Origin of the sequence: Haematobacter massiliensis (assembly GCF_000740795.1) — a bacterium.
GTDB classification, from domain to species: Bacteria; Pseudomonadota; Alphaproteobacteria; order Rhodobacterales; family Rhodobacteraceae; genus Haematobacter; species Haematobacter massiliensis.
On the sequence record NZ_JGYG01000007.1, the window covers coordinates 56,241 to 283,653 of the forward strand.

Genomic DNA, 227,413 nt, shown 5'->3' on the forward strand with positions numbered 1-227,413 from the left:
TGGGTGCCCGTCATGTCGGAGGGCATAAGGTCGGGGGTGCACTGAATACGCGCAAAGCTGCCCGCCAGCCCTTCCGCCAACCGCTTAACCGCGCGCGTCTTCGCAAGCCCGGGCGGCCCTTCGATGAGCACGTGGCCGCCTGCCACCAGGGCGATCATCAACCGCTCGACCAGATGCTCGTGGCCGATCAGACCTTCGACCATTTCCTGGCCAAGTGAGGCCACCGGGGCAAACGCCGCGGTCAATCCAGTGTCCTGTATCGTCACGCCGCTCCTCCCCAAGATCGAACGTGTCGGGCCACAGTGACAGAGCGGACGCCCCGGCGCCACTCCTCATAGCTCCTACTTAAGAATGGTATAAGAACACGGAGGAGAGGCCGCAGGACGGATCACCACGCCCGTTTTGCAGTGGTGCGACGGCCTTGCTGCGGTGGTGGCCGTGATCGGTGCTGCGGTGGAGCCGCTCTAGTTCGCTCCCCCTCTCCTGCTCTCCGGATTCGCGCGACGGCGGCTGGTAAGCCTCGCCGTGGCGTCGTCGCAAGGTCGAATGCGCGGCCGGAACGGCTGGGTCAATCCGTCGCCTTTCCCGGTCGTGGACGTGGCGGAAGATATGACTGCCGCTCGCATACCAACGGCAGAAACCGGGCTTCCGGCGGATCGCATTCCTCGCGGGCCGGGCATGGTCCGTTGCGGGCGTGGATCAGAGATCCACGCTTTTGCGGTATGTGGATCAGAGATCGACAGGCCGGGGCAGGATCGGTGCACTGACATCTGCGGGGATCGGACTGGAGTAGGGCGCCTTGTCGATCCGGGCCTTGTGATCCGCCTGGGCGCGCGCGAGCTTGGTGGGGTCGGTAAGAAGGTCGACACCGGTCCCTGCCATGACCTTCGCCGCGTAGATAAGGCCCTTATGTGCCGCCCCCGCCTTGCCCTGCGCTGTGATCTGCCAGGAGTGGCCAGGTGATCCGATGGCATGGGTGGCCACGCGCGCCTGGACCGTCGGCACGACCCAAGAGACATCGCCCACGTCCGTGGAACCGATCATCGGCTCACCCACAGCCTCCAGCGGGACGATGAAATCGCAAAGCGGCGTGTCCTCCCGGAGCGGGACTCCGGCGCGGCGATAGTCTTTCTCTATCGCCGCGTCGCCCACCGTGGCCTGAATGCTGCGGGCATAGGCGCGGTCTGCCTCGTCGAAGGGCACGGGCCCGAGGCGCTGCATATTGGCGAACATGATTTCCTCCATCGGCGTATTGCCGAGAAGGTTGGATACAGCGGAAAGCACGCGGCTGGTGACACGCGTCTCCGTCATCAGCGCGGCTCCTTCGGCAACGTTCCGGACGCGTGGATTGAGGGCGGCCATCCCCTGAACATCACGGGACCGGATGGCATAACGCACGGTCGCCTTTGCCTGCACCACGTTGGGGGCGATCCCGCCTGCGTCGATGACGGCATAGTGGATGCGCGTGCCTTCGGGGACGTGTTCCCGCATGTAGTTGACGCCGACATTCATCAGCTCCACCGCATCGAGCGCAGATCGACCGAGGTCGGGAGCGGCAGCGGCATGGGAGGCGCGCCCATGAAAGGTGAAGTCGATGCGCGTATTGGCGAGGCTTTTCGCGTCGTCCACCCGCGTAATCGAGGCAGGATGCCAGGTGATCGCCGCATCCACATCTGCGAAAAGACCATCCCGCACCATGAAAGCCTTGGCGGCGCCGCCTTCCTCCGCGGGGCAGCCGTAGTAGCGCACACGTCCGGGCAGCCCGGTCTGCTCCAGATAGCTCTTCATCGCGGAAGCGGCCAGAAGCGCCGCCGATCCCAGCATGTTGTGCCCGCAGCCATGTCCATAGCCGGTGCCTGCGAGCGGTCGGTGCTCTGCGGCCCCCGCTTCCTGCGACAGGCCAGGGAGCGCGTCATACTCCCCCAGAAACGCGATGACCGGCCCGCCACTCCCCGCCTCGCCGATCAGGGCTGTGGGGATCCCGGCGGGGGCGTCGGTGATGCGGAAGCCCTCCGCCTCCAGCATGGAGCGATGCTCGGCGACGGAGCGGAATTCTCCATAGGCCAGTTCCGGCATCTCCCAGATGCGGTCGCTGAGCGCGGTGTAGTCCTCACGGCGCGCGTCGATCAGGTTCCAGATCAGGTCGGTGTTCTGCATGGCTTCTCTCTGTCGGTCTGTCGGTCTGTCGGTTTCGTCCAGCGTCAGTTCTGGTCGTTCAGATGGCAGGCGGAAAACCTGCCGGGCGCTACCGGCTTCAGGAGGGGTCGTTCCACCTTGCATCGCGCCATGGCATGCGGACAGCGGGGGTGGAAATGGCAGCCGGACGGCGGATTGAGCGGCGAGGGGATTTCCCCCTTGATCGTCGAATAGCTCCGTCGCTTTGCTTCGAATGTCGGAATTTCGGAAATAAGCGCCTGCGTATAGGGATGGTTCGGACGGGCAAACAGATCCTGCGCATCGCCGAGTTCGATCATCCGGCCAAGATACATCACGGCGATCCGGTCGGAGATATGTTCGACAACGCCAAGATCGTGGCTGATGAACATGTAGGTGAGGTCCAGCTCCTCCCGCAGCTTCATGAACAGATTGAGAATCTGCGCCTGAATGGACACGTCCAGCGCTGCAACGGACTCGTCACAGACGATGAAGTCCGGCTGCACGGCGAGTGCGCGGGCGATGCCGATCCGCGCCCGCTGCCCGCCAGAGAACTGATGCGGATAGCGCCGCTTGGTCGTCGGGTCGAGACCCACGCGCTCCAACATCGTGTCGACATAGTCCTCCGCCTCCGACCGCGAGACGAGGCCGTGGACGCGGGGGGCCTCGCCAACCAGATTTTCCACGCGAAGACGGGGATTCAGCGACGCCATGGGATCCTGAAAGACAAGCTGGATCTTCAGGGCTGCCTCCCGTGCCTCCTTGCCCTTCAGGCTGGCCACATCGCGGCCACGGAATCGGATCTCGCCTTCGCTTGGCGGCAGCAGCCCGGCCACCATTCTCCCCAAAGTGGATTTGCCGCAGCCAGACTCGCCGACCAATCCGAGAACCTCGCCGGGCTGCACGGCAAGATCCACGCCATCGACCGCGTGGACAGTGGGCGCATGGATGGGCGCCCCCAGCCGTTTCGCGGTGCGTTCGGCAAAATCGAGGTCGCGGGTGAAGCGCTTGGAGACGCTGGCAATTTCGAGAACGGGTGCGGATGTCACGGGATCAGCCCCTCCGATTGGAGATGGGGGTGGAAGCAGCGCACCTTGCGACCCGCGTCAACTTCGCGGAGCGAAGGTTCCGCAAGGCAAGCGGCATCGGCGCGTGGGCAGCGGGGGCGGAAACGGCAGCCTTCGGGCAGGTTCATGAGCGAGGGCGTCATCCCGCGGATCTGCCGCAGCTCAGAGCGGTGCGGCTTGCCATGCGGCACGGAGTCGATCAGTCCACGGGTGTAGGGATGAACCGGACAGGTGATGACATCCGAGGTCTCACCTTCCTCGACGATGCGCCCCGCATACATCACCACCAGCCGGTCGGCGAGACCGGAGACCACGGCCAGGTCATGGGTGATCCAGATGAGCGCCGTGCCCGTCTCCCGGCAGAGCTTCTGCACTTCGGCAAGGATCTGCGCCTGTATCGTGACATCGAGCGCGGTCGTCGGCTCGTCGGCGATGATGATGTCGGGCTTGTGCAGAAGGGCGATGGCGATGGCCACCCTCTGCCGCATCCCCCCGGAGAACTGGTGTGGATAGCTTTTCAGCCGCTCATCGGGCGCCGAGATCCCCACCTGTACCAAGGCCGCGCGCGCGCGTTCCAGCGCCTCCGCGCGAGAGACCTTGTCATGCGCAAGCACCGTCTCCACCATCTGCGTGTCGATCCGCAGAACCGGGTTCAGCGTCATCATCGGATCCTGAAAGATCATCGCGATGCGCTTGCCGCGAAGGCCTTGCAGGCGTTTTTCGTCCATCTGGGCAAGATCGTCGCCATTCAGCAGGACCTGTCCGCCGACGACCCGCCCCGGTGGATCGACAAGGCCAAGGAGGGAAAACCCGGTGACGGACTTGCCGGAGCCGGACTCGCCCACCAGCCCGAGTATCTCTCCTCGGTTCAAGGTGAAGCTGACCCCGTCCACCGCCTTGGCAACGCCGTCGCGTGTCATGAAGTGGGTCTTCAGGTCGCGAACATCGAGAAGTGCGGTCATTTCTGCAGCCTCGGGTTCAGCACGTCGCGGAGCCTGTCCCCGACGAGATTGATGGAGACGATGGTGATGAGCAGGGCGACCCCCGGAAACACGCTCACCCAGTAGCGGCCCGAAAGCAGGTAGTCGTAACCGTTGGAGATCAGCAGGCCGAGCGACGGCTCCGTGATCGGCACGCCGACACCCAGGAAGGAAAGCGTGGCCTCCAGTGCGATGGCCTGTGCGATCTGGACAGTCGCTACCACGATAAGCGGTGGCAGGCAGTTCGGCAGCAGGTGGCGGAACATGATCCTGCGGTGCGAGAGCGCAAGGCAACGTGCGGCGTCGATATAGTCCTTCCGCCGCTCCACGATGGCCGACGAACGGACCGTCCGGGCATAGTAGGCCCACTGCACGATGATCAGGGCGAGGATGACCTTGTCCACCCCCCGCCCGAACAGCGCGAGCAGTATCAGCGCCACAAGGATGGAGGGAAAGGAGAGCTGCAGATCGACGATGCGCATGATGAACGTGTCCACCCGCCCGCCGAAATAGGCCGCCGCCGTGCCTGCAATCACGCCGATCACGATGGCACAGCCGAGGGAAACCAGGGCGACGACCAGCGAAATCCGCAACCCATAAAGAATGGCGGAGAGCATGTCGCGCCCCTGCGGATCAGTGCCCAGCCAATAGGTCATGCCGGAGAAGCTGGTTTCGCCGGGTGCGAGGCCCCCGTCCATGATGTCAAGCTGCGCTAGATCATAGGGGTTCTGCGGGGCGATCCAGGGTGCGACAACGGCCAGCAGCACGACGACCGCGAAGACCAGAAACCCGATGAGCGCCAGCCGATCTTCCGCAAAACCCTTCAGGATACGCCACAGCGGGGACTGCATCCGCGGTTTGCTTGGTGCGGGGGCCGCGGTTTGAGCCGTGTCGGTCATGCCTTCACCTCCGACAGCCGGACGCGGGGATCGAGCACGGTATAGAGCACGTCCACCACGAGGTTGATGGTAACGATGATGACCACGGTCAGCATCAGATAGGCGACGATCACCGGACGATCGAGCAGGTTGATGGAGTCGATCAGCAGCTTGCCCATGCCCGGCCATGCGAACACGGTCTCGGTGACGATCGCGAATGCGACCATCGAGCCGAGTTCCAGCCCCAGCACGGTGACGAGCGGGATCATGATGTTCTTGAGAACATGCACCGTGACGATGCGGTTGCGCGACAGCCCCTTTGCGCGGGCGAACTTGATGTAGTCCTGCAGGCTGACCTCCCGGGTGTTGGCGCGGGCAAGGCGTATGACCAGCGCCATCTTGAACAGCGCAAGGTTCATCGCCGGGAGCAGCAGATAGAGCCAGCCCTGAGGCGTGAGGAAGCTCACCGGCACGCCCAGCACCGAAACGGTCGGCCCGCGGCCACCTGCGGGCAGCCAGCCGAGGTAAACCGCGAAGATGAGGATCAGGATCATCCCCTGCCAGAAATTGGGCAGCGAGAATCCAAGGATCGAACCGGCCATCACGGAGCGCCCCCCGATGCTCTCGGGCTTCAGCCCCGCATAGATGCCGAGCGGAATCCCAAGCAGGACAGAGATGAAGAGCGCCACAAAGGCCAGCTCGAACGTCGCCGGCATCCGCTCCAGAATGATCTGCAGTGCGGGACGGCCATAGACGAAGGAGGTACCCAGATCGCCCCTGAGCGCATTGCCCGCGAAGGTGAGGAACTGCTGCCAGAGCGGCTGGTCAAGGCCCAGACGCGCGATGGTGGCCTGGATCTCCGCCTGAGTGGCGTCCGGGCTGATGAGGATGTCGACGGGGTTGCCGATGGCATAGACGCCGAGAAAGACGAGGATGGCCATCACGACGACGGCGAGAATGCTCTGGCCGATGCGGCGCAGCAGATAGACGATCATGGGGGGAACTCTGGCGTTCGGGCAAGGCGTCGGGCCGGATTGGCCCGACGCGTCACGCGGTCGTCAGTCGGTGGCCTGCGTCACGGTGTGCGCAAGCGTGTACTGATCGACGCGCGGCTCATAGTTCACCTTGGGCGACATCGCCCAGGCCGAGCGCTCGTAGTGAAGCGGCAGAATGCCATGCTCGTTCAGAACGATGGTCTCTGCCTGCTGGAGCAGGTTGGAGCGTTCATCGTCGTCGATCGTGACCATCGCCTTTTCAAGCAGGGCATCCATCTCGGGGTTGGAGTAGCGCCCGGCGTTGGTCACGCCCAGTCCCGCATCGGGGTTGTATGTGGCGACCAGCGATTTCAGCGGAGAGGACATCTCGCCCGATGCCGCGCCCCATCCCGCCAGGAAGGCCGGATAGTCGAGTGCATTCCGGCGGGAGAAGAACTGGCTCGCCGTCGTTGCGTCAACCTTGGTGCGGATGCCGATCCGGGTCAGCATCTGCGCCACTGCCTGGGCGACCTGCTCGTCGTTGATATACCGGTCGTTCGGTGTCCCGAGCGTCAGTTCGAAGCCGTCAGGGTAGCCGGCCTCCGACATCAGCTGCTTGGCCTTCTCGGGGTCGTAACCATCGGCCGGACGACCGGAGGTGCCGAACATCGGGGGCGGCAGAAGCTCACCCGCGGGGGTGGCGTAGCCGCTCATGATCCGGTCGACGATTGCTTCGCGGTTGATGGCGAGGGACATAGCCTGCCGCACACGGGGGTCTTCCAGCGGGTTCTTGCCGTCGGTTCCCGCGATACCCTTGTGCGCACCATCCTGAAACAGCGCGATATAGATCACGCGGTTGGAAAGTGCATCGACCACGTTGAAACCCGCATTCTTTATGCGCGGCAGATCTTGCACCGGCGGGGCTTCGATCAGGTCGACGTCACCCGCCAGAAGAGCTGCGACGCGCGGCCCGGCGCTGCTGATCGGGCGGAGCGTGATCGTCTCCCATTCGGACTTGTCGCCCCAGTAATCCTCCGCCCGCGTCAGCACGATCTGCGACCCGCGCGTGAATTCCTTGAGCTTGTAGGGACCGGTGCCCACCACGAGCGCCGGGGAGTTGAAGGCTGCCTGCTGCGGCACCTCTCCCATTCCCTCACAACCGCCCTTCTTGAAGGCGAAATCGTCCGTGGCGCCGCTGGCGTCCGCCGACATGATCGCCCAGGTCGAGCTTTCCACGGGCAGGAGCGGGTTGGGGCCGTCCGTGCGGATGATGACGGTGTGATCATCCTCCGCCTCCATGCCCGCCACGGATTTCGTGTAGATGGAGAAGGAGGAGGGCGAGTTTTCCACCATCGGGATCCGGCAGACGCTGTAGATCACGTCACGCGCGGTAAAGGGGGTGCCGTTGTGGAAGGTGACATCGTCACGCAGACGGAACCGCCAGGTCGTCTCGTCCAGCGCCTCCCATTCGGTGGCGAGCTTGGGTTGCAGAGCCTGCAACGCATCCTGATCGATCAGCGATTCAAAGATGCTCAGCCGCACCTGCGTATTCGTGGCGAGGTTGTGGAACTGCGGATCCATCGATGTCGGCTCGGATGCGAGACCGATGCGAAGGTTCTGCGCCGAGACCGCCGAAACGAGCGCGGTGGACGAAAAGAGCGTGGCTAAGGCGAGGGTTCGCCAGGTCGCTTGCATGGTAATCACCCTGTTAGTGGTCGTTTTGTCTGTTTCTTGGTGAAGCAGCATTGCCCAGGCAAAAGCCGGACCATGCCCCTTGGCGTTCAGCCTAGTATGAGTTATGGAAATATCCAAGTCCATAAATCATGCAAAATGGTTATAGGTTAGCGGATGAGCGCGTCGGATGATGAACGTGGGGGGGAGCGCCGGTTCAACCTCACCCTTCGGGAACTGGAAGTGCTCCGCGCTCTGGTGGAGGCGGGGACCGCGACGACGGCTGCCCGCAGACTGGGCCTTACCCAACCCGCGATCAGCCGAGCTCTGGCCCAGCTCGAGGAGGCGTTGGGACGGACCCTCTTCGACCGGTCCGGGGGCAGGCTCGTGCCGACGACCGACTGTCTCATCATAAACGAGGAGCTGGGACCGATCTTTGCCGCATTGGAACGTATTTCCCGCCCGGAGGCGCCGCGGCAAAAGGGTCGCGGGCATGCGGGGCGGATGGTGGTTGCGGCTCCTCCGACCATCGCGCACCGCTTCCTGCCCTCCCGCGTTGCCCGTTTCATCAAGATGAACCCGGATCTGGAGGTGACGTTCGAGGTCGTCGCCTCTGACGCGCTCATCACCGGAGTGGCAGAGGGGCGCTATGAAGTCGCGCTTACGGATACGGTGCCGTCACACCCGGCTGTCCGAACAGAGGTCGTGTTGGCGAGCGAGGCGGTTTGTGCGCTGCCGTCCCGCCACCGGCTGGCGGCGAAGGACGTCATCGAACCGGCCGATCTGATAGGAGAGCCTTTCGTTGCGCTGACCCGCCGCCATTCGGGCCGCATCGCCATCGACAGGGTGCTGGAGCGGGCGGGCGTCACGCCCAGCATTGTCGTGGAGACCGCGACAGCCGTCTCTGCCGCCGAATTCGTCGCGGAGGGGCTGGGGATTGCGCTGCTGAACCCCTTTCCGATCGCCCACCGCCTCTCCCCTGGGGTGGTGATCCGGCCTTTCACACCCGCGGTGTCCTATCGCACCTCGTTTCTCACGCCAGCCAGTCAGCCGATCAGCCCTGCCGCCGCCGATTTCATTGAAATGGTGCATACCGAGCTCGTCGATCGCTTCAGCCCTGGCGCGCTCACCCAAAGGAGATGACCATGTCCACCCCGACCAGTGCGGAGGTTCTGTCCCGTCTTGTCGCCTTCGACACGACGAGCTGTAACTCGAACCTGCCGCTGATCGACTATGTCGCGGATTATCTTGCGGCGCTCGGCATCGAGAGCCACCGCATCTTCGACGCGACCGGCCAGAAAGCGAACCTCTGGGCGACGATCGGGCCCGCGGACGTGCCGGGAACGATCCTCTCCGGCCATACCGATACCGTGCCCGTCACGGGGCAGGAGTGGACAAGCGACCCCTTTACCCTCACGCCGCGCGGGGGGAACCTTTACGCGCGCGGCACCTGTGACATGAAGGGGTTTCTGGCTTGCGCGCTGGCGGCGGTACCCAAGATGCTTGCAGCCCCGCTCGCCCGGCCGATCCATCTTGCCTTTTCCTATGATGAGGAGGTGGGATGCATCGGTGTGATCGGGCTGATCGACTGGCTGTCAGTGCAGCGTGTGAAGCCCGATTTCTGCGTGGTGGGAGAGCCGACGATGATGTCGCTCGTGGTCGGCCATAAGGCAAAGCGTTCCATGCGGATCACCATCCGCGGCCGGTCCTGCCATTCATCGCTCGCCCCTGATGGGGTGAATGCGGTGGAATACGGCGCCCTGATCGTCGCGAAGATGAAGGAGATCGCCGGGCGGCTCGCCGCGTCCGGCAGGCAGGACCCGGCCTACGACGTGCCCCATTCCACCGCGCATGTCGGCATGTTCAATGGGGGAACGGCTCTGAATATCGTGCCGGATGAAGCCGTTATCCTCGGTGAATTCCGCGTGCTGCCGGGCGAAGACCCGGATGCGCTCGTCGCAGAGCTCAGTGATTATATCGGCGTACTGGATGCGGAGATGAAGGCCCTCGCGCCGGAGACAGGGATTGAGCTGGATGTCTATGCCGCCTTCCCGGGTCTTGCCACCCCGGCAGAGTCGGTGGCGACGGCGCGCGGTCTGTCGCTTGCCGCGGCCAATGGAACGTCCAGCGTCGCCTATGGCACGGAGGGCGGGCGCTTTTCCGAGACGCTGGGCGTGCCGACGATCATCTGCGGGCCGGGTTCCATCGGCGATGCACACAAGCCCGACGAATACATCAGTGAAGCGCAGCTTCAGCTTTGCGACCGGTTCATGGAGCGGCTGATCGACTGGAGCCGGGCGAAGCAGGCGGCCTGACCTAACATGCGGCAAGGATGCGGGCGAGAAGGTCGTGGAGATCGCTCCTGTGCCCGGTCCGTGCAGAAGGGGCGCTATCATCCGACGTCATCACGACGGTCATCTCCCGCTCCGGCACGACATAGACCATCTGGCCGCCATAGCCCCAGCCATAACGAACATCCTCCCCGCCAATGCGGCGGAGGAACCAGCCGTAGCCATAACCATCGCCGTTGAAGCGTGAGCGTGCGCGCGGCGTCCAGGATTCGGCGATCCAGCGGGCAGGGAGCAGGCGGTCGCCCGCCGCGGTCACACCATCCCGCCGATAGAGCTCGCCGAAGGACAGCAGCGAACGTGGTGTCATCGCCATCTGGTTGCCGCCGAGGTAGATGCCCTGCGGATCACGGTCCCAACCGGTAATGGCAAAGCCTTCGAGCGGCCCGAACCAGTCCCGCGCGAGGGACAGGCTCGACCGTCCGCCCGCCCGCGTGAGGATGGCGGACAGCAGATGGGTGGAGCCTGTGGAGTAGAGCATCCCTTCCCCCGGCCGCGCTTCGAACGGCATGGCGAGCGCCGAGCGGACCCAGTTGCTGCTGGACACCCAGCGACCATAGTTCGGCCCTGATGTCCGCCCCAACCCTGCCTGCATGGAAAGGAGATGCCCGATGGTGATCTCCTCCATCAGGGGATCAGGGTCGCGTGGAAGATCGGCGCGGAGAAGGGGCGCGACCCGCTGGTCAACGCCCTCCAGAAGCCCGCGCTCGATCGCCATCCCGACCATGGCGGAGATTACCGATTTTGATGCCGATTTGATATTCTTTGGCCGGTCGGGCGAATGGCCGCGATATCCCCGCGCTGCGATGACCGTCCCACCTCGTGCTACGAGCAGGGTTTCGAGCGGCTGAAGGTTCTCTGCCTCTTCCACCAATGGCTCAAGGGCGACGCAAGCCTGAGCTGCGAGGGGGAACAGGGGTGTCGCGGCGGCGAGACCAAGGAAAAGGCGGCGATCCATCCGCTCCCATTTAAACTGTTGCGGCGCCGCGTCCCGGACATTCACCCCGAAGTGATGCGTCAATCGCCGCCTGTGGGCACCGTGCGGGCGATGTCGCGAGCGATTTCCTCCAGCGTTTCCAGCCCCGGTGCGTCATGCGTCTGACGCCGCGTGGTGCCCACCGCTCCGGCAAGATAGCGTGCTCTCACAGGCAGCAGAACCATCTCTCTCCGGTCGAGTTCTTCCGCGATGACACCGCGGGAGATGAACCACAAGGCATCGGACCTCCGGCAAACGGCGCGCCCGATGGCGAGGGAGACGGTTTCCAATGCTGGCCGCAGATTGGGCAGCCCAAGCGACGCCAGATAATCGTCCACCGGTCGCCGGATGATCGCTGTGACGGGCGGCAGGATGAGCGGTGATCGCGCCAGTGCTTCGGCGGGCGGAAGGTGGAGCAGGGGATGATCGTGCCGTGCGGCCAGGACGATATCCTCTTCATACAGATGCTCGAAGCTCAGCCCGGCCATGTCACGCGCCTCCGGTAGCCGGCCGATCATCAGGTCGATACCGCCCTCCCGCAGCTGCCGCATCAGATGGAAATGCGGACCCGTCTCCACCGCCAACACCATCTCCGGTCGGATCTCGCGAAAGCGGAGCGCGACGCGGGGGAAGAACCAGCTTGCCACCGTCGGAAGAACTCCGACCCGCAACGTGCCCCCTGCGCGCGGCCGAAGAGCGGCAGCGCCCGCCTCCAGCGATTGGAGGGACGCCGTCGCATGCCGACGAAACAGGGCGCCCCCCTCCGTCAGCACGAGCCGCCGCCCCTGACGCAGAAACAGCGGCTGCCCAAGAAGCGTCTCCAGTTCGGCCAACGTCCGTGACAGAGCGGGTTGGGTGATGCCCTGCCGCCGCGCGACGGCCGAAAGGTTCCCCTCGCTCGCAATATCCAGGAAGGTCCGGATGTGTCGGAGCTTTACCGCCGGATGTATGCTCTCTGAGTTATCCATGCGCGCAGTTTTTGCATTATCCCTCGGTTTTCTATTGTGGCAGATTATGGGAATGTGGAGGAGATCATGCAAGTTCTGACGCGTCCCTTCGGGCGATGGGCTGCTGCGCGGACGGTGCGGCTTCCAGGCCGACTGTGGTTTCTGCCAATTCGCTTATCTGCAAGCCAAGGGCATCAGGGAAACAGCACGTCGGGCAGGGCTGCCCAAGTGTCGATATGCGCGGGAGAAGGACACGACATCTCCCGGTCTCCTCGCAGGCACTGGGGTGCCGGAGCACGGCCTCCCATGAAGGTCGCGAGAGAATATAATACGTAGCATATAGATGTGCTTACGAAGATGTATTGATGCTGTTTGCGAAAAGGACATGCCAGTGACGGATATTGTTGAGCAGGGGATGGCGACCCGCCGCCGCGTTCTTGGCGATGCGCATGTGGATCGGGCGGAGGCCGCCAAGAGCCCGCTGGATCAGCCGTTTCAGGAACTCATCACCGATGCCGCATGGGGCCGGGTCTGGTCGCGCGACACGATCTCGCTCCGCGAGCGGTCGATGCTGACGATCGCGCTCCTCGCCGGGCTGGGGAACGACCATGAGCTTGCCATGCATATCCGTGCCACCGCCAATACCGGCGCGAGCCGGGAGGACGTGATGGAGGCGCTTCTGCACGTGGCGATCTATGCCGGTGTGCCGCGCGCCAATCACGCCATCAAGATAGCCAAGGAGACATTCGCAGAGATGGAGGCAGCGCGATGACCCTCAGCAATACCATTGACCGCGGACCGCTTTATTTCCGGGATCGTGACTGGCATCCGCCAGCCTATACACCGGGCTACAAGACCTCGATGACCCGTGCGCCGTTCCGGCCCCTGGTCGCCCTGGGCTCCACCCTTTCGGAGGAGACGGGACCGGCGTTCGGGCAATCCATGCTGGGCGATCTGGACAACAACCTGATCCTCAACTTTACGGGCGATCCGGCGATCGGCGAGCGGATCATCGTCCACGGCAAGGTTATGGATGAGAACGGACGCGGTGTGCCGAGCGTTCTGGTGGAGATCTGGCAGGCCAACGCGGGCGGTCGCTACCGCCACAAGAAGGACAGCTACGCCGCGCCGCTCGACCCGAACTTCGGCGGGTGCGGGCGCACGATCACGCGTCCCGATGGCTCCTACGAATTCCTGACGGTGCGTCCGGGGGCCTATCCCTGGCCCAACCGGGTCAATGACTGGCGCCCCATGCATATCCACCTGTCGATCTTTGGGTCGGGCTTTGGCCAGCGGCTTATTACGCAGATGTATTTCGAGGGCGATCCGCTGATCCAGCGGTGTCCCATCGTGAAAACCATCGGCCAGCAGAAGGCAATCGACGTGCTGGTTGCGCCGCTTGACATGAACCGCGCGATCCCGATGGATTGCCTTGCCTACAAGTTCGATGTCGTGCTTCGCGGCCGCCGTCAGAGCTTCTTCGAAAACCGGAAGGAGGGCCTGTGATGCAGGAACTCGACTATCTGAAGGAAACGACCTCTCAGACCGCTGGGCCCTATGTTCATATCGGACTTACACCGAACAAACTCGGCATTCCCGGCATCTATCCGGTTGATCTCGGGGAAAGCCCGATCAGCGACGGCGCAAAGGGCGAACAGATCACCATCACCGGCACCGTGCGGGATGGGGCGGGGATGATCCTGCGCGATGCGCTCATCGAAAGCTGGCAGGCGGATGCCTCGGGTATCTACCCCGGCAATGATCCGCGTGGTGCTGCGGATCCCAATGTCTCCGGCTGGGCGCGGATCATCGCGGATTTCGACAGCGGTGAGTGGACGCTGAAGACCATCAAGCCGGGTCGCGTTCCCTTCCCGGATGGCCGGCTGATGGCACCGCACATCGCGCTCTGGGTGGTGGCGCGCGGGATCAACCTGGGCCTGCAGACCCGCATCTACTTTGAGGGAGAGGACAATGACTCCTGCCCGGTGCTCCAGCGGATCGAGTTCCGGGAGCGGGTGAACACCCTTATCGCCAGGAAGACCGGTGAGGGCGAGTACCGCTTCGACATCATCCTGCAAGGCGAGAACGAGACCGTCTTCTTCGACATGTGAGGTAAAATGGCCGGCCCCTGCATCATCTGCGTTGCCATCACCGGATCTCTGCCGACCAAGGCGAACAACCCGGCGGTCCCGATCTCGCTATCCGAGCAGATCGAATCGACCCAGCAAGCGTTCGAGGCGGGGGCCAGCATTGCCCATTGCCACGTGCGTGACGACGACGGGCTTCCGACCTCGGACCCGGAGCGGTTCGCGCGGTTGAAGGAGGGGCTAGAAACCCATTGCCCCGGCCTCATCATTCAGTTTTCAACGGGTGGAAGAAGCGGTGCGGGGCAGGCCCGCGGTGGAATGCTCCCACTGCGGCCAGACATGGCCTCTCTGTCCGTCGGCTCGAACAACTTTCCCACCCGGGTATATGAGAACCCGCCCGATCTAGTGGACTGGTTGGCGGGAGAGATGCTCATGTATGACATCAAGCCAGAGATAGAAGCTTTTGATCTGAGCCATATTATTCAGGCGACGCGCATGCAGGCAGACGCGCGTCTGAAAGGACCGCTCTATGTGCAGTTCGTCATGGGTGTGAAGAATGCGATGCCCGCCGATGAACGCATTCTCGACTTCTATATAGAGACGCTTCAGCGGCTTGCCCCTGATGCTTCCTGGTGCGCGGCCGGGATCGGCCCGCAGCAGATCGTCCTGAACGAATGGGCCATTCGCAAGGGAGGTCATACCCGAACCGGGATGGAGGATAATGTGCGGATCGACCGGGAAACGCTTGCGCCATCGAATGCGGCGCTGGTGCGGCGCGCGGTGGAACTCTGCGAGCGATATGAGCGTCCTGTCGCCACCTGGCAGCAGGCGCGCGAGATTCTTCGCCTGCCTATGCCCGGCTAAGGCTTGCGCGCGGCGCGACCATGCGCTTTCTCCCGCCCATGACCAGAAGAAAGAACGATCATGCCTGCCGCCCCTGCCGATAGCGCCCTCTACCGCGGGCTTTTCGGAGACGATGAAACCGCAGCCTTCTTCACCGACAGTGCCGAGATCCGTGCCATGTTGCTGGTGGAAGGGGCGCTTGCCCGTGTGCAGGGCGAGCTTGGGATCATCCCGGAAACCGCCGCTGCCTTCATCGACAGATCCAGCCGGGAAGTACTCATCGACCCGGCCGCGCTGGCGGCGGAGACGGCAGTCAACGCGGTGCCGGTCCCCGCTCTGGTCTCTGCGTTCCGCAAGGCGATGGCCGCGCCGGAGCATGCGCAATATCTTCACTGGGGCGCGACGAGCCAGGATATCATTGATACCGGCCTTGCACTGCGGCTCCGGCGTGTGGTGGAAATCTGGGATGCACGTCTTGGGTCGCTCCTGAAGGCACTGGGCGGCATGGCAAGCGAGTACGCGGATCTTCCCATGGCCGCCCGAACCTATGGCCAGGTTGCGACACCGACCAGCTTCGGCTCTGTCGTGGCAGGTTGGGGGCGGCCGATCCTGCGGCACCGGCATCGACTTCATGAAGTATCGGCAGGTCTCGCCACGGTTTCGCTAGGGGGTGCGGCGGGTACGTTGTCCGCCATGGGACCGGAGGGGCCGGAGGTCCGAGCCGGTTTGGCGACTGCCCTCGGTCTCAGTGATCCGGGGGCTTCCTGGCATTCGGAGCGTGATCGGATCGGCGCTTTCGCCGGTTGGATGGCGGGGCTTGCCGCCAGCCTCGGGAAGATGGGCGATGATCTCGTTCTGATGGCCCAATCTGGGATCGGTGAGATCCGTATCGCGGGCGCGGGGGGCTCCTCCACGATGCCGCAAAAGCAGAACCCCGTTGGCCCATCCGTGCTGGTTGCCCTGGCGCGGCAGATCGGTGCGCTCGCCGCAGCCTTGGAGGGGGCGGGTCTACATCGGCAACAGCGTGATGGCGCGGCCTGGTTCGTGGAATGGCTCACGCTGCCGCAGATTTGCGTTTCAACCGGTCGGGCGCTCGCACTGGCAGGAGACATCGCGGGGGCGATCAGTCCTGACCCCAAGTCCATGGCGCGTGGTGTGGATGACGGCACCGGTCTTATTCATGCCGAAGCCTATACCTTTGCCCTGGCTCGTCATATTCCGCGGCCAGACGCGCAGGCCAAGATCAAGGCGCTGTGCAAGGAGGCCCAGCAGACGCATGTCGCCCTGGGCCAGCTCGTCGCGCGAGATTTTCCAGATCTCGATCTCAGCGCGGCCGGTGGCCTTGGCACTGCTCCGGCAGAAGCAAGAGCCTTTGCTGAGCTCGTACGAAACTAACGGCGCACGGCAAAATACCGCTCTTCGGAAAGGCGCCAGTGTGAAGGCGTTCCGGGCAGGACCACCCGCCCGGAACGAGGCTCAATAGAATGCCGTCTCGCCTGCACCTTCGAAGATCGTGGTGCCTTTCTCGCCCTTGACTGCCTGTGGAATGTCGGCGAGCGAACAGATCACCGCCCGGTTGCCGGTGGCGCGGGCAAAGTCCTGCGCGGCCTTCACCTTTGGTCCCATGGAGCCAGCGGGGAAATCGTAGGCATCCATCCCGTCAGGCGTTGCGGAGCGGATCGCCTTCTGCTCCGGTTTGCCCCAGTCCAGATAGACAGCGTCTGCATCGGTGGCGACTACGAAGAAATCGGCCTTCAGATCCCGCGCCAGCAGGGAGGAGGCGTTGTCCTTGTCGATGACGCATTCCACCCCGATGAGCTGCCGTTCGCTATTGGGATCATATGCGGTGGGAATACCGCCGCCGCCCGCGGCCACCACGGTCGTGCCCTTTTCCAGCAGCCATTGGATGGGATGGAGCTGAAAGATGCGCTTCGGCTCCGGCGAAGCGACAACGCGGCGCCAGTATTTGCCGTCCTGCTTGACGACCCAGCCCTTAGCTGCCGCCTCCGCCTTGGCTTCCTCCTCCGAATAGACCTTGCCGATGAACTTGGTCGGGTTCTTGAATGCAGGGTCGGCAAGATCGACCTCGGTCATCGTCAGGATGGTTGCGATGGGCTGCTCGAAAGGCAGCACATTGCCCAGCTCCTGTTCGATCATGTAACCGATCGCGCCCTCAGTCTGCGCGCCCAGAACGTCCAGCGTTGCGGGCGTGTCGGACCCTTCCTGCTGCAGGGCGAGCAGCCCGACCTGCGGCCCGTTGCCATGGGTGACGACTGCATCGTGCTCAAGGCAGAGCGGGGCAAGAGCCTCGGCCGCCAGCCGTGCGTTCCGACGCTGGTTCTCCTCGGTCATCGGCTCGCCCCGCTTGAGCAGGGCGTTACCACCGAGGGCAATGACGACGGTTCCCATGGATCACCCCGCCAGCGTGGCGACCAGAATCGCCTTGATCGTGTGCATCCGGTTCTCGGCCTGCTCAAAGGCGATGTTCTGGTGGCTTTCGAACACCTCGTCTGTCACCTCCATTTCGGAGATACCGAACTGATCAAAGATCTGCTTGCCGACTTTTGTATCGGTGTTGTGAAAGGCGGGCAGGCAATGCATGAACTTGACGTTGGGGTTGCCGGTCTTGAGCAGCATCTCCTTGTTGACTTGATAGGGGCTCAGCAGCTTGATCCGCTCCCCCCAGACCTCCGCCGCTTCGCCCATCGACACCCATACATCCGTATGGACGAAGTCCACCCCCTTCACGCCTTCGTCGATATTGTCGGTGATCGTGATTCTGGCACCGGTTTCCTCGGCACGCTTCTTTGCCATCTCGACGACGTCGTCATGGTTCCAGAGACTCTTCGGCGCGATGATGCGCACGTCGCAACCCATGATGGCGCCCAGCATGAGAAGCGAATTGCCCATGTTGTTACGCGCGTCGCCGACGAACGCATACTTGATTTGTTGGCGTGGCTTGTCGGCGTATTCCGTCATGGTGAGGAAGTCGGCAAGCATCTGGGTCGGGTGCCAGTCGTCTGTCAGCCCGTTGTAAACCGGAACACCGGAGTATTCCGCCAGCTCTTCCACCATGCCCTGTCCGGAACCCCGGAATTCGATGGCATCGAACATCCGGCCAAGCACACGCGCAGTATCCTTCATGGATTCCTTGTGGCCGATCTGGCTGCCCGACGGATCGAGATAGGTGATATGCGCTCCCTGATCATGAGCCGCCACTTCAAAGGCACAACGTGTGCGGGTAGAGGTCTTTTCGAAGATCAGACAGATGTTCTTGCCCGACAGCGAAGGTTGTTCCGAATGGGAATATTTCGCCCGTTTCAGATCGCGCGCAAGGTCAAGCAGATAGAGCATTTCGCGCTGGGAAAAGTCGGCGATCTTCAGATAGCTGCGACCGCGAAGATTGAGACCCATGGTGGACTCCTTCGTGACTGGTCGAAATCGTCTGGGTAAGGGGGCACGTCCGCACCCCCTTGCGCTGTCGGCTCAATACGCGGGATCGCGCAGGATCGGGCAGGTCATGCAGTGACCGCCGCCGCGGCCCCGTCCAAGCTCGCTGCCGCTGATCGTGATGACCTCGATTCCGGCCTTGCGGAGAAGCGTGTTGGTATGCGTGTTGCGCTCGTAGCCGATGACAACACCCGGCTCCAGCGCGACGACGTTGTTTCCGTCGTCCCACTGCTCGCGCTCGGCCTGGAACTCGTTGCCGCCGGTATAGATCGTGTGCAGATCGTTCAGGCCCATAGCCTTCTTGTAGGTTTCAAGAAGGTCGGTCTTTTCTTCGATGATCTCAATTCCCCACTTGTCATGAGGAACGAGAGTGAAGGGCCGAATTTCCTCGATCACCTCGCCAAAGGCCGTAACCTTGTCATGGTCGACGCAAGTGAACACCGTGTCGAGGTGCATGGCCGATCGTGATTTCGGCATCGCGCAGGCGATGACCTTCTCTGCAGCTCCCTTGGCGAAAAGGGCACGTGCCAGTTTGTCGACGCCCTGGCGGCTGGTTCGTTCGCTCACTCCGCACAGGACGACGCCGTTACCCACGGCCATCACATCGCCGCCCTCGATGGAGGTATTGCCCCAATCCTCGTCGGAATCGCCGAGCCAAAACTCGAATTCGTTTTCCGAGAACATTGGATGGAACTTGTAAACGACACGCTGATAAAGCGTTTCCGGCTTCCGGGCCGGCCAGTACATCGGGTTCAGTGTCACGCCACCATAGACCCAGCAGGAAGGGTCACGCTGGAAAAGTGCGTTCGGGATCGGACGAATGAGGAACTCGCTGGAGGACAGGATATCGGTCATGAGCGGTGTGACCAGTTCCTTGGGCAGGTCATCACGGACAATGCCCCCCATCAGATGCCGCGCGAGGGCAGCAGGCGCCAGCGAGTCGAGCCATGGACGGAGGATAGGCACCAGCGTCGGGCCGACGTAGTTGTCGTTGATCCGCCGGTCGAGCACGAAGGCCCGCGACTCCGGTACCTTCTCGAAAGTCTCGGCTAGCAAGTCCTGCAGGTCATAGACCTCGATGCCGCGAGATTTCATCTTCAGGACGAAGTCGGCATGGTCGGCGCGCGCCTTCGACACCCAGATAACATCGTCGAACAGAAGGTCAGCGGCGTTTCCTGGGGTCAGCCGCTCGTGGGCGAGGGAGGGGCGGGAGACCAGCACCTTCCTCAATTTGCCGATTTCGGAATAGACACCGAGTTGCATGGATCAGACCTCCTTTTGGAATTGCGATCCGGTTGTGATTGCGGCGACCCGCGCATTGCGCCAGCGTATGGCGATATGAACAGGGATACCCGCAACCAGGAGAAGGAAACCCAGGAACACGGTCTGTGCTCCCGAGCCGTAGAGCGCCCACATCGAGTACAGGAACCCCAAACCTCCAAGAATTGTTGCACTCAACAATTTGCGCACCCGCAACTCACCCCGTGAGATGAGAATGGCGACCTCCGCGACCGAACAGACGCAGTAGGGCAGCAGGCTTGACATAACGGCGAGCAGAACGATCGTGTTGAAGGCGTCTACCAGTCCGTGCCCGAAGTTGATCGTGACCAGCACAGACGCAAGGAAATTGGAAAGTATCAGCGCGTTGGCAGGCGTGCCGAAGCGGGACAATTCCCCGAATACGGCGGGAAAAACCCTGTCTTGCGCGGCGCCGTAAGGCACCTGACCGGTGAGCAGGGTAAAGCCGTTCAATGTCCCGAAGGAGGAGATGACGGCTCCAATCGCAACAAGCAGGCCCCCCGTCACCCCCCACATCATATGGGCCACGTCGGCAAGGGGTGCTGACGATGCGGCGAGCTGGCTGGACGGGATAACGCCGATCGCGACAGTCGTGACCGAGATATAGACGATAGCCGCGATGAGCACGCCGGCGACAGTGGCCCGCGGTATCGTCTTCTCCGGATTACGGACATTTCCGGATGGAACTGTGGCGGATTCCAGCCCGAGATAGGCCCAAAGTGTCAAGGCAGCCGCCGATGATATCGCGGCGATGTTGGATTGGTTGCTGATGTTGACTGGTTCGAAATTGCGTCCGTCGATCCAGAGCAGCCCGACGACCCCGATAAGGACGAGCGGCACCAGCTTCAGCACCGTGGTGACGATCTGGACAAAGCCCGCCTCCTGCACGCCCCGGATGTTGATGAGCGTGAGCACCCAGATGCTGATCAGTGCGACGGCAAGGCTGTAGGTGGTGCTTTCCGCCACTGCCGGGAACAGAAAGCCCACATAGCCCGCCAACGCGACCGCAACACCGGCATTTCCGGTCCAGAGCGCGATCCAGTAGCCCCAGGCGATAAGAAACCCCATGAACTCGCCGAATGCTGTTTCCGCGTAAGCATAGGGCCCCCCCGTCTTGGTCACGAGCCGCGAGAGACGTCCGAAGATCAGAGCAAGGATAAGAGCTCCGAGCGATGTAAGCACCCAACCCACAAGGGAAATGGGGCCGATCCGCGCGAGGGATGCGGGAAGGAGGAAGATGCCCGACCCGATCATGTTGCCCACGACAAGCGCCGTGCAGGCAACAAGACCGAGACCCGGTTCCTGTCCTCCCGCCGTTCCGATGTGCGACGCACTGTTCGCCACGGATATTACACCCCGCCAAGCGCGCCGAAGCTGAGCACCGCCATGACGATGATGGCGATAATCACGAGCAGAGGCCAAACGAACTTCAGCCATCTGTCATAGGAGACCTGCCCGATTGCGAGACCGCCCATCACCACGGCGAAGGTCGGGTTGAAGAGGTTCACCCAGCCATTGGCGGATTGATAGGCCGTCACCACCAGGTCTCGTGTCACTCCGGCAAAGTCTGCCAACGGTGCAAGGATCGGCATGCTGAGCACTGCCAGACCGGAGGAGGACGGGACGAGGAAGGACAGGATCGTCTCCACCACCAGGATGGTGTTGATGAACATGACCTGGCCCAGACCGCTGAAGAGCCCTTCGAGAGAGTGAAGGATCGTATCGGTGATCTTGCCGGCGTCCATCACCACGACGATACCGCGCGCCACGCCGATGATGAGCGCCACGCCCAGCAGGTCGCGTGCCCCGTTCACGAAGGTTTCGACGAAGGTGCCCTCGTCGAAGCGTGTCTCCGGGGAGAACTTGCCGAGCAGCCAGGTCAGGATCGCCATGCCAAGGAACAGCGCGGACATTTCGGCCATCCACCAGCCTTGGCTGATGACACCCCACAGCATGATCACGAAGGTCAGCCCGAAGAGCGACAGCAGGATAGCGCGCATCGTCGTGAACTCGGGGAGCGCGGACGTCTTGCCATCTTCCGATTTCAGGAAGCGCTGGATGTTGTCCTCGCGCTGGTCGGCGACGATAGACTTGGAGGGATCGTTCTTTACCCGCTGAGCGTAGCGCATCACATAGAGGATCCCGGACAGCAGGCTGAGCACCAGTATCACCACGCGCAGGACGAGCCCGTCGGTAAAGGGCACACCGGCCGCATTCGAGGCGATGACAGTGGCAAAGGCGTTGAAGGTCGAACCCAGCGTACCGATGCCGCATCCCAGCAGGATCACCGCCACTCCGGTAAGTGTGTCGTATCCTGCGCGCAGCATCACTGGAATGACGATGGCGTAAAAGGCGAGGCTCTCCTCCGCCATCCCATAGCTCGTGCCGCCAAGGGCAAACGCGGTCATCAGGATGGGGATAAGCCAGACTTCCTTCCCCTTGAGGGCGTTCATCAGGCCGCCGATCCCGGCGTCGATGGCCCCTGTCCGCGTGATAACGGCAAGGAAGCCGCCGATGATGAGAACGAAAAGCGCCACATCAATGGCGCGTGCCATGCCCGTCTCCGGGTCATAGAACCCGGCTATGGGAGCGAGGAGCACATCCCACCACCCCTGAGGGTTCTGGGTCACGGAATGGTATGTGCCTGGAACCGGCACTTCCTGCCCCAGCGCTTCGCTCATCTGGCGAGTATATTCCCCTGCAGGGACAAACCACGTCAGGATCGCGACAACGACGATGAGGCAAAAGAGAATGGTGAAGGCGGTCGGAAACTTGAATTTCACACGAAAACTCCCTGCCCGTGGCATTGAGGAAACTTCCGGTCGCGCAAGGCCAGCGTGGCCTTGCAACGGTTACACGCGCTTGTATTGCGCTATTCCACGTGGGCCGCTTGCAGAGGTTTCAAGATTAAACTGCAAAACCTAGATGTATTTTATTGTTCCCCAGCGGTTGTAAAAAAGCTTGACTGTTACAGCCAAAGCAAAAACGCCCCTCGCAGAAAGCAGGGGCGTTTACCAGTTGTAGAACCGGGGTTGTCCGTCAGGCCGGGAGGAGCGTGGTGCCAACACGGGAGGCGAGCGGATCGGCTCCCGCAATCTTGCCGATAATCCGGCCTTCCCAGGCAAAGCGCTGTTCCAGCCGTGCGAAGAGCACACCGTTGGTCACAGCAAGCACCGGGGTGGTAGCGCCGAGCGGGTCCACGATCTCGGCCACGACCTGACCTTCACGTACCTGCTCCCCGAGCTTTACCCGGTAGAGGATCAGGCCCGCGACCGGAGCGGTGAGCTGCTGCATCCCGTCCAGCGGCGTGGCATCGCAGAGCAGCTCGGGCAGCGGCCCTGTCTCGCCCTGTACCACCCCGCGCCGGACGAGAAACGACAGAAGCGCCGCGGCATCCTTGCGGCCCAGCGTCTCGTCTACCTGATTATTGGAGCGCAGTTCAACCGTGGTGGAAAGGCACGCGGCGGGCACGGGATATGCCGGAAAGCGGCGGGCGAGCGACCACCACGGGCCGGAGCATGCCTCGTCGAACGGATTTCCGCCGGATACCTCCTCCAGCAGCACGGCCCGGGCACCGACCTCTCGGGCAAGATCCGCCGCATCCGGCCACAGTGGCGTCCCGATATAAAGATGCACTTCCGCCTCGCTGTCGGCATGGAGATCAAGCACGTAATCCGCATCATGCGCGAGGGTCATCAAGGCGTGGCGCAGCGCCGTGATCTCCGTCTCCCGCGGCATCGTGGACAGGAGGTCTCCCATCGCCTGCCGGATGATCGCGACATTGGCGTCGGCATCCTCACCCAGCCGGCCCGCCACGCGCTCCGCCACACCATCCGCCAGATCCGGCCAGCCGCGGTTGAAGTTCTCGCCTCCCGCCGTTTCGTAACGCCCGCGCAGGGCACCATGCACCTCCTGCGACAGCCCTACCGGATTGCAGATCGGTACCACGACGATCTCGCCGGCGATCCGTCCTTCGCTCTCAGCCTCCGCAAGCCGCGGGACGAGATCATGCAATGCCAGCATCCCCGGAAACTCATCCGCATGCAGCCCTGCCTGCAGGTAGGCCTTGGGGCGTGCTCCAGGCGTGCCGAAACGCAATACGATGATCTCCCGCGCGGGGCCGGACATGGGCGGGGGCAGCGTGATCGTCTCCCGACGCGGGTTTTGGGCTTGCATGGGATGCGTCATAGGTCTTTCTCCTCCTGGACGGTCGAGTTTCTGTGCACGGTCCGCCTCGCGCCGTCCAGCCCCGGAGGATTACGCTTCCATGACTTTCCGCCTCACCGCGCTGACCGATCTGGCGGAGATGGCCTTCGACACGATCATCGACGTACGTTCCCCTTCGGAATATGCCGAAGATCATCTGCCCGGCGCCATCAACCTGCCCGCCCTCAGCGACGCGGAACGCGCGCGTGTCGGCACCTTGTACAAGCAGGTTTCTCCCTTTACCGCGCGAAAGCTCGGCGCTGCGCTGGTGGCTCGCAATGCGGCCCATCACTTGGAGACAGCGCTCTTCGAGATGCCAGGCGGCTGGCGGCCGCTGATCTATTGCTGGCGGGGCGGGCAGCGGTCGGGTTCCATCTCCCTGATCCTTTCCGAAGTCGGCTGGCGCGTCGCACGGCTGGAGGGCGGCTACAAGGCGTGGCGCCGACATGTCATCACCTGCTTGCATGAGCGGGCCTTCCCTGCGCCGGTCATCCTGCTCGACGGCAATACAGGTTCGGCCAAGACAGAAGTGCTCGGCCTCCTGCGGCAACGCGGAGTGCAGGTGCTCGATCTGGAGGGGATGGCCAACCACCGTGGCTCGCTTTTCGGAGGGCATGGTCCGCAGCCATCGCAGCGCGCATTCGAGGGGCGGCTGGCCGTTGCCATCGCATCACTGGACCCTGCAAGGCCGGTTGTGGTGGAGGCTGAGAGTTCGCGTATCGGAAATTGCCTTCTGCCTCCAACCCTCTGGCGCGCGATGAAGGCTGCACCACGCATCGCCATCTCCGCCCCGCCGGCGGCGCGTGCTGACTATCTTATCCGCGCCTATGGGGACCTGGTGGCGGATCCGGGAAGGCTTGCCGCGATCGTTGAAAGCCTCCGGCCTTTTCACCCCGCAGCGCGGCTCGCAGACTGGCAGGCGCTTGTTTTACGGGGCGCATGGCGGGAGCTGGCGGCTGAACTGATGCTCCACCACTACGATCCGCGCTACAACCGTCACCGCGCCCGCATGGGTGAGGGTGTGACGGAAGTACGCGTTGAGGCCCTTGGACCTGAAGCGATTGTGTCCTTGGCAGACCGGATCGCCGCGCTCGCCGCTGCCACCCCAGAAGGCTCATGACGGTGCTGGCGCGGGCAATACCGGCGCCCTAGCGAAACTACCCGGATCTTGTCATCGTCATACTTAGGGAGGAGCTGGTGAAATGATATTCTTCTGGCTGCGGGGTAAGTTTTATAATAATTTCATAAGATGAAAGCCTGATCGGAGGATGCCCACCCGGGTAGAGCAGGCAGTCAGCGGAATCGCACTCAAGGGAGGAGGTCGCGATGACTATGAAACTGGCAGGGCTGGCTTTGTTGCTCGCATCCGCAGGGATGCCGGCGCTCGCTAACGATTCGCTCATGCAGATCACCAAGGATCCGAAACAGTGGGGAACGCAGCTCGGCAACTATGCCGGGATCCGGTATTCCGAACTGGATCAGATCAATGCTTCGAACGTCAAGGATTTGCGCGTCTCCTGGATGTTCTCCACGGGTGTGCTGCGGGGCCATGAAGGCTCCCCCCTCGTGATCGGCGATGTGATGTATGTGCATACGCCCTTCCCGAATATCGTCTATGCGCTCGATCTGAAGAATGAGGGCAAGATCCTCTGGCGCTACAGTCCCGAGCAGAACCCGGACGTGATCGGCGTGATGTGCTGTGATACGGTGTATCGCGGGCTGGCCTACGCAGATGGAATAATCTTCCTCAATCAGGCGGATACGACGCTCGTTGCCCTGGACGCCAAGACCGGACAGGTGAAGTGGAGCGTCAAGAACGGTGACCCCTCCAAGGGTGAGACTTCCACGGCGACGGTGCTCGTAGTCAAGGACAAGGTGCTGACCGGCATCTCGGGCGGCGAGTTTGGCGTACGCGGCTCCATGACCGCCTACAACATCAAGGACGGCTCGCTCGCCTGGCGGGCCTATTCGACCGGCCCGGATGCGGAAATGCTCGTGGACCCGGAAAAGACGATGGTGCTGGGCAAACCGATCGGCAAGGACAGTTCCCTTCAGTCGTGGGAGGGTGATCAGTGGAAGATCGGCGGCGGCACCACATGGGGCTGGACGACCTATGATCCCGAACTCGACCTGATCTACTACGGCACCGGCAACCCCTCCACCTGGAACCCCTCGCAGCGGCCCGGCGACAACAAATGGTCGATGACCATCATGGCGCGCGATCCCGACACGGGCATGGCGAAATGGTTCTACCAGAAGACCCCGCATGATGAATGGGACTATGACGGGGTGAACGAGAACCTGCTGGTCGACAAGGAGATTGACGGCCAGATGCGCAAGCTGCTGGTCACCTTTGACCGGAACGGGTTTGCCTATACGCTGGATCGGGCCAGCGGCGAATTGCTCGTGGCCGAGAAATACGATCCCGCGGTGAACTGGGCGACCAAGGTGGATATGGACAAGAATTCTGCGACTTACGGGCGCCCGCTCGTCGTTGCGGAATATTCCACCTCTCAGAATGGCGAGGATGTGAACACCACCGGCATCTGCCCCGCCGCGCTCGGAACCAAGGATCAGCAGCCTGCTGCCTATTCGCCCAAGACCGGCCTCTTCTATGTGCCGACCAACCACGTCTGCATGGACTATGAGCCCTTCCGGGTGAGCTATTCCGCGGGCCAGCCCTACGTCGGCGCAACGCTGTCGATGTATCCCGCGCCGAACAGCCATGGCGGCATGGGTAACTTCGTCGCCTGGGACGCGGTGAAGGGCAAGATCGTCTGGTCGCTGCCCGAGCAGTTCTCCGTCTGGTCCGGCGCGCTGGCGACAGCGGGCGATGTCGTGTTCTACGGCACGCTTGAGGGCTTCCTGAAGGCCGTGGACGCCAAGACGGGAGAGGAGCTTTACAAGTTCAAAACACCCTCCGGCATCATCGGCAACGTCTTCAGCTATGAAAGCGCGGGCAAACAGTATGTGGGCGTGCTTTCCGGGGTCGGGGGCTGGGCGGGCATCGGTCTTGCGGCCGGTCTGACCAATGCCAACGAAGGCCTGGGTGCGGTCGGTGGCTATGCTGCGCTGCACGACTACACCGTGCTTGGGGGTCAGCTGACCGTATTCGAAGTTCCGAACTAGGACGCTGACAATCGTCAGTCAACGCCGCCGATAGATTTCGGCGGCGTTTTCACGACCGTTTCGCGGCGAAACTTCATAGCGAAACTAAAGTCTGATTCCGATGGGGAAGGCACTGCGGTAGCCTCGACCCAGCTCTTTGGGAGGAGAGATCATGCTGTCAGCAATGCGCCCCCTCGCGCTCGCCACTACTCTTGTCGCGTCCGTCATCAGCCTGCCTCTTGTCGCCCAGGCTGCACCGGACACCGCCGTCGCAGAGTTTGACGGCACGCGCTATCGAAATGCTGAAGGTAACCCGACCTTCAAAGTGGAAAACGGGGTCGTCGATTGGCCAACCTTCTCGGGATATCGCCGGTACCATGCCGAATGCCACGTCTGCCACGGTCCGGATGGCGAGGGATCAACCTACGCGCCAGCGCTGAAGAACTCCGCAATCAAGATGGATTATTACGACTTCATCGGCGTCATAGCCAGCGGGCGGCAGAAGGTAGGTACGTCCGAAAACCAGGTGATGCCGGCCTTTGCCACCAATCCGAACGTCATGTGCTATGCCGACGACATCTACACATACCTGCTCGCGCGGGGTACCGAGGCGATCCCACGCGGCCGACCCGCCAAGCGTGAGGAGAAGAGCGAAGGTTATGCGGAGGCCGAAAAGGCCTGCATGGAACAGTAATGAGCCGCGCCATGATAGTCAGGCTGCTCTGCGCGGCGTTCTTCAGCGCGGGAGCGGCGAGCGCTCAGGTCGCTGATCTGGTGGACCGGGACAGCTTCCGGGTCTGTGCCGATCCGGCCAACAAGCCCCTCTCGGTGGAGGATGGTTCCGGCTTCGAGAACCGTATCGCGGTGCTGCTCGCAGAGCGGCTTGGTGTTCCCCTGCATTACACGTGGTTTCCACAGGTCACTGGATTCGTGCGCAACACACTCGGCGCTGGCAAGTGCGATGTGGTGATCGGCTTTGCGCAGGGCGATGACCTCGTGCTCAACACCAACCACTATTATACCTCCACCCATGTTCTCGTCACCCGGGCCGACAGCGATCTCGCCGCGATCGACAGCCTGTCCGACCCTCGTCTGAAAGGGCATCGGATTGGCGTGGTGGTGGGCGCCCCAGCCACCACCCATATCGCGCGTGCCGGGCTGATGAAGGATGCCGAACCCTACGCGCTCATGGTGGACCGGCGGGTCGAGAACCCTGCAGGCCAGATGCTTGAAGACGTCAGGAGTGGCAAGACAGATGCCGCCGTTCTCTGGGGGCCGATTGGAGGTCCGCTCGCGAAAGGTGATCCGACGCTCAAGGTTACGCCCCTTCTGAAAGATGAGGGGCCGCCGCGGCTGTTCTATCGGATCACCATGGGCGTTCGTGCCGGAGAGGATAACTGGAAGCGGGAACTCAACAGCCTCATTCGCCGTAATCAGTCCGATATCGACGCGATCCTCAGGGATGCGGGAGTGCCTATCCTGGACGATTACGGGAAGGCTCTGAAGCCGGCGGGCTGAGCGTGAGGTCATCATACAAAAGTATGGAAACCCCCGCTAAGGCATTCTTATAATTTACTTATCATGAAAAATCGCTTTGCCGATCCCGTACTTTGCTGTCCGATGACGTCGGGGAGGACTTGGGATGAAACCTGAGTGTTGGACAGATGCCGCGCCGCTTGCGCGCGGCCTGGCGGTATGCCTGGGCGTCAGCCTGCTGTGCGCGACATCGGCCGTAGCGCAGAGCGAATATCGCGCGGCGGTGCTCCGTGTCGATGCGCCAAAACCGCTGCCGATTTCACGCCTAGACCTGCCGCCGGCGGACCTGGGGCTGGCAGGGGCGGCGCTGGCCACCTCCGACAACATGACGACCGGCAGCTTCATGAAGCAGACCTATACGATGGAGGCTGTCGTTGCCACGCCGGAAACGGCGGAGGCGGAGATGAAACGGCTCGCCGCCGAGGGTATTCAGTTCATCGTCACCATAGCGGATGAGGACATGACCGTAAAACTGGCCGACGCGGCCGGGGAGGGTGTTCTTGTCATCAACGCCTCGGCTACGGGGGACAGGTTGCGCGGTGCGGATTGTCGCCCGAACCTGCTTCATACCGCGCCTTCGGATGCGATGCTGACGGACGCGCTGGCGCAGTTTCTTGCATGGAAACGCTGGACGCGCTGGTTTCTGATCGAAGGCAGCCACCCGGAGGACAAGGCGCTTGCCGAATCCTACAAGCGCGCGGCGAAGAAATTCGGCGCACGCATCGTGGAGGAGCGCGTCTATGAGGATCGCGGTAGCGCGCGCCGGACCGATTCCGGCCAGGTGCCCGGTCAGCAGGAGATGCCCGCCTTCACTCAGCGCGCCGCGGAGCATGACGTGGTCGTCGTCGCCGATCACAGCGGCTACTTCGCGGATTACCTGCCCTACCACACCTGGGAGCCGCGCCCGGTGACCGGGTCCGCCGGTCTTGAACCGGAAAGCTGGTCGCCCGCGCATGAGGCGTGGGCCGGGATGCAGTTCCAGAGCCGGTTCGAGAAAATCTCCAACCGTCCTGCGCGTCCGGAGGATTACCAGGTCTGGATGGCGCTGAGATCGCTCGGAGAAGCCGCGACCCGCACCAGGTCCGAGGATTTCACGACGCTGCGCGACTACATCGCCAGCGGCAAGATGGAGCTTGCGGCCTTCAAGGGCCAGAAGCTCACCTTCCGCGACTGGGACGGGCAGTTGCGCCAGCCCATCCTGCTGGTTGCGGGACCGGTCGTCGCCACAGTCTCGCCGCAGGCAGAGTTCCTGCATCAGGTCAGCCAGCTCGACACGCTGGGTATCGACCGGCCAGAGACGCAATGCAAACGCTGAGGGGGGAATGATGACAAGATTGGCCTTGATGCTCTGTACAGCCGCGCTCGCCGGAGGGCCGGCCTTCGCGGACAAGGTTTTCGTCTCCAACGAGAAAGGCAATTCGATTACCGTGCTCGACGCCGACAGCCTCGAGATCATCCATACGATCACCGGCATGCAGCGCCCTCGCGGCATCACCGCCAGTCCGGATGGCAAGGTGATCTATGTCTGTGCTTCCGACGACGATCTGGTGCGCGTCTATGATGCCACGACCTATGAGGAACTGCCCTCGTTGCCCTCCGGGCCGGACCCGGAGCTGTTCGTGCTGCACCCCTCCGGCAACCCGCTCTACATCGCGAACGAGGATGACAACATCGTCACCGTGGTGGATGTCCAGACACGGCAAGTGCTTGCCGAGGTTCCCGTCGGCGTGGAGCCGGAGGGAATGGGCGTATCGCCGGATGGCAAGACGGTGGTCAACACCTCTGAAACCACCAACATGGCGCATTTCATCAACACCGAGACATTCGAGATTTATGAGAACGTGCTGGTGGACAGTCGTCCGCGTTTCGCGCAATTCAATTCCGATGGCTCGACGCTCTATGTCACTGCGGAGATCGGCGGCACGGTGAGCGTCATTGATCCGGCGAAGTCGGAGGTTGTCCACACGATCACCTTCAACGTTCCGGGCGTGCTGCCGGAAGCCCTGCAACCCGTCGGTTTGCGCATCACGCCCGACGACAAGACCATCTTCGTCGCTCTGGGCCCCGCCAACCGTGTCGCTGTGGTGAATGGCGAGACCTGGGAGGTGGAGGACTATCTGCTGGTTGGTCAACGGGTCTGGCAACTCGGGTTCTCACCCGACCACAAATGGCTCTACAGCACGAACGGCAATTCCAACGACATCTCGGTCATAGATGTCGCCAACCGCAAGGTGGTGAAATCGGTGCAGGTGGGCGAGCAGCCCTGGGGCGTCGTGGCAGTAAAATCGGAATAGAGGGGGAGGATGCTATGAAACACTGGATCGCCGGTGCGGCGCTCATCGCCGTGGCATTGGGGGCGCCCGTCGCGGCGCAGCAGTTCGACTATGGTTTTGCCGGCCTGATGGGCAAGGCCAACCGGTCTCAGCTTCCCGACCTGACGCTGGCGGCAGGCAAGCCGGTGGCGGAGGGACCGATCGAACTGAAATCGGGTGGCTACTACAAGATGAACATCAAGGCCGACGGATCGCAGGAGCTGGCGCTGTCGGGCGGGGATTTCTTCCGTGCAGTCTGGATCAACGAGATCGTCATCAACGGCATCGAAATCCGACCGATGGGCGTTCATTCCATCGAGTTCGACAAGGCGGGCACCGCGGAGGTGTCCTTCATTGCGGTGCTTCCCGGCAAGTACGAACTCCATATACCGGGATCGACGGGAGAGTCGCAGAAGGCCGTATTTAGCATTCGCTGAGTTTTTGAGGGAGGAGTATGAAAATGAAACCTATTCTGATCGCAGCCGGCATCCTGATGATGGCGGGGCCTGCGCTTGCCGATGACAAGGCGACGCCGGAGCAGCTCACCCGCATCGACCAGGTGTTGGCCTCGATGAGCTGTGAGGTCGATCACGACAATGTCGAAGTGGAGAACGGGGTTTTCGATCTCGACGACGTCATGTGCGCGGATGGGCAGTATGACATCAAGCTCGACGCATCCTATAATGTGACAGACCGCCGGAAGGAGTAAGGCTGTGGGCGGCAGGGTGCAAAGTGTCGCGACCGGCCTGCCGCCCGCGCTTTCAATCCGGGGGGTAAGCCACCGCTTCGGCCGGGTGGTTGCGCTGGACGACATCAGTTTTACCGTGCCCCGTGGAAGTTTCACGGCGCTTCTGGGCGTGAACGGGGCAGGGAAGACAACACTTTTTTCCCTTATTACGCGGCTCTACGACTCGAGCTCCGGCGTGATCGAGGTGGCTGGCTATGATGCCCGCCGGGATGCGGGCGAGGCGCTGGCGCGACTGGGCGTGGTGTTTCAGAGCCGCGCACTCGACCTTGACCTGACGCTTCGGCAGAACCTCGTCTATCACGCTGCATTGCACGGTTTGGGCGGAAAGGCGGCCGCGGCGCGGATCGCCGATGTGCTGCGCCTTGTCGCCTTGCAGGACAGGGACGGGCAGCGTGCTGGGACACTTTCGGGCGGGCAGCAGCGACGGGCGGAAATTGCGCGCGCCCTGCTGCATGGGCCGGAGTTGCTGCTGCTGGATGAAGCGACGGCGGGATTGGATGTCCGCTCCCGCGCGGAGGTTCTCACGCTTGTGCGGCGGCTGATCCGTGAAGAGGGGGTTTCGACCCTCTGGGCCACCCACGTGTTCGAGGAGATCGCACCGGAGGATCACGTCGTCATTCTGCACAAGGGACGGGTGCTTGCCGACGGACTTGCGGAAAGCGTCGGCGAGGGCGGTCTGACACAGGCGTTCCTTGCCCTGACGGGAGAGGTCGCGTGAACGGCAACCCAAGCGACGCGGGTCAGCAATATGGCCATGGTTGAGCAACGCCACCCGCCTCTCCGGCGGATGCGCAAGTCGCGCCTTCTCCGACCAGGCGCTGGTATCGCGTTCCGCGGCATCGCACGGCGCGAGTTCCTGCGTTTCTTCCATCAGCGGGAACGGTTCTTTGCGGCGCTGGTGCGGCCGCTGGTCTGGCTGTTCATTTTTGCGGCAGGATTCCGGTCGGTACTCGGACTATCGATCACGCCGCCGTACCAGACCTATGTTCTTTATGAAGAATATGTCACGCCCGGTCTTTGCGGGATGATCCTGCTATTTGCGGGAATGCAGTCGTCGCTTTCGATGGTGTATGACCGGGAAACGGGGGCGATGCGGACGCTGCTGGTCAGCCCTTATCCGCGCTGGTTCCTGCTCGGATCAAAGCTCTTCGCTTCCGTTCTGGTGGCGACCCTTCAGGTCTATGCCTTTCTGCTCATCGCCTGGTTTTGGGGGATCGAGCCACCGCTCTGGGGGTATGTCGCGGTCTTTCCGGCGTTGGTCCTTGCTGGTCTGATGCTGGGATCACTGGGATTGTTTATCTCCTCAGCCATCCGTCAGCTTGAGAATTTCGCGGGTGTGATGAACTTCGTGATCTTTCCCATGTTCTTTGCCTCAACCGCGCTTTACCCGCTCTGGCGGATGCGGGATGCAAGTGTCCTGCTGCACGATATCTGCGCGCTGAACCCGTTCAGCCATGCCGTCGAACTGATCCGATTTGCACTTTACGGCCGGTTCGACCCCATGTCCTTCTGGGTGGTGCTGGGCTGTTTCGTGATCTTCTTCGGCGCGACTGTTTTCATGTATGATCCGGCCAAGGGCCTTTGGCGTGGCCGGGGAAAGGGGGGAGCATGATCCGCTGGATCGCCGCCGTCTTCTGTCTTGCGGGCACACCCGCGCTTGCCGCCGGGCCGGTGGACCCGGATTGGCCCTGCATTCAGCGCCGGGTGCCGCATTTGTCGCTTGGCCAGGTCTGGTCCGGGCCACTGCCGGACGCCGCAGCGATCGAGCGGTCCCAGAGCGCAGAGATCCGCGATCTGGCCCGTGTCATTTCGCTGCGCAGGACCGATCTGAAGGAGGCGGGGGAAGCGATCGAGAGCTTTGCTCCGGGCCGGTCGGTGACGGATCTGACGGCGCTCATGCTGGCCACGTTCCGAGATATTGATGCCACGCGCGACCGTGTGATGAGCGGTATTACGCGTTATGCCCACAAGCAGGAGGCGCTGGATCAAGAGATCAACGCATTGCGCCACGCCTTCGACACGGCAAATAGCACCGAGCCAAAGGATTTCGACCGCCTCGATGCGCTGGAGACGCAGATCGACTGGGCGACGCGGGTATTTCGCGATCGGCAGCAATCCCTGACCTATGTCTGCGAGACACCGGTCATCCTGGAGCAGCGGGCCTTTGCGCTCGGCCGCCTCATCGCAGCCCGTTTGGCGGAGTGACGCGCCTGCTACGACGTTGCCGGCTCAACCTGTCCTCAAGGCTGGCGCTTGCGGCCGCAACGCTCGCTCTGCTCACTGTCGCGGCGGCTGGGCTCGCGCTTTATGGTCTGGACCGGACGGCGCGGCTTGCGGCGGAGGCCATGGCGGCACAGCGGCGATTGGAGGCCTACGCGACCTATTCGGGTCGGGTGAACGAATGGACGCTCTCGTTGATGTCCGGTGCGCCGACCAGCGATGCGGGTGTCATCGCCGCGCTCGACACGCTTGACGCGCTGACGGAGGAGGATATCGCGGCGGCGCAATCGGAGGCGGAAGCCGCGGAGCGGACGCAAGGCCATGTGCCCGCCCGGCTCCGTGCGCAATTCGGGCAGTTGTCGCGGAGCATGACGCAATCCGCCCGCGGTGCGGCCAGCGTGACGGCGGCGCAGATTTATGCCGCTTCTGCCCCCGCGATCATCGGCCAGCAGATCGCGCGGGAGGTGGAGCGCCGCGATCAGGCGCTTTCCCAGATGGAGACCGCCCGGCGCGGGATGCGACGCGGCGCCATCGGGATCGGCATCGCGGCGCCGCTCGTGCTCGGAGTGCTCTATCTCGCCATCCTCCGCCCCCTGTTCAGCCGGCTCCGGCGCGCGAGCCGGGCAGCAGAGCGGCTGGTGGCGGGGGACGCAGCGGGGGAAGGCTACGGGCATGACGAGCTTGGCCTGCTGTTCGCGCGGCTTCGGCAGATGGCCGCCCGGCTTGACCGGCGGCGACTGGCGCTCCTGCGCGACCGCGAGCGGCTGGGCCAACTGGTGAAGGAGCGGACGGTCGAGCTTTCGCGTGCCAATGACCGGCTCGAGGCGGCCGACCGGCAGCGTCGGCGTTTTTTCACCGATGTGAGCCATGAGCTACGCACGCCGCTTACCGTGATTCTGGGGGAGGCGGAGCTCGGCGCGCAGCTGGGCGATCAAGAGTCACGCGCTGCCTTTGCCACGATAGAGGCGCGAGCCCTGCGGCTTTTCCGGCGGATCGAGGATCTTCTTCGGATCGCGCGTTCGGAGAGCGGGCAGCTCGAATTGCGGCAGGAGCAGGTAGACCTGTCCCGCGTGGTGGCCATGGCCATCGCCGATCTTCAGCCTCTTGCCCAGCGGGGAGGGCTGGCGATCGTCACCAATGTCCCGTCCCTTGCCGTTGCCGCCGACCCGGACTGGCTGCGGCAGGTCATCTCCGGCATCGTGGAGAACGCCGTCAAGTATGCCGGACGCGGAGCGACGCTCACGATCCGCGGGGCGGTGGCGGGGTCGATGGCGGCGCTCACCCTGTCCGACGACGGTCCCGGCATGCTACCGGAGTTGCGGGCACGCCTTTTTGACCGGTTCGTGCGGGGGGGCGAGGCGCCCGGCTTCGGTGTGGGGCTTGCACTTGCGGCCTGGGTGGCAGAGGCTCAGGGCGGCGGGCTGGACCTCCTGCCCGCGACGGAGCCTGGCATGGGTCTGCGCCTGACCCTGCCGCTCTGGAAGGAGGAGACATGACGCGCATCCTGATCGTGGAGGACGATGCCGACATCGCCTCCCTGCTGGCGCGCGGGTTGGGCGCCGCAGGGCATGCCACCGACTGGGCTGAGACGCCGGAGGCCGCAATGGACAGGCTCGGCGGGACGGATTACGACGCGGCGATCATCGACATGATGCTGGGCCATGAAAGTGGTGCGGCCCTGCTGAGCGACATACGCGCGCGCGGTCACCGGCTGCCAGCCATCATGCTCTCCGCGCTTTCGCGCGTGGAAGAGCGGGCGGAGGGTCTTTCGGCCGGTGCGCAGGATTATGTCGTCAAACCCTTCCAGATGAGCGAGCTGCTGGCGCGGCTGGAGGTGCAACTCGTCCGGGCCGCACCGCGGATGGAGCCAATGCGCCTCGCGGGGCTGTCCTATGATATCGCCGCTCGCACCGTCACTGGGGGTTCCCGTTCTGTCTTGCTGACCGAGCGGGAGGGTGAATTGCTGGCCTATCTGCTGACGCATCCGGGCGAGGTGTTGAAAAGGGCCGAGATTTTCGATGCGCTCTGGGCGCCGTTGGGCGGTTCGACAGAGAATGTCGTGGATGTCTATCTGGGCTATCTCAGAAGAAAGCTAGGTAATTTCGCCGAATATGGGCTTGCCCTTCGAACCATGCGGGGGCGGGGATTTGTGCTGACGTTGGAGGATGAATGAAGCTCTATCTCGCGCGAGCGATGACCCGTATGGTTGCCGGACTGGCCGCTGCAACCCTGCTGACGCTGACTGTGCAGGCTGGGGCCCTGTCGGATGCCGTGCTGGCACCCGGCGGCTTTGCCGGCGCAGAGAGTGGCGTTCTGCTGACCTACAGCCATACCCGCACTCTGCCCCCGAGCGCAGCCAGGAGCAACCTCGTCGACACGCGTGTCTGGCTGCAGTCCGATCCGGGTGAGCACGGGCCCGTCCTGTCACTCTTTCAGGAGAGTGATGGCAAGGCCCGCCCCATTGCGGCCTTTCCGGCGCAGGGCGCGAACCCGGTGCTGCTCTATTATCTGGAAGGCGTCGTGCATGCGATGGCGGAAGCGACGGGAGGCAGTCCCTTCTACATCCGCAACCGTATCAGGGACGCGCTCGTCATGGCTCCTGCGGGAGAGGTGACGGATGGCCGTGTCACCGCGGTCGTCACCCCTTTTGCGCGTGACCCCAACCGCGCCCATATGGGCAGCTTCGGGGATCTGACGCTGACCCTTACCTATCCGAGCGCTGCGCCGACCCGGCTTCTCAGCCTTTCGGCGGATACACCGGGCGGGGACACGGGCTATCATGACACGATGCATCTCATGGGGGAGTGACAGATGCGCCCGTCCTTTATTCTCGCGCCCCTCGCGCTGACGTTGACGGCCGGAGCGGCGCCAGTGCTGAACGATTATCCGACAAATGCCCGCGCGGAGTATGTCTTCGCCTGCATGGCGACGAACGGCCAGACGCAGGTTTCGCTCGAGAAATGCTCGTGCTCCATTGATGAGATCGCCCAGATCGTTCCCTATGATCGTTATGTGGAGGCGGAAACTGTGTTGCGCATGCGTCAGACCACGGGCGAGCGCGCCGCGCTGTTTCGCGGTAATGCACCCACGACGGCACTTGTGGCAGAGCTGAGGCGCGCGCAGGCCGAGGCAGAGATGACCTGCTTCAATTGACCGCGACGGAGCCTTGCACTCGCGCGCGTCTCCCTGAAAGGGGATGGGTTTCGTTGAGGAACCCCGCCCACATCGCGAGATTTTCGGCACGATATCGCCATGGAGTCGTCGGTCTTTCGCCGGATCAATTTTCGTGGGCGCCGCTCTGTCGGGGAACGCATGAGGCCCTTGCATCAGACACTCGACGGGTGATGTTCTTGTCGCTCAACTCAGGAATGCGCTCTCGTCATCTCCCTTGACCGTGGCTTGTCGGCGACCGTCTTTCTGGACGTCAGCTGTTTCCAAGTAGCGGCTTTTGCGTGCTGTCCATCGTGCCCGCGATGACAAGGCGGATCGGTCCGGTCTGCGAGCACATGTGTCTGTTTTCGGCACCTGTGCTTGGCATGTCTGCGGCGGCACGGCAGATGGGGCCTTATCTGTCCATGCCGGACGGGTGGCGTGCTTCCAGCAAGTCATGTTGTTCAGCCAGCCGCGTAGCGGAACTGCACCGATCGTTCGGGAGGCAATTGGAAGGGGCCATGCGAAGGTGCCGTGACGGGCGCCGGCTGAGGCCTGTTCGCCTGCCCGTTGAGCCTGATGGCGAGCGGCCAGAGGATACGCCGCAGCATCCAAGATGACGTCTTGCGCCTGCAAAGCAACCGAAAGTAAGCGGCGCGCGACAGGTATAGACGACGTCAGAGCCTCCTCGTGAACATGGACGGGAGGGGTGGAGGATAAGGGTAAGAACGGCGGCATCTCGGTTCGGCGCCTGACGTTTACGCCCGGTACGCCCGCGGAACGCCCTCGCCCCTCCGAATGTGCGGCTCATCGTCCGGCTTAGCAACGAAGGAGGCGCTGCGGCGCTCGCGGACCGACCCTCTCCCCTCTGATCAAGCGTCCTGCAACGGGTCAGAATCGGGAAATCCCGATACAAGACGATGCCGGGGTAACGGCCTATTTCTCTCCGGTTGCGATCTGCGTCGGGCGGGCGTTGCGGTCGAAGCGATAGAACAGGTTGGGTTCGGAGACGATGTAGATCTCTCCTTCCGGTCCCACGGCGACACCTTCCGCCTGCGGAATGGTTTCTGTGAGGCCGTGCCAACCCTGCCACAGCGGCATGACGGAGACCGGCGTTCCATCAGGCCGATATTCGGAGAGAGTGCCCGTCATCTCGCTGAGCAGCAGAAGGTTGCCGGTTTCCCGGTCCTGTGTGATCGACGAGAGATCGCCCACCGCATGGCCAAGGCTATGGCCAGGTTTCCATTCCCGGATATCGACGGCCAGCGGCTCGCCTGCTGCCGCGCGCTCAAGCCCGGTGATCTCCAGCACCCGGACGGGCAGCATCTCCTGTGTCACCAGCAGGCGCCGGTTCACCGCATCCCAATCGAGCCCTTCGATCCCCATGTTTCCGAAAAGACCAAGGTTGAGCACGGTACCTGCGGTGCCGGACAGGTCGAGTTCCGTGGCGCCGACGGGAAGGTCAAACAAGACGATCCGTTGCCGGCCCTCCTCCGCCAGCGCAAAGAGGGTGCCCTCGATATATGCGATGCCCTCCGGATCGGCGATCCCTTCCAGCGGTATGCGGCGCAAGAGTTCCCCTGTCAGCGACAATTCCACCAGCTCTGCCGGACGATTTATCACGCCGAAAAGCGTCATCGTCTCAGCGTTGAAGGTCAGCCCGGAGAGGTTGTCTCGAACGCCCGCAACAGGCGCTCCCTGAACTGCGGCTCTGTAGTCGGCAAGCCAGAGCGATGCCTCCGGCTCCTTCGTTCCCCGCTGATCGAGGAGCTGGAACGCTGCTCCGGCAAGCCCGCTCATCCAGAGCCAACCGCTCGCCCCGAGGAAAGCAAGAAGCGTAATGAAAGCGGCAGCGCGGATAGCTCGTTTCCCCGGCCATTGTAAGGAGGCGCGCGGATAGAGATACGAGTGGTCGGTCATGCTCTGTCCCAATGCGTCGGATATCTGTCCGATCTTCTGCCCGCGTCTCCTAACAGACGGGAACATCTCTGTCGCGGGCAATAGCCGTGCTTGCGCAGCATTCCCTCCGCAGACGTCCGGGAGATGTCGAGACGCGTACGGGATCATGACAAATGCGACTGGCCTTGCTGCGGGCGGAACAGCTAGGGTCGCCCAGGCTAAGGAACCGGGGGCGAAGATGGACATGATGGGACGGCTGGTCGCCGTAGTCGGCGGCGCAATGGTCTGGGCGCGGCGGCGCGATACGCCTGACACGCAGGCGACGGGTGCTGCCCCCCGGATCCCCGTCGCACGGAAACAGGGATTGATGACCCTGAAGATGCCCACCGCGAGGGGATGGGAACAAGGCAGGACCCCCACGCCCGCGGCAGGGCTGAAGGTCAACGCCTTTGCGACCGGACTTGCTCATCCGCGGTGGATCGAGGTGTTGCCCAATGGCGATGTGCTGGTGGCCGAGGCATTGCAGGAACCGCGCCCGCCGCATGGCTTCATGGACCGGGCAACGCAGGCGACGATGCGCCGTGCAGGCGCGGTGGGGAAAAGCGCGAACCGCATCAGTCTCTGGCGGGATGAGGACGGTGATGGCGTGGCGGAGGTGCGGGAGATATTTGTGGAAGGGCAGCGACAGCCTTTCGGCATGGCCGCGACGGAAGACACTTTCTATGTGGGGAATACCGACGGGATCGTCGCCTTTCCCTATCGGCAGGGTCAGCGGCGGTTAGAGGGCCCCGGGCGGCGCATCGTGGAATTCAAGCCGGGCGGCCACTGGACGCGGAGCCTCCTGCTCTCTGCAGATCGAAAGAGGCTGTATTGCGGCGTGGGCTCGCTCTCGAATATCGGTGATGAGGGAATGGCTGTAGAGAAGGGCCGTGCGGCGATATGGGAGGTTGACCTCGCCAGTGGCAACGCGCGGGTCTTTGCCTCCGGTCTCCGTAATCCTGTGGGGATGGCGTGGGAGCCGGAGACGGGTTCCCTCTGGACAGTGGTGAACGAACGGGACGGGCTGGGTGACGAAACACCGCCCGATTACCTCACTTCCGTTCGGGAGGGTGGCTTCTATGGCTGGCCCTACAGCTATTGGGGGCAGGTCGTGGATGATCGTGTGCCCCAGGATGCGGCTGCGGTTGCGAGTGCTGTACGGCCAGATTACGCGCTCGGTGGTCACACCGCCTCGCTCGGGCTGTGCTGGGTGCCGGAAGGGACGCTGCCGGGCTTGCCTTCCGGAATGGCCATCGGGCAGCACGGCTCTTGGAATAGAGCGAAATTAAGTGGTTACAGGCTTATCTTCGTGCCGTTTGAGAACGGAAAACCCAGCGGCGAACCGCGTGATCTGCTGACAGGGTTTCTGTCGGAAGACGAAAGGTTTTCCTTCGGCCGTCCCGTTGGCGTCGCCCTCGGACCGGATAGGAAGTCGCTTCTGCTGGCCGATGACGTCGGCAATGTCATCTGGCGCGTTTCCGGCGCCTGATAACCCCCGAACGAAAAAGGAGGGCCGGATGGCCCTCCCGTTCTCAGCCGTTCCGCTGCTTGCCCTTTGGCGCGCCGTAGCCGGGCTTCGCGCGTTTCGGGGTGTATTTCGCCTCACCCCGCGGGCGCTCACGATCACCGGGCGCGGTGCTGCGGGGCTTGCGCGTCTCACCATCACCGCCGGGCTTGTCAGTGTAGGACTGTCCGCCGAAGGACTTGCCGCCGTAGGGTTTCTCCGGGCGGTCCTTGTCGGCGAAGCGGGGCTTGGCGAAGCTGCGCGGTGCCCGATCGTCGCCGCCGGGTTTCCTGTTGAACTTGCGCTCGCCAGTGCCCTCATCACTTGAGTTGCGCTCCCGCGAATAGGGCTTCTTGCCATAGGGTTTGTCGCTCTCGCCCTGCGGTCGCTCGTCGTTATACGAGCGGTCCTTGGCAAAGGTGCGCTCCTTGGGCTTACCATAGGGTTTGTCGCTCGGGCGACCGGGTTTGCCTGCGAAAGTCCGCGGACGCGGCGCGGGCAGCTCCGGCACGCCATCCGTCGCTTCCAGAAGGATCTCCTCGGCAATCTCGCGATCGGGGCCGAGGGTGGCAAGGAAGTGGTCCACCGCCTCCAGAGCGATCTCCACGAAGGTTTCCTCGTCGCCGATGCGGATGGCGCCAATCTCCTTGCGGGTCACGCCGCCAGCATCGCAGATCTTCGGCATCAGCCACTTCGGATTGGCGTTGCGATCCCGTCCGATGGACAGGCGGAACCAGCGGCTCGGGCCGAAGCTCTGGGCTTGCCGTTCGCGCGGGGTCACGGAGAGCAGCTCTTCGGGGGCGGAGCGCTGGCCCTGCCACAGGCGGAGGACAGCCAGCGCCAGCGCTGCCGGTTCCCGCTCGGCAAGCAGTTGCTCGAGCGCGCGGGCCTCAGCCTCTGTCGCCTCCTCCGCCCAGACCGGGTCGGCAAGAAGCCGCGATTCATCACGCTCCCGCACGGCATCGGCAGAAGGCGCAGCTTCCCATTCGGCGCGAAGTTTCGCCGCCGCAAGCAGTCGCTCCGCCTTGCGGCGGGAACGCGGGGGTACGATCAGGGCAGAGAAACCCTTGCGCCCGGCGCGGCCGGTACGACCGGAACGGTGCAGAAGGGTTTCCTCGTTCATCGGGAGTTCCGCATGAATGACGAGGTCGAGGTTCGGAAGGTCGATCCCGCGCGCAGCCACATCCGTAGCCACGCAGACCCGTGCACGGCCGTCGCGCATCGCCTGCAGCGCATGGCTCCGCTCGCCCTGCGACAGCTCACCCGACAGAGCGACCACGGCGAACCCCCGGTTCGACAACCGCGTGACCAGCCGCGAGACGGCAGCACGGGTATTGGCGAAGATGATGGTGTTCGGCGCTTCGTGGAAACGAAGCAGGTTGGTGATCGCATTCTCCTCGTCATGCTCGGCCACGAGCACGGCGCGGTAGTCGATGTCGCTGTGCTGACCGCCGGTCGTCTGCACGGAGATCCGCTGCGCATCACGCTGATACTCGGAGGCGAGCGTCGCAATGGCACGAGGCACGGTGGCAGAGAAGAGCAGGGTCTGGCGGTCGGTGGGCGCCGCTTCGAGGATGGTTTCCAGATCCTCGCGGAAGCCCAGGTCGAGCATTTCGTCGGCCTCGTCCAGCACCACGGCCCGCACGGCAGAAAGATCGACCGATCCGCGACGCAGATGGTCGCAAAGGCGCCCCGGCGTGGCGACAAGGATATGCACGCCGCGTTCCAGGGCGCGACGTTCCCCGCGCATGTCCATCCCGCCCACGCAGGAGGCCAGCACGGCGCCTGCACCGGCGTAGAGCCATTCGAGTTCGCGCTTCACCTGCAGCGCAAGTTCCCGCGTCGGCGCAATGACGAGGGCCAGCGGCGCCTCCGCGATGCCGAAACGTTCATCCTCGCCCAGAACGGTCGGGGCGATGGCAAGGCCGAAGCCCACTGTTTTGCCCGAGCCGGTCTGCGCAGAGACAAGCAGGTCAAGCCCCCGGAGCGACGGCTCGGTGACGGCCTCCTGCACCGGAGTAAGTGTGGTGTATCCGCGCGCGTCGAGTGCGGCGAGAAGAGACTGTTTCACGCGAGAGTGTCCGAGTTCCAGAGAAGCGGAGGGGGCTCCGGCTGCAGGCCATCCCGGCCCGCCGCCTCCCGAGCCCCGGCAAAGCGAAGTTGGTTGCATACAGAATACGTAGTGAATGGTAAAGCAAAATCGTGCCTGCTGCGTCAAAACGCGCGACATCATCATCCACAGGTTGCGTATGGCCACCTCGTCGCGTGCTGACCAAGGAAGACTGGGCCTGCGGGCGCTTTCAACCAGCCAAAACGGGAGATCCCGCGATCGGAGCAGGCAGTCAAAAATCCGCAACGACTCAGGATACGCGCTGTTTCGCTGCGTCGCCTTAAGGTAATTTGTATCTTGGGGAAGAATACTGTCGCTTGACGGAGCAGGCTTCTCAGGACAGGAAACGCGTTCATGACGGTTTTCTGGAACCGATTTCCAAACAGGGAGAGAAACATGTCCACGCGTGATCTTCTGGTTGCTTCGGCACTCGCGCTGGTGATGGGAGCGGGGGCGGTCTCGGCGCAGATGGTGCTGAACCGCGGCAATGACACGGATCCATCCTCGCTCGACCCGCATCAGACCTCCACGGTTTCGGAAAGCAACGTGCTTATCGATTTGTTCGAGGGGCTGCTCGTTTTCAATGCGGCCGGCGAAGCGGTGCCGGGGATGGCGGAGCGCTGGGATATCTCTGACGACGGACTGACCTACACGTTCCATCTGCGCGACTCGAAATGGTCGAATGGCGATCCGGTTACGGCGGATGACTTCTCCTTTGCCTATCACCGCATCATGGATCCGCAAACGGCGGCGGGCTACGCCTCCATCCTGTTTTCGATCAAGAATGCCGAGCAGGTAGCTGGTGGGAAGATGCCGCTTGACCAACTTGGTGTGAAGGTCATCGACCCGAAGACGCTGGAGATCACGCTTGAGGCGCCGACGCCTTATTTCCTTGAGCTTCTCACCCATCAGACCGCCTTGCCACTGCACCGAAAATCGGTGGAGGCGCTCGGCAACCAGTTCACCCGCCCGGGCAATCTGGTAAGCAATGGCGCGTTCAGACTGGCTAGTTTTACTCCGAATGCGCAACTCGTGATGGAGAGAAATCCCGGCTATTACGATGCCGCGAATGTCAAGATTGATCGGATCAATTACATCCCGTTCGAAGACCGCTCCTCCTGCATCCGCCGCTTTGAGGCTGGGGAGGTGCATATCTGCTCCGATGTGCCTGCCGAACAGATGGATTATGTGCAGAAGAAGCTGACACAGGAGCTGCGCATCGCGCCCTATCTCGGGGTCTATTACCTGCCGGTCAAAGGTGCGCCGGACAGCCCGCTCAAGGATGCACGGGTGCGGAAGGCGATCTCTCTGGCGATTGACCGGGACTTCCTTGCCAATCAGGTCTGGGCCGGGACCATGTTGCCAAGCTACACTTTTGTTCCTCCGGGTATCGCCAACTATGTCGAAGGCGGCGTAACGGTTGATTATGCCACCGAAGACCTGTTCGACCGCGAGGATGAGGCGAAGGAGCTGCTCGAAGAGGCGGGTGTGGCTCCTGGCAGCCTGACGGTGGAACTGCGCTACAACACATCCGAGAACAACAAGAATACGATGGCGGCCATTGCCGACATGCTGAAGAACATTGATATCAACGCGCGGTTGAACGAGGTCGAGGGCACGACCTACTTCAACTACATGCGGGAGGATGGGCCTTTCGACATCTCGCGTGCGGGCTGGATCGGGGACTACAACGATCCGCAGACCTTCCTCATGATCAACATGGGCAACACGCCGTTCAACTATTCGCGCTGGAAAAGCCCGGAATATGACGCGCTGATGAACAAGGCGGCCGACACACTCGATCTTGGGGAGAGGGCCAAGGCTCTTGCCGAGGCAGAGACGCTTTTGCTGGATCAGCTTCCGGTCATCCCGATCCTCTCCTATTCCTCCCGGGCGCTGGTCTCGACCAAGATCGGCGGATATGAGGACAACCTGATGGACAAGCATCCGACGCGCTGGATGTCGGTCGACTGACCCGGAGGGGCGATTGCGCCCTTCGCCGTCGGTGGCCATGTGCGACACCGACGCGGATTGACGCTGCTTCCCGCATGTGACATCGGCAGCCTCCAGACAGGCTGCCGATTTCGGTCAGGCCCGGTCGTAGCGATTCTCTGGACGATACGCCGTCCTCTCTCCTTCGTGTCAGTGGTGGGCCGCAGCGGTTCGGGCTGGCTTTTGCATCAGGGCGGCCCCGACGGGCTGTCCCGCTCTCTCGGGAAACCAACCGATGCTCGGATATACCTTGCGCCGGGTCGTGAGTGCGGTGCCGACGATTTTCATCATCGTCACGCTCACCTTCTTCGCGATCCGCATCGCTCCGGGGGGACCGTTCGACCTGGAACGTCCGCTCGACCCACTGATCCTTGCAAACCTTCAGCGCGCCTATAATCTCGACGCGCCGCTCTGGCAGCAGTATCTGAACTATCTCGGTAACCTGTTACACGGTGACCTCGGGCCGAGCTTCACGCGCCGCGATTTCACGGTGAATGACCTGTTTGCGCAAGGGTTGCCCGTTTCCATTCTGCTGGGATCACTGGCGCTCACCATAGCGGCGGTGCTTGGAACGTTCCTCGGCGCGATTGCGGCCCTTCGTCAGAACTCGTGGATCGATAACGGCATCGTGGCGGTCGCGACGCTCGGGATCACCACGCCGACCTTTGTTGTTGCGCCGCTGCTCAGCCTGCTGTTCGGTGTGATCCTTGGTATCCTGCCCGCTGGCGGCTGGAGCGGCGCGAACCCGGCGTACTGGATCCTGCCGGTCGCGACGCTCGCCCTGCCGCAGGTGGCGGTGATTGCCCGACTCGTGCGCGGGGCGACGGTCGAGGCGCTTCGCGCAAACCATGTGCGGACCGCGCGCGCCTATGGCTTGCCTACGCGCGTGGTCGTCGGAGTCCACGCCCTGCGTGCCGCGATGCTACCCACGGTGAGCTACCTCGGCCCCGCAGCGGCAAGCCTGCTCACCGGATCGGTGGTGGTGGAGACGATCTTCGGCCTTCCCGGCATCGGGCGATACTTCGTTCAGGGCGCGCTTGGCCGTGACTACACGCTCGTCATGGGGACGGTGGTGGTGATCGCGGTCTTTGTCGTGATCTTCAACCTGCTTGTCGACCTCGCCTATGCTTGGCTCGACCCGAGGGTGCGCTATGACTGACACTGACATGAACACTGCACCCGTTACGACGAGCCGGTCGCTCTGGCAGGATGCATGGTTGCGGCTTCGCAAGAACCGCACGGCCGTAGCGAGCCTCTTCGTGCTGATCTTTCTGGCGCTAGCGGGGATTTTCGGTCCGATGCTGTCGCCACATTCCTATACGCAGATCTATCAGAATTACGTGCGCGTGCCGCCGAGCCTTGAGGCCTATCCCCGCGCGGATGCGATCCTGCCCGCCTTTGAAGGGCTGATGAGCCGCGCGCGGATCGAGGGCACACCGGAGCTTTCTGGCGACACCGTATCGGTGGAACTGACCGCGACCACGCCGATCGACGAGCGCGTGCTGCGCTATTTCCAGCGCTCGGACCTGTTCACCCAGCCTCAACTCACGCTGTCGGAAGACGGGTTGAGCGGCACTCTCTCCGCGCATGTCGAGCGGAGCTATTTCCTGCTGGGGACCGACAACCTCGGGCGCGACATGCTCTCCCGTATCCTCATCGGGGTCAGGATCTCGCTCGCCATCGGGCTGTTGGCTTCCGGCATGGCGCTGATCGTAGGCGTGACCTACGGGTCGATCTCCGGCTATCTGGGCGGGCGCGTGGACAACGTGATGATGCGGATCGTGGACATCCTCTATTCGCTGCCGTTCATCTTCTTCGTTATCCTTCTTCTCGTATTCTTCGGACGAAGCCTGTTCATCATCTTCGTCGCCATCGGGGCGACCGAATGGCTGGATATGGCGCGGATCGTGCGGGGTCAGACGCTGAGCCTCAAACGTCGGGAGTTCGTGCAGGCGGCGGAGGCGATGGGGGCCAGCAAGGCAGGGATTCTCAAACGGCATATCATTCCGAACGCGCTTGGGCCGGTCATCGTGTTTGTGACACTACTTGTTCCAAAGGCCATTCTGGCGGAGAGCCTGCTGTCCTTCCTCGGTCTCGGGGTGCAGGATCCGATGACCTCCCTCGGGCTGCTGATCTCCGAAGGCGCCGCCAACATGCGGGGTGCTCCGTGGCAGCTTTTCGGACCGGCCATTACCCTCACCGCCATACTGTTCGCGCTGAACTTCCTCGGCGACGGGCTGCGCGATAGCCTCGATCCAAAGGAGCGCTGACATGTCCGAAACCATCCTTTCGGTCCGTGATCTCCGCGTAACCTTCCAGACGAACGACGGCCCGGTTCAGGCGGTGAAGGGGGTGAACTTCGACCTGAAATCGGGCGAGACTCTGGCCATCGTGGGGGAGTCCGGCTCGGGCAAAAGTCAGACCACCATGGCCCTCATGGGGCTGCTGGCCGCGAACGGCACGGCCAGCGGCAGCGTCCGTTATCGCGGGCGAGAGATCCTGAATCTGCCGGACCGGGAGTTGAACCGGATTCGCGGCGCCAAGATTACCATGATCTTTCAGGAACCGATGACCTCGCTCGACCCGCTCTACAGGATCGGGGATCAACTTGCGGAGCCTTTGAAATACCACGGCGGCCTGTCTCGTCGTGCCTCGCGCCCGCGGATTCTGGAGTTGCTGCGGCTTGTCGGCATCCCGGAGCCGGAGCGGCGCATCGACAGCTATCCACATGAGCTTTCGGGCGGGCAGCGTCAGCGAGTGATGATCGCGATGGCGCTGGCCAATGATCCCGACATCCTCATTGCGGACGAACCCACCACCGCGCTCGACGTGACCATCCAGGCACAGATCCTGGAACTGCTGGCGGATTTGCAGCGACGGCTGGGCATGGCGATCATCTTCATTACCCACGATCTGGGCATCGTGCGCCGGTTTGCGGACCATGTGGCCGTGATGCGGCAGGGAGAGGTCGTGGAGGATGGGACTGCCGAGGCGGTTTTCACCGCCCCCCGCCATCCCTACACGCGGATGCTGCTGGATGCCGAACCCGACGTGCAGAAGCTGCCGCCCCCAGGCACGGCGCCGGTGCTGCTGAGCGGCGAGGATGTGTCGGTGACCTTTTCCGTTGGCGGCGGTCTGCTGGCGAAGCCGCATCTCGTGCGCGCGGTTCGGGGCATTTCCGTCGCTTTGCACGAGGGGCAGACCATCGGGGTCGTCGGCGAATCCGGTTCGGGCAAGTCCACGCTGGGGCGAGCACTTCTGCGGCTGGTGGAGAGCGAGGGGCGCGTTGCCTGGCTCGGGAAAGAACTTCCCCGCACGGTTGAGGAGATGCGGCCCTATCGTCGGGAACTGCAGCTGGTATTCCAGGATCCGTTCGGCTCCCTTTCCCCCCGCATGACGGTCGGTCAGATCGTCACGGAGGGCCTGCTGATCCATGAACCACAGCTCTCCGCCGCGGACCGCAGGCGTCGTGCGGGTGAGGCACTGGCGGAAGTCGGTCTCGATCCCGCCATGCGCAACCGCTATCCGCACGAATTCTCCGGGGGTCAACGGCAGCGGATTGCCATTGCACGAACCATGATCCTGCGTCCGCGTGTCATCGTCCTCGATGAGCCGACGAGCGCGCTGGACAGGTCCGTCCAGAAGCAGATTGTGACGCTGCTGCTTGATCTGCAGCAGAAGCATGATCTGTCCTACTTCTTCATCAGCCATGACCTCGCCGTCGTACGAGCGGTGGCGGATTACATCCTGGTCATGAAGGACGGCGAGGTTGTGGAGGAAGGTTCGACCGAGGCGGTTTTTGACGCGCCGCAACAGGAATACACGCGAAATCTGATGGAGGCCGCGCTTTCCACCAAGCGATTCCGGGAAGAAGCGGAAACCGCCTGAGCGAGGGTCAGCCGCAGCTGTCGCCTACCCAAAGGCGGAGCGGCGGGCCCGCCTGCCTGCCAAGTTCGTGGCACTCCTCCATTGTGCAGAACAGCCAGCCCCCCGGTGTCTCGCCGGAGGCGGCAAGCACGACCTCGCGTTGGGCGGGGATATGGGGGGTGTAGCGCCAGCCTTGCGTGGTTCGCAGGGCGTCGTCCGGGATTTCCATGCCTGCACCCGGCCCCTGCACCTCCGCCTCAATCAGGCGGAGGGCTGTTTCAGTCACTTCCCAGCGCTCGTTCCAGCGGGTGCGGGCAACGGAATGGGTCCAGCTCAGCGTGAAGTGGTCCGTGGCAAAGGCGAGCACCGCTCCCGCCACGGCAACGCAAAGCATCAGGCGACCGCCCCGTCACCCGACCGTGCAACGCGAAGACGCTGCACGATCACCACCAACGCGGCAATGGCGAGGCCCGCCACGTCCGTCTCCACCGTCGGCAGCACGAGCAGCACGCCGCCGAAGAAGGCGATCAGACGCTCCCACCACTGCGCCCGCATGAACAGGAAACCGACCACGGCGACACCCCAGAGTCCGACCGCCACAGCCGCCTTGAAGGTGACGAACATGACTTCCGCCCAATAGCCGAAGGTCTCCGCGAAGAAGGAACCGGGGTAGGGGTCCTGTAGCATGAGTGCGGGGGAATAGACGGCGATGAACGGCATGATGAAACCGGCGATGGCAAGTTTTGTGGCGTCGATGGAGATCTTCAGGCCCGAGGTTTTGGCCATCGGTGCCGCCGCAAAGCAGGCCAGCGCGACGGGAGGCGTCAGGTCGGCCATGATGCCGAAGTAGAACACGAACATGTGGCTGACGATCAATGGAACGCCGAGCTGTTCCAGGGCTGGGCCGGCAAGGGAGGAAGTTATGATGTAGTTCGGAATTGTCGGGATCCCCATGCCAAGGATCAGGCAGGTGATCATCACGAGCACGAGCGACAGGAACAGGTTGTGTTCCCCGATCTTCAGCACGGCGCCGATGAAGGTGGATGCGATGCCGGTCAGCGTCAGTGTGCCGATGACGATGCCCACGATCGCACAGGCTGCCGCCACGGGAAGCGCGTTCCTTGCGCCAAGAGCCAGTGAATCCCTGACGATGACGAGCGCTCCTCGCGCGCCTTTCAACACGAAGCAGCCGATGAGCAGCGCGCCGATCACCAGCAGCAGCAGGTTGACGCCATACTTCAGGAAGGCGGCGGAGGCGATGCCGACAGCGATCCAGAAGGCTACCCGGAAGGCGAACGGCCCGATGGTTGCCGCGATCGCGGTGCCAAGGATGAGAACGACGACCAGAGCCAATCCCATGGAGCCGGCGAAGATCGGCGTGTAATCCGCGAAGAGGAGATAGACGAGCGCGCCAAGGGGAATGAACAGGGCCCATTGCTTCTTCACCGCCTGCCAGGGGCTGGGAAGCTCACTCTTGGGAAGGCCCATCAGCTTGTGTTTGCCGGCTTCCAGATACACCGCCCAGAAGCAGGTGCCGAAATACATTGCCGCGGGGATTATCGCGGCGCGAACGATGTCGCCATAGGGAACATTCAGCGTCTCCGCCATGATGAATGCCACCGCGCCCATGATCGGCGGCATGATCTGACCGCCCATGGAGGAGGTCGCTTCCACCCCGCCCGCAAAAGAGGATCGAAAACCGAATTTCTTCATCAGCGGAATGGTGAACTGCCCCGATGCGACCACGTTGGCGACCCCGGAGCCTGATACGGTGCCCATCAGCGCGGAGGAGAGCGTGCACACTTGTGCTGCGCCCCCCCGCCAGTGGCCGACCAGACCAAGCGCCACGTCGTTGAACAGATCGAGCATGCCCGCGCGTTCGAGGAAGGCGGCGAAAACGACGAAGATGAAGATGTAGGCTGACGACACGTAGATGGGCGAGCCATAGATGCCTTCTGTGCCGAAGGCGAAGTGCTCGATCAGGATTTCCCAGTCATAACCCCGATGGCCGGCGGTGCCGGGTAGATACTGTCCGTAGGCGCAATAGCTCAGGAACACGCAGGCGATGATGAAAAGCGGCCAGCCCATCAGACGCCGCGCAAGCCAGAACACCAGCACGAGAAGGATCACCCCCATCGTCAGGTCCATCGGCGTAAGGAAGTTGGACCGCATGATGATGTCGCGGTAGAAGACCCAGTTATAGAGGCCGGTGCAAAAACCGACGGCGCCAAGCAACCAGTACGCGCGCCGCGCCATCGGCGTCTTTGTCAGCAGATTGCCGATCAGCACGAAGCCCAGCAACAGCAGAAAACCTACATGCATCGCCCGGACGATCTGGCTGGGAAGCGTGCCATACATCGCCACCCAGATCTGGAAGAGCGAGAATGCGAAGGCAATACCATAGGCGATCTTGCCGGGAATACCCTCGCCAAAACCGGCGGGAAGGCCCTCTATCTGTTCTTCTGCGGTGTGGGTGGGGGGCGGTGCGGCGGAAACATCGGTCACGGAGCGCTCCTTCAAATGCAATGGCAGAGGAGATGTCCCCATCCCCTCGCCAGATGGTCACGCGTTGGAGATCAGTTCAGAACGCCGATTTCACGGTAGTATTTTTCTGCACCCGGATGGAGCGGGATCGGCAGATCCTGGACCGCCTTCGCCGGGTCCAGGGCCGCGGCCGCGGAATGTGCGGCCTTCAACTTGTCGATGTTTTCAAACATCAGCTTGGTCATCGCATAGACAGTGTCGTCCGAAACCTTGTCGGAGGTGACGAGGATATTGGTAACCGCCGCTGTCGGTACATCCGCGTCCTGACCGTCATAGGTGCCTGCGGGGATGACGGTTGCAGTGTAGGGCGGGCCGATTTTCTCGACCACCGCTGCGGGGATGGCGACGATCGTGATGTCGTGGGTGGTGGCGAGATCCTTGATGAAGGCAGCCCCCAACCCTGCCGATTGGAGAGTGGACTGAAGCTGGCGGTTCTTGATGAGTTCCGCGGATTCGGAAAACGGCAGGAACTCCACCCGGCCCATATCGTCATAGGACATATCGGCAGCCTTGAAGATCTCTCGCGCATTGAGTTCCGTGCCCGAGGCGGGGGCGCCGACCGAAATGGTCTTGCCCTTCAGGTCTTCGAGCGAGGAAATCCCGGCCGATTTTTCGGCAACAATCTGAATATAGTTGTCATAGATACCGCCGATCGCGCGCAGGTTCTTCAATTCCGCCTTGAAGCCCGCATCCTTATCTCCCTTCCACCCGGCCACCACGGAATCCCCGAGCGCAAAAGCCACTTCCCCCCGGCCCGCGGAGAGAAGGTTGAGGTTTTCAACCGAAGCCTTTGTGGCCTGGACCTGCGTCCGAGCGCCGTCGATGCCGCCGGCATACAGCTCTGACAGAGCGACGCCGAGCGGGTAATAGACGCCCGAAGTCCCCCCGGTGAGCACGTTGATGAACTCAGCCTTGGCAACCGGCGCGGTCATACCAAGGCCGACGACGCCGAAAGCGGCGCCCGCGATAAGACGGGACATCATGGACATTTGGTTCCTCCCCCAAAAGTGATCTTCGGAGAGTGGAAGGGAATGGCTCATGGGAGAAATGTTTTCTGTAGGATAAAGTATAGCATCAGATATACTGATTATGATATTGAAAAATAATAATATTACTCATGATGGCTTCTGCTGGGATGTCATGAAGAGCTGGCGGATTATTGCCAGATGAACTGTGTCGGGCAAAGAACCGCTCGCCTTACCGCTCCCGCAGGCCATAGCGCGCAATCTTTTCGTTGAGCGTGCGGCGGGGCAAACCCAGCCGTTCCGCGGCGCCAGCGGATGATCCGCCGGACTGGGCGAGGGCCTCCATGATGAGAGAGGCTTCAAATTCCGCGACTTTCTGCGCAAGCGGCAGCCCAGCCTCGATATCGCGTTCCGGCCCGGGCGCATTTCCGGCGCGGAAGCCTAGCACCTGCCGTTCCGCGGCGGTTTGAAGCTGCGTCAGATTGCCGGGCCAGCGCCGCACCGTCAGCATTTCGAGATCCCCCGCGCCGGGCGTCGGCTCCGGTCTGCGGAAACGGCGGGCGGCCTCCATCAGGTAATGCGCGTAGAGAAGCGGAATGTCTTCGGGTCGCTCCGACAGAGACGGGAGGAGAACCTCAGCCGTGGTGAGGCGGAAATAGAGATCCCGGCGGAACCGCCCCTGTTCCAACAGGACGGACAGATCCGCGGAGGTCGCGGCGACGAGGCGCACATCCACGGGCCGCGAAACGTTGTCGCCGACACGGGTGAAGGTTCTATCCTGAAGAAATCGTGCGAGCCGAGCCTGCAATGCAGGCGAGAGAGCCTCCACTTCGCTCAGGAAGATCGTGCCGCCGTTGGCGAATTCAAACCTCCCCTGTCGTGCAGTGGGAGGATTGCCGCCGCGCTCCTGTCCGAACAGTTCGGCTTCCAGAGCGGCTTCCGGAATGGCTGCGCAATCCAAAGCGACAAAGGGACGTCGCGCGCGCGCCGACAGATCATGGACAAGCCGAGCAAAATCCTCTCGCCCGGTGCCCGGCTCCCCCTTCAGGAGCATATCCACAGGCACATCGGCGAGGCGCAGGGCCATATCACGCAGATGCGCAACCTGTGGCGAGCGACCGATCAGCCTCTGTTCAACGACCCGTCGCTGGCTCTGCGGTGCGCGGAGTTGAACGAGTTCCCGCCGAAGAAGGCGCCACTCCACCGCGCGTTGGGTCACCGCGGCGAGATATTCGGCGGCACATGGCTTCTCTATGAAGTCGTGCGCCCCATCCCGCATGGCCGCTACTGCCACGGGGATGTCGGCGTGGGCGGACATCAACACGACGGGCAGATCGGGTTCCCGCGCGCGAAAAGCGGCCATCAGCGCGTCGCCCGTCAGGCCGGGCATTCGGAGGTCTGTGATCACAGCATCGGTGCGGGCGAGGTCGATCTCCTCCAGCGCGCGGAGCGGGTCTGTCCATGTTTCGACGGTGAAACCCGATGTTTCGAGCCAGTCGGCCACGGCGGCGCACAACTCCGCCTCATCGTCCACGAAGGCCACGTGCCCGCGCGTCATCCCCGGTCTCCTTCGTCGAGCCCTTCGGCATCGGCGGCTGGCAGGTGAATGGTCACCAGCGCTCCCGTTCCTGCCGGGTGGTTGGCAAGGGAAAGTTCGCCCTGCATCTGCTCCAGCAGGGATTGCACGATCGACAGGCCGAGGCCAAGACCCTGTCCGCCGATCTGCCCTGGATCGCCGGTGACGAACGGCTCAATCAGCCCCTCCGCTCCGGGCGGCAGACCGGGGCCGGTATCGGTGATCTCGATACGCACGCCCTTGCGATCAGGGATGGCTGAGAGGCAGACGCGCCGCGGCTCGGGGCTGCGGCCTGTGGCGTCTATCGCGTTCAACAGCAGGTTGGTCAGTACCTGTTCCAGTCGCGGACCATCCCCCCGCACTGACGGCATGGGGGTATCGGGCAGCACGAGTTGGACACTCAGCTCTCGCGCGCGGGGTGTCACGATCTCAACAGCGGTCGCCAATACGGGCGCCAGCGGCACAGTTTCGGGCGGAACGGAAACCTGCCGCCGCCCGAAGCTCCGCAGGCGGGAGGCGACGCCCTGTAGCCGCCCGACCATTCCCCGCGATCGTGCCAAAGCGCTCGCAAGCCGTTCACGCCGCCCGGCATCCCCATGGGCCTCGGCGGCCGCGAGGTTGTTGTCTAGCGCAGAAAGGGACTGCCCGATCTCATGCACGATGGCTGTCGACATTCGCCCGAGTACCGCAAGCTTGGCGGCGTGGACCAGACGCTCATGGGTTTGCAGCAGCTCCTCCTCCGCCCTGCGGCGTTCCTCGACCTCGGCGGCAAGTTCGCGTGTTCGTGCCTGAACACGTGCCTCAAGGTCTGCTGCCTGCCGGAGCCGGATGCGTATGAGCTGTCTCCGCTGCCTCAGTACCACCGCTCCAGCCGAGACGAGCGCGCCAAGGCTTCCCGTGATCAGCGCCGCCAGCAAGGCGCTGCGCCATGCCTCCTCCGTTGGCAGCGCGACGAGAAGCGTCCAGTCCGTGCCCTGCACGGGGCCTGTGTGAATGCGCAGCTCCCCCGCTTCGGGATGAGTGAGCGTAAGGCCGGAAATTGGCAGCGGTTCTGCCCTTGAGAGGAGCGTGGAGGGATAGCGCCGCTCTGCCTCGATCCGCGAGATGTTCTCACTCCCCAGCGGCGAGAGCGGGCGAAACCGCCAGGCGGGTTGCGATGCAAGAAAAACCATGCCGTCTGGGTCTGCCACGGCTGTCATCTCTCCCGCCCGCGCCCAGGCGATCTCGAGCGCGCCGAGTTCCATCTTGGCGACCGCGACGCCGTTCGTCGCCGCGTCGAGCCGGGCAGACAGGAAGGCACCCGGCCGCCCGGTGGTAACACCCACGGCATAGTACTGTGCCATTCCGGCCACCAGGGCATCCCGGAAATACGGTCGAAAACTGTAATCCATCCCCAGAAAGCTGCCCGGCTCGTTCCAGTTGGAAGCTGCAAGGGTAATTCCGTCTGACCCGATGAGGTATAGTTCGTCGGCCCCCGTTACCCCCCGCGCCGCCTTAAGATAGGAGTTGGCGGCAGCGACGGCCTGAGCGTCCTCCGGCGCAGCCAGAACCGCGCGAAGGCGGGGGTCTTCCCCCAGAATACGGGGCAGGTAGCGGAGCCGCTCGATCTCCGCTGTCAGCCCGTCTGCGGTGATGGAGTGCCGATCCGCGAGCGATCTGTCCAGCGCCGCGATACCCCGCCGGTAGCTTTCCCTTCCCGCAAGGGCCGTGGCCGCCAGAGTGGCAACAACCGCCAGAAAAAGTCCGGGGGACATTGCCGCACGTGGAATCGGCAGGGCAAAGGGTGGGGCAGGGATGATGCTCATCGGACCACTTTAGCGACGCCGCGGCATCACGTCATGCGGGCATCGGGGTGAAAGCGGGGGCCCGCGTCACTATCTGTGAGCCGACACAAGGAAGACCATCATGAAAAGCATCGGATTTCTGTCTTTCGGCCACTGGTCCCCCGCCAAAGGATCGGGGACGCGCTCCGCGGGCGACGCGCTCCTCCAGTCCATCGACCTCGCCGTGGCGGCGGAGGAGTTAGGCGCGGACGGGGCGTATTTTCGCGTCCACCACTTCGCGCGGCAACTTGCCTCTCCCTTCCCGCTGCTAGCCGCCGTGGGCGCACGGACAAGCCGGATCGACATTGGTACCGCAGTGATCGACATGCGTTATGAAAATCCGCTCTATATGGCGGAGGACGCGGGGGCCGCCGATCTCATTGCGAAAGGGCGGTTGCAGCTCGGGATCAGCCGTGGCTCGCCGGAGCAGGTGATCGACGGGTGGCGCTACTTCGGCTACGAGCCGGCTGAGGGAGAGAGCGACGCCGACATGGCACGCCGCCACACGGAAGTGCTGCTGGAAGTGCTCAAGGGAAACGGCTTCGCCAAGCCGAACCCCCGTCCCATGTTCCCCAATCCGCCGGGCCTGTTGCGGCTGGAGCCGCATTCGGAGGGTCTGCGTGACCGCATCTGGTGGGGCGCGAGCTCTAACGCTACGGCCATCTGGGCGGCAAAACTGGGGATGAACCTCCAAAGTTCGACCTTGAAGGACGATGAGACCGGCGAACCTTTCCACGTGCAGCAGGCCGCGCAGATCCGCGCGTTCCGCGAAGCCTGGAAGGAGGCCGGTCACAGCCGAACGCCGCGTGTCTCTGTCAGCCGGAGCATCTTCGCGCTGACGGATGATCGTGACCGCGCCTATTTCGGCCATGGTGACCAGTCGGAGGATCAGGTGGGTTTCATCGATGAGCAGACCCGCGCGATCTTTGGTCGAAGCTATGCGGCGGAGCCCCTGAAGCTGGCAAAGCAGCTTGCGGAGGATGAGGCGATACATGAGGCCGATACGCTGCTGCTTACCGTGCCAAACCAGCTTGGCGTAGACTACAACGTCCACGTGATCGAAGCGATCTTGAAGTACGTGGCACCCGAACTCGGCTGGCGGTGAGGGTTTGCGGCGCGCCGGGGGTTGCTCCCGGCGCGCGCGCGTCGCAAGATCCGGTCAACAGAGGAGACACCAGATCATGCGTTCCATAACCCCCGCAATTGCCGCCGCCTTGACCTTTGCGGCTGCATTTCCCGCGCAGGCCGCAGATCCGGCAGCTTGCCAGACTGTTCGGCTTTCCGATCCGGGCTGGACCGACATCACGTCCACCAACGCCGTGGCCAGTGTGCTGCTGGAAGGGCTGGGATATCAGCCGCGCATCTCCACCCTCTCTGTTCCCGTCGGGTATCAGGCGATGAAAAGCGGGGACCTCGACGCGTTCCTTGGGAACTGGATGCCCGCCCAGCAGCATTTTCGCGACGATCTTGAGCAAGCCGGGGCGGTCGATGTTCTCACCCGCAATCTTGAAGGCGCCAAGTTCACGCTTGCCGTGACCAAAACCGCCGCCGATGCGGGGGTGAAAGACTTCGCCGATCTCGCAGCGCATGCACGGGAGTTCGGCAGCACGATCTACGGAATTGAACCCGGCGCGCCGGCAAACCAGAATATCCAGAAGATGGTGGATGCTGATGATTTCGGATTGGGTAGCTGGCGGCTTATCGAATCCGGAGAGCAGGCAATGCTGAGCCAGGTCACCCGGAATGATGCTCAAGGGAAGTTCAGCGTCTTTCTCGCCTGGGCGCCGCACCCGATGAACGAGGCGCTCGATATCACCTATCTCTCTGGCGGGGATGAGTATTTCGGGCCGAATTATGGCGGAGCGGAGGTGTTTACGCTCGCCCGGAAGGCCTGGGTGGCGGAATGCCCGAATGCGGCGCGGTTGCTGACCAATCTCGTGTTCAACGTCAGCATGGAGAACCAGATCATGGGCAGCATCCTCAACGACAATGCCGAACCGAAGGTTGCCGCGACCGAATGGATCAAGACGAACCCGGAGGTGCTCGGACCGTGGCTGGACGGGGTGACGACACAGTCGGGTGAGCCGGGGCTCGACGCTGTACGCAAGGCTCTGGCTCTCTGATCCTCACAGATGCAGCCCAATATCCTGATCGTCATGGCGGACCAGTTCGCAGGGACGTTGTTCCCCGATGGCCCGGCCGCGTTCCTTCATGCCCCACATCTCCGCGCGCTGGCAGCACGGTCCGTCCGTTTCGTCAATACATACACCGCCAGCCCGCTCTGTGCGCCCGCCCGGGCCTCCTTCATGTCCGGGCAACTTCCCCGGCGAACGCGGGTATATGACAACGCGGCAGAGTTCGCCTCGGATATCCCCACTTTCGCCCATCACCTGCGGCGCGCGGGTTATCATACGTGCCTCTCGGGCAAGATGCATTTCGTCGGTCCAGACCAGATGCACGGGTTCGAGGAGCGGCTGACAACCGATATCTATCCTGCCGATTTCGGCTGGACGCCGGATTACACCCGGCCGACCGAACGCATCGACTGGTGGTATCACAACCTTGGGTCGGTGACTGGGGCAGGGGTGGCCGAGATCACCAACCAGATGGAATACGATGACGAGGTGGCGTTCCTGGCAGGGCAGAAGCTCTATGACCTCGCCCGTGGCCACGACGCCAGACCCTGGTGCCTCACCGTGAGCTTTACGCATCCTCACGATCCCTATGTGGCGCGGAGGAAGTTCTGGGATCTCTATGAGGAAAGTCCCGCGCTGAAACCTCTGGTTCCCGCAATCCCCTATGCCGATCAGGATCCCCACTCTCAGCGCCTGATGAACGCTTGCGACTACGAGCGGTTCGATATCACATCGGAGGACATCGCCCGCGCCCGGCAGGGGTATTTTGCCAACATCTCCTATGTCGATGAAAAGGTGGGGGAACTGCTGGACATTCTTGATCGGACCCGAATTACGGAGGAGACGGTCATCCTCTTCCTCTCTGACCATGGCGACATGTTGGGGGAGCGGGGAATGTGGTTCAAGATGAGCTTCTTCGACGGGTCCGCGCGCGTGCCGCTCATGGTATCTGCTCCTGGATGGGTTCCCGGGCGTGTGGAAACGCCGGTCTCTACGCTTGACGTGCTGCCGACGCTGGCCGGGCTGGCGGGGATCGACCTCGGCAGCATCGCGCCCTGGACGGATGGTGTGACTCTCGAGACGGCAGCGCGAGGCGGTATACGGGGGCCGGTGCCGATGGAGTATACGGCCGAAGGTTCAGTCGCGCCGATGGTCGCCCTCCGGGATGAGCGGTGGAAGATCGTGCTCTGTGATGCAGATCCGCCCCAGCTCTTTGACATGCAGAACGATCCGTGGGAGCTGAAAGACCTTGCGTCGGATCCGGCCCATGCAGAGACGCTGCAGCGGTTGACCGCGCTGGCGCAGAGCCGCTGGAACCTTGCCGCATATGACGCCGAGGTGCGCGAAAGCCAGGCCCGTCGCATGATCGTTTATGAGGCTCTGAGAAACGGCGCCTACTTCCCGTGGGATTTTCAGCCGTTGCAACGCGCCTCCGAGCGTTACATGCGCAATCACATGGACCTCAACGTTCTGGAGGAGGCACAGCGTTTTCCAAGGGGAGAGTAACGATCAGCGGGGCAGGCCGATCCGGTCGGCCAAGTCCTCGACGCTCTCCGCCACCACATCCCAATCGGCGCTTGGCGCGAGATCAGTTTCTTGCCCTGGGCCGTATTCGAGCGGGCGGGGTATGAACGCGGTGCGAAGGCCGCAGGCCCGCGCGGCGGCAAGATCGTCGTTATGTGCGGCCACGAGGCAGACCTGCTCCGGCGGCAGCATCAGGATCTCCGCGGTGCGGAGGTAGGCTTCCGGGCGCGGCTTGTAGGCCTGCGCCGCTTCCGCCCCCAGAATGGCATCCCACGGAAGGCCGGCCCGCTTGGCTATATCGATCATGAGACGGATATTGCCGTTGGAAAGCGGCGCGATGATTGCAGCCCTGCGCAGCCGGATCAGACCCGGGACCACGTCCGGCCACGGATCCAGTCGATGCCAGGCCAAGGTCAGTGCATCCAACTCCTCCGTGCTCACGTCGGCAGGGTTCAGCCCGAACTCCGGCAGGATCGCGACGAGGTTTTCACGGTGCAGCACGTCAAGCCGGGTGAAAGGACGACGCCCCTGCCGAACCTCCGTCATGGCAGGCTGATAGCGGTCGCGCCATGCATCTGCGAAGGCCCGTGCCTGCGATGGATCCCCGCCATGCCGGGTAAGAAACGGCTCCGCATCCCGAGCGACCCCGCCCCGCCAGTCAACCAGCGTGCCAAATACGTCGAAAACGAAGCTCTTTACGTTCTGCATTCGATTTTTCCCCCTGTTGCGCCGGTTGACACAGATCGATCAACAGGCGCTTCATCCGGCATGATCCGCATCACAACGCGTCTCCGCCATGAACTCAAGCATTGATATGACGCCCCTCAGGCCGGTTCCGGCTGTCCTGTCCGTCGTGTTTCGGGAGGGACAGGTATTGCTCGTACGGCGGGCCAACCCCCCGGATCGGGGATTTTGGGGCTTTCCGGGCGGCAGGCTCGAGGCGGGTGAGACGCTCTTCGCAGCGGCGGAGCGTGAATTGACGGAGGAGACAGGTGTCACGGGGGTTGCCACCGCCATTCTCACCGTGCTGGACGCGCTGGACCGCCGAAAGGACGGGACGCTCCGCTTTCACTATGTCTTGGTGGCCGTGGCCTGTTGCTGGCTTGCGGGCGCGCCTGTCCCGGATGATGATGCGCTGGAGGCCCGCTGGATCGCGCTCGAAGACATCCCGGGATTGGACAATGTGAGCCGGGATGTGGAGCGGGTAGCCCGACAGGCGGCGCGAGGCGCTTGCCAACCGCTGTGACTGCGGCATGATCCAGAAAGCGCTACCGCAGATGGATATCATGACCCTTCCCCGTCATCCGAGGTTCATCGCTTTCTTCGCTACGCTCGCTTTCGCCTGCGGGGGGCTTGGCTTGCTGATCGACCGGTCAGAGGCCCTTATTCTTGGTTTCGATCTCGCGGCAGCGGTATTCATCGCGAGTTGCGTCCCTCTGTGGCTGGAGGAGGATGAACAGACCTTCCGCGCCCGCAAAACCCGTGACGATGGCGGCCGGCTGTTTCTCGCCCTGACCGTGACGGTGGTTCTGCTGATGGTGCTGGTTACCCTTGCGGTGCTGGTGGGCGGGAAGGAGGACATGACGGCGGCGGATCTTGTGCTCGTCACGGCAACGCTGGCGATAAGCTGGCTGTTCGGGAACCTCGTTTACGCATTTCATTATGCGCATGTGTACTATGATGAGGAAAGTCACCCTGCGCTTGATTTTCCTGGTGAGGAAGCGCCGCTCTTCGCCGATTTCTGTTACTTTTCGCTTGTCATAGGCATGACGTTTCAGGTGTCGGACGTCGAGATCACCACGCGCCGCTTCCGTCGTATCGCGACGCTGCATGCAATGGTGGCATTCTTCTTCAACCTCGGTGTCGTCGCATTGACGATCAACGTCGTGGCGGGCGTGCTCTAGATCATGTCCGGGTAAAGGACACGCAATTCGTCCAGCAGTTCTACGAAGCGGCGCTCGGGCGGGGTGAACGGAGTGAGGGGATTGCTGACGAGAAACACGTCGGCGCCCAACGGCTGATCGGTGATGCGGAGCGGCCAGAGGCGCCCCTTCTCTACCTCCTCCGCCACGCTCATCAACGGCAGAAGCCCGATGCCGAGGCCGAGCGAGATCATCCTGCGCACCTCCTCCAGACTGCGGCTCGATCCGCTGATGCGGTTGCCGAGGCCAAGACCCTCCCGCAGCATGATCATCGGCTCCAGCCCGAACCCTTCCGTCGCGCATTCAAAGGCGATGAAGGGTTCGCGCGCCAGATCGCGCACCGTCACCTCCGCTTGCCCGTAGAGCGGATGTTCGGCGCCGCAGAAAACCACAAATTCTTCCCGGAACAGCAGTTTGCAATCCAGCGTGATGATGGGTTTTGTCAGGAGACAGATGCCCAGACCCGCTTTCTCCTGAGTGATGCGGCGAACAGTATCCTGGCTGTTCTGAACATCCACCAACCAGGTGATCGAGGGATAGCGCTGGTGGTAGAGCCGGATCGTCTCGTCGATCAGGGTGGAGTTGAGGGTGCTGAGCGTCTGAAGACGGAGTTCACCGAATTCCTCAGCGTTACGGTCTTCCGTCAGGTCGGAAATCCGATCGACACAACGGAAGATTTCGGCGCATTCCTGATAGACCTTCTCTCCCCTAAGGGTCAGACCGAAGCGCCGACTGTCGCGGAATACGAGCTGGCACCCCAGTTGCTCCTCCAGCCGCTGGAGGGCAACGGTCACGCTCGGCTGGCTGAGTGACAGCCGTTTCGCGGCGCGGGTGATGCTTTTCTCCTCCGCGATAGCGCAGAAGGTGCGAAGCAGGTTCAGATTCATATCGCCGAGCGGGGTGCGGGCGGGCATGGCGGCTCTGCTTGGGACGGGAGCCTCTGCTCTAACGCGAACGCTGTCAGAGGTCCACCATCTCCAGGCCGGCAAATGGCCGGGACGCCGCGCCCTTACGCCGACCGCAGCCCTTTCAGGAAGCTTGCCAGATTATCGCCAAGGCTCGGTTGCATGTAACCGCCTTCCTGGACCGCCAGCGTCGGCAGGCCCAGAGTATCGAAGCGCTGCCCGATCTCGGCAAAGCCCGGGGTGGTCACGGCAAGCCCGCGGAAGGGATCGTTCTCATGGGCGTCGAGACCAAGCGCGATAACGAGCGCCGTCGCCCCATAGGCCCTTACCTGGCCGAGCGCGACGTCCAGCGCTTCGAGATAACCCTCCATTCCCGTCCCGCGTGGCAGCGGCAGGTTGACGTTGTAGCCCAACCCACGACCGGCGCCGGTCTCCTGCTTGCCGCCGGCGTAGTAGGGGTAGAATTGCGCGGGATCGACATGGAGAGAGATGGTCAGAACATCGTCACGGTCATAGAAGATGCCCTGCGTGCCGTTACCATGGTGGACATCGACATCGACGATGGCGACGCGATGCCCCCCGCCCGCAGACGCTCTGCCGCGATCGCAGAGTTGTTGAGGAAGCAGAACCCGCCCGCCAGTTCCCGGTAGGCATGATGGCCGGAGGGACGGCAGAGCGCATAGGCCTTCGCCTCGCCCGACAGGACCAACTCTGCGCCGGTGACTGCGGTCTGTGCGGAGCGGTAGACTGCCTCCCATGAGCTGGCAGAAATGGGGCAGGACGTATCCGCATTGAAGAAGCCGATCTGGGCTTCTGACTCCTCGGAGTAGAACATCGTCCGATCGGGGCAAAAGCGGCCAGGAACCACTTCCTCGAGATCCGGGACCAAAGCGACGCGACGATCCCAGATGGTGCGGAGGTAGTCGAGATAACGCGGCGTATGGATCGCGGCCAGCGGCGCCATGCCGTGATCCTCGCTGGCGACAAGCTCCAGACCGGCTACCGTCACGCCGCGGAGAAGTTCCGCCACCCGGTCGGGCCGGTCGGGATTGAGCACGACACGCCCGTTCTCAAGTCGGAAGCGAGGGTCATGGGCACGCTGGCGTTCGTCGAAGATGGCCTTCATCATATCCTCACGGTCTTTTGGAAGGGGTGGTCAATCTGCCGCCTGCCCGGAAAGCTCAAGCCCCGGCGCGGCGGCCAGCAGGCTCTGGGTGTAATGTTCGCGCGGGTTTCGGAACACCTGCTCCACCGGCCCAAGCTCGACGATCCGGCCCTTCTGCATGACGGCAACCCGGTCGCAAATCTTGCCAGCCACCCGCAGGTCATGGGTGATGAAGATGAGCGTCAGACCGAGCCGGGCCTTCAGGTCCTCGAGCAAGTCCAGAACCTGCGCCTGCACAGAGACGTCGAGCGCCGACACCGCTTCATCGGCGACCACGATTTCGGGATCGAGAGCGAGGGCGCGCGCAATGCCGATGCGCTGCCGCTGACCGCCCGAGAATTCGTGTGGATAGCGCTCTATCGCGCTTTCCTTCAACCCCACCAGCGTCAGGAGTTCGCGTGCCCGGGCCAGTGCGGCGACGCGGCTCTTGCCATGCGCCATCGGCCCTTCTGTAAGGATGCGTCCAATGCGGGAGCGCGGGTTGAGGGAAGCATAAGGATCCTGAAAGATCATCTGGATCCGCCCGCGGTGGCGTTTCAAGGTGGCACCGCGGAGGCTGGATATGTCCGTCCCCTCCATGGTGATCGACCCGGAATCAGGTCGGGCGAGTTGCACGATCATCCGGCCCAGCGTCGATTTCCCGGAGCCGCTTTCCCCCACGATCCCGAGCGTTTCGCCCTTCAGAAGATCGAAGGAGACATCATCGCTTGCTTTCACGATCCGGTCGCCGCTGGTGAATTGCTTCACGAGATTGCGGACCTGAAGGAGCGCTGCCGCTTCCGGCGCAGGGTTCGCGGCGAGATCGACTTTCGGGATCGCGTCAATCAGACGACGGGTATAGGGGTGGGACGGATGTTTCAGCACCTGCTCCGCGGTCCCGCTCTCCACCAGCTTCCCAAGCTCCATGACAGCGACGTCATCGGCAATCTCGGCCACGACGCCGAAATCGTGGGTGACAAACATCACTGCCATGCCGTGTCGCTGCTGCAACTCCCGGATCAGCGTCAGGATCTGCGCCTGGGTCGTCACGTCCAGCGCCGTCGTTGGTTCATCGGCGATCAGCACGCTCGGCTCCAGCGCGAGGGCCATGGCAATCATCACCCGTTGCCGCTGACCGCCCGAGAGCTGAAACGGATAGGCGAATTGCGCCCGCTCCGCGTCGGGGATGCCGACTTCTTTCAGAAGCTCCAGCGCCCGGGACGCGCGTTCGCCGGGGGCGAGCCTTCCATGGGCCTCGAAGACCTCTGCGATCTGTGCCCCGATCCGCATGAGCGGATTGAGCGCGGTCATCGGCTCCTGAAAGATCATCGCGATCTTTGCACCGCGAAGCGAAGCACGGGCCGCTTCGTCCAGGTGAGTGATATCCTCCCCGGCCAGCAGAATGCGCCCGCCGGTGATTTGCACACCCTGTGGCAGTAGTCCCATCACGGCATTGGCGGACATGGATTTGCCCGAGCCGGATTCACCCACTACGCAGAGCGTCCGCCCGCTGTGAAGCGTGAGTGTCACATCCTCAATCGCGTGAGGCCGGTCGGCCCCCTTCGGCAGCGCTATGGTGAGGTTCTCGATACGGAGTGCGTCCTGCATGTCGAGCCTCACGATTTTCGCCGCGCGAGGCGGGGATTCAAAGCGTCGTTCAGGCTTTCACCGATCAGGTTGAGCGCGAGCACGGTGATGACGATGGCGGCGCCGGGCAGGAAGGACAGCCACCATGCCTGCCGGATCACCGTCCGGGCCGCACCGATCATATAGCCCCAGGACAAGAGGTTCGGATCCCCCAGCCCCAGGAAGGACAGGGATGATTCCAAAAGGATGGCGCTGGCCACCATCAGCGACGCCATGACGATGATGGGGGAAACGGCGTTCGGGAGTACCTGTCCCAGAATGATCGACCGGTTGGAGAGGCCCTGAAGGATCGCTGCTTCGATATACTCGCGCTTGCGCAGCGACAGAACCTCACCCCGCACCAGCCGCGCGACAGGCGGCCAGGAGACGATGGCAATGGCGAGTGTGATGGAAACGACGGATGGCTCGAAGATCGCCACCAGCACAATGGCCAGCGCGAAGCTCGGCACCGTCTGGAAGAACTCGGTCACCCGCATCAGGACATCATCCACCCAGCCACCGAAGTAGCCCGCCAGCGCCCCTATCGGTATGCCGATCAGCAGTGCTGCGAGGGTGGAGACCAGACCGACCAGCAGCGATATGCGCGCGCCGTGAGCAAGCCCCGCTGCCACATCGCGGCCCAGCGTATCTGTGCCCAGAGGATAGGCCATGTTTTCCAACGGCGGCAGGAACGGCCGCTGCACCATCCGCCAGGGATTTCCCGGGAAGAGCAAGGGAGCGGTCACCGCAATGACGACGACCAGCAGCAGAAGCACCAGCCCGATTACGCCGCCCTTGTTGGTCGCGAAACGTTTGAGGAAATCTTTCATCGGCGTCTCCTAGCGCTCGAGCCGGATGCGGGGATCGACGATCCCGTAGATGACATCGGTGATGAGATTGAACACGATCACCATCGCGGCGGAGACGAAGAAGACGCCGAGCAGCACGTTGTAGTCCCGCTGGGTCAGCGCTTCGAACATGAGCCGTCCGATGCCCGGCCATGCAAAGACCGTCTCGGTAAGGACCGCGCCGCCCACGAGCTGACCCGCCTGCAGGCCCGCCAGTGTCACGATGGGGAGAAGCGCGTTTCGCAGGATGTGCCGACGCTCGATCACGCCGGGGGCAAGGCCCTTGGCCCGCGCCGTCTTTACGAAATCCATCTGGGCAACCTCCAGCATGGAGGCGCGCGTCATCCGCGAATAGACGGCCATGAAAAACAGGCCGAGCGACAGCGCCGGAAGCACCAGATGCGCCGCGATATCGCCCATCCGGGCAAAGCCGGTCAGGTTGGAGCCGACGGTTTCATAGCCGAAGGGCGGTAGCCAGCCCAGCGTCACGGAGAAGAGCAGCACGCCCATCAGGGCCGCCCAGAACAGCGGGGTCGCATAGAACAGAAGCGCGATCGACGAGATCAACGTATCGGACCAGCGTCCCACACGGCTTGCTGCCAGTACACCGGCAAGTACGCCCAGCACCAGCGAGACGATGAAGGCCGTCCCAGTCAGCAGCAGCGTCGCGGGCAGGCGATCCAGGATGAGGTCGATCACCGGCATCTGCTGACGGTAGGAATAGCCCAGATCGAACTGCATCACGCCGCTGATGTAACGCCACAGCTGAATGTAGAACGGCTGATCCAGACCGAATTTCTCCCGCAGTTGCTGCAGGAAGAGTTCGTCCGTTGCACCGGCCTCGCCGGCCATGACCTTCGCGGGATCACCCGGCGCCATATGGATCAGGATGAAGTTGAGCACCAGGATGGCCAAGAGCACCAGACATGCCTTGACCAGCCGCGACAGAATGCGGGTGAGGAGTTTCATCGGCCTGCCCTGAAAGGAAGTCCCACAAGGGGGAGGGGGCACCCGCCTTTATGAAAGAGCGGGTGCGGGGCGATCAGTTTTCGATATACGCGTTCTTGAACCCGTCGTTGAGACCGATGCCGGTCGTGACGAGATCCTTGATGTTGCAGCGCGTGATCGTCGGGAAGCCGAGATCCAGGAGCCACGCCACCGGCACGTCCTCGGAGAGCTTGGCCTGAACTTCCTTGTAGAGCGCGGCGCGCTCTTCGGGATTGATTGTGGCGGCGCCTTTCTCGAACAGAGCGTCTACTTCAGGGTTCGAATAACCCTCGACGTTGTTCCAGGGCGAACCCTTGGCGATATTCGTCGACACATAGTTCCGGGCCACGCCGAGCGCGGGATCACCATACTGATACAGGAACGTCGTGGACAGGTCGAAGTCCCAGTCCCCCAGCCGCTGGTTCCAGCCCGCGACATCGGTTGCCACAATATCGACGTTCACGCCCACATCCGCCAGGTTCTGCTTGATGACTTCCGCCAGACGCATCCACGTCTCGCCATAGGGCATGGGGACGAGGCGCAGTGTTTCGCCGTTATAACCCGACGCTTCCACCAGCTCTTTTGCTTTGTCAGGATCAAAGGGATAGGGCGCCAGATCGGTATCGTTGAACTTCGTGGTTGCGGCAAAGGGCCCGTTAGAGACGTTACCCAGCCCGTTCCAGAGGACATCCTTGATGAATTCTCGGTCCAGCGCATAGAGGATCGCCTGCCGGAACTCCTTGTTGGCGGTTGGCCCCTGACGGTTGTTGATCCACACCCACGATTGCGGCGAGAAGAATTCCCAGCCTTTCTGCGTGACGCAGGTGTTGTCGAGTGCGGTGAGCCGCGGAACATCGAAGTTTTCCACCGCCCCACCGGGCAGGATGTCCACTGTTCCGGTTTCATAGGCCACTGCACGTGCAGCGGCATCCGGGATCACATGCCAGTAGATTTCATCCAGATAGGGTTTGCCCTCATCCCAGTAGTCGGGGTTCTTTTCCAGCAGGATATAAGACCCCTTGACCCATTCCGCGAATTTGAACGGCCCGGTGCCGATGGGCTTGTTGTTCGCCGGGTTGGTCGCGAAATCCGTGCCCTCGTAGATGTGCTTGGGAACGATCGGCATGGAGCCGACTTCGAAGGAGTTGAGGAACGGGCCGAACGGCGCTTTCAACTGGAAGACCACCGTATGGTCATCGGGGGCAGTGATCGACTCGACATGGGTCAGCACGGCGCGGAAGCGGGGATGCGACTGGCGCAGGAAGACATCGGCGGAGAATACCACATCGGCGGCGCTGAACGGCGCTCCGTCGTGCCATTTCACCCCGTCCTCCAGATTGAACGTATAGGTCCGCCCGTCCTCCGAAACTGTCCAGGATTTCGCCAGGGACGGCATCGGGTTGAGATCGTTGTCGTAGCGCAGCAGCCCCTCGTAGATGTTGCCGGCAACCATCTGGGTCGGAGCGTTCTGGAACAGGCCCATCATCAGGCTCGGCGGCTCGGGCTGAACGACGACATTCGCGCGTCCTCCCGCAACCGGATCGGCGGAGGCTGTGCCTATGGCAAGGAAACCCGCTAGCGCGGCGGCGAGAAAACGATTCATGGCAGATCCCTGTATTGTCTTTGTCTTGGCCCGTCAGGGGCGCTCTTATGGCGTAGCCCCATTCTCCGCAACTGGCGGGAGGAGACAAATAGACTAGTATTATGAAAACCATAGTTCATGGCTATGACGTGGGTGAGGTGATGGAAGCCCAAAAATTTATTCATTTTTCAGCGCAAGTTAGGCAGCTTTGTTATACCGAACAGACGTAATGGCTGATATTACATATGCCTATTTGCGATAGGCGGCCCTGTCTGCTTTTCTTGATCAGACATGAAAAGGGATGGCCCGATGACATTCACCGCTGACAGCCGCATGAACCTTGACCGGTTCTGGGACACGATCGAACAGTCGGGCGAAATTGGCGTCAGAAGGCCCGGTGGGCTCTCGCGCCTTACGCTGAGCGATGCCGATCGGGAGATGCGGAACCTCTTCGTAAGCTGGTGTGAGGAGGCGCGCCTGACTGTGGAAGTCGATGAACTCGGTTCGATCTTCGCGCGCCGGGAAGGACAGCGCGACGATCTCCCTCCGGTGATGATCGGCAGCCATCTCGACACGCAGGTGAACGGGGGCCGCTTTGACGGCATTGCGGGCGTCCTCGCCGGTCTGGAGGTCGTCCGAACACTGAACGACCTCGGACATGTCACGCAGCGCCCGCTGGTTCTCGTCAACTGGACCAATGAGGAAGGCGCCCGTTTCTCACCTCCGATGGTGGCGTCGGGGGCGTTTGTAGGCAAATATGAACCCGATTGGGTGCGTAATCTTGTTGATGACGAGGGCATTCGTTTCGGGGATGAACTGGAGCGTATCGGTTATCGAGGAACCCGTGCAGCACGCGGTGGCCAGGTCGACGCCTATTTTGAACTTCACATTGAGCAGGGCCCGATCCTTGATGCGGAAAGGCGCGCGGTGGGAATTGTTACGGGCGGATATCCCAGCCACGGCATGCGCATTCGTTTCGAAGGCGAAACCGCCCATACAGGGCCTACGCCTATGAACCTTCGTCATAACGCCTTGATAGCGGGTGCACGCTGGCTCACAGCGGTGGATGATATCGGCTGGGATTTTGCGGTTCACGACGGCAAGGCCACCGGATCACGCCTGACGGCATGGCCCAACAAGCCAGGCATTCTGTCAGAGACAGCCGAGTGCGTGGCCGATGTTCGTCATCCTGATCCCGTGACCGCTGGCGTGATGGCAGAAAGGATGCGTCGGGCAGCATTCGCCGCCGCGGCGATAGCGGGGTGTACGGCAGTCGTGGAAGATGAATGGACTTGGGGCGGAGCGATCTTTGACCAAAGCCTCATCAATCTCATTCGATCCGAAGCAATACGCCAAAATTATAACTGGCGCGATATCCAGTCTCAGGCGGGCCACGATGCGTATCATATGGCCATGCATTGCCCGACAGCCATGATATTTACCCCATGCCGTGGCGGAATTACCCACAACAATGAAGAGTACTGCTCGTTGGAAGATTTGGAGGCGGGTCTGAATATTCTTTTACATTGCGCCGTCAGCCGATTGGATCGTCCATATATTACATAACATGGATTACTGTGCGAACAAGCGTAGGGCGAAAATCGCGCTATCGAACAACTGAAATAATGGCCATTCGGGTCTCTTTTTGACCATTCTACAACCAATTATTGACCGTTACCGCAGTCGGAAAGAAATCATCTGATATCAATATATTGACGGAATCCTTTCGGGTGGCGTCAGAGGCAGCGCTCCGTCTTCAGGCCTTGAACCCGGCCCGTTGACTGTCGGCCCGCGGCCCCGCATGGTTGCCGCCGTCCCTTCCGGAGCGATGGAACGGTCCAAGGGTCGACTGATCTCCGGATTCATTCCTCAAGTATAATCAATATTTTACGATTGTATGGTGAGCGTGAGTTGGTCATTATTTCAGTTGTTTGACACGCGTCGGTTTGATTTTCAGTGTCTCCGTGGAACGGTCAATCTTACCACGGAGAGCATCCATTGGCGACGCCCGAAATTGGCTCCATGCGGATGTCGAGACCAAAGACAGGGATGTCCTGAACCATATCCAAGCTGGGAAGGCGCAGAGAGCGCGTATGTCGAGCGTTAAAAAAAAGGCTGTCAGCATTAATGGCTGGACATCGCTAGAACTTTGAAGCCATCGAAAAGACTGAGCAGATCAAAACTCGTTGACTACAGGCTTACATCGACGAGCTCTCCAACACGAGTATTGGTTGCGTCGCGCCCGTCTAGAAACTCATGATGGTCGCCTAAAGTCTAATTCTCTGCCCCATCGAAATAGGGAATATTACAGAAACCGCCGGAACTTTCGCGTCGAGGATTTTAGCGTGAAAGTCATCAGTATGATCATCGAATAGAACTGTGATGCCATCCGCGGAAAGAGGTGGTCAGGTTTCTGACCGCCAGAACCGGTCCGCTTCCAGCTTCCCCCATATCAAAGGTAAATTGGGTCTCACCAGAATCTTAAACGAGCCTTTCGCTTGAGAATGATGAGCATAGATCACTCGATGGGAGCGTCAGGCACTCCCTGAGGCATTAAAAATCCCAGTCGTCATCCTCGGTAGCAACCGCCCGACCAATAACATAGCTTGACCCGGAACCAGAGAAAAAGTCGTGATTTTCGTCCGCGTTGGGAGACAGAGCAGATAGGATGGCAGGATTCACGTCGGTGACCGACGTCGGAAAAAGGGACTCGTATCCCAGATTCATCAGTGCCTTATTCGCATTGTAGTGCAGGAATTTCTTCACGTCTTCCGTGAGACCCACCCCATCATAAAGCTCAGCGGTATAGCGGGATTCGACCTCATAGAGATCGAACATCAACGCAAAGGCAAAATCCTTGGCTTCCGCTCGTTTCGCTTCTGGAAGCCGTTCAAGCGCGCGCTGGAATTTGTAACCTATATAATAGCCGTGCACCGCCTCGTCGCGAATAATGAGACGGATAAGATCGGCGGTGTTGGTCAACTTTGCGCGGGATGACCACCACATTGGCAGGTAGAAACCGGAGTAGAAGAGGAAACTTTCGAGGAATACGCTCGCGATCTTCTTGCGCAGTGGATCAGACCCTGCCGCATATTCGTCCAGGATCAGTCGCGCCTTTTTCTGAAGGTGTTCGTTCTCTTCGGACCAGCGGAACGCCTCGTCGACCTCGGTGGTCATGCACAGGGTCGAGAAGATCGAGGAATACGACCGCGCATGCACGGCTTCCATGAAGGCGATGTTGGAGAGCACGGCCTCCTCATGCGGGGTTGCCGCATCCGCCATCAGCGCCGGGGCGCCGAGCGTGTTCTGCACGGTATCCAGCAGCGTGAGTCCGGTGAAGACCCGGATCGTCAGCCGCCGCTCCTCCGCCGTCAGGGTTGACCAGGACGGGATGTCGTTCGACAGCGGCACCTTCTCCGGCAGCCAGAAGTTGCCCGTCAAACGGTTCCAGACTTCAAGATCCTTGTCGTCCTGCAGACGGTTCCAGTTGACCGCGCGCGCAACGACGCGCGATTGCACGTGATCTTTCATGACTTGCCCCCGGCTAACAGAATTCCGCTTCGCGCGGACTGGCTGCCCGCTGCCTAGATTCGGCACCATACTACCGGAGGGGCATCCCTAAGGCGAGAGGGGATAGCCCAATAGGTTGTGGATAAAATACCTCAGCATACCAGATAAGGAGAAGGCCGCCCAAGGGCGGCCTTCAATCCGGACTTCAAACAACTCAGAGCGTGCAGGACACGCAGCCCTGCACTTCCGTTCCTTCCAGCGCCATCTGTCGCAGGCGAATATAGTAGATCGTCTTGATACCCTTCTTCCAAGCGTAGATCTGCGCCCGGTTGATGTCTCGCGTCGTCGCCGTATCGCGGAAGAACAATGTCAGCGACAGCCCCTGATCGACATGCTCGGTCGCCGCGGCATAGGTGTCGATGATCGCCTCCGGCCCGATCTCATAGGCGTCGCGGTAGTACTCGAGGTTCTCGTTGGACATGAAGGGCGCGGGATAATAGACCCGGCCGATCTTGCCTTCCTTGCGGATCTCGATCTTGGACACGATCGGGTGGATCGAGGAGGTCGAGTTGTTGATGTAGCTGATCGAGCCGGTCGGGGGCACCGCCTGCAGGTTACGGTTATACAGCCCGTCCCGCATGACCGCCGCCCGCAGCGCCGCCCAGTCTTCACGTGTGGGAAGCGGGAGTCCGGCGAAAATCTCCGTCACCCTATCGGTCTTGGGCAGCCAGTCCTTGGTCGTGTATTTGTCGAAGAACGATCCGTCGGCGTATTTCGAATTCTCAAAACCCTTGAACGACTGTCCGCGCTCCCGCGCCAATGCATTGGAAGCGCGGACGGCGTGATAAAGGATCGTGGCGAAATAAACGGAGGTGAAGTCGATACCTTCCTCCGATCCATAGTGAATTCGTTCCCGCGCCAGATAGCCGTGCAGGTTCATCTGGCCAAGGCCGATAGCATGACTCTCGTCGTTGCCCCGACGGATAGACGGCACGCTGTCGATCGACGACATATCCGAGACGGCCGTCAGCGCACGGATCGCAGTCTCCACCGTCGCGCCGAAATCCGGGCCATCCATCGTCGCCGCGATGTTCAGCGATCCGAGGTTGCAGGAGATATCCGTCCCCATGTGATCGTAGGAGAGATCGTCATGATAGGTGGAGGCTTCGTTGACCTGCAGGATCTCCGAGCACAGGTTGGACATCGTGATCCGCCCCGCAACCGGGTTCGCGCGGTTCACCGTGTCCTCGAACATGATGTAGGGATAGCCGGATTCAAACTGAATCTCTGCGATGATCTGGAAGAATTCGCGCGCCTTGATCTTCTTCTTGTGGATCCGGGGGTCGTCCACCATCTCCCGATACTTCTCAGTCACCGAAATCTCGGAGAACGGACGGCCATAGACCTTCTGGATATCGTGCGGAGAGAACAGATACATGTCCTCATCCCGCTTCGCGAGTTCGAAGGTGATGTCGGGGATCACCACGCCGAGCGAGAGCGTCTTGATACGGACCTTCTCATCCGCATTCTCCCGCTTGGTATCGAGGAAGCGCAGAATGTCAGGGTGGTGCGCATTCAGGTAGACGGCGCCGGCTCCCTGCCGCGCGCCGAGCTGGTTGGCATAGGAGAAGCTGTCTTCCAGCAGTTTCATAACCGGAATCACGCCCGAGGACTGGTTTTCGATGCCCTTGATCGGCGCACCCGACTCGCGCAGGTTGGTCAGCATCAGTGCGACCCCGCCCCCGCGTTTCGACAGTTGCAAAGCCGAGTTGATGGAGCGCCCGATGGACTCCATGTTGTCCTCGATCCGCAGCAGGAAGCAGGAGATCAACTCCCCGCGCTGCTTCTTGCCGGCGTTGAGGAAGGTGGGCGTGGCGGGCTGGAAGCGGCCGGAGATGACCTCTTCCATCAAGCGCATGGCAAGGTCTTCATCGCCCTGCGCAAGCGCCAGAGCAACCATCACCACCCGGTCCTCATAGCGCTCGAGATAGCGTTTGCCGTCCCAAGTCTTGAGAGTGTAGCTCGTGTAATACTTGAAAGCGCCGAGGAAGGTCGGGAAACGGAATTTCCGGGCAAAGGCCGCGTCCCAGATCCGGCGCAGGAAGGCGGGCGGGTACTGGTTCAGAACCTCCGCCTCATAGTACCCTTCCTCCACGAGATAATCGAGCTTCTCCTCCAGCGAATGGAAGAAGACCGTGTTCTGGTTCACGTGGTCGAGGAAATACTTGTGCGCCGCATAACGGTCTGCGTCAAAACGGATGCGGCCCTCATTGTCATAGAGGTTCAGCATCGCGTTCAGCGCGTGATGATCGAGTCCGCGGAATTCCTCCGGGATCGACTTTTCTTTCCTCACTGGGCCGGAGAGAGCTGCCGTGTCCAAAACCGTTCCAATCCTGATCTGACGCGCGCCACATCCTCATCCGTTCCCGAAAGCTCGAACCGGTAGAGGAGCGGAACTCCGCATTTCATTGCGATGACATCGCCCGCGCGGGCGAAGAATTCCCCGAAATTTCTGTTGCCCCCGGCGATCACACCCCGGATCAGCGTCCGGTTGGCGGGATCGTTGAGGAAGCGGATGACCGGCTTCGGAACTGCGCCCCGCCCCTCGCCATCCGCATAAGTAGGCGTGACAAGCACGAAGGGCCGGACTGGCGGTTCCGCCAACCGCACCGCGGGTACACCGAGCCGCGCGATGAAGCGTGCGGTGTTCCCCGAAGCGGTGGAATAGAAGGCGATCACCGCGCTGTTGCCTCAGGCCAGAGTGGCGATGCGGTCCGGGCGAAATCCGGCCCAGTGTTCGCTGCCCGCCACGACGACCGGCGCCTGACGATATCCCATGGCCTGCACGCGCTCCATCGCCTCGGCATCTTCCGTCAGGTCGATGACGGTGTAGCCAATACCGCGGCTGTCAAGCGCGCGCGTGGTGGCGGTGCACTGCACGCAGGCGGGCTTGGAATAGACGGTGACGCTCATCGCAGTTTCCTCAGGACTTGATGGCGGGCATGACGACCCGACCGGTGCCGAGGCAACGTTCGTTCCGTCAGGCAGTCCGCCCGTTGATCATAGCGCCCAGGCTCGATATTTGCCCCGACCAGCGAAGACCGGAACTTCCGGCGGCGCCAATCCCAGCGAACAGGGTTTACCCTCCTCACCTGCCGTATCCCTAGGGGGGGACGGGCTTCCTGAACGCTACATATGGTAGCTGGTTTCGCGCTGCTGTCTACAGGAACTTTCACGGAACTCAAGGGGCCGCGGACCACTCTCCTTCATTTTGCAATTTTCGTCCAGCAACACGATTGGCCGCGCAGCAATCGCCCTGCCAGCGGCAGCAGAGAGCATAAATGACGAAAGAGGAGGCCTTTGTCGGCCCCCTCTTCCATCCCAAGGAACGGATTGTTGCCGTCAGGCGGCCATTACGAGATGACCTGCCCCCAGATCCTCCCACCGACGCTGCGGCGGTTCGAATCCCCGCGGGCGGACGGGGCTCTTCAGCTCCTCGGTCATCAGGCCCCGGCGCAGGCTCCGACGAGCCGGATCGGGCACGGGCACGGCAGAGATGAGTCGCTTGGTATAGGGGTGCTGAGGATTGCCGAAGATTGCGTCCCGCGGGCCGATCTCCACAATCTCTCCCAGATACATGACGGCGACCCGGTGGCTTACACGCTCCACCACCGCCATGTCGTGGCTGATGAACAGGTAGGCGATTCCGAATTCCTGCTGCAGGTCCATCAACAGGTTGCAGACCTGAGCCTTGATCGACACATCGAGGGCGGAGACGCTCTCATCCGCGACGATGACCTTGGGATTGAGGCCAAGAACGCGCGCAATTGCGACGCGCTGCCGCTGCCCTCCCGAGAATTCATGCGGATAGCGGTCCATCATGGTACTGGAGAGGCCCACCTGCTCCAGCAGCGAGGCTGCTTTCTGCCGCGCGGCCTGACCGCTGGCAATACCGTGCTTGACGATGGGCTCCGTCACCGCCTGCCCCACCGTCATACGCGGGTTCAGGCTCGAGAACGGATCCTGAAAGATCATCTGCACGGAGCGGCGCAGGTCGCGCAATCCTGCGGAGCCAAGGCTCAGCACATCACGACCGTCGAGGGTAACCGCGCCGGACGTCGGCTCCACCAGCCGCGCGACGGAACGGCCGGTGGTCGATTTGCCACAGCCCGATTCGCCCACCAGCGCCAGCGTTTCCCCCGGAAAGAGGTCGAATGACACATCCTGTACCGCGTGAACCTCTCCCGTGGGGCGGCCCAGCAGATCGGACCCCACCTTGAAGCGGGTAACGAGGTTGCGGACCGACAGCACAGGTGCCGAGCCGTTCACCGTATCGGCCACTGGCGGTTCAGCGGTGATCGCGCCTGTTGCCATATCGACCTTGGGGAAGCGGAGCGGCCACTTCTGCCCCTCCATCGAACCGAGGGTGGGCACAGCCGCCAACAGCGCGCGGGTATAGGGATGCTGCCCATCGTGGAAGATCTGTGCCGTATCGCCGGTTTCCACCACGTCACCGCGAAACATGACCACCGTGCGATCTGCAATCTCGGCCACGACACCCATGTCATGCGTGATGAACAGGACGGCCATCCCCTCCTCCGCCTGCAGCTCCTTGATGAGGTCGAGGATCTGTCCCTGGATGGTGACATCCAGCGCGGTGGTTGGCTCGTCCGCGATGAGCAGCTTCGGCCGCGAGGCAAGAGCCATGGCGATCATCACCCGTTGCCGCATGCCGCCGGAGAACTGATGGGGATACTCGTCAAAGCGTGCGGCAGCGTTGGGAATGCGCACCTTCTCCATCAGCCGCACCGTTTCCGCCCGCGCCGCCCGGCGGTCGAGCCCGCGGTGACGGATCAACACCTCGGAGATCTGTCGGCCCACGGTATAGACGGGGTTCAACGAGGTCATCGGCTCCTGAAAGATCATCGCGATGTCGTTGCCGCGTATCTCCCGCATCTCGCCTTCCGAAAGGGCAGTGAGACTGCGCCCGTTCAGCAGGACCTCCCCCTCGATGCGGGATTGCGCGGGGTCGAGCAGGCGCATGACGGAGAGTGACGTCACACTCTTGCCCGACCCCGACTCCCCCACGATGGCGAGCGTCTCGCCAGCGTGGATCTCGAAGGAGACGTTGCGCACCACCGGTTTCCACCCCTCGTCGGAGCGGAAGGAGGTGGTGAGATTTCTGACCGCCAGAACCGGTCCGCTTTCAGCTTCCCCCATATCAGCGGCCCACCGCATAGGCCTGCATGAGCCGGGGCGTTGCCGCGGCCCGGATCAGCCCGTCCCTTTCGCGACGCGCCGCCGTCAGCCGCCCGATCGACCAGCCGTCCGCGACCGTGAGCTTGTGGCCGCGCCTGCGCAGCTCGGCGATGGTCGCGTCACCCATCCGGTCCTCGATCATGACGCCGCCGGGTTCGGAGGTCCGGGGGTAGAAGGAGGCCGGGAAATGGGTGGAGTGGAACAGGGGCTGATCTATCGCTGCCTGAAGATTGCCCTCATGATGCACGTAGCGCAGGAAGAAGGCGAGCTGCCACTGATCCTGCTGATCGCCGCCCGGCGTGCCGAAGGCAAGCGTCGGCCGCCCATCCTTGAGCGCGAGCGAGGGCGTCAGCGTGGTCCGCGGCCGCTTGCCGGGCGCGAGCGAGGTCGGCAATCCCGGTTGCAGCCAGAACATCTGCGCGCGGCTGTTGAGACAGAACCCCAGCCCCGGAATGATCGGCGAGGACTGCAGCCAGCCGCCCGACGGTGTGGTCGACACCATGTTGCCCCAACGGTCCACCACGTCGATATGAACAGTGTCGCCGCGTTTCTCCGTCAGGTGCGACATGGTAGGTTCGTAGACGGCCCCTTTCTCCAGCCCGCCGACGACGGAAAGCGCCAGCTTCCGCTGCGCCTCAAAACCGGGAACGACACCGGGGCGCAGTTCCATCGACGCTTCCGTCCCGATCAGTTGCCGCCGCCCGTCGTTGTAGACATCCGACAGCAGCGCGCCGAGCGGCACATCCGCGAAGTCCGGATCACCGTAGTAGACCTCGCGATCCGCATAGGCGAGCTTCATTGCTTCCACGACGGTATGCACAAAATCGGGGCCGAGTGGGTCCATCGCCGCAAGGTCATACCCTTTGAGCAGCGCCAGAGATTGCAGCATGACAGGCCCCTGCCCCCACGGCCCGGTCTTGGCGATCTGCCAACCGTGGTAATCATAGGTCAGCGGTTCCTCCACCGTCGCCTGCCAACCGGCCATATCCTCCGCCGAAAGCACGCCCTTGTGGCGCGTGCCGGTGGCATCCATTACTTCGGCCGTGTCGAGGTAGCTCTGGATCGCCTCCGCCACGAAGCCGCGATAGAAAGCGTTGCGTGCCGCTTCGATGCCCCGCTCCCGCGAGCCGGCTGCCTCCGCTTCGGCAATGATGCGCTTCCAGGTCTCGGCCAGTACCGGATTGCGGAAGTTCGATTCCGGCGCGGGCGCACTCCCCCCCGGCAGCCATGTTTCATGCGAGGTCGGCCATTCCTTCTCGAAGAAGTCGCCCAGCCCCGCGATCGTGGCGGAGACGCGGGCCAAGACGGGATGGCCTTCTTCGGCATAATGGATCGCGGGTTCCAGCACCTCGCGCACCGTCATGGTCCCGTAGTCCCGGAGCATCAGCATCCAGCCGTCGAACGCACCCGGAATCACAGTGGAAAGAAGCCCGTCACCGGGGATCAGGTCGATGCCCTCGGAACGGTAGTGTTCGATGGTCGCTTTCGCGGGGGCCGGTCCCTGAGCGCAGATCACGTCCACCCGGTCGTTGGCCGCGGAATAGACGATGGCGGGCATGTCGCCGCCCGGCCCGTTCAGATGCGGTTCCACGATCTGCAGTACGAAGCCTGTGGCGACAGCGGCGTCGAAGGCGTTCCCGCCCTTCTCCAGTATGCTCATCCCCACCGCGGTGGCGATCCAGTGGGTGGAGGTGACCGCGCCGAAGCGGCCGAGGATTTCGGGGCGGGTGGTGAACATGGTCATCTTTATCTCTCAGTTCTCGCGCGGGTCGAGCGCGTCGCGCAGCCCGTCGCCGAGCATGTTGAAGCCGATCACGACAAGGAAGATCGCGGCACCCGGCCAGAGCGCCAGCCAGGGTGCCTGGCTGAGGAAGTTCTTGGCGGTGTTGAGCATGGAACCCCAGCTCGGCGCAGGCGCCTGCTGGCCAAGACCAAGAAAGGAAAGCGACGCCTCTGCAATGATCGCCGTCGCCACGGTCAGCGTCGCCTGCACGATGATCGGCGGGATGATGTTCGGCAGAACGTAACGGCCCATGATCTCCGTATGCGACAGGCCGATGGAGCGCGCGCCTTCTACATAGTCCTCGGTCTTGACCGCCATCGCCTGACCGCGGGTCAGCCGTATGAAGATCGGCATGGCGGAAAGCCCGATGGCGATCATCGCATTGGTGAGGCTCGGCCCGAGGAAGGCGGCAAGCGCGATCGCCATGATGAGAAACGGCATGGCCAGCAACGCCTCTGTCACCCGGCTGATGACCAGATCGACCCAGCCGCCGAAATACCCCGCCAGCAGACCCAGCGGCACGCCGGTCAAGACCGCAATGGCAACCGATATGATCCCCGCCATCAGCGACGCCTGTGCCCCCCAGACCATGCGGGAGAATACGTCGCGGCCGATCTCATCCGTTCCCATCCAGTGCTCGGCGGAGGGCGGCAGACGAATGGCCGTCCAGCTCGTGGCGAGCGGATCGGCGATAGGCAGCAGGGGTGCCAGCAGTGCGAGGGCAGCAAAAAAGGCGATTATGATGAACCCCGCCAGGGCTGCCCGGTTGCGCTTGAACTTCCGCCATGCCCGGCTCGGGGTCCGGGTGGCGACGGGGGTTATCGTGGTGTCGGCGGCGCTCACAGCGTTGACCTCATACGCGGGTTCAGCACGACGTAGAGCACGTCGGCAATCAGGTTCATCAGGATGAAGGCGACGGCGGTGCAGAGCACCACGCCCTGCACGACGGCATAATCCCGGTTGAAAACAGCATCCACGATCAGCTTGCCGAAACCCGGGATGGTGAAGATCTGCTCGGTGAGCACTGCCCCCGCCAGCAGCTCTCCGAACAGCAGGGCGGAAAGCGTGATGATCGGCAGCAGGGCATTGCGGAAAGCGTGACCCATGACGATCTCCCGCCGGGTCAAGCCTTTCGCCTTGGCGGTGCGGATATAGTCACTCCGGAGTACACCCAGCATGGCGGAGCGCGTATGCCGCATCAGCGCAGCCGCGAGCCCCGTGCCCAGCACGAAGGCAGGCATCACCATGGTCTGCAATGAGCGCACCGGATCAACGAAGGGCGACTCGTAGCCGGAGGCGGGCAGCCAGCCAAGATTTACCGACACCAGCAGGATCAGCAGGATTCCGAGCCAGAAGTTGGGAATGGAAAGGCCGCTCAACGCCACGAAATTGGCCGCATAGTCGATGATCGTGTTCTTCCGCGTGGCGGCAAGGATCCCGAATGGCACGCCGATCAGCAATGCGAAGGCCATTGCCATCACCGCAAGCTGCAAGGTGACGGGAAGTTTTTCGAGTATCAACTCCAGCACAGGCTGACCCGTGCGAAGCGATGTGCCGAAATCACCGGTGAGCACCCCACCCAACCAGCGGAAATACTGCGTGATGAGCGGATCATTCAGATGATATTGCTCCCGCAGGAATTCGAGCGTCGCCGCATCACGCTCCTCCCCCGCAAGTGCGAGGACCGGGTCGCCGGGCAGCAGCTTCTGCAGCAGAAAGACGAAGATCGACACCAGAAGCAGCGTCGGCAGCGCCACGAGAAGGCGGCGGGCGATGTAGCGGAGCATGTCGCTCTCCCTTGCGTGAGGCATCGCGCGACCGGGCCGCGCGATGCCGATGTGCTTACTCGACGTTGACGCCGGTGAGGCGAAGCATTCCATCCGGATAGGCGGTGAAGCCGGTCACGGATTTCTTGAAGCCGAACACATAGGACTGGTGGCCGAGATAGATGATGGGCAGATCACGATCGAGGATCGCAGTGGCGGCGGCGTATTTCTCCTTGCGAGCGGCGGTATCCGTCGCGGCGCGGGCTTCGTTCAGAAGCTGGTCCACCTCCGGGTTGCAATACTTCGTGTCATTGATCCCGCCTTTGCAGGTCACGAACTGATGGATATTGCCATCCGGGTCCGGCCGCCCGGACCAGTCGGAACGGCTGAGCTGGTAGTTGCCCGATGTCTGCTCGTTCAGCAGCGTCGCGAACTCCGTCGCGCGGAGCGTGACGTCAAAGCCCGCCTCCGCCACCATCGCCTGGATCATCTGCATGACCTGCGAGACGACGGGATTGTTGGCGTGCTGAATCTCCACCGGCACGCGATCAACTCCCGCTTCCTTCAGGAGCGCCTGCGATGCGGCGACATCGCGCGTGGGAACCGGGATATCCTTGTCGTACCACGGGCTGGTGGGCGGCCAGGGCTGGTTGCCCGCCCGTCCAATGCCGGCAAACACGACCTGGATCAGCGCCTCGCGATCAATGGCGAGCGAGAAGGCCTTGCGGACGCGCGCGTCCTGCCCGATGGGATTCTCCGCCCGCGGCCCGTTCGCGACATTGGCATAGATCGCCATGTAGCCAAGCCCCACGGATTCGGCGGTCTGGAGGCCGGCATCGCCCTGCACCGTGGCCACATCCGTCGCCGCGACGCGCTCCACTATGTCAAGGTCGCCCGACCGCAGGTTAGCCACACGCACCGAGGTGTCGGGGATCGGCAGATAGGTCACCTTGTCCAGATGGATGTTGTCGGCATTCCAGTAGTCCGCGAACTTTTCCAGTACGATCCGGTCCTGCTGAACACGCTGAACGAATTTGAATGGCCCGGAACAAACGGGGTTGGAGCCGAAATTCGCACCCAGCTCCTGCGCGGCTTTCGGCGACAGCATCATGCCCGCCCGATCCGAAAGCTGCGCGAGAAGGGAGGCATCCTGGGCCTTCAGGGTGAAGGTCACTTCAAGCGGGCCGGTTGCCTCCACCTTTTCGACCGAGGCAAGCTCGCTCTTGCGGCGGGATTCCGGCATGGTCATCGCGCGTTCGATGTTGAACACCACCGCTGCCGCGTCGAAAGCGGTGCCGTCATGGAACTTCACGCCTTCGCGAAGCTGCATGACCAGCACCTTGCCGTCCTCGCGATATTCCCATGAGGTTGCGAGCTGGGGCACGATCTCCACGTCTTGCGACACGTCCACCAGCTTGTCACACAAGCCCGTATAGACGATGCGTGCGACGAAGGCGCGGGACTGATGCGGATCCAGCGTGTCGGGATCGTCCTGAAGCCCGATGCGGATATCCGCGGCGCTGGCAGGCATCGCGGCCATCAGCATAACGAGCGCGGCGGTGGACAGGAGAGAGGTCTTCATGGCGTCGGGTCTCCGTCTGGCAGGGACTGTGAAAGATTGGATGCGGTGCTGTGCTGCGTCTCTGGAAAGAGGGCAGCGTCGTAGAAAGTCTGACCGATCAGCTTGTTCTGGAGGAACATAAGGTGGTCACGCATGGCCTCCCCCGCAGCGACAGGATCGCGATCGGCTATGGCCTTCACCACGGCGCTGTGCTGGTCGAAGATCGGGGCGCGGGATGTCTCGCTGCGCATCTGGTCGCGCGTCCGCTGCCAGGCATCATCTTGACGGATGCGGTTCACGATGTCGAACAGCGATAGAAAGAGCGTGTTGCCCGCCGCCTGCGCAATGAGCCGGTGGAGCGCGCCATCCCAGAGTTCGCCCTCGTCGGGATCCTGATAGTCTCGGATCCGCTCCACGATGACCCGCATCCGCGAGACCTGCTCGGGACGCGCACGTAGGGCGGCAAGCTGGGCAAGCTGCGGCTCCAACCGCAAGCGGACTTCCATGATCTCCAGAAGATCGGTCATCGTCACCAGATCGCGGGCAGCCTCTGGAAGAGGGTCAAAGCCGCCTACGAAGGTTCCTGCTCCTTGCTTGCGGCGAATGAGCCCTTCGGCCTCCAGCACTTCCAGCGCTCGCCGAACCGCGCGGCGGCCGATACCCAGCTCCACGACCAGTTGACGCTCGGTTGGCAGGCGCGCGCCCGGCTGATGCATGAGATCGTCGATATAACGGCGCAGCCGCTCCAAGGCGTAAGTGGAGCTTCCACTCGCCTTCTCAGCTGGCACGGGCTTCATGTGAACCAATCTCGTCATTTGGTTCTGTGTGAACCATTATCCGGATTGGTTACAACTGGTTCGTTTACTTATGCGTTACATTCCTCCCGTTCTCTCAAAAATGACTAATTATTGTGCATATATTTGCGTATCCTTTGGTCATTCTAATCATAATATCCCTATAACAGCTGCAAGAGACAGAATCGGACCTTTACACCTGTACGAAACGAAACCCTGCACCGCGGAGTTCAGCGAACCATTAAGTGTCAGGCGCGCGTCGCGCTTTTCACTCCCCTGGACCTCAAGTATTGAGGGCAAAGCGGGGTGCATGCCCAGTTTCACCCCGTCTCTCCGGCGCCATGTTAGGGGGCACGATGCGCGTTATCTCGATCCAGAGCCAGGTCGTGCACGGCCATGTCGGCAACAGCGCCGCATTGTATCCGATGTTGGCTGCTGGCGTGAGCGTAGCGCCGGTGCCGACCACTCTACTCTCCAACCATCCGCGCTACCCCACCACCCGCGGCCGAGTGCTGGACGCCGATCTGGTGGCTGATCTTCTGCGTGGGGTCGAGGAACGCGGGTTGGTTGATTCATCGTCCGTCGTGTTGTCCGGCTATCTGGGATCCGCCGCAAATGCCGAGGTGGTAGCGGATTTCATAGAGCGTGCCCGATCCGGTAATCCGGCGCTGCGCTATATCTGCGACCCAGTGCTCGGCGATGACGGCAAGGTTTTCGTCGCATCGGGTATCGAAGAGACCGTGGCCACGCGCCTGCTGGCCAGTGCGCATGTCATCACGCCGAACCAGTTCGAACTCCAACGTCTCTCGGGCCGCGCCACCGCCACCGAGGACGATATCCGCACCGCCTGCGCCACGCTAGCCGAGCGGGGGCCGCAGGTCATCGTGGCGACCGGATGCACGCTTTCCGAAACGGGTGAAAACGAGCTTGAGACCGTTCTTTGGCAGGCCGGAAATCTCACCCGGATAGCGACTCCGCGCCTGCCCATCCGGCCCTGCGGAACGGGAGATCTTCTGGCCGGGCTTCTTGCAGCCCATCTGGCGCTTGGGAAACCGGTCGAAGACGCGCTTCGCGTGGCAGTGGCGGCAACGCTGGAGGCCATAGAACTCACCTGGCGCTCGGGCGAGGCGGAACTGCGCCTTACTCCCTCGGAAGGTGGGCCGTCTTTCGCCCCCTAAACCGCTCCTGCAGCGAAGGCGGCCGGAAACGAAGCGGCAAAGGTCGCGCCATGTCCCAGCCCCTCCAGAACAGTGACCTGAACAGCGAGATCCGGTCGTTCGCGCAACCGCTCGACGAGGCTCATGGTCTGCGGGGACGGGACGGGCATGGAAGCGGCGGGAGAATCGCGCCGGCGCTCCCGGTCTCCCAACAGGATATGAACCGGCGCGATACGTCCGGGCACACGACGCGCGGTCCGCTCCGCCACGAAAAGCGCCCCCTCACCAAACCCGGTCGAAGGGCTGGCCGGCACCCAGCAGCGGAAGCTCTCCGGTGCGGCGAACAGGGTCGAGATCGTGAAGAGCCCTCCGTAGGAATGCCCCCAGAGCGTACGGCGCGAAGGGTCGAGGGCAATCCGGTCTTCCACTGCCTGTCGAAGCGGCCCTGTCAGCGCCGCGCGGAAGACCGCATCCCCGCCGGTCTGCCTGTCGGGGTGACGGGGGTCGACATTGGAGCCGGCGGTCGCAGGCGTATAATCAATACTTCTGCGCTCTCTATCGAAAAGCTCCACGCCGGGATAGCCCACGGCGATGACTGCCACATCGGGATGGGCAGCGAGCAACTCCGCCGGAAGACGGTCGAAGACCGAATTACCATCCAGCATCCAGAGGGAGCGCCATCCCTTTTGCGGCGCCTCTCCCCGAGGCGCGAACAGAAAGAGCCAGTAGGCACCCGCTTCTGTCGAAATCTCCAACCGGGAAACGCTGTGACTGGCGGAGCGCGCGTCGGCCAATGGCTCTGACCACCGGACTGGATCAGCGAGGGCCGGATAGCCCACGGCGCCAAGACCAAAAGCGAGGGGCGTGATCATCAACTGTCGCCTGGTCAGGGTCATCGCGGCTCCACAAAAGCAGAACATTGGCTGGCGACGGCTGGCTTCGGATCGTCTAGACCGGAACGGCGAACCATTGCAAGTCATTGGAGCGCCTTTCCCGCCGCTTGCACATGGACGGGGCCGCAGCTACCGTCCGGCGGCTGACAACTGCCAGCCGCGTGACGGAGATGCATGATGACCCAGACCCCCGAGCCTGCGCCAGAGGATTTTCAGCTGCTCAGCCGCGACAAGCTGCGCTATGGCGACACCGACAGGCAGGGCCATGTCAACAACGCGGTGTTCGCGACCCTTCTGGAGACGGGGCGCGTGGAATTGCTGTTCAATCCCGCCTCTCCCCTGCGCGAAGACGGCGCCTCCTATGTGATCGCTCGGTTGGAGCTGGACTTCCGGGCGGAGTTGCGCTGGCCCGGCGAAGTACAGATCGGCACATCCGTCGCACGTGTTGGACGAAGTTCGCTTACGCTCCGGCAGGCGATCTTTGACAATGGGCGCTGCGTGGCGACTGGGACTTCCGTTCTGGTGTTGATGGATGACGAAACGCGCCGCTCCCGCCCGATCTCGGAAGCGGCACTTGCCTATCTGCACTCCATCATCGCCTGACTGGGGGAGCCTGCGACACTTTGTCAGAACTGAGGAGGGAAGGTTTCGCCGCGTGACTCCGTATATGGAGCACGATGAGCCGCAAGACCGACCCGATCCTTGACGACCTGCCCGCGCTCCGGCGCTATGCCCTGACCCTTTCGCGCGACGAGGGGGAGGCCGAAGACCTCGTGCAGGAGACGCTGCTCCGCGGGCATCAGGCTCGCGGCACGCTTCGGGCAGGCGGGAATATCCGCCGCTGGCTGTTCGGCATCCTGCACAACGTCTTCGTTGATCGCTACCGTAGTCGAACGTCGGAGGAGCGGCGGATCGTGGCGACCGGTCTTACCGCGCCACAAAGCGCAGAAGCCCCGCAGGAAGCCGTCGTGCGCCTGTCGCAGATACGAACGGCCTTTCTCGATCTTCCGCAGGACCAACGCGAAGCATTGCATCTCGTGGCGATCGAGGGGCTCTCCTATGCGGAGGCCGCAGATATTGCAGGGGTTCCGATCGGCACCATCATGTCGCGCATCTCCCGTGCCCGCGCTCGCCTCCGGGAGTTCGAGGACGGTCCCCAGCGGCCCGCCCTCCAGATCGTCGGAGGACGCAATGGCCGCGGTTGATGATGTCACGGAGGTCGATCTCGACGCTTATGTGGATGACCAGCTCGACCTGTGGCAGCGGGCGCGGGTGGAGCAGTGGCTCTCGGCGCGCCCGGATGCCGCGGCGCGCGTGATGGCTGATTTGCGCATCTGCGACGAACTCCGCCTGGCAACCGCGGTGACACCGGTCGGAAATCACCGAACGGGGCGGGTCGCAGGCAGGCTCGCTCGGGGTATCACGCGTGACCGGCGTCTTCGCCGGGCGCTGCGCCTCCTGCCTGTCTGCGCGCTGATGGCTGCGGGATGGGTGGCCCATACGGGGATCCGTCCTCTGTCCGCCTCCGTTCCGCCGCCGGCCGTAGTGGAAGCTGCGCTCGCCGCGCGCGACGCCGGCAACCTGCGCCTTTCCATGCCGTCGCAACCCGCATCCCGGGAGATGGATCGGGTGGAAATCCGCGCCGCCACCGGGATCACTCTACCATATTACGACAGCGGCTGGACGCTCAGGGACGCGCAGATCTTTCCCTCCCCACAGGGACCGGGGGTGGAGATCACCTTCGACACCGAAGACATGGGGCGCCTCCATGCCTTCGCCGCGCGCCCTGGTGACTTTGCCGTCACGCTGCCGGCGTCCGAACAGCGGGGCCGCATTGCCATCGTCTGGTTCCAGATCGGTGAGACGGCGCATGTCCTGCTCGCCGAAACGGATACCGAGCGGTTGCGCGTCGCGGCAGAGCGGCTGTCCAGAACCCTCTATTGACCAACAGGAGTATCCCATGAACGACAGTTATCGCCAGCGGAGCGCCGGATTCGCGCCCGCTGCGGCAAACACTGCTGCCTTCGATGCGGGCCTGCGCGCGCATATGCTGCGCGTCTACAACTATATGGGAATCGGGCTGGTTCTCACGGCGGTTGTGGCAATGCTCGTGGCCTCTGTCCCGGCGCTCTATGTTCCCATCTTTTCCACCCCGCTGAAATGGATTGTGATGTTCGCGCCACTGGCGTTCATCCTGTTCTTCTCCTTCCGGATCGAGGCCATCAGCGCAGGCACGGCGCAGATGCTGTTCTGGGCCTTCTGTGCGGTGATGGGGCTGTCGCTCGCCTCCGTGTTCCTCGTATTCACCGGGGTATCTATCGGGCGCGCATTCTTTGGTGCGGCTGCGATGTTCGGGGCGATGAGCCTGTACGGCTACACGACCCAGCGCGATCTTACCAAGATGGGCAGTTTCCTGTTCATGGGCCTGATCGGGGTGGTTCTCGCCAGTGTCATCAACATCTTCCTTGGCTCCTCCGCACTGCAGTTCGCGGTTTCCGTCATTGGTATCATCGTGTTTGTCGGCCTGACGGCCTGGGACACGCAAAACATCAAGCTGCAATACTCCGAGCATCATGACAGCGAAACGCACGGCAAACTCGCCGTAATGGGTGCGCTGTCGCTCTATCTGAACTTCGTCAACATCTTCCAGCTCCTGCTGAGCCTTACCGGCGAGCGGGAGGAGTAACAGAAAGGATACCGGACCCCATGGACCACAACGACAAGCAGGCCATCGAGGGCCTCTTCGGAAAACTCGCGACGATCGAGCGCCAATCTCAACCACGTGACGCAGAGGCTGAAGCGTTCATCGCACAGCAGGTCGCACGACAGCCTGGTGCGCCCTATTATCTGGCCCAGACTGTTGTCGTGCAGGAGCAGGCCCTGAACGCCGCAGAGGCGCGGATCGCCGATCTGGAAGCACAGGTCCATGCCGCACGCCAGGGCGGCCAGGGCGGTTTCCTCTCTCGTCTACTCGGTGGCGGCAGCCCTGCGCCCCGGCCCCGTCAACCGATGGGCCAGCCGGTACCTGGCATGGCGCCGCAACCCGGTCGGGGTGGGAGCTTCCTGGGCGGCGCTGCGCAGACTGCAATGGGCGTCGCGGGCGGCATGATGCTCGCCAACGCCATCGGCGGCATGTTTGCAGGCCCCGCAGAAGCTGGTGAAATCCCCGACGAGCCTACGGACACGGGATTCGAAGACAGCGGCGACTGGGAAGAATTCTGATCTCTCCCGCGGGGTGGACCATCCACCCCGCACCGTCAGACTGTTGCGTTGGCTTTCGCCGCCGTGCCGCTCATGATCCCGGCCACCGTGAAGCCGCCATCGACGGCGAGCGTTTGCCCGGTGACATAGCCCGAACGCGCGACATCCAGAAGAAACAGTGCAGCCTGAGCGATGTCCACCGGTGCGCCGTATCTCCGCATGGGCACGGTGGACATCCATGTCTCCCGCACCTCTTGCGTATGCACCTCCCGGACCATGGGCGTTTCGATGGGGCCCGGGGCGATCACGTTCACCCGGATACCGAGCGGGGCAAGTTCGACCGCCATCACCCTGCTCATGGTGATGACCGCACCCTTGGACGCGCCATAGGCTACCCGCCCTTCATTCCCCTTGATGCCAGAGACGGATGCCACATTCACAATGGCGCCACCCCGCCCCCGCATGACCCGCGCGGCCTCCCGCGCCATCAAGAAGGAACCGACCACGTTCACGTCCAGTATGCGGCGAAACAGTCCCGGATCGGTCTGCATGACCGCCACATCGCGGGCGATGCCTGCCGAATTGACCAGTCCGGTGATAGGACCAAACTCCTTCTCCAGCTGCGCAACGGTCTCCACGACGCGGGTCTCCTCCGAGACGTCGAGCGCGACTGCACGGGCCTGTGCGTTGTCAAGCCTGGCGGCGAGCTGGTCGAGTGGATCACCGGGAAGGTCGATCGCCACGACACGCCAACCTTCCTCCAGAGCCGCATCAACGACCGCTAGACCGATACCGGATGCCCCGCCCGTGACCAGAACCGTGCCTCTTTTCGAGATTGCCCCCTTCATTGACCCTCCAGATTTTCTATAATTATTTCAAAGGTTACTCCAACGAAATTCTCACCTTTGGTGAGCATGCCGGAATGGACGCGGCCCTCTACATCGACAAGGGACGCAGTAATCCTGCATGTGCCGTCTGCGATTTCACCCGCGTCGATGCGGACTTCGGTTGCAACACATTGCACCTGCTTGCCATTCGTGAAGACTGGATCGCAGATAGAACCAATGCCGTGGACCCTGCCGTGTTTCAGCTCATGCCTCGCGGCAACCTGTTCGATGGCTGTCACCACGTCTTCGCCGGGCCGAAGACGGAGCAGGAGCGAACGTCCGTTACCACCCCCAGCAACCGAAAAGAGCGTGAAATTGGTCTCCTCATCCGGCAGCGCCTCGAACCAGGCTTCGGAGGCTCCCAGACCGCGAACGGTCGCCAGCTTGGCAACCCGGCTTTCAAGCGGGAGGAGATGTCCCATCGCGGTCGTGCCATCCTCCATCCGCCATTCACCGTGGCAGTGGAGAAACCGGACGCCATCCCGCCAGCCAACGATGGCCACCGCGGAACCAAGCGTGACGAGACCGGAAGGTGCATGGGTCTCGCTGTAATAGGCCGCATGAACGCCATCTGTGGAAAGCGCCGGAAGGACGTAGCGGAAAGGATCGGCCGTCATGCCGTCAAACCATAACAATCCGCCCTTGCAGCCTGCCTCGTCAAAGAGGCGCGTCACTTCCTCCATCAGAACCCCGCCTGCCGCCAGATTGCCCTCCAGCGGTTGAAGCCGGGTCGCCGCGACCTCCCGTCGCTCATACGCGGGGGGGCCGGGATGTCGTAGCCCCCGGTGCAGCGCCGTCATGCAAGAAACCCTTCCAGCTCCGGCATGCCTCGGCGGTCGATCTCTTCGCGAACCAGCTTCTTGGTGATCTTGCCATAGGCGGATTTCGGTAGCTCCTCCCAGAACAGGAAGCGCTTGGGCATCTTGTAGCGCGCGATACGCCCGTCGAGATGGGCGGACAGCTCGGCCTCCGTTACCTTCGCGTTAACCACGCATACTGCAACTCCAACCTCACCCCAGAGCGGATCCGGCAGACCCAGAACAGCCACTTCCCGGACAGCCGGATGAGTGAGAAGCTTCTCCTCAATCTCCCGCGGATAAACATTGGACCCGCCGGAAATATACATGTCGGAAGCGCGCCCGGTGATATAGAGGAAGCCCTGCTCATCCACATGACCAAGGTCGCCGGTCCTGAACCATCCGTCACGAAATGACTTGGCATTCGCCTCCGGGTTCTCCCAATAGCCTGCGAACACGGCCGGTCCGATAACGCAGATCTCTCCCGTCTCGAAGGGTTGAAGCGGCTGACCATCCTCACCCTGTATCTGCAATTCGATCCCGGTCCGTTCGAACCCGCAGGTGGCGAGCCGGACATCCGGGCCATCCTCCGCCGCATGCAGCCGGTTGGGTAGCACGGTGATCGCTCCGGTCACTTCCCCAAGCCCGAAGTACTGCACCAGCACAGGGCCGAGCGCAGTCAGGGCACGCTTCTGATCCTCGCGATACATGGGCGCGCCCGCGTAAATGACGTAGCGGAGCGATCGGTGGTCAAAACGCCCGACGCTCTCATGCTCCACCATGAGCTTCAGGATAGTGGGAACAGTAAAGATCGTGGACACATGCCAGCGTTCGACCAACTCCCACGCGGCTGCCACATCGAAGCGCTCGGAAGGCATGAGCACCGTCTTGACCCCCCGCGCCACTTGGGTGAGTTGATGCACCCCCGCGCCATGGCTCAGGGGCGCCACCACCAGCGAAGCATCCTCCGGCGTCAACCCTGGCATCAGGTCGGCGAGATGATTTGTCACCACGAAAGCCATCTGCCCATGGGTCAGCACGGATGCCTTGGGCTTGCCGGTCGTTCCCGATGTGAAGAAAAACCAGCAAGGATCATCGCGATCCACGGGGACCGGTTCCGGCTTTTTCCCTAGAAATTCAGCAACGAGCGCGTCGTAGGAAGGGCCGAAAGTCGTCTCCCCAATCGCGATCGTCACGGCCATATTCGTGCAGGCAGCAGCATGTTCTGGGAATGTGGCGTTGCATATCAACACTTTGGCCCCGGAATCCTCGGCCAGTAACGCAACCTCGGCCGGAGTCTGGCGGAAGTTCGTCGGAACATAGATCGCCCCGATGCGGAAGCAGGCGAACATTGTCTCGAACATCTGGTTGCAGTTCTGCGACTGGACGAGAACACGGTCACCCTTGGCGATGCCATGGCTCTGCAATGCAGCTGCCATGGCATCTATACGGGCCTCGAACTCTGCCCAGGTCCATACGCTTTCACGCCAGACGATGGCGATATCTCCCGGAGCACGGCGGGCGTTCTGGCTGACAAAGGTGGCGAGGTTCATCACCCGCGTCGAACAGGGCTTCATTTTACGCGCTCCAGAATGGAGACATAGTTGGCCACCGCAGCGCCGCCCATGTTGAACACGCCGGCCAATTCTGCCCCCGGCACCTGCATCTCGCCCGCCTCGCCCATAAGCTGCATGGCGGCCATTACATGTTGCGAAACGCCGGTCGCGCCGATCGGATGCCCGCGGGACTTCAGCCCACCGGAAGGGTTCACAGGCAGGTCGCCGCCCATGCGTGTGCGGCCCTCGCGGATGACCTTCCAGCCTTCACCCGGCGCGGCAAGGCCCATGATCTCATATTCGATCATCTCGGCCATAGTGAAACAATCATGGGTTTCCACGAGGTCGAGGTCGCTTATGCTCAGGCCCGCATTTGCGAGAGCCCCCTTCCAGGCGCGACGCCCGCCTTCGAAGGCGGTCGGGTCACGACGAGAAAGCGCGAGGATATCGTTCGCCTGAACACGGGCCCGGAAGCCGATGGCACGTTGCAGAGACGCCGCGGTCTCGGCATCCGCCAGCACCAGCGCCGCCGCTCCGTCGGACACGAGCGAACAATCCGTCCGTCGCAGCGGCCCCGCTACATAGGGGTTCTTCTCAGAAACGGTATTACAAAAGGCGAAACCGAAGTCCTTCTGCATATGAGCATAAGGATTGTTCATGCCATTCGCATGGTTCTTTGCCGCAATCATCGCCAGCTCTTCTGAGCGGTCGCCATTCTGCTGGAAATAGTGATTGGCGATCTGCCCGAAGATCCCGGCGAAGCCGCCGTCGACGCCGCCTTCCTCTTCCCGATAACAGGCGGTCAGAAGAACGTCGCCGACATCCGCTGTCGGTATGGCGGTCATCTTTTCCGCCCCGACGACCAAAGCCACGCGCCCTCTGCCTGCAGCGATGAAATCCATGGCTGCATGCAGGGCCGCGGAACCCGTGGCACAGGCATTCTCACATCTCACTGCCGGGACATGCGCAAGCGCAGGCAAACCCATCGCGACAAGAGAACCTTGAAAATCCTGTGGTTGAAAGCCGTTATTGAAGCTTCCGACGAAGATGCCATCCACGCTGCCGGCAGGAATTCCCGCGTGGTCGAGCGCCGGAGCTGTCACCTCCGCCATCAGCGCCATCGTATCCTTTGCCCCGGACTTGCCAAACTTGGTATGCGCCCAGCCGACGATCATGGGATCTGCTATCACTTCCTGCCCTCCTCAGTGCCCCCTGGTGGAGCAAAAACCCTTTGCAATCGCGCTTCTATCGCCGCTCCTTCGCGTGCCAGCAGAGCCGCAAGCTCACCCTGACGCTGCGGCCCGAGCCTGCTATCCACTGCCGCTATGGAAATTGCGCCCGCGACCTCACCATCAGGCAGGCGGATCGCGCGACCGATGCCCCATGACGAGCTGACGAAAAGACCCGGGTTGAGCGCGTGCCCGGCCTCGATAGTAGCTTCCACATCGCGATAAACCTGATCGGCGGAATAGCTGCCGATAAGGGCGTATTCCTGCGCCATCTGTGTGATGATCGCGTTCCGTTCCTGTTCGGGCAGCGCCGCGAGGATTGCCATCGCTCCGGCACCCACCCCGAGCGGATGTTGATCTCCGACCTGCAATGCATGTGTACGAACCGGATGAGAGCCTTCCTGACGGTGCAGGCAAAGTGCGTAGCTGCCTTGCCGAACGGTCAGGAAACTGGTGTCTCCCGTCTCCTCTGAGAGGCGCCGTAGCGCATCCACGGAGTGGGCGAGCAGCCCATGCCGTCGTCCCGCCAGAACCCCCAGCACATAGAGCTCCGGTCCCAAGGTGTACTTTCGGCTCACCGGATCCTGATCCACCAAGCGGGCACGTATGAGTGCCATCAACAGGCGTCGGGCCGTTGGCTTGTTGAGGCCGCTTGCCCCGACGATCTGTGACAGGCTCGCACCGCTGTCGCCGTTACGACCGACGAGCGACAGCAGCGCAAGTGCCCGTTCCACCGATTGGGCGCCGGTGACCTGACTTTCGGCAAAGGGACCGGGCTGGTTCATGATCAGCCGAGCGTCAGCCCTGTCGCTCTTTCGAGAATCGACCAGGCTTCGTCCCCGAACTTGCCGTGCCATTCCTTGTAGAAGCCCGCCTCCACAAGCTTCTGCTGGAACGCCACCGGATCCACATTGTTGAACACCATGCCATGCCCTTCAAGTTCTCCCTGAAGTGAGGCATTCAAGGTCATGATATCGTTACGTTGATCCAGAGCCGATGCATTGAAGTTCTTCGCGACGATCTCCTTCAGGTCATCCGGCAGGGCACCCCAGGCCCGCCGCCCCGACAACATCCAGAACCCGTCCCACATGTGGTTCGTCATCGAGACGTACTTCTGCACCTCAAACAGTTTGAAGTTGGACAGGATCGCTAGCGGATTTTCCTGCCCGTCCACAATTCCGGTCTGAAGCGCCGTATACACCTCCGCAAAATTGATGGAGGCGGGAGCGGAACCGAAGGACGAGAACATGGACGTCCAGAGCGGGCTGACCGGCACTCGGATCTTGAATCCTTCGAGATCCGCCGGCGCTGCGATTGGCTTTGTCGAACTCGAAATCTGCCGGAAGCCATTGTCATATATCCGGTCAAAGGCGTAGAGGCCCTTCGCCTCGATCTCCTTGCGGACATAAGCCCCCAGGTCGCCGTCCATTGCCGCCCAGACCGCGTCATAATCCTTGAAAGCGAAACCGATGCCGTTCAACGAGGCATTCGGCACAAAGGTTGAGAGGATCAGCGGCGACAACATGAAGAACTCAACGCCGCCGGACCGGAGTTGGCCCAATACCTCGGTATCACCGCCAAGCTGGCTCTGCGGAAACACGTTGATTTCCATCCGACCACCGGATTCCTCACGGATCTTCGCGATCGCCTCGGCCACGCGAACGTTGGACGGGTGCGACAGCGGCTGATTGTTCGCGAGCTTGTAGGTATATTCTGCGGCCATTGCGGGGCGTACCCGAATGAAAGGCGCGGCCAGTGCGCCTGCGGATGCGCCGATAATCAGCGAACGACGGCTGAGGGTCATGGGTCTCCTCCCTGAGACATGACGAGTGATGTGCCTTCAGAGGAAGGCGAGCGAAAACCACGGTACGGCGGCAATAATGATCAGGCCGATGAACAGCGCCCCCAGATAAGGCCAGATCGCGCCCATCGCCGCATCGGGTGGCACGTTGCCGATCTTGCAGGCGAGGTAGAAGCCGATGCCGATGGGGGGTGCCATCAGGCCAAGGTTCATGGCGACAACGACGACCATCGAATAGTGAATGTCGTTGATGCCAAGAGCACGTGCCATCGGGAACATGATGGGCGCCATGAGCACGATGGCCGGAATTCCCTCAAGAAAACAGCCGAGGACAAGGAAGATCACGATCGTGACGGCCATGAAGGTGAAGGTTCCCCCCGGCAGGTCGGACACCGCGCGCAACAATTGCCCCGCGAACCCCGACTGGGTCAGTGCCCAGGCCATGGCTGAGGCGGTGCCCAGAATGAGCAGGATCGCCCCGGACAGTGCCGCTGTCTCCACCAGCATCGTGCCCATCCGGCGAAGCGGGATGCCGCCATAGAGGACCATGCCGATGAAAGCCGCGTAAACGACCGCGACGGTGGACACCTCCGTCGCTGTGGCGATCCCGCCGCCCACGAACCAACGGATCAGGAAGGGCAGCGTCAAGGCCGGTGCGGCAATGAGCAGCGTATTCCACATCATGCGAAGCGGCGCGCGGCGTGCATGGGTCATGTCCTCGCCCCGCGCCTGCCAGCGGGCAAGGAGAGCCAGCACCACGAGCAGCACCATCGCGATGGCGAAACCGGAAGTAAACAGACCGGCGATGGACACGCCCGCTGCAGAGCCGAGAACGATGAGCACGATGGACGGAGGGACGGTATCCGCCATGGCGGCTCCGGTCGCGAGCAAAGCAATCATGTTGGAAGGCTTGTGACCCCGCCGCTTCATCTCCGGGAAGAGGGCAGGCGCAACAGTTGCCATATCTGACACCTTGGAGCCTGAAATTCCCGAAACCAGAAAAAGCGATCCCAGCAGGACATAGGACATCCCCGCCTTCACATGGCCGAGCAGGGAGGCGAGGAACTCCACGATTGCTTTCCCCATCCCTGTCGCATCCAGAATACAACCGAGCAGCACGAACACCGGGACAGAAAGCAGGATGAGCGCCGACATCCCTTCGTCGATACGCCCGATCATGACGAAAACCGGCACATTCGTCGCGAAGGTCAGATAGGCGAGTGTGCCCAGCCCGAAGCAGAATGCGATGGGGACGCCCAAGATCAGCAGCGTTCCCACACCGAGCGCAAGGAACAGCGGAAGGTTCCAGTTGCCGAAGCTCAGCAAAACGGGCCGGGCGAGCCATAGCACTGCCACCAGTACGGCAATCGCCGCCGCTGCCATGAGGAGCGGCTGCAACCGCGTTTCCCGCACCGCTTGCACAAGAGCGAGAAGGGCCATGAGCACCATCCCCGCTGGCAGCGCCGCGGCACGGTAGGTCATCGGCAGTTCCAGCGCGGGCGAAGTGATGTAGCTTTCCTCATAGGCATATTCAAAGGCAGTGGGCAGCAGCGCCACGAGAAACGTCACCACCAAGAGGAGCGCGAGGCCGTTCACGAACTCCTGCACCCGCGTGGGAAAGAGTGCTACGAACACCCCAAGCCGCATATGCTCATGACGATCAATCGCCAGAGCCGCGCCCAGCATCGCGAGCCACAGAAAGCTCATGGAGGCGATTTCGTCTGCCCAGATGATCGGCCGCGCGAAAACGTAGCGCGAAGCGACGTTGGTAAGGATCATCGCGATCATCGCAACCAGCAGCGCAGCGGCGATCACTTCCACCGGTCGCATCCAGCGCGAGCCAGGACGCGATGTCTCCAGCTGAGCGAGATCCTCTGCGGGAATCGCTTCATAGGCCATTGTCATGGCTCCCCTCCCCCAATGGCGGCTCCTCTCCGCCAGATGGCGCGGCCTTCAACCGCTAAGCCGGACGCGACCCTCCCAGATACGCATCCAACATCCATATGGTGGACCGTTTTATGGCCCTCACCGCGCCACTTTGTAGTGAGTCGGAGATGGATGCAATGGATCCATGTAAATTTCGCTGATTTTCTTTCGTATATGATCCATATTATGGAATAAATATCAAATAGAGCCACCGACTGTGCAGGACTGACCGCCATCCACCGGAAGCTCAACTCCCGTGATGAACTTGGCCTGATCGGAGGCGAGAAATACCGATGCCCATGCGATGTCCCAGCCGTCTCCCTGATGCTTCATTGGAACCATAGCTGCCCGTTTGCGCCGCATGTCCTCAGCATCGCTGTGATACCCGCCGATCTGCTTGGCCACATGCGGTGTGTCGATCAATCCGGGAAGGATGACGTTCGCGCGGATACCCCGGGCGGCGTATTCAATGGCAATGCTCCGCGTCAACTGGTTCAGTCCGGCCTTGGAGGCGCAGTAGGACACGTAGGGATAGCCCGTCCACCTGATCGAAGCGAGCGATGAGACATTGACGATGGCCCCGGTGCCCTGTCGAACCATCTGGGGAAGGACCGCCTTGCAGGTGAGAAATACGGACGTGAGGTTGACGTCGAATACCCGCTTCCAGCCCTCCTCCGTCGCTTCCGCTACGCCTCCGGGAAGGTTCATGCCGACATTGTTATGAAGAACGTCGATGCGCCCCCAGTGATCCATCACCCGTCGCACGACGGTCGCAATCTGTGCGGCGCAGGTCACATCCGCTGAGAGGGCGAGCGCCTCGCCACCCTCCGACCGGATTATGGCGACAGTTGCCTCTGCGGCCGCTACATCAATATCGACGCAGGCGACCCTCCCTCCCTCACGTGAATAGGCGACTGCAGCGGCCTTGCCATTTCCCCAGCCGTCCCCGACAGACCCCGCACCGAATACCAGCACGGTCTTTGCTTGTAGTCTTCCCAATTTTCCTCCTCGGGACGCTGAACTTGTCCCGCCCGCTCCCCAGCGTCGGGCGAGAGTGGCGCTCCGTTGCGAAACTGTCAAACGAGCGTGACCTGGATGACGGGCCAAATCCCGTCTTCCGCTGAAAAAATTTCCCGCATTTGCCTGACGGGCATTCGCCGGTCGACGAGCGCGCACATGGGTTGCAACGCCCGTCAATCACGCCCGCGCTCACGTTCCATCACAAAGCATGGAACCAAAATCTGGGGCTTTGGTTGCCAAATTGAGGGTTCCGCGCTAAATGTAGGGACATCTGACATATCGGTGATCATTCGCACATGGGGCATGGCGGCCTTCCCGCTCTGTCACAGAAGGCATTTTCATGCCGCCCTGTGAGCGAGAAAACGGCAAGGAGAGGCATGCAAGCCAAACTGAGTGTAAAGAACGTCAGCAAGATTTTTGGCGACAAACCGGAGGAAGCTCGCGCGCTTCTCCAGAAAGGCGCCACCAAGCAGGATATCCTTGAGGCAACCGGCGCCACTGTCGGCGTGAGGGACGCGACATTTGACGTGTCCGAGGGTGAGATCTTCGTCATTATGGGTCTCTCCGGTTCTGGGAAGTCTACGCTGGTGCGGATGCTGAATGGGCTGATCCCGGCCACGACAGGCAGCATCTTGATCGACGGAGACGATATCGCATCAGCCTCCGCCCCTCATCTGCGCCGCATCCGTCGCGAGAAGATCGCAATGGTGTTTCAGCATTTCAGCCTGTTTCCGCATTGGACAGTCGCAGAAAATGTCGCCTACGGGCTGAAGGTGAAGGGGGTCGATGCCGCGACGCGTGATCGGGAAGCGCGCGAAGTGCTCGACCGCGTTGGCCTCGCAGCCTGGGCGGATGCGCTCCCCTCCGATCTGTCGGGCGGCATGCAGCAACGCGTGGGGATTGCGCGCGGGCTGGCGTCGGGACCGGAGATCCTGTTGATGGACGAGCCGTTCGGTGCGCTCGACCCGCTTATCCGCCGCGAGATGCAGGAAGAGTTGATCCAGTTGCAGCGCAAGATGCGCAAGACCATCGTCTTCATCACCCACGATCTGAACGAAGCGATGATGCTTGGTGACCGCATAGCCATCATGAAAGATGGTGCCATCGTGCAGATCGGTACGGCGCAGGAAATCGTGACTTCTCCAGCCGACGACTACGTCGCAGCCTTTGTGGCGGATATCGACCGTGGCCGCGTCTTTACGGTGGAAGACATCTCCCTCCGTCCCGCAGCGATCCAGCTCGGCCGTCATACGGCTACTGCGGCGCTCAAGAAGATGGAAGAGAGCGAGGCCGGCGCGCTTCATGTGCTGGACGGCGACCGTATTGTCGGCATCGTCACCTATCGCGATCTTGCCGCCATCGTTGCGCGCAAGGGCGAAAACGCGGGGACGGTGCTTGAGGCGATGCGGGAAGATTTCCCGTCCGTGGATACAAAGTCACCGCTTGCTGATGTGTACGAGGCCGCCGGCATTGGCCTTCCGGTCGCGGTGACCGACCGCCATGACCGCCTTGTCGGTGTGGTCGAACCCAAGGATGTACTCGCCCAGCTTGCCACTTCCAGAACAGAAACGAACGGGGAGGCTGCCAATGAGCCCCGCTGATATCGCAACACTACCTTTCGACGAGTGGGTGAACGGCTTTGTCCGCGGCTGGCTTGTCCCCAATTTCCGCACCTTCTTTCGGGCGGCCCAGACCCCGATCACGAGCGTTCTGAACGGTTTGAACGGCTTCCTTCTGGCGGTTCCCATGCTGGTGATGATGCTGGGCTTTGCCGCCGCGGCGTGGCGTTATGCTGGTAAGGGCATGGCGATCTTCGTGATCGTCGGGTTTTCCTTCATCGATATGATCGGCCTCTGGCCGCAGACGATGACGACGCTCGCCATGATCCTGACCTCGGTCTTCTTCTGCGCGATCATCGGCGTCCCGGCAGGTATCCTTGCGGCGCGCTCCGACATCGTGTGGAAGATCATGCGCCCCGTCCTGGACGTGATGCAGACGATCCCGTCCTTTGTCTATCTGGTGCCGATCGTTATGCTTTTCGGTGTCGGCATGACGCCCGGCATCATCGCCACGATCATCTTCGCCTTGCCGCCTATCGTGCGGCTGACCAATCTCGGCATCCGGAACGTCCGCGGTGACCTGATCGAGGCCGCGCAGGCCTTCGGCTCGACAAGCTGGCAGATGCTATGGGATCTCCAGCTTCCCATGGCGATGCGGACGATCATGGCAGGCTTGAACCAGACGCTGATGATGGCGCTGTCCATGGTGGTCATTGCGGCGCTGATCGGAGGTGGCGGTCTTGGGCTGGTCGTGAACACGGGCCTTGGTCGGCTGGATGTCGGCTCTGCCACCGCGGGTGGTGCGGCCATCGTGATCCTGGCCATCACGCTCGACCGTATTACGCAAGGCCTGGCGGATGAGAGCGGGGCGCGTCGCGTTTCCCTGTTTCAGACGCTGAAAGGCTTCTTTGGCGCGGGTTCCGGCGCATCGGTGGCTGAGCCTGCCCGTGAACCCAAAATCGGCTGATCGATATGGCGGTCCCTTCGGGATCGCCTCCCCCTCTCATAGAACAGAAAGGAGACGACCTATGCTCCGTCTCAAATCCTCTCTTGCCACTACGCTTTCCGTTGCTGCTCTGACGATCGGCGCTCCCGCCGCAATGGCGCAGGACCGGCCCGGCGAAGGCGTTTCCTACATCATGGCACAGCCGAGCTGGGATACCGGCTGGTTTCATACCGAGATCGTAAAGCAGCTCATGGCCGAACTCGGGTTCAGCGCGGGTGCGACGATGACGCTCGACAACCCTGCCTTCTACCAATCTGTCGCCTACGGTGACGTGACCATGTGGGTCGATGGCTGGTTCCCGGGCCACGATATCTACCGTCCTGTGTTCGAGGGTCAGGCCGAAACAATTGGTGCTGTTGCCAAGGGCGGCGCGCTGGAAGGCTATCTCGTAGACAAAGCTTCGGCCGATAAGTTCGACATCAAGACACTGGACGATTTCAAGCGGCCGGAAGTCCAGGAAGCCTTTGACCGGAACGGCGATGGCAAGGCCGACATGGTCGCCTGCCCGCCCGGCTGGGCCTGCGAAACGAATATTGAGCACCATATGACGGCTTATGGGCTGCTCGACCACGTCAACCCGATCAAGGCGGGCTATGCGGCAGCGATGGCCGATGCGATCGCCTCCTATCAAGCCGGCGAGCCGATCTTCTTCTACACCTGGACGCCGAACTGGACCATTGACGAGCTCAAGCCCGGCGAAGACGTGGTCTGGATAGAAGTGCCCCGCATCGACCTGCCGGAAAACCTCATGCCGCTGGCAGACAATGCAACCCAGCCGGATATTGAGGGCTGCGTGGCCAACCCGTGCATGTTGGGCTTCCCTGCCAATGACATCGTCTCGGTTGCAAATACGGAGTTCCTCGATGCCAACCCATCGGCGCGCGCGCTTCTGGAGACAGTGGAGATCCCCCTTGCCGACATGTCGTCTCAGAACGCCAAGATGAATGCCGGTGACCGCAACATCGAAGAACATGCGGCGGCTTGGATCGAGGCAAACCGCGACCTGGTGGATGGCTGGATGGAGCAGGCGCGCGCCGCCACCACGCAGTAATCATTGCAGAAAGAAGAGCGCCGCCCAAGGGCGGCGTTCTGGTCTCAAGCAGAGGCGACCTTCTGCGGTGTCTCAGGTTGCACGCTCGCGGTGAGGCCCGCCAGATGTCGCCCGGTTATATAGCCAAACGTCATCGCCGGACCCAGCGTGATGCCCGCTCCCGGATAATTGCCTCCCATGACCGAAGCCCGATCGTTGCCGACCGCGAACAGGCCCGGAATAATTTGCCCCTGCCGGTTCAAGACTTCTCCGGCCACCGTGGTTTCCAGCCCGTCGAATGTGCCCAGGTCACCCATCTCCAGCTTCACCGCGTAATACGGCCCCTCGCCCACCGGCGCTACCGCCGGGTTCGGCTTGTTGTCCGGGTCAGCAAGATAGCGGTTGAAGGCCGTGCTGCCGCGCCCGAACTGACGATCCTCGCCCAAGCGCGCGCCGGTGTTGTAATCCGCCACGGTCTGCTCCAACCCTGCCGGGTCGATTCCACAAGCCCGGGCCAGATCGGCGAGCGTCTTTCCCTTCTTGAGATATCCGCTGCGGAGCCAGGAACCTAGCGGCATCGGCGCTGGCTTCGCGTGACCAAGGCCGTATTTACGTATCGCCCTGTGATCGCAAATGAGCCACGCTGCACCTTCGCCGGACGCACTCATGGCCGCACCGACATCATGATAGCTGTTCGACTCGTTGGTGAAGCGCTTTCCCGTCGACAGGACCGCGATCATTCCGGGTTTGTAACGGTCGAGCAGGTGCGGGAAAATACCCTCCCTGCCACCCCGTCCCGGAACACGTGATACCGGCATCCATGCGGCGGGTTCAGGATAACGCGTATCAAACGCGCCGCCAACCTCTTCGCCGAGGCGAATGCCATCGCCGGTATTATCTACTGGAACGGGAGAATGATGCGTCTTGCCGCCGCGAAGATGGGCATAGGAATGCGTCCGGCGCGCGAGGTCGTGGGCATAGCCACCGCAGGCCAGAACCACGCCCTTCCGCGCCGTGATCCGTGCCTTGACCTCGCCGCCCACTTTGGCACCAACGACGCGGTCTCCGTCGCGGACGAGTGACAACGCGGGGGCGTCTGTCAGGATCGGGATGCCGAGAGACAGGGCGGATTTGGCCAGCCGCGCGGCAAGAGCATTGCCGCTCGTCACCTGCACTCCCCGCCCATGGCGCACGACCTCGGCACCGTGGGCGGCAAGCCGCCTCGCAACATAGGCAAACGACTTCAATGACTTGGTTGCATTGAAGAAATGCTTGATGTCCGCGTTGGAGGAGTTGAACATCATCCCCATGAACGTAATGGTGGACAGAGGCGGACGCAGGCGCTTCAGATCGTCGCCCAGCACGCTCGCATCATAAGGCGCTGCGAGCACGGAACGCCCTACGTTCACGCCGCCTTCCACATCCGGATGATAGTCGGGATAAAGCGTGGGAACGAACTTCACATCGGTCTCTCGCTCGAACCAGTCCACCATTTCGGGGCCGGTCTGCAGAAAGGCCTCCACCGCTTCAGGTTGATACCAATTACCGGTTTCGGCCCGCATGTAACGGCGCGCGGCGTCTATGGTATCGGATGGATTCTGCGCCTTGCCGTAGTGACTGCCGGGAATCCACAGGACGCCCCCCGAGAAGGCCGTCGTGCCGCCAAAGACCGGGGCCTTTTCGATCACAACCACCTCAAGCCCGAGCTTCCGCGCGACGATGGCTGTTGCAAGGCCGCCGGCACCAGAACCGATAACCAGCACGTCGCAGTTTCTGTCTGTCGTGGAGACTGTCGCCATGGCTCCCCTCCATGAATTACATGTTGCGTTCGCAACACTGAATAGCCTAGCACTGACGGGCGATCAATGGACCTTTCGCAATCCCTATGGCACAATTCCGAAACGGAACGCATGACGGGCGATACAGACCAATGATGGAACGCCCGCCGGCTATCCCTCGCTATTACCTTTATGGCGACCCGGCTCGCGACGTGGAGCTGGATTTTCTGCACGTGGAACCGATCCTGGACCGGTCAGGCCCAAACGACTGGACCATTCGCCCGCATTTCCACCCCGATCATTCTCAGGTGATGTTCGTGGCACAGGGCGGCGGTGAGGTGCGGCTGGAGGAGAGCGTATATGAACTCTTCGCCCCGACCTTCATCGTCATTCCGGCAGGCGTCGTGCATGAGATCCGCTTTGAGGAGAACACCGAGGGTTACGTCCTGACGGCGGCACTTGCCGGGCTCCGCGCGGCAGCTCGGGAGGATGCAGCCCTGATCCAGGCGGCCACAACGGCGGGCGTGCTGCCGCTCCGGCATAGCGGCCTGGACCCGGCTGGCGTCGCCATGGTGCTCAAAGACATGATGCAGGAATTCGTCTGGCAGGCGCCGGGGCGCCGGGCTGCGCTGCTTGCGCAATGCACGCGGCTTCTGGTGTTCGTCCTGCGCGCGGGCGATGCGGCAGAGGCCCCGCCTCCAGACCGTGATCTGGATCTGTTGAACCGATATCGGGGTCTGATCGAGAGCCATTTTCGGCACGAGCGGGCACCCTCCTTCTACGCACAGGCACTGGCCGTTACGCCGGCGCGGTTGAATGCCGCCTGTCGGGCGCGGGGAGAAACCACCGCATCGGAACTGCTCTACCAGCGTATCCTCATCGAAGCGAAGCGCCACCTCGCCTATACCGATCATACGGTGAGCGAGGTCGCACACATCGCCGGTTTCGACGATCCCGCCTACTTCAGCCGGTTCTTTTCCCGCCACCTGGGACTTTCGCCTGCGGCGTATCGACAATCGGTTCGCACGGTCGCGGACTGACGTCCAAGATTTTCATCCGATCGTCCATTTTCCTTTTTCGCCGCTCCTGACAGGGTTCGCGACGGAGGACTTCCATGCTTTACGAACTTCGCACCTATCGGCTTCGGCCGGGCACGGCACCACGCTATCTAGACCTTCTCCGGCGCGAGGGGTTGCCGCTCGTCACCCGTCATCTGCCGTTGCTTGGCTACTGGATGACAGAGACGGGACGGCTCAATGTCATCCACCATCTTTGGGGCTACGAGAGCTGGAATGACAGGGCCGCCTGCCGCGCCCGCCTCGGGACGGAGAAGGCCTGGGGTGAGGACTTCATACCGCGTGCCTTTGCGGATGTGATCGCGCAGGAGAACCTGTTTCTCACCACGGAACGCACGGCGCCTGCCTTTGATGCCGCGGTTGCCAACCGCCGCAGGGAACATCCTGCCGAAACCCCCGATATGCCGCTCTTCTCGGAAGATTGCGGAGCGCTGGCATTCTCGGATGCGCCGCTGGCCGATGACGCCGACGCCAATGCCGTGTTCCGCGTACAATCGGGAGACCGTCCGGGGAGCGTGATCACACTCTGGCCAGCGCAGGCGGGCCTTCATACTGCTCGGGGCATGACCGCCCGGCACGAAATTATCCGGCCGCTCGGCTTTTCGCCGCTCTGATGGCCAAGGGAGGACAAATGAAAACTCAGGTCTGCATTATCGGCGGCGGTCCCTCCGGCCTGCTGCTGTCGCAAATCCTGCATCGCGCGGGCATTGATACCGTTGTGCTTGAGCGCAAGAGCCGCGATTACGTGCTTTCCCGCATCCGCGCCGGCGTTCTTGAGCAAGGCACTTGTGAGATGTTGCGCGAAGCCGGTGTCGGCACCCGCATGGATGCCGAAGGCTATGTGCACGATGGCACGATCTTTGCCGCGGGTGGGCGCCAAATCCACATCGACTTCAAGAAGTTGGTGGGCAAGAGCGTCATGATATACGGTCAGACGGAAGTGACCCGCGATCTGTATGAGGCACGAGACGCGATGGACGGCGTGGTCGTGCATGACGCGGACGGCGTGACGATCCAGGATGCTGACAGCAACGCCCCCTATGTCACCTATGTCAAGGACGGCACGGAACACCGTGTGGACTGCGATTACGTCTGCGCCTGCGACGGCTTCCACGGCGTGGGCCGAAAGACGATCCCGGATGCTATCCGCAAGGAATATGAGCACGTCTATCCCTTCGGTTGGTTGGGTATTCTCTCCGAAACGCCGCCGTTGCTGGATGAGCTGGTCTATGCGCGCCATGAGCGCGGATTTGCCCTCTGCTCCATGCGGAATGCCCATCTGAGCCGCTATTACCTGCAGGTGCCGCTGACCGACCCGATCGAGAGCTGGACCGATGAGCGGTTCTGGGGTGAGCTGAAGCGACGCCTTCCTGAAGAGCTGGCAGACAAGCTGATCACCGGCCCCTCCATCGAGAAATCCGTGGCCCCTCTCCGCAGCTTCATCAGTGAGCCGATGCGCTGGGGCAGGTTGTTCTTGGCGGGCGACGCAGGTCATATCGTGCCGCCCACGGGCGCAAAGGGTCTGAACCTGGCGGCCTCCGATGTCTACTATCTGTCGCGCGCTCTCAAATCCCGCTACGCTGGCGAGGGAGAGGCCCTGCTTGACAGCTATTCCGAGACGGCGCTGGCGCGGGTATGGAAGGCTTCCCGCTTCTCCTGGAGCATGACGCGGATGCTCCATAGCTTCCCGGAGGAGGGCGAGTTCCTCAAACGGATGCAGGAGACCGAGCTGGATTACCTTGCGGGTTCGCGCGCATTGCAGACCTCCATCGCCGAGAATTACGTGGGGCTTCCCTTCTGAGAGCTCGAGCGGGGGGATCATTGCGCCCCGGCCCATGCTGGACAGAGAAGCGTTCTGGGACTATCACGGCGGAAACCAAAGGTTTCATGCCGTGGATCAGATTTCTCACAAGCATATGCCGGACGCGCCGGATCAGGGGGAGCCGTTCGACCTCGCCCGCTGCATCGGTGCCATCACGACAAGCCTTTCCAACAAGCTGTCAAGTGGTGCGTCGCATGAGTACAGGCGACTGTTCGACTTCGGCGTCGTCGAATGGCGGGTGCTCTGTCAGCTGGCCGCCGAGCCATGGTCAATAGGCGCGCACCTTTCCAACAGCATCGGGCTGGACAAGGCCTCCATCAGCCGGAGCCTCAGCCTGCTGGCGGACCGCGGCCTGATCGAGATGCGGGAGGGCGACGGGCGACGGCGCGAGGCCGCTCTCACTCAGGCCGGTTGGGCCATGCACCGAGAGGTACTGACGGTCGCACGCGCACGGGAGGCCGCGCTGCTCACCGGATTTTCCGGCGAGGAAGTGAATACGCTTCTCAGTCTGCTGAACCGCCTGCTTTCCAACCTGCCCGAGGTAGAGGCGGATGGCGCGCGGCGGATGACGACGGAGAAATAGGGGGGCGGGCGCGCAGACCTGCCCCCCTCGCTCAGCGTGCCCGGATAAACCAGGCTGCGGCAGCGGCAATCAGCAGGGGCAAGGCAAAGATCGCCATCAGCGTCGAAAGCGTAACGCCCTGCCCGATGAGCCAGCCGCCGAGAAGCGGCCCGATGACCGCGCCGAAGCGCCCCACCCCCATCGCCCAGCCGATCCCTGTGCTCCGCACCGCCGCGGGATAAAGCTCCGCAGCAAGACCATAGAAGGCATTGAAGCCCCCATTGGTCGCCATTCCGGCGAGAAATGCCATCGCAAGCGTCAGCGCGAGCGGCATGGAGAGCGCGCCGAACAACGCGATCAGGCAGGCCGCGATTATCATGGTGATCGTTGTCACGCGCGGCAAGCCGTGCCGACTGCCAAGCCAGCCCACAACGAGTGTCCCGACAAAGCCCCCAAGATTGAACAGCGCGCCCGCATAGATAGCCCGGTCCAGCGGCAGCCCGGCACGAACGGAAAGCTGCGTGATCCAGGAGACCACGAAGTAGAAGGTCATGAAACCCATGAAGATACCGAGCCAGAGGCAGAGCGTCCCGATGGTACGACCGCCGCCGAACACTTCGCCCGCGTCATAGGTGCGTGTCGCAGCAGGTTTGGGAGGCAGGCGGTCCAGCACCCCTTCGCCCAGGCGGGAACGGAGCTTGTTCAGCCGTGCAAGCGCGTTGCGTGGCTGTTTGCGCAACAGATAATCTTGGGATTCCGGCAGGATCAGAAAGATCACCGGAATCACGACGAGGGAGATAATTCCCGCGCCCAAAAGCATGAATCGCCAGCCATGCACAGGCAGCAGATGCGCGCTGAGCAGGCCCGTCGTTACAGCACCCAGCGGATAACCCGCAATGGCCATACTGACCACCAGGCCACGACGGGCCGGCGGCGCGAAATCTGCGGCGATCGCGGTCACGCCTGCCAGAATGGCACCGATCCCGATACCGATGATGAACCGTGCCGCCACAAGCTCTGCCAAGGTCTGCGCAAAACTGCTGATGAGCATGCAAAAGGTTATGATGCTCAACATACCCAGGATCAGCGGTCGCCGTCCCCACTTGTCCGCCAGCGGCGCGACGAAGAGGCAGCCGACCGTCATACCTGCGAGGCTCGCGCTGAAGACCACTCCGAGGTTTTCGGGTGTCAGGCCCCAATCCGCCGCCAGCACGGGCGCGATATAGGACATGATGACGATGTCCATCCCGTCCAGCGCGTTCAGCAGAAAGCTCAATGCGACCACGGCGATGCGAACCGGCGTCCAGCCGATATCGGCAGCAGATGCATCGGAACGCGCGGCAGACGCCGAAAAATCAGCGCTGCTCATTCTTGATCTCATAAGATATCTCGCGGGCCGCAAGGCCTGCGTTGCAACTCCTCCACAACACGGATTTCCTCCCTCAAGGACCGCTATATATGTTGCGATCCCTACTCTATTAATGTTGCGAAAGCAACATTGAACTCCGTGTCAGTTCATCCGCCCGGTTTCCTGCAATCGGACATGCCAGGACAACGCTTCTTCCAGCACATGCGGGGTATGACCGCTTCTTGCGAGGGCGCGGTTATAATAGTCCTCGATCATCGGGCGCCACGCGGGATGAACGCAATTGGCGATGATGACGCGCGCACGTTCACGCGGCGCAAGTCCGCGCAGATCGGCGAGGCCCTGTTCAGTCACCAGAATGTCCACGTCGTGCTCGGTATGATCGACATGGCTCACCATGGGCACGACACAGGATATGCTGCCGCCCTTGGCGATGGACTTTGTTACGAAGATGGAAAGGTAGGCGTTCCGGGCGAAGTCCCCCGAGCCCCCTATCCCGTTCATCATCTGCGTTCCCCGCACATGGGTAGAGTTGACGTTTCCGTAGATGTCGAACTCCAGCGCCGTGTTGATGGCGATGATCCCCAGCCGCCGCACGACCTCAGGGTGGTTGGAGATTTCCTGCGGGCGAAGCAGAACCTTTGGTTTGAACTCAGCAAAGCGGGGGAGCATTTGCTCATATTTCCGCGCAGAGAGGGTCACCGAAGAGCCGGAAGCGAAGGTCATTTTCCCCGCATCCATCAGGTCGAAAGTCGAATCCTGCAGAACTTCGGAGTACATCTTCAGGCCATGAAAGGGCGTATCCAGAAATCCGTGCAGCACAGCATTCGCGATGGTACCTATCCCCGCCTGAAGCGGAGCGAGCCGCTCGTCGAGCCGCCCCTGCCGTACCTCATGCAGGAGAAAATCGGTGAGGTGCCCCGCAATGGCGCGCGTATCATCGTCAGGGTCGAGGATGGTAGATGAACTGTCCTGCTTCTCGGTGAGCACGATCGCAGCGATCTTTTCCGGCGGTATCGGAATGTATGGCAAGCCAACACGACTTTCGGGCGTGATGACCGGGATGGGCATGCGGTTGGGGCGATAGCTGGGGATATAGATGTCATGAAGACCCTCCAGCCCGACTGGTTGGCTGAGGTTGATCTCGACGATCACCTTCGGCGCGAGGATGGCGAAGGAGGCGGAGTTTCCAACCGATGTCGTGGGCACCACCCCACCATTCTCCGTGATGGCGACCGCCTCGATCACCGCTATGTCGACACCGGGGATCTGGCGATTTCGAAGCTGCTCGACGGTTTCGGAGAGATGCTGGTCTATGAACATCACCTCTCCGTCATTGATCTTTTTCCGCAGGAAGGGATCGGACTGAAAAGGTATGCGCCGGGAGATCGCATGAGCTTCTGCCAGGGTCTTGTCCAGATCGTTGCCGAGGCTGGCTCCCGTCATCAGCGTGACCTGCAAGGGCTCCTTGCGCGCGCGCTCCGCAAGGGCAAGCGGCACGGCCTTTGCCTCTCCCGCTCGGGTGAAACCCGACATGCCCAGAACCATGCCATCCTTGATGAGCCGCGCGGCCTCCTCTGCCGACATGATGCGATCACGAAGGCCGGGATGGCGAATCCGATCATCGAGGCTATGGGTCATGGGCTCCTCCTGACATGGCTCATTTTCAAGGTGCTAAATGTCATGCGCAAGAAACTCAATCTTGGGACAGCCATGCATTGCTCGCATGACTGCTCCGGACGAAAAACGGCCCCGGCGGTAAACCGGGGCCGAAGATTGAGCCATCTCGTCCTATGAGGCGTCAGCGATAGGCGCGGACAACGCTGAGCGAGAGAGCCAGCGCTCCAATAAGGCCGACCGCGGCGAAGATGAAAAATCCCCATGGATGGCCAAGCCCAAGGCCCACCAGCATTCCGCCCAGGAGCGGACCCATGATGGCACCGAGACGGCCAACACCTGCCGAGAGGCCGATTGCCGTCGCGCGCACTTCCGGAGGATGGTTCGCGGCGGTGAAGGCATACACCAACACCTGCGCGGAAAACACGAAGCAACCGGTGAGAAAAACGACCGAATAAAGAAGCGGAAGCGGCATACGGATCGCAAGCAGCGCGAGCAGAACAGCACCGGCAAAGAACCACAGACAGGCCGCACGCTTCAGTCCGATCGCATCACCCACACGTCCGGCGATGATCAGACCAACGATCGCACCGACATTCATCAGAAGCAGGAACCACAGTCCGCGTTGCAGCCCATAGTCAGCAGCGACCATCAAGGCGGGAAGCCATGTATTCAGACCATAGACCAACAGAAGGCCCATGAAGGACGTCACCCAGATCGCGAGGCTGTTGCGCAGAAAGCCGGGGCCGATCAGCTTGCCGGGGGAGACGCGCTCCGCTTTCGGCGGCGGCTCCGACAAGGTGAGGCCGTAGGTGCCAGCGATACGCTCAGCTTCTGCCCGGCGTCCCTGCGTCAGGAGGAAGGCCGGGGACTCCGGCAGCCATTTCATCATGAGCGGCACGAGAAGGAAGCCTGGAATGGCTCCTGCCAGGAACATCGCGCGCCAGCCGAAAGGCGCAAGCAGGACAAGGCCGAGGATTGCCGTCGCCACTGCACCCACGTGATATCCGGTCATCACCGTTGTGCTCGCCTTGCCTGCCTTCCCGCGGGAGAATTCCGTCACCAGCGCGATGGCCGTGGGCAGGCATCCGCCAAGACCAAAGCCCGCCAGGAAGCGGAATGCGCCGAGTTGGAACGGCGTCGCTGCGATAGCGCATCCGAGCGTCATCAGGGAGAAAAAGCCCACCGACCAGATCATCGCCTTGCGCCGGCCGATCCGGTCTGTCGCCCAACCGATGGAAAGCGCGCCCAACGTCATGCCGATCAGGCTGGTCGTCGAAATCGCGGTGGCTTGAGCCGTGCTCATCCAGGGTGCGGCGGGGTTTGTCATCGTCGGGATAAGCGCACCCAGAACGACCAGGTCAAATCCATCCAGAACGACCGCCGCCCAGCAGAGCAACGCCACCGGACCCAGACCGCGGGAAGCGGTCAAATCTGTCTTCATAGTCATGTCTCCCCACAATCCTCTTGCCGCGTCTCTCGGAAACGAACGGCAGCCGGACCTGCGCCAAAGTGCGGCATCAATCCGAAACTTGCAGGATCAGGTAATGGATAGGATGCTCCTGAGCAATTATCGAACCGCAATTACCGCCATTTCAGCCCGACAAAAGGAAACCTTTGACGGTTTTCATAACACTTTGGTAATAGCTAGCTGATGGCCAAATTATTGATATCGCAACATATGAAGATGCGGCAGGGAGAGTCCCAACGACAGCGAATCAACCATTGCCAAGAATTGCCACGACATATGACTGCGTTTCGCGATATGGTGGTACGCCGCCATGCTGCTCCACAGCGCCCGGGCCTGCATTGTACGCCGCGAGCGCCAGCCGCCAGTCCCCAAACCGCTCGAACATCCGGCGGAGATAACGGGCACCCCCTTCGAGGTTCTGATGCGGGTTGTTGACATCCACGCCCAGCAACACCGCGGTATCAGGCATAAGCTGCGCCAACCCCGTCGCCCCTTTGTGGGAAACCGCCTGCGGATTCCAACCGGATTCACGCTGAACGAGCCGTAAAAACAGCTCTTCCGGCACATTATGTTTGCGCGCTGCACCCCGGGCCACCGCGAGATACTGGCCTTTGTAGCTCCCCGCATATTTCGGAAGCGAGGGCGCCTTCCGGTCCACGGTCTTCGGCTGCAGCCGTGTGGAACTCTGATACTGATCGGAAAGGCGCGTATCCAGGAGCCGTGTCTGACTCTGGAAGAGCTGCATCCGGGACTTGGTTGACCGTGTCGCGGTCAGCCCTTCTGCTCCAACCGTACCTGCACTGCCGAGCATCACCGCAAAGGCGGTGAGCGTCATGACTGCGTGACGCATATTCAGATGTCCCCCACTCGGGTTCTTCTTATCGGCCGCAATCTTAGTAATAATCCGCGCCCTGACCAGCGGAAATCTGCGACACAGCAATAGTCGGTTGGCCTCTGCCCGTCCGCGCGGTTATGTGGGGCGAGCAAGGAATCGGAGGCGACATGGCGGGTTCGGTCAACAAGGTTATTCTGGTCGGCAATCTGGGCCGTGATCCGGAGGTCAGGAGCTTCCAGAACGGCGGCAAGGTCTGCAACCTGAGGATCGCCACCTCGGAGAACTGGCGCGACCGGCAATCGGGCGAGCGCAAGGAGCGGACGGAGTGGCATACCGTCGCAATCTTCTCCGAACCGCTGGTCAAAATTGCCGAGCAGTATCTGCGGAAAGGGTCGAAGGTCTATATCGAGGGCCAGCTTGAAACGCGGAAGTGGCAGGACCAGTCCGGTCAGGATCGCTACTCGACCGAAATCGTCCTGCGCCCGTTCCGGGGTGAGCTGACGCTTCTCGACGGACGCGGCGAAGGCGGGGGTGGCGGCGGAAGCCAGGGCGGCGGCTATGATGGCGGCTACGACGATGGGCCCTCCTATTCTGGTCAAGGTGGAAGCCAGAGCGGAGGGCGCTCGGGTGGCGGCTATGGCGGCGGAAGGTCGAACGATCTGGACGACGAAATTCCTTTCTGAACAGTGTCGTATTCCGATATATTGATGCGATACATGAGAATGGTTTAGGATTAGGGCGCGGGCCACGGGTTCGTTCTCATGTCTTCAAAGGCGGCGGTGTGTCCCGCCGCCTTCTTGCGTAGATGTCTTGCACCCCTCGCGGCAGAAGCCATCCTCGGATACTTCAACGAAAACCGTTCTTCCTTTGACGGCGCTCTTCAGATAGCACCCTCGCTGCGTGGTGATCTGGCTTGACTGGCCGACGTGGAGCCACGTTCAGCAAGCCGAAAATTGTCGGTCTGGACAGCGTTGGGAAGCTTCGAAATCACTCTTTTCCAGCTTGAGTGGCTGAGCCTTAAAGTTCGCAGTCGCCGTCAGGGTAGGAGTGATGGTCCAGCGAATATTGCAAACAGCAGGAGAAGGCCGAACTCCGTCGCACGGCAACCTCCCGGGCGCCCAGTCATTGCCTGTGCAGTCAAGCACACAGGGCGATACCTGAAGGCGCATCAGGCCGAGACGTCATCGAGCCGTGCAAGAGCGCTTCCGATCACGGTTGCAAGAAACGCCAAAGACAGCTTGTGTCCTTTACGGGAGGAAGCGCCATGATCGATAAGCTCGAGATGTTCATCGCGTTGGCCAACGAGCGGCACTTCGGCCGCGCCGCGGAGGCCGTGGGTGTAACGCAGCCGACGCTCTCCTCCGCCATTCGGCAGTTGGAGGATATCCTCGGCGTGCAACTGGTGCGCCGTGGCGCCCGCTTCGAAGCGCTGACGCCGGAAGGGGAGCGTGTCTATGAACGGGCGCTCGTCATCATCGGGGATGTGCGGGCCATGCGGGAGGAGATGCGGGCGGCCCGGATCGGCCTGTCGGGTGAGTTGCGGATCGGGGTCATTCCCACAGCGTTGCCCATGGTTCACCGGCTGACCGCGCCATATAGCGAGCGCCACCCGGAGGTGACGTTCCGCATTCTCTCCCGCGCGGCGTCCGAGATCATGGAGGAGATCGACCGGCTCGAACTGGATGCAGGCATCACCTATACCGGGGACAGCAAGCGTCACCTCGAAATCCCGCTTTATGAGGAGAACTACTGTCTCCTCGTGGCCGCCGATGCCGAAGAGGCGGGCCGGGACAGCATAAGCTGGGCGGAGGTGGGGCGCCTGCCTCTCTGCCTGCTGACCACCGACATGCAAAACCGCCGGATCATCGACCGTCTGCTGGACGCGGCAGGCACTCCGGCCCGCCCGATCGTCGAGTCGAATTCCACCATCGTTCTGGCGAGCCACGTCGCCACGGGTCGCTGGGCTTCGGTCATGCCGGTGCTGATCGCGGAGAGTCTTGGCCCCGGACGCGGGCTTGTCACCGTTCCCATCCGTCGCTCACGCGCGGGCAATCCTGGGCGCATGGTGGGCCTGATCGTGGCGCGACGGGATCCGCACAGCCCGACCGTCAACGCACTCCTTACGGAGGCGAGAGCTCTGGCTGATAGAGAACGTCTATAGCTCCACGGAAAGTCGGAATTGATCGGTCTGCCCTGAGGCCTAGAATGGCTCTTGAGGGGGAGACGATGCAAGCACTCAAGCCAGCAGAGCCCATAGCCGATCTGGAAGCCCAGATGGCTGCGATCATCGCAAATCATATCGGGCGGGAAGGACCGCTTCTACCGATCCTGCATGAGGTGCAGGAAAGCTTCGGGTTTGTTCCTGAGGGCGCCGTGCCGCTGATAGCTGCCGCCCTCAACCTGAGCCGTGCCGAAGTCCATGGGGTCGTCAGTTTCTATCACGATTTCCGCAAGGCTCCCGCCGGACGGCATGTCCTTCGACTGTGTCGTGCGGAAGCCTGTCAGGCAGTGGGTGCGGACGCCTTGGGCGATCATGTTCGCCGGACACTTGGCATCGACTGGCATGGCACGACACCGGACGGCGCAGTTACGCTGGAGCCTGTGTTCTGCCTTGGTCTCTGCGCCTGCGGTCCGTCAGCGCAAATCGACGGGCGGCTTGTCGGCCGGGCGGATGAGTCGCTGCTAGACACCATCGTCGCGGAGGCGCGGGCATGAGGATCTATGTCCCGAGAGATGCCGCCGCGAAGGCCCTTGGCGCTGACGCGGTCGCGGCCGCGGTAAGTGCGGAGGCGGCGCGGCGCGGGTTGCAGGTGGACCTGATCCGCAACGGATCCCGCGGCATGGTATGGCTCGAGCCGCTGGTTGAGGTTGTGACCGATCTTGGCCGCATAGCGTTCGGCCCCATGGAACCGGGCGATGTGGCTCGGCTGTTTGATGCGCCGGACAGCCACCCGAAGGCGCTTGGTCTGACGGAGGAACTGCCCTGGATGGTGCGGCAGACACGGCTGACATTCGCGCGTGTCGGCGTCATCGATCCGTTGTCTCTCAAGGAATATGAACTGCATCACGGGCTGAAAGGGTTGAAACGGGCTCTCTCCATGACCCCCGAAGACGTGGTGAAGGAAGTGACGGACTCCGGCCTGCGGGGCCGCGGCGGCGCAGGCTTTCCGACCGGCATCAAGTGGAAGACCGTTCATGACGCGCCCGGCCCCCAGAAATACATCGTCTGCAACGCCGATGAGGGCGATAGCGCCACCTTTGCAGACCGAATGCTCATGGAGGGCGACCCTTTCTGTCTGATCGAGGGAATGGCCATCGCCGGGATCGCCGTCGGTGCAACACGCGGGTATCTCTACACCCGCTCCGAATATCCCGACGCGATAGAGGTGATGGAGTCCGCCATTCAGGTGGCGCGGGCAGAAGGTCTTCTCGGGCAGAACGTGCTGGGTTCGGGCTACGCATTCGATATGGAAGTTCGCATGGGTGCGGGGGCCTATGTCTGTGGCGAGGAAACCTCCCTGCTCAACAGCCTTGAGGGGAAGCGCGGCACGGTTCGGGCGAAGCCCCCGCTCCCGGCACTACAAGGCTTCCTCGGCCGACCGACGGTGGTGAACAACGTCATCTCCCTTGCTTCCGTGCCGATCATCATGGACCGCGGCGCGGCGTTCTACCGCAACTTCGGCATCGGGCGCTCCCATGGCACCATGCCGCTTCAGATCGCCGGGAATGTACGGCATGGCGGGCTGTTCGAGACGGCCTTCGGCCTGACGCTGGGCGAGATCGTGGAGGATATCGGCGGAGGTACTCGCACGGGCAGGCCGGTCAAGGCGGTCCAGATCGGCGGGCCTCTCGGCGCCTATTTCCCCCGGGAGCTGTTCGATACGCCCTTCGGCTACGAGGAATTCACGGCGGCCGGCGGTCTTATCGGCCATGCGGGGCTGACTGTATTCGACGACAGCGCCGACATGCTGAAACTCGCCCGCTTCGCCATGGAGTTCTGCGCCATCGAGTCCTGCGGCAAATGTACGCCCTGCCGGATCGGAGCGGTGCGCGGCATGGAGACCCTGGACCGTATCGCGGCGGGCGATGCGGCGGCGATGCCGGTGCTTGCCTCACTCTGTGACACCATGAAGGCAGGCTCGCTCTGCGCCCTCGGGGGCTTCACGCCCTATCCGGTCATGTCTGCGGTCACCCATTTCCCCGATGACTTTGCACTTAAGAAGGAGGCTGCGGAATGATTGCCCTCATTGCGAACTGGCTCGGTCTCCTGACCCCTGCACCTGCGTGCATACCCTTTCGCAACCGCCGCATCGGAGGCAGATCATGAAGGATTTCATCATCCCCGATGACCGGGATTTCGGCACACCCCCCTCGAAGGCGAAGACGATGGTCACCCTGACGATCGACGGCTTCGACGTGACGGTGCCGGAAGGCACCTCGATCATGCGGGCGGCTGCTGAAATCGGTATTACCGTGCCCAAGCTCTGCGCGTCCGACAATCTGGAAGCCTTTGGCTCCTGCCGTCTCTGCCTGGTGGAGATCGAGGGGCGGAACGGCACACCCGCCTCCTGCACCACACCGGTCGCGCCGGGCATCAGGGTGAAGACACAGACGGGGCGGCTGAAGGACCTGCGGCGCGGCGTGATGGAGCTCTACATCTCCGACCATCCGCTGGACTGCCTGACCTGCGCCGCGAACGGAGATTGCGAGCTGCAGGACATGGCCGGCGCAGTCGGCCTGCGCGAGGTGCGCTACACCGCGCCGGCAGGCGGCATGGCCACGCATTTCGCCCGCAACACATCCGGTGAGGCCAATCCGAAATGGCTGCCAAAGGATGAATCGAACCCTTATTTCACCTATGATCCTGCGAAATGCATCGTCTGCAACCGCTGCGTCCGCGCCTGCGAGGAGGTGCAGGGTACCTTCGCCCTGACCATCACCGGACGCGGCTTTGACAGCCGGGTGGCGGCGGGTGCTGCGGGCGACAGTTTCCTGACCTCGGACTGTGTGTCCTGCGGCGCCTGTGTCCAGGCCTGCCCGACTGCGACACTTCAGGAAAAATCGGTGATCGAGATCGGTACGCCCGACCGCTCCATCGTGACCACCTGCGCCTATTGCGGGGTCGGATGCCAGTTCAAGGCGGAGATGCGGGGCGACGATCTGGTCCGTATGGTGCCGTGGAAGGAGGGCAAGGCGAACCACGGCCATTCCTGCGTGAAGGGCCGCTTCGCCTGGGGCTATGCCACGCACCCCGACCGTGTCCTGTCCCCGATGATACGTGACACGATCAGCGATCCGTGGCGCGAAGTATCCTGGGAGGAGGCGCTGACCTTCGCGGCCGGCCGGCTGAGGGGGATCCAGCAGCGCTACGGGCGGAACTCCATCGGGGTCATCACCTCATCCCGTTGCACGAACGAGGAAACGTATCTCGTCCAGAAGCTGACCCGCGCCGTCTTCCGCAACAACAACACCGACACCTGCGCCCGCGTGTGCCATTCACCCACCGGCTACGGGCTGGGCCAGACTTTCGGGACGTCGGCGGGCACCCAGGATTTCGACTCGGTAGAAGCCGCAGACGTCATCATGGTGATCGGTGCCAATCCGGTGTCCGGCCATCCCGTTTTCGCAAGCCGGATGCGGAAGCGGTTGCGGCAGGGGGCGAAGCTCATCGTGATCGATCCGCGCCGCACGGAAATGGTCGAGGGTCCGCACGTCAAGGCGGACCACCACCTACCCCTCAGACCCGGAACAAACGTGGCCGTCGTGACCGCGATGGCCCACGTGATCGTCACCGAAGGGCTGGTAAACGAAACCTTCGTGCGGGAACGGTGCGATTGGGACGAATACGAAGATTACGCCGATTTCGTCTCCGATCCACGTCACAGCCCGGAAGCCACCGAAGCGCTGACCGGCGTTCCGGGGGCAGAACTGCGCGCCGCGGCCCGGCTCTATGCCACGGGCGGGAACGCGGCGATCTACTACGGGCTTGGCGTGACCGAGCATAGCCAGGGCTCCACTACAGTCATTGGCATCGCCAACCTCGCCATGCTGACCGGCAACATCGGGCGTGACGGTGTGGGGGTGAACCCGCTTCGCGGCCAGAACAACGTTCAGGGCTCCTGCGACATGGGATCGTTCCCGCATGAGCTGCCGGGCTACCGGCATGTGAAGAACGCCGACGCCCGCGCCATCTATGAGGCGGAGTGGGGCGTAAGCATTGACGCGGAACCGGGCCTACGGATCCCCAACATGCTGGACGCGGCGGTTGAGGGTGGTTTCAAGGGACTTTACTGCCAGGGTGAGGACATCCTGCAATCGGACCCGGACACGAAACACGTCTCTGCCGGGCTGGCGGCAATGGAATGCGTCATCGTCCACGACCTGTTCCTGAACGAGACGGCGAACTATGCGCATGTCTTCCTGCCGGGATCGTCGTTCCTTGAGAAAGACGGCACCTTCACCAACGCCGAACGACGGATCAACCGTGTGCGCAAGGTGATGGCACCCAAGGCGACCTATGCGGATTGGGAAGTCACCCAGATGCTGGCCAATGCCATGGGGGCGGACTGGAACTACACCCACCCCTCCGAGATCATGGCAGAGATCGCCCGTACCACCCCCACCTTCACCGGTGTCAGCTACGACCGACTGGACTGGTTGGGATCTGTGCAGTGGCCTTGCAACGACGAGGCCCCGGAAGGCACGCCGATCATGCATGTCGATCATTTCGTGCGCGGCAAGGGCAAGCTGATCCGTACGGAATACGTGGCGACAGATGAACGTACCGGGCCGCGCTTTCCCCTGCTGCTGACGACGGGGCGGATCCTCAGCCAGTATAACGTTGGGGCGCAGACGCGGCGGACGGCGAACACCGTATGGCATACGGAGGATGTGCTGGAAATCCACCCGCATGACGCGGAGGTTCGTGGCATTCGGGAGGGAGACTGGGTCCGGCTTGCCTCCCGCGCGGGAGAGACGACCCTCCGGGCGGAACTGACCGATCGTGTAAGTCCCGGTGTGGTCTATACCACCTTCCACCACCCTGAGACTCAGGCTAACGTCATCACCACCGATTATTCCGACTGGGCCACCAACTGCCCGGAATATAAGGTGACGGCTGTGCAGGTGGCGCCCTCCAACGGTCCGAGCACCTGGCAGGAGGAATATGCCGCCATGGCAGAACGCTCACGCCGCGTTTTGCCAGCGGCGGAGTGAGGAAGGGGTCATGAGCAATACGGACGAACGGCTGGTCCGCATGGCCAACCAGATCGCGCTCTTCATGGAAACCAGGCCGCGGGAAGCTGCGGCCGCCGGAGTGGCCTCGCATATCAACGACTATTGGGAGCCGCGGATGCGATCGCGGCTTCTGGCTCTTGCTGCGGAACCTGAGGGCGATGCGCTCCGCCCGCTTGTCCGGGAAGCGCTGCCGACAATCCGCAAACCTGCCGCCGAGCGGGCCTGATGGTCAGCAGCCGGCCGCCCGCGGTCATCCTCGCCGGAGGCCTTTCTCGGAGGATGGGCGGTGGTGACAAGGCACTCAAGCCTCTGGGGAGCGGGACGCTTCTTTCGCACGTCATCGCGCGATTGGGCGCACAGGTGTCGTCCTTGGCGCTGAACATCAACGGAGACGCCAGGCGCTTTGATGTCAACCTGCCCGGTCTCGCCGACAGTATTCCCGATCATCCCGGGCCGCTTGCCGGCATACTGGCGGGTATGGAATGGGCGGCGGCGGCTCAGGCTGACTGGATCGTCACGGCGGCCTGTGACACGCCCTTCCTGCCCGCCGATCTGGTGGTGCGGCTCTGCGCGCGACAGGAGGAGACCGGTGCCCCGATCGTGCTGGCTGCCAGCGGGCCGGGCGGCAAACCCGTGATGCATCCCACCTTCGGCCTTTGGTCGACCGCGCTCGCCCCCGCCCTCCGCCGGGACATTACCGGCGGCTCCCGGCGTATTCGCGATTTCGCCGAGCGGGCGGGACTGGCGCTTGCCCCATTCGATGGCGATCCTTTCTTCAACGTCAACACGCCCGAGGATCTGGACGAGGCACGCCGACGGCTTGCGGAGTACACGTCGTGAGGGTGTTCGGCATCACCGGCTGGAAGAACAGCGGCAAGACCGGGCTGATGGAACGGCTTGTCACGGAATTCACCAACAGCGGCTACCGTGTCTCGACGCTGAAGCACGCCCATCATGACGCCGATGTCGATGAACCCGGCCGCGACAGTTATCGCCATCGAGCGGCGGGGGCGGAGGAGGTGTTGCTGTCCACCTCGCAACGCTGGGCGTTGATGCATGAGTTGCGCGGCGCGGCGGAGCCTTCTCTCGCAGATCACCTTGCCCGCCTTGCGCCTGTTGACATTGTGCTGGTGGAGGGGTGGAAGCGCGACGCGCATCCCAAGATCGAATGTCACCGGGCTGAGACGGGAAATCCTTTGATACAGCCCGGCGACCCAACGATCCGGGCCGTGGCGAGCGACAGCATTGCCCCCGGCAGCCTGACGGTTCCCGTGCTCGACCTCAATGACACAGCCGCTATTGCCGCTCTCATTCTCACCGAGACGGAACCGCAAGCGACGCGCGCCATACCCATGCCCTTCCCCAATCAGCGCAGCATTCGACGCCTGAGGTTCGCAAATGACGAGGTCACGGAGGGGGAGCGCGTTCTGCCCGCGGAGACGGCGGTCGCCCTTTCCTACAACGGGTCCACTCAAGCGGTCATGATGGCCACGCCAGAGAATCTGCACGACTTCGCTTTGGGCTATTCTCTGACAGAAGGGATTGCTCGTTCGACCGAAATCGAGCGGATCGAGGCTGTAGAGACTCCCCGCGGGATCGACCTGCAAATCTGGCTGGCCCACGGGGCAGAGGCTCGACAGGTTGCCCGACGGAGGCAGAGCTTTGGTCCCATGGGTTGCGGTCTTTGCGGGATCGAGAGTCTGGAGGAGGTCTTGCGGGACGTGCCGCGCGTTGCGAGTCCGCCGTGGACCGTTATGGCGAACGACATCGCCCCCGCCGTCGCAGGGATCGGCGCAAAGCAGCGGCTCCGCGCGCAGAGCGGCGCTCTCCATGCGGCAGCATTTTGGCAACCGGCGCGGGGGATCGTCATGCTGCGGGAGGACGTTGGGCGTCACAACGCGCTCGACAAACTCTGCGGTGCACTCACGACCGCCGATGTGAACCCCGCTTCTGGCGCTGTGGTGATGACAAGCCGCCTCTCCATCGACCTCGTGCAGAAATGCGCGATGCTGCGTGCGCCCATGCTCATTGCCGTCTCCGCCCCCACGGCAGAGGCAGTGGCTCTGGCAGAGCACTCCGGCATCACGCTCATCACTCTCGCAGGGGCGGCCGGGTGCGACGTCTGGAGCCATCCGGGGCGGGTGAGCCAACCTGCCCTGCCGGATCAGCCTCTATGACAATGCCCGCATGCATCGGGGCGGCTTCTCTTTCTGCGGCGGACGCGGTCGCACGCAGGCTGGCTCGACCGGTGACGGAAGTGGAACAGGTCCCGCTGAGCGCGGCCAAGGGTCGGGTCTTGGCGGAGGCGCTCCGCGCTCCGCTGGACCTGCCGCGTTTCAACCTTGCGGCGATGGATGGTTATGCGTTTGCCGGGGACGCGCCGGGCCGGGCCATTCTGGAGAATGCGATCCCCATCCGAACCGGCGCCCCACTCCCGCCCGGATTGGACCGGGTGGTTGTGCTCGAAGACGTCGAGCATCATGACCAGGGCATGAGCTGTCGCCGCTTCCCTGGCGAATGGGAAAATGTGCGCCGGACAGGCTCGGAGCTTCGACAAGGCGACACCGTGTTGAGCGCAGGAAGCCGCATCACTCCCGCCGCTGCCCTCGCGGCCGCCATGGTCGGCGCGGACAGGCTCCCTGTCTGGCGGCGGATACGGGTGGGGTTCTTCTGCACCGGAAACGAGATTGCGCCGCCTGGCAGCTCCCTTGCGCCGGGCCAGGTCTGGAACGCAAACCGCCCCTTTTTCGTGTCGACGCTCACCCGGCCAGAGGTCGCTCTTCAGGATGCCGGCGACCTCCCGGACGATCCGGAGGCGATCGCCGGTGCCCTCACTGATCTGAAGGGATGCGACCTCATCGTCACCACCGGCGGGTCTTCTGTCGGAGAAGCCGACTATATGGCGGAGGCATTCCTTCGGGCAGGTGGGCGATTTGCGGTGCGGGGGGTAGCACTGAAGCCCGGGAAGCCGGTCATGATGGGTCAGCTCGGCGCGGCTCTTTGGCTTGGCCTGCCGGGAACGCCGGTTGCTGCCTTCACCTGCTGGCATCTGTTCGGTGAACCTTTGGTTCGTACAGTGGCAAGATTGCCGCTGGTCGCCCATCGCACTGAAATCGCCGCTTTCTCCGCCGTTCCCCGCCCCGGTCGGTCAGAAATCGTGCTCGTGCGGCTGGTGAAGGGGGTGGCACAGGCTCTCCCGCTCCTGCCCACCTCCACCGCGATCGCAGACGGCCTCGCAATTCTGCCCGACACCGGTACGGCGTTGCATCCGGGCGATGCGGTCACCGTCTTGCCGGTCTAGACCACCCGCCGAGCCTTCAACTGTCGCGCGCCCTCCGTCTCAGAGTGCGGGGGAAGCTCGGCGATCAGCAAGGCCTCACCCGCCCCCGCAGAGGCTAGGATCGTCCCGTCAGGCGCCACGATCACCGAGCCGCCGCCATAGGTCAGCCCGGCCTCCGTGCCCGCATAATTGGCATAGGCAATTACTACGCCCGACTCCGCCGCCCGCGCACGCACAAGGATCTCCGGCACATGGGGGAAGCCTGCGGGATTGGCGGTGGGGACGAGCAACATCTCCACACCCGTCATCGCCAGGGCACGTGCATGTTCGGGAAACTCGATGTCATAGCAGATCAGGAGCCCGGCAGCTCGATCTTCCACCGAGAACGCCACGTATTCGTCGCCCGGAGCGAATGACCGCGCCTCATCAGGACCATAGGGCTGGATCTTGCGGTAATGCGCACGCTCTGTGCCATCGGCGTCAAAGAAGGTCGCAGCATTCCACAACCTGCCTTCCGCCCGCTCCGCCCAGCCAACCACCAACCCCGCGCCTGCCTCCTTGGTCAGCGCAGAGAGCCGCGCCCGCCAGCCAGCGCCATCCGCCTCGCTCACCTGCGAATGAAGATCGAAGCGGTTGTAGCCGGGCAGGTAAAGCTCCGGCGCGACCAGAACGTCCGCCCCCGCAAGCGCCGCAGCCCGAAGCTGGACCTCCAGACGGCGAAGGGCTGCGTCCACATCTCCATCGGTCGGCGGCGCCTGATAGACAGCGATCTTCATGGTCTTCCCTCCCGGGCGGAATTTTGAACATAGTTCTGCCACGAGACACGCACCCTTGCCAGCAGCCGCGCGCAGGACAGCAGAAGGCACGACCGATGACCCTCCTCGACACCGACAACATACCGGGCGTGAGCGCCTTCGGGCCGGACTTCCCCTTTGCTTACGACGACTGGCTGGATCATCCCGCCGGACTCGGGTCGATCCCGGAGGAGCGGTATGGAACGCGGGTCGCGGTGATCGGCGCCGGGGCTGCGGGAATCGTCGCAGCCTACGAGTTGATGAAGCTAGGGCTGCGGCCCATCGTCTACGAAGCCGCGCGCTTCGGGGGCCGGCTCCGGTCCGAGCCTTTCGAGGGTACGGATGGCATTGTCGCGGAACTGGGCGGAATGCGCTTCCCTGTCTCGTCCCGCGGTTTTTATCACTATATCGACCTGCTGGGGCTGGAAAGCCGCCCGTTTCCCAATCCCTTGACCCCGGCTGCGGGTTCTACGGTCATCGACCTGGAGGGGGAGACGCATTACGCAAGGACGCTCGCCGATCTGCCCCCGCTCTACCACCAGGTTGCCGCCGCCTATCGCGACGCATTGGAGGAGCATGTGCGCTTTTCCGACCTGCAGACCGCCATGCGCGACCGCGACGCGAGCCGGCTGAAGGAGCTGTGGGATCCGCTGGTGCGAGACTGGGACGAACGGACATTCTACGATTTCGTCGCGTCTTCCTCTGCGTTCTCCCGCCTCGGCTTTCGGCACCGGGAGGTTTTCGGACAGGTTGGCTTCGGCACGGGTGGCTGGGACAGCGATTTCCCCAATTCGATGCTCGAGATCCTCCGCGTCAATCTGGCGGAGCTGGATGACAACCAGCGCTTCATCGTCGGCGGGGTGGAGCAGATGCCCCAGCAACTTTGGCGTCACCCGCCGGAACGATTGGCACATTGGCCTCGGGGCACGACGCTTGCTTCGCTGAATGGCGGCGTGGCAAGGGGCCGGGTGGTGGCGATTTCTCGGGCGCCTGAGGGTGATCTTCGCCTCCGTGACCGCTGGGGACGGGAGGACGATTACCCCGCGGTGATCGTCACCTGCCAAAGCCACCTTCTCACCACTTCCATAAGCGTGGACGAGACGATCTTCGATCAGAAACTCTGGATGGCACTGGATCGGACGCGCTATATGCAGGCCGCCAAGACCTTCGTCATGGTGGATCGGCCGTTCTGGCGTGACATCGACCCCGACACGGGAAGAGAGCCGTTGTCGATGACGTTGACCGACCGCATCACGCGGGGCACCTATCTCTTCGACAACGGGCCGGATCAGCCGGCAGTGATCTGCCTCAGCTATTCATGGATGACGGACGCGTTGAAGGTTCTGCCCCTGTCCTGCGAGCGGCGGGTGGAACTTGCGCTTTCCGCCCTGAAACAAATCTATCCGAAGACCGATATCGCCAGCCATATCGTCAGCCAGCCGATCTGCGTAAGCTGGGAGGCGGATGAGAACTTCCTCGGCGCGTTCAAGGGAGCGCTTCCCGGCCACTATCGCTACAATCACCGCATGTACGGTCATTTCATGCAGGCCGGCCTGCCTCCCGCTCAACGCGGCATCTTTCTCGCGGGTGACGGGATAAGCTGGACACCTGCCTGGGTCGAAGGCGCGGTGCAGACCGCGCTGAATGCCGTCTGGGGGGTCATGACGCATCTCGGGGGGCAGTCCCCGGCGGACAATCCCGGCCCAGGGGATATGTATCCGCGTCTTGGCCCGCTCCGCCTCGACGACTGAGATAGAAACCCGTTCTGCTCTCCAGACGATTTACCCGCCGGACTGACACCCGCGGTTTGGCCGAAGGAGGCCCACAACAAGGCTGATCCTGCCGAGCCGCAGAGGCCCATCGACCTCATGCGGGCTTGGGGAGCAACCCCTGCTATCCCCGGTTTTCTTGGCCATTGCCCCCGCAATCGCCCCGAAATCGACCAATCGAGCCCGCGATCCCTAGAGCTTAAGGCATCCGGCAAGGGCGCCGCGCAGCGCTGAAGTCGAACCGCGCAGCGGCAGTGTCCCTTGCGATACCCCGTTCACAGACAGCCCAACCGTCCCATCGCGGCCGGACAATTGCCCCGCCAAGGCCCCTCCCGCAAGGCTGATGACATAAGCATCTGACGTTCCGCGCTGGCGGCTGGCCGGGCCGCCTAGCACGCCTTCCGCGAATGCGAAGTCGATCCTAACGGTGGTCTCCCGCGGGCGCTCCCTGAAGACCACAGCAAGCCAAGGCTGATCGCCGAGGCAGAAGGCGGAAATGGAGAAGATGTTTCCCGGCCCAGGCGATATGGCGACGGGCGGCAGACCCTGGGTTCGGCGCAACTGCCAGCTCTGGGACGCGACAGGGCTTGCCGGGGCGGGACGGTTGATCCCCGTAAATGACCTGCGGACCTCGCAGCTTCTACGCTGGGGAGGGCTGCAAAGCTGCCCGTTGATCCGACGAACGACGGTCGTCCCTTCCAGCCGCCAAGCTTCGGCATGGCCCGCATCAGCAGCAAAATATCCGCCAGGCCCAGACAGCCAGACCGTAACGGGACAGCCCGCGGTGCCGCAGAAAAAACCGGCAACTCCTTCACAGGACAGATGCGCAAGATCGGTGACGTAATCGGGACGCCCGTCCCCGTTCAGATCCGTCGCAACAAGATATCCCGCCTTGGGAACCGCACGTCCGCCTGCCCTCTGACAGGCAGCCATATCCTCTGCCTGCACGCGCGCCACTTCGCGGGGCACAGTGCTGGCCATAGCGGCAAGCGGCGCGAGCAGGAACACCAGAAAGAGGTGCAAAATCTTCATTTCATTGTCCCTCAGGTCTGGCGTGCGGGGAGGCGGCGGTCTCGTCGAGGAAACTAGCCGCCGCATCCCTATCGTCCAGCAAGGCGCCACCGAAACCCAGTAGTCGCGCGCCTGCAAGGCTGGCCACGGCAACCCGCGCGGCATCGGGGGGGAGACCCGCCAACTCCCCATAAAGCGCGACAAGCCGTAAAATGCCAGCCCGCCATTCAGTCGCGAGCAAGGTGTCGGGCGCGTTACGCACATCCGCCGCAAAGGACAGGATCGGGCAAGTCCGCTCCGCTGGCCGGGGGCGTAGATAGAAGGTGCGGAGCCTTTCCGCCGCTTCATCCTGCCCCTCAGTCACAACCGAGCGCCAGGCGTGCTCCGCCTCGGCAAAGGCTGCGGCACAGGCCGCTGCAGCCAGCGCGTCCTTGCTGACGAAATGTTTATAGAAACCTCCCTGCGTCATCCCGGCACGGTGCATGACCTCGGCGATACCGACCGCCGCGGCGCCGCGCGCACGAAACAGGTCCATCGCCGCAGCAAGGATCTTCTTCCGGTTCGCGGCCATCAGGCTCCGACTGGATCGGGTCACAGGCCGCCCTCCCGGTTGACAGCTCTGCAGGTTTGGAGTTCGGTTATACTCTAAATGGAGGAGGAACCCAATGGAAGCGCCGCTTTATCTGGAGGACATTACGCCGGGGTTGCGATTCCGCAGCGGAGATCATCGGATGGAGGCCGCCGATATCAAGCGGTTTGCCGCCGATTATGATCCGCAACCCTTCCATCTTGATGAAGAAGCGGGTCTTGCATCCTTTTTCGGCGGGCTGGCAGCGAGCGGATGGCATACTGCGGCTGTCACGATGCGCCTCCTCGTCGGTGGCGGCGCACCACTCGCCGGGGGAATCATCGGTGCTGGGGGTGAGATACGCTGGCCGCAGGCGACGCGTGCCGGCGACGTGCTGCATGTGGAATCCGAGGTGCTGGAGGTGACTCCCTCCCGGTCACGCGCTGATCGCGGAATGATTACGTTGAGAAGCCGAACGCTCAATCAGAAGGGCGAGGAGGTGCAAGTGCTTACCGCCAAGCTGGTCGTCTTCCGCAAGCCTGTCGACTAAGCGCGTTCAATCATGAAATCCGGCCCTGATCCGCCGGAGCATCAGGGCCACGCCCAGCATGATAACCGGCACAATTCCCGCCATCAGGAGAGATTTTGGCAGATGCCACATCTCCGCAAAGGGCAGCAACAGATAGGAAGAAAGGCTCACCGCATAGTAGCTGATGGCGGCGATGGACAGCCCCTCCACAGTGTGCTGCAGACGTAGCTGCTGATCCGAACGGCGATCCATGTTGACGAGCAGGGCCCGCGTCTGCGCGGAGCGGCCGACATCCACGCGCGTCCGCAACAGGTCTCCCGCCCGCTCGGCGCGATTGGCCATGGAGGTCAGCCGCCGCTCTGCCGACCGCGCCGTCCGCATGGCCGGATCGTAGCGACGCTGCATGAACTCCGCAAACGTCTGGTAGCCGGGTATCCGCTCCTCGCGGAGCGCAGCCACCCGATGATGAGCGATCGCTTCATAAGCACCTGTCGCGCCAAAGCGGAAGCTCTCGCCGGCAATCAGCCCTTCCAACTCGGACGAGACCGAGAGCAGCAACCCCAGTGATTCCTCCGCGCTTGCTCCGCCCGTGGCGAGGCCGGAAACGATGTCGGTCAGGCGCGCCTCGATCTCTGCCATGGGAGCGGCGATCCGCTGCGCCGCCGCAAAGCCCAGAAGAGAAAGTGTCGCGTAAAGTTCGATCTCGCACAGACGCTGCAGCAGCCGCCCGACACGACGCGCCCCGGTGCCATGCTCTACGAACAGCGCAAAGCGCGTGTGGCCTGACCCATCCATGCGAAAATCGCTGGCCGCCACGGCATGACCGTCGATCACCCGCGCTGCGGCAAGGCTCTCCGCGACAAACCAGTTCGAGAGTTTCTCGGCCAGCACTGTCTCCGCCTTCGGCATTTCCTCTACCCGGAAGCAGGCCGAGACGAGCCGTAGCCCGGGAGCCGATGCCAGCCACTCGGCCGATATCAACGCGTCGGGCGAGAAAGTCGCCTCGCCAAGCTGTGGGGTGATGACGGTGTAGCTGAATACCTCCGCATGGCTTTCCCATTTCAGTACCGCGTCACCGATCTGTCCGGTGAAGTGCGTCACGCCAGCCGCCGGGGCCGGGATGTCGTACCGGGCAAGCAGTTCTGCAAGATGCGCCCGTTCGGCTGTCCGATCCCGAGGGCCGCCCGCAGCTGGCATAAGCGCGATGTAGAATGCCTCAGCGGGCACAGGCACAGGCGGCGAAGGACGCGCGTGCAGCTCATCGCTTAAGGTGCGCCGAAGCGGATGGTCAGCCAGTTCCGGCATTGCCATGTCCCTCTATCCTTGCCCCGACACTGACGCAGCATTCGGAAGACGGCAATCCTCCTGTGGCCCGTTTCACGCCCCCGCGCGTACGGCGTCGATCAACAGCGTTACATGGCGCCGTCCCGCTTGCTCCGCGGCTTCGCCATTTCCCGAGAGCACGGCTTCACGTATCGCACGATAAGATGACACATGCGCCGCGCGAGGGATGGCCGTATAGGCGCGGATGAGATGAAGTTGCAGCTTCGGCAGACTACGGGCCAGTTCCACGCTGCCACCCGCCTGAAGCAATGCCCGGTGGAACCGTGTCCGGAGCCGCGCATAGTCCACCCCCTCGCTGTCGGGAGCAGCATCCAGCATTGCGGCCGTCTCCTCGGCAAAGGCGCGGCGGATGTCGGGGTCGGTCATGCGCTCGGCCGCAAGACGGGCATTCAGGCCGACGAGCGCCTCCGTGATGCGGAGAAGGTCGATCATCTCCTCCTGACCGGGCCGGCGGATGGTTGCGCCCTTGTGCAGCACTATGTCAACCACGCCTTCGGCGGCGAGCCGGCGAAACGCCTCCCGCACGGTCGACCGGCTGACACCGTGGCGCGCCATCACCTGCGCCTCCACCAACCGCTGTCCCATGACCAGGTCGCCATCATAGATCGCCCGGATGATGGCACGGACAAGCATGTCCGGCGCGCCCTTCGCTTCGTCGCTGCCCATGTTGTCCCCCAAAACCGCGCTTCTGGTCCTAACCGAGCGTGGGCCTGCTGAAAAGCTGTCAGTCGATGAGGGGAACCTGCGGGGCAGCATCGCGCGGCAGCAGGCCCGACAGACGCGGATCGTCAAGCACCTCCACCCGCATCTCAACAGGCCGGAACCCCATCCTCTGATAGAAGGCCAGCGCGGAGGGGTGGTCGAAATGGCAGGTATGTAACCAGACTTTGCTCACCGGGCGCGCCCAGGCGGCGGTCAGCGCCGCGTGCATCATGGGCTTGCCAAGCCCGCGGCCCGTCTCCCCCTCCGCCAGTCCGAAAAAGGCCAATTCGCAGACCTCAGCAGTGCGGAAGTCCAGCTCCACCAGCCCGATCGGCACGCCGTCACGGAGCAGATAGAACAGGTTTACCTCGGGGTGAGAAAGCGTAGCCGTCAGGATTTCGTCCGGCATCTTCAGCCGGGATACCCATAGCAGGTTCTGCCCGATGGCCCGGAACAGCTTGCGATATTCGGCGGGAGCAGGCGGGGCGACCCTCTCGAACGAGATGCCCCGCGGCCAATCCGGTGGCTCGACAGGCGGCGGGGATGTCATCTCCAACCAGGTCACGACCGTTGCCAGCTTGCCTTTCGGCACGGGCGTATAGCCATCCTCGAGTGTGCCCGTCATCACCTGCTCCGCTGTTCGATCATGCGGCCGGAGTGATCCGGGGCGCCAGAGTTGTCAAGCGCTGCTGCTGCATCTGCATTGCCTGCATGTCGCACCGGATCTAGGGTTGGCATGACGTAATGGAGGTCTAGATGCCCCTTCCCCCAGAGGCCGGCAGTCTTTTCACCCTGACCACCGGACCTGTCGCCTGCTACCCGGAGGTGCTTTCGGCGCTTGCGCAACCCGTTCTGTCCGACGCCGACCCAGCCTTTCGTGCCCTCTACTCCGCGACGCTGGAGAAGTTGCGGCGCGCGCTGCCTGCCCCCAAGGCCGTGATCCTGCAGGGCGAGCCAGTGCTTGGGCTGGAAGCGGCGGCGCTGTCGCTCGTCGCGCCCGGAGACGTGGTTCTGAACCTCGCATCGGGCGTTTACGGCGCGGGTTACAGCCAGTGGCTATCGCGCAATGCCAAGGTGGTGAACGAGGTCCGCACCGCTTTCGATGCCGTAATCGACCCGGAACACGTTCGGCAGGCTCTGCTCGAGCACCCCGAAACCGCTGTCGTCGCGGTCTGCCATCACGACACGCCCTCCGGGACGCTGAACCCGCTTGCAGAGATCGGCAGGGTCGTGCGGGAGCACGGCGCGCTGCTCGTGGTGGATGCGGTATCCTCCTGGGCCGGAATGGAAGTGGATATGGCGGGCTGGGGGATCGACCTGCTGGTGACCGGGCCGAACAAATGTCTCGGCTGCCCACCGGGACTGACCTTGCTCGGTATTTCCCGACGGGCATGGGAGAAAATGCGGACCAATCCGGTCAGCCCCCGCGGGTCATTTCTCTCGATCCTCGATTGGGAGGGAATGGAAGACCCGGGCCGCGCTTTCCCGTTTTCCCCTTCCGTAGCGGAGGTTCACGGGCTTGCAGCAGGGCTGGACCGATACCTTGCCGAAGGGCCGGAGGTGGTGTGGGCACGCCATGCGCTTACCGGCGCCGCCATGCGGGCCGGGGTGAAAGCCATGGGTCTCACTCTCTGGCCCGCGCGCGAGGAAACCGCTGCCGCGACCTGCACCGCCATCCGCCTGCCCGACGGGGTGGAGCAGACGGCGCTGCGGAACGCGATGCGGGAGAACTATGGCGTCGTCATCTCCGCGGGGCGGGCAGATACCCTGAACCGGCTGATCCGGGTGGGACATATGGGTCCGACGGCAGAACCGATCTACGTCCCCCTCGTCCTCACCGCGCTCGCCGGTGCGCTCGGCCGGGTCAGCGGACGGAAATGGGATCTGGGCAGCGCCGTAACCGCCGCGCTCGATGTCATGGAGAGCGGCACTTGACGCGGGGCCAAGGAGGGGTCACGCCCTCCCCGTGCTGACGCTGGACAACATCATCTCAGACCGCGGCTCCCGCTACGCCGTTTCCGGCGCGCCCTGCCCATCGGCAGCGGCGGCTCAGGAGCTGCTGAGAGAGCTGAAACGGAGCCGCAAATTCGCCAAGGCCACGCATAACACATGGGGGCTCCTCACGGCCGAGGGCCCGCTCAAAAACGATGACGGCGAAAGTGGCGCCGGCATGATCATCCTGCGAATGCTGGAGCGGGCGGACCTCCACGATCATCTGATCGTCGTGACGTGATGGTATGGAGGGAAGCACTTGGGCGGTGACCGGTTCCGGCACGTTCAGGAGGCGGTGAGGCTCTACCTCGCTGCCCTCTCCGGCTGAAACCCGCGCGATCAGCCCTCCCCCTTGACGGCAGTCACCAGCGCCTCGACGGTATAGGGCTTCGCGAGAACGCTTTCTGCCGCACCAGGGGCCACAGCCGCAGCATCTCCCGTCGCGAAAACCACCCTGATGGCCTTCTGAAGCTCCACCGCCTGCCGTGCCAGCGCCGCCCCCGACAGTCCGGGCAGATGATAGTCGCTCACCAGAACATCGAATGGCTGGGAGGAAAGCAGCCGAAGGGCCGCTTCCGCACTTCCCGCCTCTTCAACGGTCATACCCTCTTCCCGCAGGATTTCTGCCGTGTCCATGCGGATCAACGGATCGTCCTCCACAAGAAGCACCGTGAGGGAGGAGCGCGCGGCCGAATAACTCTCGGTCTTGCCGCTGCGCCCTGCCCCCGCCTGCTGTTCGCGGTTGGCAAGCACATGGCGCAGTTTCCGGGCCAGCGCCTCGCGGGTATAGGGCTTGGAGAGCAGCTCCACTCCCGCGTCGAGCCGCCCGCCATGCACGATGGAATTCTCCGTGTAGCCCGAGGTGAACAACACTGCGACGCCCGGTATGCGCTCCTTCGCCTTGCGGGCGAGATCCGGGCTCTTCAGCGGCCCGGGCATGACGACATCGGTGAAGATCAGGTCGATGGGCACACCACTTTCGACCACATTCAGCGCGGCCGAGGCGTCCGGTGACTTCAACACGCGATAGCCAAGGTCTTTCAGCATATCGACGACGATGGCACGCACCTCATCGTCATCCTCGACCACCAGCACCGTTTCATTGCCCCCGACGATCTGCCCCTCATCGCGCGGAACCGCGATGTCCTCCGCCTCCAGCGAGCGTGGCAGGTAGAGCTTGATCGTGGTACCGTGTTCCTGTTCGGAATAAAGTTTCACATGGCCGCCGGACTGCTTCACGAACCCATAGACCATTGAAAGCCCGAGGCCGGATCCCTTTCCTTCTCCCTTGGTCGTGAAGAATGGTTCGAACACTTTCTCCGCGATCTCGGGCGGGATACCACAGCCAGTGTCAGAAACCGCTATCATGACGTATTGACCCGGGGTCACCTCGTCATGCTGACGGGCATAATCGTCATCCAGATGCGCGTTGGCAACCTCGATCGTCAGCCGCCCGCTTCCCTCCATCGCGTCCCGCGCGTTGATGGCAAGGTTGAGCAGGGCATTCTCCACCTGCGCCTGATCTATGAACGTGTTCCACAGCCCGCCGCCGAGGATGGTCTCAACCTCCACCCCTTCACCAAGGGCACGGCGGAGCAGCTCGTCCATGCCACTGATGAACCTGCCGACATTGACCACCTTGGGCTCCAGCGCCTGCCTCCGCCCGAAAGCCAGAAGCTGGGCGGCAAGCTTTGCCCCCCGCTGCAACCCGGCCATGGCGCTTGCTACACGCGTTTCTGCCCGCGGAATTCCACCGACATCGCGGGCAAGCAACTGAAGGTTTCCGGAAACCACCTGCAGCAGGTTGTTGAAATCATGCGCGACCCCACCGGTAAGCTTGCCCAGCGACTCCATTTTCTGCGCATGGGCGAGTTTCTTTTCCGCATCGCGCCGCTCTGAAATCTCGCTGATGACACGCGCTTCCAGCGCCTCGTTCAGTGAACGGAGGTCCGCCTCGGCGCGCTCGCGCTGGCGGACCTCGGCGGCGAGCGTCTCGGCCTGATCGCGCAGCGCGGCTTCCGCAGCGCGTTGATGGGTGATGTCGGTATGCACCCCCACCCATTCACGGATTTGCCCATCAGAGCCAATGACCGGCACGGCCCGGACCGCGAAGGTCCGCCAGACATCGTCGTGACGGCGGACGCGGTGCTCGTATTCGAACACGCCCCGCGTCGCCACGGCACGCTGCCATGCCGCAATGCTCGGCTCGACATCGTCGGGATGCAGTGCGTTGGCCCAGCCGTAGCCCTGGTACTCGCCCTCGGACTGGCCGGTCAGGCTGGCCCAGCCGGGTTGCTCTCCAACCATTCTGCCGTCGGCGCTATTGGTCCAGAGCACGCCATGGACCGCATCGATGGCGCGCCGGAAGCGATGGTTGGAGTAGGTCAGGTCCTCCTGCCGGGCCACACGATCCGTTTCGTCAAAGGCGATAATCATGATGCCCGTGATCTGACCCGTCGTGGCGTCACGCTGGGGCAGATACCTCACGTCGAAGTAATGGAGGTTCCCGTCGATATCGCGCAGGTGGAAGTACTCCTGCACATCGTTGCCTTGAAGCGCTCGGCGCAGCCCCGCCTCCCGATCCCCCATCAGCGCGGGCCCGATCATTTCGCCAATCGTCCGGCCAATCATCTCGGCAGGATCATGGCCCAGAAGCTGACGGTAGTAGTCGTTGGCGAAGCGATAGGTCAGATCAGCGTCCACGAGCGCGACGAGCGCGGGCATGGCATTTGTCACCGAGGAAAGCTCAGCCTCGCGCCGCGCGAGCGCTGTTTCGGCCTTAATCCGGGCGGTGTTATCCATCACCTTGCACAATGCACCCCTGATCTCGCCGCTGAAATCCCGCACCGGTGCATAGAACAGATCGAACACATACTCCGTCTCGTGCTCACCATCGCGCAGGCGGAGACGCTGGTTCTGATAAGCGGGCGTCTCTCCCGCAAACACCCGACGCAGTATTTCGGCGTTCCAATCCGCAACTTCCGGCAACACCGAAAGAGCCGATCGCCCCATCGCCGCCGGATGCCGCGAGCCGAGCAGCGGCGCATAGCTGTTGTTGTAGAACAGGGCGCCCTTCTGGCCCCACATCAGCACAGTCGGTACCGGCGTCTCCAGGAGGTTTGCCACCGTCATACGCATCGCGGCGCCCCAATCCGACACAGGGCCCGCGAGTTCCGTAGAGAAAGCGCCGCGTCGCAGTATATCGCCGCAGGCGCCCCCGCCGAGCGGCCAGCCGGATTTCGCGTCCGCCTGCCGCATGGCTTCGTTGGCCGCCGATAATGTCGCACCGAGACGGGACTCGTCCTCTATCATCAGGAGATCCGAGAGAAATGACTCGATCTCACTACGGAGGTGCGGGTTCTGGGTCTTGGGTTCCTGCATGCCGAAAGAAGCTCCACGGAGGATCGCTGGCCGTGAGGGATATGGCATGGAGGGGGGATATGGCAATGCCGGCATTTCCACTCTCTCCTCTGCCGTTGCGGCGCGACCATTCCACCGCTAGCTTCCAATGCGCATGGAGCACCGGAGGGGGAATTATGTCGCTGTTAGATTTAGAGAATGTAAAGACCGTCGCGGTAATCGGGGGCGGCACGATCGGCGCGTCCTGGTCCGCTTGGTTTCTGGCACAGGGCTTCACCGTAAGGTGCAGTGATCCTTCTTCCGCCGCGCGGGATGCGGCGCCCGGACTGGTGGCCGCCTGTTGGCCGCAGCTTTCTGCACTTGGCGCGAGCGGCAGCGCGCAGGAGGCTCTGGCCCGCTTCTCCATCTGGGAGAGCCACCTTCAGGCCGTCGAGGGGGCTGACTACGTTCAGGAGAACGCCCCCGAGCGGTTGGAGCTGAAGCAGAGACTGCTCTCCGAGATCGACGCCGCCCTACCGGCCGATCGGGTCATCGGCTCCTCCACTTCGGGGCTGAAGGCGAGCGACATGCAGACCGGCATGACCCACCCCGAACGACTGGTCGTCGCACATCCGTTCAATCCTCCGCATCTCATTCCGCTGGTGGAGATCGTCGGAGGGAAACAGACCTCTGAAGAGGCGGCGGATTGGGCAGTCGCCTTCTTCAACGCCCACGGCAAGCGGGCGATCCAGGTACGCAGGGAGGTGCCGGGACATATCGCGAATCGCCTTCAAGCCGCACTCTGGAAAGAAGCCGCCTATCTCGTGCAATCGGGTGTCGCGAGCGTTGAAGATGTGGACCTCGCGATCAGCGAGGGGCCGGGCCTCCGGTGGGCGATCATGGGGCCGCACCTGACGTTTCACCTTGGCGGGGGCACGGGCGGCATGGCTCATTTCTACGACCATCTCGTGCCTGCGATGCAGACGTGGTGGGCCGATCTCGGCACGCCGACAATGGATGCCGCGCTCCGCGAGCAGCTGGTCGACGGCGTGACGCAGGAAGTGGGGGACCGCAGCATTGCAGATCTTGCGGCAGAGCGGGACCGGAAGCTCATCGACATCCTCAATGTGCTCTCCCCGGCGGCGAAGCGTTCATGACGCCCTTGAAGAGCTCGCCAAAGATCCATCTTCCCCGGGGCAAGGGAGGCAAAGAATGAGCGATTTCATTTTCGGGCGAGAAGACCGCGATGCCCGCCATGGGCGCTTCACCGCGAGGTTGGCGGACCATGACGGGGTGGCGGAGATTACCTATACCCGACGCGGCGAAGGGGTGATTTCGGCCGACCACACTGGTGCCCCCGACAGCCTCCGCGGTACCGGCGCGGCAGCGGCGCTCGTGGCGCACATGATCGCTGACGCGCGTGCAAGCGGCACCCGGATCATCCCGCTCTGCCCTTATGTTCGGGCGCAATATGAAAAACATCCCGACTGGTCCGATGTCATGTCTGTGGCACCGGGCGAAATTCCGAAAATCTGAGGTGTGGCCATGCCGAAGCTTGACCCCGAACCAATCCGCGATCCAGAGGCTGACAACCTTCTGACGCCGGAGAACTGTGTGCTCGTCATCATCGACTACCAGCCCGAGCAGGTGCGGACCGTGAAATCCGCCCCGCAAGAGCTGGTGATGATGAATGCTGTTGCCGCGGCGAAGCTGGCAAAGGCATTCGACGTTCCCGTCATCGTTTCGACCGTGGGCGTGGATATGGGCGTGAACACGGGGACAGCACAGGAAATCCTGGATGTCCTGCCTGGGGTGCCCGAGATCGATCGAACCGGCGTGAATGCGTGGGAGGACGCGGACTTCCGCGCCGCAGTGGAAGCGACGGGCCGAAGGAAGATCGTGATCGCGGCGCTCTGGACAGAGGTTTGCCTTGCCTTTCCGACGCTCGACATGCTCAGGGACGGATATGAGGTCTATCCGGTGGTCGATGCGGTAGGCGGGATTTCCCGGGTTTCGCATGAAAGTGCTCTCCGCCGGATCGAGGCCGCAGGCGCGCAGCCGACCACCGCCATCGCCTTCGGCTGTGAACTCATGCGGAACTGGGCGCGACCCAATTCGGATGAGCTGCGCAAGGTGATGCAGTGGTATTTTCCCAAGAAGCGGGAGTTCGACGCCGCACACTGACTTCGCCCCGCAAAGGTCACAACGGCCGCGTCTCCTTCACATAGACCTCGAAGAAATCGGAGAACGTTGCGACCCGCACCGGCAGCCGCTCATAGGGCGGATAATAGAGCGTGAGCCAGACCGGGGGCGGCTGCCAATCCGGCAGAACCGGTGCCAACCGACCCTCGGCCAGCGCCTGGGCCACGATGAAGCGGGGGAGGAGAGCGATCCCCTCTCCGCTCAGCGCCAGATCACTCAGAAGATCACCGTTATTGGCGCTGAATATGCCCTTCGCACGATGGCTTTTGCGGCGGGCGCCGGAGGACAAGTCCCAGATCGGCTCGCGCGCATCTTCGGCATATCCAAGGCAGTCATGCTCCGTTAAGTCCTCAGGTTCTTCGGGAATACCCCGCGCGGCGAGATAGCTGGGAGCAGCCACCAACAGCCGGGGGACATCGCAGAGCTTGCGCCAGACAGTCGATTTATCCACTGGCGGGCCCGAGATGCGGATGGCGAGATCGAAATCCTCGCCCACGATATCAATGAAACGATCCGACAGAACGACGGAGACATGGGTGCCGCCGTGACGGGCGGCAAACTGTGACAGCACGGCGGGCAAGACCCTCTGACCGAGCGACATCGGCGCGGCAATGCGCAGCGTTCCGGCCGTGATGCCATGCTGAGCACGCGCCTCCTCCGTCGCGAGTTCGAGCTGCCTGACGAGGGGCGCCACGCGCTTGAGATAGTCCGCTCCCGCCGATGTCAGCGACACCTGCCGGGTCGTTCTCAGCAAAAGCTGCACGCCCAACCGGTCCTCCAGCGCGGCAATCGTCCGGGTAACGGAGGCCGGTGTGGTGCCAAGCAGCCGGGCCGCTCCGCTAAAACTTCGCGCTTCGGCGACAGTCAGGAAGGTGCGGAGGGATTCGAGTTCGCCCATGCCCTCATTATTACGACAATCGCAATAATCAATGCAACATTATGAACGTTCTCTTTGGCAATGTTCCGCCCCATCTTCCCCTCAAGACATCGGGAGGCGCTGCATCAGCCCTCCGTTCTCGGAAAGGGATCAACCATGCTGAAACAGATCAAGGGCCTTCACCACGTCACCTCCATGGCCGCGGATGCCCAGCAGAACAACGACTTTTTCACCAAGATGCTGGGCCTGCGCCGGGTCAAGAAAACGGTGAACTTTGACGCGCCCGATGTCTATCACCTCTACTACGGTGATGAGGTGGGCACGCCCGGTTCGGTCATGACCTATTTTCCGTTCCCCCATATCGTGCGCGGTCGCCCCGGCGCGGGTGAAGTGGGGGAGACGGCGTTCTCCGTGCCCAAGGGGTCGCTGTCCTACTGGAAGAAGCGTCTGACGGGTTACAATGTCGACGGCGTGACGGAGGAGGAGGTCTTCGGTGAGAAGCGCCTGCGCTTTCAGGGCCCTGACGGCGACGGGTTCGTTCTGGTCGAGGTGGCGGACGACAGTCGCGCGCCATGGGCGGGCGGTCCGGTCGCAGCTGCTGAGGGCGTTCACGGCTTCCACAGCGTGTCCATGCGGCTCCGCGATGGTGGTGCGACGGGCGAGCTGCTGCGCTTCATGGGCTATGAGGAGATAGACCGGCAGGGCGACATCACCCGCTTTGGCGTGCAGAACGGCAACGGCGCCGATTTCATCGACCTCGAAGTGCTACCCGGCGCGCCGATAGCCCGTCAGGGGGCTGGTTCCGTGCACCACGTGGCCTTTGCCGTGCCGGACCGCGCCGCTCAGCTTGACGTGCGCAAGGCGCTGATGGACACGGGCTATAACGTGACGCCGGTGATCGACCGGGACTACTTCTGGGCGATCTATTTCCGCACGCCGGGCGGCGTTCTTTTCGAGGTCGCGACCAACGAGCCCGGCTTCGACCGTGACGAGGATACGGCACATCTCGGAGAAGCCCTGCAACTCCCGACGCAGCATGCCCATCTCCGCTCGCAGATCGAACGTCTCCTTACACCCATCACGGACTGATCAGTTCGCATCACGGCGCGCCGCGGGCCACAGGGCGGCGGCGCGCTTCCCCCGATAAGGAGCATCCCATGCCCCTCGACAGCTATCATCATATCTCCCGCGACCCCGCCCCCGGCCAGCCGCTGGTGATCGCCTTGCACGGCACCGGCGGGGACGAGCATCAGTTCGCCGGGCTGGTGGAGCAGATTCTGCCCGGTGCGGGCCTTGTCTCGCCGCGTGGCGACGTATCCGAACACGGTGCTGCGCGATTTTTCCGCCGCAGCGGAGAGGGCATCTATGACATGGCCGACCTGAGCCGGGCGACGGACAAGATGACAGCCTTTATCCGCGCCCATCGGGCCGCGCATCCGGGCGCGCCGCTCTATGCTCTGGGCTATTCCAACGGGGCCAACATCCTCGCCTCCGTATTGCTGCAGACCCCGGAACTGCTGGACCGCACCGTGTTCATGCATCCGCTGATCCCTTGGAAGCCGGAGCCCAACGCAGGGCTTGCCGGACGGGAGGTGCTGATTACTGCCGGCCGGCGCGATCCGATATGTCCCCTGCCGCTGACCGAAGAGCTGGCCAACTGGCTCAGGGCGCAGCGGGCAGACGTTGACCTCATGCTGCATGACGGTGGCCATGAGGTGCGGCAGGAAGAAATATCCCGGCTCGCCGCCTTCCTGCGCCGTTGAGCGGCGCAAGGAACCAATGGGTCCGCGACGGCGGGCCCTTTTTGCTATGGGAACGGCTTGCCTGACACGCGTAAAGCGCCTATCGCCCTCCAGAACAAAGTTGCGAGAGGGGGACACCTGATGAAAGCTATAGAACGTTTGTCCATGTTCGTGGGCAAGACATTCGCCCTTTGGGTGATCCTGTTTGCGGTGTTGGGCTTCCTGTTTCCCGATGTGTTCCGCCTTGTGACGCCATGGATCGTCACATTGCTCGCCATCATCATGTTCGGCATGGGGTTGACGATCTCAGCCGACGATTTCCGGGAAGTCGCCCGCCGCCCTTATGACGTGGGGGTTGGCGTCCTCGGTCAGTTCCTGATCATGCCGCTTCTTGCGGTGCTGCTTACCAAGATCATTCCGATGCCGCCGGAAGTCGCGGCGGGGGTCATTCTTGTCGGATGCTGCCCGGGCGGCACGTCCAGCAACGTGATGACCTATCTTGCCAAGGGGGACGTAGCGCTCTCCGTGGCCTGTACAAGCGTGACCACCCTGCTTGCGCCCGTCGTCACGCCTTTCCTTGTGTGGATGCTGGCAAGTGAGTTCCTGCCCGTGGACGGCTGGGCGATGTTCCTCTCGATCGTGAAGGTCGTGCTGATACCGCTCGCGCTCGGCTTCGCGGCCCAGAAGATCATGCCCGGGTTTGTACGCAAAGCCGTACCCGCCCTGCCGCTCGTAAGCGTGATAGGCATCGTGCTCATCGTGGCGGCGGTTGTGGCGGCCTCCCGCGCCTCCATCCTCCAATCTGGCCTGATGATCTTTGCGGTGGTGGTCCTGCACAACGGCCTCGGCTATCTCATCGGCTACTTTGCGGCGAAGGCCGCAGGCCTCTCACTGGCCAAGCGGAAGGCGATCGCGATTGAGGTCGGGATGCAGAACTCCGGTCTCGGGGCCGCTCTGGCGACCGCCTACTTCTCACCGCTCGCAGCGGTGCCGAGCGCGATCTTCAGCGTCTGGCACAACATTTCGGGCGCGCTGCTGGCTAATTATTTTTCCGGAAAGACGGAAGACGAAGCGCCCGCAAAAACCCAAGACGCCTGATCGGAACGCGGCGCCCCTCGCCCGGGGGGCGCCCCTTCTGCTATGGGTGCAGTGCCTATGCCAAACGATGACCCCCAACGACCCGCGACGCGCGGCCCGAGCCTTGCGAAGACGCAGCGGACACAGACCGCCATTCTTGACGCGGCCATGGCAGAGTTTCTGGAACATGGCGTCTCGGGCGCACGCATGGATCGGATCGCGCATCGCGCAGGAATGGCGAAGGGTACGCCCTATCGCTACTACCCCACGAAAGAGGCCCTGTTCGAAGGCGTGGTCGAGCGGGCGATGGACGAGCGCAATGCGCTTCGCGATACTCCGGTATTTCTGCCTGAAGAGACGCTGGGACAACACTTTCGCCGTGTGATGCTGCCGGTTGCGGAGCAACTCGAAGCGTCGGGCCGTGCTTCGCTCGCGCGGCTGGTGCTCGCCGAAGGAGGCGCATCACGCTTTCTCGCCGAGACGTACTTTCGCCGCATCTACGAGCCCACCAACACCTATATTTCCACCGCGATCCGCATGGGCATTGCCCGCGGCGAGGCCTGTGATCCCCGACTCGCAGACAATCCCCAGCTTCTTGTCGCATCCCTCTGGGTCGCCATGATCGAAGGCGGGGTACTGAACCCGGGCGAAGGCATCTCGGCAGCCCGCCTGCTGGAGTTGCAGATCTCCTTTTTCTTCCCCTGACGCGCCATAGGTAGATCACATCCTGGACGCAGGCTTGTGATCGCCGCGACAACCTCATAAATGACCAGTTAGTCATTTATATTTGACGGAAGTCTCACCGCTCTCTCTCACGCGGTTCGAGCATTCGGAGGGTTGTCCCTGTGACACCAACAACAGAACGCCGCCATCGCGGCGCGGCGAGGGTCTTTGCAACCCTCTTCGTGCTGATCGGGCTAGCCTACGTCTGGGGGGGCGCGCAGCTCGCCCTTCTGGGCGGATCACTCTACTTCCTTATCACCGGCCTTGCCGTGATCGTGTCCGGTATCCTTGTCTGGCGCGGCAACGCCTGGGCCGGGTGGCTCTACGCCGCCATGCTCGCCTAGACCTATATCTGGGCTATTGGCGAGGTAGGGGTCGATTTCTGGACATTGCTCCCCCGCTTGTCAGGGCCTTTCCTGTTCGGGCTGTTTTTCCTGACCCCGTGGTATCGCCGGAGCCTGATCTCGGGGCCGCGACCCGCGTTCCTGGGCCGCGCCGTCGTGGGTGGCCTTGCCGTCGCCCTGCTGGGGCTTTTCGGCTGGGGATTCGCACAGGGCGATATCCATGAGATCGCGGCGACCCGGCCTTTGCCGGAGGTAAAGGCCAGCTATGTCTCGGGCACCCCCGAGGGCGATTGGCACCATTATGGCAATGACCAATACGGCACACGTTTCTCCCCGTTGGAGCAGATCACCCCTGAAAACGTTCAGGATCTGCAAGTCGCCTGGACCTACCGCACCGGCGATTACCCGCCTCCAGAGGGGCCGGTGCGGCGTCTGCAGGCCACCCCTCTGAAGATCGGGCGCTCGCTCTATCTCTGCACCGCGCGGAACGACATCGTATCGTTGGATGTGGAAACGGGGCAGGAAAACTGGCGCTTCAACAGCCACACCGATCTCAAAGGCGTGACGGGTTCGGCTGCCTGTCGGGGTGTTGCCTATTATGAGGCCCCCGAAAGCGAGGTTCCAGCCGGGGCCGCCTGCTCTGCGCGGATCATTGGCGGAACGGTGGACGCGCGGCTTCTGGCCATCGACGCGGCGACCGGCGAGCCTTGCGCGGACTTCGGCGAGAACGGCCAGGTCGACCTCAAGCAGGGTCTTGGCCAAGTCATTCCCGGCTATTCCTATGTCTCATCGGCACCCCAGATCGTGCGCGGGCGGGTGGTGATCGGCGGCTGGATCTCTGACGGCCAGATGACGGGCGAACCTTCGGGCGTGATCCGCGCGTTTGATGCGGTCAGCGGGGCGTTCGACTGGGCATTCGACATGGGTCGCCCGGAAGACCACTCCATGCCTGCGGAAGGCGAAGAGTTCACGCGCGGCACGCCGAACTCGTGGGCGCCGATCTCCGCCGATGATGAACTGGGGCTTGTCTATATGCCGACCGGCAATGCGACGCCGGACTACTGGGGTGGTCACCGCCGCGATTTTGACAACCGTTACTCCGGCTCGATCCTCGCTCTCGATGCGGAAACCGGTGCGCTGCGCTGGCGTTTCCAGACCATCCATTACGATGTCTGGGACATGGATGTCGGCTCTCAGCCCAGCCTTGTTGATCTCCAGATCGATGGGGAAACCGTTCCCGCGCTCGTGCAGCTCACCAAGCGAGGGCAGAATTTCGTTCTTGACCGCAGAACTGGAGAGCCGATCTACGAAGTCCAGGAACGCCCTGTTCCGCAAGGCGGCGCAGAGGCCGAGCGGATTTCTCCGACGCAGCCTTTCTCGGTCGAGATGCCGGAGTTTTCGGGCGTCGATCCCACGAAGCCCCTCGGTGTTGACGAAACGGACATGTGGGGGGCGACGCCATTCGATCTGATGTGGTGCCGTATCCGCTTCCGCGAGGCACGCTGGGACGGGCCGCTCACGCCTCCGGGCGAAGATACGGTGTTCTTCTTCCCCGGCTCTCTGGGCGGCAATAACTGGGGCTCGGGCTCCTTTGATCCTGAGCGCAAGATCCTTGTCGCAAACTGGAATCGCGTGCCGATGTCCCTCCGGCTGATGCCGCGGCCTGAAGCGGATGCAGCGGGTCTCAGGGCGGCTGACGGTCGTCCCGGGGTGAGCGTGGGCGGAGCAGTCCCTCAGGAGGGCACGCCCTATGCCGCGGATCTGAAGCCCTTCATGTCGCCATTGGGCGCCCCCTGCCTCGCACCGCCCTACGGCCTTGTGACGGCGGTCGATCTTACGACGAAGGAGGTGCTCTGGCAGCGCCGGTCGGGCACGGCGGAAGACAGCGGCGTGACCATCGCAGGCAGCATCATCCGCTCGCGACTGCCGATCAGCCTCGGCGTTCCCGGATTGGGCGGGTCCATCACGACCAAATCTGGGCTCGTGTTCATCGCGGCATCTGGGGAGCAGTCGCTTCGCGCGATGGACCTCGAGACGGGCGATATCCTGTGGAAAGGACGCCTGCCGGCGGGAGGCAACGCAACGCCGATGACCTATCTCTCCGAGGAGAGCGGGCGGCAGTTCGTGGTGATCGCCGCAGGGGGCCACAATCTGATGCAGACACAACCGGGCGACTACCTCGTCGCCTATGCCCTGCCCAGACAGTAAAGACGAGGGGCCGGCCCGGAGCAATCCGGGCCGGCTTACCTATGAGCGTCAGCGCAGTTTATTGCTTTCGTCAAGCTTCTCGCGGCCGTCTTCCAGTATCTCGAACCACATTGCGTTCAGCACCGCGAAAGTGACGGCCAGCGGCAGGCCGAGTAGCCAAGCGAAGTACCACATATTTTCCGGTCCTTTCAGTAAGCGTGGCTGTCGCCGGTCACATCCTCTTTCTCCACCTTGCCCCAAAGGAGCTTGTAAACCCAGGCGGTGTAGAGGGCGATGACCGGCAGGAAGATGACCGTGACCACCAGCATGATGAACAGTGTCAGGTGACTGGAGGATGAATCCCATACGGTTATGCTCGCCCCCGGCATTTCGGACGAAGGCAGGATGAACGGAAACATGGAAAGCCCGACGGACGAGATCACTCCGAAGATTGACAGCTTGCTCAGCACGAGCACGCCGACCTCCCGCTTCGCCGCGATCATGGCCAGAACGCCGAGCGCACCCACGAAGCCCGCTGCCGGAGCGATCAGCATCCATGGATGGGCTGTATAGTTGGTGAACCATGCGCCTGCATAGACCTCAACCGTCTTGGCCAACGGGTTGGAAGGTCCGTTATCGGGAAATGTGCTCGTGACCACATACCCATCAATGAAGGCCCAGAGCAGCAGTCCGCCAAGGGCATAGAGCACAAGTGTGGCGATCGCCGCCCATGTGCCGAACCGCCGCGCCCGCGCCTGCACCTGCCCGGTGGTCTTCACGATCAGCCATCCCGCGCCATGCATGGCCAGCATCGCGACCGACAGAAGCCCGCAGAGCAGGGCGTAGGGGTTCAGCAGGCCGATGAACCAACCGTCATAGTAGATGCGCATGTCCGGGCCGAAGCGGAATGGCACGCCCTGGAGCACGTTGCCCACCGCCACACCAAAGATGAGCGCTGGCACAAATCCCCCGATGAACAACGCCCAGTCCCAGTTGTACCGCCAGGCCAAGCTCTCCCGCTTCGAGCGGTATTTGAAGCCGACCGGACGCAGGATCAGCGCGAACAGGATCGCAAACATCGCGAGGTAAAAGCCCGAGAACGACACCGCATAAAGCGGCGGCCATGCGGCAAAGATCGCGCCGCCGCCCAGGATCAACCACACCTGATTGCCCTCCCAGACCGGACCCACCGTGTTGATGACGATGCGTCGCTCGACATCGTTCTGCCCAGCGAAGGGCAGAAGCATTCCCACGCCGAGGTCGAACCCGTCCGACAGCGCAAATCCGATCAGAAGGACGCCCAGAAGAACCCACCATATCAGGCGGAGCGCGTCGTAGCTCAAGAAATCATGCAGGATCATGGCATCACTCCGCCGGCGTCACGATGGGTTTCGGGATAAGCGGCGCCTCCGCATCATAGTCCGGCGCCGGGCCCTTGCGGATCGCGGCCAGCATGAGCTTGACCTCGATCACGATCAACACGGCATAGATCAGCGTGAAACCGATGACCGTCATCAGCACCGTCCCCGCCGACAGGTCGGAGACGCTGAGAAACACCGGCAATACGCCTTCGACAGCCCAGGGCTGCCGGCCGTACTCCGCCAGGATCCAACCGCATTCGGCTGCAATCCAGGGCAGCGCCATCGCCCATACGGCCACCTTCAACAGCCATGGATGCCTGTCGATCGACCTCCTCGTACTCATCACGAAGAAGGTGCCCATCAGCAGGATGTTGAAAAGCCCGACTGCGACCATGATCCTGAAGACCCAGAACAGCACCGGGACATTGGGGACCGTGCTCCAGGCCGCGCGGTCGATCTGCTCCTCCGTCGCCTGCCGCGGATCGTCGATATACTGCTTGAGGAGCAGCGCATATCCGAGATCGTCCTCCCGCTCGCTGAACGAAACCCGCGCGGCTCCGGAGGCCGTCGCGTCAGGCTCCGCCCGTATCGTCTGGAGCGCGTCATAAGCGATCATGCCCGACCGGATGCGTTCCTTTGCATGTTCGACGAGATCGAGGATGCCTGGAATTTCCGTGGTGAGCGAACGCGTCCCGATCAGCCCCATGACCCAGGGAATATGGATGGCGTAGCGGTTCTCCCGCGCCTCCATGTCGGGGATGGCGAAAAGGGTGAAGCGGGCAGGGGCAGGCTCCGTTTCCCACATTCCTTCCAGTGCCGCCATCTTCATCTTCTGATGTTCAGAGGTGAGATAGCCCGACTCGTCACCCAGCACGACGACAGACAGCGCCGCAGCAAGCCCGAAGGAGGCGGCGATGGTGATCGACCGCTTGGCGATGGCAATGTGCCAGCCACGCAGCAAATACCACGCCGATACCCCCAGCACGAAGACCGACGCCACGACATAGCCTGCAGAGACGGTGTGCACGAACCGCGCCTGCGCGACGGGGTTCATCAGCACCTCGTAGAAGCTGGCGACCTCCATCCGCATCGTGTCGGGGTTGAAATGCGCGCCCACCGGGTTCTGCATCCAGCCGTTGGCGATGAGGATCCACAGGGCCGAGAAGTTGGAGCCGATCGCGACGCAATAGGTTGCGATGAGATGGCCCACCTTCGACATCTTGTCCCAGCCGAAGAAGAACAGCCCGACAAAGGTTGCCTCGAGAAAGAAGGCCATCAGCCCTTCTATGGCCAGCGGTGCGCCGAAGATATCGCCGACATAGTGGCTGTAATAGCTCCAGTTCATGCCGAACTGGAATTCCATCACGATGCCGGTCGCCACGCCGAGCGCGAAGTTGATCCCGAAGAGCGTGCCCCAGAACTTGGTCATCTGGCGCCAGATGACCCGGCCCGTCATCACATAGACGGTTTCCATCGCGGCGAGCATGATAGACAGGCCGAGGGTGAGCGGCACGAACAGGAAGTGGTAGAGCGCCGTCAGGGCAAATTGCAGGCGCGAGAGTGTAACGACGTCAAAAAAATCCATGGCTGGCCTTTCCGGGCGAGCTCTTGCTCCGTTCCAAGGCGTCCGCGGCGCGCGGGCGTCGGTCTGGTAAAGGCGCTGTTGTCCTAATCGGGACGCAGCGCCGAAAGGGCGGCGGCGTAGCCCGCCTCCCCTCGCCGATGGATACGGGCGATCCGCCCCCCCTCCATCGCGATCAGCAGGTCGGCACCTTCCGCCTCCCGCCGCATATGGGTCACGATCACCATTGTGTGAGCGGACCGATACAAATCAAGCCGCCGGGCAATATCCCGCGCCGTTGTTGCATCTGTGCCCTCAGTGGGCTCATCGAGCAGCCAGAGCGGGGCGGGGCGAAGAAGCAGTCTGGCGAGTGCCACTCGGCGGGCCTCTCCGCCCGACAGGCCGATACCCCCCTCGCCTAGCGGAGCAGCGAGGCGAGCGGCGAAACCACGGAGTCCCGCATCCTCGAGCGCACGGATCAGCGCGGCGTCACCGGCATCCGGGGCCGCAAGCCGAAGGTTGTCGGCCAGGCTGTCCCGGAAAAGCTCACTCCGCTGCGTCATCAAGGTAGAGGGCAGAACGGCCACTTTGCCGCGCCGCGCCCGGATCTCCCCGGCGAGCAACAGAAGGAGCGTCGATTTACCCGCGCCCGACGGTCCGATAACGGCAACCTTCTCTCCCTTGCCGATGGCCAGCGAGATGTCATGCAGTGTTTCTCCCTGCGTGACAGGACCAGCGGCGACGTTCTGCAGCACCACTGCCTGACCCTCCGGTGGAGCGGCAAGCGGCGCAGGCGGAGGCAACACCCCCAACCGGGGTCCAAGCCGCCGTGCCGCTACCCGGGCGCGCGCAGCTTCCACCCCCACCCGTCGCAACGCTGCCAACGGATCTCCCGCCGCCACGGCCAGAAGGATGCAGAACGCTGCCACGGGGACATCGACCCGGTTTTCTGCGACCAATCCTGCAACGGCCAGCGTCACTGCCGCGATCATCACGGCGCCCACGGCGGTCGCGCCGACGCCTGCAGCAATTTCCACCCTGTTGGCACGATCATCCGCGCCGCCCAAAGCGCTGTCCAGATCGGCAATGCGCTCCAGTTCCGCCGGAAGCCGGCCGGTCATCGCGTAATCCGCCTGATTGCGTACAAGCGTGATCACATGGCTCCGTAATCCCTCAAGCCACCGGCTGCGCGCATATATCGTGGAGGCACCCGCCCGCAAGGAAAGCAGGGGAATGATCCCCGCCGCTGCCAGCAACACTAAGACGACACAAAGACCCAGCATGGGCGAGACAAGTGACAGCGCCAGTCCGACCGCCAGCGCCCCCAGCCCCGCCGCCACAAGCGGGACGGCAACTCGCAGATAGAGGGAATCCAGCGCCTCGCTGTCGGCGCTGATACGGAACAGCAGGCGCGAGGGGCGGGTCGCAAGCGCGCCGGCCGCCTCTGCCGGGCTCCATCCCCGGAAAAGGCGCACCCTCAACTCCGCCAATGCGTCCAGAGTCGCGCCGTGGGTAACCAGCCGCTCGACATACCTGGACACGGTCCGAAGAACCGCGAGCAGGCGAATCCCGGCCGCGGGCATCAGGACACCGAAGGTCAGCGCCGTGGCCGCCGAAAGTCCCGCAATCGCCGTGGCCGTGATGAACCAACCCGAAAGACCGAGCAGCGCTATCCCCGCCAGAGCCGTGAGCGCGGCGAACCCGGCGCCGAGCAGAAACCGCCTCTCTCGCCCTGCCGCAAGCGCGCGGATCACAGGGCTGAAATCATGGCCTAGCCGGGTCATGCCGCAACCACCGTGGTTGACGGACTCACCGCGATGGCGCGGTCGAGCCGTGCGATAAGCCGGGGATCATGGGTGGCGACGATGAGCGTGCGCCCTCGCGCCAGCGTCAGCAGCCCTTCCATCACCGCATTCGCCGTCACGCTGTCCAGATGAGCCGTCGGTTCGTCGGCGAGGATCAGGCCAGACGGCGATGCCGCGGCGCGCGCCAGGGCCAGCCGCATCGCCTCTCCCCCGGAGAGACCTGCGCCGTCTTCTCCAAGCGGCACGCCCCCCCGCAATGCAGCGACGCGCGACAGCCCGGCCAACGACAGCGCTGCGGCCAGGTCTTCATCGGAGATGTCGCGCCCTGCCCGCACATTCTCTGCGAGCGACAGGGGAAGAAGGTGCGGCTCCTGCCCCAGCCATGCCATCCCGGCGCGAAGCGTCGCGGCAGCATCCCCCGCCATCGGCACTCCACCCACGAGCACCCGGCCGGAGACGAGCGGCACGAGGCCTGCGATCAGGCCGATCGCCGTGGATTTGCCGGACCCACTCGGCCCGGTCAGGGCAACGTGTTCACCTGCCCCCACACTGAAGCTGACAGGGCGGCCATTCTCTCGCGCAGGCTGTGCCGCTTCCAGCATCACAGAAGGTGGTTCCGCTTCCCCCGTGCGACTGGGCCGCGCCAAAGCGCCGGCATAAGTCATCCCGGAAGGGACAAGCCCGTCGAGCGCGTCAAACGCCGCCTCTCCCGAGGCCCGATCATGCCATACCGCCGCCAGATCCCGCATCGGCTCAAAGAAAGCCGGCGCGAGCAGCAGGATGAACATTCCCTCCGTCAGCGAAAGCCGCGCCCCCCAGGCCCCGAAAGGTAATTCACCCAACAGATGAAAACCCACATAGACCGCCACCATCGCTACCCCGAGCGCCGAGAAAAGCTCCAGAACGGCGGAGGAGAGAAACGCGATCCGCAGCACTGCCATCGTCCGATCCCGAAGATCGCCCGCCATGGTGGCCAGCCGTGCCTCTGCCCCGCCCACGGCGCCCAGCCCCCGGATCGTCGCCATGCCGCGCAACCTGTCGAGAAGGAACCCGTTGAACGTGCCGACCGCACCCAAATGCGCCTCGCTCGCCGCCTTCGCCCTCCAGCCGATGAGCGCCATGAACAGCGGGATGACCGGAAGGGCGATGAGCAACGCCAGCGCCGCCAGCCACGACAGAGGAAAGATCGCCAGAAAGATCGCCACAGGAACCACCGTTGCCCGGAACCGCGCGGGGCGGAAGCGGCTCAGATATGGCACGATGAGTTCAGCCTGCTCCGCCAGCGCACTTGCGGCGAGACCTGAGGAAGGCCGCGCCGCATCAAACGGCGGGTGTTCGGCCAGCGCGGTCGCGACTCGCAGCCTGAGCCGGGACAGCTCCGCCCTGGCACCCCGAAAGGCCAGCCGTTCCGACAGCGCTTGAACACCCGCCTGGAGAAGACGGAGCAGGAGAAACACTACAACCGGAAGGAAAACGTCAGCCGAACCGGCCGCCATCCTCCCGACGCAGACAGCAAGCAGCGCCGCCTGTGGCAACCATAGAAGCGACGCAACGGTCGAAAGCGCGGAGGCCGCGGTGATCGTGTTCTTGTTCGGCAGAGTTTCCGTCATCGCGGGCCGCCTCGTGTGGACGTGGCTGATCTTCACACTAACCTTGAGGCGGAGAAAGAACTTATTCCGCCGACATAATGCCGCAGGGGCGAAGGGGCGGCTTTCAAAGTGGATTGCACTCGCCCTGCGCGGGTGAGAGGATGACCGGACCCAGCGGAAGCGAGGCGAAAATGATTGGGCGCGTGCTCGGCGGACTTGCGGCAATCGCTGTGGCGAGCGCAATCGGCTTTGGTATTTATGCTTGGCACCCCGCCATCGCACCGGTAGCCAGACCCGCGCCAGACAGCTTTGACCCCGCCCTGGTTGAAAAAGGCCGTATTCTTGCAGCGGCAGGCTATTGCGCGACATGCCACACCGCCTCGCGAGACGCGGCGCCCTACGCGGGCAACTATGCGATGAAGACCGATTTCGGCACGATCTACTCCAGCAATATCACGCCAGATCCGGAAACCGGGATCGGCACATGGTCGGAAGCGGCATTCACCCGGGCCATGCGGCAGGGGATCGGCCAACGGGGAGAGCATCTGTTTCCCGCCTTCCCTTATGACCATTTCTCCCGCATCACCGATGCGGATATCTCGGCGCTCTATGCTTATATCATGAGCAGCGTACCTCCCGTGAAGGCGGCGAAGCAGGCGAACGAGCTGCCCTTCCCGCTCGACGTGCGAGTGCTACAGGCGGGTTGGAAGCTGCTTTTTGCCGATCTGCATCCTTTCGTCCCCAACCCTGAAAAGCCCGCCGAATGGAACCGTGGCGCCTATCTGGCGGAAGGTATCGCCCATTGCGGCGCCTGCCACACGCCGCGCAATCGTCTCGGCGCGGAGCGGACTGACGCTCAGTATGAAGGCGCGCCCATCGACAACTGGTATGCACCCCCCCTGACCGCGCGGAACCCCTCGGGCGTTCCCTGGCGCGCGGCGGACTTTCACGACTATCTCGCAACGGGGGCGACCACCTATCACGGTGCGGCTGCGGGGCCGATGGCGCCTGTCGTGCATGCGGGGATCCGCCAACTTCCCGACAGCGATCTCTGGGCCATCGGCATCTATCTGGGCGATATCGTCGGCGCCGCACCTGCGGATGAAGCGCAGAACCCAGCCGTTCTCGCCGCCCTGAAGGCGGAGGCGCCGCAAGCTGACTACCGGCTGCAGGAAGGGCAGCGGCTCTACGCGACGGCCTGCGCCTCTTGCCACTACAACAGCGGCGGGATCGTGAAGGGACGGCCGGATCTGGGCATCAACTCCTCCACGCGGCTCTCGGACCCGGCCAACCTGATCCATGTGATCCTTGACGGGCTGCGCGCCGATCAGGGGATGACCGGGATCGTCATGCCGGCCTTTGGCCATGCTCTTGATGACGGTCAGGTAGCCGCCATCGCCGCCTATCTGCGCGCGACCCGCACGAAAGAACGCCCCTGGCCCGATCTGGAAAAGGCCGTGGCGCGTATCCGTGCGGAGCCGCCGCTTGCACATTGAACGGGTCAGGAGGTGACCAGATGACCAAGTTCACCCTGAACGGACAGCCCGTGACGGTGGATGCCGATGATGACACCCCGCTTCTCTGGGTGATCCGCGACATCGCCGGGCTTACCGGGACGAAGTTCGGCTGCGGGATCGGTATGTGCGGGGCCTGTACCGTGCATGTCGGCGGACGTGCGACGCGATCCTGCATCACACCGCTTTCATCGGTGGAAGGAACGGAGATCACCACGATCGAGGGCCTGCATCCCGAAGGCGCCCATCCCGTGCAGAAGGCTTGGCGCGCAATCCGCGTGCCGCAGTGCGGTTACTGCCAACCCGGCCAGATCATGCAGGCCGCGGCCTTTCTCAAGGACATCCCCGACCCGACAGATGCCGATATCGACGCGGTAATGACCGGCAATCTTTGTCGCTGCATGACCTACATCCGCATCCGTAAGGCGATCCGTGAGGCCGCGGCAGAACTCCGGGAGACGACCAATGGGTAACCTCCGTCTTCCACCACGGGGAGAGGCGATCCGCGGCCTGACGCGGCGCGGCTTCCTCATCACCCTGACAGCTGCGGGCGTCACCTTCGGCTATGCCCGCCGGGCGGTCGCCGCGATGGACCCCGCCCAGCCAGATGGCCTGCCGGTTCCACCCGTGGGTGAAGTGTTTGAGCCGACGATCTGGTATACGATCGACAGCCAGGGAAAGGTGGAGGTCAACATCATCCGTGCGGAGATGGGCCAGCATGTCGGCACCGCCATCGCCCGGATCCTCGCGGACGAACTCGACGTTCCCTGGGCAAACGTACGCATCACACATGTGGATAGTGCCGCGAAATGGGGAATGATGGTGACAGGCGGAAGCTGGTCTGTCGCGCAGAGCTGGGGAATATACCGGCAGGCGGGTGCTGCGGGGCGCATCGCGCTCATGGAAGCCGCCGCGGCACGCTGGAACGTATCGCCAGCCGATTGCGTGGCGCGGGAGGGGCGTGTGACCTCCGGCGCCAATTCGCTCTCTTATGGAGAACTCGTCTCCGACGGCATTTCGCGCGCCTTCACGGAAGATGAGCTGAAGGGGCTGCCGCTCAAACCCGTCGGTGACCTGCGGCTCGTTGGTCAGGATGTCGAGGCGCTGGACATTCCGAACAAGATCACCGGCAAGACGATCTTCGGCATTGACGCGAAGATCGACGGCGCGGTCTGGGGCGCCCCCATCCTGCCGCCGACGCGCGTCGGCTCCAAGGTCAGGACCGTCGATGACAGCGCCGCGAAGGCGGTGCAGGGCTATGTGCAGAGCATCACGCTTGACGATGCCTCCGGGACCGTTCCGGGATGGGTGATGGTCATCGCCACGAGCCATATCGCCGCGCAGAGGGCGGCAGCGCAGGTCAAGGTCACCTGGGAGGCCGGGCCGACCGCCAAGGTGACGGAGGCCGATATTCTCGATCATGCCCGCAAGCTGATCGCGGATACTGGCACGGGCGCCATCCTCGACACCGGAGACAGCGACACGGCACCTGCCTTTGCCGCCGCGGCCGACCGGCTGGAAGCAGAATATACCACGGCGACCGTGCTTCACTTTCAGCTGGAGCCATTGAACGCCGCCGCCTTTCGCAACGCTGATGGCATCTGGGAGATCCACACCGGCAATCAGTGGCAGTCGTTGATCCTGCCCAGCCTCGCCGCCGCGCTCGGGGAGCCGGAAGACCGGATCGTCATGCGCACATACATGCTCGGCGGCGGATTCGGGCGGCGGCTGAACGGCGACTACGCCGTGCCGGTCGCGCTTGCCTCCAAGGCGCTGAATGGCAAGCCGGTCAAGATGATCATGACCCGGGAGCAGGATGTGCTGTTCGACAGCCCCCGTTCTGCCTCCGTGCAGCGCGTGGCCATGGCCTTCGACGCACGGGGACAGGTCGCTGCGATGGAGCATGACGCGGCCGCAGGTTGGCCGACGCAGGTCATGGCGCCGCCTGCCTTGCCAAAAGGCACGAATGGAGAGCCCTATGATCCCTTCGCGATTTCCGGCGCCGACCATTGGTACAGCGTGGGTAAACAAAGGGTCCGCGCGATTTCCAACGATCTCGCCAATGCCACCTTCCGGCCCGGCTGGCTCCGGTCCGTCGGGCCGGGCTGGACGATCTGGGCAGTCGAGAGCTTCATGGATGAGGCAGCTCACAAGCTTGGCCGCGATCCGCTGGAGTTCCGGCTGTCGTTGCTCAGGGCCGAGGGAAGGAATGCCGGAAGCTCACCGCTCGCAGTAGGCGGCGCCGCGCGTCAGGCAGCCGCGCTCCGACGTGCGGCGGAGATGATCGGCTGGGGCAGCGAAATGCCGGCCGATACCGGCATCGGCCTTGCAACCAGCTTCGGGCAGGAGCGTGACATGCCGACATGGGTGGGCTGTGGTGCTCGTGTACATGTGGACCGCGAAACCGGCTATGTCAGGGTGGAAAAGCTCTCCATCGCCACGGACGCCGGCATCATCGTGGACCCGGATGGCGCACTGGCCCAGACGGAGGGTGCGACGCTCTGGGGTCTGTCCATGGCCCTTTATGAGGGAACGGCGTTCGAGGCCGGAAATGTACGGGATCACAACCTGGATACCTATACCCCCCTCAGGATGATCGACACGCCGGAGATCGACATCGCGTTCCTCCCCAGCTCGGAGGCGCCTGTCGGGCTGGGCGAGCCGGCGACCACGGTGGTGGCGCCGGCCATCGGCAATGCCATCTTCAACGCGGTCGGCATCCGGATGCGGCATCTGCCTATCATGCCGGACGCGGTTCTCGCCGCGCTCGGCCAGACGGCACGGAAGCTCTAATCGAACCGGAAGGCGGCGGCGACGCCGCTTTCCGCATCGGGCGCGATCCAAAGATCAAACCAGCCCGGATCGACAGTAGGCTGCATATCCGGCCCGAGATAGGCCAGTTCACCCACCCCCAGATCAAAGCTCACTTCAACCGCGCCGCCCGCGGGCACGGTGACATGCCTGAAGGCTTTCAGCAGTCGCCGCGGCTGTGCAACCTGCGCCGCCCTGTCCCGCAGGTAGAGCTGGGCCACTTCCTCTGCGTCACGGGCACCGTCGTTGGTCAACCGCGCCGTAGCGGTAAGCCGCCCGCCTGCCATCAGCCGGTCGGCCGACAGCCGCGGCGGCTCATAGCGCACCGACCCATAGGTCAGACCGTGTCCGAAGGGATAAAGCGCGCTGTCAGGCAGGTTGCGATAATGCGCGCTGTAGGCCTGATCCGCCGCCTGCGCGGGCCGGCCGGTGGACAGACGCGCATAGTAAAACGGTTGCTGCCCCGTCCTGCGGGGAAAGCTCACCGGCAAGCGACCGGACGGGGCGGCAGTGCCGAACAGCAGGTCGGCCACGGCATTCCCCTCCTCCTGCCCGAGAAACCATGTGACCATGATGGCATCGGCCTCCGCCACACGGCCGGTAAGCGCGAGGGCACGGCCGGTCTTGAGCAGCACCACGACGGGGCGACCCGCCTCCATGACCGCCTCGACCAGCGCGGCCTGCTGCGGGGGGAGGTCGATTTCTGTGCGGGAATGGCCCTCGGCGGACATCCACTGACTTTCCCCAACCGCGAGCAGGACGACATCCGAAGCGCCTGCCGCCGCAACCGCCGCCTCGATGCCACCCGGCAGTTCACTCTCGATCCCGCAGCCTGTGACCACGGTCAGCCGGTCGGGATCAGCAAGGGCCGCCCTAATTCCCGCCTCCAGCGTGATCACATGTTCCCGCTCGCCGAAAATCGACCAGGGGCCGAACGCATTGTCTGCATCCGCACCGAATGGACCAATCAGCGCGATCCGAAGATCCGGTCGAAGCGGCAGGAGCCCCCCCTGGTTCCTGAGCAGAACGACGGAGCGGCGCGCCGCCTCGCGCGCGAGCGCGATATGGCTGGGGGAGCGGACCACACGTGTCTCCTGTTCGGCATCCATCCCGCGCCAGGGATCGTCGAACAGCCCGAGCGCCTCCTTCACCCGTAGGACACGGCGTACCGCATCATCCAGCCGGGCCATCGGCACAACGCCCGCTGCCACCAGCTCCGGGAGGTAGCGCTGGTAGAGGCGGCTGTTCATCGACATGTCCACCCCGGCCATAAAGGCCAGCCGCACCGCATCGCGCGCATCTTCCGCAAACCCATGCGAGACAAGCTCGGCATCGGCGGTGTAGTCGGAGACCACATAGCCGCCAAAATCCCATTCGCGGCGCAGCACCTGCTGCAGCAACCACGGATTGGCAGTGGCGGGGATGCCGTTGACCGTATTGAACCCGCACATGACGGAGCATGCTCCCGCGTCGAAGGCAGCGCGGAAGGGCGGGAGATACACCTCTCTCAGCGCCCGCTCCGAGAGCTCCGCCCCTGCATAGTCCAACCCGCCTTCCGCCGCACCATAGGCCGCGAAATGCTTGGGCGTCGCGACGAGGGAGAAGACATCGCGCAGGTTCTCTCCCTGAAAGCCCCGCACGCGCGCCGCGGCGAAAAGGCGCCCGAGCAGGACGTCCTCCCCCGCCCCTTCCACCCCACGGCCCCAGCGTTGATCCCGCGCGATATCCACCATCGGGGCATAGGTCTGATGAATACCCGAGGCCCCCGCTTCGGTTGCGGCAGCGCGGGCCGTGCGAGCGGCAAGATCGGGATCCCAGCTTGCCGCCTCCGCCAGAGGAACGGGAAAAATCGTCCGCAACCCGTGGATTACATCGGCGGCCAGCAGCAGGGGGATGCCCAGCCGGCTTTCCTCCACCGCCAGACGTTGGGCATAGCGTGCCTGCGCCGCACCAACTCCATTGAAAAGCGCGCCGACCTTCCCCTCGCGGATCTCCTGCGCCACGGCCTGCTGACCGGGATCAAACGCCTCGGGATTGACGTTTCCCGGCCGCCAGCGGAACGGGTCATTGACGAGCGTCAGTTGCCCCGCCTTTTCCTCAAGGGTCATACGATTCAGCAATGCCTCGATCCGCTGCGCCTTCCCCGTTGCGGGAACTGCGGAAAGCATTATCGGCATCACGGCCCCCGCCAGAAGAAGATCGCGCCGGGTCATTCGAAGGCTCATGGTTTCGCTGTTCCGGGGGGAGGTCCATCGCGATTTAGAGCGCACAAGCGCCCCTTGGCAAGTCTCGCGGCGCGGGGGCGCCTCCCGATCCGCCGATCCCAGCCGCCTGCCACGCGCCGCCTCGCCTTGCCAAGGGCCAAAAATGCCGCATGTTGTCGCAGGGTGGATTGCGTCTCGCTGCCGTCAGGCTTAACCCGCCCTCACATCTCCAAGCGGAAAAGCCAATGAGCGATACCACAGTCGCAGCGTCCTCCGATCTGCCTCCGGCAGCGCTGCTGCCGCATTCGCGGAAGATGACGATCTTTGCCCTGCTGATGCTGACGATCTTCATGGCGATGATCGACGTGCAGGTGGTTTCCACGGCGCTCCCCGCTATCATCAGCGACCTGCATGGCGCGGAGCGGATCGGCTGGATCACCGCCGCGTACATGCTGGCCCAGTGCGCCACCATGCCGATCTATGGCAAACTCGGCGACATGTTCGGGCGTAAGCCCGTGCTGTTGTTCGCTGTGGTGCTGTTCCTCATCGGCTCCCTCGCCTGTGGCGTCGCCCCTGACATCAACTGGCTGATCGCCGCCCGTGTCCTTCAGGGGCTTGGCGGCGGGGGTGTCATGGTCAGCGTCTTTTCGGTCAACGCCGACCTCTTCGAGCCGCGGGAGCGCGCGAAATACCAGAGCTTCACCAGCCTCGTGCTGATGTGTGCGGCCTCCATCGGCCCGGCGCTTGGGGGAACGCTTACTCAGATATGGGGCTGGCGCAGCATCTTCCTCATCAACCTTCCAATCGGCGCGATCGTGATCCTCGGTCTTGCCTTCCTCCTGCCGCGCCGCCGCAAGTATGTGCGGCGCAAGATCGACGTGGCAGGGGCTGTGACGCTGACAATCGCCATCATCAGCATCGTCATGCTCGCCGATGTGCAGCAGGTATTCGAGGGACACGCGCTTCTTGGCGCGGCGGGGCTCGCGGCGCTTGCGCTTGTAAGCCTCCTACTCTGGGTCCGGTTCGAGCAGCGGGCGGCGGAACCGATCATTCCGCTGTCACTCTTTCAAAACCGCAGCTTTCTGCTTCTCCTGCTCATCGGGGCAGCAAACGGGGCCATCGCCATCGGCCTTGTGAACTATCATGCGATCTATCTCCAGCTTTCGACGGGCCTTGCCCCTGCCAAAGCGGGCCTGTTCTTCATCGCGATCACCTTTGGCATGGCCATAGGCTCGCTCATCGCGGGGCAGGTCATCTCACGGACGGGGCGGCTGCGGGAGCTGTTGTTGATCGGCATGGGCTTTGCCTCGCTCGGCCTGTGCGTATTGGCCTATCTTCCGGCGGGGCAGACCTCCTATGCCGTGGTGGGCGCCGTCATGATGGGGATAGGTTTCTCCAACGGGCTGGTGCAGCAGTCGCCGGTGATCGGCGTTCAAGCGGAGGCTCCGCGCAAGGATATGGGCGCCGCGACCGGGGCCGTCACGCTCCTTCGCATTGCCGGGGCGGCAGTCGCGGTTTCGGTCTACGGCGCCATTGTCTCTGCCCATCTGGAGAGTGCTGGCTCCCCCGGTTTGGAGGGCCTGCGGGCAGAGGTCGCCGGCGGCGGGCCGGGCGCGCTCGCAGCGGAGGCGCTCGTCTCCACGACCTATCACATGCTTTATCTCACTTCTGCCGGCATCGCTCTCGCCGGGCTGATCCTCGCGATCCTGCTGCCCCGGAAGCGGCTAGCAGCCTAGCGGCGCGGATCAGTCCTCGTAGATCATCTTCCGTGTCATACCCCCGTCAAGCACCAGCACCTGGCCGGTCATGAACCCCGCGGAAGCAAGATAGGAGACCGCCTCCGCCACATCCGAGGGCATTCCCACCCGCCCTGCCGGATGCTGGGCGTGGTCGCGGGGACCGAGACCTGTGCCATCCGCGATCCACCCCGGTGCGATCGCATTCACCCGGATACGCGGGCCAAGGCTTATCGCAAGCGCATGGGTCAGCGCGATCAGCCCGCCCTTGGCCGCGGCATAAGGCTCTGTCTCCGGCTCGGACATGACGGCGCGAGTGGAGGCCATGTTGACGATGGATCCGCCTGCCCTGAGCCTGGGAATGGCGGCCCGCGTCACCAGAAAGGTTCCTGTCAGGTGGCTGTCCACCACCCGCCGCCACTCGGCAAGCGACATCTCCGCCAGCGGCCCGCCATAGGGCTTCGCGATCCCGGCATTGTTCACCAGCAGGTCGATCTCGTCCCAGCCCAGACTGTCGAAGGCCTCCGCGACGGAACTCTCATCGGTCACGTCGCAGATCACCTGCCGCGCGGCGCCTGTTCCCTCCCGAATGTCGAGTGAGGCAACATCCCATCCCGCCGAGGCAAGAGCCTCGCAGATTCCCGTGCCGATGAGGCCGGCACCCCCTGTCACGATTGCGCGTTTCATGCGGCGGGAAATAGCGCTCTCTCCCGCCCCCGCCAGTTCAGATCAGCCGCATCAGCCGCAGCGCGTCATGGATGGCCGCGTGAACATTCCGTGCGGCCACGGCATCACCGATCCGGTAGAGCGTGTAGCCCCCGGAGGCGTTCGTGACGATCTCCTGCGGCGCGCCAGTGACAAGCGCCGCATAGTCCACCGCCCCTTTGTTCAGCGACCCCGGCTTGAGGCCGAAGTAGATGTCGTCGAGCGGTCGCGTGCCATGGTTGACCACCACCTGATCCACCCGCCGCTCCTGCACTGCGTCGCCGTAGTCACTGCCAAGCCGCGCGATCAAGCCATTCCCGTCGCGCAACACCTCCCGAACACGCCAGGTCACGGTCATGACCGCCCCCGCCTTCTGCAGAGACCGCACATAGGGAACGAGGTTCATGCTCATCACCTCGGGCGCGACATTTCGGTCGGGGAACACGATCTCCACCTGCCCGCCCGCCTTGGCGATCACCTCCGCCGCCTGCAGGGCAGCATGGTCGCCCGCATCGTCATAGATCAGCACATTCCGCCCCGGTGCCGCATCGCCCGACAGGATATCCCAGGCTGAGACGGTCAGATCATCGCCCCTCGCCAATACCGGGCCGTCCGGCATTCCCCCCGTCGCGACCACCACTACATCAGGCCGGGTTTCCGCGACCGTCTCCACATCCGCATAGGTGTTGAAGCGAAAGATGACCCCCCGCCGCTCGCATTCCGCCATGCGCCATCCGATCACGGAGAGCATCTCCCGCCGCCGCTCGCTCCGCGCGGCGAGGCGGAGCTGGCCGCCGGGTTGGGAAGCCGCTTCCAGGACCGTGACTGCATGACCCCGCTCCGCCGCGACGCGCGCCGCCTCCAGGCCACCTGGGCCGGCGCCCACGACCGTGACGCGCAGCGGATGCTCTGCCGCCGCGATGCGATGTGGAAGCTCGATCTCCCGCCCGGAGGAGGGGTTGTGCAGGCAGAGCGCCATCCCCCCCTGATAGATGCGGTCGAGACAGTAGTTCGCACCCACGCAAGGGCGTATGCGCTCCTCCTCCCCCGCCAGCAGCTTGGCCACCAGATGCGGATCGGCGAGATGCGCCCGCGTCATTCCCACCATGTCGAGCGCGCCGCTCGCCACTGCATGCCGCGCCGTGGCAAGGTCCGGTATCCGCGCGGCGTGAAACACGGGAAGCCCCGTTGCCGCCCGGATGCGCGCGGCGAAATCCAGATGTGGCGCGGCAGGCATACCCTGTATGGGGATGACATCGGTCAATCCCGGATCGGTGTCGATATGCCCGCGGATGACGTTCAGGAAATCGACCATGCCGGAGGCGGTCAGCCGCTCCGCGATCTGAAGGCCCATGCCACCGTCGATCCCGCCGGGCAGCCGCTCATCAAAGGTCGCCCGCAGCCCGACGATGAACTCCGGGCCGCAGCGCTTGCGGATCTCCGACAGCACATCGAAGGTCAGCCGCAGGCGGTTGTCGAGATCGCCGCCATAGGGGCCGTCGAGCGTATTCGTCAACGGCGACCAGAACTGGTCGAGCAGGTGGCCGTAGCACTCAAGCTCGATCCCATCGAGACCTGCCGCCTGCATCCGCTCCGCAGCGTCGGCATAGTCTCCGATGATCCGGGTGATGTCCCAGTCCTCCGCAAGCTTGGGAGAGGCCCGGTGCGCCGCTTCCCGCTCCCCCCCGGAAGAGACGACGGGCAGCCAGTCCCCCTGATCCCACCGCGTCCGGCGCCCCAGATGGGTGAGCTGGATCATCACCGCAGCCCCCGCCTCATGGCATTCGTCGGCCAGCTCGCGCATCCAGGGGACGACCTCATCCTTCCAGGCGAGAATGTTGTTGAAGGCGGGCGGGCTGTCGCGTGAAACGGAGGCTGATCCGGCCGTCATCGTCAGGGCCACACCCGCCCGCGCCCGCTCGCCATGATAGGCCCGATAGCGCGCCTTCGGCATGCCGTCCTCGGCATAGGCGGGTTCATGGCTGGTGATGAGAATGCGGTTGCGAAGCGTAAGGTGCTTGAGCTGGTAGGGCTGGAGGAGGGGATCGTTGGACATCGTGACCTCTGGCTATCGGTCACAGGCTTCTCCCAATTTCCCTCGCAGGCAAGCGCTGAAATGTCATTGGCGCAGCTGTGATTACCAGAGACGGCAGGGTGTTGCCCCGCCGCCCCGTCTCGCCGTCTGAACCCGTCTCGCTCTTTCAGCCCGGCCCGCCCCTTCAATAGGCGCCTTTCAATAGGCGATGGTGAAGCGGGCGCGGCTATGGTGCGGATCATCCACTTCATCCAGCATGGCCACAGCGAAATCCTCATAGGAAATCCTGCTTTCGCCTGCCGCATCGACGAGCAGTTGATCCCCGCCCAGACGGAATGTTCCCGTCCGCTCCCCCGGTCCGAACATCGCGGCGGGGGAGAGGAAACTCCAGTCCACATCCGTCACGCCCCGCAGTGTGTCAAGGAAATCGGCCCCCGGAAGCGCCTCCGACTTGTAGGCATCCGGGAACTCCGGCGTATCGACCAGCCGCTTGCCGGGGGCCACCTCCAGCGACCCTGCACCGCCTACGACCAACAGTTGCGGGATGCCCGCCTCCCGCACGAGGGTCAGCACCTGATCCGCCGTCACGTCGGCGAACCGCGTCGCGCTGATGAGCACATCACTGCCGGCAAGAGATTTCGCCAGTCCGTCTTCCGGGGCCGTCACATCGCCCTGTACGAAAGTCACACCCTCAGGAAATGGCGTCGCCGGGGCCTTGCGGGCGATAACGGTGACCGCATGGCCCCGCCGCAGCGCCTCCGCCGTCAGCCTTTGCCCGACATTCCCCGTGCCGCCCAGAATCGCAATCCGCGCCATGATCCGTCTCCATATGGTAACAAAACGTAACCAGCATATTGACGCAAGCGGCAGTCAGGCTCAAGAAGAGCCATCCGCGTTGCAAGGTAACCTTGGAGACCCCTCGATGACCCTCCATCGCTCGACGGCGAGCTATGCCAACAACTGTCCAGTCCGGGACGTTCTCGACAGGCTGGGCGATCGGTGGAGCACGCTGATCCTCCAGCAGCTGGCGAAGGGCCCGCTCCGGTTCTCGGAACTGCTCAGGGCCATAGACGATGTCTCCAAACGGATGCTGTCCCGCACCCTGCGCGCGCTCGAGGAAGACGGGCTGATTACACGCACCGTCTATCCGCTGAAGCCGCCTGCCGTGGAATATGCCCTCACCCCTTTGGGGCAGAGCTTCCTGCCGCATATCGAAGGACTGGTCCGATGGGCCGGCGAACACCACGCCGCCATCCGCGCAGCCCGAGCGGCCTTTCAGCATGCGCGGGAGGAAGCGCTGGTCTGATCAGAAAGGGTTTTCCAGCCGCACACCCGTCGGCAGGAAATCCGCGACATTGCCCGTCACCACCACGGCATCGCGGGAAAGCGCCGTCGCGGCGATCATCAGATCGGCACCGTCATGGCCTACCTCTGCGGAGAGTCGCCCCCAGATCAGCGCGTCATCGGGGCCAAACGGCAGAATCCGATCGGAGAACAGCATGACTGTGCGCTCCACCCAGTCACGGAGGTCGGCGGCAAAATCGGGGTTCCGCGCCTCCTGCCGACGGATGCCCCGTTCGATCTCCCCAAGCGTGATGACGGAGAGGAACAGTTCCTCCTCCGGTCTTGCAGCGAGCCAGCGCGCGACCTGCGGCGCCCTGTCCGGTCGTCGCACTGCGGAGATGACATTCGTATCGAGGAGATACATCAGAAGTCGACGTCTCGCGGCCTGACCTGCTGCCGCGGCGCATCCTCCAGCCCCGGAAACTCCAGCAGATGCGAAACAAAGCTCCGCCGCCCCGCTCGCGCATCACGGACCAGGCGCTGATATTCAGAGGCGGAAAGGACGACCACCGCAGGCTTCCCGCGCCGGCTCACTTCCTGAGGGCGTCCGGCGAGAGCCGCATCTACAACCGCACTGAACCGGTTCTTCGCATCCTGCAACGTCCACATGCCGCACCTGTCTAGCTATCTGGCTAGATAGATATGGCAGGCGCTGTCGAAAGTCAAAGCCTGTCCGCTTTTCGACCCGTATGTGCTTTTGAGCGGGGCATCGAGCCCCACCCAAAAGCGCTGCCGCACGCAAGCCAGACGCGATCAGCCAAAGACCCTGGTCAGCGCGACGTCTATCGCGTCGGTGATCCGGTCGATGTCCTCCGCCGTGGCGATCAGCGCCGGGCTGAGACACAGCGTATTGTTCAGCCCCGGAAGGGACCGGTTCGTCACGCCAATGATGACACCCTGCGCATTGGCCTCCGCCACGACCCGTTGAGCCAGCTTCTCATCCACCGGCTCCTTGGTCTTGCGGTCGGCCACGAGCTCCGCCCCCTGGAACAACCCCTTGCCGCGCACGTCACCCACGACGGCATGCTTTTCCTTCAACGCCTCCAGGTTGGCCATCAGCCGATCACCCATGACAAGCGTGTTGTTCAGAAGCTGCTCGTCCTCGATGATCCGCATATTCTCCAGCGCCGCAGCGGGGCCGGAGGCGCAGCCGCCGAAGGTGGAGATATCGCGGAAATAGGAGAGCGGATCGGCGGGATCGTCCTTGAACAGATCAAACACGGCCTCTGTCGTCACGGTGCAGGAGATCGCGGCATAGCCGGACGCGACACCCTTGGCCATCGTCACGAAGTCGGGCTTCACCCCGTAGTTCTGATAGCCGAACCACGTCCCTGTCCGGCCAAGACCGCAGACCACCTCGTCGATATGGAGGAGCACATCATATTTGCGGCAGATTTCCTGCACGCGCTCCCAGTAGCCTTCCGGCGGCACGATGACGCCGCCGCCGGCGGTGATCGGCTCCAGGCAGAGCAACCCGACGGTATCCGGTCCTTCGCGCAGGATGACTTCCTCGATGGCATCGGCGGCGCGCTGGCCGTAGTTCTCGACATCCCATTGCTTGCGGTATTCGAGACAATGCGGCACCTGCACGAACCCTTCCGGGAAGGGACCGTAGAGCGCCGCCCGCTCCGGCTGTCCGGCGGAGGCCAGCGCGCCGATGGTCGTGCCGTGGTAGTCGCGCTCCCGATACAGGATCTTGTTCTTGCGGCCCTTGTGATGGCGCGCCGAGATCTGGCGGACCATCTTGAACACCTTCTCATTCGCCTCGGAACCGGAGTTCGAGTAGTAGACGCGCGTGAGGCCGGGCATCTTCTCGATCAGCTTCTCCGCGAACAGCGAACCGGGGATGGAACCCGCCGACTGCGCGAAATAGTTCATGCGGATCAGCTGGTCGCGCACGGCGTCCGCGATGCTCTCGCGGCCGTATCCGACATTGACCGTCCACACCCCGCCAGAGACGGCATCCAGGAACTCCCGCCCGGCTGCGTCCCAGACACGCATCCCCTTGCCTTCCACGATGATACGCGGATCAGACGTTTCCAGCGCCTTGTGCTGCAGCAGGTGGTGCCAGACATGGGCGCGGTCGGTTTCGACCACATGAGAGAGGTCGTTCTGAGAGAAAGGCAGGTTCATGAGGCAATCCGGGTCAAGAGTGTCCCGCGGTCAGCGGGCGATCCGGGAAGGATCGCGCGAAGCGCGCTGCGGATCAAGCGCCGCATCACGCGGCAGGCCGGGAATGGCCGGGAAAATCGTGCCCTGCGAGCTTTCGCGGCATCGGCCCCCCCGTCGCCCAGTCGATGAGCTCGACCGTATGGACGACGGGAACGACGGTGCCCGAGCCGATCTGCATCATACAGCCGATATTGCCCGCCGCGATGACCTCGGGTGCCTTCGCCTCCAGCGTGGCAACCTTCCGTCGCCTTAGCTCCGCCGAAATCTCCGGCTGGAGCAGGTTGTAGGTGCCGGCGGAGCCGCAGCACAGATGCGGATCGGCAGGCTCCACCACCTCGAACCCGGCGCGTTTCAGCGCGGTTTTCGGCGCGGTCTTCACCTGCTGACCGTGCTGGAGCGAGCAGGCGGCATGATAGGCCACGCGGATGCCCTGTGGAGCCTGCTCCGGCACGCCCAATCGCTCCAGCAGTTCGGAGATATCGCAGGCAAGCCGTGATACCTCCGCTGCCTCTGCCGCCAGAGGATCGTTGCGGAACATGTGGCCGTAGTCCTTCATCGTCGTGCCGCAGCCGGACGTGTTGATGACGATGGCGTCCAGCCCCTCAACGCCGGTAAAGGCCCGGATTGCGGCCGCGGCCTGCGCATGGGCCTCCCCCTCCCGTCCCATGTGATGGACAAGACTTCCGCAGCAGCCCAGCCCGCGCGGGATCACCACCTCGCAGCCCAGCCGGGTCAGCAGGCGGATGGTCGCGTCATTGATATCGCTGTCGAGCGCGCGCTGTGCACAACCGATGAGCAGGGCCACCCGCATCCGCGCCTCCCCCTCCGCCGGGAAGGTCTGCGCGGCATCGTTCGGGCTGGGCTTCGGCAGCGCCCGTGGCGCCATGTCCAGCATCGCCCGCAGACGCCGGTCGGGCATCAGCGCCGCAAAGGGCCGTGCGAGCTGCGCCCCCCTGAGCGCCAGCCGGAATCGCCCCGGATAGGGCAGGATCCGCGCCAGCATCCCGCGCAGCAGCCGATCCATCCACGGGCGGCGATAGGTCTTTTCCACATGGACGCGCGCATGGTCTATCAGGTGCATGTAGTGCACGCCGGACGGGCAGGTGGACATGCAGGACAGACAGGACAGGCAGCGGTCCAGATGCCTGACCGTCTTTTCGTCGGCCGGGCGGTTCTGCTCCAGCATATCCTTGATGAGATAGATACGGCCGCGCGGGCTATCCAGCTCGTCGCCCAGCACCTGATAAGTCGGGCAAGTCGCAGTGCAGAAGCCACAATGGACACAGGCGCGGAGAACCTGATTGGCACGGGCGGTGCCCGGATCCTCCAGTTGCTCCGGCGTGAAATTGGTCTGCATCAGCCCATCCTTCCGGGGTTGAGAATGCCACGCGGATCGAACTGCGCCCGCAGACCCGACGTCAGCGTGGCGATCGAGGGGAGTTCGGGCGGAAACGCCCCTGCCCCAGCGCCGCGTATCCGCGTGGCATGTCCCGCTATCGGGCCTGCGAGCGCCCGCGCATCTGTCCGTTCCGGCAGCAACGCCCAGATCAACCCGCCGCCCCAGTCCAGAACGACAGGCGCGTTCAGCCGGGCGAGAAGGCGCGGCGCCTCCGAGGGCCGGATATTGAAACGCCACACATCGCCCGACTGCCCGTGGAATGGCCTGACCTCCGCGAGAGCACGCCACTGCCCCTGCCCCTCCACGATCTCCGCCGCGCCAAAGGGTGCAAGCCGCCGCGCCAATGCGACCGACCTGTGTTGGACGGAGCCTTCCAGCCCCTCTACCCGCAGCATCGCCCCGACGCCCGGCAGCCAGCCGGCCCCACTCACATCATAGGGCGAGGTCAGACCGGCGGCGAGCGCAGGCACCGCTTCCGCCGCGCCGAGATGGGGAAGCACCACCGTGGCCTGAGCCTGCGCGGCGGGAAGCAGCTTGAACGCCACCTCCGTCAGCACCCCGAGGGTGCCCCAGCTTCCGGCCATGAGCTTCACCAGATCATAGCCGGTAACGTTCTTCATGACCCGTCCGCCGTTCTTGACCACCGTACCGCTGCCATCCACGAACCGCACCCCGATGAGGCTGTCGCGGCAGGCCCCGGCCTGCACCCGTCGCGGCCCGGAGACATTCCCGGCCACGACCCCGCCGATGGTGCCGATCCCCGGCGCGCCGGTCAGCCCCGCCCAGTCGGCAGGTTCGAACGGCAGGCGCTGACGCTCCGCCGTCACCGCCGCCTCGACCTCCGCCAGCGGCGTGCCCGCCCCGACCACCAGCGTCAGCGCGCCCGGCTCGTAAAGGCGTATGCCCCGCAGGCCGCCCGTCTCCAGCACGGCGGCATTCGTCTCCTGCCGCCCCGTCGTCCGGGTACCGCCGCCGCGGATTTCCAGCGGATCGGTGGCAAGCCGGATCGCCTCGGCCAGCTCTTCCTCACTTTCAGGTCGCATTCCGCCTCCGTTCAGGCCGCGACGCGGCGCGAGGCGCTGACATGCAACGGGAACACCTTGGCCGGGTTCAGGAGCCAGTTCGGGTCGAAGACATCCTTCACCCGCAACTGCGCCTCCAGATCGTCGGGGTTGAACTGCGCCTCCATCAGGTCGCGTTTCTCCACACCGACGCCATGCTCCCCCGTCAGACAGCCGCCGACCTCGACGCAGAGCCGCAGGATATCCGCGCCAAGCGCCTCGCAAAGCTGCAGATCGCCGGGCTTGTTGGCATCGAACAGGATCAGCGGATGCATGTTGCCATCGCCTGCATGGAAGACATTTGCCACGTCCAGCCCGTAATCGCGCGACAGATCACCGATCCTGCGCAGCACCTCCGGCAGTGCGCTGACCGGGATGGTCCCGTCGAGACACATGTAATCGCCCATCTGCCCCATCGCGCCGAAGGCGGATTTCCGGCCAAGCCAGATGCGCCGCGCCTCCTCCTCCGTCCGGGCCTCGCGGAATTCGACCGGATCGTGGCGCTCCGCAATGGCCCGGATCAGCGCGATCTGCTCCGCGATCTCCGGTTCCGAGCCCTCGACCTCCACGATCAGCAGCGCCTCGCAATCGGGGTAACCCGCATGGGCGAAGGCTTCGGTCGCGATGATGCAGGGACGGTCCATGAACTCGATCGCCACGGGCAGCACGCCCTCCCGGATGATGTCGGAAACACAGGCCCCCGCCACCTCGTTCGCCGCAAAGCCGATCAGCACCGGTCGCGCCCCCTCCGGCTTGGGCAGGATGCGCAGCCACGCTTCCGTTACGATCCCGAGCTGTCCCTCCGAGCCGCAGACCACGCCCAGCAGATCAAGCCCCGGCGCATCGGACCATGGGCCTCCGATCGTCACTACCTCCCCCGCCATGGTCACCAGAGTGACACCCAGCAGGTTGTTCGTCGTCACGCCGTATTTGAGGCAATGCGCCCCGCCGGAATTCATGGCGATATTGCCGGAGATCGCGCAGGCAAGCTGCGACGAGGGGTCGGGCGCATAGAAGAACCCATCCGCTTCCACCGCCCCGGTGACGGAAAGGTTCGTTCGCCCCGCCTCCACCCGGATGAAGCGGTCGTCGTAATCGACCTCCAGCACACGGTTCATGCGGGCAAGACCCACGACCACCGCATCCGCCGTGGGCATGGAGCCGCCTGCAAGGCTCGTCCCCGCGCCCCTCGGCACCACCGGCACCCCTTCTGCCTGCAGGATCCTCAGCGCCGCCGCGACCTCTGCCGTCGTGCGGGGTAGCACCACGGCGAGCGGCGGGCAGCGATAGGCCGACAGCGCGTCGCATTCATAGGCGAGCGTCTCGGCCGGATCGTCGATCACCGCGTCCGCAGGCAGAACGGCGCGAAGGGCGGTAACGATCCCTGCCTTGCGGGACAGAATCGCCGCGTTCGGCTCCGGCATCTGCATGGTGGCTCCTCCCCCTCGCTCCCACCGGCCACAGTGGAGCCGCGCGGCGGACCGCGCAACCCCTCAAAGTTTCAGGTACCAGGGCGCCCATGCTTCCCGTCCGATGGGAAGACGCCTCCCGTCCGGCACCACTGCCGCCATGACGTCCGCCTGCGAACCCTCTCGGGCGCTGGGTCAGGCGGCCTGCAGCGCCTTTGCCTCCCGGCGGCGGGCATGAAGCACAGGCTCCGTGTAACCCGAAGGTTGCTCGACGCCCTTGAAGATCAGGTCATGCGCGGCCTTGAAGGCAGGCCCGTCGAACGACGGAGCCATGGGCCGATAGGCCGCATCGCCCGCATTCTGCCGGTCCACCTTCTCCGCCATGCGGCGCAGCGCATCCTCCACCTCGGCCTTCGTGACCAACCCGTGCACCAGCCAGTTGGTTACGTATTGCGAGGAAATCCGGCAGGTCGCGCGATCCTCCATCAGCGGCACGTCGTTGATATCCGGCACCTTGGAGCAACCGATCCCCTGATCCACCCAGCGGACGACATAGCCCAGGATGCCCTGGCAGTTATTATCCAGATCGCGCGCCACCTCCTCCGCCGAGAGGTTGCGTCCGGCCAGCAGCGGCGGCGTGAGCAGCGTGGCGAGCGGCGGACGCTTGCGGGATTTCAACGCTTCCTGCCGGTCAGCGACATTGACCAGATGGTAATGCGTGGCATGCAGGACGGCAGCAGTCGGAGATGGAACCCAGGCTGTCGTGGCGCCTGCCTCCGGATGGCCGATCTTGACCTTCAGCATCTCCGCCATGGCATCTGGTTTCGCCCACATCCCCTTGCCGATCTGCGCGCGCCCCTCGAAACCATCGGCCAGCGCCACATCGACATTGCCATCCTCATAGGCCTTGAGCCAGGCTGCGCCCTTCATTTCCTCCTTGGGAATGAAGGCGCCCGCCTGCATGGAGGTGTGGATCTCGTCGCCCGTCCGGTCGAGGAAACCCGTGTTGATGAACACGATGCGGTCCTTCACCGCGCGGATGCACTCACCAAGGTTGGCAGACGTGCGCCGCTCCTCATCCATGACGCCCAGCTTCACGGTATTGCGCGGCAGGCCAAGGATATCCTCAACCCAGGCATAGGTACGGTCGGCGAAGGCGACTTCCTCCGGCCCGTGCATCTTCGGCTTCACCACATAGACAGAGCCCTTGCGGCTGTTGCGCGGCCCCTCGCTCTTGCGAAGATCATACACTGCCGCGGCCACGGTCATAATCGCATCCATGATGCCCTCGGGCGTCTCCTGCCCGTCCAGCAGCACCGCGTCGGTGGTCATCAGATGGCCGACATTCCGCACCAGCATCACCGCGCGGCCCGGCAGGGTGAGCGTGGAACCATCCGGGGTGGTGAAGGTCCGGTCCTCCGCCAGGCGGCGGGTCATCGTCTCGCCGCCCTTCTGGAAGGTGTCGACAAGCGTTCCGGTCATCAGGCCAAGCCAGTTGGCATAGACCTCCGCCTTGTCAGCCGCGTCCACGGCAGCGATGGAATCCTCGCAGTCCTGAATGGCGGTCAGCGCAGCCTCGACCACCACGTCGCGCAACCCGGACGCGCTGTCCTTGCCGACCGGATGGGCCGGGTCGATCACCAGTTCGATATGCAGGCCGTTCTGACGCAGGAGCCAGCTTTTCCTGTCCCCGTCTTCGGTGAATCCCACAAAAACCGCTGGATCCTCAAAGGGATGCTCCGCCTCTCCCACCAGCGCCACCAGCGACGCGCCGTCGCGCTTCCACCCGGTGACATCCTTGTGCCCCGCCCCCGCGAGCGGCACGGCCCGGTCGAGGAAATCCGCCGCCCAGGCCACCGCCTGCGCGCCCCGCTTTGCGTCGTAGCCCTTGCCTTCCGCCTTGCCGGGCAGCGCATCGGTACCGTAGAGCGCGTCATAGAGCGAGCCCCAGCGCGCATTGGCCGCGTTGAGCGCGAACCGCGCGTTCATCACCGGCACGACGAGCTGCGGCCCCGCGACAGAAGACATCTCCGGGTCCACCTCGGGCGTGCCGATGGTGAAGGCCGGGCCCTCGGGGACCAGATAGCCGATCTCGCGCAGGAAGGCCTCATAGGCGGTGGCATCCCACGGCTGGCCCTTGCGCTCCAGCACCCAGCCGTCGATCTTCGCCTGAATATCCTCACGCTTCTGCAGAAGGCGGCGGTTCTCCGGCGCAAGCTCGGCCAGCATCTCGCCATAACCTTTCCAGAACGCATCGGCCTTCAGGCCGATACCGGGCAGCAGCGTCTCCTCGACAAAGGACAAGATTTCGGGCGCGACAGTCAGGTTCGCACGGGGCATGTGGTTGGTCATAGGACTCTCCCTCTCTTGGAGGACAGCATAGAGGCGGGGGTTGCGGGGCGGCAGGGGTTTTGGCAAACTTTTCCACGATACGGAAAATCAGCAGGCGATTCTGGAAATGGCAGATCACGGCTCCGTGCAATCGGTGGAACGGGCGCTTACCCTGCTGGAGTTGCTGGCCCGTCAGGAAGACGGCGCGCGGCTTTCCGATCTCGCGGCGGAGGCAGGGCTGGCCGCCTCCACCGTTCACCGCCTGCTGACCACGCTCGAACGCCGTCGCTATGTGCAGACCGATGCCGCTGGCCGCTGGCATGTCGGACGGCAGAGTTTTGCCGTAGGGCAGGCCTATTCGGCCCGGCGGAGCTTCATCGCCCCCGCCATGCCGTTTCTCCGCCAGCTTCGCGACCAGACGCGGGAAACAGCCAATCTCGGCATTCTGGAGGAGGGTGAGGTCGTGACCATCTGTCAGGCGGAGAGCCGGGAAATCACCCGCGCCACAGCAGCGCCCGGCGGACGCACGCCGGTCCTTTGCTCCGGCATGGGAAAAGCCATTCTCGCCACCTGGGAGGATGACTCGATCGCGCGGTTCATCGACCGCTTCGGCATCAGACCCTTCACTCCGCGCGGCCTCTCCTCCGCCCAGGCCGTGATGCAGGAGATCGCGGCAATCCGCGCACGCGGCTACGCCGTGGATGACGAGGAGTTCGTTCCCGGTCTGCGGTGTGTCGCCGCGGTGGTCCGCGATCCGAATGGTGACGCGGCCTGCGCCCTTTCCATTTCCGGCCTTGCTGCCCGAATGCCGCCCGACCGGGTGGAGGACTTCGGCCGTCGTGTCGCAGGTGCAGCCGCGCGGCTGACGGAAGCGCTCGGCGGTCAGGCAGGGAGCTGAAAGCGCCAGTCGCTGGTCCTATGCGGGCTGTTAAATGTCGCACCGCTCATCTTTCATTGGCGCGATACGAGCCGCTCATTGCGCCTTGGGAATGGCGCGTGATGATAGTCGACCGGAGCCATATTCAAGCCGCCTATAGGTACGCCCGCCCTTTCTTAGCGGCTTCGGTTCTGCGGACCATCCGTTTCACCGACCTTGAACCCGGCCAGCCGACCCTCACAACCACAACCACAACCACAACCACAACCACAACCACAACCACAACCACAACCACAACCACAACCAAATGGCTTTCCCCCTTGCCTCTCCTAGGCAAGGCAGAAGTCGCGCTCTCTAGGCCGTCCGGCGACGCAGGTCTTCGAGATAGGTCTCTGCCGGATCCGGGGCATTGCCGCGATAGGCCTCCACCTGAACGACACAGGTATGTGCAGAGCAACCCTGACCAAAGCGCGACGTGCCGATGTCCAGTGTCAGCACGTTGGGATTGCCCGAGAGCTCCGGTCCGTCCTCCGGGGAGGTGAGCCACGATCCGGTCGGTAGGAACACGACACCCCGCGCGATGCGCGCTGTGACCTCGGCCGTGGCGAGACACGCGCCGCGCGTGTTCCACAGACGCACCGCATCGCCATCGCGGATATCCAGCAGTTGCGCGTCCTCTGGGTGGATCCGCATCCGCTCGCGCCCGGACCGCTTCCCTGCACGACTGGCGGCAGCGCTTTCCAGCTGGCTGTGCAGCCGCCCCTCCGGCTGACCGGAGATCAGATGGAGGCCCTGCGACCCGTCCCCGAGCCATTCGGCTGGCGGCAGCCAGGCGGGATGGGCAGGGCAATCCTCGTAGCCAAGCGCGGCGAGCCGCTGGCTCCCCAGCACGATCCGACCGCTTTCCGTTGGCAGGCGATGCGCCTCGGGATCCGCGCGAAACGCTGCCAGATAACTATGGTCCGCCTGCACGGGAACGCTGGTGGTTCCCGCCTCCCAGAAGGTATCGAAATCGGGCATCTCGTGGCCGAAGCGGGTCGCCGCATCGGCGCGCGCCTCCTCATAGAGATGCCGGATCCAGCCGATCTCGTCCCGCCCTTCGGTGAAGGCCGCGCCTACCCCGAGCCGGCCCGCAAGCGCCGCGAAGATGTCATAGTCGTTCCGCGCCTCGCCCAACGGCGGGATCGCCTGCTTCATCGCCGCCACGATATCCGATCGCCGGTTGCCCGCCAGATCGTTCCGCTCGATGGAAGTGGTTGCCGGCAGAACCAGATCCGCCCGGAGCGCGGTCGCGGTCCACATCGGATCCTGCACGATGACCGTTTCCGGCCGCTGCCAGGCCAGCGCCAGCCGGTTGAGATCCTGATGGTGGTGGAACGGGTTGCCGCCAGCCCAGAACACCAGCCGTGTTTCCGGGTAGCGGTAAGTCTGGCCTTCGTAATCGAAAGGCTCACCGGGTTTTTCGAGCAGGTCGGTGATGCGGGCGACCGGGATGAAGCTCGCGTTCGGCTTGCGGCCCTGACTGATGGCGGGCGAGCGCGAGACGGCAAATGGCGCGCCCACCCCCCCGAGCGAACCGTAGCCATAGCCGACCCCGCCCCCCGGCAATCCGATCTGCCCGATGACAGCCGCGAGCCCCAGCGCCGCCCAGAACGGTTGCTCCCCGTGATGGGCACGTTGCAGCGACCAGCTCACCGTCAGCATGGACCGCTTCCGCGGAAGCGCCGCCGCCAGCGCCCGGATCGCGCCCGCGTCCAGCCCAGTGATGGCGGCGGCCCATTCGGCATTCTTGGGAACACCGTCCGCGCCCTTCAGATAATCCAGATAGTCCTCCGACCCGCTCGTCGCGCGGGCCAGGAACTCCGCATCCTCACCCCCCGCCAGAACGATCTCCCCCGCCAGACCCAGCATGAGCGCGGTATCGGTATTGGGCCGTATCGGCCACCATTCCGCGGGCACCCAGTCCGGCAGGTCGTCGCGGGAGGGGGAGACGAGCACGATTCTCATGCCCCGCTCCACCAGCCGGGCAAGATACCCCTCCAGCCGATGCGCACCGATGCCGCCCGCTTCGTTCTGCGCCGTCCGTGGCGTCAGCGCGCCGAAGACGACCAGTGTTTCGGTATGCTCCGCCACACTGTCCAGCGTGTTGGCCCTGCCCGCGCAGGCATCCTCGGAGCCGAGAACATGGCGCAGGATCACCGGCCCCGCCGCGACGGAGTAGGTATCGACATGCCCCGTATAGCCGCCGACGAGGTTCAGCATCCGCTTCAACAGGCTCGGCGCATGATGGAACCGGCCGCAGGATGTCCAGCCATAGGATCCCGCGAAGATCGCGTCATTGCCGTGGTCCTGCCGCACCCGGTCGATCTCTCCGGCGGCAAGCGTCAGCGCCTCGTCCCAGTCGAGCGGCACAAACCGCTCCCGTCCGCGCCCGAGGCCATCGGGCACCCGGCCCGCCCGCTTCGCCGCGATCCAGCTCTCCCGCGCCATGGGGCGCAGGATACGGCGCTCCGGCTCTGCCCAGTCCGGCACCGAGGCGATGATGGGCGAGGGCGAGGGATCGTCGCCATAGGGTTCGACCCCCACGATGGAGCCGCCATCGACAAGGATCGTATAGGTGCCCCAGTGGCTGCAATGCGGCACGCGTCGAATGGCGTTTGTCATGGTCGGCCCCCCATTTGATCCCGCCGCCCCGCGGGTGAGACGACCATAACCCTGCCATTCGCCGCCGCAAGGGGCCGCCTGGGGCAACAGCCGGACCGTGATGCAGGACGTCCGCCGCAAGCATGGCGGGAATGGCGCTCCCCCGGATCCGCTTCGGAAGCGCATCTCGTCGCTGCATAACCGTTGGTGGTGGGCCACCGGAAGGGTCATTCCTCCCGAGCGGCCCCGACCGGTCCGTTCGCCCATCCGCAGTGCCCGCGGGGATGACTCGACAAAAATCTTCCTCACTAACTGAGGTTTTCCGCCCATCCGCAGGCCCGCGGGGGTGACCCTTCCGCGCGGCCGCGGATTCCTTTCCGCCTCGACATCCGGACGAAGATCATGGGTCAGTGCTCCCGCTAGCGGCAACGGCCATTCCAGAGCCAGCGGCGTTCCCATGACAAAGCCCATCACCCCAGCGCGGAACGCCGCGCTGACGACAGAGCGCAACTCGACACCTGCCTTATCCGAGGGCTACCCCTCGCAGGCCGAAGACGCTTCAAGCGTAAGAAGGCTGGCGCCCGTCAACCCGCTCCGCCAGCGCCGAGCAGCCCGAGCGCTACCAGGGCACTCAGCAGCACAGCCAGATGACATTGCCTCAAGGGAAAACCGCGCGATCCGACCTGCCTTCATCCGCTCCCGGCTAGACCGGCGGAGAGTACCGGACGAAGCCCCAATATCCCTCAACCGGCCGCTAGAATCCCTCCAGCACGATCTTGCCGCGCGTGGTGCCGCTTTCGATCCTGGCATGGGCAGCTTTCAGGTTGGCGGCGTTGATCGGCCGCATGACATCCGTCACCGTGGTGCGGAGACGACCGGCGTCGACCAGCTCGGCCACCTCGGTCAGCAGCCTGCCCTGCGCCGCCATATCCGGCGTCTGGAAGACGGCGCGCGTGAACATGGATTCCCAATGGACCGACACCGCCTTTGGCTTGAACAGCAGGATGTCGAACCCGAGCGGATCGTCGATCAGCCCGTAACGGCCCTGCGGGGCGATGGCCTTTGCCGCCTCTGCCGCATGCGCGCCGCTCTGTGTGATGGAGAAGACCCATGACGGTGCGCCGATCCCCAGCGCCTCCACCTGCTGGCCAATCGGCTGGGCATGGTCGATCACATGATGCGCGCCCAGCTGTCGCACCCAGTCCTGCGTTTCAGGCCGCGAGGCTGTGGCAATGATCGTCACATCCGTGAGCGCACGGAGCAGTTGTATCGCGATGGAGCCGACGCCCCCCGCCCCGCCGATGATGAGGATGGCATTCGCCGCCCCCGGCACGGGACGTCGCACATCGAGGCGATCGAAGAGCATCTCCCATGCCGTGATCGCCGTCAGTGGCAGCGCCGCGGCCTCCGCCGCGGACAGGCTGGAAGGCTTTCTCCCGACGATCCGCTCATCGACCAGATGCAACTCCGCGTTGCTCCCCTGACGGGCGATGGAGCCGGCATACCAGACCTCGTCCCCCGACTTGAAGGCGGTGACGGCCTCCCCCGTCTCCACCACGCGGCCAACGGCATCCCAGCCCAGCACCTTCCAGCCGTCGCCATCCGCTCCAGCGCGACGCCGCACCTTCGTGTCGAGCGGGTTGACGGAAACTGCCGCCACCTCCACCAGCAGATCGTGCGGGCCGGGGACGGGGCGGGGCAGCTCGATATCCTGCAACGCGTCCTCCCGGTCGATTGCGCCCGGCTCGCGGTATCCAACGGCTTTCATCGGCTTGGCCCCCCTCTCGCATTCGCCCCTTCGGCGTGAGGCGAGAGTGCCGCCGCCATGCCGGGAAGACAAGCCGCACCGCAGCCGCGACCGGTGGAAAAGCCAATGGGCATTGCATTCTCCGGCGTAGGAGGGCATGGGGAACGCAAGCTGCGCCCTCCCCCGTGCCTCTCCGGCCCCGCGACGAGGCGCGGCGCGCGACCCGTGTGGGGGAGACCTCCCCCGCGCCACACGACCGGAGGAGGAGAGACGATGACCATCACCCTGAACCGCCGCCAGACGCTGATCGGCATGGGCGCGCTCGGCACCGCTGCGGCGGTGGGCCTGCCCGCGCGCGCCGCAGGCACGCGCAACCTCGCCGTCCTGCACCTTGCCAGCCATGCACCGAGCTTCATCGCCTTCGAGCGCGGCTATTACAAGGATGCGGGCCTCGACATCGAGCTGAAGTTCTTCGAGGCGGCCCAGCCCATGGCGGTCGCCATCGCCTCCCGCGATGCGGATTTCGGTGTCACGGCAATGAGCGGCGGTCTCATCAGCCTGGCGGAGAAGGACGCGATCAAGGTGATCGGCGGCGCGCTGTCGGAAGAAAAGGGTATCGTCGGCAACGTCATCCTCGCCTCCAACAAGGCGCATGAGGCAGGGCTGACCGATCCTTCCAAACTCGCGGGCCACAGCTTCGGCATCACCACGGCGGGCTCATCCTTCCACTTCATGGCGCACAAGATCGCCCAGGCCAATGACATCCCGATGGACGAGATACAGCTCCGTCCGCTCCAGAAGCTCGGCGCCATCGTGGGCGCACTCTCAACCGGACAGATCGACGCCTGGGCCATCCAGCCGAACGTCGCCCGCAAGATGATCCGGGAGAATGCGGCGCAGCAAATCGGTCTCGTCTCCGACTATGCCCCCGATTATCAGGTGACGACCGCCTTCACCTCCACCCGGAATGCCGCGGAAGAGCGGGAAATGACGGAGGCTTTCGTCGCCGCCTATTCCCGCGCGATCACGGATTACAACGCGGCCTTCGTCGACAACACCGCGACGGAGGAGGAGCGCGATGCGCTGGCGCGGATCGTCCACAAATACGTGGAAAGCGACAGCCCGTTCGACACGGCGAAGCAGAACCTGATCGACGGCGCAATGCGGATCAACCCCGGTCTTGCGCTCTCTCTGGGCAGCTGCGTGGAACAGCTCAACTGGTTCAAGTCGGAGGGCATGGTGAAGGACACCGTGACCGAAGCGCAGCTTTTCGACACCAGCTACGTCAAGACGCTCTGATCAGCCATGGACCTGAAGCTCGACAAGATCAGCCATTCCTACGGGCCGGTGGAGGTGCTGCGCGACATCTCTCTGGAGATACCGGAGGGGCAGATCCTTTGCCTCGTCGGCCCTTCCGGCTGCGGCAAGTCGACGCTTCTGCGGTTCCTTGGCGGGTTGGAGCGGCCCAGTTCCGGGCAGGTGCTTCAAATTGGCGCGCCGCCTGCAGGGTCGCTGAACCCTCTCACCTATGTGTTCCAGCACTTCGCGCTGCTGCCCTGGCGGACGGTGGAGGGCAATATCCGCCTCGTGCTGGAAGATCACCGCCTGCCGCGCAGGGAGGTGGAGGAGATCGTCACCGACGTGCTCGCCCGCACCCGGCTCAGCGACTTTCGCAAGGCGCTGCCGAAACAGCTTTCCGGCGGGATGCGTCAGCGGGTCGCCATCGCGCGGGCGCTGGCCGTCCGGCCAGCCGTCATGCTGATGGACGAGCCGCTCTCCGCGCTCGACAGTCAGACGCGGGAGCTGCTGATGGACGATCTCGTGACACTATGGACACGGCAGCCCTTCACATCCGTCTACGTGACCCACAACCTGAACGAGGCGGTGCGGCTCGGCCACCGGGTCGTCGTCCTCTCCCGCCGCCCCGGCCGGATCCGGGAGATCGTGGAGATCGACACCCCCCTCGCCGACCGCCGTCCGGGCGATCCCGCGCTGGAGGCGAAGCAGCAGCAGCTGTGGTCTCTCATGCGGGATGAGGCCGCCGCCGCCGACAAGGAACTGGTCAATGGCTGATCCGACCCGCCGCCCGACCGCCATGCCGATGCCAGACACCGACGGCAGCGCCGCTGGCCATCGCAACTCCGGCCCCCAGAACCCGCCGACCGTATCCACGTCACGGCAATACGCCCCGGCAGAAGCGCAGCCTTCCGTCCTCCGCAATGCGGAGCAGTCCCCCGACCCCGTGCCTCCAGCCTCCACAGCGGAAACCATGGGGCGCGATATGGCGAGCGCCAAACCCGCCATGCCAAGACCCAATCCAGGCCGCACGGGCACCGCAGGTAGAGAGACCCGACCCGTCCCCTTTCGCGGCGGCGGCTTCGCGCCCACGCCGGTGCGGGGCGTGGCGTTCGCCCTCTTCGCGCTCCTTCTCGTGCTGGCCGAGGTCGGCACCCGGGCGGGCGTCATCTCCAGCCTCACCCTGCCCCGGCCCTCCGCGGTGCTGGAGACGCTGGTGCAGCTGTGGCAGAGCGGGAACCTCTGGCGTCACCTGTTGCCCTCGCTCCACCGCCTGTTCGTGGGGGCGAGCCTTGGCATCGTCGTGGGCGTCTCCGTCGGCGTGATGATCGGGCTGTTCAGCTATGTCCGCGCGGGGCTGGTCCCGCTCGTGGCCGCGCTGTTCCCGATCCCGAAGATCGCCCTGCTCCCGCTGTTCGTGATCTGGTTCGGCATCGACGAGGCCTCGAAATACGCGTTGATCGCATTTGGCACCTTCACCCCCACGGTCGTCGCGACCTATGGCGCGGTGGACAATGTGGACCGGTCGCTCATCCGGATGGGGCAGAGCTTTGGCCTCTCCTGGTGGTCGATCGTGCGCAAGATCGTGCTGCCGGGCGCCTTTCCGGCCATCCTCTCGGGGCTTCGGGTCTCCATCTCCATCGCCATCATCCTGCTGGTCGCGGCGGAGATGCTCGGCGCGCAATACGGCATCGGTTCCTATATCCTCGAAGCCGGCTCGCTCTATGACCTGGAGAAGCTCTTTGCGGGTGTCACGATCCTGTCGCTCATGGGGCTCGTCGTGAACTTCGTCATCGGACTGATCGAGAAACGCTTCCTTGCTTGGCGCTGACGGGATCTGCGGTTGAACCCGCTCCGGCTTCTCTGATACCTCCCCCCCTTCACGCCGCCACGGGAGACAGAGATGCCGACGCTTGCCATCGACTTCGGGACATCCAATTCCGCCGTCGCGATCCTGACGCCGGAGGGGCTTCGTCGCCTTCCGCTCGAAGCCGGCGGCGACACGCTGCCCACAGCGGTGTTCTTTCCCGCGCGCGGCGGCGCGATGAAGATCGGCGAAGCGGCGGGGGCGGCTTTGATTGCCGGAGAGGAGGGGCGCTACATGCGCGCCCTGAAAAGCGTGCTCGGCACTGCCCTCTTCCATGACTCCCGGCTCATCGGCGGGCGGCGCCGGACGCTGGCGGATGTCGTCACCGCCTTCCTCTCGACGGTGAAGGAGAGGGCGGAAACCGTCTCCGGCATCCGTTTCGAGGACGCACTTTCCGGGCGGCCGGTTCATTTCCATACCGCCGACCCCGACCGTGACGCGCGGGCGGAGGCAGACCTCGCGGCCTGCTATGCTGCCGCGGGCTTCACTTCCGTGCGTTTCATGGCCGAACCGGAGGCCGCGGCGCTCTCCAGCCACGGCCTCGGGGCGACGGGTGAGATCGGACTGGTTGTCGACATCGGCGGCGGCACATCCGACTTCTCCGTCTACCGCATGGAGGGCGGGAGGCTCCGCATCCTCGCCAGCCACGGCATCCGGCTCGGCGGCACGGATTTCGACGAATCCGTCTCCCTCTCCCATGCCATGCCCGAACTCGGCCACGGCAGCAGCCTCCGGCGTGAGATCGGTCCGGGCACCCTGCCCATGCCAAACGCGGTCTATGTCGATCTGGCGACATGGAGCCGCATTCCCTTCGTCTACACGCCGGAGAACCGCCGGGAGGTCGCGCGCATGGCCCGGCTCGCGACGGAGCCGGAGAAACTCGACCGCCTCTCCGCAGTGCTGCAGGAGGAGCTGGGCCATGAGCTCGCCTTCGCGGTGGAGCATGGCAAGATCGCCGCGAACGGGCCGGAGGGCGCGGGCATCATCGACATGGGCATGATCGAGCGTGGTCTTGCGCCCGCGATCACCGGCACCTCGCTGGACAAGGCGCTTGAAAGCCATCGTGCCGAGCTGGCGAAGGCCGCGGCCGAAACACTGCATCTGGCCGGCATTCCGCCTGAAAGCGTGGGCACGGTCATCCTTGTCGGCGGCTCCAGCCTCATGCGCCTCGTGGCGGAAGAGGCGCGCCGCCTATGCCCCGCCGCCCGCATCGAACGCTCGCAGGCCTTCACGGCGGTGGTGGATGGCCTTGCTCTCGCCCTCGCGGAAGAACCCGTTGCCTGACGGGCTTTCTCGCCGGACGGATCGCGCTATCCTGCATGGCAAGCAGAACGCGAGGGACAGAGATGACGAACGGCGATCAGACCGGCGCAGCCGCTGACAGGCAAGTGGACGGTCATGGGAGGGCTGGGCGATGACGACGTCGGCCGTCCAGCGGGCGAGCTTCGCTACCCTGATCGTCCTTGTGACCATCGCCTTCGTGTGGCTTCTGCTGCCCTATTACGGCGCGCTGCTCTGGGCGGTGATCCTCGCCATCCTGTTCAACCCGCTGCAACGCTGGCTCACGGCGAAGCTCAACCAGCGCCGGGGCTACGCGGCTCTGGGCAGTGTGCTCGTCTGCGTCTGCATCGTGGTGATACCGGGCGTCATTATCCTCGGCCTTCTGGCGGCCGAGGCGGCCAGTCTCTATCAGCGGCTGTCCAATCAGCAGATCGATTTCAGTGAAGCTTTCAACGCTTTCCGCGAAAGCATGCCTGATTTCTTCAACCGTGCTCTGGAGGGGCTTCAGATCGGCAGCCTGGAAGATATCCAGCAGCGCGTAACTTCCCTGCTTGCGAGCGCGAGCCAGACCATCGCCACCCGACTGGTCTCCATCGGGCAGGATACGCTCCAGTTCACGGTGAGCCTCGGCGTGATGCTCTATGTGCTATTCTTCCTGTTCCGCGACGGGCCGGAGATCGTCAATCAGCTCCGCCGCTCCAGCCCGCTCAGCCCGAAATACACCGAACATATCGGCAGCCGTTTCTCCTCCGCAGTCAAGGCCACGGTGAAGGGCAACCTCATCATCGCGCTCATCCAGGGGGCGATCGGCGGGGTGACGCTCTGGCTGATGGGGGTGGAGGCCGCGTTGCTGCTCGGCGTGGTGATGGCGGTGTTCTCACTGCTGCCCGCCGTGGGCGCGGCCCTCGTCTGGGGGCCGGTCGCCATCTACTTCTTCATGACCGGCGATTATCTGAAAGGGGCAGTGTTGGTTGCGGTCGGGGTCTTCGTCATTGGGCTGGTGGACAACCTGCTCCGGCCGCCGCTGGTGGGCAAGGATCTGCGGATGCCGGACTATATGGTGCTGGTGTCGACGCTTGGGGGCCTCGCGCTCTTCGGGATGAACGGTTTCGTCATCGGGCCGCTGATCGCCGCGCTTTTCATCGCTGTCTGGTCGCTTTTCAGAGGCGACGAGCAGACGGAAACGATGTCCACGGATTAGCGGCTCCGCATCAGCATCCCGTAAAGATCGCGCGGATCGTCGGGGTCGGCCAGCAGGTCCAGATCCTGGCGCATCCCAAGCTCGCGCGACTTTTCGTGGATATACCGCAGGGCCGAGAAATCCTCGATCGCAAACCCCACTCCATCGAAGAGCGTGATCTGCGCGGCCTCCCGCCTGCCAGGCGCCGCGCCCGTTATCACCTGCCACAGCTCAGTAACCGGGTGGTCCGGGTCGAGCTGCTGGATCTCCCCTTCAACCCGCGTCTGCTCGGGATGCTCCACGAAGATGTCGGCGCGCAGCAGGATGTCGCGGTGGAGTTCGGTCTTGCCCGGACAATCGCCCCCGATGGCGTTCAGATGCACGCCCGCCCCGACCATGTTATCGGTCAGGATCGTCGCATACTGCTTGTCGGCGGTGCAGGTGGTGATGATCTCCGCCCCCTCGATTGCCGCTTCCGGCGTATCGCAGGCGGTGACGTGGAAGCCTTGCTCAACCAGATTGGCGCAGCACTTCCGCGTCGCTGCGGGGTCAATGTCGTAAAGCCGCAGCGTATCGATGCCGAGCACGGCGCGGAAGGCCAGCGCCTGAAACTCCGATTGCGCCCCGTTGCCGATCATCGCCATGGTCCTTGCACCCTTCGGAGCGAGATATTTCGCCGCCACCGCGGATGTCGCCCCGGTCCTGAGCGCCGTGAGCAGCGTCATCTCCGAAAGCAGGACCGGATAACCCGTCGCCACGTTGGCAAGCAACCCAAAGGCCGTCACGGTCTGGAGACCCTCTCGCGTGTTCTTGGGATGGCCGTTCACATATTTGAAGCCATAAAGATCGCCATCGGACGTGGGCATGAGTTCGATCACCCCCACATCCGAATGGCTGGCCACACGCGGGGTCCGCTCGAAACCCTCCCAGCGCCGAAAGTCCTCCTCGATCGTCTCGGCAAGACCGGCAAGCATCGGTTCCACGCCGATGGCATGGACCAGCCGCATCATGTCGGCCACCGAGACAAAGGGAACGAGCGCGCGGGAAGAGGGAGCAAGGGTCATGTCAGATCATCCGAAACTGCGGGTCGGGCGGTCGAAGACCTTCCGGCCCATGAGGCTGGCCACGAGATCGACCATCAGCCGCGCCGTGCGGCCCCGGTCATCGAGAAATGGGTTGAGTTCGACAAGATCGAGCGAGGTCACCAGGCCCGATTCATGCAGCAGTTCCATGGCGAGATGCGCCTCGCGGAAGGTCGCGCCGCCGGGAACCGTGGTGCCGACTGCGGGGGCGATGGAAGGATCGAGAAAATCGACATCCAACGAGACATGGAGCAGCCCGTTCTCCGCCCGGACCCGGTCCAGAAACTCGGAAAGCGGCGCCACGATGCCACGCTCATCAAGCACCCGCATATCATTGATCGCGATGTCATGCCGGAGCAGGGCGGCGTGTTCCGCGGGATCGACCGAGCGGATACCGAACAGGCAGATCCGTTCGGCCGGGATGGGGGCGGGAAACGGCGGGAACGGTCCGAACCCGTCTCGACCGGCGATATAGGCAACCGGCGTACCATGAAGATTGCCGGATTCGGTCGTCTCCAGCGTGTGAAAGTCCGAATGCGCGTCCAGCCACAGCAGAAACAGCGGCCGCCCCGCCGCTTTCGCATGGGCGGCGACCCCGGCCACCGATCCGAGCGCGAGCGAGTGATCGCCGCCCATCACGATGGGGAACCCCTCGCGCATCGCCTCCTCCACCGCGGCAGAAAGCGCGGCGGTCCAGGCGATTGTCTCGGGGAGGGAATGCACGGCGGCATTGGCTACGGTGACGGGGACGGGCGCGGCAGGCACGATATCACCACGGTCCGTCACGCTCCGGCCCAGATCCTCCAGCGTCCGGGAAATGCCCGCGACGCGATAGGCTGCGGGGCCCATCAGGCAACCGGCGTTCTTCTGTCCGCTGTCGATGGGCGCTCCGATCAGGATACAGGGTTTTGCCACGAGCAGTCTCCTTCCGCTTTTCTGTATATGGTAACGGGGTGATGGCAGTTTCCGCTATAATTTTGCGCGAAATGCGCGCACAACTATACATCCTGCTCAGCAAGACCACCAATATGAACATGGACGACATCGACCAGCAAATTCTCGCGGCGCTCCGCCGTGACGGGCGCGCCTCGCATTCGGAGATCGCCGGGTCGCTCGCGCTGTCCCGCGCGACGGTCAGGGCACGGATCGATCGCATGGTGGCGCGGGGCGACATCGCCGGCTTCACGGTGCTCACGCGCGCCGATGTCACGCAGGCGCCCGTCCGGGGCCTCATGCTCATCGGGATAGAGGGACGCGGCGCGGACCGGATCACGCGACGACTCCTTGGGATGGCGGAGGTGCAGGCCGTCCACTCCACCAATGGCCGCTGGGATATCGTGGCAGAGATCGGCACGGAGACACTCGCCGAGCTGGATGAGGTCATCGCCCGCATCCGCCGTATCGAAGGCGTGACGACCAGCGAAACCAACCTGCTGCTTTCCACCCGCCGCCCCCTGAGCTCACGCTGATCGGAATGCTGACGGGGACAGCTGATGGTGACTGCCAACGCGGCGCGGGTTCTCACGCGATCCAGCGCGGGAGCACCACCCGTGGCACGGGGGCAAGGCGGACCAGGCGCCCCGAATTCGACCCGATGAAGACCTTCAGCAGCGGCCCGTACACGCTCGACCCGATGACGAGCAGCTCCGTCTCCTCCCAGCCCACGTTGTCCAGCGCTTCCTGCCAGCCGGCGCCACTGCCGATCCGCGTCTCCAGTGGCACAGGCGATGTCCAGCGCTCGCGGATCGACGCATGAAGCGCCTCGGCATGGCGGCGGAATTCGCCGCTGACGAGGTGCTCGGCGTGATAGCCCGCTCCCGTCGGATACATCTGGTTCCCCCGCGTGACGAAGGTCAGCACCCGGAGCGGCAGCGACAGGGCCGCAGCCACCGAGCCTGCCCGCTCCGCGATGGACTGGGCGGCCTCCGTCGCGGGCACGGCACAACTCACACGGCGAAGCGCGACGCCCGGCGCAAGCCCGCCGCGCGGGGCCAGTGCGACGGGAACGCCCGCCCCATGCAGCACCTCCGTCGCCGTCGGTCCCTCTGCGAAGCGCCCGGGCGGGGCGGAGGCAGCGGACCCCAGCACGACGTAATCCGCGCCGATATCCCCCGCCGTCGCCAGCAACCCCTTGGCGGCGGAAGGCGCGGTCCGGGTGACGAATTCTGCCTCCAATCCCTCGGGGAGCAGCGCGCGCGCTGCTTCCTGCGTACGCTCCGCATGTTCGCGCAGAAAACGGGCGTATTCGTAGTCCACCCGCGCGGAGGAGGGCGTCGTCCAGCCCTCTGCCGCGATGGTGCACACGACCATTCGCCCGCCGGAGGCCCGCGCCATGATCCCCGCCAGTTCCAGCGCCTCGCGCCCGCCGTCATCGGCGGAAAGGCCCACCAGAAGCATCATTCCCCCGCCTCCCTCCCGAGCTGCTCGCGCTCCAGCCGGGAATGGCGCGCGGAATAGGTGAAGTAGAAGATCGCCGCGAGTGTGCCCCAGATCGCCGTCAGTTCGAACACGATCCACGACAGGTTGGCGATGAGGTAAAGGCAGCAGCAGATGGACAGGATCGGTAGCAGCGGGAAGAAGGGTACCTTGAACCCGCGCGGGGCAGTCGGGTTACGATAGCGCAGGATGATGACGCCGAGCGACACGACCGTGAACGCAATGAGCGTGCCCATGCTCGTCATGTCCCAGAGCACAGCAGCGGGAACGAAGGCCGCAACCAGTGCCACCAGCGTGGCCACGATGAAGGTATTGGCGACCGGCGTCATGGTGCGCGGATCGACCCGGTGGAAGATCGGTGGCAGCATCCCGTCCCGCGACATGGCGAACAGGATCCGGGTCTGGCCATAAAGCACGATCAGCGTCACCGAAAAGACCGAGATCACCGCCCCCGCCGATAGGATGATCGCCGGAACACGCGATCCTGTGATGTTCTGAAGGATGAGCGCCAGCCCCGCCTCCTGTCCCTCGAACTGCTCGGGGGGCTGCGCCCCGATCGCCGTGAAGGCAACCAGCACATAGAAGGTTATCACGATCAGCAGCGCGCAAATGATCGCCAGCGGCAGGTTGCGCCGCGGGTTCTCCACTTCTTCCCCCGCGGTAGAAACGGCGTCCAGCCCGACGAAGGTGAAGAAGATGGAACCCGCTGCCGCGCTGATCCCGGCAAAGCCGTGGGGCGCGAAGGGGGTCATGTTGTCGGAGTTGAACGCCGTCAGCGCGATGGCGATGAAAAGCACCAGAACGCCGAGTTTGATGACAACCATGATCGCGTTGAGACGCGCGGATTCCTTTGCCCCCCGCACCAGCAGAAGCGCGCAGAGAAAGACCAGAACGGCGGCGGGCAGGTTGATCAGCCCCTCGCCGCCGAAGCGCAGGTCATAGCCATCCGCCACCAGCGGCGCCGACAACATCCAGCGCGGCAGTTCGTGACCCGTCACATTCCAGATCAGGTTGTGCAGATATTCGCTCCAGCCCACCGACACGGCAGAGGCGGAGATGCCGTATTCCAGCACCAGACAGGCCGCCACCAGAAAGGCTGTCCCCTCCCCCAGCGTCGCATAGGCATAGGAATAGGATGACCCGGACACCGGGATCATCGAACTCATCTCCGCATAGCAGAGCGCGGTCATCCCGGCGGTGAGCCCCGCCAGCAGGAAGGAGATAAGCACCCCAGGGCCTGCGACGGGCACCTGCTCGCTCAGCACGAAGAAAATCCCTGTGCCGATGGTCGCTCCCACCCCGAACATGATGAGCTGAAAGAGCGTGATGGACCGCCCGAGATTTTCGGAACCTGTCTTTTCACCGTCTATCGTCGGGTCGATGCGTTTCGTCCGGGTCAATCGCCGGAGCAGGGGCACGGATGCGGCCATGCTTTGTCAGTCCCTCGTCAGCGCCGCGCCTTCTGCGGCTTGTCCCTGGAAAGTAGGCTCTGTTTTGGAGAGTAGCGCGTCCCGGCGCGCCTGCGACAATTCATTCGCATTTTGCCGTACAGTCCCTTGCGCGACGGCTGTGGCACCACACTTGCAGAGGAAAAGCCGTCAAGGCGCATACCAGCAGACCAAATGGTAAAAAACGATGACGTTTGCCGCTTTCTTTCGGGCCGCGAACATTGTTTCGCGGCACCGCTGTCATGGCGAGACAGGATCGGCACGGCGGGGCGCAAACGCGCCCGTTCTCCTCACGGCACGCCCTGCCCCGGCCTCGCCCGCCATTGCAGCGGGCGGGGATAGGCTCTATCCCCCGCCCACCGGCGCCCGCCACCCGACCAGGGCCGGACAGTCCGCAGCCCGAAGGGAACGACCATGAGACCGACCGAACAACCGGCAGACAGCGCGACGACGGCAGGTGCCGCCATCGTGTTCGACGCGGTCGGCAAGTCCTATCCCAAGCGGGGCAGCGGTACCGTCACCGCGCTGGAGGACGTGAGCCTGACCGTCGCGCCCGGCGACATCACCGGGATCATCGGCCGCTCCGGCGCAGGGAAATCGACGCTGCTGCGCATGGTCAACGGACTGGAACGCCCGACGGCGGGACGGGTGCTGGTCGGCGGGCGGGACGTGGGCGCGGCCAGCAACGCCGAACTGCGCCAGATCCGGCGCGAGGTTGGCATGATCTTCCAGCACTTCAACCTGCTGGCCTCCCGCACCGTGTTCGACAACATCGCCCTGCCGCTGGAGATCGCCGGGACGCCCTCCGCGCAGATCGCGCCGCGCGTGAACGAGCTGATCGACCTCGTCGGCTTGGGAGACCAGCGGAGCCGCTATCCCGCCGAACTCTCGGGCGGGCAGAAGCAACGCGTGGGCATCGCCCGTGCGCTGGCCACCCGTCCCAAGGTGCTGCTCTCGGACGAGGCGACCTCTGCCCTCGACCCGGAGACGACGCGCACGGTGCTGGCGCTGCTCTCCGACATCAACCGCGAGCTGGGCCTGACGATCCTGCTCATCACCCATGAGATGGCCGTGGTGCGCGATATCGCGAGCCATGTGGCCGTGCTGGACAAGGGCCGCCTCGTCGAGACGGGGGAAACCTATGCCGTCTTCTCCCGCCCCGCCCATGCGACGACACGCTCCTTCCTGACCGGCATCACCGGGGTTGCCCTGCCCCGCTTCATCGCCGACCGCATCCGGCCCGATGCCGGAACCGGCGCGGCGGAGGAAGTGATGCAGATCACCTTCACCGGCAATCATGCAACCGACCCGATGCTCGCCCGGCTCACCGTGGAACTCGGCGTGCCGGTCAACATCCTCGCCGGTGCCATCGAGGAGATCGGGCCGCACCCCTTCGGCAGCCTCATCGTCTCCGTCCCGGCGGAGCGCGGGGAGGCGTCGCGCGGCTTCCTTGAATCCCACGGACTACTGACGGAGGTGCTGGGCTATGTCCCCCGTGCTGATCAACCTTCTCTATGAGTCCACGCTGGAGACGCTCTACATGGTGGCAATGTCCACCGTGTTCGGCACGCTCGCCGGCCTGCCGCTCGGCGTCTTCCTCGCCACCTCGCGGCGGGGGGAGATCCTCTCCGCCCCGGCGGTGAACGGGGTGCTGGGTCTTATTGTGAACGCGACCCGCTCGGTGCCGTTCATCATCCTCGTCGTGGCGATCATCCCCTTTACCCGCGCGCTCGTCGGCACGTCCATCGGCACCACGGCGGCCATCGTACCGCTGACCATTGCCGCCGTGCCCTTCATCGCGCGTCTGGTGGAAACCGCGATCCGGGAGATCGACAGCGGCCTGATCGAAGCCGCCCGCGCGATGGGGGCTACACCACTTCAGATCATCCGCAAGGTGCTGATCCCGGAGGCGCTGCCGGGGATCACGCTGGGCCTCACGCTCGCCGTGGTCAGCCTCATCGGCTATTCGGCCATGGTGGGCGCCGTGGGCGGCAAGGGGCTGGGCGATCTCGGCATCCGCTATGGCTATCAGCGCTTCATGCCGGAGGTGATGCTGATCGTCGTCATCATCCTGATCGTGCTGGTGCAACTCGTGCAGACGGTGGGCGAGTTCATCGCCGCCCGTCTCGACAAACGCGCCGCGAAGAACCGCGGCCGCTGACTTCACACGCAAGAGGTATTCCCATGCTGCGTCTCACAACCTTTGTCTCCGCCCTCGCGCTGTCGGCGGTCGCCGCCTTCGCCGCCGATATCAAGGTCGGCGTGTCTCCGGGCGAACATGCCGAGATCATGGAAGAAGTCGCGAAAGTCGCGAAGCCCAAGGGGCTGAACATCGAAGTGGTCGAATTCTCCGACTACGTGGTGCCGAACCAGGCGCTGGCCGATGGCGATCTGAACGCGAATTCGTTCCAGCATCAGCCCTATCTCGACAACCAGATCAGGGACCGTGGTTTCGATCTGGTCTCCGTCGCGAAGACGATCACCACACCGATGGGGATCTACTCCAGCAAGCTGAAATCGCTGGAGGAGCTGAAGGACGGCGCCAAGATCGCCATTCCGAACGATCCCACCAATGGCGGGCGGGCGCTGCTGCTGCTTCAGGATCTGGGGCTGCTGAAGCTGGCCGAGGGCACCGGGCTCGTCCCGACCGTCCTCGATGTGACCGAAAACCCGAAGAAGTTCACCTTCCTCGAACTGGATGCGGCGCAGCTTCCGCGCTCGCTGCCCGATGCGGACGTGTCGATCATCAACACGAACTACGCGCTGGCCGCCGGCCTCAATCCCAAGACCGACACCATCGCGCGGGAAAAGGCCGAAAGCCCCTACGCCAATGTCATCGTGGTGCGTCGCGCAGATGCAAACGCCGATTGGCTGCCCACGCTGATCGAGGCCTACCACTCGCCCGAGATCAAGACCTTCATTCAGGAGAAGTATCAGGACGCGGTCATCACCGCCTGGTAATCCGTCCGGGAAACCGCAGCGGCCGGGGGCGCCACGTCTCCCGGCCCAGACGTCTTTCGGTGCTAAGGCCACGACCGCCCTCGCGCGTTGCGTTCCCGCCTCACGGCCAGCACCGGGGCACCGCGGTCGCAAGTTGACGGCGGCGGGTTCGATCCCGCCGCCGTAACTCCACTGGGAGCCACACCTCGCGGGACAGGCATGGACATGCCTCCGTCTGACATGTGCCTCGCACCGCCGCCTCGCAGGTTGACCGCCCCCTCGCGACGCAGGACGAACCCACCTCGAAATACGCGTTGCGGGCTGCGGTCATTGCGCCAGCGGGCTGCGCCGAAGACCTGGATTCTCGATCCGACGGTTACCAATCCACCGGCAGCATCCAGCGCACCGTCCCGGATTCAGGGGTCAATGATGAGCGTTGGAAGCGTCCCGGCGAGGTTTGGGGCACAGCCCCGCCGGATCCACCTGCCGTCAGTCCGGCCAGAACTTGATGAACCTGGATGCGCCGCCGCCGCGTCCCCCGGCATCGGCCCGATGCGGTCGCGCCGCGCCTGCAGATCACCGGGACTGGCTCGCTCGCCGCTAGCCGATAACAGGTCCATCGCAAAAGGGATGGGTTTCGTTCCGCCCCGTCACCCCGTCGCCGGACCACGACACCCTGTGCTCAGCCGCAAGCCAGAGGAGGTCACGCCACAACGACTGCTGACGTGCTGACGTGCTGACGTGCTGACGTGCTGACGTGCTGACGTGCTGACGTGCTGACGTGCTGACGTGCTGACGTGCTGACGTGCTGACGTGCTGACGTGCTGACGTGCTGACGTGCTGACGTGCTGACGTGCTGACGTGCTGACGTGCTGACGTGCTGACGTGCTGACGTGCTGACGTGCTGACGTGCTGACGTGCTGACGTGCTGACGTGCTGACGTGCTGACGTGCTGACGTGCTGACGTGCTGACGTGCTGACGTGCTGACGTGCTGACGTGCTGACGTGCTGACGTGCTGACGTGCTGACGTGCTGACGTGCTGACGTGCTGACGTGCTGACGTGCTGACGTGCTGACGTGCTGACGTGCTGACGTGCTGACGTGCTGACGTGCTGACGTGCTGACGTGCTGACGTGCTGACGTGCTGACGTGCTGACGTGCTGACGTGCTGACGATGCGGCTCGCGCACTCTGCGGGTGGACGCAAGGGGCAATGCCCTTCAAGCCCGCTGGCCGCGCGGGCGCCATTTTGCTCCGGCGGGAAAGTCACGCGCCGGGTTGGCGTTACCTGCGCTCATCCCGCGCCGCCATAGATCCCGTACATTGCCGGCCACTTCGGGGTGCTCCGTCAGCCACAGGCGGATATCCTGGGCAACACCCGCTTCCGCGCCCGCCCACAGCACCCCGCCGACCCCCCCCTCACGAAGGGCCGGGAGCAGCGCCGGAACCTGCCGGAGCGCCATGCCAGCGGGCACTTTCTCCAGCGGCGGACCCTCGCCTTCCAGCAGCACGACGCCCCGCGCCTCCGGGCGCAGTATCTCCAGAAGCCGCTGGATCACCGGGCGGGCAGCGGCGTCCCCTGCCAGTATCACGTCCTGCGCCTCGCGAAGCGCCGGAACCGCGGGCTCAGTTTCCGGGCCGGAGAGACCGCATCGGTCGCCCTTCCGTGCCCAGCGTGCCCATTCCGCCCCCGCGCCCCCGCCCTCATGCAGCAGGATATCCATCACAATCCGGCCCGCCTCGGGATCGACAGCGCGGATCGCGTGACGCCGGACGGCGGGGCGCCAGGCAGGATCGACCGGCAGCGGCAGCCCGTCGGGCCCTGCCTTGGGCCAGCGCGGCGTCATGCCCTCGGGCGGGAAATGGAAGCGGCCATAGGGCGACCCCGGATCGGCGAAACGTGCAAGATCGCTGCCGCTCAGCGTGAAGCGCCGCCAGTCCCCCATCCGCTCCACCTCGGCCACGGTCATCTCCCGGAAATCCGCATAGAGCGTTCCTGTCTCCACCGCACCGGTCCAGCGGATCACGGGATGTTCCGTCACACAGAATTCCAGCAGATGAGAGGCAATGAAATCCACCATCTCCTCCATCCCCGGGCGGTCAGACGCGCGCGCTTCCACCTCCACCCCGTCGACTGTAGGCCGGAAGAAGGCCTCCCCCATCGGCAGCCGTGCGCGCAGGGCCTCTCCCTGCCGTTCCAGCGTCACGTCCTGCTCCCGCAGGTGCCCGGCAAGTGCCTCGACAAGCGGCCGCGGCTCGGAGAGCGGTACATGGGCGGCGGCGGTGAACATCGCATTTCCTTTCGTCGCGCGGGCAGCCCGAACAGCGAACGCGCATGCTACGAGAGCCCCCGGATGATCAGATAGGCACGACGGCGAGGGAAAACCACATCTGCGCCGGTTCCACGCAACCGCAAGAAAGGACATTCTGGTATCCTGGCAGAACTTTCCGGTATGATTTCCGCGGTTACCCGGAGACAGTGGAACCGCTTTCCGCTCAGGGCTGTCTCACGCGGCTCCTGTCCGCCCCGCGCCCGCGTCGCGCACGGCCCGCCGGTCTTGCCAAGACGCGCCGCCGAGCAGACATGGGGGCCAAGGCACCTGCCACCCGAACCATCAGCGGAATGACGCCATGAAACTCTTTTCTCTCACCGCGCTGGCCGCGATCGGCTGGGCGGCGATCGCCACGGCGGAGACCCCGGCCTTCGGCCCGCTCGTCACGCCCGCCGAACTGAATACGGCCCTCGCCGGGGCCGATGCGCCGACGGTGCTCGACATACGGGAGGCCGCCGCCTACGGGCAGGGCCATATCCCCGGCGCGATATCGGCGCCCTATGCGCTATTCCGCGGCCCGGCGGAAAATCCCGGCCAGCTCGTGCCGGAGAATGTGCTGGAGGACCGCTTCCGGGCGTTGGGGCTGAAGAAGGATCACCCGCTGGTCGTCGTGCATCAAGGCAAGGACGACAGCGACTTCGGCGCCGCCGCGCGCGTCTACTGGACGCTGAAATCCTCGGGCATCAGCCCGCTCGCCATTCTGAACGGCGGACAGGGCGCATGGGCGGCGGAAGGGCTGCCGCTGGAGACGCGGGCCAACACCCCCACCCCCTCCGATATCGAGATCACCTTCTCCCACCGCTGGCTCGCCGATGCGCAGGATGTGGCCGCCATCGTTGACGGCAAGCAGAGCGCCCGGCTGATCGACGCGCGTCCGCCCGCGTTCTTCAACGGGGATCAGGCGCATCCGCAGATGACCCGGCCCGGCACCCTGCCGGGGGCGGAGAACGTCTCCCATTCCGTCTGGTTCGATGGTCCGACCACCGTCACCACCGCAGCAGGGGCGGAAGCGGTGCTCCAGAAACTCGGCCTGAAGCAGGACGAGGAGATCGTGGCCTTCTGCAACACCGGGCATTGGGCGGCCACGGACTGGTTCGCTCTTTCCGAACTCGCGGGATTGCCCGATGTGAAGCTTTATCCCGACAGCATGGTCGGCTGGTCGCAGGGCGGCGGCGCGATGGAGAACACGCCCGGCCTGCTCCAGAACCTGATGAACCAGATCCGGTCCAAGTGATGACCACAGCTTCGAGCCAACTCGAAGGCGCCTCCTCCCCCATCGGGGAGGGGGCGAAACGCCTTCTGCTCATCCTGGCGGCCCTGGCGGCGGTCTTCGCCGTCTCGCTCTTTGCGGGCGCGCGGTACGGGCTGCTGCTCGCCATCGGGCTGGGCTTCGGCATCACGCTCGAGGGGCTGCATTTCGGCTTTGCCGGACCATGGCGCGCGATGATCCTGCGGCGGGAGCCGGCGGGCCTCCTGGCACAGCTTCTGGCTATCGGCCTTGTGGCCCTCGTGGCCTTCCCGCTCCTGCAATCCCATCCGGGAGAGTTGGGCGGAGCGGAGGCGCCCGTGGGCTGGGCGATGGTCGGCGGGGCCTTCGTCTTCGGCGCGGCGATGCAGGTCATCCTCGGCTGCGGCTCGGGAACCCTCGTCAACGCGGGCAGCGGCAATGCGGTGAGCCTCGTGGCCCTGCCATTCTTCTGCCTGGGCAGCTTCCTCGGCGCCGCGCATCTGCTGTGGTGGACGGACCTCGGCGCCCTGCCGATCATCGTGCTCCGCGGCACAAGCGGCCTGCTGGTCACGCTCGGCCTGCTCGCAGCCGTCGCTCTCGTCGTGTTTCTCATCGGCAAGCCCGGCACGCGCAAGCTACCGCCCCGGCTGATCTTCGCGGCACTGCTTCTGGCGGCGCTGGCGGTGGGCAACCTCGTAGTCGCGGGCCAGCCGTGGGGCGTGGTCTACGGCCTTGGCCTGTGGGCGGCCAAGGGCGCGGTCGCCCTGGGCGCAGACCTGTCCGGCAACGGCTTCTGGGGCGCGCCGGGGAATGCCGCGCGGCTTCAGGCGAGCATCCTGACCGATGTCACCTCCCTCACAAACATCGGCATCATCCTCGGCGCCTTTCTCGTTGCGGCATGGCGCAGGCACGGCCTCTCGCAGCCGCTGCCGAAACTCCCCGCCCGCGCCTGGGGCGCGGCGATCGTCGCGGGGCTGCTGCTCGGCTATTCCTCGCGGCTTGCCTTCGGCTGTAATGTGGGGGCCTTCTTCTCCGGTATCTCGACGGGGAGCCTGCACGGCTGGGCCTGGTTCGCGGCGGGGTTTGCCGGTTCCTGTCTCGGGGTGAAGCTGCGACCGCTGGTCGGGCTGGAGGCCCGCAAATGACCCGCCGTCTCACCGCAGGCATCGTCATCGCCCTGCTCGCCGGTTTGCTGTTCTTCGACCACGCGACCGCCGCGCTGAACCCCTACAAGGCCCCGCCCATCATCGCCCTCGGCTCGGGCGTGGTGGCGACGGGGGGATTCTGCGGCGCGCTTCCCCAATAGCAGCCAGCAGCACGCTCGCCGCGCCGATCACTCGGCAATGAGGGGGCGCGCCGCCCCCTCCGCCACCCGGAGCGCGTCGGCATAGGCCAGCGCCACCATCAGCCCGCGCCGCCCGCCATTGATCACCACTTCCGCCGCCGCCGCCGTGTCCTCGAACGCGACCGGCACCCGGCGCTTCTGGCCGAAGGGACTGATCCCGCCGGTGTGAAAGCCGGTGAGCCGCTCCGCCTTCTCGGGGGGCATCATATGCGCGGACTTGCCCCCGAACGCCGCCGCCACCCGCTTCATCGACAATGTCCTGTCCGACGGGATGACGGCGCAGGCGGGCTTGCCGTCCACTTCGACCATCAGGGTTTTCAGAACCCGCTCCGGCGGCACCCCGATGGCTTCCGCCGCATGGAGGCCGATCCGATCCTGCCCGGCGACGTAGTCATACTCGATCGTGCGGAAGGCAACGCCCGCGCGTTTCAGCGCCTGCGTCGCGGGGGTAGCCGTGCTCATCACCTGCTCCGTTCTGCAAGCGGACCCTAACGCGCTGCGCAGGCGCAGGGAAGCACCGCGCGGCTCTTCCCGTGCTCGCATCCGCAGAAAATCCTTGCCATCGCGCCGATCTTGGGGAGGATGCGCCCCCAACACGACGCCTTCCGGGGGGAGAGAGGATGAGCGCCACACCACAGACACCCGCGCCGAAGGGCGGCGCCCGCCGCCTGACGCCAAGCGACATCCGCGCCCGCAAGGGCGGCACGCCCGTTGTCTGTCTCACCGCCTACACCACCCCCATGGCCCGTCTGGTGGACAAGGAAGCCGACCTGATCCTCGTGGGGGACAGCGTGGGCATGGTGCTCCACGGCATGCCCTCCACCCTCGGCGTCACGATGGAGATGATGATCCTGCACGGGCAGGCCGTGGCACGCGGCGTGGAACGCGCGGCGCTGGTGGTGGACATGCCCTTCGGCAGCTATGAGGAAGATCCGGCGCAGGCCTTCCGCAACGCCGCCCGCCTCATGGCGGAAACCGGCGCGCAGGCGGTGAAGCTGGAAGGCGGTCTCCATATGGCCGAAACCGTGGCCTTCCTGACGGCGCGCGGCATTCCCGTGATGGGCCATGTCGGCCTGACACCGCAGTCCGTCAATGCCTTCGGCGGATACCGTGTGCAGGGGCGGGGAGAGGATGCGGCCCGCGTCCGCGCCGATGCCGCCGCGCTGAGCGAGGCCGGGGCCTTCGCCGTGGTGCTGGAGAAGGTGCCCGCCGCCTTGGCCGATAAGATCACCGCAGAGATCGCGGTTCCCACCATCGGCATCGGCGCCAGCGTGGGCTGCGACGGGCAGGTGCTGGTGATCGACGACATGCTGGGCCTGTTCGGCGATTTCCGCCCGAAATTCGTCCGCCGCTATGCAGAGCTGGGCGGAGCCGCCGCCGAGGCAATCGCGCAATACGCAGCCGATGTGCAGTCGCGCCGCTTTCCCGGGCCGGAACATGTCTTCGCCAGCGAGCTTCCGGGCACCGCAGGACAGGTGAGCGCAGGGAAGGTCACGTCATGACCCCCGCTCTCGCCCGCCGCCCGATGATCAGCCTGGAACGGCAAGCCCGGCGAAGCGTCCGCCCGCGCACCTGCCCCGGACTGTCGGGCGCTTCCCGAAAGGACCCCTCCGGCCGTGACGGACGCGCCCCGCTCCCGACACGGCGGTCGGCAGAGAGAACACGCCACCCGAGCCGCGACAATCGCGGAAACGCCTGCGCGAGCAGCGTTTCCCCCTGCTCCGCAAAGGCCCGCCCATGACCATCCTCCGCCACACCGCCGATCTTCGCCCCCGAGTCGCCGGTTGGCGCCGTTCAGGAGAGACTGTGGCCGTCGTGCCGACGATGGGCGCGCTGCATGAGGGCCATCTCAGCCTCGTCCGCGCGGCCAAGGCGGTGTGCGAGCGGGTTATCGTGACGATCTTCGTCAATCCCCGGCAGTTCAACAGCCCCGAGGATTACGCGAAATACCCCCGGACGGAGGAGGCGGATGCCGCGCTCCTCGCTCCCTACGGTGTCGACGTGGTCTTCGTGCCGGAGGCGGAGGAGATGTATCCGCCGGGCTTTGCCACGACCGTATCCATCACCGGGATCACCGAGCCGCTGGAAGGCGCGCATCGCCCCGGCCATTTCGATGGCGTCGCGACGGTTGTAACAAAGCTCCTCACCATGACGGGCGCCGACCGTGCCTTCTTCGGAGAGAAGGACTGGCAGCAGCTGCTCCTTGTCCGTCGGCTGGTGGCGGATCTGAACCTGCCGGTGGAGATCGTGGGCTGCCCCACGGTACGGGAGGAGGACGCCCTCGCCCTCTCCTCGCGCAACCTCCGTCTGTCAGCAGACGAGCGGCGCATGGCCGCTGCCCTTCCCGAAGTCCTTGCCGCCGCCATCCTTGCGATAGAGAGCGGCGCACCTGCCGCCCCGGCGCTGGAAGACGCGCGATCCCGCCTCGGGGCGGCGGGCTTCGAACGGGTCGAGTATCTGGACCTCCGCGATGCGGAGACGCTTTCATCAGCGCGTCCCGGCATCCCCGCCCGGCTGCTCGTCGCTGCCTGGGCGGGCAACGTTCGCCTTATCGACAATATGCCGGTAAATCTTCCCGTACCGATTTTGGAACGGAAGAGCCTGCGGGCCTGAATACCCGCGCCGTCCGATAGCGCAAGACGGCAGGGCTTGCAGACCCTGTCGTGCGCGTCCTGTGGGAGGAGGTCGTTACGCGTCGGACTTGTGGAAGACCGATTTGAACTTCTCCTTGGTCTTTTCCCACTTCTCCTCGCGCTCGGCCTTCCGGTCGGCCTTCTTCTCCTCGCGCAGCACGCGGGCGGCCTCGTCGGACGCGGCTTCAGCTGCAGCTTCCGCCCCCATGACCTCGGTGAGCGTCGCTTCGTAGTTGTAGCGCACGAGTGCACCACCGGTGCTGCTGGCGAGATTGTCGAGGATTTCCGGGCTGCTTTCCTCGATATCCACGAGAATACCGGTCTTGCCGGGCGGCAGGGCCGCGCTGATGGTGCTCAGAACCGAGTCGTCATCAATCTCGTTTCCGGTATCTACCAGAGAGCCGAAGAGCGCTCCGGTCGAGAAGCCCAGCAGGACACCAAGCGGGCCCCCCTAGAATTCCGATAAGCGCACCACCGCCCAATGTTCCTTCGCCGCCGATATTGGTGCCACCATCACGGAGCGTGATACGGCCATCGCTCTCGCGATAGACCACCGCGGCTTGATTGATCCGATCCGGGTCCTCTCCCTTGGGCTTGGTAAGCGCCTCATAAGGCTTGCTATCGTCAAGCTAGGTCACGAGAACGATATTGCGGGTCATGTTCTTCTCCATCTGCTTGCTGCGAGAGGTAGAAAGCGCGCCCTCCACCAAAGTACACCGGCGCGCGTCCGTACAGCTAACGCGCTTCCGCGGCTTGGCAATGCTTCGGCGTGGGTTGGATGGAGGGAAAAATCATCGAGGCCGCGTCCGCGATATGCCGATCATGACACGCGCGCGACGGCCAAGGGGCCGAAGGCAGGCCATCGGGCGACGGATAACGAGGATGAGGGGGACAAGCTATTCGATGAGATGTTGCGCCTTGAGGAGCAGGCAGCGCTTTTCGAGCCGGTGACGCTGGAGGACATGGCGTTCAAAATCGTCTTCGCGGACGACAACGGCGACATGAACATCGAGCAAGCGCTTGTCGCCATGTCCTATCGCATGCTCGGCATCGAGCCGCCGGACAGGTTCGGCAAGCCGCTCTGAACGTCTGGACACCAGCCACCCCGCGTCCAAGACGCGGCAACGTCTGAATCCGCCGCTATCAGAGTAAATCAATTGCGTTTGTGTTGATGGGTAAGGAAAGAAGGTGAACGTCAAGATATGAAAAGTTCGCCGGTAATATCAACTTATTACCTAGTAATCTGGTGGCCGCTGTGGGACTCGAACCCACACGGGCATGGCCCGAAGCATTTTAAGTGCTCTCCGTCTACCGGTTCCGGCAAGCGGCCTCCTGTCACTCCATTCCATTCCCGCGCAGTCAGTGCAAGAGGTCAGTTCCAGCCGGTCGCGATCCAGATCACCGCGACATACCGCCCGCCCTTGGCAAGCGTGACGAGCAGCAGAAACAGGCTCAGCCGTTCCCGCAGCATCCCTGCAACGACAGTGAGCGGATCGCCCACCAGCGGGAGCCAGCTGGCCAGCAGCGACCAGCGTCCCCAGCGGCGATACCACCCCTCCGCGCGGCGGATCTGCCCGGGGGATGCGGGGAACCACCTCCGCCCCTCGAACTGCGCCAGCCAGCGGCCGAGACCATAATTGACCACCGAGCCAAGCACGTTGCCCGCCGTCGCGACGGCCCAGAGCAACAGCAGCGGATGCCCCCCGCGATGAGCCAGAGCGCCCAGCACCGCTTCCGACTGCATGGGAAGCAGGGTTGCGGCAACGAATGCCGCGGCAAACAAGCCAAGATAAGCGATCATGGGGCTCCCGTCATGTCTTCCCCTACCCCAGTTTCCGGCGGGAGAGGAGCGCGCAGAGCGCCGCAGCCGGCTCCCCATCCCACGCGACCCGATAGCGCCATCCCCGCCACCCGCCGATCGGATACGGCAGGCCCGGCGAAGCCGCTCCGCCGGAGCGGGTCGCGCGGCCTGCGGCGGTCCCATGGCAGCCGACCGTCCAACCCTCGCGGCATGGCCGAAAGTGCAGCGTGCTTCGCGCTCACAGTCGCGAAGAGCAGCTAGGGAGCGCAACCGGCCGATCACGTTGGCCGGCTCATGGTCCAACCGCGCGGGAAGCGCTTTCGTGAAGCTGGGCGTTGAACGATGAGCCTCGTCCTGCACCATGCACAGGGAGTGCCGGAACTCGACGGAGCTTCAATCCGATCAATTCCAGGCGCGGGGCGCGAACGCCCTCCACCGGGCAGGCGCAGGCCGATCAACCCCGTCCGCGGGGCGTGAACGCTCTCGCATCCCGCCTGTCGGGGCGCAAACGATCAATCCCGCGCGCGGGGAGCGCGAAGCCGAATGGGGCCTTCTGCGCCTTGCAGAACGTCTCGCCCCACGTCTGGACCCATGCGAGGAGGAAGAGAGCGCATCCCGCCCGCCACCGACACCCTTCCTCTACGCGCATCGGCAAACTGCCTCACGGCCAGCTCGCGCGCAGCAGACGCCGAGCGTCGAACGCGAGAGGGATGCGGAACGCCGCCATTCCCGCGCGCCCGGGCCGCCGTGCGCCGGCCTACCGTGTCCGTGCCGCCGTTTCCGACACCGCGCACCGCTCCCCGGGCCGCAGCACTGGAAAGGCCCGACCGCGACACCGGCAGAGACCAGCGGTCAGCACGGCTTGCAAAGACACTGACATTGCGGCTGCCCCCGGGTGAATTCCGCGCCGTGCCGCCCATCAAGCGCAACTTGTTGCCCGGAGTTGCAGTTTCCCATATGTCCCCTCTGGCCACGGGCGGTCCTTCGCGTATCTTCTCGCCCAACTGTCAGCGAGGCGAGAGATGATGTCACCGGCCCGAACCCTCACCGCGATGCTCGCCGCGGCGCTTCTCCTGCTGACCGCCTGCCGGGAGGAAGCGGCAGCGCCGGTGGTCGAAGGGCCCCGCCCGGTCAAGACGGTGACGGTCGCCTACACGGTGGTGAACAGCCCCGGCTCGCTCGTCGGCGAAGTGGCGCCCCAGATCGAAAGTGACCTTGGCTTCCGGGTCGGTGGGAAGCTCGCCCAGCGGCTCGTCGATGTCGGCGACGTGGTGACGGCGGGCGAGGTGCTCGCCCGTCTCGACATCGCACAGGCGCAAAACACCGTCCGGCAGGCGGAAGCCAACCTCGCCGCGGCAACCGCGCAGCGCGAGAACGCCGAGCAGACGGAAAAACGCACCACCGACCTGCTTGCCCGCGGTTTCGCAACCCAGGCGGCGGCGGATGCCGCCACGGCGCAGGCCAATGTCGCGCGCGCCAACGAACTTGCCGCGCAGGCCAATGTCTCCGATGCGCGGGATGGGCTGGGATATACCGATCTCGTCGCGCCTGAGGCGGGCGTGGTCATGGCGCGGGGCGCGGAGGTGGGACAAGTCGTCGCCGCGGGTCAGATGATCGTCGAACTGGCCCGTACCGACCTGAAGGATGCACAGTTTCAGGCCCCCGGCGCGGTTCTGGGCAGCGGCGCGGAGGACGCCCCCGTCACCGTCACCCTGCTCGATGACCCCAGCATCGTGGCCCGTGGCAGGGTGCGGGAAATCTCCCCCGCGGCGGATCCGGTGACGCGCACCTTCCGCGTCCGCGTAAGGATCGACAATGCTCCCGCCGCCTTCCGCTTCGGATCCGCCGTGCGGGGCATGTTGGAACTTCCGGGGCCGAAGGCCGCCGCGCTGCCGCTCTCGGCGCTGTTCAATACCGCGGACCGCCCGGCGGTCTGGGTCGTGGATGCGCAGGGCGTGGTTGAACTGACCCCCGTGGAGGTGCTGCGCTACGAGGGCGAGCGCATCCTGATCTCCGGCGGGCTGGAGGAAGGCGCGAAGGTCGTGGCGGCAGGCGTGCAGCGCCTTCGCCCGGGCATGCAGGTGCGGCTCCCCGCCGGTGATGTCTGATGGGAGGCTTCAATCTTTCGTCCTGGGCGCTGGCGCACCGGTCCTTCGTGACGCTGATCCTTGTCCTCGCCGCGCTGGCGGGCGGGCTGTCCTACCTGCGGCTCGGGCGGAGCGAGGATCCGAGCTTCACCATCAAGACGATGGTGCTTCAGGCGAACTGGCCCGGCGCCACGATGGAGGACACGCTCCATCAGGTGACGGACAGGCTGGAGCGGAAGCTTCAGGAACTCCCCGACCTCGACAACCTGAAAAGCCTGACGACACCGGGCCAGACCATCATCTACGTGACCCTGAGCGACGAGACCCCGCCGGAACGGGTGGAGGACAACTGGTATCAGGTGCGCAAGAAGGTGGCCGACATGGGCCGGGAGCTTCCCTCCGGCGTGCTCGGCCCGTTCTTCAACGATGAATTCGGCGATACCTACGGGATCATCTACGCCTTCACCGCCGATCCCGGCTTCTCGGAGCGGGAGCTTCGGGACGTGGTCGATGCGGCGCGCGACCGGGTTCTGCGCCTTCCCGGCATCGGCAAGGCCGAACTCATCGGCACGCAGGATGAGAAGATCTGGATCGAATTCTCCACCCGCCGCCTTGCCAGCCTCGGCATCGACCCGGAAGCGGTCATCGCCCAGATCCAGAACCAGAACGCCGTCGTCCCCGCCGGGGAGATCGTGACCAGCACCGACAGCACCCGGCTGGAGGTGACCGGCGCCTTCGGCAGCGAGGCGGAGATCGATAACCTCACCATCGCCACCCAGTCCGGGGTGGTGCGGCTTGACGATATCGCCACGGTCCGCCGCGGCCCGGTCGATCCGGCCCAGCCGATGTTCCGCGACGCGGGCCAGCCCGCCATCGGCCTTGCCATGTCGATGAAGGAGGGCGGCGACGTGCTCGCCCTCGGGCGGCAGATCGACACGGTCATCGCCGAGGTGAAATCCGACCTGCCCATCGGGATCGACGTATCGCAGGTCTCCAATCAGACCGCGGTGGTTCAGCACGCCGTCTCCGGCTTTACCCGCGCCCTGGCGGAGGCGGTGGTGATCGTGCTCGCCGTCTCCTTCGTGGCGCTCGGGTTCCGGGCGGGGCTGGTGGTGTTCGTCTCCATCCCCCTGTCGCTGATGCTGGTGTTCCTTGCCATGGAACTCTACGGGATCGCGCTGCAGCGGGTCTCGCTCGGGGCGCTCATCATCGCGCTGGGGCTGCTGGTGGATGATGCGATGATCACAGTGGAGATGATGGTCTCCAAACTGGAAGAGGGCATGGAAAAGGCCAAGGCCGCCGCCTATGCTTGGACTTCCACCGCCTTTCCGATGCTGACCGGCACGCTGGTGACGGTCGCGGGCTTCGTTCCCGTGGGATTCGCGAAAAGCGCGGCCGGGGAATATGCCAACTCCCTGTTCTGGGTGATTGCCTTCGCGCTCATCCTGTCGTGGATCGTGGCGGTGCTGGCCTCGCCCATCGTCGGGGTCTGGGTGCTGCCCGCCCGGATCAAGCACAAGCATGAGGGCGAGGGCCGTTACATCGCGGCCTTTCGCCGCTTCCTGACGCGGGCGCTGCACTGGCGCTGGCCCATCGTCATCGGCACGCTTTTGCTGTTCGCGCTGTCCATTCTGGGCGCGATGCGGCTGCCACAGCAGTTCTTTCCGCCCTCGGACCGGCCGGAACTGCTGCTCGACCTCAACCTGCCGCAATCCGCCTCCATCGAGCGCACCCGACAGGTCGTGACCGAGGTGGAGAAGATCGTCGCGGCAGAGGCCGAGGTGGAAAGCTTCAGCTTCTACGTGGGCGAAGGCGCGATCCGCTTCTACCTGCCGATGGATGTGCTGCCGCCCGCCAGCTACACCGCGCAGGGCGTGCTGGTCACCACCGCCACCGCCGATCGCCCGGCCCTTACGGCACGGATTCAGCGGGCGTTGGAGGACCGCTTCCCCGATGTCCTCTCCCGCGTGGCGCCGCTGGAGCTTGGCCCGCCGGTGGGCTGGCCCGTGCAGATCCGGGTGAGCGGCGAGGATTTGGGCGCGGTCCGCGACCTTGCATGGCAGGTGGCCGATGTCATGGGCGCCGCCCCCGGCGCGGTCAATGTCAACCTCGACTGGAACGAGCCCGCCCGCCTCATCCGCATCCGCGTGGATCAGGACCGCGCGCGGCTCGTCGGCCTGTCCTCCTCCCAGCTAGCGCAGGCGCTGCTGGCCGTCACCAGCGGCGTGAACATCACCCAGATCCGCGACGACATCTACCTTGTCGATGTCGTGGGCCGCGGCGCGGAGAACGAGCGGCGCGACGTGGATACCCTCCTCGCCCTTCAGATCCCGCTGGGCGGCGGGCGCACCGTGCCGCTGATCTCGGTCGCGAGCTTTGACTACGCCACCAGCCAGCCCGTGGTCTGGCGGCGGGACAGGCTCCCCACGATCACTGTGCGCGCCGATGTCGCCAACACTACGGCCGAGGCGATGGCCGCGGGCATCGCCCCCGAGATAGACCGCCTCGCCGCCGCCAACCCGGAGATGCGTCTGGAAACCGGCGGCGTGGTCGAGGAAAGCGAAAAGGGCCTCGGCTCGGTGGTGGCCGTGTTCCCGCTCATGCTCATCCTCATCCTCGTCATCCTCATGGCGCAGTTGCAAAGCGTGCAGCTGCTCGTCCTCGTCCTCTCCGTCGTGCCGCTCGGGCTGATCGGGGTGGTGGCGGCGCTGATGATCACCGGCCTGCCGGTGGGCTTCATCGCGGTGCTGGGGATCGTCGCGCTGATCGGGATGATCGCGCGCAACTCGGTGATCCTCGTCGAGCAGATCGAGCAGCACCGCGCGGCGGGGGAAGATGGCTGGTCGGCGCTGATCGACGCGACGGTGAGCCGCGCGCGCCCGATCGTTCTCACCGCCGCCGCCGCGATTCTGGGCATGATCCCCATCGCGCGAGAGGTGTTCTGGGCGCCGCTGGCCTTCTCCGTCATAGGGGGGCTGACGGTCGCGACCGTTCTGACGCTGGTGTTCCTGCCTGCCCTCTACGCACTCTGGTTCCGGCTGGAGCCGCCCCCCGCCGCCTCGCCGTCATCGCCACCCTCCCCGTCGGCCTGACGGCCGCCACCCCATGACAGGCAGAGGGGCAGCCCTGCAGCGGATGCGCCGCTCTCACGGGCACTCACCCTCGTGGCCGTCCAAGCCGAGGACCGCAGCCCACCCTCCGAAGCACCCGTCCCGCGCCCTCACGCGGCTCCGGCTCCGCGGGCTTTTTGCGGACGGTCCGGCGGAGGCCGGTTTTGTGGGAAGCCCCCGATCCAACACCCGGCAAGCGGCTGGAAAACCCCGAATATCATGTCTGTCCTCGAAAATCGGAAAATCGACCCAGGAAAGCCACGAACATGTAGATCCAGCAGGATTTCGTCAGATTGCGACCGATTTCCGCTCCGACGCAGACCAAAAACCTTTTTCAGCAGCCTGCCGCCCCCTCGCGCGTGCGCCTGACGGCCCGGTCCGTCGTCTCCGCGCGGCACCGCGAACATTTTCCAAGGCCCGCCAGATCGGAACCGCAACCTCCTTCGCCCCCGCCTGCCCCTACGTTCGCAAGATGCCCAGCCCCCGACAAACACCCCCACACACGGGCGTATGCGCCTGCATGCGCAAGATGCCCGCGCCATCAATACTCCGCAGGTATTTCGCATCCGGGCCATGTCCTATGCGCGCAAGATGCCTGCTCCGCTACATTCGCCGGAGCGCTGGCCCTACATGCAAACACCACACACCTCGAGCAGAACGCGGCCTTGGCCCCCGCGCGTCTGCGCAAATTGCCGGTTGGTGGGCGATACGACCTTCAGCCCAGTCCCATGGCCTTAGCCCTGCAGCCCTTGCGCGCATGCGAACCCCAACATTCGGAGCGCGCTGGAGCAAGGCTTAGCCCCGCGCGCGCTGCAGCATCCCGATATCTCCAGGGTGACGGGTCACTTAGTCCCGCGCGCGCGCAGCCACCGCAGCAGATCGGCCGCCGGGCACTTAAGTCGCGCGCGCGGGCGAGTCACGACAGGGCCACGGGGCCGGGCTGGCAAGGCCGCATCCACTTAAGTCGCGCGCGCGGGCGAGTCACGACCGACCCCGCCGCGCCGCCGGACACCGCGCCGGCACTTAGCCCCCCGCGCGCGAGTCACGACAGCCGACACATGGCCATCACACGGCTCACTGTAGCCCCAGCCCGCGCGTGCGAGCTTTTGGCACGGGAAAAGAACGGAAGAGCCTGTCCTTAGCCCGGCTCGCGCGTGCGCACTTCCCGACGGCGCACTTCCCAAGACAGCACGGAACTGCTCCCCAAGCATCCTCAGCCCCGCGCATGAGCAATTCCATTCCCGTTGTTTCCGCACCCAGCCCAGACCCTTTACCCGCGCGCATACATGCGAGCACTGCCCATCGCCCGCATAACAGCCCGGCTCGGCGCCTTCATCCGCGCACCTGCGCGGCGCACCCACAGCCGGAAGAGGCGGATCCCCCTCGCACCCGCGGGGGGAAACGTCTATGACGGCGCCATGACCACGCCCTTCGAGATCTTCCTTGCCGCCCCGCCGGGGCTTGAACCCGTCCTTGCCGAAGAAGCGGCGGAGGCGGGCTTCCCGGCGCCCCGCGTGCTGGAGGGCGGCGTCGCCTTCGACGGCGGCTGGGAAGAGGTGATGCGTGCTAATCTCGTGCTGCGGGGGGCCACCCGCGTGCTGGCCCGGATCGGGGCGTTCCGCGCCCTCCACCTCGCCCAGCTCGACAAACGCGCGCGCCGCTTTCCATGGGGAGAGGTACTGCGCACCGACATGCCCGTCCGCGTCGATGTCACCAGCCGCCGGTCCCGCATCTATCACGCCGGCGCCGCGCGGGAGCGGATCGAAACAGCGCTGCGGGAAAGCGCGGGCATCCCCGTCGCCGCGCCCCGCGACAAGGAGAGCGAAGACCCGCCCGAAGACGCCATCGCCCTCAAGATCCGCATCGAGGACGATCTCGTCACCATCAGCGTCGATACCTCCGGCCCCTCCCTGCACAAGCGCGGCCACAAGGAGGCGGTGAACAAGGCGCCGCTACGCGAAACACTCGCCGCGCTGTTCCTGCGTCAATGCGGCTATACCGGGGCAGAACCGGTGGTCGACCCGATGTGCGGCTCCGGCACTTTCGTGATCGAGGCGGCAGAGATCGCGGCCGGCCTGCTCCCCGGTCGCAGCCGCCGCTTCGCCTTCGAGGATCTGGCATGCTTCGACCCGGTCCGCTGGGCCGCGCTGAAAGAGACCGCGGCTCCCCGCGTGCCCGCTGTCACCTTTCACGGCAGCGATCGCGACGAAGGAGCGATCCGCATGAGCACCGCCAATGCCGCCCGGGCCGGCGTGACGGACTGGACCCGCTTCACCCGCCTTCCGGTGAGCGAGGCGCGCCCGCCCGAAGGAACTCCCGGCCTCGTCATGGTGAACCCGCCCTATGGTGCGCGGCTCGGCAATCCCAAGCTGCTGGCCGGACTTTACGGCGCACTCGGGCAGACGCTGAAGCAGCATTTCACCGGCTGGCGTGTGGGTCTCATCACCTCGGAGGAGCGTCTGGCCCGTACCACCGGCCTCCGTTTCCTGCCCCCCGGCCCGCCCGTGCCGCATGGCAGCCTGCGCATCCGCCTCTACCGCACCGACCCGCTCTGACCGCCGGGCGGCGGCCGTTCCTCAGATCACGCACCCCCCGCTCTTTCGCATCCCCCCTGACTGGCCCACAGGAACTACGCTGGAACGCAGGACCCACACCCCGCGCAGGCCGCAAAGGAGGCGGAGTCTACAGCCCGCCGACAGCACCGCTGCCTCTCGCATCATGCCCGCCCGGCAGTACCGCCGCCTGGACCGGGAGAGCCGGCCAGTCCAGACTGGCCGCGCAGGGCTGGTCGACCGGGTCGTTCTCGCCCGGCCCCACGCGGACGCGAGCTTTCAGGTCATCAATTCGCCGCGCCGAACTTCTCGACCAGCGCATCCAGCCCCATCTGATGCGCGGCCGTCACTGTGGCGATGGCAGCCTCGTCATTCAGTTCGGGCGGCGGATCGTTGTTTGGAAAGCCGCGATAGAAGGCGCCCGTCCACTGAACCTTCGCCTTTCCGCCCTCGTCCTTCACGGCGATGATGCCGGAATAATTGGTCACGGCCAGCGCCTTGATGTTGTCGGTCACGGTCCGGTAGGAATAGGTATGGCGCTCGGGGTTCCACTTGGTCAGCTCCTCGGTCGTCTGCTCGCCATTGTCCCAGGTGACGGTGCGCTGCTCGTCCTGCTTGACCTCCGCGCCGGATACCGTCTCCACCGACTTCGCCCGCGGATACCACGACAGGTCGTCGAACTTGCCGATCACCGCCCAGACCTCATCGGGCGTCGCGTTCAGGGTCACCTCCTGCACCACCTTCTGCCGCGACGGGCCATGCGCTTCGGCCAGTCCCGCTCCGAACACCAGCGCTGCCCCTGCGGTGAGCACCATCACCAATTTCCGCATCACGTCCTCCCCCGGCTCCCCCACCGGACCAGTCCGACCAGCCTAACCGCAGCCGAGCCGAGAGCAATGCAACGAAAGTCTTACCCGGGCCCCGCTCGATGCCGCAGGCCGGACCGGAGCATCCAGGCCGAACGGATGACCCACCACAGGTTTCCTCCCTCCCTCCCGCAACCGGTTCAGGCGGCCTTCCATACCGGTACGATTGCTCGACCTCCTCCTGCGCGCGTTTCAATCCGGCGCTGGCGCCGATCCACACCCTTCCAAGGCGGGCCTCCGCCCGCGCGCATGTCGGTGTGGGTGATCTGACCGCGACCCGCAATGCGCTCAGGTCCCTCCGCCCGCGCGCATGTCGGTGTGGGGGGCGACTTTCGTTCTTGGCGCGATTCGGACCTCCTCCTTCCGCACGTGGCAGTCCGGCGACCCGAACCGGAACAGATTGATCCTCCTCAGCCCGCGCGCGTGGCGGTCGGAGCGTCGGCGGTCGGAATCCCGAATGTCCCGGTCCTCCTCAGCAAGCGCGTGTGGCGGGCAGGCAGAAACAAGCTCTGTGCTACTAGCTGTCATATTGTCCTCCTCAGCGCGCGCGTGGCGGTCAGGGGTCGGAGCGCACGATTGTCCAGGGCGCGAAGTCTCTGCGTCCACGCGCGTGGTGGTCGCCTGTCCGTTATCAGGCGGAGGAAGGCTGGGTGGAGCCCTCCGCCCGCGTGCGTGGTGGTCAAGGCGATAGGCGCAGTCGCGCGCCATCATCTCATGCGCGACCTCCGCGTGACGGCCCCGCTGTTCGAACTGGCTCACGGCATCGCCGTCCCCTTCGAGGCCGAGCCAGGTCAGGCCGCGAAGGGGATGGGCAGGCCCGCACATTGATCGGCAAGTGCCTCCGCCCTCGCGCATGGTGGTAAAGGGAAATCCCCATCATGTTTCATGGGTGGTCTTCCGCCTCCGCCCGTGCGCGTGATGGTCAAGGATTGGACATGCAGGCTCGCAAAATTTAACAGTCCGTCGGCCCGCGCACCTGCCAGTCGGCAATGCAGGCAATTGCGCAGTCTCAGCTGATGCCCCCGCGCGCCTGGCAGTCGCCGTTGGTTATGGGGCCATGGTTTCCGGTAGCGCCCCTGCCCCCGCACGCGCGTGACAGTCGCCGCCCTCAAGGTACAGGTCCCCACGGATGGGGCCCCCTGCCCCTGCGCGCGTGGCAGTCGCGCATTCCGAGTCCCCTTTCCCGGCACCACGGATTCCCTGCCCCCCAAGCGCGCGTCGCAGTCGCGACTTTCAGATGCTCCGCCGCCTCCCTCAGCGCCCCCTGCCCCCCGAGCGCGTGGCAGTCGTGATAAATTCGGCAATTATTCAAGTAAGTGCCCCCTGCCACCGCGCGTGACAGTCGCTTCGTGATAGTAGACATGTCTGGTGTTGAAAGCCCCTGCCACCGCGCGCGTGGCACCCGCATGACGTGGACGGGTGGCAGGATCAACAACCCCTCCCTTCCCGATCCTCGCCTAACCGAGAGCGACCGGACGACAAGGGGCGACCGCATCCGCGCGATGCGATCCCCGACGACCGGGCGATCACATGGTCCCCTCCGCGGCTACTCAGCGCTCCCGGATACACCCGGCAGAGAGCCGCAATCGGAGTGTTGGCACCGGCAAACGCTCGCGAACCATGTTCTGGGGCATTCTCCCTCGTTGCGCTTGGCCATCGAATTCCGTAACCCGATCTGGCAAACAGGAGAAACACGCCCCATGCGCATGACCGATACCGTGTTGAAGCCGATGCATCCGGAAGGGTGGCGCTTCGTCGGCATTTTCGCGGTGATCACCGCCCTGCTGTTCTGGCTCTGGGAGCCTCTGGGCTGGATCGGCGTGGTGCTGACCATCTGGTGCTACTACTTCTTCCGCGATCCCGTGCGGCAGGTGCCGGAGGGTGAAGGGCTGGTCATCAGCCCGGCGGACGGGATGATCTCGCAGATCGCGACGGTCCTGCCCCCGCCGGAACTCGGCATGGCAGCTGAACCGATGACGCGGATCTCTGTCTTCATGTCCGTGTTCAACGTCCATGTGAACCGGTCGCCGGTTTCGGGCGTTCTGAAGAAGATGGCCTATACCAAGGGAAAATTCGTCAACGCGTCGCTGGACAAGGCGTCGGAGCATAACGAGCGCAACGCCCTGCTTATCGCGCTGCCCGATGGCCGTGAGATCGCCTGCGTGCAGATCGCGGGGCTGGTCGCGCGCCGCATCCTGCCCTTCGTGAAGGAGGGCGATACCCTCTATGCCGGGCGACGGTTCGGCCTGATCCGGTTCGGCTCGCGGGTGGATGTGTATCTGCCGCCGGGCGTGACGCCGCTGGTGGCGGAAGGCCAGACGATGATCGCGGGCGAAACGGTCATGGCGGACCTCACCGCCAGCCTGCCGCCTCGCCCGGCCCGCGCGGAGTAGAGCCCATGGCCCGCCGCCCCCGCGCCGACCGTGTCCGCCAGCTCGCCCTGCCGCAACTGCTGCCGAACCTCCTGACGCTGGGCGCGATCTGCGCCGGGCTGACATCGCTCCGCTTCGCCATCGCCGGGCGCTTCGGCGAGGCCGTGGGCCTCATCATCCTAGCCGCGATCCTGGACGCGCTCGACGGCCGGATGGCCCGGATGATGGGCAGCGAAAGCGCCATCGGCGCCGAACTCGATTCGCTCGCCGACTTCCTGAACTTCGGCGTGGTGACGGGGATGCTCATCTATCTCTCCATGCTGTCGGATATCGCGAATGTCGGCTGGATCGCGGTGCTCGTCTATGTGGTGGGCTGTGTGCTCCGCCTTGCGCGGTTCAATGTGGATGCCCGGTCCCCGGCGCCCGGCCCCTCGCTGGGCGGCTTCATCGGCGTGCCCTCGCCCGCCGGCGCCATGCTGGCCATGCTTCCGCTCTTCCTGAACGAAGCGCTTCCTGCGGGCACCAAGGTTCCCGATATCCTGAGCGCGGTATGGCTGGCGATCGTGGGCTTCCTGCTCATCAGCCGCATTCCGACACCCTCGCTCAAGAAACTCAAGATCAGGCCGGAACATCTGCCCTACTGGGTGATCCTGCTGGTTGCCATCATCGCCGTCTTGTTCACCTGGCCCTGGTGGACGCTGATCGCGGCTGACGTGGCTTATCTCTGCGTGGTGGGCTGGTCGGCCCTGCGCCGGTTGTCGAAACAGGGGAAGAGTGAACATGAGGCCTGATGCCGTTACCTCCACCTATCGCCGATGGGCGCCCATCTACGACGCGACCTTCGGGCGGGTGACGAATGCCGGGCGGCAGCGCGCCGCCGCACATGTCAGCCGCCGGGGCGGCGAGGTGCTTGAGGTCGGCGTCGGCACCGGCCTCGTCCTGCCGCTCTATCAGGGCGGCGTGCGGGTGACCGGCATCGACTATTCTCAGGAGATGCTGGCCAAGGCGGAGGAGAAGGTCACCGAACTCTCGCTCTCCCATGTGGAGGGGCTGCACCGGATGGATGCCCGGTCGCTCGAGTTCCCGGATGCGAGCTTCGATACCGTCGCCGCGATGCACGTGCTCTCCGTGGTTCCGGAGCCGGAGAAGGTGCTGTGCGAGATGGCGCGCGTATGCCGTCCGGGGGGGCAGCTGGTCATCGTGAACCACTTCACCGCGGAAGCCGGTCCGCTCCGGGCGCTGGAGCGGCTCTCCACCCGTTTCGAGGATCTGCTGGGCTGGCAATCGGACTTCCCGATAGAGCGCGTGCTGGGCCATCCCGAGCTGGACGTGGCGGAGCGGGAAAGCCTTCCCCCCTTCGGCATGATGACCTGGTTGGTGCTCGACCGCCGGGGCTGCTGACCCGGTGAGAAAACCTGCCGCCAGAGACGTGAATAACCCATAATCCGCTGTTGAGCCCGTCGGCAGCTGCCGAGCCGGACAGCAGCGGGTCACTGGCGGCGAAGGGGCGATCATTCCGCCCGCTCTATCGGACATGCGGCCAAATAACTCGCGCCGGCTCCCCGAAGCCTTTGCGGCTTTGGCGTGATGACCCAGCGTGTGTGCGAAAGCCCGGGCTGCTGAGCCTTCTCCCGCCGGGAAGACAACCTGCGGCCGGGGGGTAAAATCGCTCGGAGCCGGCTGTCGATACCCCATCGGCAGACGCCGAGACATGGGCCGGGCTGCGCGCCGCACGATGGCGACGAAACCCGAATCGGCTTGCCCTGATACAGAAGGGCAGCGTTACGCATCGGCGGCAACGCTGCGGCGCTGGTGTCTGAACAGCAGTTTCGCAAAGATACTCTACCGCTTGCCAGAGGCAGCCCGATCCGTTCAGCACGATAGCGCGAGGATGCGCAATCCGACAGCCGGTCGCTCGCGGGCAGGCGTTGCGGGGTCATCGACCATCGCCGCCGTGCGGGGACAGGCGCAATCCGGGATCACCCCCTCCTGCCCCGGCCGACCAAGGACCGGTCTCCCGGCCCGCCCGGTGGCCTAAGCACTCGCCCGACACCCGACACCCGACACCCGACACCCGACACCCGACGAAGGTTGTCCCGGCAGAGCACCACCGGCCAGCCCCAAAAAACCTGCCGGGGTCGAAAGTTCGCCGCCCCGCACTGCATCCGCGAACCCAGGCTCCGGGGGTAACGCTTGCGGGATCGTCGCCAGATCATTACTTCTGGAAGGAAGATCGCGGCGTGAGAGGTGAGAAGGCCCATGTATACCGGCATCGTTCAGGCCGTCCGTCCCGTCACGGAGATAGCTGCCTATCCCGGCGGGCAATCGCTGACCCTTGAGTTCACGCCGGACCTGCTGGCCGAGCTGGCCATCGGCGCCTCCGTTTCGGTCGAGGGCGTATGCCTCTCCGTCACGCGGATGGAGGGCACGCGCGTCTCCTTCGATGCGATGGATGCGACGCTCTCCCGCACCAACCTGTCGCGGCTCGCCGCACAGGGGCGGGCCAATGTGGAACGCTCCGCCAAGCAGGGCGCTGAGGTCGGCGGCCATATCATCGCGGGCCACATCGCCACTACGGCAGAAATCGTGGAGATCGAGACGGAAGCCGATCAGGCATTCCTGCGCTTCCGCGTGCCCGCGGCATGGGCGAAATACATCTTTCCGCGCGGTTTTCTGGCGGTCAACGGCTGCTCCCTCACCGTCGCTGACCGGGAGGATGGCGGGCCGGAAGGCGATATCTTCCGCATCAACCTCATTCCCGAGACCCTGCGCCAGACCACCTTCCGCGACTACCGCCCGGGCGATCTGCTGAACATAGAGGTCGATCACGCGACGATGGTCATGGTCGATACGATCGAGCGCACCGTCTCCCGCGTGCTCCCCGATCTCCTGCGCCGCGCCGCCTGACCCCGCCAAGGATACATCCCCATGACCGCCAGGATCCTCTGCATCGGCGAGGCGCTGATCGACATGGTGCCGCGCGACCTGTTCGGCCGCACGGCGTTCCTGCCACTCGCAGGGGGCGCGGTCTTCAACACCGCCATCGCGGCGCGCAGGCTCGGCGCGGATGTCGCCTTCTGCTGCGGCCTCTCCACCGATATGTTCGGGGAGCAGCTCGCTCAGGCGCTGCTGCGGGACGGGGTGGATATCTCTCCCTGCCCGCGGAGCGACCGGCCCACCACGCTCGCCTTCGTTTCCCTGACCGATGGGCAGGCGCGCTACAGCTTCTTTGACGAGAATACCGCCGCCCGCATGATCCAGCCGACCGACCTGCCGGATATAGGGTCAGACATCGGCGCGGTGTTTCTGGGCGGCATCAGTCTCGTCTCGGAACCCTGCGCGACCACGATAGAGACCTTCGCCACCCGTGCGGCAGAAGCAGGGCGGCTTATGATGCTGGATCCCAACATCCGCCCCGGTTTCATCCGCGACGAGACCGCCTACCGCGCGCGGCTCGACCGGTTGATGCGCAAGGCCCATGTGGTGAAACTGTCGGCAGAGGACATGGTCTGGCTCCTTGGCCCCGTGACCCCCGCGGAAGGCGCGGCGGCGCTTCACGCGCTCGGCCCCCGCGTGGTGCTCGTCACCGAAGGGGCGGAGGGAGGATCCGCTCACCTTGCGGGCGGCGTTACGAAGGTCCTGCCTCCTGAGGTGACCGTCGCCGATACCGTCGGCGCGGGCGATACGTTCAACGCGGGCTTCCTCGCGAGCCTCGCCGATGCCGGGCTCCTCTCGCCGGAAGGGATCGCGGCCCTGACGGCAGCGACGGTGGCTCAGCATCTGGAACAGGCGGTTTATGCCTCCTGCCTCTCCGTCACCCGGATCGGTGCGAATCCCCCGTCGCGAGAGGAGATGTCGATTTTCCGGCGCGGACTGGCCCGGCCCGCCTGAAACCGCCGGCCTGAGATGGCAGACCCGACCTATCCGCAGGGCGCGCCGAAATTGATGACCCAGACCGGCCCCCGGCTGCCCCGCACCATCGCGGCGCCCGCCTCGTAACTCGACCGCCTGAGGTTGTTCGCCCGATGTCCCGGGCTCAGCATCCAGCCGCGCACGACCGCCTGCGCATCGGGCTGCCCGCGCGAGATATTCTCCGCATAGTCGCAGCCGCGGTAGCCCCGCGCCACCATCCGATCCCGCGCGCTCGACCCGCCCTGCCCCGTGTGAGAGAAAGTGCCCGTGCTGGCGATCCATGACGCGTGATCGGCCGCCGATGCCGCCAGCCGATCCGACCAGGAGAGCGGATGCAGCCCCTCCCGCTCGCGCTCCGCGTTGATGAGCCGGAGAACGTCACCCCCCTGCCCTGCCGGCGCGCTTACCTGACTGGCGGGTGCCGAAGGGCCGCGACTGCTCCCCGGCACCACGAGCGGCACCGGAATGATACAGGCAGAGAGCGCCAGAAAGCCCGCCAGCCCAAGCGCCGGTTTCAGAATGTTGCGAGTCATAGTACCTCCCTTTCGGGAGCAACCGTCAGGCGGCGTCCCTGTTCCCTCTCGCCGCGCCTCTGCTCAGATGTCGTCGAACAGGCCGGGCGCCATTTCCTCCCAGAAGGCGAAGATCGCGCGGGCGTTCAGCGCGCTGGACCAGCCGAAACGCCGGAAATCCTCCCGCTCGAGCTCCCCTTCCAGCCGGGCAAGGAACAGGCGGCGGTCCGCGTCGCGCTGGGTCGGGTTGCGTCGGGAGACCGCGGCTTCCACTGCCGCGAACCGCGCGCGTCGGGCAAGCCGTTCTGCCGCCCTCGCCTCGTCCTCCGCATCGGTCTCCGCCTGGCTCGTCGCCCGTCGGGCCGCCGCGATCCGCGCCGCTTCCGACGGCTCTTCCACCGCGACCGTTACCGGCTGGCGCAGGGCGACCCGCAGGTATCCCGCCGGGTTCCGCACACCGCTCCGCCCCGCGACCGCCGCGAGCTTCTCAGAGATCACGTCCTCGCCATGCTCGCCGATCCACTGGCGTGCCAGCCGGTCGGAAATCCCCTGCCCCAGCAGCCGCTCATAGACCGGGCTATGCGTGAACTCCTCGCCCTCCTCCGTGTCGATCACCCCGAGCTGCGGGTTTTCCCGGATCAGGAAGCGCAGCTCGGCGACCGCGCGCCCCTTGCGGTGGAACTCCGGCGTGATCTGGATGTTGGAGGTGCGGTTGACCTCCCCCACTGCCGGGCGGATCACCTTGGCGTTCAGATGTTTGAACGTGCGGTAATAGTCGCTTTCTTCCACTCCCATCAGGCGCCGGAACGTCTCCAGCGGCCACCACCCGGTGCTGCCCGTCCGCACGAAGCGGTAGCAGTTCTCGTAGAGCGCCAGCCCGTGACCGGACGTGAACCGCTTCTGGATATTGAGGTTGATGAGCGCGAAGACCTTCGGGTCGTGCAGCTTCTCCGCCAGTGCGGGGGAATAGGCGTATTCGCAGATGCCGCCCTTCAGCTTGGCATAGGACAGGAGCGAGGAGACCCCCCATTCCTGCCGCCCCTTCTCGTCCAGCATGTCCCATTCGGCCACGGTTTCCGCCAGCCCGCGCAGCGCGTCGCGGAGCGTTGCCGTATCGTTGGAATTGTAGCCGATCATCAGCGAGAGCGTGCGCGCATCTATCGTATGTTTGGGCCGCGAGATGAGCGTGTCATAGGCGTTGAGCAGCAGCACATTGGACAGCTTGCGCTGCAACAGCGTCAGCTTGCCGGAGACGTGGATCGCCGCCACGTTCTTCTTGACCGACTGCCGGCGCAATGCGCCTGTGAGCCGGTCACTGGGAAGCGTATCGCCCGATTGCCTGTCGGGCCCGCGGGGAGCGAGGGTGCGCTGCATCACGGTATGCCGAGCCTCTGGTCTGCTTGCTGCCATCGATTCGCCACCTCTCTCGGGCGGCTCTGGCGGGACTATCCCGCCATGGGCACCCCGCCGCAAGTCATTTTCGGGTACCTTTGGCCTCCGTGGATGCATTTGCCCCCTTGCCCCGCCCTCAGCTCTCATCCGCTCCGCTTCTGACGCGCGCAACTTCTTCCTGCAGACGGGTGCCTTCTGCTTTGCCCCCTGATCTCAAGGTACCCGTCTGCGGGAGCAGCATGTCTGACCGTGAAGCCCGTTCCGGCCCCAGAGCCTTCGGCAATCCGGCCATAGGATGACTTCCCGAAAACGGGTGCCTGTGCCGCAAGGTACTGGCTCCGCCGATCCCTGAGCGCCCCCGAAAACGGGTGCCACTCCATAAGCACTGGCGCCGGGGCCCCGATAGCCCTCCTGAAAACGGGTGCCTTTGCTTTTTGATGGTTCGATAATGCCCAGGCGGTACCCGCTGGCCGAGATGCATCCCGTAAACAGGTTCCTGTCCATCGCGTAATCCGGGTGGAGCATCCTGCAGATGGGTGCCTTGAGGATCATCACCTGTCCTGAAAACGGGTGCTTTGCGCGGTAAATGCCGCGAATGGGGCCTGACCGGCTCTTTCTACCTCTGGCGCTGCCGTTTCCCTGCATCCGGATACCTGCAATCCCGTGTTCTGGTACCCGTTCCCCTGCATCCAGATGCCCTTCGTCCCGAATGGTGGTACCTGACGCCCCCTAATACCTTGTGCTTACGTAATTTATTGCGCGCAAAGCTTTCAAAGAAGTGAAAATCATCAAAGCGCAACGTGCGCTTGAGTGATGCAATATTCATGGTTTTCGGGCAGGTTTCGCGGCGAAACCCCATCTCCTGTTTGCAGACGAAACCCGATGTGCGATAGTTTTGCGCATGACAGCCGGAATGGCGCACATGAGGCGGGAACAGATGAGCAAACGGCCCGAGACACCCTTGCAACCCTATCAGAACATAGATCCTGCCCGCGCGGCAAGCCGCCTTGGCGGGCCGGTCGATACCGCCCGCTTCGCCAAGGCTGCCGCCTTCTGCGCGCGCGGACGGGATGACCTGGCCCGCCGGGGCTATGCACCGGACGGACGCAAGCACCTGCGGAAGTTCTCGTTGTGGGAGATCACGCGCTATCTGATCCCGGTCGCGCCCGCGCATCTCCGCCGTGTTCTTCGCGCCAATCCGGATCTTCCCCAGGGCGAGGGGGACGCAGGGTCCAAATGGTTCACCTTGGAAGAGGTGCTGACCCTGCGCGACTTCTTTGCCAAAGAGGGTTCCGCAACCAAGGAGTACCGCCCCTTCCGTCCAGAGGGTCTGCCCGCAAAGGTCGTGGCTGTCGCCAACTTCAAGGGCGGCTCGGGCAAGACCACCACCGCCGCGCATCTTGCCATGGCCGCGGCGCTGGACGGCTACCGGGTGCTGGTGATTGATCTGGACAGCCAAGGCTCCATGACATCGCTGCTTGGCGGGGTGGTGCCGGACGAATGGAAGACGGTATTTCCCCTCATCGCCAAGGACTACGCCCAGGCCATCGTGGCGGAGAACGAGGTCCGTGCGGCGAGCGGTGCCCCTGCCCTGCCGCTGGATGAGACCCTGACGGAAGCGCTGACGGTTTCGCCGCGAAACCTGATCCAGTCCACGCACTGGCCGAACATCGATCTGATCGGCGCGCAGCTGAACCTTTACTGGGCCGAGTTTCAGATCCCCGTCTGGCGCATGGGCCTGCGCTCCTGGCCGCTCTGGGATGCGCTGGGGAATTTCCTGAATTCGGACGGGATCCTCGACAGCTACGACATCGTGTTCCTCGATACGCCGCCCGCGCTCGGCTATCTCACCATCAATTCGCTGGCAGCGGCGGATATCCTGCTCGTTCCGCTTGGCGCGTCCTTCCTGGAGTTCGACTCCACTGGCCGCTTCTTTGACATGCTCTACTCCACCTTCGCCTCCATCGAGGAAGGCGAGAATGCGCAGCGGAGGATCGCCGGACTGCCGGAGGTGAAATTCGAATGGGACGTGGTGCGCGCCATCGTCACCCGGTTCGACGCGAGTCAGCAGACCGACCTTGCCAATGTCATTCAGGCCTACTTTGGCGATTTCATGAATGCCTACCGGCAGGAGTTCACGGCGCTGGTCGGTCAGGCGGGCGAGCAGATCAACGGCATCTATGAGGCGGATTACCGCGAGTTCAACCGCGACACCTATCTGCGCGGGCGGGAGGCTTTCGACCGGACCTATGCGGAGTTCAAGGAACTGCTGATCGGCGCCTGGTGGCGCGACATGCAGATGGCGAAGGAGGAGGCGGAACATGGCGAAGCGCAGGAAGCTTGAGGCGCCGGACGCGGCGGAGCTTGCGGCCCTTGAGGAAGGTTTCGCCGCGAAACCTGTCCCCGACCGTTTCGGCATCACTGTGCCGCCCATTGCCAGCGTCGTGGCGGAGGCCGCGCGACTCAGCGAACCCGGCACTCCTGAACAAAGGGTAAAGGCAGCGCGCGATGCCTCCGACGCCGGCGCATGGCGGGAGGCGGTGGAGCAGGGCCGCGTCGTGGAGAACCTGCCGCTCGCCGCCATCGCGCTCGACCATATCGTCCGGGACAGGATGAGCGTCTCGCGCGAGGAAATGGAGGAGTTGAAGACGTCGCTCCGCACAAGCGGCCAGCGGCTTCCGGTTGAGGTCGTGCCGGTCGGGGACGGGCGTTATGGCCTCATTTCGGGCTGGCGGCGGGTTACGGCGCTCCGCGAGCTTGCGGAACAGGGCGGCGTGCAGACGGTGCGGGCGATCGTCCGGGGTGCGGATGACTCCGGCAGCGCCTATGCGGCGATGGTGGAAGAGAACGAGGTGCGCGCGGCCCTCACGCCCTATGAGCGGGGCCGTATTGCGGTGATCGCGGCGGAGCAGGGCGCGTTCCGTTCGCCGGAAGCGGCGGTGGATGCGATATTCGCCGCAGCCTCCAAGGCGAAGCGCTCCAAGATTCGCAGCTTCGCGCTCGTGCACGAGGAACTGGGTGATCTGCTGGCCTTTCCGACCGACCTTTCGGAACGCAATGGCCTGCGGCTCGCCCAGGCGATCCGCAACGGCCTCGGCCCGGAACTTCGGGAGGCGCTCGGCTCCGGCATGGGCGCGGACGCGGGGCAGGAATGGACGCTCCTCGAACCGGTGGTGCAGCAGGGGGACGCGCCGGTGAAGGCGGAGCGGGGTGGCAGGCCGAAGCGGGAAAAACCTGCATCGCTGCGCGAGACCCTCGCCAACGGCATCACGCTCGAATGTCAGCGGCTGGACGACGGGTTCACGCTCCGGCTCCGCGGGCGGAATGCGGACAGCCAGTTGATGTCCTTGCTTGCCGAAGAAATCCGTCGCTTGCTGGAGCCGATCTGATCTCATAGAGTTATGACCATAATGTTGGTCATGAGGCGCAGATGCGGATTGCGGTTGCGGATGCGAAGGCGCAGTTTTCCGAGCTGATCCGCCGGGCGGAGGCGGGGGAGACCGTGGAGCTGACGCGCTACGGCCGGCCCGTGGCGCGGATCACCGCTGCGGGGCAGGAGGCGGAGGTGCCTCTGGTCGGGGCGCTCTCGGGCCGCATCCTGTGGCGGCGTTCGGGGGGCGACGCGGAACGGCAGGCCGAGATGGACCCGCCGGAGGACGGTCGAGACAGCGGTGGAGGCGGGATGTGAGCGTCCTTCGCGATGCGAAGAAGATGCTGCTGACCGCCCTGAACGGCGCGGGACACGCTTCACGCTCCGAGGCTGCCGCAGCGGCGGCGGTCGGCGCAGCGGTTCCAGGGAGGCGGGGGCAAGGCGCGCTGGCCACCATACCGGTAGAGGGCGGAAACCCCGGCAAGGCGGAGGGCAATCCGCCCAACCCGCCTGACAGCGGCGGAGCGGGGGCGTGAGGGCCTTCCCCGACGGGGAGGTGCTGTTGGCGGCGCTGGCGGGGGAGGGCCTTTCTCCGCCGCACAGGGCGGCCCTTGCAGCGGCGGAGGCGGTCGTCGTCAGCGCGGCCGTTCTGTGGCAGATCGAAAGCTGGCGCGCGGCCGGATCGGTGGAAATTCGGGGCGATCTGGCCGAGACCCTCCGCCGTGCGGGGTGCCGCATGCTGGCCGTCACGGGGGAGCACGTCGCCACAGCGGGCGGTCTGACGAGAGGGCAGGGGGGCGGTCACGATCGGAGCGGCAGGCGGGAGGCGGGGCAGCGCGGCTCTCGGGTGATGCCGGCGGGCGCCCCGTTGGCCACCTTGCCGATGATCGCCCCGCTCCTTGTGGCGCAGGCGCGGGCGGAGGGTCTGGTGATCCTCTCCTCCGACCGGGTGTATCGCCTCTATGACGTGGAGTGGCTCTGAACCAAACCGTGAGCCGAAGCGGCCCCGTCAGGCTTTCGACAGCGCCACCACCGGATCGAGGCGCGAGGCGTTCCGCGCGGGCAGGTAGCCGAACACCACCCCGATCAGAGTCGAGGAAAGGAAGGCCGCGACGATTGAGGCGGGTGAGTAGATGAGCGTGAAGGTCGTGCTCGCGAGGCTGAAGACATAGCCGAAGGCCAGCGCCGCCGCCACGCCCAGAAACCCGCCGATCAGGCAGACCAGCACCGCCTCGATCAGGAACTGCTGCAGGATGTCGCCCGCCCGCGCGCCCACGGCCATGCGCACCCCGATCTCGCTCACCCGTTCGGAGACGGAGACCAGCATGATGTTCATCACCCCGATCCCGCCCACGACCAGCGAGATCACCGCGATGGAGGCGATGAGCAGGGTCAGCGCCTGTGTCGTCGCGGTGATGGTCTGGCGGATGTCGTCGGTATTGAGGATGAAGAAATCCTTGGTCCCGTGCCGCTGGGTCAGAAGCTGGGTCACCGCCTGTTCGGCAAGGCCGGTATCCACCGCATCGGCCACGCGCACGGTGATGCTGCGGAGTGATGTGGAGCCGAGGAAGCGCGACTGGACGGTGGTATAGGGCAGGTAGACGGAGAGGTTCTGGCTTGGCCCGAAGCCCTGCTGGACCTGTACCACGCCCGTGATGCGCACGGGAACGTTGCCGATGAGCACGACCTTGCCGACCGCATCGCCATCCGGGAACAGGGTCGTCCGCGTGTTTTCGTCGATGACCGCGTCCTGCGAGAAGCTGGCCACGTCGCCTGCGTCAAAGAGGCGGCCCGCCACGAGTTTTGCGCCGCGGGCGTCGAAGAACTGCTCCCCCACGCCGTTGACGAGGGTGGAGACCTCCGTCGCGCCGTAGCGAATGGTCTTGGAGGTGGAGACGGTGGGGGTGACGGCGGCCACGTAGGGCTGAAGCGAGAGCGCCTGCGCATCGGAGACGACGAGCGTAGTGATCCGTCCGGAGCGGGTATCGCCGAAGTCGCGCCCGGCGAAGATCTCCAGCGTATTGGTACCGAGGCTGGAGATGTTCGCCAGCACCTGCTGCCGCGACCCGGCACCGAGTGCCACCACCGACACGACGGAGGCGATGCCGATGATGATGCCGAGCATGGTCAGGAAGGTGCGGAGCTTGTGCGCGTTCATCGCGGTCAGCGCCATGAGGAAGGCTTCGCGGAGGCGCGTGGCCAGCATCGCGGGGCCGGCGCGGCGGGCGCGCTGATCGGCGGGGGACCGGCCCTTGGGCGGGCCATCGGTTTCCGTGAGGGCAGGGGGGGTGACGCGGCCTGTCGGGTGGTCGCCGATGATCTCGCCGTCGCGGATCTCGATGATCCGTTCGGCGCGGGCGGCGATGCCCGGATCATGGGTGACGATGATGACCGTGCGCCCCTCCGCGTGGAGTTCGTCGAGGATGCGGAGCACCTCCTGACCGCTGGCCGTGTCCAGCGCACCGGTCGGTTCGTCGGCGAGGATCACCTCCGCCCCGTTCATGAGGGCGCGCGCGATGGAAACGCGCTGCTGCTGACCGCCAGAGAGCTGGTTCGGGCGGTTCTGCACCTTGTCCGCAAGGCCGAGACGGCCGAGAAGCGAGGCCGCGCGCGGCTCCCGCTCCCCGCGGGAGCGCCCGGCATAGATCGCGGGCACCTCCACATTGCCGAGCGCGGTGAGTTCGGGCAACAGGTTGTAGCGCTGAAAGATGAAGCCGAAATGCTCCCGCCGGAGGGCGGCAAGCTCGTCGGGCGAAAGCCGCGAGGTTTCCCGGCCGGAAATGCGATAGCTGCCGGAGCTGGGGCGGTCGAGGCAGCCGAGAATGTTCATCAGTGTTGATTTGCCGGAGCCGGAGGCGCCGACGATGGCCACCATCTCTCCCCGCGAAATGGTGAGGTCGATGCCTTTCAGCACCGCGACCGTGCTGTCGCCCGAGGGATATTCGCGGGTGACGCGGGTCAGTTCTATCAGCGGGTCTTGTGCGGGGCCGCTCGTACGCGGGACGCCGAGCCGCGCAGGGGCAGGCGGCGCGCCGGGCTCGTTTGGTATCGCACGCGGCGGTGACGGATGAGCCGCGGCTGTGGCGGCCCCTGGCGTGGGGGAGCCGTCCTGGGCGAAAGGGGGTTCGCCATGGCTGCTCTGCGTCAGCGGGGCGCGCGTGTTGCCGGCGTGCGGCGCTGTCATCGGCGAATGCCCCGGTGCGGTCGCCGCCATGTCGCGCGGCGGTGTGTGGGACGCGTTCTGCGGGGCTGCCTGCGGGGGGAGGGGGGTATCCTGTGCCATCGCCCGTGCCTCAGAAACCCATGGGGCCGCGCGGACGGCGCTGGCTGCCATCGCCCGCCACGCCCGCCGCCGTGCCGGTGACGACACGGTCGCCTTCCTGAAGGCCCGAGAGCACCTCTGCCGTCACCTTGTCGTCCAATCCGATCTCCACTGCACGGCGGGAGACGCTGCCGTCTGCCGCCTGCACCTGAACGGAGCGGCTGCCATCGGCCCGTGGCAGGCTCACGGCGGCGGAGGGGATGGTCAGCACTCCCGTGGCGCGGCCCAGCACGATATGGACCTCCGCCGTCATGTAGGTGCGCAGCCGCCCATCGGCATTGTCGATGTCGAAATTGCCGAAGTAATAGATGGCGGAGGTGGAGGATGTGGAACTGCTGGCAGAGGCCGAGGTGGAGATCGCCCGGTCGCTGGTGATGGATTCCGGCGCCGGGTCTATGGTTTCGAGCTTCCCCTCATACCGGCGGCCGCTGTCGCCCAGAACGGAGAAATACACGTCCTGACCGGGGGAGACCTTGAGGATGTCGGCCTCCGAGATCTCCGCCTCCACCGTCATGCGGTCGAGCTGGCCCAGCACGACGATGGTGGGGGTGGACTGATTGGCGTTCAGCGTCTGGCCCTGCTGGCTGGTGACAGCGAGCACGGTGCCCTCGATCGGCGCGGTGATGCGGGTGTAGCCGAGGTTGGTCTGGGCGTTGCTGACGGCGACCTTGCCCTGTTCGATCTGGGCATCCAGCGCCGCGATCTGGGCATTGGCGGTATCCACGTTGGCGCGCGCGGTGTCCACATCCGCCTGCGAGACGGCCCGCCGCTCGTAAAGGCCCGCCTGCCGGGTGAGCGTGATCTCGGCCAGCCGGAGGGAGGCTTCCTTCTCGACCCGCTGGGCCCGGGAGGCGGCGAGAGCGGCCTCTGCCGTCTTGAGCGCGTTCTCCTGCGTGCGGCTGTCGATCTGCGCGATGAGGTCGCCTGCCTTCACCGTCTGGCCGAGGGTCACGTCAACCGAGGTGATGCGGCCCGACACCTGCGAGCCGACCGCGACCAGCCGCGCCGGGCGCAGCGTGCCGCTGGCCAGAACCGTCTGCTCTATGTCGCCGCGCGTGACCGCGGCGGTCAGCACCGCGGGCTGGGCAGGGGTCTGGCCGCGCTGCCAGAACCACCAGACTGCCCCCCCGGCCAGCAGGCAGAGCAGCAGAAGGATGAGGAGCCGTCGCGGGCGGGGGAGAGTCATGGTCTGGCGTATCCGGTCAGGGGCTGGTCGTTCGCCATTGCAGAGCGGGCAGGGCGCTGCAACAGGGCGGGGGATTTCTGGTCTTGCATGTGGCCTGTTTCCGGAGCTTGTCCTGCGGGACGGTCGCAGTCTGTCCCATTTTCAACGCAGGTGCCGCGGCTTTCCGTCGGAGGTGGCCGGTCACGAAACGGCGACGGGGCGCGGAGCGGCACCGGCGCTCCTTCCGGGCGCTCTCTCCAGGGGGCTGACCCGGCGCCGGCGGGCTTTGCAGATGGGGCCCGACATCGGATGATCGGAAGGATTGAGGGGGGCGAAGATGGGCGCGGGTCCGCGCACCGGACCCGGCCCGCCGCGGAGGTGCACAGAGGGGATTGGCGTACCGCCCGCGCGTCGCTAGGATGCCTTACAAATGTCAGGAATTTGGAGGAGAGACATGCGTGCAGTGTTGAGCAGGGAACCCGGCGGGCCGGAAACGCTGGTCGTGGCGGAGACGGCGGATGCGCCCGCGCCGGGGCAGGGGGAGGTGACGATCCGGGTCCATGCGGCGGGGGTGAACTTTCCCGACGCGTTGATCATCGAGGACCGCTATCAGGTGCGTCCGCCGCGGCCCTTTTCGCCCGGTGCAGAGGTCGCGGGCGTGGTCGAGGCCGTCGGGCCGGACGTGACCGGCTTTGCAAAGGGCGACCGGGTGATGGCCTTCCTGACATCCGGCGGCATGGCGGAGCAGGTCACGGTCGAGGCGTGGCGCTGCCATCCGCTGACCGCGGGCATCGGCTTCGTGGAGGCGGCGGCGCTCCAGATGACCTATGGCACCGCGCTCTACGGACTTCAGGAGCGCGGCGATCTGAAAGCGGGGGAAACGGTGCTCGTGCTGGGCGCGGGCGGCGGTGTCGGCCTGGCGGCGGTGGAGCTTGCCGTGGCGGCGGGGGCGCGCGTCGTGGCAGCGGCCTCCAGCGCGGAGAAGCTCGCGCTGGCCCGGGATCGCGGGGCAGAGGGAGCGGTGCTCTATCCTGCAACGGTGGGAGGGGACCGGGAAGCCGGGCGGGCGCTCGCCGGCGCGTTCAAGGAAGCGATGCCGGACGGGGCGGATATCGTGTTCGACACGGTGGGCGGCGGCTATGCGGAACCGGCGCTCCGCACGCTGGCCTGGGGAGGACGCTATCTGGTCGTGGGCTTCCCGGCGGGTATTCCCTCCATTCCGCTGAACCTCACCCTGCTGAAGAGCTGCGATATCCGGGGCGTGTTCTGGGGGGCCGCCGTGCGGCGCGACCCGGCGGCACATCACCGCGCGATGGACGAGTTGCTGGCGCTCCATGCCCGGGGCGCGGTGAAGCCGCCTGTGGCCGATGTCCTGCCGCTCGACCGGGCGGGAGAGGCCATCGCGCGCCTGTCGGGCCGTGGGGTGACGGGCAAGCTGGTGCTGGAACTGGCCTGACCTTTCGCGCGTCTCTGATGACGGCGAAGACAGGGGGACGCATTGCCGTCCCCCTTTTTGCTGCGGTGCCGGTTTCCCTCCACGCGCCGCGCCTGCCTTCGTGGCAGCGGGCGAATTATCGGTGCATCCCCTGATGGTGTCGCCGGGAAGGGCGTCTGCGGCAGGGGGTGCGATGAGCCGGTCGTCTGCTGCGGCGCGTGACTCGCTGTCCTTCATCGGTCCGTTACGTGGAACGATTCGCGCTGCCCAGTTTTCGCGCTTCTGCCTCCAATTTGGAAAAACGCCGGTTCCATTGGAAGAAATGCCGCCTGATGTGGCCCGGAGGAGACCACATGATGGTCCTTTCCAGCGAATATCTGCATTGCCTCTCTTGCATGGCTCGCTGCGCTCTGGCTAAGTAACGCTGCGGCGCCCCGGAGGGAAGTGGAGGCGGTGTCGCGGCAGAGGAAGATGGAGAGGCGCCGGGCAATCCGGCGGATGGAGCGTGACGGCCCGGCAGGGCGGTTGCGAGGGGGGGAATGTATGCAAAGACTTCTGATGACGGCGGCTATCTGCGCCCTGACGGCTGGCCCGGCGCTGGCCGAAGTATCCAACGGCAAGGTCAAGATCGGCATCCTGAACGACCAGTCGGGCGTCTATGCCGATTTCGGCGGCAAGGCCTCCTTCGAGGCGGCAAAAATGGCGGTCGAGGATTTCGGCGGCACGGTTCTGGGTGCGCCCATCGAAGTGGTCACGGCGGACCATCAGAACAAGGCCGACATCGCCTCCAACATCGCGCGGCAATGGTATGACACCGAACAGGTGGACACGATCATGGAACTGACCACCTCCTCCGTGGGGCTGGCGGTGCAGGCGCTGAGCATGGAGAAGAAGAAGATCACCATCAACACCGGCGCCGCCACGGCGGAGCTGACGGGCAAGCAATGCACGCCCTATGGGTTCCACTGGGCTTATGACACGCATATGCTCGCGGTCGGAACCGGCGGCGCGCTGGTCGATGGCGGCGGCGACAGCTGGTTCTTCCTGACCGCGGATTATGCCTTCGGCTACAGCCTTGAGGAGCAGACCACCCATGTGGTGGAGGAGAAGGGCGGCAAGGTCGTCGGCGGGGTGCGGCACCCGCTGGCCACCACGGACTACTCCTCCTTCCTGCTTCAGGCGCAGTCTTCGGGTGCCAAGGTGATCGGGCTGGCGAATGCCGGCATGGACACGCAGAACACCATCAAGCAGGCGGCCGAGTTCGGCATCACGGCGGGCGGACAGAAGCTTGCCGCGCTGCTGTTCACGCTGGCGGAAGTCAACGGGCTGGGGCTTGAGACCGCGCAGGGGCTCAACCTCACGGAAAGCTTCTACTGGAACCGCAACGACGAGACCCGGGAATTCGGCAAGCGGTTCTTCGAGCGGACGAAGGCCATGCCGAACATGGTTCAGGCGGGCACCTATTCGGCGGTGCTGTCCTACCTGAAGGCGGTCGAGGCTGCGGGCACCGACGAGACCGAGGCGGTCGCCAAGAAGCTTCACGAGCTGCCCGTAAAAGACGTGTTCAGCGAGAACGGCCATGTCGGCGCCAACGGGCGGCTCATCACCGACGCCTATCTGATGGAAGTGAAGAAACCCGGCGAAAGCGACATTCCGTGGGATTACTACACGGTGAAGGCGACGATCCCCGGGGCGCAGGCATTTGCCGATCCGGCGCAATCGGGCTGCCCGCTGGTCAACTGACCGGCGGAGGAAGGGGGCGCGGCCGGATTGCCGGCCCGCCCGACCCGGTGGGAGAGACCGGATCATCACGTTACGGAACTTCATGGAGGGGTAGGATGAAGGTTCACGGTTATGCGGCTTCCGTTGCCGTTGCAGCATTGCTCGCAGCAGGGCCGCTCGCGGCGCAGGGCATCTCCGACGGCAAGGTCAAGATCGGCATCATGAACGATCAGTCGGGCGTTTATGCCGACTCGACGGGGCGCACCTCGGTCGAGGCGGCGCGTCAGGCGGTGGAGGATTTCGGTGGCACCGTGCTCGGCGCGCCGATCGAGATCGTCGCTGCCGATCACCAGAACAAGACCGATATCGGCTCCAACATCGCGCGGCAATGGTATGATGTGGAGCAAGTCGACACGATCATGGATCTGCCCACCTCCTCCGTCGCGCTGGCGGTGCAGGCGCTGAGCCTCGAGCGGGGCAAGGTGACCATCGCGGTCGGCGGCGGCTCTGCGGTGATAAGCGGGGCGCAATGCACGCCGCTGGCCTTCCAATGGGCCTATGACACGGAAATGCTCTCCCGCGTGGTCGGCGGGGCGCTGGTCGATCAGGGCGGCGACAGCTGGTATTTCCTGACCGCCGACTATGTGTTCGGCCACAGTCTCGAACAGGCGACGACCAAGATCGTGGAGGCGAAGGGCGGCAAGGTGCTCGGCTCCGTCCGCCATCCGCTGGCCACGACGGATTATTCCTCCTTCCTGCTCCAGGCGCAGGCTTCGGGCGCCAAGGTTATCGGGCTGGCCTCCGCCGGGCTGGACACGGCCAATGCCATCAAGCAGGGCCAGGAATTCGGTATCACCGCGGGTGGACAGAAGTTCGCGGCACTGCTGTTCACGCTGACCGACGTTCGCGGTCTCGGCGCGGAGGCGGCGCAGGGGCTGGTGATGACGGAGGCCTATTACTGGGATCATGATGATGAGTCGCGCGCGCTTGGCGAGAAGATCAAGGCCCGCGCCGGCGTCTATCCGAACAGCCTGCACGCGGGCACCTATTCGGCTGTGATGCAATACCTCAAGGCCATCGAGGCTGCGGGCACGGACGAGGGCAAGGCGGTCGCCGCCAAGCTGCACGAGATGCCGGTCCACGACGCCTTTGCCCGCAACGGCAAGGTGCTGCCGAACGGGCGCATGGTGAGCGACGTGTTCCTGCTGGAGGTCAAGAAGCCCTCCGACATGACGGGAACCGACGATTTCTTCAATGTTCTCGCCACGGTGCCGGGTGAACAGGCCAATGTGAGCGCCAAGGACAGTGGTTGCCCGCTGACACAATAAGACGTTCAACCAAGGGGAGGTTAGAATGAAAAACACACTCATGACCGGCGCTGCGGCGCTTGCGCTGATCGCCGGTTCCATTGCAGGTCCCGCTGCCGCTCAGGAGGCAAAGATCTCCAACGGCAAGGTGAAGATCGGCGTCCTGAACGACCAGTCGGGCGTCTATGCCGA

General features: G+C 64.1%; 197 protein-coding genes, 1 tRNA gene and 1 pseudogene (1 of these 199 running past the window's edge). 105 read left to right on the forward strand and 94 right to left on the reverse strand.

Annotated features, from left to right (window positions below):
- The 7 genes from CN97_RS11385 to CN97_RS11415 all read right to left on the reverse strand — a co-directional run.
- A protein-coding gene (locus tag CN97_RS11385) for an AAA family ATPase (protein ID WP_051911209.1) crosses the window boundary here: on the reverse strand, positions 1 to 203 show its 5' end (the start). 712 nt of this gene lie to the left of the window's left edge; only the first 203 of its 915 coding nucleotides appear in the window; it begins with the start codon at positions 201 to 203; its stop codon lies off the left edge, out of view.
- A gap of 526 nt (positions 204 to 729) precedes the next feature.
- Complete coding sequence (locus tag CN97_RS11390) at positions 730 to 2,157, reverse strand: M20 family metallopeptidase (RefSeq protein WP_035711460.1); 1,428 nt, start codon at positions 2,155 to 2,157, stop codon at positions 730 to 732.
- A gap of 44 nt (positions 2,158 to 2,201) precedes the next feature.
- Complete coding sequence (locus CN97_RS11395) at positions 2,202 to 3,203, reverse strand: ABC transporter ATP-binding protein (RefSeq protein WP_051911180.1); 1,002 nt, start codon at positions 3,201 to 3,203, stop codon at positions 2,202 to 2,204.
- Positions 3,200 to 4,183, reverse strand: a complete 984-nt coding sequence (locus CN97_RS11400) for an ABC transporter ATP-binding protein (RefSeq protein ID WP_035711462.1) — start codon at positions 4,181 to 4,183, stop codon at positions 3,200 to 3,202. Before CN97_RS11400 ends, CN97_RS11395 begins: the two co-directional genes overlap by 4 nt.
- A complete protein-coding gene (locus CN97_RS11405; RefSeq protein WP_248700089.1) occupies positions 4,180 to 5,052 on the reverse strand; it encodes an ABC transporter permease in 873 nt (290 codons plus the stop codon). The genes CN97_RS11400 and CN97_RS11405 overlap by 4 nt, the downstream gene beginning before the upstream one ends.
- Positions 5,053 to 5,096: 44 nt before the next feature.
- Positions 5,097 to 6,074 (reverse strand): ABC transporter permease, encoded by a 978-nt coding sequence (locus CN97_RS11410; protein ID WP_035711465.1) that lies wholly within the window; start codon positions 6,072 to 6,074, stop codon positions 5,097 to 5,099.
- A 63-nt stretch (positions 6,075 to 6,137) separates the two neighbouring features.
- Positions 6,138 to 7,748, reverse strand: a complete 1,611-nt coding sequence (locus tag CN97_RS11415; RefSeq protein ID WP_035711466.1) for an ABC transporter substrate-binding protein — start codon at positions 7,746 to 7,748, stop codon at positions 6,138 to 6,140.
- A 153-nt stretch (positions 7,749 to 7,901) separates the two neighbouring features.
- Between CN97_RS11415 and CN97_RS11420 the strand changes: the two genes are divergently transcribed.
- Positions 7,902 to 8,867, forward strand: coding sequence for a LysR substrate-binding domain-containing protein (locus CN97_RS11420; protein WP_051911181.1), 966 nt, complete (start codon positions 7,902 to 7,904; stop codon positions 8,865 to 8,867).
- A 2-nt stretch (positions 8,868 to 8,869) separates the two neighbouring features.
- The gene (gene argE, locus CN97_RS11425) at positions 8,870 to 10,039 is read left to right on the forward strand and encodes an acetylornithine deacetylase (RefSeq protein ID WP_035711467.1); all 1,170 of its coding nucleotides are present in this window, start codon (positions 8,870 to 8,872) and stop codon (positions 10,037 to 10,039) included.
- Position 10,040: 1 nt separating this feature from the next.
- Here the strand turns inward: argE and CN97_RS11430 are convergent, their stop codons facing one another.
- Together CN97_RS11430 and CN97_RS11435 are read right to left on the reverse strand one after the other, a co-directional pair.
- The gene (locus CN97_RS11430; protein WP_035711469.1) at positions 10,041 to 11,030 is read right to left on the reverse strand and encodes a serine hydrolase domain-containing protein; all 990 of its coding nucleotides are present in this window, start codon (positions 11,028 to 11,030) and stop codon (positions 10,041 to 10,043) included.
- A 59-nt stretch (positions 11,031 to 11,089) separates the two neighbouring features.
- The gene (locus tag CN97_RS11435) at positions 11,090 to 12,016 is read right to left on the reverse strand and encodes a LysR substrate-binding domain-containing protein (RefSeq protein WP_051911182.1); all 927 of its coding nucleotides are present in this window, start codon (positions 12,014 to 12,016) and stop codon (positions 11,090 to 11,092) included.
- A 364-nt stretch (positions 12,017 to 12,380) separates the two neighbouring features.
- Here CN97_RS11435 and pcaC point away from each other — a divergent pair, with 364 nt between their 5' ends.
- From pcaC to CN97_RS11460, 5 genes are read left to right on the forward strand one after another with little or no spacing between them, the layout of a single operon-like run.
- The gene (gene pcaC / locus CN97_RS11440; RefSeq protein WP_035711471.1) at positions 12,381 to 12,767 is read left to right on the forward strand and encodes a 4-carboxymuconolactone decarboxylase; all 387 of its coding nucleotides are present in this window, start codon (positions 12,381 to 12,383) and stop codon (positions 12,765 to 12,767) included.
- Positions 12,764 to 13,501, forward strand: a complete 738-nt coding sequence (gene pcaH, locus CN97_RS11445; protein ID WP_035711473.1) for a protocatechuate 3,4-dioxygenase subunit beta — start codon at positions 12,764 to 12,766, stop codon at positions 13,499 to 13,501. The genes pcaC and pcaH overlap by 4 nt, the downstream gene beginning before the upstream one ends.
- Positions 13,501 to 14,106 carry a protocatechuate 3,4-dioxygenase subunit alpha gene (gene pcaG, locus CN97_RS11450; protein WP_035711474.1) on the forward strand — a complete coding sequence of 202 codons (606 nt, stop codon included), beginning with the start codon at positions 13,501 to 13,503 and terminating at the stop codon, positions 14,104 to 14,106. Before pcaH ends, pcaG begins: the two co-directional genes overlap by 1 nt.
- A 6-nt stretch (positions 14,107 to 14,112) precedes the next feature.
- Complete coding sequence (locus tag CN97_RS11455) at positions 14,113 to 14,946, forward strand: BKACE family enzyme (protein WP_035711477.1); 834 nt, start codon at positions 14,113 to 14,115, stop codon at positions 14,944 to 14,946.
- Positions 14,947 to 15,006: 60 nt separating this feature from the next.
- Positions 15,007 to 16,320, forward strand: coding sequence for a class-II fumarase/aspartase family protein (locus CN97_RS11460; RefSeq protein WP_035711480.1), 1,314 nt, complete (start codon positions 15,007 to 15,009; stop codon positions 16,318 to 16,320).
- Between the two features lie 81 nt (positions 16,321 to 16,401).
- Here CN97_RS11460 and arcC read toward each other — a convergent pair whose 3' ends face one another.
- From arcC to CN97_RS11490, 6 genes are all read right to left on the reverse strand, one after another.
- Positions 16,402 to 17,334 carry a carbamate kinase gene (gene arcC / locus CN97_RS11465; RefSeq protein WP_035711481.1) on the reverse strand — a complete coding sequence of 311 codons (933 nt, stop codon included), beginning with the start codon at positions 17,332 to 17,334 and terminating at the stop codon, positions 16,402 to 16,404.
- Between the two features lie 3 nt (positions 17,335 to 17,337).
- Entirely contained in the window at positions 17,338 to 18,339 is a 1,002-nt protein-coding gene (locus tag CN97_RS11470; protein WP_035711484.1) for an ornithine carbamoyltransferase, read from the reverse strand.
- 72 nt (positions 18,340 to 18,411) lie between these two features.
- Positions 18,412 to 19,638: an arginine deiminase gene (gene arcA, locus CN97_RS11475; RefSeq protein WP_035711486.1), complete on the reverse strand. Its 1,227-nt coding sequence runs from the start codon at positions 19,636 to 19,638 to the stop codon at positions 18,412 to 18,414.
- A 3-nt stretch (positions 19,639 to 19,641) separates the two neighbouring features.
- Positions 19,642 to 21,018 carry an amino acid permease gene (locus tag CN97_RS11480; RefSeq protein ID WP_211253685.1) on the reverse strand — a complete coding sequence of 459 codons (1,377 nt, stop codon included), beginning with the start codon at positions 21,016 to 21,018 and terminating at the stop codon, positions 19,642 to 19,644.
- Positions 21,019 to 21,023: 5 nt separating this feature from the next.
- Positions 21,024 to 22,457, reverse strand: a complete 1,434-nt coding sequence (locus CN97_RS11485) for a YfcC family protein (protein WP_248700090.1) — start codon at positions 22,455 to 22,457, stop codon at positions 21,024 to 21,026.
- A gap of 256 nt (positions 22,458 to 22,713) precedes the next feature.
- Entirely contained in the window at positions 22,714 to 23,862 is a 1,149-nt protein-coding gene (locus CN97_RS11490; protein ID WP_211253686.1) for a succinylglutamate desuccinylase/aspartoacylase family protein, read from the reverse strand.
- Positions 23,863 to 23,941: 79 nt separating this feature from the next.
- Here CN97_RS11490 and mnmH point away from each other — a divergent pair, with 79 nt between their 5' ends.
- The 15 genes from mnmH to CN97_RS11565 all read left to right on the forward strand — a co-directional run bounded on the left by mnmH (position 23,942) and on the right by CN97_RS11565 (position 36,957).
- Positions 23,942 to 25,000, forward strand: a complete 1,059-nt coding sequence (mnmH, locus tag CN97_RS11495; protein WP_035711490.1) for a tRNA 2-selenouridine(34) synthase MnmH — start codon at positions 23,942 to 23,944, stop codon at positions 24,998 to 25,000.
- A gap of 206 nt (positions 25,001 to 25,206) precedes the next feature.
- Positions 25,207 to 27,009 (forward strand): methanol/ethanol family PQQ-dependent dehydrogenase, encoded by a 1,803-nt coding sequence (locus tag CN97_RS11500; RefSeq protein WP_035711493.1) that lies wholly within the window; start codon positions 25,207 to 25,209, stop codon positions 27,007 to 27,009.
- 151 nt (positions 27,010 to 27,160) lie between these two features.
- Positions 27,161 to 27,682 (forward strand): c-type cytochrome, methanol metabolism-related, encoded by a 522-nt coding sequence (locus CN97_RS11505; protein WP_035711496.1) that lies wholly within the window; start codon positions 27,161 to 27,163, stop codon positions 27,680 to 27,682.
- Complete coding sequence (locus CN97_RS11510; RefSeq protein WP_035711499.1) at positions 27,682 to 28,506, forward strand: substrate-binding domain-containing protein; 825 nt, start codon at positions 27,682 to 27,684, stop codon at positions 28,504 to 28,506. Before CN97_RS11505 ends, CN97_RS11510 begins: the two co-directional genes overlap by 1 nt.
- Positions 28,507 to 28,630: 124 nt before the next feature.
- The gene (locus CN97_RS11515; RefSeq protein ID WP_051911183.1) at positions 28,631 to 29,839 is read left to right on the forward strand and encodes an ABC transporter substrate-binding protein; all 1,209 of its coding nucleotides are present in this window, start codon (positions 28,631 to 28,633) and stop codon (positions 29,837 to 29,839) included.
- A 10-nt stretch (positions 29,840 to 29,849) separates the two neighbouring features.
- On the forward strand, positions 29,850 to 30,818 hold the full coding sequence (locus CN97_RS11520; protein ID WP_407059733.1) for a YVTN family beta-propeller repeat protein: 969 nt from the start codon (positions 29,850 to 29,852) through the stop codon (positions 30,816 to 30,818).
- Between the two features lie 14 nt (positions 30,819 to 30,832).
- The gene (locus CN97_RS11525; RefSeq protein WP_035711503.1) at positions 30,833 to 31,273 is read left to right on the forward strand and encodes a cupredoxin domain-containing protein; all 441 of its coding nucleotides are present in this window, start codon (positions 30,833 to 30,835) and stop codon (positions 31,271 to 31,273) included.
- A gap of 23 nt (positions 31,274 to 31,296) precedes the next feature.
- Positions 31,297 to 31,545 (forward strand): hypothetical protein, encoded by a 249-nt coding sequence (locus tag CN97_RS11530; protein ID WP_035711505.1) that lies wholly within the window; start codon positions 31,297 to 31,299, stop codon positions 31,543 to 31,545.
- Positions 31,546 to 31,549: 4 nt separating this feature from the next.
- Positions 31,550 to 32,302, forward strand: coding sequence for an ATP-binding cassette domain-containing protein (locus CN97_RS11535; protein WP_242685283.1), 753 nt, complete (start codon positions 31,550 to 31,552; stop codon positions 32,300 to 32,302).
- 69 nt (positions 32,303 to 32,371) lie between these two features.
- Positions 32,372 to 33,196 (forward strand): ABC transporter permease, encoded by an 825-nt coding sequence (locus tag CN97_RS11540; RefSeq protein ID WP_035711507.1) that lies wholly within the window; start codon positions 32,372 to 32,374, stop codon positions 33,194 to 33,196.
- Positions 33,193 to 33,789, forward strand: coding sequence for a hypothetical protein (locus tag CN97_RS11545; protein WP_035711508.1), 597 nt, complete (start codon positions 33,193 to 33,195; stop codon positions 33,787 to 33,789). Before CN97_RS11540 ends, CN97_RS11545 begins: the two co-directional genes overlap by 4 nt.
- Entirely contained in the window at positions 33,786 to 35,300 is a 1,515-nt protein-coding gene (locus tag CN97_RS11550) for a sensor histidine kinase (protein WP_035711510.1), read from the forward strand. The genes CN97_RS11545 and CN97_RS11550 overlap by 4 nt, the downstream gene beginning before the upstream one ends.
- Positions 35,297 to 35,977, forward strand: coding sequence for a response regulator transcription factor (locus CN97_RS11555; protein ID WP_035711512.1), 681 nt, complete (start codon positions 35,297 to 35,299; stop codon positions 35,975 to 35,977). The genes CN97_RS11550 and CN97_RS11555 overlap by 4 nt, the downstream gene beginning before the upstream one ends.
- The gene (locus tag CN97_RS11560) at positions 35,974 to 36,612 is read left to right on the forward strand and encodes a hypothetical protein (RefSeq protein WP_051911186.1); all 639 of its coding nucleotides are present in this window, start codon (positions 35,974 to 35,976) and stop codon (positions 36,610 to 36,612) included. The genes CN97_RS11555 and CN97_RS11560 overlap by 4 nt, the downstream gene beginning before the upstream one ends.
- A 3-nt stretch (positions 36,613 to 36,615) precedes the next feature.
- Positions 36,616 to 36,957, forward strand: a complete 342-nt coding sequence (locus CN97_RS11565; RefSeq protein WP_035711514.1) for a hypothetical protein — start codon at positions 36,616 to 36,618, stop codon at positions 36,955 to 36,957.
- A gap of 933 nt (positions 36,958 to 37,890) precedes the next feature.
- On the opposite strand, the gene CN97_RS11570 is transcribed toward CN97_RS11565, so the two are convergent.
- Positions 37,891 to 38,874 (reverse strand): SdiA-regulated domain-containing protein, encoded by a 984-nt coding sequence (locus CN97_RS11570; protein WP_051911187.1) that lies wholly within the window; start codon positions 38,872 to 38,874, stop codon positions 37,891 to 37,893.
- Positions 38,875 to 39,091: 217 nt separating this feature from the next.
- Between CN97_RS11570 and CN97_RS11575 the strand changes: the two genes are divergently transcribed.
- Complete coding sequence (locus CN97_RS11575) at positions 39,092 to 40,381, forward strand: PQQ-dependent sugar dehydrogenase (RefSeq protein WP_035711517.1); 1,290 nt, start codon at positions 39,092 to 39,094, stop codon at positions 40,379 to 40,381.
- A gap of 43 nt (positions 40,382 to 40,424) precedes the next feature.
- On the opposite strand, the gene CN97_RS11580 is transcribed toward CN97_RS11575, so the two are convergent.
- Positions 40,425 to 42,467 (reverse strand): DEAD/DEAH box helicase, encoded by a 2,043-nt coding sequence (locus tag CN97_RS11580; RefSeq protein WP_035711519.1) that lies wholly within the window; start codon positions 42,465 to 42,467, stop codon positions 40,425 to 40,427.
- A gap of 435 nt (positions 42,468 to 42,902) precedes the next feature.
- Between CN97_RS11580 and CN97_RS11585 the strand changes: the two genes are divergently transcribed.
- The 4 genes from CN97_RS11585 to CN97_RS11600 all read left to right on the forward strand — a co-directional run bounded on the left by CN97_RS11585 (position 42,903) and on the right by CN97_RS11600 (position 48,386).
- On the forward strand, positions 42,903 to 44,480 hold the full coding sequence (locus tag CN97_RS11585; RefSeq protein WP_035711521.1) for a peptide ABC transporter substrate-binding protein: 1,578 nt from the start codon (positions 42,903 to 42,905) through the stop codon (positions 44,478 to 44,480).
- A gap of 253 nt (positions 44,481 to 44,733) precedes the next feature.
- On the forward strand, positions 44,734 to 45,657 hold the full coding sequence (locus tag CN97_RS11590) for an ABC transporter permease subunit (protein ID WP_035711523.1): 924 nt from the start codon (positions 44,734 to 44,736) through the stop codon (positions 45,655 to 45,657).
- Entirely contained in the window at positions 45,650 to 46,768 is a 1,119-nt protein-coding gene (locus CN97_RS11595) for an ABC transporter permease (RefSeq protein ID WP_035711525.1), read from the forward strand. Before CN97_RS11590 ends, CN97_RS11595 begins: the two co-directional genes overlap by 8 nt.
- A gap of 1 nt (position 46,769) precedes the next feature.
- Entirely contained in the window at positions 46,770 to 48,386 is a 1,617-nt protein-coding gene (locus CN97_RS11600; protein WP_035711526.1) for an ABC transporter ATP-binding protein, read from the forward strand.
- 7 nt (positions 48,387 to 48,393) lie between these two features.
- On the opposite strand, the gene CN97_RS11605 is transcribed toward CN97_RS11600, so the two are convergent.
- The 5 genes from CN97_RS11605 to CN97_RS11625 all read right to left on the reverse strand — a co-directional run bounded on the left by CN97_RS11605 (position 48,394) and on the right by CN97_RS11625 (position 55,255).
- Positions 48,394 to 48,759, reverse strand: coding sequence for a DUF1850 domain-containing protein (locus CN97_RS11605; protein WP_088217037.1), 366 nt, complete (start codon positions 48,757 to 48,759; stop codon positions 48,394 to 48,396).
- A complete protein-coding gene (locus CN97_RS11610; RefSeq protein ID WP_035711528.1) occupies positions 48,759 to 50,870 on the reverse strand; it encodes a TRAP transporter permease in 2,112 nt (703 codons plus the stop codon). The genes CN97_RS11605 and CN97_RS11610 overlap by 1 nt, the downstream gene beginning before the upstream one ends.
- 71 nt (positions 50,871 to 50,941) lie before the next feature.
- Entirely contained in the window at positions 50,942 to 51,889 is a 948-nt protein-coding gene (locus CN97_RS11615; RefSeq protein WP_051911210.1) for a TAXI family TRAP transporter solute-binding subunit, read from the reverse strand.
- A 217-nt stretch (positions 51,890 to 52,106) separates the two neighbouring features.
- Entirely contained in the window at positions 52,107 to 53,432 is a 1,326-nt protein-coding gene (locus CN97_RS11620; RefSeq protein ID WP_035711532.1) for a sigma-54-dependent transcriptional regulator, read from the reverse strand.
- Positions 53,429 to 55,255, reverse strand: coding sequence for a sensor histidine kinase (locus tag CN97_RS11625; RefSeq protein ID WP_051911188.1), 1,827 nt, complete (start codon positions 55,253 to 55,255; stop codon positions 53,429 to 53,431). The genes CN97_RS11620 and CN97_RS11625 overlap by 4 nt, the downstream gene beginning before the upstream one ends.
- Positions 55,256 to 55,355: 100 nt before the next feature.
- On the opposite strand from CN97_RS11625, the gene CN97_RS11630 reads away from it, so the two are divergent.
- The 3 genes from CN97_RS11630 (at position 55,356) to betC (ending at position 58,914) form a co-directional block, all read left to right on the forward strand.
- On the forward strand, positions 55,356 to 56,378 hold the full coding sequence (locus CN97_RS11630) for an LLM class flavin-dependent oxidoreductase (RefSeq protein ID WP_035711534.1): 1,023 nt from the start codon (positions 55,356 to 55,358) through the stop codon (positions 56,376 to 56,378).
- A gap of 76 nt (positions 56,379 to 56,454) precedes the next feature.
- A complete protein-coding gene (choX, locus tag CN97_RS11635) occupies positions 56,455 to 57,396 on the forward strand; it encodes a choline ABC transporter substrate-binding protein (RefSeq protein WP_035711537.1) in 942 nt (313 codons plus the stop codon).
- Between the two features lie 9 nt (positions 57,397 to 57,405).
- Complete coding sequence (gene betC, locus CN97_RS11640; RefSeq protein ID WP_035711538.1) at positions 57,406 to 58,914, forward strand: choline-sulfatase; 1,509 nt, start codon at positions 57,406 to 57,408, stop codon at positions 58,912 to 58,914.
- A gap of 3 nt (positions 58,915 to 58,917) precedes the next feature.
- Here the strand turns inward: betC and CN97_RS11645 are convergent, their stop codons facing one another.
- Complete coding sequence (locus CN97_RS11645) at positions 58,918 to 59,640, reverse strand: haloacid dehalogenase type II (protein WP_035711541.1); 723 nt, start codon at positions 59,638 to 59,640, stop codon at positions 58,918 to 58,920.
- Between the two features lie 106 nt (positions 59,641 to 59,746).
- Here CN97_RS11645 and CN97_RS11650 point away from each other — a divergent pair, with 106 nt between their 5' ends.
- The gene (locus tag CN97_RS11650; RefSeq protein ID WP_035711544.1) at positions 59,747 to 60,178 is read left to right on the forward strand and encodes an NUDIX hydrolase; all 432 of its coding nucleotides are present in this window, start codon (positions 59,747 to 59,749) and stop codon (positions 60,176 to 60,178) included.
- A gap of 40 nt (positions 60,179 to 60,218) precedes the next feature.
- Positions 60,219 to 60,836, forward strand: a complete 618-nt coding sequence (locus CN97_RS11655; RefSeq protein ID WP_035711845.1) for a DUF1345 domain-containing protein — start codon at positions 60,219 to 60,221, stop codon at positions 60,834 to 60,836.
- Here CN97_RS11655 and CN97_RS11660 read toward each other — a convergent pair.
- From CN97_RS11660 to CN97_RS11685, 7 genes are all read right to left on the reverse strand, one after another.
- Positions 60,833 to 61,768 carry a LysR family transcriptional regulator gene (locus tag CN97_RS11660; RefSeq protein WP_035711546.1) on the reverse strand — a complete coding sequence of 312 codons (936 nt, stop codon included), beginning with the start codon at positions 61,766 to 61,768 and terminating at the stop codon, positions 60,833 to 60,835. The two genes, CN97_RS11655 and CN97_RS11660, sit on opposite strands and share 4 nt — an antisense overlap.
- A gap of 95 nt (positions 61,769 to 61,863) precedes the next feature.
- Complete coding sequence (locus CN97_RS21390; RefSeq protein WP_345998108.1) at positions 61,864 to 62,322, reverse strand: arginase family protein; 459 nt, start codon at positions 62,320 to 62,322, stop codon at positions 61,864 to 61,866.
- Entirely contained in the window at positions 62,253 to 62,888 is a 636-nt protein-coding gene (locus tag CN97_RS21395; RefSeq protein ID WP_345998107.1) for an arginase family protein, read from the reverse strand. The genes CN97_RS21390 and CN97_RS21395 overlap by 70 nt, the downstream gene beginning before the upstream one ends.
- Before the next feature lie 27 nt (positions 62,889 to 62,915).
- The gene (locus tag CN97_RS11670) at positions 62,916 to 64,511 is read right to left on the reverse strand and encodes an ABC transporter ATP-binding protein (RefSeq protein ID WP_035711549.1); all 1,596 of its coding nucleotides are present in this window, start codon (positions 64,509 to 64,511) and stop codon (positions 62,916 to 62,918) included.
- Positions 64,512 to 64,519: 8 nt separating this feature from the next.
- Positions 64,520 to 65,359, reverse strand: a complete 840-nt coding sequence (locus tag CN97_RS11675; RefSeq protein ID WP_035711552.1) for an ABC transporter permease — start codon at positions 65,357 to 65,359, stop codon at positions 64,520 to 64,522.
- 9 nt (positions 65,360 to 65,368) lie between these two features.
- The gene (locus tag CN97_RS11680; protein WP_035711554.1) at positions 65,369 to 66,346 is read right to left on the reverse strand and encodes an ABC transporter permease; all 978 of its coding nucleotides are present in this window, start codon (positions 66,344 to 66,346) and stop codon (positions 65,369 to 65,371) included.
- Between the two features lie 73 nt (positions 66,347 to 66,419).
- Complete coding sequence (locus CN97_RS11685) at positions 66,420 to 67,967, reverse strand: ABC transporter substrate-binding protein (RefSeq protein WP_035711557.1); 1,548 nt, start codon at positions 67,965 to 67,967, stop codon at positions 66,420 to 66,422.
- Positions 67,968 to 68,255: 288 nt separating this feature from the next.
- Here CN97_RS11685 and CN97_RS11690 point away from each other — a divergent pair, with 288 nt between their 5' ends.
- The gene (locus CN97_RS11690) at positions 68,256 to 69,512 is read left to right on the forward strand and encodes a Zn-dependent hydrolase (RefSeq protein ID WP_035711559.1); all 1,257 of its coding nucleotides are present in this window, start codon (positions 68,256 to 68,258) and stop codon (positions 69,510 to 69,512) included.
- A gap of 987 nt (positions 69,513 to 70,499) precedes the next feature.
- Here CN97_RS11690 and nrdF read toward each other — a convergent pair.
- The 10 genes from nrdF to CN97_RS11740 all read right to left on the reverse strand — a co-directional run bounded on the left by nrdF (position 70,500) and on the right by CN97_RS11740 (position 82,640).
- Entirely contained in the window at positions 70,500 to 71,477 is a 978-nt protein-coding gene (gene nrdF / locus CN97_RS11695) for a class 1b ribonucleoside-diphosphate reductase subunit beta (protein ID WP_035711560.1), read from the reverse strand.
- A gap of 193 nt (positions 71,478 to 71,670) precedes the next feature.
- Positions 71,671 to 73,746, reverse strand: a complete 2,076-nt coding sequence (nrdE, locus tag CN97_RS11700) for a class 1b ribonucleoside-diphosphate reductase subunit alpha (RefSeq protein ID WP_051911211.1) — start codon at positions 73,744 to 73,746, stop codon at positions 71,671 to 71,673.
- A gap of 59 nt (positions 73,747 to 73,805) precedes the next feature.
- Entirely contained in the window at positions 73,806 to 74,195 is a 390-nt protein-coding gene (nrdI, locus tag CN97_RS11705; RefSeq protein ID WP_035711561.1) for a class Ib ribonucleoside-diphosphate reductase assembly flavoprotein NrdI, read from the reverse strand.
- 12 nt (positions 74,196 to 74,207) lie between these two features.
- Positions 74,208 to 74,429, reverse strand: a complete 222-nt coding sequence (nrdH, locus tag CN97_RS11710) for a glutaredoxin-like protein NrdH (protein WP_035711562.1) — start codon at positions 74,427 to 74,429, stop codon at positions 74,208 to 74,210.
- Between the two features lie 429 nt (positions 74,430 to 74,858).
- The gene (locus tag CN97_RS11715) at positions 74,859 to 76,676 is read right to left on the reverse strand and encodes an ABC transporter ATP-binding protein (RefSeq protein ID WP_088217066.1); all 1,818 of its coding nucleotides are present in this window, start codon (positions 76,674 to 76,676) and stop codon (positions 74,859 to 74,861) included.
- 1 nt (position 76,677) lies between these two features.
- On the reverse strand, positions 76,678 to 78,459 hold the full coding sequence (locus CN97_RS11720) for a gamma-glutamyltransferase family protein (protein ID WP_035711565.1): 1,782 nt from the start codon (positions 78,457 to 78,459) through the stop codon (positions 76,678 to 76,680).
- Between the two features lie 9 nt (positions 78,460 to 78,468).
- Positions 78,469 to 79,341, reverse strand: coding sequence for an ABC transporter permease (locus tag CN97_RS11725; protein WP_035711566.1), 873 nt, complete (start codon positions 79,339 to 79,341; stop codon positions 78,469 to 78,471).
- Positions 79,338 to 80,285, reverse strand: coding sequence for an ABC transporter permease (locus CN97_RS11730; protein WP_035711569.1), 948 nt, complete (start codon positions 80,283 to 80,285; stop codon positions 79,338 to 79,340). The genes CN97_RS11725 and CN97_RS11730 overlap by 4 nt, the downstream gene beginning before the upstream one ends.
- Positions 80,286 to 80,340: 55 nt before the next feature.
- On the reverse strand, positions 80,341 to 81,846 hold the full coding sequence (locus CN97_RS11735; RefSeq protein WP_035711571.1) for an ABC transporter substrate-binding protein: 1,506 nt from the start codon (positions 81,844 to 81,846) through the stop codon (positions 80,341 to 80,343).
- Entirely contained in the window at positions 81,843 to 82,640 is a 798-nt protein-coding gene (locus CN97_RS11740; protein WP_051911190.1) for a FadR/GntR family transcriptional regulator, read from the reverse strand. Before CN97_RS11740 ends, CN97_RS11735 begins: the two co-directional genes overlap by 4 nt.
- 335 nt (positions 82,641 to 82,975) lie before the next feature.
- Between CN97_RS11740 and pdxY the strand changes: the two genes are divergently transcribed.
- Positions 82,976 to 83,797 (forward strand): pyridoxal kinase, encoded by an 822-nt coding sequence (gene pdxY, locus CN97_RS11745; protein WP_035711575.1) that lies wholly within the window; start codon positions 82,976 to 82,978, stop codon positions 83,795 to 83,797.
- On the opposite strand, the gene CN97_RS11750 is transcribed toward pdxY, so the two are convergent.
- Positions 83,794 to 84,672 carry an alpha/beta hydrolase gene (locus CN97_RS11750; RefSeq protein WP_169743196.1) on the reverse strand — a complete coding sequence of 293 codons (879 nt, stop codon included), beginning with the start codon at positions 84,670 to 84,672 and terminating at the stop codon, positions 83,794 to 83,796. The two genes, pdxY and CN97_RS11750, sit on opposite strands and share 4 nt — an antisense overlap.
- A gap of 174 nt (positions 84,673 to 84,846) precedes the next feature.
- On the opposite strand from CN97_RS11750, the gene CN97_RS11755 reads away from it, so the two are divergent.
- The 5 genes from CN97_RS11755 (at position 84,847) to CN97_RS11775 (ending at position 87,891) form a co-directional block, all read left to right on the forward strand.
- Positions 84,847 to 85,272 (forward strand): acyl-CoA thioesterase, encoded by a 426-nt coding sequence (locus tag CN97_RS11755; RefSeq protein ID WP_035711578.1) that lies wholly within the window; start codon positions 84,847 to 84,849, stop codon positions 85,270 to 85,272.
- A gap of 74 nt (positions 85,273 to 85,346) precedes the next feature.
- The gene (locus CN97_RS11760) at positions 85,347 to 85,874 is read left to right on the forward strand and encodes a sigma-70 family RNA polymerase sigma factor (RefSeq protein ID WP_035711581.1); all 528 of its coding nucleotides are present in this window, start codon (positions 85,347 to 85,349) and stop codon (positions 85,872 to 85,874) included.
- Complete coding sequence (locus tag CN97_RS11765; protein ID WP_035711583.1) at positions 85,861 to 86,613, forward strand: anti-sigma factor family protein; 753 nt, start codon at positions 85,861 to 85,863, stop codon at positions 86,611 to 86,613. The genes CN97_RS11760 and CN97_RS11765 overlap by 14 nt, the downstream gene beginning before the upstream one ends.
- 16 nt (positions 86,614 to 86,629) lie before the next feature.
- Positions 86,630 to 87,355 (forward strand): Bax inhibitor-1/YccA family protein, encoded by a 726-nt coding sequence (locus CN97_RS11770; RefSeq protein WP_035711586.1) that lies wholly within the window; start codon positions 86,630 to 86,632, stop codon positions 87,353 to 87,355.
- Between the two features lie 20 nt (positions 87,356 to 87,375).
- The gene (locus CN97_RS11775; RefSeq protein ID WP_035711587.1) at positions 87,376 to 87,891 is read left to right on the forward strand and encodes a DUF2076 domain-containing protein; all 516 of its coding nucleotides are present in this window, start codon (positions 87,376 to 87,378) and stop codon (positions 87,889 to 87,891) included.
- Between the two features lie 35 nt (positions 87,892 to 87,926).
- On the opposite strand, the gene CN97_RS11780 is transcribed toward CN97_RS11775, so the two are convergent.
- The 8 genes from CN97_RS11780 to CN97_RS11815 all read right to left on the reverse strand — a co-directional run bounded on the left by CN97_RS11780 (position 87,927) and on the right by CN97_RS11815 (position 97,065).
- Positions 87,927 to 88,718, reverse strand: a complete 792-nt coding sequence (locus CN97_RS11780) for an SDR family NAD(P)-dependent oxidoreductase (protein ID WP_035711589.1) — start codon at positions 88,716 to 88,718, stop codon at positions 87,927 to 87,929.
- On the reverse strand, positions 88,715 to 89,557 hold the full coding sequence (locus tag CN97_RS11785; RefSeq protein WP_035711593.1) for a PCC domain-containing protein: 843 nt from the start codon (positions 89,555 to 89,557) through the stop codon (positions 88,715 to 88,717). The genes CN97_RS11780 and CN97_RS11785 overlap by 4 nt, the downstream gene beginning before the upstream one ends.
- Positions 89,554 to 91,131, reverse strand: coding sequence for an acyl-CoA synthetase (locus CN97_RS11790; protein WP_035711598.1), 1,578 nt, complete (start codon positions 91,129 to 91,131; stop codon positions 89,554 to 89,556). The genes CN97_RS11785 and CN97_RS11790 overlap by 4 nt, the downstream gene beginning before the upstream one ends.
- Complete coding sequence (locus CN97_RS11795; RefSeq protein ID WP_035711852.1) at positions 91,128 to 92,297, reverse strand: acetyl-CoA acetyltransferase; 1,170 nt, start codon at positions 92,295 to 92,297, stop codon at positions 91,128 to 91,130. Before CN97_RS11795 ends, CN97_RS11790 begins: the two co-directional genes overlap by 4 nt.
- Entirely contained in the window at positions 92,297 to 93,124 is an 828-nt protein-coding gene (locus CN97_RS11800) for an IclR family transcriptional regulator (RefSeq protein WP_035711601.1), read from the reverse strand. The genes CN97_RS11795 and CN97_RS11800 overlap by 1 nt, the downstream gene beginning before the upstream one ends.
- Positions 93,125 to 93,126: 2 nt before the next feature.
- Entirely contained in the window at positions 93,127 to 94,143 is a 1,017-nt protein-coding gene (locus CN97_RS11805) for a TRAP transporter substrate-binding protein (protein ID WP_035711604.1), read from the reverse strand.
- Positions 94,144 to 94,179: 36 nt separating this feature from the next.
- Positions 94,180 to 96,045 carry a TRAP transporter large permease gene (locus tag CN97_RS11810; protein WP_035711606.1) on the reverse strand — a complete coding sequence of 622 codons (1,866 nt, stop codon included), beginning with the start codon at positions 96,043 to 96,045 and terminating at the stop codon, positions 94,180 to 94,182.
- A gap of 219 nt (positions 96,046 to 96,264) precedes the next feature.
- Positions 96,265 to 97,065 (reverse strand): SDR family NAD(P)-dependent oxidoreductase, encoded by an 801-nt coding sequence (locus CN97_RS11815; RefSeq protein WP_035711608.1) that lies wholly within the window; start codon positions 97,063 to 97,065, stop codon positions 96,265 to 96,267.
- A 398-nt stretch (positions 97,066 to 97,463) separates the two neighbouring features.
- On the opposite strand from CN97_RS11815, the gene CN97_RS11820 reads away from it, so the two are divergent.
- The 3 genes from CN97_RS11820 (at position 97,464) to proX (ending at position 100,702) form a co-directional block, all read left to right on the forward strand.
- Positions 97,464 to 98,687: a quaternary amine ABC transporter ATP-binding protein gene (locus CN97_RS11820; protein WP_035711610.1), complete on the forward strand. Its 1,224-nt coding sequence runs from the start codon at positions 97,464 to 97,466 to the stop codon at positions 98,685 to 98,687.
- The gene (locus tag CN97_RS11825) at positions 98,674 to 99,612 is read left to right on the forward strand and encodes an ABC transporter permease (protein WP_035711612.1); all 939 of its coding nucleotides are present in this window, start codon (positions 98,674 to 98,676) and stop codon (positions 99,610 to 99,612) included. The genes CN97_RS11820 and CN97_RS11825 overlap by 14 nt, the downstream gene beginning before the upstream one ends.
- A 61-nt stretch (positions 99,613 to 99,673) precedes the next feature.
- Positions 99,674 to 100,702, forward strand: a complete 1,029-nt coding sequence (proX, locus tag CN97_RS11830; RefSeq protein ID WP_035711614.1) for a glycine betaine/L-proline ABC transporter substrate-binding protein ProX — start codon at positions 99,674 to 99,676, stop codon at positions 100,700 to 100,702.
- Between the two features lie 44 nt (positions 100,703 to 100,746).
- Here the strand turns inward: proX and CN97_RS11835 are convergent, their stop codons facing one another.
- Entirely contained in the window at positions 100,747 to 102,480 is a 1,734-nt protein-coding gene (locus CN97_RS11835) for an FAD-dependent oxidoreductase (RefSeq protein WP_035711617.1), read from the reverse strand.
- Between the two features lie 134 nt (positions 102,481 to 102,614).
- Here CN97_RS11835 and CN97_RS11840 point away from each other — a divergent pair, with 134 nt between their 5' ends.
- The 4 genes from CN97_RS11840 (at position 102,615) to CN97_RS11855 (ending at position 105,940) form a co-directional block, all read left to right on the forward strand.
- Positions 102,615 to 103,499, forward strand: coding sequence for a helix-turn-helix domain-containing protein (locus tag CN97_RS11840; protein ID WP_035711855.1), 885 nt, complete (start codon positions 102,615 to 102,617; stop codon positions 103,497 to 103,499).
- Between the two features lie 74 nt (positions 103,500 to 103,573).
- Positions 103,574 to 104,149, forward strand: coding sequence for an NIPSNAP family protein (locus tag CN97_RS19890; protein WP_051911192.1), 576 nt, complete (start codon positions 103,574 to 103,576; stop codon positions 104,147 to 104,149).
- 17 nt (positions 104,150 to 104,166) lie between these two features.
- Positions 104,167 to 105,336, forward strand: coding sequence for a 4-hydroxybenzoate 3-monooxygenase (gene pobA, locus CN97_RS11850; RefSeq protein WP_035711620.1), 1,170 nt, complete (start codon positions 104,167 to 104,169; stop codon positions 105,334 to 105,336).
- A 91-nt stretch (positions 105,337 to 105,427) separates the two neighbouring features.
- On the forward strand, positions 105,428 to 105,940 hold the full coding sequence (locus CN97_RS11855; protein ID WP_165496730.1) for a MarR family winged helix-turn-helix transcriptional regulator: 513 nt from the start codon (positions 105,428 to 105,430) through the stop codon (positions 105,938 to 105,940).
- 31 nt (positions 105,941 to 105,971) lie between these two features.
- Here CN97_RS11855 and CN97_RS11860 read toward each other — a convergent pair whose 3' ends face one another.
- From CN97_RS11860 to CN97_RS11875, 4 genes are all read right to left on the reverse strand, one after another.
- Positions 105,972 to 107,288 carry an MFS transporter gene (locus tag CN97_RS11860; protein ID WP_035711623.1) on the reverse strand — a complete coding sequence of 439 codons (1,317 nt, stop codon included), beginning with the start codon at positions 107,286 to 107,288 and terminating at the stop codon, positions 105,972 to 105,974.
- A 141-nt stretch (positions 107,289 to 107,429) separates the two neighbouring features.
- A complete protein-coding gene (locus CN97_RS11865) occupies positions 107,430 to 108,926 on the reverse strand; it encodes an acetyl-CoA hydrolase/transferase family protein (RefSeq protein ID WP_035711625.1) in 1,497 nt (498 codons plus the stop codon).
- Between the two features lie 160 nt (positions 108,927 to 109,086).
- Complete coding sequence (locus CN97_RS11870) at positions 109,087 to 110,346, reverse strand: MFS transporter (protein WP_211253688.1); 1,260 nt, start codon at positions 110,344 to 110,346, stop codon at positions 109,087 to 109,089.
- Between the two features lie 274 nt (positions 110,347 to 110,620).
- Entirely contained in the window at positions 110,621 to 111,223 is a 603-nt protein-coding gene (locus tag CN97_RS11875; RefSeq protein ID WP_035711629.1) for a lytic transglycosylase domain-containing protein, read from the reverse strand.
- Positions 111,224 to 111,375: 152 nt separating this feature from the next.
- Here CN97_RS11875 and ssb point away from each other — a divergent pair, with 152 nt between their 5' ends.
- The 9 genes from ssb to CN97_RS19895 all read left to right on the forward strand — a co-directional run bounded on the left by ssb (position 111,376) and on the right by CN97_RS19895 (position 121,745).
- Positions 111,376 to 111,891, forward strand: a complete 516-nt coding sequence (ssb, locus tag CN97_RS11880; RefSeq protein WP_035711632.1) for a single-stranded DNA-binding protein — start codon at positions 111,376 to 111,378, stop codon at positions 111,889 to 111,891.
- A gap of 581 nt (positions 111,892 to 112,472) precedes the next feature.
- The gene (locus CN97_RS11885) at positions 112,473 to 113,369 is read left to right on the forward strand and encodes a LysR family transcriptional regulator (RefSeq protein ID WP_035711634.1); all 897 of its coding nucleotides are present in this window, start codon (positions 112,473 to 112,475) and stop codon (positions 113,367 to 113,369) included.
- A gap of 65 nt (positions 113,370 to 113,434) precedes the next feature.
- Positions 113,435 to 113,923, forward strand: a complete 489-nt coding sequence (locus CN97_RS11890) for a formate dehydrogenase subunit gamma (RefSeq protein ID WP_035711864.1) — start codon at positions 113,435 to 113,437, stop codon at positions 113,921 to 113,923.
- A complete protein-coding gene (locus tag CN97_RS11895) occupies positions 113,920 to 115,446 on the forward strand; it encodes an NADH-ubiquinone oxidoreductase-F iron-sulfur binding region domain-containing protein (RefSeq protein WP_035711637.1) in 1,527 nt (508 codons plus the stop codon). Before CN97_RS11890 ends, CN97_RS11895 begins: the two co-directional genes overlap by 4 nt.
- Positions 115,447 to 115,531: 85 nt before the next feature.
- Positions 115,532 to 118,423 carry a formate dehydrogenase subunit alpha gene (gene fdhF, locus CN97_RS11900; protein ID WP_035711640.1) on the forward strand — a complete coding sequence of 964 codons (2,892 nt, stop codon included), beginning with the start codon at positions 115,532 to 115,534 and terminating at the stop codon, positions 118,421 to 118,423.
- Between the two features lie 10 nt (positions 118,424 to 118,433).
- A complete protein-coding gene (locus CN97_RS11905) occupies positions 118,434 to 118,670 on the forward strand; it encodes a formate dehydrogenase subunit delta (protein ID WP_035711642.1) in 237 nt (78 codons plus the stop codon).
- Positions 118,670 to 119,284, forward strand: a complete 615-nt coding sequence (mobA, locus tag CN97_RS11910) for a molybdenum cofactor guanylyltransferase MobA (protein WP_035711645.1) — start codon at positions 118,670 to 118,672, stop codon at positions 119,282 to 119,284. The genes CN97_RS11905 and mobA overlap by 1 nt, the downstream gene beginning before the upstream one ends.
- Positions 119,281 to 120,621, forward strand: a complete 1,341-nt coding sequence (gene fdhD / locus CN97_RS21400; RefSeq protein WP_131389795.1) for a formate dehydrogenase accessory sulfurtransferase FdhD — start codon at positions 119,281 to 119,283, stop codon at positions 120,619 to 120,621. The genes mobA and fdhD overlap by 4 nt, the downstream gene beginning before the upstream one ends.
- Positions 120,618 to 121,745: a molybdopterin molybdotransferase MoeA gene (locus CN97_RS19895; protein WP_084684131.1), complete on the forward strand. Its 1,128-nt coding sequence runs from the start codon at positions 120,618 to 120,620 to the stop codon at positions 121,743 to 121,745. Before fdhD ends, CN97_RS19895 begins: the two co-directional genes overlap by 4 nt.
- On the opposite strand, the gene CN97_RS11925 is transcribed toward CN97_RS19895, so the two are convergent.
- Positions 121,742 to 122,500 carry a carbon-nitrogen hydrolase family protein gene (locus tag CN97_RS11925; protein WP_035711647.1) on the reverse strand — a complete coding sequence of 253 codons (759 nt, stop codon included), beginning with the start codon at positions 122,498 to 122,500 and terminating at the stop codon, positions 121,742 to 121,744. The two genes, CN97_RS19895 and CN97_RS11925, sit on opposite strands and share 4 nt — an antisense overlap.
- A 95-nt stretch (positions 122,501 to 122,595) precedes the next feature.
- Here CN97_RS11925 and CN97_RS11930 point away from each other — a divergent pair, with 95 nt between their 5' ends.
- The gene (locus CN97_RS11930; protein WP_035711649.1) at positions 122,596 to 124,269 is read left to right on the forward strand and encodes a flavin monoamine oxidase family protein; all 1,674 of its coding nucleotides are present in this window, start codon (positions 122,596 to 122,598) and stop codon (positions 124,267 to 124,269) included.
- Positions 124,270 to 124,479: 210 nt separating this feature from the next.
- On the opposite strand, the gene CN97_RS19900 is transcribed toward CN97_RS11930, so the two are convergent.
- Positions 124,480 to 125,319 (reverse strand): hypothetical protein, encoded by an 840-nt coding sequence (locus CN97_RS19900; protein WP_051911195.1) that lies wholly within the window; start codon positions 125,317 to 125,319, stop codon positions 124,480 to 124,482.
- Position 125,320: 1 nt separating this feature from the next.
- Positions 125,321 to 125,893 carry a TetR/AcrR family transcriptional regulator gene (locus CN97_RS11940; protein WP_084684132.1) on the reverse strand — a complete coding sequence of 191 codons (573 nt, stop codon included), beginning with the start codon at positions 125,891 to 125,893 and terminating at the stop codon, positions 125,321 to 125,323.
- Between the two features lie 70 nt (positions 125,894 to 125,963).
- Here CN97_RS11940 and CN97_RS11945 point away from each other — a divergent pair, with 70 nt between their 5' ends.
- Complete coding sequence (locus CN97_RS11945) at positions 125,964 to 126,416, forward strand: MaoC family dehydratase (RefSeq protein WP_035711652.1); 453 nt, start codon at positions 125,964 to 125,966, stop codon at positions 126,414 to 126,416.
- Between the two features lie 6 nt (positions 126,417 to 126,422).
- Here CN97_RS11945 and CN97_RS11950 read toward each other — a convergent pair whose 3' ends face one another.
- The 3 genes from CN97_RS11950 to CN97_RS11960 form a co-directional block, all read right to left on the reverse strand.
- Positions 126,423 to 127,700 carry a DUF3422 family protein gene (locus tag CN97_RS11950; RefSeq protein ID WP_035711879.1) on the reverse strand — a complete coding sequence of 426 codons (1,278 nt, stop codon included), beginning with the start codon at positions 127,698 to 127,700 and terminating at the stop codon, positions 126,423 to 126,425.
- Between the two features lie 72 nt (positions 127,701 to 127,772).
- Positions 127,773 to 128,405: a GntR family transcriptional regulator gene (locus tag CN97_RS11955; RefSeq protein ID WP_165496731.1), complete on the reverse strand. Its 633-nt coding sequence runs from the start codon at positions 128,403 to 128,405 to the stop codon at positions 127,773 to 127,775.
- Positions 128,406 to 128,463: 58 nt separating this feature from the next.
- Positions 128,464 to 129,066 carry a GNAT family N-acetyltransferase gene (locus CN97_RS11960; protein WP_035711658.1) on the reverse strand — a complete coding sequence of 201 codons (603 nt, stop codon included), beginning with the start codon at positions 129,064 to 129,066 and terminating at the stop codon, positions 128,464 to 128,466.
- 131 nt (positions 129,067 to 129,197) lie between these two features.
- Here CN97_RS11960 and CN97_RS11965 point away from each other — a divergent pair, with 131 nt between their 5' ends.
- Positions 129,198 to 130,376 carry a pyridoxal-phosphate-dependent aminotransferase family protein gene (locus tag CN97_RS11965; RefSeq protein ID WP_035711660.1) on the forward strand — a complete coding sequence of 393 codons (1,179 nt, stop codon included), beginning with the start codon at positions 129,198 to 129,200 and terminating at the stop codon, positions 130,374 to 130,376.
- Between the two features lie 31 nt (positions 130,377 to 130,407).
- A pseudogene (locus tag CN97_RS11970) lies at positions 130,408 to 130,761 on the forward strand (YigZ family protein).
- A gap of 11 nt (positions 130,762 to 130,772) precedes the next feature.
- On the opposite strand, the gene CN97_RS11975 reads toward CN97_RS11970, so the two are convergent.
- Positions 130,773 to 133,745: a PAS domain-containing protein gene (locus CN97_RS11975; protein WP_211253689.1), complete on the reverse strand. Its 2,973-nt coding sequence runs from the start codon at positions 133,743 to 133,745 to the stop codon at positions 130,773 to 130,775.
- A gap of 224 nt (positions 133,746 to 133,969) precedes the next feature.
- Here CN97_RS11975 and CN97_RS11980 point away from each other — a divergent pair, with 224 nt between their 5' ends.
- From CN97_RS11980 to CN97_RS11990, 3 genes are read left to right on the forward strand one after another with little or no spacing between them, the layout of a single operon-like run.
- Positions 133,970 to 134,929, forward strand: a complete 960-nt coding sequence (locus CN97_RS11980; protein WP_035711663.1) for a 3-hydroxyacyl-CoA dehydrogenase NAD-binding domain-containing protein — start codon at positions 133,970 to 133,972, stop codon at positions 134,927 to 134,929.
- 55 nt (positions 134,930 to 134,984) lie between these two features.
- Positions 134,985 to 135,308: a GNAT family N-acetyltransferase gene (locus CN97_RS11985; protein WP_035711665.1), complete on the forward strand. Its 324-nt coding sequence runs from the start codon at positions 134,985 to 134,987 to the stop codon at positions 135,306 to 135,308.
- Positions 135,309 to 135,317: 9 nt separating this feature from the next.
- The gene (locus tag CN97_RS11990) at positions 135,318 to 135,956 is read left to right on the forward strand and encodes an isochorismatase family protein (RefSeq protein WP_035711669.1); all 639 of its coding nucleotides are present in this window, start codon (positions 135,318 to 135,320) and stop codon (positions 135,954 to 135,956) included.
- Between the two features lie 16 nt (positions 135,957 to 135,972).
- On the opposite strand, the gene CN97_RS11995 is transcribed toward CN97_RS11990, so the two are convergent.
- Positions 135,973 to 136,872 (reverse strand): LysR family transcriptional regulator, encoded by a 900-nt coding sequence (locus CN97_RS11995; RefSeq protein WP_035711672.1) that lies wholly within the window; start codon positions 136,870 to 136,872, stop codon positions 135,973 to 135,975.
- A gap of 135 nt (positions 136,873 to 137,007) precedes the next feature.
- Here CN97_RS11995 and CN97_RS12000 point away from each other — a divergent pair, with 135 nt between their 5' ends.
- From CN97_RS12000 to CN97_RS12020, 6 genes are all read left to right on the forward strand, one after another.
- Positions 137,008 to 137,940 (forward strand): VOC family protein, encoded by a 933-nt coding sequence (locus CN97_RS12000; protein WP_035711674.1) that lies wholly within the window; start codon positions 137,008 to 137,010, stop codon positions 137,938 to 137,940.
- Positions 137,941 to 138,008: 68 nt separating this feature from the next.
- Positions 138,009 to 138,614 carry an alpha/beta hydrolase gene (locus CN97_RS12005; protein ID WP_035711676.1) on the forward strand — a complete coding sequence of 202 codons (606 nt, stop codon included), beginning with the start codon at positions 138,009 to 138,011 and terminating at the stop codon, positions 138,612 to 138,614.
- Between the two features lie 120 nt (positions 138,615 to 138,734).
- Positions 138,735 to 139,691 (forward strand): bile acid:sodium symporter family protein, encoded by a 957-nt coding sequence (locus CN97_RS12010; RefSeq protein WP_035711678.1) that lies wholly within the window; start codon positions 138,735 to 138,737, stop codon positions 139,689 to 139,691.
- A gap of 57 nt (positions 139,692 to 139,748) precedes the next feature.
- Positions 139,749 to 140,375 carry a TetR/AcrR family transcriptional regulator gene (locus tag CN97_RS19905; RefSeq protein ID WP_051911197.1) on the forward strand — a complete coding sequence of 209 codons (627 nt, stop codon included), beginning with the start codon at positions 139,749 to 139,751 and terminating at the stop codon, positions 140,373 to 140,375.
- Between the two features lie 140 nt (positions 140,376 to 140,515).
- Positions 140,516 to 140,737 carry a hypothetical protein gene (locus tag CN97_RS21125; RefSeq protein WP_211253690.1) on the forward strand — a complete coding sequence of 74 codons (222 nt, stop codon included), beginning with the start codon at positions 140,516 to 140,518 and terminating at the stop codon, positions 140,735 to 140,737.
- Between the two features lie 6 nt (positions 140,738 to 140,743).
- Positions 140,744 to 142,945, forward strand: a complete 2,202-nt coding sequence (locus CN97_RS12020; RefSeq protein ID WP_303395626.1) for a membrane-bound PQQ-dependent dehydrogenase, glucose/quinate/shikimate family — start codon at positions 140,744 to 140,746, stop codon at positions 142,943 to 142,945.
- A 48-nt stretch (positions 142,946 to 142,993) separates the two neighbouring features.
- On the opposite strand, the gene cydX is transcribed toward CN97_RS12020, so the two are convergent.
- From cydX to cydD, 5 genes are all read right to left on the reverse strand, one after another.
- Complete coding sequence (cydX, locus tag CN97_RS19910) at positions 142,994 to 143,119, reverse strand: cytochrome bd-I oxidase subunit CydX (protein ID WP_051911198.1); 126 nt, start codon at positions 143,117 to 143,119, stop codon at positions 142,994 to 142,996.
- A gap of 14 nt (positions 143,120 to 143,133) precedes the next feature.
- Positions 143,134 to 144,285, reverse strand: a complete 1,152-nt coding sequence (cydB, locus tag CN97_RS12025; protein ID WP_035711680.1) for a cytochrome d ubiquinol oxidase subunit II — start codon at positions 144,283 to 144,285, stop codon at positions 143,134 to 143,136.
- A 4-nt stretch (positions 144,286 to 144,289) separates the two neighbouring features.
- The gene (locus tag CN97_RS12030) at positions 144,290 to 145,870 is read right to left on the reverse strand and encodes a cytochrome ubiquinol oxidase subunit I (protein ID WP_035711683.1); all 1,581 of its coding nucleotides are present in this window, start codon (positions 145,868 to 145,870) and stop codon (positions 144,290 to 144,292) included.
- A gap of 83 nt (positions 145,871 to 145,953) precedes the next feature.
- The gene (locus CN97_RS12035) at positions 145,954 to 147,630 is read right to left on the reverse strand and encodes an amino acid ABC transporter ATP-binding/permease protein (protein ID WP_035711686.1); all 1,677 of its coding nucleotides are present in this window, start codon (positions 147,628 to 147,630) and stop codon (positions 145,954 to 145,956) included.
- Entirely contained in the window at positions 147,627 to 149,261 is a 1,635-nt protein-coding gene (gene cydD, locus CN97_RS12040; protein ID WP_051911199.1) for a thiol reductant ABC exporter subunit CydD, read from the reverse strand. Before cydD ends, CN97_RS12035 begins: the two co-directional genes overlap by 4 nt.
- A 170-nt stretch (positions 149,262 to 149,431) precedes the next feature.
- Between cydD and CN97_RS12045 the strand changes: the two genes are divergently transcribed.
- From CN97_RS12045 to CN97_RS12055, 3 genes are read left to right on the forward strand one after another with little or no spacing between them, the layout of a single operon-like run.
- The gene (locus CN97_RS12045) at positions 149,432 to 150,736 is read left to right on the forward strand and encodes a c-type cytochrome (RefSeq protein ID WP_035711690.1); all 1,305 of its coding nucleotides are present in this window, start codon (positions 149,432 to 149,434) and stop codon (positions 150,734 to 150,736) included.
- Between the two features lie 20 nt (positions 150,737 to 150,756).
- Positions 150,757 to 151,227 (forward strand): (2Fe-2S)-binding protein, encoded by a 471-nt coding sequence (locus CN97_RS12050; protein WP_035711693.1) that lies wholly within the window; start codon positions 150,757 to 150,759, stop codon positions 151,225 to 151,227.
- Positions 151,220 to 153,547 (forward strand): xanthine dehydrogenase family protein molybdopterin-binding subunit, encoded by a 2,328-nt coding sequence (locus tag CN97_RS12055; RefSeq protein WP_035711696.1) that lies wholly within the window; start codon positions 151,220 to 151,222, stop codon positions 153,545 to 153,547. The genes CN97_RS12050 and CN97_RS12055 overlap by 8 nt, the downstream gene beginning before the upstream one ends.
- Here CN97_RS12055 and CN97_RS12060 read toward each other — a convergent pair.
- A complete protein-coding gene (locus CN97_RS12060; protein ID WP_211253692.1) occupies positions 153,544 to 155,778 on the reverse strand; it encodes a glycoside hydrolase family 3 N-terminal domain-containing protein in 2,235 nt (744 codons plus the stop codon). The two genes, CN97_RS12055 and CN97_RS12060, sit on opposite strands and share 4 nt — an antisense overlap.
- Positions 155,779 to 156,014: 236 nt before the next feature.
- Here CN97_RS12060 and CN97_RS12065 point away from each other — a divergent pair, with 236 nt between their 5' ends.
- On the forward strand, positions 156,015 to 157,505 hold the full coding sequence (locus CN97_RS12065) for an MDR family MFS transporter (RefSeq protein ID WP_084684136.1): 1,491 nt from the start codon (positions 156,015 to 156,017) through the stop codon (positions 157,503 to 157,505).
- Between the two features lie 9 nt (positions 157,506 to 157,514).
- Here the strand turns inward: CN97_RS12065 and CN97_RS12070 are convergent, their stop codons facing one another.
- From CN97_RS12070 to CN97_RS12080, 3 genes are all read right to left on the reverse strand, one after another.
- On the reverse strand, positions 157,515 to 158,192 hold the full coding sequence (locus CN97_RS12070; RefSeq protein ID WP_035711702.1) for an SDR family NAD(P)-dependent oxidoreductase: 678 nt from the start codon (positions 158,190 to 158,192) through the stop codon (positions 157,515 to 157,517).
- 37 nt (positions 158,193 to 158,229) lie between these two features.
- Positions 158,230 to 160,266 carry an NADH:flavin oxidoreductase gene (locus CN97_RS12075; protein WP_035711705.1) on the reverse strand — a complete coding sequence of 679 codons (2,037 nt, stop codon included), beginning with the start codon at positions 160,264 to 160,266 and terminating at the stop codon, positions 158,230 to 158,232.
- A 177-nt stretch (positions 160,267 to 160,443) separates the two neighbouring features.
- Entirely contained in the window at positions 160,444 to 161,061 is a 618-nt protein-coding gene (locus CN97_RS12080; RefSeq protein ID WP_035711708.1) for an NAD(P)-dependent oxidoreductase, read from the reverse strand.
- A 106-nt stretch (positions 161,062 to 161,167) separates the two neighbouring features.
- On the opposite strand from CN97_RS12080, the gene CN97_RS12085 reads away from it, so the two are divergent.
- Positions 161,168 to 161,551 (forward strand): winged helix-turn-helix transcriptional regulator, encoded by a 384-nt coding sequence (locus CN97_RS12085; protein ID WP_051911200.1) that lies wholly within the window; start codon positions 161,168 to 161,170, stop codon positions 161,549 to 161,551.
- Here CN97_RS12085 and CN97_RS12090 read toward each other — a convergent pair whose 3' ends face one another.
- The 7 genes from CN97_RS12090 to CN97_RS12125 form a co-directional block, all read right to left on the reverse strand.
- The gene (locus CN97_RS12090) at positions 161,552 to 161,953 is read right to left on the reverse strand and encodes a type II toxin-antitoxin system VapC family toxin (protein ID WP_035711710.1); all 402 of its coding nucleotides are present in this window, start codon (positions 161,951 to 161,953) and stop codon (positions 161,552 to 161,554) included.
- Positions 161,953 to 162,198, reverse strand: coding sequence for a type II toxin-antitoxin system Phd/YefM family antitoxin (locus CN97_RS12095; protein WP_035711713.1), 246 nt, complete (start codon positions 162,196 to 162,198; stop codon positions 161,953 to 161,955). The genes CN97_RS12090 and CN97_RS12095 overlap by 1 nt, the downstream gene beginning before the upstream one ends.
- Before the next feature lie 144 nt (positions 162,199 to 162,342).
- The gene (locus CN97_RS12100; RefSeq protein ID WP_035711714.1) at positions 162,343 to 163,722 is read right to left on the reverse strand and encodes an aminotransferase family protein; all 1,380 of its coding nucleotides are present in this window, start codon (positions 163,720 to 163,722) and stop codon (positions 162,343 to 162,345) included.
- Between the two features lie 85 nt (positions 163,723 to 163,807).
- A complete protein-coding gene (glcF, locus tag CN97_RS12105) occupies positions 163,808 to 165,118 on the reverse strand; it encodes a glycolate oxidase subunit GlcF (protein WP_035711716.1) in 1,311 nt (436 codons plus the stop codon).
- A complete protein-coding gene (locus CN97_RS12110; RefSeq protein ID WP_035711718.1) occupies positions 165,118 to 166,203 on the reverse strand; it encodes an FAD-binding protein in 1,086 nt (361 codons plus the stop codon). The genes glcF and CN97_RS12110 overlap by 1 nt, the downstream gene beginning before the upstream one ends.
- Before the next feature lie 11 nt (positions 166,204 to 166,214).
- On the reverse strand, positions 166,215 to 167,651 hold the full coding sequence (locus CN97_RS12115) for an FAD-linked oxidase C-terminal domain-containing protein (RefSeq protein ID WP_035711720.1): 1,437 nt from the start codon (positions 167,649 to 167,651) through the stop codon (positions 166,215 to 166,217).
- A 174-nt stretch (positions 167,652 to 167,825) separates the two neighbouring features.
- Positions 167,826 to 169,982: a malate synthase G gene (locus CN97_RS12125; RefSeq protein ID WP_035711724.1), complete on the reverse strand. Its 2,157-nt coding sequence runs from the start codon at positions 169,980 to 169,982 to the stop codon at positions 167,826 to 167,828.
- Between the two features lie 106 nt (positions 169,983 to 170,088).
- Here CN97_RS12125 and CN97_RS12130 point away from each other — a divergent pair, with 106 nt between their 5' ends.
- Positions 170,089 to 170,859: an IclR family transcriptional regulator gene (locus CN97_RS12130; RefSeq protein WP_035711889.1), complete on the forward strand. Its 771-nt coding sequence runs from the start codon at positions 170,089 to 170,091 to the stop codon at positions 170,857 to 170,859.
- A gap of 333 nt (positions 170,860 to 171,192) precedes the next feature.
- On the opposite strand, the gene CN97_RS12135 is transcribed toward CN97_RS12130, so the two are convergent.
- Together CN97_RS12135 and CN97_RS12140 are read right to left on the reverse strand one after the other, a co-directional pair.
- Positions 171,193 to 173,502, reverse strand: coding sequence for a molybdopterin-dependent oxidoreductase (locus tag CN97_RS12135; protein WP_035711726.1), 2,310 nt, complete (start codon positions 173,500 to 173,502; stop codon positions 171,193 to 171,195).
- Positions 173,503 to 174,235: 733 nt separating this feature from the next.
- Positions 174,236 to 175,249, reverse strand: a complete 1,014-nt coding sequence (locus tag CN97_RS12140; RefSeq protein WP_035711727.1) for a zinc-binding alcohol dehydrogenase family protein — start codon at positions 175,247 to 175,249, stop codon at positions 174,236 to 174,238.
- A gap of 252 nt (positions 175,250 to 175,501) precedes the next feature.
- Here CN97_RS12140 and CN97_RS12145 point away from each other — a divergent pair, with 252 nt between their 5' ends.
- The 5 genes from CN97_RS12145 (at position 175,502) to CN97_RS12165 (ending at position 180,873) form a co-directional block, all read left to right on the forward strand.
- Positions 175,502 to 176,527 (forward strand): ABC transporter substrate-binding protein, encoded by a 1,026-nt coding sequence (locus CN97_RS12145; RefSeq protein WP_035711729.1) that lies wholly within the window; start codon positions 175,502 to 175,504, stop codon positions 176,525 to 176,527.
- 6 nt (positions 176,528 to 176,533) lie between these two features.
- Entirely contained in the window at positions 176,534 to 177,301 is a 768-nt protein-coding gene (locus CN97_RS12150; RefSeq protein WP_035711732.1) for an ABC transporter ATP-binding protein, read from the forward strand.
- A gap of 229 nt (positions 177,302 to 177,530) precedes the next feature.
- Entirely contained in the window at positions 177,531 to 178,355 is an 825-nt protein-coding gene (locus CN97_RS12155) for an ABC transporter permease (protein ID WP_051911215.1), read from the forward strand.
- 72 nt (positions 178,356 to 178,427) lie between these two features.
- The gene (locus CN97_RS12160; protein WP_035711735.1) at positions 178,428 to 179,675 is read left to right on the forward strand and encodes an Hsp70 family protein; all 1,248 of its coding nucleotides are present in this window, start codon (positions 178,428 to 178,430) and stop codon (positions 179,673 to 179,675) included.
- 130 nt (positions 179,676 to 179,805) lie between these two features.
- Positions 179,806 to 180,873: an AI-2E family transporter gene (locus CN97_RS12165; protein ID WP_035711736.1), complete on the forward strand. Its 1,068-nt coding sequence runs from the start codon at positions 179,806 to 179,808 to the stop codon at positions 180,871 to 180,873.
- Here the strand turns inward: CN97_RS12165 and CN97_RS12170 are convergent.
- On the reverse strand, positions 180,870 to 181,916 hold the full coding sequence (locus CN97_RS12170; RefSeq protein WP_035711739.1) for an ornithine cyclodeaminase: 1,047 nt from the start codon (positions 181,914 to 181,916) through the stop codon (positions 180,870 to 180,872). The two genes, CN97_RS12165 and CN97_RS12170, sit on opposite strands and share 4 nt — an antisense overlap.
- Positions 181,917 to 181,922: 6 nt before the next feature.
- The gene (gene rocF / locus CN97_RS12175) at positions 181,923 to 182,849 is read right to left on the reverse strand and encodes an arginase (RefSeq protein ID WP_035711740.1); all 927 of its coding nucleotides are present in this window, start codon (positions 182,847 to 182,849) and stop codon (positions 181,923 to 181,925) included.
- Between the two features lie 119 nt (positions 182,850 to 182,968).
- On the opposite strand from rocF, the gene CN97_RS12180 reads away from it, so the two are divergent.
- Positions 182,969 to 183,403 (forward strand): Lrp/AsnC family transcriptional regulator, encoded by a 435-nt coding sequence (locus tag CN97_RS12180; protein WP_035711893.1) that lies wholly within the window; start codon positions 182,969 to 182,971, stop codon positions 183,401 to 183,403.
- Between the two features lie 52 nt (positions 183,404 to 183,455).
- On the opposite strand, the gene CN97_RS12185 is transcribed toward CN97_RS12180, so the two are convergent.
- Positions 183,456 to 184,334 carry a universal stress protein gene (locus CN97_RS12185; protein ID WP_035711742.1) on the reverse strand — a complete coding sequence of 293 codons (879 nt, stop codon included), beginning with the start codon at positions 184,332 to 184,334 and terminating at the stop codon, positions 183,456 to 183,458.
- A complete protein-coding gene (locus tag CN97_RS12190) occupies positions 184,331 to 185,800 on the reverse strand; it encodes an amino acid permease (protein ID WP_035711744.1) in 1,470 nt (489 codons plus the stop codon). The genes CN97_RS12185 and CN97_RS12190 overlap by 4 nt, the downstream gene beginning before the upstream one ends.
- A 432-nt stretch (positions 185,801 to 186,232) precedes the next feature.
- Between CN97_RS12190 and CN97_RS12195 the strand changes: the two genes are divergently transcribed.
- From CN97_RS12195 to CN97_RS12205, 3 genes are read left to right on the forward strand one after another with little or no spacing between them, the layout of a single operon-like run.
- Positions 186,233 to 187,336, forward strand: coding sequence for a methionine ABC transporter ATP-binding protein (locus tag CN97_RS12195; protein WP_051911201.1), 1,104 nt, complete (start codon positions 186,233 to 186,235; stop codon positions 187,334 to 187,336).
- Positions 187,305 to 187,979, forward strand: a complete 675-nt coding sequence (locus CN97_RS12200) for a methionine ABC transporter permease (protein WP_035711746.1) — start codon at positions 187,305 to 187,307, stop codon at positions 187,977 to 187,979. Before CN97_RS12195 ends, CN97_RS12200 begins: the two co-directional genes overlap by 32 nt.
- Before the next feature lie 23 nt (positions 187,980 to 188,002).
- Entirely contained in the window at positions 188,003 to 188,779 is a 777-nt protein-coding gene (locus CN97_RS12205) for a MetQ/NlpA family ABC transporter substrate-binding protein (protein ID WP_035711748.1), read from the forward strand.
- Positions 188,780 to 189,977: 1,198 nt separating this feature from the next.
- Here CN97_RS12205 and CN97_RS19915 read toward each other — a convergent pair.
- A complete protein-coding gene (locus CN97_RS19915; protein WP_051911202.1) occupies positions 189,978 to 191,048 on the reverse strand; it encodes a siderophore-interacting protein in 1,071 nt (356 codons plus the stop codon).
- Between the two features lie 340 nt (positions 191,049 to 191,388).
- On the opposite strand from CN97_RS19915, the gene CN97_RS12215 reads away from it, so the two are divergent.
- Genes CN97_RS12215 through CN97_RS20950 form a run of 3 tightly spaced genes read left to right on the forward strand, consistent with a single transcriptional unit; the run spans position 191,389 to position 193,624 of the window.
- Positions 191,389 to 192,324 carry a sulfurtransferase gene (locus CN97_RS12215; RefSeq protein ID WP_035711749.1) on the forward strand — a complete coding sequence of 312 codons (936 nt, stop codon included), beginning with the start codon at positions 191,389 to 191,391 and terminating at the stop codon, positions 192,322 to 192,324.
- Positions 192,324 to 193,463, forward strand: coding sequence for a YeeE/YedE family protein (locus tag CN97_RS12220; RefSeq protein ID WP_084684139.1), 1,140 nt, complete (start codon positions 192,324 to 192,326; stop codon positions 193,461 to 193,463). The genes CN97_RS12215 and CN97_RS12220 overlap by 1 nt, the downstream gene beginning before the upstream one ends.
- Positions 193,460 to 193,624 (forward strand): hypothetical protein, encoded by a 165-nt coding sequence (locus CN97_RS20950; protein ID WP_165496732.1) that lies wholly within the window; start codon positions 193,460 to 193,462, stop codon positions 193,622 to 193,624. The genes CN97_RS12220 and CN97_RS20950 overlap by 4 nt, the downstream gene beginning before the upstream one ends.
- Before the next feature lie 27 nt (positions 193,625 to 193,651).
- Here the strand turns inward: CN97_RS20950 and CN97_RS12225 are convergent, their stop codons facing one another.
- Positions 193,652 to 194,125, reverse strand: coding sequence for an aminoacyl-tRNA deacylase (locus tag CN97_RS12225; protein ID WP_035711755.1), 474 nt, complete (start codon positions 194,123 to 194,125; stop codon positions 193,652 to 193,654).
- A 158-nt stretch (positions 194,126 to 194,283) separates the two neighbouring features.
- On the opposite strand from CN97_RS12225, the gene panB reads away from it, so the two are divergent.
- Both panB and panC read left to right on the forward strand, forming a co-directional pair.
- Positions 194,284 to 195,165: a 3-methyl-2-oxobutanoate hydroxymethyltransferase gene (gene panB, locus CN97_RS12230; protein WP_035711757.1), complete on the forward strand. Its 882-nt coding sequence runs from the start codon at positions 194,284 to 194,286 to the stop codon at positions 195,163 to 195,165.
- A gap of 235 nt (positions 195,166 to 195,400) precedes the next feature.
- Positions 195,401 to 196,276 carry a pantoate--beta-alanine ligase gene (panC, locus tag CN97_RS12235; protein WP_051911203.1) on the forward strand — a complete coding sequence of 292 codons (876 nt, stop codon included), beginning with the start codon at positions 195,401 to 195,403 and terminating at the stop codon, positions 196,274 to 196,276.
- Between the two features lie 75 nt (positions 196,277 to 196,351).
- Here panC and CN97_RS19920 read toward each other — a convergent pair whose 3' ends face one another.
- Positions 196,352 to 196,606 (reverse strand): hypothetical protein, encoded by a 255-nt coding sequence (locus tag CN97_RS19920; protein WP_051911204.1) that lies wholly within the window; start codon positions 196,604 to 196,606, stop codon positions 196,352 to 196,354.
- 598 nt (positions 196,607 to 197,204) lie between these two features.
- Between CN97_RS19920 and CN97_RS20665 the strand changes: the two genes are divergently transcribed.
- Positions 197,205 to 197,381 (forward strand): hypothetical protein, encoded by a 177-nt coding sequence (locus tag CN97_RS20665; RefSeq protein WP_156969585.1) that lies wholly within the window; start codon positions 197,205 to 197,207, stop codon positions 197,379 to 197,381.
- Between the two features lie 159 nt (positions 197,382 to 197,540).
- Here the strand turns inward: CN97_RS20665 and CN97_RS12245 are convergent.
- Together CN97_RS12245 and CN97_RS12250 are read right to left on the reverse strand one after the other, a co-directional pair.
- A tRNA-Leu gene (locus tag CN97_RS12245) sits at positions 197,541 to 197,626 on the reverse strand.
- 42 nt (positions 197,627 to 197,668) lie between these two features.
- Positions 197,669 to 198,097 carry a YqaA family protein gene (locus tag CN97_RS12250; protein WP_035711760.1) on the reverse strand — a complete coding sequence of 143 codons (429 nt, stop codon included), beginning with the start codon at positions 198,095 to 198,097 and terminating at the stop codon, positions 197,669 to 197,671.
- A gap of 1,025 nt (positions 198,098 to 199,122) precedes the next feature.
- On the opposite strand from CN97_RS12250, the gene CN97_RS12255 reads away from it, so the two are divergent.
- The 3 genes from CN97_RS12255 to CN97_RS12265 all read left to right on the forward strand — a co-directional run bounded on the left by CN97_RS12255 (position 199,123) and on the right by CN97_RS12265 (position 205,849).
- Positions 199,123 to 200,205, forward strand: coding sequence for an efflux RND transporter periplasmic adaptor subunit (locus CN97_RS12255; protein WP_035711901.1), 1,083 nt, complete (start codon positions 199,123 to 199,125; stop codon positions 200,203 to 200,205).
- Positions 200,205 to 203,276, forward strand: a complete 3,072-nt coding sequence (locus CN97_RS12260) for an efflux RND transporter permease subunit (RefSeq protein ID WP_035711761.1) — start codon at positions 200,205 to 200,207, stop codon at positions 203,274 to 203,276. Before CN97_RS12255 ends, CN97_RS12260 begins: the two co-directional genes overlap by 1 nt.
- A 1,436-nt stretch (positions 203,277 to 204,712) precedes the next feature.
- Complete coding sequence (locus tag CN97_RS12265) at positions 204,713 to 205,849, forward strand: THUMP domain-containing class I SAM-dependent RNA methyltransferase (RefSeq protein ID WP_035711763.1); 1,137 nt, start codon at positions 204,713 to 204,715, stop codon at positions 205,847 to 205,849.
- 284 nt (positions 205,850 to 206,133) lie between these two features.
- Here the strand turns inward: CN97_RS12265 and CN97_RS12270 are convergent, their stop codons facing one another.
- The gene (locus tag CN97_RS12270; RefSeq protein WP_035711764.1) at positions 206,134 to 206,676 is read right to left on the reverse strand and encodes an SRPBCC family protein; all 543 of its coding nucleotides are present in this window, start codon (positions 206,674 to 206,676) and stop codon (positions 206,134 to 206,136) included.
- Between the two features lie 1,538 nt (positions 206,677 to 208,214).
- On the opposite strand from CN97_RS12270, the gene CN97_RS12280 reads away from it, so the two are divergent.
- The 5 genes from CN97_RS12280 (at position 208,215) to CN97_RS12300 (ending at position 212,975) form a co-directional block, all read left to right on the forward strand.
- Positions 208,215 to 209,105, forward strand: a complete 891-nt coding sequence (locus tag CN97_RS12280; RefSeq protein ID WP_084684146.1) for a phosphatidylserine decarboxylase — start codon at positions 208,215 to 208,217, stop codon at positions 209,103 to 209,105.
- Positions 209,106 to 209,110: 5 nt separating this feature from the next.
- Positions 209,111 to 209,875 carry a CDP-alcohol phosphatidyltransferase family protein gene (locus tag CN97_RS12285; RefSeq protein ID WP_035711770.1) on the forward strand — a complete coding sequence of 255 codons (765 nt, stop codon included), beginning with the start codon at positions 209,111 to 209,113 and terminating at the stop codon, positions 209,873 to 209,875.
- Entirely contained in the window at positions 209,865 to 210,485 is a 621-nt protein-coding gene (locus CN97_RS12290) for a class I SAM-dependent methyltransferase (RefSeq protein ID WP_035711772.1), read from the forward strand. Before CN97_RS12285 ends, CN97_RS12290 begins: the two co-directional genes overlap by 11 nt.
- A gap of 858 nt (positions 210,486 to 211,343) precedes the next feature.
- Positions 211,344 to 211,991, forward strand: coding sequence for a riboflavin synthase (locus tag CN97_RS12295; protein ID WP_035711774.1), 648 nt, complete (start codon positions 211,344 to 211,346; stop codon positions 211,989 to 211,991).
- 21 nt (positions 211,992 to 212,012) lie between these two features.
- Positions 212,013 to 212,975 (forward strand): carbohydrate kinase family protein, encoded by a 963-nt coding sequence (locus CN97_RS12300; protein ID WP_035711777.1) that lies wholly within the window; start codon positions 212,013 to 212,015, stop codon positions 212,973 to 212,975.
- A gap of 29 nt (positions 212,976 to 213,004) precedes the next feature.
- Here the strand turns inward: CN97_RS12300 and CN97_RS12305 are convergent, their stop codons facing one another.
- Both CN97_RS12305 and CN97_RS12310 read right to left on the reverse strand, forming a co-directional pair.
- Entirely contained in the window at positions 213,005 to 213,529 is a 525-nt protein-coding gene (locus tag CN97_RS12305) for a CAP domain-containing protein (protein WP_051911206.1), read from the reverse strand.
- 63 nt (positions 213,530 to 213,592) lie between these two features.
- Positions 213,593 to 214,882, reverse strand: coding sequence for a replication initiation protein (locus tag CN97_RS12310; RefSeq protein ID WP_035711780.1), 1,290 nt, complete (start codon positions 214,880 to 214,882; stop codon positions 213,593 to 213,595).
- Positions 214,883 to 215,837: 955 nt separating this feature from the next.
- Here CN97_RS12310 and CN97_RS12315 point away from each other — a divergent pair.
- The 5 genes from CN97_RS12315 to CN97_RS12335 are packed head-to-tail and all read left to right on the forward strand — an operon-like array spanning position 215,838 to position 219,252.
- Complete coding sequence (locus CN97_RS12315; RefSeq protein WP_035711906.1) at positions 215,838 to 217,244, forward strand: AAA family ATPase; 1,407 nt, start codon at positions 215,838 to 215,840, stop codon at positions 217,242 to 217,244.
- Complete coding sequence (locus tag CN97_RS12320; RefSeq protein ID WP_035711782.1) at positions 217,222 to 218,289, forward strand: ParB/RepB/Spo0J family partition protein; 1,068 nt, start codon at positions 217,222 to 217,224, stop codon at positions 218,287 to 218,289. The genes CN97_RS12315 and CN97_RS12320 overlap by 23 nt, the downstream gene beginning before the upstream one ends.
- A gap of 41 nt (positions 218,290 to 218,330) precedes the next feature.
- On the forward strand, positions 218,331 to 218,588 hold the full coding sequence (locus CN97_RS19925) for a type II toxin-antitoxin system Phd/YefM family antitoxin (protein WP_051911207.1): 258 nt from the start codon (positions 218,331 to 218,333) through the stop codon (positions 218,586 to 218,588).
- The gene (locus CN97_RS12330; RefSeq protein ID WP_035711784.1) at positions 218,585 to 218,806 is read left to right on the forward strand and encodes a hypothetical protein; all 222 of its coding nucleotides are present in this window, start codon (positions 218,585 to 218,587) and stop codon (positions 218,804 to 218,806) included. The genes CN97_RS19925 and CN97_RS12330 overlap by 4 nt, the downstream gene beginning before the upstream one ends.
- Positions 218,803 to 219,252, forward strand: coding sequence for a PIN domain-containing protein (locus CN97_RS12335; RefSeq protein WP_035711786.1), 450 nt, complete (start codon positions 218,803 to 218,805; stop codon positions 219,250 to 219,252). The genes CN97_RS12330 and CN97_RS12335 overlap by 4 nt, the downstream gene beginning before the upstream one ends.
- 27 nt (positions 219,253 to 219,279) lie before the next feature.
- On the opposite strand, the gene CN97_RS12340 is transcribed toward CN97_RS12335, so the two are convergent.
- Positions 219,280 to 221,553 (reverse strand): MacB family efflux pump subunit, encoded by a 2,274-nt coding sequence (locus tag CN97_RS12340; RefSeq protein WP_242685278.1) that lies wholly within the window; start codon positions 221,551 to 221,553, stop codon positions 219,280 to 219,282.
- 10 nt (positions 221,554 to 221,563) lie between these two features.
- Positions 221,564 to 222,778, reverse strand: a complete 1,215-nt coding sequence (locus CN97_RS12345) for an efflux RND transporter periplasmic adaptor subunit (protein WP_035711788.1) — start codon at positions 222,776 to 222,778, stop codon at positions 221,564 to 221,566.
- Between the two features lie 433 nt (positions 222,779 to 223,211).
- On the opposite strand from CN97_RS12345, the gene CN97_RS12350 reads away from it, so the two are divergent.
- The 3 genes from CN97_RS12350 to CN97_RS12360 all read left to right on the forward strand — a co-directional run bounded on the left by CN97_RS12350 (position 223,212) and on the right by CN97_RS12360 (position 227,242).
- Positions 223,212 to 224,213, forward strand: a complete 1,002-nt coding sequence (locus CN97_RS12350; RefSeq protein WP_035711792.1) for an NADPH:quinone oxidoreductase family protein — start codon at positions 223,212 to 223,214, stop codon at positions 224,211 to 224,213.
- 522 nt (positions 224,214 to 224,735) lie between these two features.
- A complete protein-coding gene (locus CN97_RS12355; protein WP_035711794.1) occupies positions 224,736 to 225,935 on the forward strand; it encodes an ABC transporter substrate-binding protein in 1,200 nt (399 codons plus the stop codon).
- A 95-nt stretch (positions 225,936 to 226,030) separates the two neighbouring features.
- The gene (locus CN97_RS12360; protein WP_035711795.1) at positions 226,031 to 227,242 is read left to right on the forward strand and encodes an ABC transporter substrate-binding protein; all 1,212 of its coding nucleotides are present in this window, start codon (positions 226,031 to 226,033) and stop codon (positions 227,240 to 227,242) included.
- Positions 227,243 to 227,413: the final 171 nt, after the last annotated feature.

What these genes read in the sequence shown, in the direction of transcription:
- CN97_RS12090 (WP_035711710.1), bottom strand. Translation starts at nt 161,953, where the DNA reads ATGTATCTCCTCGATACGAATGTCATCTCCGCAGTGCGACGACCGGAC.
- CN97_RS11875 (WP_035711629.1), bottom strand. Translation starts at nt 111,223, where the DNA reads ATGCGTCACGCAGTCATGACGCTCACCGCCTTTGCGGTGATGCTCGGC.
- CN97_RS11570 (WP_051911187.1), bottom strand. Translation starts at nt 38,874, where the DNA reads ATGACCGACCACTCGTATCTCTATCCGCGCGCCTCCTTACAATGGCCG.
- CN97_RS12280 (WP_084684146.1), top strand. Translation starts at nt 208,215, where the DNA reads ATGCGATCCCCGACGACCGGGCGATCACATGGTCCCCTCCGCGGCTAC.
- CN97_RS12300 (WP_035711777.1), top strand. Translation starts at nt 212,013, where the DNA reads ATGACCGCCAGGATCCTCTGCATCGGCGAGGCGCTGATCGACATGGTG.
- CN97_RS11865 (WP_035711625.1), bottom strand. Translation starts at nt 108,926, where the DNA reads ATGACCCATAGCCTCGATGATCGGATTCGCCATCCCGGCCTTCGTGAT.
- CN97_RS11620 (WP_035711532.1), bottom strand. Translation starts at nt 53,432, where the DNA reads ATGACGCGCGGGCACGTGGCCTTCGTGGACGATGAGGCGGAGTTGTGC.
- nrdE (WP_051911211.1), bottom strand. Translation starts at nt 73,746, where the DNA reads ATGCTGAACCTCTATGACAATGAGGGCCGCATCCGTTTTGACGCAGAC.
- CN97_RS12115 (WP_035711720.1), bottom strand. Translation starts at nt 167,651, where the DNA reads ATGCAGATGCCGGAGCCGAACGCGGCGATTCTGTCCCGCAAGGCAGGG.
- cydB (WP_035711680.1), bottom strand. Translation starts at nt 144,285, where the DNA reads ATGATCCTGCATGATTTCTTGAGCTACGACGCGCTCCGCCTGATATGG.
- CN97_RS11740 (WP_051911190.1), bottom strand. Translation starts at nt 82,640, where the DNA reads ATGACGAGATTGGTTCACATGAAGCCCGTGCCAGCTGAGAAGGCGAGT.
- CN97_RS12305 (WP_051911206.1), bottom strand. Translation starts at nt 213,529, where the DNA reads ATGACTCGCAACATTCTGAAACCGGCGCTTGGGCTGGCGGGCTTTCTG.
- CN97_RS11530 (WP_035711505.1), top strand. Translation starts at nt 31,297, where the DNA reads ATGAAACCTATTCTGATCGCAGCCGGCATCCTGATGATGGCGGGGCCT.
- CN97_RS11590 (WP_035711523.1), top strand. Translation starts at nt 44,734, where the DNA reads ATGCTCGGATATACCTTGCGCCGGGTCGTGAGTGCGGTGCCGACGATT.
- CN97_RS12295 (WP_035711774.1), top strand. Translation starts at nt 211,344, where the DNA reads ATGTATACCGGCATCGTTCAGGCCGTCCGTCCCGTCACGGAGATAGCT.
- CN97_RS11540 (WP_035711507.1), top strand. Translation starts at nt 32,372, where the DNA reads ATGCGCAAGTCGCGCCTTCTCCGACCAGGCGCTGGTATCGCGTTCCGC.
- pcaG (WP_035711474.1), top strand. Translation starts at nt 13,501, where the DNA reads ATGCAGGAACTCGACTATCTGAAGGAAACGACCTCTCAGACCGCTGGG.
- CN97_RS11625 (WP_051911188.1), bottom strand. Translation starts at nt 55,255, where the DNA reads ATGAGCATCATCCCTGCCCCACCCTTTGCCCTGCCGATTCCACGTGCG.
- CN97_RS11390 (WP_035711460.1), bottom strand. Translation starts at nt 2,157, where the DNA reads ATGCAGAACACCGACCTGATCTGGAACCTGATCGACGCGCGCCGTGAG.
- CN97_RS11715 (WP_088217066.1), bottom strand. Translation starts at nt 76,676, where the DNA reads ATGGGGGAAGCTGAAAGCGGACCGGTTCTGGCGGTCAGAAATCTCACC.
- CN97_RS11605 (WP_088217037.1), bottom strand. Translation starts at nt 48,759, where the DNA reads ATGCTTTGCGTTGCCGTGGCGGGAGCGGTGCTCGCCTTTGCCACGGAC.
- pobA (WP_035711620.1), top strand. Translation starts at nt 104,167, where the DNA reads ATGAAAACTCAGGTCTGCATTATCGGCGGCGGTCCCTCCGGCCTGCTG.
- CN97_RS11515 (WP_051911183.1), top strand. Translation starts at nt 28,631, where the DNA reads ATGAAACCTGAGTGTTGGACAGATGCCGCGCCGCTTGCGCGCGGCCTG.
- CN97_RS12180 (WP_035711893.1), top strand. Translation starts at nt 182,969, where the DNA reads ATGGACGACATCGACCAGCAAATTCTCGCGGCGCTCCGCCGTGACGGG.
- CN97_RS11650 (WP_035711544.1), top strand. Translation starts at nt 59,747, where the DNA reads ATGACGCCCCTCAGGCCGGTTCCGGCTGTCCTGTCCGTCGTGTTTCGG.
- CN97_RS11885 (WP_035711634.1), top strand. Translation starts at nt 112,473, where the DNA reads ATGATCGATAAGCTCGAGATGTTCATCGCGTTGGCCAACGAGCGGCAC.
- CN97_RS19905 (WP_051911197.1), top strand. Translation starts at nt 139,749, where the DNA reads ATGCCAAACGATGACCCCCAACGACCCGCGACGCGCGGCCCGAGCCTT.
- CN97_RS12085 (WP_051911200.1), top strand. Translation starts at nt 161,168, where the DNA reads ATGACCCTCCATCGCTCGACGGCGAGCTATGCCAACAACTGTCCAGTC.
- cydD (WP_051911199.1), bottom strand. Translation starts at nt 149,261, where the DNA reads ATGACGGAAACTCTGCCGAACAAGAACACGATCACCGCGGCCTCCGCG.
- CN97_RS12060 (WP_211253692.1), bottom strand. Translation starts at nt 155,778, where the DNA reads ATGACCCGGCGCGATCTTCTTCTGGCGGGGGCCGTGATGCCGATAATG.
- CN97_RS11455 (WP_035711477.1), top strand. Translation starts at nt 14,113, where the DNA reads ATGGCCGGCCCCTGCATCATCTGCGTTGCCATCACCGGATCTCTGCCG.
- CN97_RS11490 (WP_211253686.1), bottom strand. Translation starts at nt 23,862, where the DNA reads ATGACGCATCCCATGCAAGCCCAAAACCCGCGTCGGGAGACGATCACG.
- CN97_RS11780 (WP_035711589.1), bottom strand. Translation starts at nt 88,718, where the DNA reads ATGAAGGGGGCAATCTCGAAAAGAGGCACGGTTCTGGTCACGGGCGGG.
- CN97_RS11925 (WP_035711647.1), bottom strand. Translation starts at nt 122,500, where the DNA reads ATGAAGATCGCTGTCTATCAGGCGCCGCCGACCGATGGAGATGTGGAC.
- CN97_RS11950 (WP_035711879.1), bottom strand. Translation starts at nt 127,700, where the DNA reads ATGCCGGAACTGGCTGACCATCCGCTTCGGCGCACCTTAAGCGATGAG.
- CN97_RS11835 (WP_035711617.1), bottom strand. Translation starts at nt 102,480, where the DNA reads ATGGCGACAGTCTCCACGACAGACAGAAACTGCGACGTGCTGGTTATC.
- CN97_RS12100 (WP_035711714.1), bottom strand. Translation starts at nt 163,722, where the DNA reads ATGAACCTGCCTTTCTCTCAGAACGACCTCTCTCATGTGGTCGAAACC.
- CN97_RS11995 (WP_035711672.1), bottom strand. Translation starts at nt 136,872, where the DNA reads ATGGGCGAACTCGAATCCCTCCGCACCTTCCTGACTGTCGCCGAAGCG.
- CN97_RS11825 (WP_035711612.1), top strand. Translation starts at nt 98,674, where the DNA reads ATGAGCCCCGCTGATATCGCAACACTACCTTTCGACGAGTGGGTGAAC.
- CN97_RS12165 (WP_035711736.1), top strand. Translation starts at nt 179,806, where the DNA reads ATGACGACGTCGGCCGTCCAGCGGGCGAGCTTCGCTACCCTGATCGTC.
- CN97_RS11905 (WP_035711642.1), top strand. Translation starts at nt 118,434, where the DNA reads ATGAGCAATACGGACGAACGGCTGGTCCGCATGGCCAACCAGATCGCG.
- CN97_RS12225 (WP_035711755.1), bottom strand. Translation starts at nt 194,125, where the DNA reads ATGAGCACGGCTACCCCCGCGACGCAGGCGCTGAAACGCGCGGGCGTT.
- pcaC (WP_035711471.1), top strand. Translation starts at nt 12,381, where the DNA reads ATGCCAGTGACGGATATTGTTGAGCAGGGGATGGCGACCCGCCGCCGC.
- CN97_RS20665 (WP_156969585.1), top strand. Translation starts at nt 197,205, where the DNA reads ATGTTGCGCCTTGAGGAGCAGGCAGCGCTTTTCGAGCCGGTGACGCTG.
- CN97_RS12315 (WP_035711906.1), top strand. Translation starts at nt 215,838, where the DNA reads ATGAGCAAACGGCCCGAGACACCCTTGCAACCCTATCAGAACATAGAT.
- CN97_RS12255 (WP_035711901.1), top strand. Translation starts at nt 199,123, where the DNA reads ATGTCACCGGCCCGAACCCTCACCGCGATGCTCGCCGCGGCGCTTCTC.
- CN97_RS12130 (WP_035711889.1), top strand. Translation starts at nt 170,089, where the DNA reads ATGGCAGATCACGGCTCCGTGCAATCGGTGGAACGGGCGCTTACCCTG.
- CN97_RS11575 (WP_035711517.1), top strand. Translation starts at nt 39,092, where the DNA reads ATGGACATGATGGGACGGCTGGTCGCCGTAGTCGGCGGCGCAATGGTC.
- CN97_RS12320 (WP_035711782.1), top strand. Translation starts at nt 217,222, where the DNA reads ATGGCGAAGCGCAGGAAGCTTGAGGCGCCGGACGCGGCGGAGCTTGCG.
- CN97_RS11685 (WP_035711557.1), bottom strand. Translation starts at nt 67,967, where the DNA reads ATGAATCGTTTTCTCGCCGCCGCGCTAGCGGGTTTCCTTGCCATAGGC.
- CN97_RS12080 (WP_035711708.1), bottom strand. Translation starts at nt 161,061, where the DNA reads ATGGCGCGGATTGCGATTCTGGGCGGCACGGGGAATGTCGGGCAAAGG.
- CN97_RS12050 (WP_035711693.1), top strand. Translation starts at nt 150,757, where the DNA reads ATGACCAAGTTCACCCTGAACGGACAGCCCGTGACGGTGGATGCCGAT.
- CN97_RS11585 (WP_035711521.1), top strand. Translation starts at nt 42,903, where the DNA reads ATGTCCACGCGTGATCTTCTGGTTGCTTCGGCACTCGCGCTGGTGATG.
- CN97_RS12215 (WP_035711749.1), top strand. Translation starts at nt 191,389, where the DNA reads ATGAAACTCTTTTCTCTCACCGCGCTGGCCGCGATCGGCTGGGCGGCG.
- CN97_RS12185 (WP_035711742.1), bottom strand. Translation starts at nt 184,334, where the DNA reads ATGATGCTTCTGGTGGGCCTTTCCGCCGATGACGGCGGGCGCGAGGCG.
- CN97_RS12005 (WP_035711676.1), top strand. Translation starts at nt 138,009, where the DNA reads ATGCCCCTCGACAGCTATCATCATATCTCCCGCGACCCCGCCCCCGGC.
- pdxY (WP_035711575.1), top strand. Translation starts at nt 82,976, where the DNA reads ATGCGCGTTATCTCGATCCAGAGCCAGGTCGTGCACGGCCATGTCGGC.
- CN97_RS12035 (WP_035711686.1), bottom strand. Translation starts at nt 147,630, where the DNA reads ATGACCCGGCTAGGCCATGATTTCAGCCCTGTGATCCGCGCGCTTGCG.
- CN97_RS11765 (WP_035711583.1), top strand. Translation starts at nt 85,861, where the DNA reads ATGGCCGCGGTTGATGATGTCACGGAGGTCGATCTCGACGCTTATGTG.
- CN97_RS12200 (WP_035711746.1), top strand. Translation starts at nt 187,305, where the DNA reads ATGTCCCCCGTGCTGATCAACCTTCTCTATGAGTCCACGCTGGAGACG.
- CN97_RS12095 (WP_035711713.1), bottom strand. Translation starts at nt 162,198, where the DNA reads ATGTGGACGTTGCAGGATGCGAAGAACCGGTTCAGTGCGGTTGTAGAT.
- CN97_RS11430 (WP_035711469.1), bottom strand. Translation starts at nt 11,030, where the DNA reads ATGGATCGCCGCCTTTTCCTTGGTCTCGCCGCCGCGACACCCCTGTTC.
- proX (WP_035711614.1), top strand. Translation starts at nt 99,674, where the DNA reads ATGCTCCGTCTCAAATCCTCTCTTGCCACTACGCTTTCCGTTGCTGCT.
- CN97_RS11750 (WP_169743196.1), bottom strand. Translation starts at nt 84,672, where the DNA reads ATGACCCTGACCAGGCGACAGTTGATGATCACGCCCCTCGCTTTTGGT.
- CN97_RS11615 (WP_051911210.1), bottom strand. Translation starts at nt 51,889, where the DNA reads ATGTCCCGTCTTATCGCGGGCGCCGCTTTCGGCGTCGTCGGCCTTGGT.
- CN97_RS11810 (WP_035711606.1), bottom strand. Translation starts at nt 96,045, where the DNA reads ATGACAATGGCCTATGAAGCGATTCCCGCAGAGGATCTCGCTCAGCTG.
- CN97_RS11405 (WP_248700089.1), bottom strand. Translation starts at nt 5,052, where the DNA reads ATGCAGTCCCCGCTGTGGCGTATCCTGAAGGGTTTTGCGGAAGATCGG.
- CN97_RS12270 (WP_035711764.1), bottom strand. Translation starts at nt 206,676, where the DNA reads ATGCGGAAATTGGTGATGGTGCTCACCGCAGGGGCAGCGCTGGTGTTC.
- CN97_RS11945 (WP_035711652.1), top strand. Translation starts at nt 125,964, where the DNA reads ATGGAAGCGCCGCTTTATCTGGAGGACATTACGCCGGGGTTGCGATTC.
- CN97_RS11525 (WP_035711503.1), top strand. Translation starts at nt 30,833, where the DNA reads ATGAAACACTGGATCGCCGGTGCGGCGCTCATCGCCGTGGCATTGGGG.
- CN97_RS12135 (WP_035711726.1), bottom strand. Translation starts at nt 173,502, where the DNA reads ATGACAAACGCCATTCGACGCGTGCCGCATTGCAGCCACTGGGGCACC.
- CN97_RS11565 (WP_035711514.1), top strand. Translation starts at nt 36,616, where the DNA reads ATGCGCCCGTCCTTTATTCTCGCGCCCCTCGCGCTGACGTTGACGGCC.
- CN97_RS20950 (WP_165496732.1), top strand. Translation starts at nt 193,460, where the DNA reads ATGACCCGCCGTCTCACCGCAGGCATCGTCATCGCCCTGCTCGCCGGT.
- CN97_RS12145 (WP_035711729.1), top strand. Translation starts at nt 175,502, where the DNA reads ATGACCATCACCCTGAACCGCCGCCAGACGCTGATCGGCATGGGCGCG.
- CN97_RS12155 (WP_051911215.1), top strand. Translation starts at nt 177,531, where the DNA reads ATGCCAAGACCCAATCCAGGCCGCACGGGCACCGCAGGTAGAGAGACC.
- CN97_RS11870 (WP_211253688.1), bottom strand. Translation starts at nt 110,346, where the DNA reads ATGAAGACAGATTTGACCGCTTCCCGCGGTCTGGGTCCGGTGGCGTTG.
- CN97_RS11435 (WP_051911182.1), bottom strand. Translation starts at nt 12,016, where the DNA reads ATGGATAACTCAGAGAGCATACATCCGGCGGTAAAGCTCCGACACATC.
- cydX (WP_051911198.1), bottom strand. Translation starts at nt 143,119, where the DNA reads ATGTGGTACTTCGCTTGGCTACTCGGCCTGCCGCTGGCCGTCACTTTC.
- CN97_RS11680 (WP_035711554.1), bottom strand. Translation starts at nt 66,346, where the DNA reads ATGAAACTCCTCACCCGCATTCTGTCGCGGCTGGTCAAGGCATGTCTG.
- CN97_RS21395 (WP_345998107.1), bottom strand. Translation starts at nt 62,888, where the DNA reads ATGATGAAGGCCATCTTCGACGAACGCCAGCGTGCCCATGACCCTCGC.
- arcC (WP_035711481.1), bottom strand. Translation starts at nt 17,334, where the DNA reads ATGGGAACCGTCGTCATTGCCCTCGGTGGTAACGCCCTGCTCAAGCGG.
- mnmH (WP_035711490.1), top strand. Translation starts at nt 23,942, where the DNA reads ATGACTTTCCGCCTCACCGCGCTGACCGATCTGGCGGAGATGGCCTTC.
- CN97_RS11760 (WP_035711581.1), top strand. Translation starts at nt 85,347, where the DNA reads ATGAGCCGCAAGACCGACCCGATCCTTGACGACCTGCCCGCGCTCCGG.
- CN97_RS11990 (WP_035711669.1), top strand. Translation starts at nt 135,318, where the DNA reads ATGCCGAAGCTTGACCCCGAACCAATCCGCGATCCAGAGGCTGACAAC.
- CN97_RS12000 (WP_035711674.1), top strand. Translation starts at nt 137,008, where the DNA reads ATGCTGAAACAGATCAAGGGCCTTCACCACGTCACCTCCATGGCCGCG.
- CN97_RS12340 (WP_242685278.1), bottom strand. Translation starts at nt 221,553, where the DNA reads ATGGCACAGGATACCCCCCTCCCCCCGCAGGCAGCCCCGCAGAACGCG.
- fdhF (WP_035711640.1), top strand. Translation starts at nt 115,532, where the DNA reads ATGAAGGATTTCATCATCCCCGATGACCGGGATTTCGGCACACCCCCC.
- CN97_RS11985 (WP_035711665.1), top strand. Translation starts at nt 134,985, where the DNA reads ATGAGCGATTTCATTTTCGGGCGAGAAGACCGCGATGCCCGCCATGGG.
- CN97_RS12125 (WP_035711724.1), bottom strand. Translation starts at nt 169,982, where the DNA reads ATGACCAACCACATGCCCCGTGCGAACCTGACTGTCGCGCCCGAAATC.
- CN97_RS12285 (WP_035711770.1), top strand. Translation starts at nt 209,111, where the DNA reads ATGGCCCGCCGCCCCCGCGCCGACCGTGTCCGCCAGCTCGCCCTGCCG.
- CN97_RS11690 (WP_035711559.1), top strand. Translation starts at nt 68,256, where the DNA reads ATGACATTCACCGCTGACAGCCGCATGAACCTTGACCGGTTCTGGGAC.
- CN97_RS11800 (WP_035711601.1), bottom strand. Translation starts at nt 93,124, where the DNA reads ATGAACCAGCCCGGTCCCTTTGCCGAAAGTCAGGTCACCGGCGCCCAA.
- glcF (WP_035711716.1), bottom strand. Translation starts at nt 165,118, where the DNA reads ATGCAGACCAATTTCACGCCGGAGCAACTGGAGGATCCGGGCACCGCC.
- panB (WP_035711757.1), top strand. Translation starts at nt 194,284, where the DNA reads ATGAGCGCCACACCACAGACACCCGCGCCGAAGGGCGGCGCCCGCCGC.
- CN97_RS19895 (WP_084684131.1), top strand. Translation starts at nt 120,618, where the DNA reads ATGACAATGCCCGCATGCATCGGGGCGGCTTCTCTTTCTGCGGCGGAC.
- pcaH (WP_035711473.1), top strand. Translation starts at nt 12,764, where the DNA reads ATGACCCTCAGCAATACCATTGACCGCGGACCGCTTTATTTCCGGGAT.
- CN97_RS11415 (WP_035711466.1), bottom strand. Translation starts at nt 7,748, where the DNA reads ATGCAAGCGACCTGGCGAACCCTCGCCTTAGCCACGCTCTTTTCGTCC.
- CN97_RS11735 (WP_035711571.1), bottom strand. Translation starts at nt 81,846, where the DNA reads ATGAAGACCTCTCTCCTGTCCACCGCCGCGCTCGTTATGCTGATGGCC.
- CN97_RS11730 (WP_035711569.1), bottom strand. Translation starts at nt 80,285, where the DNA reads ATGCTCCGCTACATCGCCCGCCGCCTTCTCGTGGCGCTGCCGACGCTG.
- CN97_RS11890 (WP_035711864.1), top strand. Translation starts at nt 113,435, where the DNA reads ATGCAAGCACTCAAGCCAGCAGAGCCCATAGCCGATCTGGAAGCCCAG.
- CN97_RS11975 (WP_211253689.1), bottom strand. Translation starts at nt 133,745, where the DNA reads ATGATAGAGGACGAGTCCCGTCTCGGTGCGACATTATCGGCGGCCAAC.
- CN97_RS11895 (WP_035711637.1), top strand. Translation starts at nt 113,920, where the DNA reads ATGAGGATCTATGTCCCGAGAGATGCCGCCGCGAAGGCCCTTGGCGCT.
- CN97_RS11660 (WP_035711546.1), bottom strand. Translation starts at nt 61,768, where the DNA reads ATGCCCGCCCGCACCCCGCTCGGCGATATGAATCTGAACCTGCTTCGC.
- CN97_RS11410 (WP_035711465.1), bottom strand. Translation starts at nt 6,074, where the DNA reads ATGATCGTCTATCTGCTGCGCCGCATCGGCCAGAGCATTCTCGCCGTC.
- CN97_RS11420 (WP_051911181.1), top strand. Translation starts at nt 7,902, where the DNA reads ATGAGCGCGTCGGATGATGAACGTGGGGGGGAGCGCCGGTTCAACCTC.
- choX (WP_035711537.1), top strand. Translation starts at nt 56,455, where the DNA reads ATGCGTTCCATAACCCCCGCAATTGCCGCCGCCTTGACCTTTGCGGCT.
- CN97_RS12075 (WP_035711705.1), bottom strand. Translation starts at nt 160,266, where the DNA reads ATGTCCAACGATCCCCTCCTCCAGCCCTACCAGCTCAAGCACCTTACG.
- nrdF (WP_035711560.1), bottom strand. Translation starts at nt 71,477, where the DNA reads ATGAAAGATCACGTGCAATCGCGCGTCGTTGCGCGCGCGGTCAACTGG.
- CN97_RS19900 (WP_051911195.1), bottom strand. Translation starts at nt 125,319, where the DNA reads ATGAAGATTTTGCACCTCTTTCTGGTGTTCCTGCTCGCGCCGCTTGCC.
- CN97_RS12290 (WP_035711772.1), top strand. Translation starts at nt 209,865, where the DNA reads ATGAGGCCTGATGCCGTTACCTCCACCTATCGCCGATGGGCGCCCATC.
- CN97_RS11630 (WP_035711534.1), top strand. Translation starts at nt 55,356, where the DNA reads ATGAAAAGCATCGGATTTCTGTCTTTCGGCCACTGGTCCCCCGCCAAA.
- CN97_RS12250 (WP_035711760.1), bottom strand. Translation starts at nt 198,097, where the DNA reads ATGATCGCTTATCTTGGCTTGTTTGCCGCGGCATTCGTTGCCGCAACC.
- CN97_RS11790 (WP_035711598.1), bottom strand. Translation starts at nt 91,131, where the DNA reads ATGAAGCCCTGTTCGACGCGGGTGATGAACCTCGCCACCTTTGTCAGC.
- CN97_RS11510 (WP_035711499.1), top strand. Translation starts at nt 27,682, where the DNA reads ATGAGCCGCGCCATGATAGTCAGGCTGCTCTGCGCGGCGTTCTTCAGC.
- CN97_RS19890 (WP_051911192.1), top strand. Translation starts at nt 103,574, where the DNA reads ATGCTTTACGAACTTCGCACCTATCGGCTTCGGCCGGGCACGGCACCA.
- arcA (WP_035711486.1), bottom strand. Translation starts at nt 19,638, where the DNA reads ATGCAACTCGGTGTCTATTCCGAAATCGGCAAATTGAGGAAGGTGCTG.
- CN97_RS12030 (WP_035711683.1), bottom strand. Translation starts at nt 145,870, where the DNA reads ATGGATTTTTTTGACGTCGTTACACTCTCGCGCCTGCAATTTGCCCTG.
- CN97_RS11675 (WP_035711552.1), bottom strand. Translation starts at nt 65,359, where the DNA reads ATGAAAGATTTCCTCAAACGTTTCGCGACCAACAAGGGCGGCGTAATC.
- CN97_RS11520 (WP_407059733.1), top strand. Translation starts at nt 29,850, where the DNA reads ATGACAAGATTGGCCTTGATGCTCTGTACAGCCGCGCTCGCCGGAGGG.
- CN97_RS12160 (WP_035711735.1), top strand. Translation starts at nt 178,428, where the DNA reads ATGCCGACGCTTGCCATCGACTTCGGGACATCCAATTCCGCCGTCGCG.
- CN97_RS11805 (WP_035711604.1), bottom strand. Translation starts at nt 94,143, where the DNA reads ATGACCCTCAGCCGTCGTTCGCTGATTATCGGCGCATCCGCAGGCGCA.
- CN97_RS12310 (WP_035711780.1), bottom strand. Translation starts at nt 214,882, where the DNA reads ATGCAGCGCACCCTCGCTCCCCGCGGGCCCGACAGGCAATCGGGCGAT.
- CN97_RS11980 (WP_035711663.1), top strand. Translation starts at nt 133,970, where the DNA reads ATGTCGCTGTTAGATTTAGAGAATGTAAAGACCGTCGCGGTAATCGGG.
- CN97_RS12170 (WP_035711739.1), bottom strand. Translation starts at nt 181,916, where the DNA reads ATGACCCTTGCTCCCTCTTCCCGCGCGCTCGTTCCCTTTGTCTCGGTG.
- CN97_RS11770 (WP_035711586.1), top strand. Translation starts at nt 86,630, where the DNA reads ATGAACGACAGTTATCGCCAGCGGAGCGCCGGATTCGCGCCCGCTGCG.
- CN97_RS12355 (WP_035711794.1), top strand. Translation starts at nt 224,736, where the DNA reads ATGCAAAGACTTCTGATGACGGCGGCTATCTGCGCCCTGACGGCTGGC.
- CN97_RS12360 (WP_035711795.1), top strand. Translation starts at nt 226,031, where the DNA reads ATGAAGGTTCACGGTTATGCGGCTTCCGTTGCCGTTGCAGCATTGCTC.
- CN97_RS11400 (WP_035711462.1), bottom strand. Translation starts at nt 4,183, where the DNA reads ATGACCGCACTTCTCGATGTTCGCGACCTGAAGACCCACTTCATGACA.
- CN97_RS11670 (WP_035711549.1), bottom strand. Translation starts at nt 64,511, where the DNA reads ATGCAGGACGCACTCCGTATCGAGAACCTCACCATAGCGCTGCCGAAG.
- CN97_RS11505 (WP_035711496.1), top strand. Translation starts at nt 27,161, where the DNA reads ATGCTGTCAGCAATGCGCCCCCTCGCGCTCGCCACTACTCTTGTCGCG.
- CN97_RS11645 (WP_035711541.1), bottom strand. Translation starts at nt 59,640, where the DNA reads ATGCAGAACGTAAAGAGCTTCGTTTTCGACGTATTTGGCACGCTGGTT.
- CN97_RS11820 (WP_035711610.1), top strand. Translation starts at nt 97,464, where the DNA reads ATGCAAGCCAAACTGAGTGTAAAGAACGTCAGCAAGATTTTTGGCGAC.
- CN97_RS12260 (WP_035711761.1), top strand. Translation starts at nt 200,205, where the DNA reads ATGGGAGGCTTCAATCTTTCGTCCTGGGCGCTGGCGCACCGGTCCTTC.
- nrdH (WP_035711562.1), bottom strand. Translation starts at nt 74,429, where the DNA reads ATGAGCGTCACCGTCTATTCCAAGCCCGCCTGCGTGCAGTGCACCGCC.
- CN97_RS12150 (WP_035711732.1), top strand. Translation starts at nt 176,534, where the DNA reads ATGGACCTGAAGCTCGACAAGATCAGCCATTCCTACGGGCCGGTGGAG.
- mobA (WP_035711645.1), top strand. Translation starts at nt 118,670, where the DNA reads ATGGTCAGCAGCCGGCCGCCCGCGGTCATCCTCGCCGGAGGCCTTTCT.
- CN97_RS11460 (WP_035711480.1), top strand. Translation starts at nt 15,007, where the DNA reads ATGCCTGCCGCCCCTGCCGATAGCGCCCTCTACCGCGGGCTTTTCGGA.
- CN97_RS11555 (WP_035711512.1), top strand. Translation starts at nt 35,297, where the DNA reads ATGACGCGCATCCTGATCGTGGAGGACGATGCCGACATCGCCTCCCTG.
- CN97_RS12190 (WP_035711744.1), bottom strand. Translation starts at nt 185,800, where the DNA reads ATGGCCGCATCCGTGCCCCTGCTCCGGCGATTGACCCGGACGAAACGC.
- CN97_RS11755 (WP_035711578.1), top strand. Translation starts at nt 84,847, where the DNA reads ATGACCCAGACCCCCGAGCCTGCGCCAGAGGATTTTCAGCTGCTCAGC.
- CN97_RS11595 (WP_035711525.1), top strand. Translation starts at nt 45,650, where the DNA reads ATGACTGACACTGACATGAACACTGCACCCGTTACGACGAGCCGGTCG.
- CN97_RS11955 (WP_165496731.1), bottom strand. Translation starts at nt 128,405, where the DNA reads ATGGGCAGCGACGAAGCGAAGGGCGCGCCGGACATGCTTGTCCGTGCC.
- CN97_RS12195 (WP_051911201.1), top strand. Translation starts at nt 186,233, where the DNA reads ATGAGACCGACCGAACAACCGGCAGACAGCGCGACGACGGCAGGTGCC.
- CN97_RS11930 (WP_035711649.1), top strand. Translation starts at nt 122,596, where the DNA reads ATGACCCTCCTCGACACCGACAACATACCGGGCGTGAGCGCCTTCGGG.
- CN97_RS11655 (WP_035711845.1), top strand. Translation starts at nt 60,219, where the DNA reads ATGACCCTTCCCCGTCATCCGAGGTTCATCGCTTTCTTCGCTACGCTC.
- CN97_RS12055 (WP_035711696.1), top strand. Translation starts at nt 151,220, where the DNA reads ATGGGTAACCTCCGTCTTCCACCACGGGGAGAGGCGATCCGCGGCCTG.
- panC (WP_051911203.1), top strand. Translation starts at nt 195,401, where the DNA reads ATGACCATCCTCCGCCACACCGCCGATCTTCGCCCCCGAGTCGCCGGT.
- CN97_RS12010 (WP_035711678.1), top strand. Translation starts at nt 138,735, where the DNA reads ATGAAAGCTATAGAACGTTTGTCCATGTTCGTGGGCAAGACATTCGCC.
- betC (WP_035711538.1), top strand. Translation starts at nt 57,406, where the DNA reads ATGCAGCCCAATATCCTGATCGTCATGGCGGACCAGTTCGCAGGGACG.
- CN97_RS12350 (WP_035711792.1), top strand. Translation starts at nt 223,212, where the DNA reads ATGCGTGCAGTGTTGAGCAGGGAACCCGGCGGGCCGGAAACGCTGGTC.
- CN97_RS12045 (WP_035711690.1), top strand. Translation starts at nt 149,432, where the DNA reads ATGATTGGGCGCGTGCTCGGCGGACTTGCGGCAATCGCTGTGGCGAGC.
- CN97_RS12110 (WP_035711718.1), bottom strand. Translation starts at nt 166,203, where the DNA reads ATGCGACCTGAAAGTGAGGAAGAGCTGGCCGAGGCGATCCGGCTTGCC.
- CN97_RS12220 (WP_084684139.1), top strand. Translation starts at nt 192,324, where the DNA reads ATGACCACAGCTTCGAGCCAACTCGAAGGCGCCTCCTCCCCCATCGGG.
- CN97_RS11720 (WP_035711565.1), bottom strand. Translation starts at nt 78,459, where the DNA reads ATGACCATGTTCACCACCCGCCCCGAAATCCTCGGCCGCTTCGGCGCG.
- CN97_RS11785 (WP_035711593.1), bottom strand. Translation starts at nt 89,557, where the DNA reads ATGACGGCGCTGCACCGGGGGCTACGACATCCCGGCCCCCCCGCGTAT.
- CN97_RS11500 (WP_035711493.1), top strand. Translation starts at nt 25,207, where the DNA reads ATGACTATGAAACTGGCAGGGCTGGCTTTGTTGCTCGCATCCGCAGGG.
- CN97_RS11840 (WP_035711855.1), top strand. Translation starts at nt 102,615, where the DNA reads ATGGAACGCCCGCCGGCTATCCCTCGCTATTACCTTTATGGCGACCCG.
- CN97_RS12265 (WP_035711763.1), top strand. Translation starts at nt 204,713, where the DNA reads ATGACCACGCCCTTCGAGATCTTCCTTGCCGCCCCGCCGGGGCTTGAA.
- CN97_RS12345 (WP_035711788.1), bottom strand. Translation starts at nt 222,778, where the DNA reads ATGACTCTCCCCCGCCCGCGACGGCTCCTCATCCTTCTGCTGCTCTGC.
- CN97_RS12065 (WP_084684136.1), top strand. Translation starts at nt 156,015, where the DNA reads ATGAGCGATACCACAGTCGCAGCGTCCTCCGATCTGCCTCCGGCAGCG.
- CN97_RS11470 (WP_035711484.1), bottom strand. Translation starts at nt 18,339, where the DNA reads ATGGGTCTCAATCTTCGCGGTCGCAGCTATCTGAAGATCGCCGACTTT.
- ssb (WP_035711632.1), top strand. Translation starts at nt 111,376, where the DNA reads ATGGCGGGTTCGGTCAACAAGGTTATTCTGGTCGGCAATCTGGGCCGT.
- CN97_RS12140 (WP_035711727.1), bottom strand. Translation starts at nt 175,249, where the DNA reads ATGAAAGCCGTTGGATACCGCGAGCCGGGCGCAATCGACCGGGAGGAC.
- CN97_RS11960 (WP_035711658.1), bottom strand. Translation starts at nt 129,066, where the DNA reads ATGACGGGCACACTCGAGGATGGCTATACGCCCGTGCCGAAAGGCAAG.
- CN97_RS11775 (WP_035711587.1), top strand. Translation starts at nt 87,376, where the DNA reads ATGGACCACAACGACAAGCAGGCCATCGAGGGCCTCTTCGGAAAACTC.
- CN97_RS12205 (WP_035711748.1), top strand. Translation starts at nt 188,003, where the DNA reads ATGCTGCGTCTCACAACCTTTGTCTCCGCCCTCGCGCTGTCGGCGGTC.
- CN97_RS11600 (WP_035711526.1), top strand. Translation starts at nt 46,770, where the DNA reads ATGTCCGAAACCATCCTTTCGGTCCGTGATCTCCGCGTAACCTTCCAG.
- CN97_RS19925 (WP_051911207.1), top strand. Translation starts at nt 218,331, where the DNA reads ATGCGGATTGCGGTTGCGGATGCGAAGGCGCAGTTTTCCGAGCTGATC.
- CN97_RS12070 (WP_035711702.1), bottom strand. Translation starts at nt 158,192, where the DNA reads ATGAAACGCGCAATCGTGACAGGGGGTGCCGGCCTCATCGGCACGGGA.
- CN97_RS19915 (WP_051911202.1), bottom strand. Translation starts at nt 191,048, where the DNA reads ATGTTCACCGCCGCCGCCCATGTACCGCTCTCCGAGCCGCGGCCGCTT.
- CN97_RS11545 (WP_035711508.1), top strand. Translation starts at nt 33,193, where the DNA reads ATGATCCGCTGGATCGCCGCCGTCTTCTGTCTTGCGGGCACACCCGCG.
- CN97_RS11560 (WP_051911186.1), top strand. Translation starts at nt 35,974, where the DNA reads ATGAAGCTCTATCTCGCGCGAGCGATGACCCGTATGGTTGCCGGACTG.
- argE (WP_035711467.1), top strand. Translation starts at nt 8,870, where the DNA reads ATGTCCACCCCGACCAGTGCGGAGGTTCTGTCCCGTCTTGTCGCCTTC.
- CN97_RS11860 (WP_035711623.1), bottom strand. Translation starts at nt 107,288, where the DNA reads ATGAGCAGCGCTGATTTTTCGGCGTCTGCCGCGCGTTCCGATGCATCT.
- CN97_RS11965 (WP_035711660.1), top strand. Translation starts at nt 129,198, where the DNA reads ATGCCCCTTCCCCCAGAGGCCGGCAGTCTTTTCACCCTGACCACCGGA.